Here is a 225,721-nt window from a genome sequence, read left to right on the forward strand (position 1 = left end):
TTCCCCTACCCGCCCCCCCAACCACCCCCCCCCCACCTACTCCCCCCCCCGCTCCTGGCATGTCCGGGGTGAAGACGGCCGACGAGCTCGCCACCTCGCGCCCTGCCGCGTCGGGACTCCCGACTGCAGAACTGTGAGGTCAGTCACTCCGAAGGTCAACAGAAGGTCACGAATCTGCGTGGCGGATTGTCCGACGATCGGCACGTTCGGTTCGGCGAAAGCCCACGTCATGGAGGCCTTCCCGCTGGCCGTCGGCGCGATGCGCGGGCCGCGGGGCGGCGACTACTCCTCGGTACATTCATCTGTCGCATGCCGCGGGCACTGATCTCACGGTGCTGCGTCCCCGATCACCGAGCAGGCGGTGAACCCGCCGAAGGAGTGCCCGCCCGATGTCTGGAATCGATGCCGTCGTCGAGACGATCTTCGGCCCCATCGCCGCTGTCCTCAGTGCCGTCGTGTTCTACGAGGCCCCCATCTTCGGCGGCGTGCCGATCATCGTCGTCTGGCTCATGGCGGGCGCGGTCTTCCTCACCGTCTGGCTCCGCTTCCAGCCGATCACGGGCCTCAAGCACTCGATCGGCGTGATCCGCGGCCGCTACACCGCCAAGACCGACCCCGGTCAGGTCTCCAGCTTCCAGGCCCTGGCCACGGAGCTCTCCGGCACCGTCGGCCTCGGCAACATCGCGGGCGTGGCCATCGCGATCACCGTCGGCGGACCCGGCGCCGCGCTGTGGATCGCGATCTTCGGCTTCTTCTCGATGAGCGTGAAGATGGCCGAGGCGACCCTGGGCGTCATGTACCGCACGATCAACCCCGACGGCACCACCGAGGGCGGGCCGATGCACTACCTGCGCGACGGCCTGGCGCAGATCGGCCGGAAGCGCCTCGGGCGCGTCCTCGCGGTGATGTACGCGATCTTCGCGCTGTTCGGCGTCTTCGGTGCGGGCAACCTCTTCCAGGCCAATCAGGTGGCCGCGATCGTCGCCTCCTCCACGGGCAGCGATTTCCTCGGTGCTAACCAGTGGCTGATCGGCGCGGTCATGGCGGTCGTCACCGCGATGGTGGTCCTCGGCGGCGTCAAGAAGATCGCGCAGTGGACCTCCGCGATCACCCCGGCCATGGCCGTCCTGTACGTGGCGTGCACCCTCGCCATCATCGTCCTGAACATCGGGGCCCTGCCCGGGGCGATCTCCACCATCGTCACCAGCGCCTTCACGGCCGACGGGGTCACCGGCGGCATCGTCGGCGTCGCCGTGGTCGGCATCCAGCGCGCCCTGTTCTCCAACGGCGGCGGCATTGGCACCGCGGGCATGGCCCACAGCGCCTCGAAGACGAAGGAGCCGGCGACCGAGGGCTTTACCGCCCTGTGGGAGCCGCTGATCGACTCGATCGGCGTGTGCATGCTTACCGCGCTCGCCGTGGTGATCACCGGGGCCTATCGCGAAGGCGGCGAGGACGGCGTGGCCCTCACCGCGAGCGCCTTCGCGACCGTCGCCGACTGGTTCCCGGTGCTGCTCACCGTCGCAGTCGTGCTCTTCGGCTTCTCGACCATCCTCGCGTACGCCTACTACGGCGAGCTCAGCGCGAAGTACCTCTTCGGCAGCTCGGCGCTGGTGCAGAACGGCTTCCGCATCGCCTGGGTGCTCGCCGTCGTGGTCGGTGCCGCGATCTCCCTGGACTCCGTCATCGCCTTCTCCGACGCGATGTTCTTCCTGATGTCCATCCCGAACCTGCTCGGCATCTACTTCCTCGCGCGGACCCTGCGCCTGGAGATCCTGCGCCACAAGTACCGCGTGAGCGTCGGCGCACTGACCGAGGTCGAGCCCGCGCTGCAGGTCGGCATGGGCGATCATGAACCCACCGCGGAGCAGGTCGCCGCCGAGGAGCGCCTGACCCTCACCGAGGAGCTGCGTCTGGCCGAGCTGCACCGCCAGCTCGCGGAGGACCCGGGCTTCCCCGTCCGCGCCGATCACCACGACGACGACCTCGCCTCGCCGATGGGGGAGACGGACTACGAGGGCTGGGGCGAGGAGCCCGACCCGGAGGGCGAGGCGCGGACCCCCGCGCCCGCGGGCACCTGAGTCCGACGGGGACGCAGCAGGGGCTTCGGCCGCACTGTCCACGTCCGGATGCTGATATCCCCATCTCGCATCTCGGAGAGTAGACTCGGCCCATGCCTCAGCTCCGTTCCCGCACCTCGACCCACGGCCGCAACATGGCCGGCGCCCGCGCCCTCTGGCGCGCCACCGGTATGACGAGCGGCGACTTCGGCAAGCCGATCATCGCGATCGCGAACTCGTACACGCAGTTCGTGCCGGGCCACGTCCACCTCAAGAACCTGGGCGACCTGGTCGCGAGCTCGATCGCGGAGGCCGGCGGTATCTCCAAGGAGTTCAACACCATCGCGGTCGACGACGGCATCGCGATGGGCCACGGCGGCATGCTCTACTCGCTACCGAGCCGCGACGTCATCGCCGACTCGATCGAGTACATGGTCAACGCGCACACCGCGGACGCCCTCGTGTGCATCTCGAACTGCGACAAGATCACCCCCGGGCACCTCATGGCCGCCATGCGCCTGAACATCCCGGTCATCTTCGTCTCCGGCGGTCCGTCGGAATCCGGCAAGCCGATCGAGGGCGTGACCGAGCACCGTCTGGACCTGGTCGATGCGATGTCCCTCTCCGCAGATGACTCGATCACCGACGCGCAGCTGGCCGAGGTCGAGGAGAACGCCTGCCCGACCTGCGGCTCCTGCTCCGGCATGTTCACCGCGAACTCGATGAACTGCCTCACCGAGGTGCTGGGCCTCTCCCTGCCCGGCAACGGCACCACGCTCGCCACCCACGCCTTCCGCAAGGAGCTCTTCCTCGAGGCGGGCCGGAAGATCGTCGAGCTCACCAAGCGCTACTACGAGGAGGACGACGAGTCGGTCCTGCCGCGCTCGATCGCCACCAAGGCCGCGTTCTCCAACGCGATGGCGATGGACGTCGCGATGGGCGGCTCGACCAACACGATCCTGCACATCCTCGCCGTCGCGATCGAGGGCGGGGTCGACTTCGGCCTCGACGACATCGATCGCATCTCGCGGTCCGTGCCGACCCTGTCCAAGGTCGCGCCGAACGGTACCGCGCACGTCGAGGACGTCCACCGCGCCGGCGGCATCCCGGCGATCCTCGGCGAGCTCGACCGCGCCGGGCTGCTGGACCACACCGTCCACACCGTGCACTCCCCGGACCTCACCACCTGGCTCGACGAGTGGGACGTGCGCGGCGGGAAAGCCTCGAAGAAGGCCGAGGCCCTGTTCCACGCCGCCCCCGGAGGGGTGCGCACCACCCAGGCGTTCTCCACCACCAACACGTGGGACGAGCTCGACCTCGACGCCGAGAACGGCGTGGTCCGCTCCGTCCCCCACGCGTACACGAAGGACGGCGGCCTCGCGGTGCTGAAGGGCAACCTCGCCCGCGACGGCGCCGTGTTCAAGACCGCGGGCGTCACCGAGGACCTCTTCCACTTCGAGGGCACCGCCGTGGTCTGCGACTCCCAGGAGGAGGCGGTCCAGAAGATCCTGGACAAGACCGTGAAGGCCGGCGACGTGGTGGTCATCCGCTACGAGGGCCCGCAGGGCGGTCCCGGCATGCAGGAGATGCTCTACCCGACGTCCTTCCTCAAGGGCCGCGGCCTCGGCAAGACCTGCGCGCTGATCACCGACGGCCGCTTCTCCGGCGGCACCAGCGGCGTCTCCATCGGCCACATCTCCCCGGAGGCGGCCGAGGGCGGTCTGATCGGTCTCATCGAGGACGGCGACAAGATCATCATCGACGTGGACAAGCGCCTGCTCGAGCTCGACGTGCCCGAGGACGAGATCGCCCGCCGCCGCGAGAAGAAGGGCCCGCTGCCGTGGCGTCCCGAGCACCGCGAGCGCCAGGTGTCCCAGGCCCTCAAGGTCTACGCGCACCTGGTCCGTTCCGCGACCTACGGCGCGACCCGGCGACCGCTGGACTGAGCGCGAGGCGCGCGGCGCCAGTTTGATGGTCGCGGCCGGACGCGATGACGGCGGGGGACCCGCGAGGCCCGGAGGGGGCTCGCGGGTTCCCCGCCGTCACGTCTGTGGGGGAGGGCCGCCGGCTCAGGCCCCCAGCGCGGCCTCGTAGCGCTCGAGCGCGATCTCGGCGACGAGCTCGTGGTCGCCGAGGGGTGCGGCGACCACATCGGCCCCGGCACTGGAGACCAGGTCGTGGAAGTGGCCGGGGGCGAGCACATAGCTCGCGACCACCACCCGCGACCCGTCGGCCAGCCCCGCGCGCGCCGCGGTGACGGCGTCGGCGACCGAGGGCGTCGCGGCATAGGCGAAGCCGACGGTGACCTCCCGGCCGAGTCGCGCGGCGAGCTGCCGCGCCGCCTCCTCGACCTGGGCGACACCCTCCGGATCGCGGGTGCCGGAGCCCGCCATGACCACGGCGTCGCCGTCCCGCAGCCCGGCGTCGTCGAGGCGCTGCGCCATCACCTCGGCCAGGCGCGGATCGGGGCCGAGCGGTCCGGTGGCCGTCGCGGCACGGCCCGCGACCGCGTCGCCGATGTCGTCCTTGACGTGATAGCCGACGGAGAGCAGCAGCGGCACGACCACCGCCTGCACCGCATCCGCCTCGCGGGTGCGCATCTCGGCGAGCTCCGCATGGGCGGCGACCACGGCCGCGACGTCGGGGGCCTGCACGTCCACGAAGGCCTCGCGCACGGGACCCGGGGCCTGCGCGGCGATCCGGGTCAGCAGGGCGCGCAGCACGTCCCGGCCGTCCCGCGAGCGGGTGCCGTGCGAGCAGCCGATCAGCACCGGCGCCGCACCGGGCGGGACCGGAGCCGGGACGCCGTCGGCCGGATGCGGTTCCCCGACCTCGGCGCCGTCCGCGAGCGCCTCCCGGCCCGCGCCGTGCGCCGGGGTGGCGACGGCGGTGGTTTCGTCCTCCGGATGCAGGAAGCCCGGGGCGGCGGTGCGCCCCACCACGATCACCGCCGGATGTCCGATGCCGGCCTCGGCGACCACCCGCTCGATGTCGGCGAGGGTGCCGCGCACCTCGCGCTGTCCGGGGAGGGTCGCCTCCTGCACCACGGCGACCGGGGTCTCGGGGTCGATGCCGTTCAGCCGGGCCTGGGCGACCAGTCGCGGCAGCCAGCCGACGCCCATCATCAGCACCGTGGTGGTGCCGGGGTCGGCGAGGGCCGCGAGGTCCGCGGGGCCCAGGTCGCCGTGGGCGTTGACGATGTGCACCGCGACGGCGGTGCCGCGCTGGGTGACCGGCACGTCTCCCGCCGCGGGTCCTGCGAGCGCCGAGGTCACTCCCGGCACCACCTGCACGGGGACGCCGGCGCCGCGGCAGGCGAGGACTTCCTCGCCGCCGCGTCCGAGCACGAAGGGGTCCCCGCCCTTGAGGCGCACCACGCGGTGCCCGGCCTGCGCGGTCCGCACCAGCAGCGCCCCGATCTCGTCCTGGGACAGGGCATGCGCCCCGGGGCGCTTGCCGACGTCGATCACCTCGACCCCGTCCGCGAGCTCGCCGAGCAGCGAGCGGGGACCGAGCCGGTCGGCGACGACCACGTCGGCCTGGCGCAGCAGCGTCAGGCCACGCACCGTGATCAGGTCCCACGCGCCGGGGCCGCCGCCCACGAGGGCGACAGTGCCGGGATCGAGGACGGCCTCGGTCAGACCGTTCGCGGCCGACTCGGTCTCGGGCAGCCCGGTCTCGGGCAGCCCGCTCACGCCTCGCCGTCCTGCGGCCCGGTCCCCGGTCGCGGGGCGGTGGAGACGTGGACCTGGCCATCTCGGACCTCGACGTCGAAAACCGCGATCGGGTGTGCGGCACCGCCACCGGCGTCGATCACGGCGCCCGTGTCGAGGTCCCAGGTCTGCTTGTACATGGGGGAGGAGAGGGTGGGGACCAGCCGCTCCTCCGACTCGCCCTCGACCGTGAGCCGGTGGGTGCCGACCAGGCCGCGGGAGAGGATGTTCGATCCCGAGTAGGGGTCGTGCTGCTGGACGGCGTGCACGCTGCCGTCGTCCAGCAGGAACACTGCGATCTGGGTGCCGTCCGGCAGCAGCGCGGCCGAGCCCCGCTCCGGGGTCAGGGCCTCGAGCGGGCAGATCGCCACGAGGGAGTCGGCGGGGGCGGTCATCACTGGTCCTCCTGCGAGAGATGGGCGGCGCCCGCGAGGGCGTGCTCCTTCGCCGCGAGCGGCGTCGGGAAGGTGTCGGCCGGATCGTCCTCGGGACGTGCCGGGCGGATCTGGTCGCGCTCGATCACGTAACGCAGACTCTTGTCGTGCAGGTCCGGGGCGTTGATGAACGACACGAACTTCGCGCGGCGCTCGGGATCCTGCACCGCCTCGGCCCACTCGTCGACGTAGGAGTCGGCATGGCGCTGCATGGCGGCCTCGAGCTCCTCGCCGATGCCGAGGGAGTCCTCGACCACCACGCGCCGCAGCTCCGCGATCCCGCCCGGGTACTCCTCGACCCAGCGCGCGGTGCGCTGGAGCTTGTCCGCCTGGCGGATGTACAGGATCAGGAAACGGTCGATGCAGCGCTGCAGGGTGTCGTCGTCGAGGTCCTCGACGAGCAGCTGGGCATGGGCGGGCTGGGCGCCGCCGTTCCCGCCGACGTACAGGTTCCAGCCGCGATGGGTCGCGATCACGCCGACGTCCTTGGCCTGGGCCTCCGCGCACTCGCGGGCGCAGCCGGAGACGCCGATCTTGAGCTTGTGCGGAGAGCGCAGGCCGCGGTAGCGGGCCTCGAGGCGGGCCGCCATCGCCGTCGAGTCGCCCACGCCGAAGCGGCACCAGTTCGTGCCCAGGCACGACTTCACCATCCGGAGGGACTTGCCGTAGGCGTGACCGGACTGGAACCCGGCCGCGACCAGCCGCTCCCAGATCTCCGGGAGCTGCTCGAGACGGGCCCCGAACATGCCGATGCGCTGGGCGCCGTTGACCTTCACGTACAGGCCGTAGTCCTTCGCGACCTGCGCGAAGACGAGCAGCTTCTCGGGGGTGACCTCGCCGGCGGGCATGGCGGGGATCACCGAGTAGGTGCCGTCCTTCTGGATGTTCGCCATGACGTGGTCGTTGGTGTCCTGCAGCGAGCCCAGCTGACGTCCCACCGGGTTGTGGCGGCGGCCGCTGAGCGCGCCGAGCGAGGACAGGATCGAGGCGACCGTCGGGCGGCACACCGCGCAGCCGCGCCCCGCCCCGGTGCCGTGCGCGGCGACGACCTCGGTGAAGGTCTCCTGGCCGCCCTCCTCGACGAGCTGGTACAGCTCGGCGCGGGAGTGGTCGAAGTGTTCGCACAGGGCGCGGGACACCTCGATGCCGCTCTTGGCCAGCTCCTGGTTCAGGATCTTCGTGAGCGTGGGGACGCACGAGCCGCACACGGTGCCGGCGGTGGTGCACTCCTTGATCGCGCCGACGGTGTGGCAGCCCTGCTCGTTCACCGCATGGCGCACGGTGCCGGCGGCGATGTTGTTGCACGAGCAGACCACCGCATCGTCCGGCAGCTCGGCGCCCGCGAGCGCGTCGCCGCCGCCCTCGGGGGCGATCACGGCCGACGGGTCCGCCCCGAGGGGACGCCCGGTCAGCGGCCGCAGCTGCGAGTACAGGGAGATGTCGCCGACGAACACCCCGCCGAGCAGGATCGTCGCGTCGTCGGAGAGCACCAGCTTGCGGTACTGGCGGTGGACCGGGTCGACGAAGGAGACCTCGAGCGCGTCCGGGGTCATGGCGTTGACGTCGCCGAAGGCCGCGGCGTCCACGCCCACGCCCTTGAGCTTCGTGCCGTCCTCGGCGCGGGAGTGCGTACGGGCGCCGCCGAGGAAGCGGTCCACGACCACGTCGGCCATGTCGTTGCCGGGGGCGATCAGGCCCGCGCACACCCCGTCGAAGGAGGCGCACTCGCCGATCGCCCAGATGTCCGGGTCGGAGGTCTGGCAGCTCTCGCCGACGACCACGCCGCCGCGCTCGCCGATCACGAGCCCGGCCTCCCGGCCGATCTTGTCCCGGGGACGGATGCCGGTGGAGAAGACCACGACGTCCGCGGGCAGCTCGCTGCCGTCGGTGAGCTCGGCAGTGCCCATCGCGCCGTCTTCGGCCGGGCGGAAGGCGGTCGCGCCCACGCCGGTGCGCACCTCGATGCCCTTGTCCTGGATGAGCAGGCGCAGCATCTCGCCGCCGCCGTCGTCGAGCTGGACGGCCATCAGCCGGTCGGCGAACTCGACGACGGTGGAGTGCGCGCCGAGTCCCTGCAGCGCGGCCGCGGCCTCGAGGCCGAGCACGCCGCCGCCGACGACGACTCCGCGCACCTGCCGGCCCAGGGCCTCGCCGCGCTCGGCGACCCAGGCGGCGAGGTTCTCGACGTCCTCGACGGTGCGATAGCTGAAGGAGCCCGGCAGGTCCTTGCCCTCGGCGCGCGGCGCCCAGGCCCAGGAGCCGGTGGCGAGCACGAGCCGGTCGTAGTCGTGGACGGTGCCGGAGGCGCAGGTCACGGTGTGCGCGGAGCGATCCACGGCCTCCGCCGCATCGCCCGTGACCAGGGTGATGCGCGGGTCCTCCCACACCCCGGTGTCGAGGGAGAGGAGGTCCTCGCGGCGGTGGTCGAACCAGTCCGAGAGGTGCACGCGGTCGTAGGGGCGCTGCGGCTCCTCACCGATCACGGTGAGGGTCCAGTCGCCGTCGGGATCCGCCGCGCGCAGGCGCGCCGCGAAGCGGTGCCCGGTCATGCCGCCGCCGACGACGACGAGCCGCTCCCCGGCCAGCGGGTGCTGCTCCGGGGAAGGGGCGAGGGGGGAGTGTCCAGGGGTGCTCATGCTCGGCTCACATGCCTCTCTCCGAGGGGGGTCGACAGGAGCAACGGTAGCCGCGGTGCGAAGACCTGCGCAGGGACCTCCGTCAACCGGGCGGCCTTCGCGCGTCCGCTAGGCCGGGAGCCGTCCCGGCGCGCACCGGAGCCGGGTGCGGTCCGCGGCGGTGCGGCCCGTGCCGGGGGAGCAGGTCCCCGGCACGGGCGCGAGGATCAGGCGCGCAGGTCCGCCTGGACCATGCCCGCGGCGAGCGTGGTCCCCGACTGCGGGTCGATCACGAGGAAGGAGCCTCCGTCCCGCGTGGCGGCGTAGGGCTCGAGCGGCAGCGCTTCCGCCAGCTGCAGCTGGACCTGCACGAGGTCGTTGAGCTCGGCCGTGTCCGCGGGGACGGTCTCGAGGGACTCGATGTCCAGCCGCTCGGAGATCCCCTGGACCCGGGCCTGGACGGTGCGGGTGCCGTGCTTGACGAGCACGCGGGCGCGCTCGCGCAGAGGGGTCTCCGAGAGGCAGCAGAGCACCGCCGCGGTGCTGTCCGTGGGCACGGGGACGGTGCCCCCGGCGAGGACGTCCCCGCGGGAGATGTCCAGCTCGTCGGCGAGGCTCAGGGTGACCGAGAGCCCGGCGGCCGCCCGCTCGACGGGGGAGCCTGCGACGTCGATCCCGGTCACGGTCGTGGAGCGGCCCGAGCCGGCCACCGTGATCGGATCGCCGAGGGCGACGGTTCCGGAGGTGATCAGGCCCGCGTAGCCCCGATAGTCCACGTGCGCGGGATCCACCGCGCCGTGCTGCGGACGGATCACCAACTGCACGGGCAGGCGCAGATCGCCTTCGCGCTGATCGGCGCCCGGAGGGAGGGTCTCGAGCAGCGCGAGCAGCGTCGGACCCTCGTACCAGGCGGTGCGCTCCGAGCGGGTCACGACGTTGTCGCCGTGCAGGGCGGAGACCGGGACGACGTGCAGGTCCCGCAGGGCGAGGGAGTCGGCGACGCGGCCCAGCTCCGCGGTGACGGCGGCGTGGACGGCCTGCGGATCGTCGACGAGGTCGATCTTGTTGAGCGCGACGAGCACGTGCGGGACGCGCAACAGGGCCGAGATCGCGAGGTGGCGGCGGGTCTGCTCGACCACGCCGTTGCGGGCGTCGACGAGCACCACGACGACGTCGGCCGTCGAGGCGCCGGTGACCGTGTTGCGCGTGTACTGGACGTGCCCGGGGGTGTCGGCCAGGACGTAGGAGCGCTCGGCGGTCGCGAAGTAGCGGTAGGCGACGTCGATCGTGATGCCCTGCTCCCGCTCGGCGCGGAGGCCGTCGGTGAGCAGCGCGAGATCGGCGAGCTCGCCCTTCCAGCCCCGCTGGCGGCTGGCCGCCTCGACGGAGGCGAGCTGGTCGGCGAAGACCGACTTCGTGTCGTGCAGCAGGCGGCCGATGAGAGTCGACTTGCCGTCGTCGACGCTGCCGGCGGTCGCGAGGCGCAGGAGGGTCGGGCCGGGATGGCCCGTGCCCGTGCCCTCGGGGGCGAGGAGCAGATCGGCGGTGGTCATCAGAAGTAGCCCTCCTTCTTGCGGTCCTCCATGGCGGCCTCGGAGATCCGGTCGTCCGCCCGGGTGGCGCCGCGCTCGGTGATGGTGCTGGCGGCGACCTCGGCGAGGACGGCCTGCACGTCGAAGGCCTCGGAGAGCACGGCCCCGGTGCAGGACATGTCGCCGACGGTGCGGTAGCGGACCGTGCGCCGGGTGGTCTCCTCGCCCTCGCGCAGGCCGCCCCAGTCACCGGGGCTGAGCAGCATGCCGTCGCGCTCGACGACGTCCCGCTCGTGCGCGTAATACAGCGAGGGCAGCTCGATCTGCTCGCGGGCGATGTAGCGCCACACGTCCAGCTCGGTCCAGTTCGACAGCGGGAAGACGCGCACGTGCTCGCCGGGACGGTGACGGGTGTTGTAGAGGTGCCAGAGCTCGGGCCGCTGGTTCTTGGGGTCCCACTGCCCGAAGGCGGAGCGCAGGCTCATGATGCGCTCCTTGGCGCGGGCCTTGTCCTCGTCGCGGCGGCCGCCGCCGAAGACCGCCGTGAACCGGTGCTCCTCGATCGCGTCGAGCAGCGGCATGGTCTGCAGCGGGTTGCGGGTGCCGTCGGCGCGCTCCTCGAGCCGGCCGTCGTCGAGATAGTCCTGCACCGAGGCGACGAGGAGCTCGACGCCCATCTTTGCGACCGTCCGGTCGCGGAACTCGATCACCTCGGGGAAGTTGTGGCCGGTGTCCACGTGCAGCACCGGGAAGGGGATCGGGGCGGGCCACAGGGCCTTGGCCGCGAGGTGCAGCATCACCACCGAGTCCTTGCCCCCGGAGAAGAGCATGACGGGACGCTCGAGCTCGGCGACGGTCTCGCGGATGATGTGGATGGCCTCGGCCTCGAGGGCGTCGAGCAGGCCGGCCGGGGCGTCCACGCGCGGCGCGGGGGCGAGGGCGGTCATCGGTCCTCCTGGGTGGGGCTGAGCGAGATCAGGACGGGGGCGGTGCGGATCGCCGGGGCGGTGTCGGCCGACGATCCCGCGGCGGTGCCCGCCTCGGTGCCGCCGTCGCCGGGGTGGAGCCCGCATTCGGTCTTCTGCGTGCCGGCCCAGCGACCGGCGCGGGGGTCCTCACCGGGGGCGACGGGTCGGGTGCAGGGGGCGCACCCGATGCTGGGGTAGCCCTGGTGCAGCAGCGGGTTCTCCGGCAGGGAGTGCTCGCGCGAGTACGCCATGAGCCGATCGTACGACCAGGTGACGAGCGGGTTGATCTTGACGAGCCCGAAGGCCTCGTCGAAGGTCACCACGGGGGAGCCCGCACGGGTCGGTCCCTCGTCGCGGCGCACCCCGGTGACCCAGGCGTCGTAGCCGCCGAGCGCCTTCTTCAGGGGGGCGACCTTCCGCATGCCGCAGCAGGACGCGGGATCGCGGTCGTGGAGCTTCGCGCCGTGCTCGGCGTCCTGCTCGGCGACGGTGCGCTCGGGCAGCACGTCCACCACCGTCACGTCGAGCTCGCGGGCGACACGGTCGCGGGTCGCGAGGGTCTCGGGGAAGTGGTAGCCGGTGTCGAGGAAGAGCACGTCCACGCCGGGGCGGTGGGCGGCGACGACGTGGGGGAGCACCGCATCGGCCATCGAGCAGGCCACCGTGAGCGAGTCCCCGAACGTCTCGGCGGCCCACCGAGCCGCGGCGTCGGCGAGCTCCTCGGGGCCGAGCTCCGCCTCGAGGGCCGCGAAGCGCTCGGCGCCCTCCGCCGCGAGGGCGCGCAGGCGGGCGATCCGCTCCTCGGGGGTCTCGGCGGAGCGCTCGTCCTGGTGGGCTGGTTCGGTCGTGGTCATCGCAGCTCCTCCTCCTCGGCACGGTGCGCCCAGGCCGCGAAGGTCTCCCCGTCGGTGCGACCGTCCGCGAAGCGGCGGACGACGCGCTCGACGTAGTCCGGCAGCTCCGTGGCGGCGACCTTGTGCTGGCGCAGCGTGCGCCCCAGCTGGGGCCCCTCGAGACCGGGTGCTGAGAGCGATCCTCCCAGATGCACCTGGAACCCGGGGACCTGCTCGCCGTCCTCTGTCGTGATGATCTGTCCCTTGAGCCCGATGTCGGCCGTCTGGATGCGGGCGCAGGAGTTGGGGCAGCCGTTCAGGTGCAGGCTGATCGGCTGTCCGAGGCGCGGCTCGACGTCTGCGAGGCGGCGCTCGAGCTCGTCGACCGCCGCCGTCGCGGTGTCCTTGGTGTCCACGATCGCGAGCTTGCAGAACTCGAGGCCGGTGCAGGCCATCGTCGAGCGGCGCAGGGCGCTGGGCCGGGTGCGCAGCCCGAGGGCCTCGAGGCCCTCCACTGCTTCCTGGACGCGGTCGGCGGGGACGCCCAGGACCACGAGCTTCTGGAAGGCGGTCAGGCGCACGGACTCGGCGCCGACCTCCTCCACCAGATCGGCGAGGCGGGTCAGGAGGTCACCGCGGATCCGGCCGACGGTGGGGGCGGCGCCGATGTACGAGCGGCCGTCCTTCTGGAGATGCACGCCGACGTGGTCGCCCGGCCCGGTGGCCGGGGCGGGGGCCGGACCGTCCGGGAGGGCGTAGCCGAGGTACTCGGACTCGAGCACCTCGCGGAACCGCTCTGTGCCCCAGTCGGCGAGCAGGAACTTCAGCCGCGCCTTGTTGCGCAGGCGGCGGAAGCCGTAGTCGCGGAAGATCCGCACCACGCCGTGCCACACGTCGGGTGCCTGCTCCTCGGTGACGAAGACGCCCAGGCGCTCGCCGAGCCGCGGGGCGGTGGAGAGCGCGCCGCCCACCCAGAGGTCGTAGCCGGGGCCGAGCTCGGGGTGGACCACGCCCACGAGCGAGATGTCGTTGATCTCGTGGGCGACGTCGAGGCTGGGGTGCCCGGTGATCGCGGTCTTGAACTTGCGCGGCAGGTTCGCGAGCTCGGGGTCGCCGATGTAGCGGCGCTTGATCTCGGCGATCACCGGGGTGGGGTCGATGATCTCGTCGGCGGCGATGCCGGCGACGGGGCTGCCGAGGAAGCCGCGCGGGGTGTCGCCGCACGCGGTGGTGGTCTCGAGGCCGACGGTGTCCAGGCGGCGCCAGATCTCGGGGACGTCCTCGATCTCGATCCAGTGGTACTGGACGTTCTGGCGATCGGTGAGGTCGGTCGCGCCGCGGGCGAAGTCGGTGGAGATCGAGCCGAGCACGCGCAGGGCGGCGGGGGAGAGGGCGGCACCGTCGGTGCGCACGCGGAGCATGAAGTAGCGGTCCTCGAGCTCATGCGGCTCGAGCTGCGCGGTACGGCCGCCGTCGATCCCGGGCTTGCGCTGGGTGTAGAGGCCCCACCACCGAAAGCGGCCATGGAGGTCGTCCCCGGGGATCGCGTCGAAGCCCTCGCGGGCGTAGGTCTCCTCGATGCGGGCGCGCACGTTGAGTCCGTTGTCCGCGGCCTTGAACTCCTCGTTGGGGTTCAGGGGCTCGGTGCCGTCGACCTTCCACTGCCCCTGCGGCTTGCCCGAGCGGGAGGGGCGCACCCGCGGCGGGGTGGCGTGCGCGGGAGCTCCGTCGGCGGGCGGACGGGTGCTGAGATCGGTGGACTCCATGCCCACAGAATGACGAGTTATGGAGCCGATTACAAACCCTTTGGTCACGCAGTGTCATGTACGGCACTCGGGCGCCCTGCGGCGACATCCGTCGTCTCGCATCCCGGACCGGGGTGGCCGCTCGGATGCGAGGGCCTATGCTGTCGCCATGCATCTCGACATCCTCGTAGTTCTCGAGCGCGGCTGACGCCCGTTCGTCCTTCGAGCACGTCACCGCGCCCCTCCCTGAGCCCCAGGCGGAGGGGCTTTTTCGTGCCCCCGGTCGGGTGCGATCCCTCGGGAGGGGAACGGCCGTAGTCCCCGCCACGACCACCGTCCGAGACGACGAAGGAGTTCCGATGACCGGACAGCAGATGACGGGCGCGCAGGCGCTGGTCGAGTCCCTCGAGCATGCCGGGGCCGAGGTCGTCTTCGGCCTCCCCGGCGGGGCGATCCTGCCCACCTACGACCCGCTGATGGACGCGAAGAAGCTCCGTCACGTGCTGGTCCGCCACGAGCAGGGCGCCGGCCATGCCGCGAGCGGCTACGCGCACGCCACCGGGAAGGTCGGTGTGTGCCTGGCGACCTCGGGCCCCGGGGCCACGAACCTGATCACCGCGATCGCCGACGCGCAGATGGACTCGATCCCGCTCGTCGCGATCACCGGCCAGGTCGGCTCGTCCTTCATCGGGACCGACGCCTTCCAGGAGGCCGACATCGTGGGCATGACCATGCCCGTGACCAAGCACAACTTCCTGGTCTCCGACGCCGACGAGATCCCCAAGGTCATCAAGCAGGCCTTCCACATCGCCTCGACCGGCCGGCCCGGCGCCGTGCTGGTGGACGTCACCAAGGACGCGCAGCAGGCGATGACCGAGTTCGTCTGGCCCGAGACGCTCGACCTGCCCGGCTACCGCCCCGAGTCGCGCCCGCACAGCAAGCAGATACGCGAGGCGGCGACCCTCCTGCTCGAGGCCAAGCGTCCCGTCTTCCTGCTCGGCGGCGGCGTGCTGCGCGGCCGCGCCTGGGAGGAGGTCGGCGAACTGGTGGACGTCTCTGGTGCCCCCTTCGTCACCACCCTCATGGCCCGCGGCGCCCTCCCGGACTCGCACCCCAGCCACCTCGGCATGCCCGGCATGCACGGGACCGTCGCGGCGGTCTCGGCCCTGCAGCGGGCGGACCTGATCGTGAACATCGGTGCCCGCTTCGATGACCGCGTGACCGGTCGCCTGGACTCCTTCGCCCCGAACGCGGCGATCGTCCACGCCGACATCGACCCCGCGGAGATCTCCAAGAACATCGAGACCGACGTGCCGATCGTGGGCCAGGCCGCCGATGTCGCCCGGGCCCTCACCGCCGAGCTGCGCAGCCGGCTGGACGCGGCGGAGAGCGACCCCCGCGACTACGACGCCTGGTGGAGCGCGCTGGACCTCCTGCGCGACAACTACCCGCTGGGTTGGACCGAGACCGAGGACGGCCTGACCGCCCCGCAGAAGGTCATCTCCCGCCTCGGCGCGCTCTCCGGACCCGAGGCGATCATGGTCGCCGGCGTCGGACAGCACCAGATGTGGTCCGCGCAGTTCGTCCAGTACGAGAACCCGCTCACCTGGATCAACTCGGGCGGCCTCGGGACCATGGGCTACTCGGTGCCCGCCGCCATGGGCGCCAAGGTCGGCCAGCCGGACCGCGTGGTCTGGTCGATCGACGGCGACGGCTGCTTCCAGATGACCAATCAGGAGCTCGCCACCTGCGTCATCAACGACATCCCGATCAAGGTCGCGGTCATCAACAACTCGAGCCTCGGCATGGTGCGCCAGTGGCAGAACCTGTTCTACGACCAGCGCTACTCCAACACCGAGCTCAACACCGGTCACGGCAGCCGCCGCATCCCCGACTTCGTGAAGCTCGCCGACGCGTACGGCGCCGCGGGCCTGCGCTGCGAGCGCGACGAGGACATCGACGACACCATCCGCCAGGCGCTCGAGATCAACGACCGCCCCGTGGTCGTGGACTTCACGGTGAGCGCCGACGCGATGGTGTGGCCGATGGTCCCCGCCGGCGTCTCCAACGACGAGATCCAGATCGCCCAGGGCATGAGCCCCGAGTGGGAGAGGGACATCTGATCATGAACGCCGCTTCCGCCCCGTCCACCTCGGAGTACGTGATGACCCCCCACAGCCAGACCCTGTCCGTCCTGGTGGAGAACAAGCCCGGCGTGCTCACGCGCGTCGCCGCCCTGTTCTCCCGCCGCGGCTACAACATCTCGTCCCTCGCCGTCGGCCCCACCGAGCACCCGGAGATCTCCCGCATCACCGTGGTGGTCGACGTCGACCAGCGTCGTCTCGAGCAGATCACCAAGCAGCTCAACAAGCTCGTCAACGTGCTCAAGATCGTCCAGCTCGAGCCCCGCCAGACCGTCCAACGCGAGCTGATCCTGATCAAGGTCACCGCGGACTCCTCGAGCCGCACCTCGGTGCTCGAGATCGTCCAGATGTTCCGGGCGAAGGTCGTCGACGCGGCGACCGACTCGGTCACCATCGAGGCGACGGGAACGCAGGACAAGCTCTCGGCGCTGCTGGGGATGCTCGAGGAGTTCGGCATCCGCGAGATCGTGAAGTCCGGTGAGGTGGCCATCGGCCGCGGTGCCCGGGCGATCACGGACCGCGCGCTGCTCGGCTGACCGCGAGCCGCTCGGGGGTCTCACATCCAAAGACACCCTCTCATCATGCAAGACTTCCGGCACTAGGATCGACCTGACGCCGGCGCCGCTGCACCGCATCGCGGGCGGCGCGGACCCCGACCCACAGAACAAGGAGCACATCGTGGCGGAGATCTTCTACGACGACAACGCTGACCTCTCGATCATCCAGGGCAAGAAGGTCGCGGTGATCGGCTTCGGCTCACAGGGCCACGCCCATGCGCTGAACCTGCGCGACAGCGGCGTCGAGGTCCGCGTGGGCCTCCGCGAGGGCTCGAAGTCCGCCGCGAAGGCGCAGGAGGAGGGACTGGGCACCGGCACCGTCGCCGAGGTCTCCGAGTGGGCTGACCTGATCATGATCCTCACGCCGGACCAGGACCAGCGGAAGGTCTTCGCCGAGTCGATCCAGCCGCACCTCACCGAGGGCAAGGCGCTCGCCTTCGCGCACGGCTTCAACATCCGCTTCGGCTACATCGAGGTCCCCGCCGGCGTCGACGTCCTGCTGATCGCCCCCAAGGCCCCCGGCCACACGGTGCGTCGCGAGTTCGTCGCCGGCCGCGGCATCCCGGACATCGTCGCCGTCGAGCAGGACGCCACCGGCTCCGCCTGGGACCTCGCGCTGTCCTACGCCAAGGGCATCGGCGGCACCCGCGCCGGCGTCATCAAGACCACCTTCACCGAGGAGACCGAGACCGATCTCTTCGGCGAGCAGGCCGTGCTCTGCGGCGGCATGAGCCACCTGGTCCAGGCCGGCTTCGAGACCCTCTCCGAGGCGGGCTACCAGCCGGAGATCGCCTACTTCGAGGTCCTCCACGAGCTCAAGCTGATCGTCGACCTGATGTGGGAGGGCGGCATCGCCAAGCAGCGCTGGTCGATCTCCGACACCGCCGAGTTCGGGGATTACGTCTCCGGTCCCCGCGTCGTCACCGACCAGACCAAGGCCGACATGAAGGCGATCCTCGCCGACATCCAGTCCGGCGCCTTCGCGAAGCGGTTCATCGAGGACCAGGACAACGGTGCGAAGGAGTTCCAGGAGCTGCGCGCCAAGGAGGCCGAGCACGAGATCGAGAAGGTCGGCCGGGACCTGCGCAAGATGTTCTCCTGGTCCACCTCGGGCCTGGATGACGACTACACCGAGGGCAGCGCCGCACGCTGACCCTTCGCGTCCCACGGCCGACGGCGGGTGCACCTCGAGGTGCATCCGCCGTCGGCCGTCGTGCATGATGTTCGGGACATGTGTACGCGAAAGACGGCGGACCTGCCGTCGAGGGGGAGCAGACCATGACGGCGCGGACGGCCTCGGGCCGGACCACACGACGGACGGCGCTGGGCGCCCTGGGGATGCTGGGGGTGGTGACCGCGGCAGGGGGCTGCGGACTCCTGCCCGGCGCGGAGGAGGAGCCGACGGCGGCGCCGGATCCGGGCAGCGCGCCCGCGGAGGCGAGCGACGGCGGCGGTGCGACGGCGGGGCCCGCCACGGAGCCGGGCACCACCTTCGACGACTGGGCCGTCGAGGCGGACCTCGAGCTCGTCGAGCTCGATCTCGCCGGGGCCGATCAGCAGTTCGGGACCCAAAAGGGACAGATCGAGCAGCACGACCGGTACGGCACCTGGTTCTCGCCCGGCTTCTCCGAGGACTCCCCGGTGTTCACCACTGAGCCGGTGGCGATCGACCCCGCGGCGGAGGCCGCCCTCGGTGGCCGCGAGACCCTGGTCGGATCCTCCATCGGCGTGCTGGTCCAGTCCATCCTCCACATCCTCGACACCCCGCTGCTGCTCGAGCAGGACAACTCGCGCTCGGGCGAGGTGGCCCCGGTGCTCGTCGCGTCGCTCGGGCTGGACGAGGCGTTCCTCCCGAGCTTCGACGAGCTCTTCGCGGACGTCCCGGTCGCAGGCGTGCTCGGTGACGGCGAGGGGCTCCCCGAGACGTACGGGATGGAGCCGCTCCCGTATCCCGCGGACGCTCATCGCCTGCACCTGCTCGAGGCGAGGACCGAGGTGGAGATGCTCGAGCTGTCGGCGCTGACCGGGCCCCTGTTCCTCGCCTCCACCCGCGGTGCACTGCCCGTCTCCACGGCCGACGGGGAGCGGATGCTGGTCCGCACCGCGACCTTCGGGCTCGCCCTCGCGGTCGACGGCCGCACCGCGCTCATGCAGTACTCGACCAATGCCGCACCGAGCGTCCACCTCGAGGATCCCTCGACCCTCCCGGTCGTCGGGGGCACCGAGGTCCCCTCGGGGTGGGTGGAGCACACGCTGCGGGACCTCACCGTGGCGCTCCCGGAGGAGGTCGGGGAGCCCGAGGTCTCGGAGATCGGTCTGCTCTTCACCGGTGGCGAGCGCCGCGCCTCGGTGGTCCGTCATCGTCTCGCGGCCCCGAGCCCGTATCCGCTCGCGGCGACGCGGCACGTCGCTCGGGCGGAGGTCCCCGGGGCGGAGCTCGCGGTGCTCGAGCACGGCGTGGGACCGGGTTCCGAGTTCACCGTCAGCATCACGGTCCACCGCGGGGACGAGCAGTTCTCCGTGCGGCTCCACGACCTGACCGAGGAGGAGAGCGCGGTCAGTGCGCACCAGTTGCTCGCGGGGCTGCGCCTGGACTGAACCGGCACCGACCCGGTGGGGAGGGTGCGGCACGGCGCCCCTTTAGCACAGACGGACAGATCTCGTATCGTGACCGCCGTTCCCGCATGGCGGACACGCGACTACTCTGGTCCCGAAGGCCCTGAAACCCGTCGCCCCCGAGGATGAGTGCGACGACCACCATCCGCACCGGAGGAGATTCCGTGACGCGTCCTGTCGTGCTCATCGCTGAGGAACTGTCGCCCGCCACCGTCGAGGTCCTCGGCCCCGACGTCGAGGTGCGCCGCGTGGACGGCACCGACCGCCCGGCGCTGCTCGCCGCCGTGGCCGAGGCCGATGCCCTGCTGGTCCGCTCCGCCACCCAGGTCGACGCGGAGGTCTTCGCCGCCGCAGGACGGCTCAAGGTCGTCGCCCGCGCCGGAGTGGGCCTGGACAACGTCGACGTCGCCTCCGCCACGACCGCCGGGGCGATGGTCATCAACGCTCCCACCTCGAACATCGTCTCGGCGGCGGAGCTCGCCGTGACCCTGATCCTCTCCTCGCTGCGCCACCTGGCCCGCGCCGATGCCTCGGTGAAGGCCGGCAAGTGGGAGCGGAAGCAGCTCACGGGCGTCGAGCTGCTCGGCAAGACGGTCGGCGTCGTCGGCTTCGGCCGCATCGGCCAGCTCGTCGCCGAGCGCCTGGCCGGTTTCGGCGTCGAGCTGCTCGCCTACGACCCCTACGTGAACCACACCCGGGCCGCCGAGCTCGGGGCGCGCGTGGTCGAGCTCGACGAGCTCATGCGCGCCTCCGACATCGTCACCGTGCACATGCCGAAGACCCCGGAGACCACCGGGCTGATCGGCGCCGAGCAGTTCGCGCTCGCCAAGCCCACCCTGCACATCGTCAACGCCGCCCGCGGCGGGCTGATCGACGAGGAGGCGCTGTACACGGCGCTGACCACCGGGCAGATCGCCGGTGCCGGCCTGGACGTCTACACCTCCGAGCCGCCCGCCACGAGCGAGACCGCAGCGCGCCTGCTCGAGCTCGACAACGTCACCCTCACCCCGCACCTCGGCGCCTCGACGGCCGAGGCGCAGGAGAAGGCCGGCGTGGCCGTCGCCAAGTCCGTGCGCCTCGCTCTCGCGGGCGAGCTCGTCCCCGACGCCGTGAACGTCGCCGGCGGTGCGATCGACGACCTGGTCCGCCCGGGCGTGGCGCTCGCCGACCGCCTCGGCCAGCTCTTCACCGCGCTCGCGGCCGAGTCGCCCGAGCTGCTCGAGATCGTCGTGCGCGGCGAGATCGCCACCCACGACGTCACCGCGCTCAAGCTCTCCGCCCTCCGCGGACTTTTCCGCGGCGTGGTCACCGACCAGGTCAGCTACGTCAACGCCCCCGTCATGGCCGAGGAGCGCGGCATCACCGTGCAGCTGCAGACCGAGGAGGCCTCCGAGCGGTTCCGCAACGTGATCTCGCTGCGCGGCACGCTCCGCAGCGGCGAGGTCGTTTCCGTCTCCGGCACCCTCAGCGGCGTCGAGCAGGCCCACAAGCTCGTCGAGGTGGGCGGCCACGCGCTCGAGGTCCCCCTCAGCGACCATCTGCTGCTGATCCGCTACGAGGACGGACCGGGCCTGATCGGCCAGTACGGCGCCCGACTGGGCGAGGCGGGCGTGAACATCGCCGGCATGCAGGTCTCCCGCGCGGGCAAGGGCCCCGGCGCCGAAGCCCTCGTGGTCCTCGACCTGGACTCCTCCGTGGACCGCGAGCTCGCCGAGCGCATCGGCGAGGACATCGGCGCCCACTCGATCCACGCCGTCGACCTCGTCTACTGACCCCGACCCTCGCGACCGAGCGTCCCCGAAGGAGCACCACCATGAGCACGACCTCCGCGTCCACCACCCTGCGCCTCGCCGTCATCGAGGGTGACGGCATCGGTCAGGAGGTCGTCCCGCAGGGCCTGCGAGCCCTCCGGGCGGCCCTGGAGCCGGCCGGCGTCACGGTCGAGACCACCGACTTCGACCTCGGGGCGGGCCGCTGGCACCGCACCGGCGAGACGCTCACCGACGAGGACATGGCCCGCCTCGCCGAGCACGACGCGATCCTGCTCGGCGCGGTCGGCGATCCCGGGGTCCCCTCGGGCGTCCTCGAGCGCGGCCTGCTGCTGAAGCTCCGCTTCGGCTTCGACCACTACGTGAACCTGCGTCCCACCCGGCTCTTCCCGGGCGTGGCGACGCCGCTCGCCGAGCCCGGCGAGATCGACTTCCTGGTGGTGCGCGAGGGCACCGAGGGCCCGTACGTCGGCAACGGCGGCTCGATGCGCACCGGCACCGAGCTGGAGGTCGCCACCGAGGTGTCCCTCAACACCGCCGTCGGCGTCGAGCGGGTGGTCCGCTACGCCTTCGAGCAGGCCGCGGCCCGCCGGGGGAAGCTCACCCTGGTGCACAAGCACAACGTGCTGGTGCACGCCGGGCACCTGTGGCGGCGGATCGTCGAGCAGGTCGGAGCCGAGTACCCCGCGGTCGCCGTCGACTACGCCCATGTCGACGCGATGATGATCTATCTCGTGCAGGACCCCTCGCGCTTCGACGTGATCGTCACCGACAACCTCTTCGGCGACATCGTCACCGATCTCGCGGGCGCCATCGGGGGCGGCATCGGTCTCGCGGCGAGCGGCAACGTGAACCCCACCGGGGCCTTCCCGTCGATGTTCGAGCCCGTGCACGGCTCGGCACCGGACATCGCCGGCCAGGACAAGGCCGATCCCACCGCCACGGTGCTCTCGGTCGCGCTGATGCTCGACCACCTGGGGCACGTCGAGCCGGCCGCCGCCGTGCGCGCCGCGGTCGAGAACGACCTCGCCGCCCGGGCCGAGGACCCCTCGCTCGCCGCCCGCGGGACCGTCGCGATCGGCGACGCGCTCGTCGCCGCGATCTCCGGGCGCTGAGCCCGCACCTGCCACACTGACCCCACCCGCCCGATCCTCGAGGAGGACCCACCCGTGAGCGCGCTCGCCTTCCCCCAGTCCGACACCACCCGTCGCATCGGCGACGACGAGCGCGCCCGCACCCTCGCCGCCCCCGGCTTCGGTCAGCACTTCACCGACTTCATGACCCATGCCCGGTGGACCGTCGAGGGCGGCTGGGCCGGGGGAGAGGTCATCCCGTTCGGACCGCTCCAGCTCTCCCCGGCCTCGGCCGTGCTGCACTACGGCCAGGAGATCTTCGAAGGCCTCAAGGCGTTCCGCCACGCCGACGGCTCGGTGTGGACCTTCCGTCCCGAGCGCAACGCCGAGCGGCTCGCGGCCTCCGCCCGTCGCCTCGCGCTGCCCGAGCTGCCGGTCGAGGACTTCCTCGCCTCGCTGCGCGCGCAGGTCGCGGCCGACGAGCCGTGGGTGCCGGAGCCGACCGGCGAGCAGTCGCTGTATCTGCGTCCGTTCATGATCGCCAACGAGGAGTTCCTCGGGGTCCGGGCCTCCCACGTGGTCGACTACTACGTCATCGCCTCCCCGGCGGGTGCCTACTTCCCGCGGGGCGTGCAGCCTCTCGTCGTGTGGATCACGGACGAGTTCGCCCGCGCCGGCGCGGGGGGCACCGGCGCCGCGAAGTGCGGCGGCAACTACGCGTCCTCCCTCCTGGGCAAGGCGCAGGCGGCCGAGCACGGCGCCGACGAGGTGCTCTTCCTCGACTCCGAGACGCACACCTCGATCGACGAGCTCTCGGGCATGAACGTCTTCGCGATCACGGCCGACGGCAGGATCCTCACGCCGTCCCTCAGCGGCTCGATCCTCGAGGGCGTCACCCGTTCCTCCATCCTCACCCTCGCGGCGGATCGCGGTCTCGAGCCCGTCGAGCAGCGCCTGGTGATGGACGAGGTGCTCGCGCAGCTCGCGAGCGGCGAGATCACCGAGATGTTCGCCTGCGGCACGGCCGCCGTGATCACGCCGATCGGGGAGTTCCGCCATCCGGGCGGCGCGCAGCCCGTCGGCGACGGCGGCTCCGGCGAGACCACCCTCGCCCTGCGCCAGGAGCTCACGGACATCCAGTACGGCCGGGTGCCCGACCGTCACGGCTGGCTCACCCGGCTGGTGTGAGATGACGAGCACCGCCCGCCCCACACCCAGCGCCGTGGACGGCTTCCACCTCTACGACACGACCCTGCGCGACGGCTCCCAGCAGGAGGGCCTGACGCTCTCCGTCGCGGACAAGCTCGCCGTCGCGCGCCTGCTCGACGAGCTGGGAGTGACCTACATCGAGGGCGGCTGGCCGGGCGCGGTCCCGCGCGACACCGAGTTCTTCGCCCGGGCGGCGACCGAGCTCGAGCTGCGCACCGCCCGTCTCGCCGCCTTCGGCGCGACCCGCAAGGCGGGCGTCACCGTGACGGAGGACCCGCAGGTCGCGGCGCTCGTCGACTCGGGAGCCCCGACGATCACGCTCGTGGCCAAGTCGGATCTGCGCCATGTCCTCGGCGCCCTGCGTACCACGGCCGAGGAGAACCTGGCGATGGTGCGGGACACCGTCGAGCACCTGCGGGGCCTGGACCGCGAGGTGTTCGTCGACGCCGAGCACTTCTTCGACGGCTACCTGCACGATGCCGACTACACCGCCTCCGTGGTGATCGCCGCCTACGAGGCCGGTGCGGCGTCGGTCGTCCTGTGCGACACCAACGGCGGGATGCTCCCGCACCAGGTGACCGAGATCGTCGAGGACCTCCGCGGCCGACTCGACGCCGCCGGGCTCGCCGACGCGCGCCTCGGTGCCCACACCCACAACGACTCCGGCTGCGCCGTCGCGAACGCCCTCACCGCCGTGCGCGCGGGCATCACCCACGTACAGGGATGTGTCAACGGCTACGGGGAGCGCACCGGCAACGCGGACCTCGTCACGCTCCTCGCCGACCTCCAGCTGAAGATGGGCCTCGAGCTCCTCCCCGCGGAGACCCTCGCCGAGACGACGCGCATCGCCCACGCGATCGGGGAGATCGTGAACATGCCGGTCACCTCCCGCGCGCCCTACGTGGGGGCGAGCGCCTTCGCGCACAAGGCCGGGCTGCACGCGAGCGCGATCCGAGTGGACCCGGATCTCTACCAGCACATGGATCCGCGCGAGATCGGCAACGACATGCGCATGATCATCTCGGACATGGCCGGCCGCGCCTCCATCGAGCTCAAGGGCCGCGAGCTCGGCTTCGACCTCGCGGGGGATCCGGAGCTGCTCTCGCGGCTCGCGGCGACCGTCAAGCAGCGCGAGGCGGAGGGCTACTCCTACGAGGCGGCCGACGCCTCCTTCGAGCTCCTCGTCCTGGACCAGCTCGGTCAGGTGCCGTCCTACGCGACCGTCGAGTCGTGGCGCGCCACCTCCCAGCAGCTGCGCGACGGCACCCTCGAGTCCGAGGCGACGGTGCGCCTGCTCGCCGGGACGGGCGAGGACGCGGAGCGGCGGGTCGCGATCGCCGAGGGCAACGGCCCGGTCAACGCCCTGGACCTCGCCCTGCGCTCCGCCCTCCGCGAGCGCTACCCCGAGATCGACGACTTCGAGCTGCAGGACTTCAAGGTGCGCATCCTCGACGCGCAGCACGGCACCGATGCGACCACCCGGGTGCTCGTGCGGACCTCCGGGCGCGGTCTCGAGTTCCAGACCGTGGGCGTCGGCCCGAACGTCATCGAGGCCTCGTGGGAGGCCGTCTTCGACGCCTACACCTACGGCCTGTACAAGTCGGGCGTCTGAGCCCTCGAGCCACTACCCTGTGGCCATGACCACTTTCGTGCTGACCGCCATCGGCGAGGACCGCCCCGGCCTCGTCTCCGCCCTCGCCTCCGTCGTCGACGAGCACGGAGGCAGCTGGGTCGACAGCCAGCTCGCCCTGCTCGCCGGCCACTTCGCCGGGATCGTGCAGGTCGAGGTCCCGGCCGAGCGGACCGAGGCGTTCCTGGACGCCCTCCCCGCCCTCGCGGGAGAGGTGGGTCTGCAGGTCGAGGCCGCGAGCGGGACCGGCGCGGCGGCGCAGGGCGGGGAGTCCTTCCGTCTGCATCTGCTCGGCCAGGACCGCACCGGCATGGTGCGCGAGGTGACCTCGGCGCTCACCGCGCAGGGCGCCACCATCGACGGTCTGCGCAGCTGGACCCGCGACGCCCCGGAGGGCGGCGGTGTGCTCTTCGAGGCCGAGGCCGAAGTGCGCCTGCCCGCGGGCGGTTCGGATGCGGCGGTGCGGGAGGCCCTCGAGCAGATCGCCGCCGAGCTCATGGTCGACCTGGAGCTCGACGTCCCGGAATGAGGCGTCGAGAGCGCGAGGAGGACGAATTCGGTGATCTCCGGATCGCATAATTCTCTGCTTTCCGACGAGTAACAGAAGAATTCCTCGAGAAGGGGCCCCATCGGGACGGAAGTCCCCTATGGTGGCCGCACGGGCCGAGAATGCTGGAGGCGCACAGTCCCCCTGTGGTGCGTCGTCGAGAACAGGTCGACCCGCGCGTCCGCACTCGCCCGAGGAGCGCCTCGATGTCCGGGTCCCCATCCTCCGCCGTCACCTCGACCACCTCCCCGTCGACCGTCCCGCCCGGGGCCTGGCGAGCCCTTCTGCTGGTCACCCTGGGCTTCGGAGTGAACTTCTGGGCATGGGCGCTGCTGAGCCCGCTCGGCCCCGTCTACGTCGAGCAGGGCCTCGCCCAGGATGCCTCGCTGATCGTCGCGCTACCGGTCCTGGTGGGCTCGCTGGGTCGGATCCTCATGGGCGCGCTCTCGGACCGCTTCGGCGGGCACCTGATGTTCCCGCTGGTCTCCCTGCTCACCGTGATCCCGGTGCTGTTCATCGGCCTGATCGGCCAGTACTCGTATTCCACGCTGCTACTCGGCGGATTCTTCCTCGGCATCGCCGGCACCACCTTCGCCATCGGCGTGCCCTACGTGAACTCCTGGTTCCCGCCCGCGAAGCGCGGCATGGCCACCGGCCTCTACGGCGTGGGCATGGGCGGCACCGCGATCAGCGCCTTCACCACCGTCCCGCTGGTCGATGCGATCGGGGACGTCGCCCCCTTCGTGCTCACCGCGATCGCGCTCGTGGCCTACGCCGTGGTCGGCTGGCTGTTCATGCACGACGCCCCCACCTGGACGCCGTCGAAGCGGAGCATCATCGCCCAATCCCTCGCGGTGATGAAGCTGACGGTGACCTGGCAGGCTTGCTATCTCTACGCCTTGTCCTTCGGCGGCTACGTCGCCTTCTCCGTCTTCCTGCCCACGATGCTGAAGAACTGGTACGGGCTGGAGACCGCCGACGCCTCCTTCCGGATGGCCGGATTCGTCATCGTCGCCGTGATCATGCGCCCGCTCGGCGGGACCCTCTCGGACCGCCTCGGCGCGGTGCGCACCCTGCTGATCTCCTACACCGCTGTCGCTCTCGCCGCGCTGCTTCTGGCCTTCCAGCCCGCGCTGATGCCGCTGGGCACGATCGCCTTCATCGTCATGGCCGCCGGCCTCGGACTCGGCTCCGGCGCCGTCTTCGCCCTGGTCGCGCAGACCTCCGAGCCCTCCGTGGTCGGCTCCGTGACCGGCTTCGTCGGCGCCGCGGGCGGCCTGGGCGGATTCGTCCCGCCGCTGGTGATGGCCGCGATCCACGCCGGCAGCGGCAGCTACTCCCTCGGCATCGTCCTGCTGCTGCTTGCCACGCTCGGAGCGATCGTCGTCACCCTCTTCGTCGCGCGCGGCGCCCGCTCCGCCGCTCCCTCCGACGCCCCCGCCACCTGACCCCGTCCCGTCCCGTCCCGTCCCAGGAGGAGCACCCATGAGCATCCAGGACCGCACCACTCCCGGCGGAGGGATGGACTCGCCGCTGTTCGACGCGCTGATCGGCGCCCGGCGCATGTTCAGCCGGTCCGAGCGGATCAGCGAGGACAACCGCGAGACCCATCGCGTGGGCGGCCGCGGCGGCGACTCCTTCTACCGCGAGCGATGGAGCCACGACAAGGTGGTCCGCTCCACCCACGGCGTCAACTGCACCGGCTCCTGCTCCTGGAAGGTGTACGTCAAGGACGGGGTGATCACCTGGGAGTCGCAGGAAACCGACTACCCTTCCGCGGGCCCCGACCGGCCCGAGTACGAGCCGCGCGGCTGCCCCCGAGGCGCCTCCTTCTCCTGGTACACCTACTCGCCCACCCGGGTGCGCTATCCCTACATCCGCTCCGAGCTGCTGCGCATGTTCCGGGAGGAGAAGGCGAAGGCCCCGGGGAACGACCCGGTCGAGGCGTGGAAGGCGATCGTCTCCGACCCCGAGAAGGCGAGGCGCTACAAGCGCGTCCGCGGCAGAGGCGGCCTCGTGCGGGCGAGCTGGGAGGAGGCGGAGGAGCTCGTCGCCGCCGCCTACGTCCACACCGTCAAGGAGTTCGGCCCGGACCGCGCCACCGGTTTCTCACCGATCCCGGCGATGAGCCAGGTGTCCTTCTCCTCCGGCGCCCGCTTTCACCAGCTCATCGGCGGCTCGATGCTGTCCTTCTACGACTGGTACGCGGACCTCCCACCTGCCTCGCCGCAGGTCTTCGGCGACCAGACCGACGTGCCCGAGTCAGGGGACTGGTGGGACGCCTCCTACCTCATCATGTGGGGCTCGAACGTGCCCCTGACCCGGACCCCCGACGCCCATTGGATGGCCGAGGCGCGCTACCGCGGCCAGAAGGTCATCTCCGTCGCCCCCGACTATGCCGAGAGCGTCAAGTTCGCCGACGAGTGGCTCGCCCCGCATCCCGGCACCGATGCGGCGCTCGCCATGGCGATGGGCCACACCATCCTGCGTGAGTTCTATGTCGAGCGGCAGGTGCCGTACTTCGAGGAATACTCCCGGCAGTACACCGACCTGCCCTTCCTCGTGCAGCTCGAGCGGCGCGAGGACGGTGCCCTCGTGCCCGGGAAGTTCCTCGTCGCGAGCGAGGCGGGGGAGCACCGCACCGCCGAGGCCTCGACCGAGCACGCCGACTTCAAGCCGATGATGTTCGACCGCGCGACCGGCCGGGTCGTCGTCCCGAACGGCACGCTCGGCCACCGATACAGCGCTGACGGGGAGGGCCGCTGGAACCTCGAGCTCGGCGAGCTCGACCCGGCGCTCACCTTGCTGGGCCATCACGAGGACGTGGCCGAGGTGCTGTTGCCCCGCTTCGACACGGCAGGTCAGGGCGGGCGCGGCGATGTCGTGCGCGGCGTGCCCGTGCGCGCGATCGACGGGCGCATCGTGACCACCGTCTTCGACCTGCTGCTGGCCGAGTACGGGGTGGGCCGTGAGGGCCTGCCCGGGCAGTGGGCACGCGGCATCGACGACGCCGAAGCGCTCTACACCCCCGCCTGGCAGGAGGAGATCACCGGCGTGCCCGGCGTCGCCGCCGCCCGCATCGCCCGCGAGTTCGCGCAGAACGCGATCGACTCCGGCGGCCGGTCGATGATCATCATGGGCGCCGGCACCAACCACTGGTTCCACTCCGACACCATCTACCGCTCCTTCCTGACCCTCACGAACCTCTGCGGAACCCAGGGCGTCAACGGCGGCGGCTGGGCCCACTACGTCGGCCAGGAGAAGGTCCGCCCGATCACCGGCTGGCTCCACCTCGCCAACGCGCTGGACTGGACCCGGCCGCCACGCCAGATGACCCAGACGACGTATTGGTACATGCACACGGACCAGTGGCGCTACGACCGCTTCGGCGCCGACACCCTCGCTGCGACGACGGGCGCGGGCCGCTTCGCGGGCACCACCACGGCTGATGCCGTCGCCCTGTCCCAGCGCCTGGGCTGGCAGCCCTTCTACCCCCAGTTCGACATCTCCTCGCTCGACGTCGCCGACCGTGCCGCCGAGGCGGGCCAGGAGACGATCCCGTACCTCGTCGACCAGCTTCGGAGCGGCGGCATCAGCTTCGCCGCCGAAGACCCGGACGCCCCGCAGAACCATCCGAAGATCTGGTCGATCTGGCGGGCGAACACCCTGGGCTCCTCCGCCAAGGGCGATCAGTACTTCTTCCGTCACCTGCTCGGGGTCGACTCCGCCGCCACCGAGGAGGAGACCCCGGAGCACCTCCGGCCCCGGGACGTGCGCTGGCGGGACGAGGCGCCGATCGGCAAGGTCGATCTGATGCTCACCCTCGACTTCCGCATGACGAGCCACACCCTCCACTCGGACGTCGTGCTGCCGGCGGCGACCTGGTACGAGAAGCACGACCTGTCCACGACGGACATGCATCCCTTCGTGCACTCCTTCAACCCGGCGATCTCCAACCCCTGGGAGTCGCGCACCGACTGGGAGACCTGGGCCGGGATCGCGCGGCGCTTCAGCGAGCTCGCCGAGACCCATCTCGGCACCCGCACCGACGTCGTGGCCTTCCCGCTCCAGCACGACACCCCCGGCGAGCTGGCGACCCCGCACGGGCGCGTGCGCGACTGGAAGAAGGGGGAGTGCGAGCCGATCCCGGGCCTGACGATGCCCACCCTCGTCGAGGTCGAGCGGGACTACACGCAGATCCACGCGAAGTTCACCTCGATCGGCCCGCTGCTGGAGACGCTCGGGATGACCACCAAGGGCATCACCTACGACGTCAAGGACTACGTCGCCGAGCTCGGCCGCCTCAACGGCGTCCACCGCCACGGCGCCGCCGCCGGGCGGCCGAGGCTCGAGACCGACCTGCAGGCTTGCGAGTTCATCCTGGGCTTGTCCGGCACCACCAACGGCCACATGGCTACCGAGGGCTTCAAGACCCTCGAGAAGCGCACCGGCATGGCCCTGCACGACCTCGCCGCCGAGAACGAGGGTAAGCGGATCCATTTCGCCGACACCAAGGCCGCCCCGGTCCCGGTGATCACGAGCCCCGAATGGTCCGGCTCGGAGTCCGGCGGGCGCCGGTACAGCCCCTTCACCATCAACGTCGAGCGCAAGAAGCCCTGGCACACCCTCACCGGCCGCCAGCACTTCTACCTCGACCACGACTGGATGCTAGAGATGGGCGAGGCGCTGCCGGTCTTCCGGCCTCCGCTCGACATGACCGCCTTGTTCGGCGAGCGCGCGCTGGGCACCACGGACGAGGCCGGGACATCGATCTCGGTGCGCTACCTGACCCCGCACAACAAGTGGGCGATCCATTCGATGTACATGGAGAACTTCTTCATGATGAACCTCTCCCGCGGCGGCCAGACGATCTGGATGAGCGTCGAGGACGCGGAGGCCGTCGGCATCACCGACAACGACTGGATCGAGGCCACCAACCGCAACGGTGTGGTCGCCGCCCGGGCGGTGGTCTCGCACCGCATGCCGAAGGGCACCGCCTTCATGCACCACGCCCAGGATCGCACCGTGAACGTGCCGCTGACCGAGCGGGACGGCATGCGCGGCGGCATCCACAACTCCCTGACCCGGATCATGCTCAAGCCCTCCCACCTCATCGGCGGATACGGCCAGCTGTCGTACGCCTTCAACTACTACGGCCCCACGGGGAACCAGCGCGACGAGGTCACGATGATCCGTCGGCGCACCGCCCCCGTCGAGTACTGAGCTCCGAGAGCACGAGGAGAGACGACATGAGAGTCATGGCCCAGATGTCGATGGTGATGAACCTCGACAAGTGCATCGGCTGCCACACCTGCTCGGTCACCTGCAAGCAGGCCTGGACCAACCGCTCCGGCACGGAGTACATCTGGTTCAACAACGTCGAGACCCGTCCCGGGCAGGGCTATCCGCGTGGGTACGAGGACCAGGAGACGTGGAAGGGCGGCTGGGAGCTCGGCGCGAACGGCCGGCTGAAGCCCAAGGCCGGCGGGCGCCTCTCCAAGCTGCTGCAGCTGTTCTCGAACCCGAAGCTGCCCGGCATCGAGGACTACTACGAGCCCTGGACCTACGAGTACGACAACCTCCTCAACGCCCCCGCGCAGCAGTCGGCCATCCCCACCGCGCCCCCGAAGTCCCTCATCACGGGGGAGCGCACCCAGATCCAGTGGTCCGGCAACTGGGACGACGACCTCGGCGGCACCTATCTCCACAAGGACAAGGACCCGATGCTCAAGGGCATCGAGGACAAGGTGCAGTTCGAGTTCGACCAGACGTTCATGTTCTACCTGCCCCGCATCTGCGAGCACTGCCTGAACCCCACCTGCGTGGCCTCCTGCCCCTCCGGCGCGATCTACAAGCGCGAGGAGGACGGCATCGTGCTCGTGGACCAGGACGGTTGCCGCGGCTGGCGCATGTGCATCACCGGCTGCCCGTACAAGAAGATCTACTTCAACCACCGCACCGGCAAGGCCGAGAAGTGCACTTTCTGCTATCCCCGCATCGAGCAGGGGGAGCCGACGGTGTGCGCGGAGACCTGCGTGGGCCGGCTGCGCTACATCGGCCTCGTCCTCTATGACGCCGACCGCGTCACCGAGGCCGCCTCGACCCGGGACGAGAAGGAGCTCTACCGCGCCCAGCGCGACATCATCCTCGACCCGCACGACCCCGAGGTGATCGCCGGCGCGAAGGCCGCCGGGATCCCGCACGACTGGCTGCTGGCCGCGCAGAATTCCCCGACCTACAAGCTCATCAAGGACTACGAGGTCGCGCTGCCGCTACACCCCGAGTACCGCACCATGCCGATGGTCTGGTACATCCCGCCGCTCTCGCCGGTGGTGGACGTGGTGCGCGACACCGGCTACGACGCGGAGGACGCCGAGAACCTCTTCGCCGCGATCGACGCGCTGCGCATCCCGGTGGAGTACCTCGCGAACCTCTTCACCGCCGGGGACGTCCCTACCGTGGAGCGGGTGCTGTACCGGATGGCGGCGATGCGCTCCTACATGCGCGACATCAATCTCGGACGCGAGCCCCGGGAGGGGATCGCGAACGCCGTCGGGATGGACGGCGAGACGATGCAGGAGATGTACCGCCTGCTCGCGATCGCGAAGTACGAGGACCGGTACGTCATCCCCGTCGGCCATCACGAGTCCGCGCACGACCTGGAGGGCGTGGGCACCGACTGCCCGCTGAACGCCCCCGGCGGACCGGGCATGAGCATGTCCCTGCCCGAGGAGTCGCTGGGCATGTCCGGCCCCGGCTACGCCACCAAGCGCCAGCAGAACGGTCCCGAGCGACCTGAGGGCGTCCGGATCAACCTGCTGAACTGGGACGGACGCGGCCGGCCCGACGGGCTCTTCCCGAGTCCCGCCGCAGGGGGTGCTTGATGGGTGCGCTCGCCCGCCTGCTCGGCCGGCGCACGGCCGACGACGGCTCCCCAGGCGGCGGCGGGACCGGCACCGCCACCGTGGCCCCGCCCCCGACCCGCGGTCGCTCGCCGCAGGACCTGCTGCATGCCGCGGGTCTGTCCACCGAGGAGCTGCGCATCACCTGGCTCGCGGTCTCTTGGCTGCTGAGTTATCCCGACCAGGACGTCCGCTCCCGGTTCGGCGACCTCCGCACACTGGTCCAGGATCTCCCGGACCGCGTCCGGGAGCCGCTCGAGCTCACTCTGCGCGCCCTGACGGTGAGGGATGCCGTCGCCGTCCAGGAGCAGTACGTGGACACCTTCGACACCCGGCGTCGAGGTTGCCTGCACCTGACCTACTTCAGCCACGGCGACACCCGCCGCCGCGGCATGGCGCTGCTGCGCATCAAGCAGGACTTCCGGGCCGTCGGGGTGGAGATCGATGAGCGGGAGCTGCCTGACCACCTGCCGCTCGTCCTCGAGTTCGGCGCCGGGCACGACGCGGAGCGGGGCGCGAAGATCCTGCGCTCGAACCGTCCCGGGGTGGAGCTGCTGCGGCTGCACCTCGAGGACATCGCCTCTCCATGGCACGGGGCGCTGGTGGCGCTGTGCGCGACGCTCCCGCCCCTGGATGCCGAGGACCGCGCCGCTGTGCTGCGCCTGGCGGAGGAGGGGCCGGAGGAGGAGACCGTAGGCCTGGACGGTTACGGGCTCGACGCCGACGCCGCGGCGCTGGGCGGACAGACCTTCGCCGCGAACGGCTGCGACTCCCGGGCCACCGCCCCCGGCCCGGTTCCCGTGGACCTCCTGAGAGGACGACCGTCATGACCGACACCTCGACCCTGGACCTGCTGCTGTGGGTGGTGCTGCCCTACATGGTGCTGGTGGTCTTCGTGCTCGGGCACGTGTGGCGCTTCCGCGCCGACCGCTTCGGCTGGACCACGCGCTCGAGCCAGATCTACGAGTCCAAACTGCTCTCGATCGGCTCGCCGATGTTCCACTTCGGCATCATCGGGATCTTCTTCGGCCACGTGGTGGGGCTCGGGATCCCGAAGTCCTGGACCCGCTTCCTCGGCATCTCCGACCACCTCTACCACCTCATGGCGGTCACCATCGGACTCGCCGCGGCGGTCGCCTGCGTGGGCGGGCTGCTGATCCTGCTGTACCGCCGGCGCACGAACACCCGCGTGTTCGGCGCGACCACAGTGGGGGACAAGATCATGTACCTGCTGCTGACCTCCACCATCCTCTGCGGGGTGCTCGCCACGCTGGTGCACACCACCTTCGGCGCCTACGACTACCGAGAGGGCGTCTCGATCTGGTTCCGGGACTTCTGGACCTTCCGGCCCGATCCGTCGCTGATGGGAGAGGCCCCGATCTTCTTCCAACTGCACATCCTCTCCGCGCTGTTGCTCTTCGCGGTGTGGCCCTTCACTCGCCTGGTGCACGTCTTCGCCGCCCCGGTGGGGTACCTGAACCGGCCGTACATCGTCTACCGCAGCAAGGACCCGCGACGGGAGTCCGAGCGCCGCGGGTGGGAGAAGGTGGACTTCTGATGGCGGCGAAAACCCCCGTGACCCGGCAGTGCGACTGGGAGACCGAGCTGCTGCCCTGGCTGCGGGAGACCTCCACACTGCTCGAGGTCGGCGGCGTGGACCTCGACGTGGACCGGGTGCACCGGATGACGGGCGTCGTCGCCGAGGGCGTGCAGCGTTCGATGGCACCGATCGCCGCGTTCCTCGTCGGGGCGGCGGTCGCCCGGGGTGCCGGCCTCGAGGAAGCCTGTGCAGCGGTCGAGGAGCTCACCCGCGCCCGGGCGGCGGCCGCGGTGTCCTGAGCCGACGAGCTGTCGAGGGCTTCGTGACCGAATCGTGATCTACGGTCTTGTCAGTGACCGGGGGACTGGTCCGGGGGCGCGGGCGCTCCCACGCTGAGGGCTCACCCGCCGTCCCGTGAGAGCTGATTCCCGTGACCTCGTCGCCGCTCGCCCCGCCCGCCCCGCCTGCCCCGCCTGCCGGTCTCGCCCCGCCCCCAGCACCGAGCGTCGCCCTGCCCACCGGGGCGGTGCGCGCCCTCGTGCTCGCCACGCTCGGTTTCGGCGTGAGCTCGTGGGCCTGGGCGCTGCTGAGCCCGCTCGGTCCGGTGCTCGTGGAGCGCGGCACGATCACCGACGCCTCTCTCGTGGTGGCCGTGCCCGTGCTCGTCGGCGCGCTCGGCCGGGTCCCGATCGGAGCGCTCACGGACCGGCTCGGCGGTCGGGTCATGTTCACGGCCGTGTCGCTCGCCGCCGTCGTGCCGGTGTTGCTGCTCGGCCTCGTCGGCCAGGACTCGCTCGCCGGACTCCTGCTCGGCGGGCTGCTGCTCGGCATCGCCGGCACGGCCTTCGCGATCGGCATCCCCTACGTGAATTCCTGGTTCCCGCCCTCGCGGCGCGGGATGGCGACAGGCGTCTACGGGGTGAGCATGGGAGGCACGGCGATCGCCGCCTTCACCACGGTGCCGCTCGTGCGGGCCGGCGGAGAGGCGGCGCCCTTCCTCGTGGCCGCCGCCGCGCTCGTCGTCTTCGCCGTGGTCGCGGCGACGTCGATGCGCACCGCGCCGACGTGGCGCCCGGCGCTCGGCAACCCCGCGCGGGCGACGGCAGCGGCTCTGCGCCTGGCCGTGACCTGGCAGGCGAGCGCGCTGTACGCGCTGTCCTTCGGCGGCTACGTCGCGTTCTCCGTCTTCCTGCCGACGCTGCTCGTGCGCTGGTACGACCTGGAGCCGGGGGAGGCGGCTCTGCGCACCGCGGGCTTCGTGGTGATGGCGGTGCTGCTGCGCCCGCTCGGCGGGGTGCTCTCGGACCGGTTCACCGCCGCCCGCACGCTCCTGGTGTCCTACGCGGCGCTGACCCTCGCCGCCGCCGTCCTCGCGCTGCACCCGCCGCTCGCCCCCACCGGCACGCTCGCGCTCCTGCTCGCCGCCGGCGCCCTCGGCCTCGGCGCCGGCGCGGTGTTCGCTCTCGTCGCCCGCGTCGCCCCCGCCGGGGAGATCGGCGCCGTGACCGGCGTGGTCGGCGCTGCCGGCGGGCTCGGCGGATTCGTCCCACCGTTGCTCATGGCGGCGACGATGCAGGGTCTGGGCAGCTATGCGCCGGCGCTCGTGGCGCTGCTGCTCGCGGCGGTCGGGGCGATGATCCTCACCGTGCGCGTGGGACGCCAGGGCGTCAGCGGGAGTTCATGTCCCCCACGTGGGTGATGGCGAGGACCGGTTCCCCGGCTTCGTCGGTCGCCTCGAGGTCGAGCTCCGCCTCGATCGCCCAGTCGTGGTTGCCGTCGGGGTCGTCGAGCACCTGCCGGATCTCCCAGCGCCGCGACTCCTCGGTGATCTGCAACAGCTTGGGGGAGCGGGCGGGGGCGTCGATGCCGACGTGGTCGTAGGTGTCGTAATAGGCGTCCATCGCCTCGGCCCACGCGGCCCGGTCCCAGCCGGAGGCGCCGTCGAGCTCCGCGAGGCGCTGCTCCCGCTCGAAGGCGAAGTGCTCCACGCGCTGCCACATGGCGGCCCGGACCATCGTGCGCAGCACCTTGGTCTGCGCGGAGAGGCCGCGCAGGGTGCTGGGGCGCACCTCCTCCTCGGCGGCGGGTCCGTCCTCGGGATGGCTCAGCGCCTCCCACTCGTCCAGCAGCGAGGAGTCGATGCCGCGCACCAGCACTCCGAGCCATTCGATGAGGTCCTCGAGCTCCTCGGTGCGCAGGTCCTGGGGGATGGTGCGGCGGAGCGCCTGGTAGGCGTCGGAGAGATAGCGCAGCACGATGCCCTCGGAGCGCTGCAGCCCGTACCGCTGCACGAACTCGGAGAAGGTCTGTCCGGTCTCGTGGATCTCGCGCACGATCGACTTGGGGGAGAGGTCGTCCTCGCGCACCCACGGCCGGGTGCGGGCATAGATCGCGAGAGCCGCCTCGAGATCCTCCGCGAGGGGCTTCGGCCAGGTCACCTCGTCCAGCTGTGCCATCCGCTCGGTGTACTCGACCCCGTCGGCCTTGAGCTCCGCGAGCAGCTCGCCCTTGGCAGCGTTCTGCTGGGCGAGCAGGATCTGGCGGGGATCCTCGAGGATCGCCTCGATGATCGAGACGGTGTCCAGGGTGAGGCTCTCGGACTCCTCGTCGAGCGAGTCGATCATCGCGATCGCGAACGGGGCGAGGGGCTGGTTCATGGTGAAGTCCAGCTGGAGGTCCTCGGTGAGGGCGAGGCGCCGTCCCAGGTGGTCCGGATCGGGGAGTCGCTCGACGATCTCGGCGTCGAGGAGGCCGCGCAGGATCGTCAGCGCCTCCCGCTGCAGGCGCAGCTTCTGGGCGCGGGTCTGGTGGCTCGCGCGGATCAGGTGCCGTCCGGCGGCGATCGCGTCCCCGGGGCGGGCGATCAGGGCGAGCGCCATGCCGGGGGTGATCTTCAGGTGCGGCCGCAGCGGCTCCGGCGCGTTCTCGACGAGCTTGGTGAGGTTCTGCTCGGACCAGGAGACGGCGCCCTCGGGCACCTTCGGCTTCGGCTCCTTCTTCCGCTTCTTGGCGGAGTTCGGGGCGGTGCCGGACTCCTCGCGGGCGCGCTGCTTGGCGAGCTGCCGCTCGAACTCGACGGTCCACGGCGGCGCCTGCACCACGACGTGGCCGATGGTGTCGTAGCCGGCGCGGCCCGCGCGTCCGGCGATCTGGTGGAACTCGCGGGCGTTCAGCAGCCGCATCCGGTTGCCGTCGAACTTCGCGAGCCCGGTGAGGAGCACGGTGCGGATCGGCACGTTGATGCCGACGCCGAGGGTGTCGGTGCCGCAGATCAGCTTCAGCAGCCCGGACTGGGCGAGCTTCTCGACGAGCCGGCGGTACTTGGGCAGCATGCCCGCGTGGTGCACGCCGATGCCCTCGCGCACGAGCTTGGAGAGCACCTGGCCGAAGCCCTTGGCGAAGCGGAAGTCGCCGATGATCTCGCGCACCTGCTCCTTCTCCGCCGGCGTGAGCACCTTCTGTCCCAGCAGCGCCTGGGCCTGCTCGAGCGCCTCCTTCTGGGTGAAGTGCACGATGTAGACGGGGGCGTCGCGATCCTGGAGGATCTCGGCGATCGTGTCCGGGAGCGGGGTGAGCGCCCAGCGGAAGTCCAGGGGCACCGGCCGCGGTGCGTCGGCGATGACGCTCACCTCGCGGGAGGTGCGCGCCCGGAGGTCGTCGACGAGCGCCGTGACGTCCCCGAGGGTCGCGCTCATCAGCACGAACTGGCAGGCGGGCAGTTCGATCAGCGGCACCTGCCAGGCCCAGCCGCGCTGGGGGTCGCCGTAGTAGTGGAACTCGTCCATCACGGCGAGGCCGACGTCGGAGGTGGGGCCGTCGCGCAGGGCGTGGTTCGCGAAGATCTCCGCGGTGCACACGATGATCGGGGCGTCGTGGTTGACGCTCGAGTCACCGGTCATCATGCCCACGTTCTCGGCGCCGAACTGCGCGACGAGATCGAAGAACTTCTCGCTCACGAGAGCCTTGATCGGGGCGGTGTAGTACGAGCGCTCACCCCGCGCCATCGCGGCGAAGATCGCGGAGTAGGCGATCGTGGTCTTGCCCGAGCCGGTGGGCGTCGCGGCGATGACGTGGTCGCCCGCCGCGATGGCAAGCAGCGCCTCCTCCTGATGGGGATAGAGGGTGCGGCCCACCGCCTCCTGGGCGGCGACGAAGCCGTCGACGATCGCGTCCTGTCCGTTCGCGGGGGAGCTCGGGGGGAGGAACGGGGTCAGGGTCGCCATGGGGCCAGTCTGCCAGTCAGCGCCGCCACTGGGCGGACAGCCAGCGGCGATGCGCGTCGATCGCCTGGCGGGTGGGCAGCTGGTGGAGGCGGTGGTCGCGGTAGGAGGGATCGGTCTCCTCGCCGCGGAAGAGGGCATTCTGGAACGAGGTCACGGTGGCGATGATCCGTTCGCCGTCGACGGTGACGATCTGCGTCGCGCGGCGCCAGTACCAGTGCTCGCTCGTCTCGATCCGGGCGACGCGCTCCCAGGGGATCCAGTGGTCGCGCCACGCGCCGCGCACCTCGATCCCGGCGGTCCGGACCACGAGCGCCATCCGCGACTGGCGCGCCGAGGACCAGCAGAGGCCGCCGAACAGGACGAGGAAGAGCACGGCGAGAGCGGCGAGGAGCACGCGGCCGAGCGGCGGGAGATCGGCGAGGACCGCCAGCCCGGCGAGGGCTCCGACGAGGGCGAGGGTCATGCACGCGACGATCACGACGCCGACCCGCTGTGTCACCCGCAGGGCACCGTGCATCTGGGACGTCGAGAGGATGTCGCCGCGATCGATCATGCCCCCATTCTGCAGGTCCACGGGCCGCGGGCTGCCGGCCCTTCGTCGTCCCCGCGATCGTCGACGTCCGTCCGGTGCGGCCGTCGTCCTGCAACCTGACGGGGTCAGTCCCCGTGTGCGGGCAGTCCCGCCAGCGCCGCGAGGATCCTCCCGCGCAGGGCGTCGGCCGCCACTGCGAGATCCCGCTGTCGCCGGACGTACTCGGCCTTGCCGGCCGGGGTCTCGATCGGCACCACCCCGTAGCCGAGGGGGCGGACGTCATAGGGGCTCGCCTCCATGTCGAGCACCCGGGTCGCGCGCGCGTGCTCGAAACAGTCCAGCACCAGCTCGGAAGGGACCAGCGGGGTCAGCTTCGCCGCCCACTTGTAGAGGTCCATCCCGACGTGCAGGCACGCGGGGTTGTCGAGCTCGACCTGCCGCGCGCGGGTCGGTCGGAGAGCGTTCCGGGGCGCCGACGTGGGGGTGAAGAAGCGGAAGGCGTCGAGGTGTGAGCAGATCAGGTTCTCCCGCTCGACCACGGCATCGGTCTCCGCCTGGCCGAGCCGCAGAGGGAGGTCCTCATGGCGCTGCTCGCCGGGGCGGAGGCCGTGCACCATCGCCCACTCGTGCAGGCCGAAGCATCCGAACTCGGGGCGCCGGTTCGTCAGCGAGGACGCGCGCAGGAGGCGGGTCATGAAGCCCAGAGCATCCGCCCGCTCGGTCAGGAAGCGGCCGACGTCGGCCCGGCGGCGCTGCGGCTCGCCGGGCAGGTCGACGTACCAGGAGCGCCGGCCCTGCTCGTCGACGTCCGCGATCGTGGGGGTGCCGTCGGCGCCGCGATCCGCGGCGGCCTCGTACGCGGTGCCCCACCCGGGATGCCAGCGCCGCAGCCGCGCGGGGGAAACGGGGTAGTAGGTGAACAGGAAGTCCTCGACGGGATGCTTCTCCCCGCGCGCCTTTCGAGCGCGATGCGCCGCCGTCAGGGCGTCCGTGCGCTCCTCGTGGGCCTGGCGGGCAGCGCGGGCCGCCGCGGCGTCGAGCACGACGGCCGGGCGGGGGAGGACGGGAGACATGACGGTTCCTCCTCTTTCCGGTCGCTGGGCGGGGACATCCTACGGACCCGGTCCCCGGGGACCGTTCCTCCCCAGGACCCTGCTGTCCACACCGCCGCCCCGCGCCCGGTGACGGGAGCGCCCGGCGACCTACGGTTCCCGGACGGACCGGGGCGCGCCGCCTCGACCGACCGATCACGAGGGGACTGCCATGGACTTCTACTGCGACGATTGCCTGCGCACGCATCATGGGGCCGACGGGACCGAGCACGCCCCGTGGCCCGTGCACGACTACCTGGGGCCGGATGTGCTCGCCGAGCTCGGGCCGCTGGAGATGATGTCCCTGTTCCTCGAGGGCGGCCTCTGCCTCGTCGCCGGACCCGAGGGCATCGAGTGCTACGTGCAGGTGCTGCTGACGCTTCCCGTCTTCGGGGAACCAGGACGTGCGCTGCACTACGCGCCGTGGGCGCGCGTCGCCCCCGAGGATCTGCTCGAGCACATGGCGGCCCTCCGGGAGGCGGAGCGGCGCCGCGCCCGCCGGAGCGCGCGGCGACGCCACCCGGTGCTCTCCGAGTTCGACGGCGTGCTCGCGACGGCCCTTCCCGACTACCCGGACAGCCTCGGGCAGCCGGTGCGTCTGATCGCTCGGGAGCAGGGGGAGCCGACGACGATCGTGCCCGACCCGTTCTCGGAGCATCCGCTCGCCCGCGACCTGCGCGACGGGATCAGCCGCCAGGAGGCGGAGCTGCGGGTGCGCTCCCTGGCGCTGACGGACCTCGCGGCCTGAGGGTGGGGCGCGGGCTCGCCCCTCCCGCCGCGGCCGTCACGAGGCGAGCAGCTCCCGCACGCGCGGGATGACCTCGGTGCCGTAGAGCTCGATCGAGCGCATGAGCTGCTCGTGCGGCATCGGTCCGCTCGCGTACTTGAGGTCGAAGCGATCGATGCCGAGGGTGCGGATCGTCCCTGCGATCTTCCGGGCGACGGTCTCGACGCCGCCGGCCACGAGCGCCCCGTGGTGCATCTCCTGGTCGAACTCCGCCATCCCCGCCGGCGGCCAGCCGCGCTCGCGGCCGATCTCGGTGCGATTGCGGATCCAGTGCGGGGCGAGCTGCTCCCGGGCGGTGGCATCGTCCTCGGCGACGTGGCCGGGGGAGTGGACCCCCACCGGCAGCCGATCGTGGCCGAACTGCGCGACCGCGTCGTGGAACAGGTCGACGAAGGGAGTGAAGCGTTCGGCCGGGCCGCCGATGATCGCGAGCATCAGCGGCAGGCCGTGACGGGCGGTGCGGATCACGGAGTTGGGGCTGCCCCCGACGGCCACCCAGGTGGGCAGCGTCCGCTCCATGCGCGGGTGCACCAGCTGGTCCTTCAGTCCGGGCCGGTGGGTGCCGGACCAGGTGACGGGCTCCTGGGGGAGGAGCGCCGCGAACAGCTCGAGCTTCTCCTCGAAGAGCATCTCGTAGTCCTGCATCGAGTACCCGAACAGGGGGAAGGACTCGGTGAACGAGCCGCGGCCGACGGTGATCTCGGCGCGTCCCTCGGAGAGGGCGTCCAGCGTCGAGAAGCGCTCGAACACGCGGATCGAGTCGTCGGAGGAGAGCACGGTCACGGCGGTGCCGAGCGTGATGCGCTCGGTGCGGGTCGCGAGACCGGCGAGGACGGTGTCCGGGGCGCTCACGGCGAAGTCCGGGCGGTGGTGCTCGCCGATCGAGAAGTGGTCGATGCCGACGCGGTCGGCGAGCTCGCCCTGGGCGACGATGTCGCGGATCACCTGGGCGGGGGCGACCGGGTTCCCGTCGAGATCGACGGTCACGTCGCCGAAGGTGTCCAGGCCGAAGGTGATGCGCGCGGGATCGAGCGGGGCGCGGTCGGCGGGAGCGGTGCTGTCGCTGCTGCTCGTGCGGTCGGTGGTGCTCATGATGCTCCGTCCCGGGTCAGGACCCGACGAGAGGTAGTTGATAGTTGAAGCATATGGCATCGGGCCCCGGAGGGACAGGCCCCGCGTCGGCCCGTCGGGAGCCGGGACCTAGACTGGCGAGCATGCGCATCGCCCGATTCACCACCGGTGAGGACCCCATGTACGGGATCGTCCAGGAGAAGGACGGCCGGGACATGGTCTACGGCATCACCGGCGACCCCCTGTACACCGAGATCCGCCCCACCGGCACCATCACGCCCCTCGAGGACGTGCGCCTGCTCGCCCCCGTCATCCCGCGCTCGAAGGTGGTGTGCGTGGGTCGCAACTACGCCGCCCATGCCGCTGAGCTCGGCAACGAGGTGCCCGACCAGGCTCTGTTCTTCCTCAAGCCCAACACCGCCGTCGTCGGCCCCGGAGACCCGGTGGTCGTGCCCTCCTACAGTCAGGAGGTGAGCCTCGAGGCGGAGCTCGCCGTGGTCATCAAGCGCATGGCCAAGGATCTCTCCCCGGAGCAGGTCGCCGATCATGTGCTCGGCTACACCTGCGCCAACGACCTCACCGCCCGCGACGCGCAGCGCGGCGAGAAGCAGTGGTTCCGCGCGAAGTCGTTCGACACCTCCTGCCCGATCGGTCCCTGGATCGAGACCGATCTCGATGTCGCCGGCCCCGGAGGCCTCTCCATCTCCTCGGCGGTCGACGGCGAGACCGCCCAGCAGGGCAGCACGGCGGACATGATCCGCTCCGTCGCCGAGATCGTCGCCGAGATCTCCTCCGTCGTCACCCTGCTGCCGGGCGATCTCGTGCTCACGGGCACCCCCGCCGGGGTGCGCACGGTCGAGCCGGGCGCCGTCATCGACGTGACCATCGAGGGCATCGGCACCCTCAGCAACCCCCTCGTGCGCCGCTGAACGGCGCCCACCGCACACCCCAGGAGCGTCCCGCGTGACCACCGCCCCCGTCGTCCCTTCCACCGCGCCCTCCGACGAGGTCCGCGTCCGGTTCTGCCCGAGCCCGACCGGCACTCCCCACGTCGGCCTCGTGCGCACCGCCCTGTTCAACTGGGCGCACGCCCGCCACCACGGCGGCAAGCTGATCTTCCGCATCGAGGACACCGACGCCGCCCGTGACAGCGAGGAGTCCTACCACCAGCTGCTCGAGGCCATGCGCTGGCTCGGCATCGACTGGGATGAGGGGGTCGAGGTGGGCGGACCCGACGGCCCCTACCGCCAGTCCCAGCGCGGCGAGATCTACCAGGACGTCATCGCGAAGCTCAAGGACGCCGGGCACATCTACGAGTCGTTCTCGACCGCCGAGGAGATCGCCGAGCGGCACCGCGCCGCCGGCCACGACCCGCAGCTCGGCTACGACGGCTACGACCGCGAGCTCACCGAGGAGCAGAAGGCCGCCTTTCGTGCCGAGGGCCGCGAGCCCACCTGGCGCCTGCGCATGCCCGACGAGGACCTCAGCTTCGTGGACCTGGTGCGCGGCGAGATCACCTTCAAGGCCGGCTCCACCCCCGACTATGTCGTGGTGCGCGCCAACGGGCAGCCGCTCTACACCCTCGTCAACCCCGTCGACGACGCCCTCATGCGCATCACCCATGTCCTGCGCGGGGAGGACCTGCTCTCCTCGACGCCGCGCCAGATCGCGCTCTACCGGGCCCTCATGGACGTCGGCGTCGCCGATCGCATCCCGCAGTTCGGTCACCTGCCGTACGTGATGGGGGAGGGCAACAAGAAGCTGTCCAAGCGGGATCCGGAGTCCAACCTGTTCCTCTACCGGGACCAGGGCTTCACCCCCGAGGGCATGGTCAACTACCTGGCCCTGCTCGGCTGGGGCTACAGCGCGGACCAGGACATCTTCTCCCGCGAGCAGTTCGTCGAGCGGTTCGACGCGTCCGACGTCAACCCCAACCCCGCGCGCGTGGACCGCAAGAAGGCGACGGCCATCAACGCCGACCACATCCGCCTCCTGCCCGAGGCCGAGTTCGTCGAGCGCCTCGTGCCCTACCTCCAGGCCGGCGGAGTCCTCGGCGACGTCGTCACGCCCGAGCAGCAGGCCCTGCTGGTCGCGGCCGCGCCGCTCGTGCAGACCCGGATGAACCTGCTCGGCGAGGCACCGGACCTGCTCCGCTTCCTCTTCGCCGCCGATGAGGACCTCGAGGTCCAGGACGAGGCCCTCGCGAAGATCGGCGACGACCCCGTCGCGGTGCTCGAGCGGGCCATCGCCGAGATCGAGGCCGTGCCGGCGGACTCCTTCACCGCCGAGCTGCTCGAGCCGGCCCTGCGCCAGGCCATCGTCGAGGACATGGGCATCAAGCCGCGCCTCGCCTTCGGACCGCTGCGCAGCGCGATCTCCGGCCGTCGCATCTCGCCGCCTCTGTTCGAGTCGATGGAGCTGCTCGGCAAGCCCTCGAGCCTGACGCGCCTGCGGGCGCTGCGCGACCGGCTGAGCGCGGTGTCTCCGGAGTGAACCGACGGTGACGCGAGGGGGTGCCGAGCCTCACAGCCCGAAAGGCCCCTCTCGCTTTGCCCCTCCGGCCGCGAGCCGCTAATGTTGTACCTCGGTACGGCACCGCGGGAGATCGCGAACCGGAGGGCTCCAGAGGGGCCCGAAGGTCCGGGAAACACCTCGGAATCGTGCTCTCACCATGGGGTATGGTGTAATTGGCAACACAACGGTTTCTGGTACCGTCATTCTAGGTTCGAGTCCTGGTACCCCAGCGCTGAACGTCTCCTTCGGGAGATGGACAGTCCGCGCCCCGTTCGTCTAGCGGCCTAGGACGTCGCCCTCTCACGGCGGTAACACCGGTTCAAATCCGGTACGGGGTACGAGCGAGATCCTCGGATCTCGCGGCGCCCCGTTCGTCTAGCGGCCCAGGACGTCGCCCTCTCACGGCGGTAACACCGGTTCAAATCCGGTACGGGGTACGGACAAGGAGTCGATGCCACTGGCATCGGCTCCTTTTTCTTTGCGCTCATTGCGCTTGCTGCGCTCGTTGCTCTCTCGGCCCTCGTCGGTCGTCGCGAAAGCTCAGTCCTCACGGTTCGCGCAGTTCCCCTCCGCGTCCTTCCCGATCCGCGTTCCCCGCGCAGGTCATCCGGAGTATCGTCGGGACATGACGAACACCTCACCGCCGAGAGTGACCGTAGGCCTCGCCGATGCCGAGGAGTCCGACCTCGCCGTCCGCTGGGCGGCCCGGCACGCACAGCACATCGGAGGCACCCTCCACCTCCTCCACGCCTTCATGTGGACCGAGCTCGACGTCGACACCGACCCGATCCCCGGGATGGTCGGCTCCGGCATCCGCCAGGCCGCCCAGACCCTCGTGAAGGAAGCCGTCGCGATCGCCCGCGCCGAGGTGCCCGATCTCGAGATCACCTCCGAGGTGGTCGACGGCAACGCCGTGCCCGTCCTCGTGGCCGGCAGCACGGGCTCCGAGGTCATGGTCGTGGGCGGTCGGGGCTTGGGACGGCTCATGACCCTCGTCGTCGGCTCGAAGAGCCTCGCCCTCGCCGCCCGCGCGCACTGCCCCGTCGTGGTCGTCCGCGGGCATCTGGGGGAGGAGGGGCCGATCGGCGTGGTCTACGACGGCACCACCGCCGTCGCCCTCGAACGCGCCGCGGATCTCGCCGCCGCCTATGACCGGGACCTCCACCTGATCCTGCGGGCGGACACCGCCGCCGATGCCGCCGAGTCGATCAGGGTCGAGGTCGCCGAGCGCCTCGCGCTGAGACATCCCGGCGTGTTCGTGCGCGGGGTCACCGTCGCCGCGACCGAGAGCGCGAAGGAGCTGATCCGGGCCAGCGAGGATGCGGCGCTCATCGTCGTCGCGGGAGAGCACGCCAAGGGACCCGACGGGCCGATCTCCGCGCCGCGTCGCCTCGTGACGGTGCTGCGCTATGCGCACGCACCGGTGTGGATCGAACGAGCCTGACCCGATACCGGGACGCTCGCTCGGTCCGCCGTCACATCGCGGCGGCGATCAGCCGCCCGCGCGGCGCAGCAGCTCGGTGAGGTGATTGGCGGAGCTCATCACCGAGGCGGCGTGCAGGCGCCCCGGCTGCCGCGTGAGACGCTCGATCGGCCCCGAGATGCTCAGCGCCGCGACGACCCGGCCGTTCGGGCCGCGCACCGGGGCGGAGACGGAGCCGACGCCCGGTTCGCGCTCCCCGATGGACTGCGCCCAGCCGCGCCGGCGCACGGCGGACAGCTGCGTGGCGGTGAAGCGCGCGCCGAGCAGCCCGCGGTGGAGCCGGTCCGGCTCCTCCCAGGCGAGCAGGATCTGCGCGGCGGAGCCCGCCTTCATGGTGAGGGTCGACCCCATGGGGACGGAGTCCCGCAGGCCGATGGGGCGCTCGGCCGCGGCCACGCAGATGCGGTGGTCGCCCTGGCGCCGGTAGAGCTGGGCGGACTCCCCGGTGTGGTCCCGGAGCGCCGCCAGCACGGGGCCGGCGGCCGCGAGCAGACGGTCCTCGCCGGCGGCCGCGGCGAGCTCGCCGAGGCGCGGACCGAGGATGAAGCGGCCCTGCATGTCGCGGGCGACCAGATGGTGAAACTCGAGGGCGACGGCGAGGCGGTGGGCGGTGGGGCGCGCGAGACCGGTCGACTGCACGAGCTGGGCCAGGGTCGCGGGGCCCGCCTCGAGGGCGCCGAGCACGACGGCGGCCTTGTCGAGCACGCCCACGCCGCTGCCGTTCTCCTCCGGGGTGTTGTCCATGCTCCGATATTGCCGTCTTATTCCCTGAGACGCAAGTGCAGGGGTCTCCCCGTCGGATGACGATGGTCGGGCGCTCGCACCCCGAGCGCGTTCCAGCAGGCGGACACGTCCCCGACCCCGGGGGCAGGGAAGGATCGACATGGCGGGGACTCTCGCGGAGAAGGTCTGGGCGGATCACGTGGTCCGTCGCGGAGACAACGGGGAGCCGGACCTGCTCTACATCGACCTCCAGCTCCTGCACGAGGTGACCAGCCCCCAGGCCTTCGACGGCCTGCGGCAGGAGGGGCGCAGCCCCCGTCGTCTCGACCAGCAGCTCGCGACCGAGGACCACAACACCCCCACGATCGACATCGACAAGCCGATCGCGGACCTCACCTCGCGCACGCAGATCGACACCCTGCGCCGCAACGCCGAGGAGTTCGGCGTGCGCATCCATTCCCTCGGGGACAAGGACCAGGGCATCGTCCACGTCGTGGGACCGCAGCTGGGCCTGACCATGCCCGGCATCACCGTCGTGTGCGGCGACTCCCACACCTCGACCCACGGCGCCTTCGGGGCACTCGCCTTCGGCATCGGCACCTCCGAGGTCGAGCACGTGCTCGCCACGCAGACCCTGCCGCTGAAGCCCTTCCGCACCATGGCCGTCACCGTGAACGGCTCGCTGCGCCCCGGCGTGACCGCGAAGGACATCATCCTCGCCGTCATCGCGAAGATCGGAACCGGCGGCGGCGCGGGCTACGTGCTCGAGTACCGCGGCGAAGCCATTCGCGCCCTCTCCATGGAGGGCCGCATGACCATCTGCAACATGTCCATCGAGGCCGGCGCCCGCGCGGGCATGATCGCCCCCGACGAGACCACCTTCGAGTACGTGAAAGGCCGCCCCCACGCCCCCCGCGGCGCGGACTGGGACGAGGCCGTCGCCTACTGGCGGACCCTGCGCAGCGACGACGACGCCGTCTTCGACACCGAGGTGATCATCGACGCCGACGAGCTCGAGCCCTTCGTCACCTGGGGCACGAACCCCGGCCAGGGCCTGCCGCTCTCCGCGACCGTCCCCGCCCCCGAGGACTTCACCGACGACACCTCGCGCACCGCCGCCGAGAACGCGCTGACCTACATGGATCTGGTCCCCGGCACCCCGCTGAAGGACATCAAGGTCGACACCGTGTTCATGGGCTCGTGCACCAACGGGCGCATCGAGGACCTCCGCGCCTTCGCCGAGACGATCAAGGGGCGGAGCAAGCACCCCGAGGTGCGGGTGCTGGTCGTCCCCGGCTCCGCCCGCGTGCGGATCCAGGCCGAGCAGGAGGGTCTGGACCAGGTGTTCCTCGACTTCGGCGCCGAGTGGCGTCAGGCCGGCTGCTCCATGTGCCTGGGCATGAACCCCGATCAGCTCAAGCCCGGCGAGCGAGCCGCCTCGACCTCCAACCGCAACTTCGAGGGCCGGCAGGGCAAGGGCGGTCGCACGCACCTGGTGTCCCCGGTGGTCGCCGCCGCGACCGCCGTGCGCGGCACCCTCTCGTCGCCGTCCGACCTGCTGACCAACGCCTGAGGAGCCCGCCATGGAAGCTTTCACCACCCATACCGGCATCGGCGTCCCGCTGCGCCGCAGCAATGTCGACACCGACCAGATCATCCCCGCCGTCTACCTCAAGCGGGTCACGAAGACCGGCTTCGACGACGGCCTCTTCAACGCCTGGCGCAGCAACGATCCCGACTTCGTGCTGAACCGCGAGCCCTACTCGCGGGGCTCCGTGCTCGTGGCGGGCCCCGACTTCGGCACAGGCTCCTCCCGCGAGCACGCCGTCTGGGCGCTGCGCGACTACGGCTTCAAGGCCGTCCTCTCGAGCCGCTTCGCGGACATCTTCCGCGGCAACGCGGGCAAGCAGGGCCTGGTCGCGGGAGTCCTCGCCCAGGACGACATCGAGCAGCTGTGGAAGATCCTCGAGGAGGCCCCGGGCACCGAGGTGACCGTGGACCTCGAGGCGCGCCAGGTGCGCGCCGGCGATGCGGTCTTCCGCTTCGAGATCGACGACTACACCCGCTGGCGCCTGATGGAGGGGCTGGACGACATCGGCCTCACCCTCCGCCACGAGGAGGACATCACCGCGTTCGAGGCGAAGCGCCCCTCGTGGATGCCGAAGACGCTCCCGGCCCGGACCGCCGACACGGAGTGATCCTCTCCCGGAGGTCGGGGGCGGGCCAGGGCGCTCCGGTATGGTGTGCCGGTCAGACCCGGGTGCCTGGGCACCCGACCTCCGAGGACAGGACACCATGAGCTCGACTTTCCATGTGCGCGGCGGACGGCCGCTCGACGGCGAGATCACCGTCCGCGGAGCGAAGAACCTCGTCTCCAAGGCGATGGTGGCGGCGCTGCTCGGCGAGGCCCCCAGCGTGCTGCACTCGGTCCCGGACATCCGTGACGTCCAGATCGTCTCCCAGCTGCTCTCGATCCACGGGGTGAAGGTCGAGCGCGACGTGGAGGGCGGCGTCCTGCGCATGGACCCGTCCAACGTGGAGCGTGCCCACGCCGCGGAGATCGACGCCCATGCGGGCAGCTCCCGCATACCGATCCTCTTCTGCGGCCCGCTCCTGCACCGTCTCGGCGAGGCGATCATCCCCGACCTCGGCGGCTGCCGCATCGGCGACCGGCCCATCAACTACCACCTCGACGTGCTGCGCAGCTTCGGCGCCGAGGTCGACAAGCGCGAGCTGGGCATCTACATCACCGCCCCGAACGGCCTGCACGGCACGACCATCAACCTCGAGTACCCGAGCGTCGGGGCGACCGAGCAGGTGCTGCTGACCGCGGTCCGCGCCGAGGGCATCACCGTCCTCACCAACGCCGCGGTCGAGCCCGAGATCGAGGACCTCATCTCGGTGCTGCAGAAGATGGGCGCGCTCATCACCCTGCAGACCGACCGCACCATCACCATCGAGGGCGTCGCCCACCTCGGCGGCTACGAGCACGTGGCCCTCCCGGATCGCATCGAGGCGGCCTCGTGGGCCTGCGCGGCCCTGGTCACCAAGGGGTCCGTGTTCGTGCGCGGGGCGCAGCAGAAGCCGATGTCGACCTTCCTGAACACCTTCCGGAAGATCGGCGGCGGCCTCGACATCACCGAGGCCGGCATCCACTTCTTCCACCCCGGCACTCCGCTGCGGGCGATCGCGGTCGAGACCGACGTCCACCCCGGCCTGATGACCGACTGGCAGCAGCCGCTCGTGGTCGCGTTGACCCAGGCCGACGGCATCTCGATCATCCACGAGACGGTCTACGAGAACCGGCTCGGCTTCACCTCGGCGCTCAACGACATGGGCGCCCACATCCAGGTGTACCGCGAGTGCCTCGGCGGGTCCTCCTGCCGTTTCGGCCGCCGCAACTTCAACCACTCCGCCGTGATCTCCGGCCCCAAGCCGTTGCGCGGGGAGGAGATCACCGTGCCCGACCTCCGCGGCGGGTTCTCGTACCTGATCGCCGCCCTCGGGGCCGAGGGCGTGTCCACCATCCACGGCATCGACCTGATCGACCGCGGCTACGAGTCCTTCCGCGACAAGCTGACGGCGCTCGGCGCCGAGTTCTGGGAGAAGTGACCTGATGACCCTCGACGGCTCCCGCGGCGCGGCCGGCTCGCTGGCCCTGCGCGACATCCCGATCCCCGACTACTGCGATGTGGTGATCGTCCCCACCCGCGGGGTCGAGGAGTCGGATCCGCGGGTGTGGGCCGAGGCGATCTTCTCCCACGAGAACACGCCGCTGTCGAAGCGGGGGATGCTCGCGTTGCGCGACGAGGCGATCCGCCTCTTCGACATGGTGCCGCCGCCGGAGAAGGACTTCGTGGCCGACGAGGTGGTGGGCTCGGAGGCGCTGATCAAGGACGACGACGCGAACCTGCAGGTCCGCATCGGGATCGCCCTGCTGCCCGGCGGGGACCTGCTCCAGGTCACCACCGCCGTGAAGTACCGCTCGGTGCGGGGCCGCATCGCCTTCGCCCCTCGTCGGCTGATGCATGCCGCGGCGGTCAACACCCTCGCCCGTCGGGCGCCGACGACGCTGCGCCGCCGGACCGTCACGTCGACCTCGACGGTCCGCCACCTCACCGGTCAGGCGACCCGCAAGGCCCTCGGCCGCTCCACCGCCACGGAGGACTGACATGCCGCGGCGCGATGTCAGCCGCCGGGCCGGATGGGTCATCGCCCTCGCCCAGATCCCGCTGCGCCCGCTCCTCGCGCTGCTGACCCGGCCCCGCTGGATCGGGGTGGAGAACCTCCCTCCCACCGGGGCGGTCATCGCGTGCGGGAACCATCTCAGCGCCCTCGACGCGCTCTCCTACGGCCATCTGCTGCAGGCCGGCGGCATCGCCCCGCGGTTCCTGGCCAAGGAGGCGATGTTCCAGGTGCCCGTGCTCGGCGCGCTGCTGCGCGGCGCCCAGCAGATCCCCGTCTCGCGCGGCACGGGCCGCGGCGCCGACGCCCTCGCGGCCGCCAGGCGGGCGCTCGGCCGCGGGGAGATGCTTATGGTCTTCCCCGAGGGCACCTACACCCGCGACCCCGAGCTCTGGCCCATGCAGGGCCGCACCGGGGCGGCGCGCCTGGCCCTCGCGACCGGGGCGCAGCTGCTGCCGATCGCCAGCTGGGGCGGTCGCCGCCTCTGGCCCGTCGGCTCCCCGATACCGCATCCCGGCCCGGGCCGCCGCCTCACCGTGCGGGTGGGGGAGGCGTACTCCGTCTCCCGCCTGGCGGGGGAGACCGAGCAGCAGGCGGCGCTGCGGATCACCGAGGACCTGATGCGGCGCATCACCGCCCTGCTCGGCGAGATCCGCGGCGAGGAGCCGCCGTCGGCCCTGCACGATCCGCGCGGCGATACGCACCGCCCCGAGATCGGCCGCACCGATCCGGGCTTCCGACCTCCGAGGCAGCGGTCATGAGGCGCCTCGCGGTCCTCGGCGCGGGCAGCTGGGGGACGACCTTCGCCCAGGTGCTCGCCGACGGCGGCTCCGAGGTGATGCTCTGGGCGCGCCGCGAGGAGGTCGCCGCAGAGGTCCGCACCGAGCAGCGCAACAGCACGTATCTCGGCGAGCTCCTGCTCCCCGAGACGGTCGGCGCCACCTCCCGGATCGACGAGGCGCTCGAGGGGGCCGACGGGATCGTCCTCGCCGTCCCCGCCCAGTCGCTGCGCGCGACCCTCGCGGCCTGGCCGGCGCTCCCGGAGGTGCCAGTGCTGTCGCTGATCAAGGGCATCGAGCGCGGCACCGACGCGCGGATCAGCGAGGTGATCGCCCAGGCCGGCCGCACCGACCCCGCACGGATCGGGGTGCTCTCCGGCCCGAACCTCTCCGGGGAGATCGCTCGCCGCCAGCCCTGCGGCAGCGTCGTCGCGGCTCCCGACCATACCCTCGCCGAGTCGCTCGCCATGTGGTGCCAGACGCCCTACCTGCGGGCCTACACCTCCACCGACGTGATCGGGGTCGAGATCGCCGGAGCCGTCAAGAACGTCATCGCGATCGCCGTCGGCGCCGCGACCGGGCTGGGGCACGGCCACAACACCACCGCCTCTCTGATCACCCGGGGCCTCGCCGAGATCACCCGGCTGGGCGTCGCCCTCGGCGGCCGCCCCGAGACCTTCGCGGGCCTCGCGGGGATGGGCGACCTGGTCGCGACCTGCTCCTCCCCGCTCTCCCGGAACCACCGCCTCGGCCTCGCCCTCGGACGCGGGCTCGACGTGACCTCCGCCGCGCAGGAGGTCGGCCAGACGGCCGAGGGGGTCGCCACGGCCCGCGCCGTCGGCGATCTCGCGGCACGGCTCGGGGTCGACATGCCGATCACCCGCGCGGTCGTGGATGTCGTCGATCACGGTGCCCGCATCGAGGACGTCACCACGGCCCTGCTGTCGCGGTCGATCCGCCCCGAGTGATTACCCTGGCCAGCATGAGAACCACCGTCGCCCTCCTGTTCGGCGGCCGCAGCGGCGAGCACGGCATCTCGTGCGTGACCGCCGGCGGCATCCTCTCCGCGATCGACCGGGAGCGCTTCGACGTGCTCGCGATCGGGATCACGCGGGCGGGGCGCTGGGTGCAGGTCTCCGCCGACCCCTCCGACTGGACGCTCGTCGACGGCAACGCCCCTGAGGTCCACGACACCGGGGTCGAGGTGCTGCTGCCCGCCGTCCGCCACCGGGCGGGGGAGCCGATCGTGCTGCGCGCGCTCGAGGACGGCGCGGTCCGCGATCTGGCGGAGGTCGACGTGGTCTGGCCGCTGCTGCACGGCGCCTACGGCGAGGACGGCACCGTCCAGGGCCAGCTCGAGATGCTCGACATCCCCTACGTCGGCTCGGGCGTGCTGGCCTCCGCGGCGAGCATGGACAAGGCAGCGACGAAGACCCTGCTGCGCACCGCGGGCCTCGAGTGCGCCCCCGGCATCGTCGTGCACGAGGATCGCTGGGCCCGGGAGGAGGGCCGCGTCCTCGCCCACCTGCGGGAGCACCACCCGCTGCCCTGGTTCGTCAAGCCCGCCCGCGCCGGCTCGAGCCTCGGCGTCTCCCGCGTCTCCCGCCCGGAGGACCTCGGCGCCGCGATGAAGACCGCCTTCGCGGAGGATCCGAAGGTGCTCATCGAGCAGGGCATCGTCGGCCGCGAGGTCGAGTGCGGGGTGTTGCAGGGACGCGACGGCGGCGAGGTGCGCACCACCATCCCCGGCGAGGTCACCGTGGGTGACGACCTCGAGTTCTACGACTACGAGTCGAAGTACTTCGGGAAGGGCACCGTCTCCATCGACGTGCCGGCCGCCCTGCCCGATGCGGTCCTGGAAGAGGTGCGCGAGGTCGCCTCCCGCGCCTTCACCGCCCTGGGGCTGGAGGGTCTCGGCCGGGTGGACGTGTTCGTCACGGAGGACTCCCGCGTGGTGATCAACGAGGTCAACACGATGCCCGGCTTCACGCCGTACTCGATGTTCCCCGTGCTCTGGAAGAACATGGGACTGTCCTACGCGGACCTCATCGCGGACCTGGTCGAGCAGGCCGCGGCACGGCGGCTCGGCCCCCGCTGAGCCGGAGGAGCGGCGCGGCCCGGGGCAGCGCGGGGCGTCGTGTCCCGGCCGCCGACGGCCTCAGGCAGCGTCGCCCGGACCGATGCAGTAGGTGGAGGCGACCGTGTTCGCGCTGACCACCCGGGAGAGGTCGAGCGCCGCCGCCGAGGGCTGGTCCGGGGCGGCCGAGCTCGGCACCGACACGTCGATCGCGGGCTCCCGGCCGTAGGTGGTGTAGAGGAAACCGCCGTCGATCTCCGAGACGATCCAGTCGATCCGGACCCCGTCCCCGTCCTCGAGGGTCGTGCACCGCTCCGTAGTGGGGCCGGGTGGGGTCACGCCGCAGCGCATCACTACGGTGTCCTCGCCGGAGCCCCAGGCGGCGGTGCCCTGGCTGGAGGTCTCCGTGCGCGCCAGGCCCAGCACCTCCTGCGGCGCCCCGATCACCACGTCGGCGCAGGTGGGGTCCGCGGCGAACTCTCCGGAGGGCACCGTCACGGTGCCGCAGGCGGTCAGGGTCGCGGCGAGCACGCCGGCGGCGGCCAGGGCGAGGGGACGACGGGGGACGAGCACCCGTCGAGCCTACGGCACACTGGCCCCATGACCTCGACGCCGCCCTCCGGGGAGGCGGGCCTGCTCGCCCGCATGCTCCCGCACCTGAGCCCCTCCCCGCTCGCCGAGGTCGGTCCGGGCGACGATGCGGCGGTGCTCCGCCTGCCCAGCTCGCGCCTGGTCGTCTCGACCGACACCCTCACCGAGGGCGTGGACTTCCTGCCCGGGGTGATCACCCCGACCCAGCTCGGCCGCCGCGCCGCGGTCCAGAACCTGGCCGACATCGCTGCGATGGGCGCCCGTCCCCACGCCCTCGTCGTCTCGGTCTCGGCCCCCGCGGGGACCGACGGGGGCGTCTTCGAGGAGATCGCCGCCGCCCTCGGAGCTCGCGCGGAGGCCGACGGCGCGCACGTCGTCGGCGGCGACCTGGGCCGCGGCGACCTGCTCTCGCTGACCGTCACGGCGCTCGGCACCCTCGCCGCGGGGGAGGCCCCCGTGCTGCGCTCCGGCGCCCGCCCCGGGGATCTGCTCGCCGTGGGCACCGAGCGATTGGGCCGCTCCGCCGCCGGACTCGCTGCCGTGCTCGCCGGCCGCGACGAGCCCGCCGAGCTGGTGGCCTTCCACCATGCCCCGGAGGTGGACCTCCGCCTCGGCTGGACCGTCGGGCGCGCGGCGAGCGCGATGCTCGACCTCTCCGACGGGCTCGTGCGCGACGGCGGGCGGATCGCCGCGGCCTCCGGCGTGGTCCTCGACCTCGACCCGGCGGCGCTCACCCCCGACATCGCGGCACTCCGGCCCTCGGCGCGGGACGAGGCCGAGGCAAGCGCCTGGGTGCTGCACGGCGGCGAGGAGCATGCGATGCTCGCGACCTTCCCGCCGGGCGCGGTCCCCGCGGGCTTCCGGGTGCTCGGCGCGGTACGCCCCCCGGCACCGGGGGAGGAGCCGACGGTCCTGCTCGGCGGGGAGAGGATCCCCGGGCGCGGCTTCGACCACTTCGACGACGGGTCGTAGGCTGGACGACGGTCCGTTCCCCCGAAGGAGACATCCATGCCGATCACCGTGAAGGCCCTGCAGAAGACCGGCCCGGAGCAGCCGTTCCGCGTCACCACCATCGAGCGCCGCGATCCGCGCCCGACCGACGTCGTCATCGACATCAAGGCCGCCGGCATCTGCCACAGCGACATCCACACCATCCGCAACGAATGGGGCGAGGCGCACTTCCCCCTCACCGTCGGCCACGAGATCGCGGGCGTCGTGTCCGCGGTCGGCGCCGAGGTCACCGACTGGACGGTCGGCGATCGCGTGGGCGTCGGCTGCATGGTCGACTCCTGCGGCGAGTGCGCGCAGTGCCTCGCGGGCGAGGAGCAGGCGTGCCTCGAGGGGAACGTCGGCACCTACAACGCGAAGGACGTCGACGGCACGATCACCCAGGGCGGCTACGCCGAGAAGGTCGTGGTCGACCAGCGCTTCGTGCTGCGCATCCCCGACGCCCTGGACTTCGACGTCGCCGCGCCGCTGCTCTGCGCCGGTATCACCAGCTACTCGCCGCTGGCCCGCTGGGGCGCCGCGGAGAAGCGAGCCGACGGCTCGCCGAAGAAGGTCGCGGTGCTCGGCATGGGCGGTCTCGGACACATGGGCGTTCGCATCGCCGCCGCCATGGGCGCCGAGGTGACCGTGCTCTCCCGCTCCCGCAAGAAGGAGCAGCTCGCCCTCGACCTCGGCGCCCAGCGCATGCTCTCGACCACCGAGGACGACTTCTTCTCCGCGCACCGCGGCGAGTTCGACCTGATCCTCAACACGATCAGCGCCGACATCGACGTGGACGCCTACCTGCGCCTGCTCGTGCCGCGGGGCGTGATGGCGGTCGTGGGCCTGCCGCCCGCGAAGCAGCAGCTCTCCTTCGGCACGCTGATCGGCGGCGGCCGGGTCCTCGCCGGCTCCAACATCGGCGGCATCGCCGAGACCCAGGAGATGCTCGACTTCTGCGCCGAGCACGGCTTCGGCGCCGAGATCGAGGTCGTCGGCGTCGACGAGGTCGACGCGACCTACGACCGCGTGGTCGCCGGCGAGGTGTTCTTCCGCGCCGTCATCGACACCTCCACCTTCGCGGGTGCCGCGGCGGAGTGACGGTCTGGGCGGCGGTCCGTCCCGTCCCCGCGACGGACCGTCGCCCCTTCCGAGGCACAACACCAATGGGCGGTATCGCTCAATACAACGATAAACATCTGAGAACGGCGGCGGGTGCGTTCGCGCTCGACGTCTCCGAAGGATCCCCCATGGCCACCTCCGCCGACCCCCTCCGCACCCTCGCCCACGACCACCCCGAATGGTGGGCCGGCGCGTCGGGCGAGATCACCGTCCGGCCCCTCGGCCGCGGCGAGTCCTTCGCCGCCCATCTGCTGCGCCGCGGGGAGCGGGAGCTCGTCCTCCGCATCCCGCACAAGCCCCTCGACGAGCTGCCGCAGTCCCTCGAGGCGGAGCACGAGATCCTCGGCCGGGTTCCCGCCGGGCTCGCGGCCGCACCCGTCGCCGTCCACCAGCCCACGACAGAGGACCTCCGGGCCTGGTCCGTCACCACCCGCGTCCCCGGCCGCGTGCTGCCCGCAGCGGACTGGGCAGACGCGGAGCTCCTGAGCGCCCTCGCGGCGAGCCTCGCCCACCTCCACCACGCCGGCGACCAGGCCGGGCTGCCCGACCCCGGCCGCCCGGACCCCGTCGGTGCCGCGGACCTCGCCCACGACTGGTGGCGCGAGAACGAACAGAGATCGGCACGCGTCCTCGCCGATCTCTGGCCGGCGGTGCGCCGCCACCAGCAGCTCGCGGCAGTGGCCTTCGACGACGTCGCCCCCGTCCTCCTCCACGGCGACCCCGTCGCCGCGAACCTGCTCGTGGACGATGACGGCACGGTGCGCTTCGTCGACTGGGAATGGGCGCAGCGGGGCGATCCCGCCCGGGACCTCGCCTTCATCGGCGGCCCGATCACCGCCGAGCCCTGGTACGCCGCCCTGGACGACGATCTGCTGCGGGATCAGACCGCCCACTACCTCGCCGAGCGCTCACGTCGCTCCGGCGCACCGTCCGAGCCCGTCGGCCCCGTCCTCGAGCGCCGCCGCGCGCACCTCGTCCACGAGGTCTTCTTCACCGCCGCGCACCTCCACCGGACCGGCGAGCAGGAGCGCTGCGCCGCCCTGCTCGCCCAGGTCTCCGACGTCGTGCGCTGAGCGGTCCTCACCCCGCCCCCGGACGCACAGGAGCCCCCACCCGATCGGGTGGGGGCTCCTGCGAAAAAGGTCCTGGCGGTCTCGCTCAGGCGCCGAGGGTGCTGACCTTGCCCGCCTTGAGGCAGGAGGTGCAGACGTTCACCTTCTTGCTGGTGCCGTTGATCACGGTCCGGACGGACTGGATGTTCGGGTTCCAGCGACGCGAGGTGCGGCGGTGCGAGTGGGACACGCTCTTGCCGAAGCTCGGGCCCTTGGCGCAGATGTCACACGTGGAAGCCACTGTCGTCTCCTGAAAGTCGAATGCTGATCGAGGTGCCCGACCATCTCTGGGGTGCAGAGTCGGCGACCTCGGAGGTCAGGGCAACCACGGCATCGTAGCCCATCCCCGCCTCCCGACTGAAGGGGAGAGGGGGTCCGACGGCCTGTGGACTCTGACACAGCCCAACGGCCAGGTGGCACGATGGGCACATCATCGCACGTCGGACGGAGGAAGCGGATGGCCAGAACGCCCCGGACCACCTCGGGATCGATGCCGCTCTCCGAGCTGCTGATCTCCAAGGAGTCCCGTGCGATGGCGTCCTTCGCGGTGCGCGACCTCGACGAGATGCTGCGTTTCCCGCCGCGCCGCTACGTCACCCCCGCGCCGCTCCGCTCCCTGCGCGAGGTGCAGGACGGCGAGGAGGTCTCGGCGATCGTCACCGTCGGCTCGATCCGGGACCGCAGCATGCGCTCGCGCCGCGGCCACCTGCTCGAGGTCGAGGTCTCCGACGGCAGCGACACCCTCGAGCTGGTCTTCTTCCTCAGCCATGCGGGCCAGGCCGAGTGGCACCGCGCCCGGATGGGGGAGGGCGGCACGATCCTCGTGCGCGGCACCGCGCACCGCGATCCGCGGCGGGACCGCTTCCAGATCGCCCACCCGGAGTACGAGCCCGTCGACGACACCCCGGCCGCGCGGGCCCAGGCGCTGCGGCCCCGGCCCGTCTACCCGCTGAAGAAGAACATCGCGCAGGCCACCATGCGCTCGGCGACCGCCACCGGGCTCGAGAACGCGCAGCTGCTGCGTCGCCCGGTGCCTCCGGAGGTCCTGGACGCCCGGGGGCTGCCCGCCCTCGAGGACGCGGTGCGCCTGCTCCACGATCCCGCCGATCTCGACGAGGCGCGGCGCGGCCGCGACGTCCTCGCCTTCGAGGAGGCCTTCGTGCTGCAGGCGATCTTCGCCGAGCGCCGCGCCCGCGACGAGCGCACCCCAGCCCCTGCGCTGCGGGCGGATGGCCCGTTGCAGGGCGAGTTCGATGCCCGGCTCCCCTTCGCCCTGACCGCCGGCCAGATCACGGTCGGCGAGGAGATCGCCGAGCGCATCGCCCGCGAGCACCCCACCTCCGTGCTGCTCCAGGGTGACGTCGGCTCCGGCAAGACCGTCGTCGCGCTGCGGGCCATGCTCCGCGCCGTCGACTCGGGTCACCAGGCGGTGCTGCTCGCTCCCACCGAGGTGCTCGCCGAGCAGCATCACCGCACGATCACGGCGCTCCTCGGCGATCTCGCCGGGGCCGGGCGTCTCGACGGCCACGCCGACGCGACCCGGGTACGCCTGCTCACCGGCTCCCAGCGCACCGCCGACCGCCGCGAGACGCTCCTCGACGTCACCAGCGGTGCCGCCGGCATCGTGATCGGTACCCACGCACTGCTCACCGAGACCGTCGAGTTCGCGGCCCTGGGCCTGGTGGTCATCGACGAGCAGCACCGCTTCGGCGTCGATCACCGTCGGCGCCTGCGCGCCAAGGGGCCCGAGGGGCGCAGTCCCCACGTCGTGGTGATGACGGCGACGCCGATCCCGCGCACGGCGGCGCTCGCGACCGTCGGCGATCTCGACGTCCTCTCCTTGCGGGAGAGCCCCGGGCACCGCCGCGGCGTGACCAGCTTCGCGGTGCACGAGTCCTTCCCCGCGTGGGAGCGGCGCATGTGGGAGCGGGCCGGGGAGGAGATCCGCGAGGGCCGCCAGGTGTTCGTGGTCTGCCCCCGGATCGACGAGGACGAGGAGGTCCCCGAGGGGGAGGAGCCTGCTCGCGGCGTGCTCGCGACCGCCGAGCGGCTCGCCCGTCGGCCCGAGCTCGGGGGCGCCCGGATCGGCGTCCTCCACGGCCGGATGAGCGCCGAGGAGAAGCAGGAGACCATGGCGCGCGTCCTCGACGGTCGCCTCGATGTGCTGGTGGCGACCACCGTCATCGAGGTCGGGGTCGACGTGCCGAACGCATCGGTGATGATCGTCCTGGACGCGGAGCTCTTCGGCGTCTCCCAGCTGCATCAGCTGCGCGGCCGCGTCGGCCGCGGCGAGCACCCCGGCCTCGCCTTCCTCGACACCCGCGCCGTGCCCGGCTCCGAGGCGTCCCGGCGCCTGGAGACCATCGCCGGGGCGACCGACGGCTTCGAGCTCGCCGAGAAGGACCTCGCTCACCGCGGCGCCGGCGACCTCGTGGGGGAGGAGCAGTCCGGGCTGCAGCGCACCCTGCGCCATCTCGACCTGCGGCGCGACGCCGAGCTCGTCGAGCAGGCCCGCGAGGACGCCTTCGCCCTGCTCGAGCAGGACCCCGAGCTGACCGACCACCCGGCGCTCGCGGCCGCCATCGCGGACCGCCTGCGCCATGCCGACCCCGACGTGGAAAGGAGCTGAGATGCCGCGGCTGATCAGTGGAGACCTCGGCGGACGCACCATCCCCGGACCGCCCGGGAAGGGGACCCGCCCCACCTCCGACCGGGTGCGGGAGGCGCTCTTCTCCCGCCTCGACGGCTGGGACGCGCTGCGCGGCGCGCGCGTCCTGGACCTCTACGCCGGCACCGGCGCCCTCGCGCTCGAGGCCCTCTCCCGTGGCGCGGCCCGCGCCCTGCTGGTCGAGCTGCATCCGCCGACCGCGAAGCAACTGCGGCGCACGATCGAGGAGCTCGGCCTGCGCGGCCGCGCGGAGGTCCGGGCCGGACGCGCCGAGACGGTCGCCGCACAGCTGGCCCCCGGCGCGGACTGGGACCTGGTCTTCCTGGACCCTCCCTACGACGTGCCCACCTCCGCCCTCGAGGAACTGCTCGAGGTCCTCCGTCCGGCCCTCGCCGACGAGGCGCTCGTGGTGATCGAGCGCTCGAGCCGCACCTCGCCGATCACCTGGCCCGCCGGCTGGACCGACGACGGCACGAAGACCTACGGCGAGACGGTGCTGCAGTTCGGCGGGCCCGATGTGCGCGTCGACGGCACGGCGCACGCGGAGGACTAGCCTGAGCGTGTGACCCGCACCCTGCACGAGCTGACCTGGCCGAGGCGCACCGACCGCCTCGCGCTGCGCCCCGCCGAGGCCGCCGACGCCGCACGCATCTGGCCCTGGTACGGACGGCCGGAGGTGCAGGAGTGGACCACCACCCTGCCCGAGGACCTCCCTGCCCTCGAGGCCTGGTGGGCCGACCCGGACCGGCTCGGATCGACCCTGGTCGCCCTGCGCGGCGAGGAGATCGTCGGCACCGGCATGATCAAGGTCGGAGACGCCTGGAGCCAGGCCGACATGGTCGAGCGGGCCCGCGGCACCGTGGCCGAGCTCGGCTGGACCCTCGACCCCGGACACCAGGGCGAGGGCCTCGGCACCGAGCTCGCCGCCGCCCTGCTGCAGATCGCCGTGGAGGACCTCGGACTGCGCCGCGTGACCGCCGAGTGCTTCGCCGACAACGTCCGCTCGCGCCGCGTCATGGAGAAGATCGGCATGCGCCAGGAGGCGCACAGCCGCCAGGACTCCCTGCACCGCAGCGGGCAGTGGCTCGACGGCGCCTCCTACGCCGTCCTCGCCGAGGAGTACTGGGAGCAGCGCAGCGGAGGGGGCAGGATGGCCCCATGACGACGCTCACGGCCACCTTCACCATCGCGATGACCCCCGGCGACCGACTCCACCCTGCCGAGGCCCGCCTCGACCTCGAGAAGACCTGGACCGGGGATCTCGACGGCACCAGCCGCGGCCTCATGCTCACCGCCGGTGATCCCGCGACCGGCAGCGCCGGCTACGTCGCCCTCGAGCGCTTCGAGGGCACGATGGGCGACCGCCGCGGCGCCGTGACCCTCCTCCAGCTCGGCACCATGGCCGAGGGTGAGCCCGAGCTGCGCTACGCGTTCGCACCCGGCTCCGGCACGGGAGAGCTCGCGGGCCTCACCGGCACCCTCGAGATCGGCGAGATCGACGACGCCGGCGTGCACACGGTGAGCATCACCCTCGGCTGACCGCACTACAGTGTCGGCATGCGCACCGTCGTCCTGCCCGGGTCCTTCGACCCCCTGACCCTGGGACACGTGGACCTGATCCGCCGCGCGGCCGCCCTGGACCTGCACGTGATCGTCGCCGTCTCCCACAACCCCGCGAAGCAGGGTCTGCTGGACCTCGATGCGCGCCGCCGGGTCATCTCCGAGACGCTCGCGGCCGAGCACCTGGACACTTCCGCGGAGGTCCGCACCCTCCCCGCGGGCCTGCTGGTGGACTTCTGCCGCGAGGTCGGGGCGGGCGCCGTCATCCGTGGCCTGCGCTCCCAGCTCGACCTCGCCTACGAGGAGCCGATGGCGCGGATGAACCACCACCTCGCCGGGGTCGACACCGTGCTGCTGCTGACCGACCCGACCCTCGCCCACATCTCCTCGAGCCTCGTGCGCGAGGTTTATGCCCTCGGCGGCGACGTCTCCGACATGCTCCCCGCCCCCGCCCTGGCCGCGCTCCGCGCCGCCTCCTGATCCGACTCCCGAGAGGACCCCTCCCATGAGCGTCGCGTCCGACCTCCGCTTCGATGCCGTCGACCTGATCGGCCGCACCGGATCCCACCGCCACGTCGAGCGCACCGTCGCCGCCGGCGCCCCCGAGAGCGATGCCGTCGCCATGTCCGTCCCCGAGGGCGGCGAGCTGGCCGTCGAGGCCGAGCTCGAGTCCGTGGTCGAGGGCATCTACGTCCACGGCACCGTGACCGCCCGCCTCCAGGGCGAGTGCTCCCGCTGCCTCGACCCCGTCGAGCAGGACGTCGTCGCCCGCGTCGACGAGCTGTTCCTGTACCCGGAGAAGGTCAAGGCCGCCGACCGCGAGGACTCGGTGCTGCTCGAGGGCGACGAGGTCGACCTCGGTCCGCTGGTGCGCGACGGCCTCGCGATGGAGGCCGAGGAGCGCCCCCTGTGCCGTGAGGACTGCCCCGGCCTCTGCCCCCAGTGCGGCTTCCGCATGGAGGACGACCCGGAGCACGGCCACGACGTGACAGATCCGCGCTTCGCGGCGCTCGAGGGTTTCTTCGACGCCGGCGAGGAGCGCTGATGGCGCGCAGGCGCCGCGCCACCGAAGCCGCCGACCCGGCGGGGCTGCTGGATCGTCTGCCGCTCGACGGTGCGCAGTCCGCGGATCTGCGCGCCTCGGGCCTGCTCGACCTCGCCCTGACGCACCGCTCGTGGTCCTACGAGAACGACGAGGTGCCCCACAACGAGCGCCTCGAGTTCCTCGGCGACGCCGTGCTGCAGCTCGCGATCACCGAGAAGCTCTACGCCGACCACCCGACCCTCCCGGAGGGCGACCTCGCCCGGCGCCGCGCCGGCACCGTCTCCACGCGCGCGCTCGCCGTGATCGCCTCCCGCCTGGACCTCGGCGCGTACGTGAAGCTGGGCCGCGGGGAGGACCTCACCGGCGGCCGGGCGAAGGCCTCGATCCTCGCCGACACCGCCGAGGCCGTGATCGGCGCGGTCCATCTCGCACTCGGTCAGTCCGTCTCGCGGCGCTTCGTGCTCGAGCTGATGGAGCCGCTGCTGAGCTCCGACGAGTTCCTCGAGACCAGCTACGACTTCAAGTCCCGCCTGCAGGAGATCGCGGCCGCCGCCGGGCAGTCCCCGTCCTACGTGCTCACCGAGGGCGGGCCCGAGCACCAGAAGGTGTTCACCGCGACGGTGACCGTCGCCGGGGTGGTCACCGCGAGCGGCGAGGGTGCCTCGAAGAAGGACGCCGAGCTCGCGGCCGCCCAGCAGGCGGTCCGCGCCGTCCTCGCCGAGCGCGGCGAGTCCCTCATCCCGCGGGGTTGAGCGTGCCCGAACTGCCCGAGGTCGAGGTGGTGAGGCGCGGTCTCGCGCCCCGCACCGTCGGTCGGACCATCACCGCACTCGAGGTCCTCGATGCCCGGTCCCTGCGCCGCCAGGACGGGGGTGAGGACCGGTTGCGCGCCCTGCTCGTCGGTCGCTCGATGACCGCGGCCGCGCGCCGCGGCAAGTTCCTGTGGTGGCGGCTCGCCGAGGCCGACGGCGCCGAGTCCGGCGAGGCTCTCCTCGCCCACCTCGGCATGAGCGGCCAGCTGCGACTGGTCACCCCCGGCGGCCCGGATCCGCAGCGCCATCGCCGGGTGAGCCTCACCCTCGACGACGGGGCGCGGGTGGACTTCATCGACCAGCGGCTCTTCGGCGGGCTCTGGAGCAGCGATCTGGTCGAGGCGGCCGACGGGCGCCTCGCGGCGCTCGGCAGCCCCGATGCCCTGCTGCCCGTCGACGCCGCGCACATCGCCCGCGACCTGCTCGATCCCGCTCTCGACCTCGCGGAGGTCGCGCGGACCCTGCGTGGCCGTCGCCGCGCGGTGAAGTCGCTGCTGCTGGACCAGGGGATCGTCTCCGGGATCGGGAACATCTACGCCGATGAGGCGCTGTGGGCCGCCCGGGTCCGCTACGACCCCCCCGGCTCCGCCCTCTCCCAGCGCACGGCGCTCGCGCTGCTGCGCGCCGCCCGGGCCGTGATGGAGCGGGCCCTCGACGTGGGCGGGACGAGCTTCGACGCCCTCTACGTCAACGCGCAGGGGGAGCCGGGGTACTTCGCCCGCAGCCTCGCCGCCTACGGACGCGAGGGGGAGCCGTGCCGACGGTGCGGTAGATTCATCGAGCGGGCCATCTCCCAGGGCCGAAGTAGCCATTATTGCCCCCGCTGTCAGCGCAGCACGGGCGTGACCAGGAAGGACGCCGAGTGAGCGCGACCGACGAGCAGGCCCCGATCCGCGTGATGCTGGTCGATGACCACGAGGTGGTCCGCCGCGGCATCGTCATGGCGATCGAGGCGTCCGCGTCTCTCAAGGTGGTGGGGGAGGCGTCCTCGGTGGCCGAGGCCCGTCGTCGACTGCCCGCGATCCGTCCCGATGTGCTCGTCGTCGACCTGCAGCTGCCCGACGGCACCGGCATCGACGTCATGCGCACCGCTCGCGAGCTCGACCCCGAGCAGCAGATGCTGGTTCTGACGAGCTTCGACGACGACGCCGCGCTGCACGAGTCGCAGGCCGTCGGCGCCCGCGGCCTGATCCTGAAGTCCGCGCGCTCGCAGGAGATCGTCGAGGCGATCCGGGCTGTCCGCGCGGGCCGCACCCTGTGGCCCGCCGATCAGGACGAGGGCACCCCGGAACTGTCCCCCTCGGACCAGCGGATCGTCGACCTGATCGGCGACGGCCACTCCAATCGCGAGATCGCCGAGCAGCTCGGCATCGCCGAGAAGACCGTGAAGAACCGCGTCACCGTCATCCTGCAGACCCTCGGGATGCAGCGCCGCACCCAGGTCGCGGCGATGGTCGCGGCCCGTCGGCGCGCCGGCTGGAAGTGACCCCGCGCCGCCGGTGAGCGGCACGCGCCTCAGCCCGTCGGGAGCGTGACCCGCCACGAGATCATCGTGCCGGGCTCGAGGCTGATCGCATCGACCCAGCCGGAGTGACGGCGGGCGCGGCTGGACATGTTCGCGAGGCCCGAGCGGCGCCGCACCGTCGGATCGATGCCGCGGCCGTTGTCGGAGACGTTGACCTGCACGACCCGGTCCACCCCCTCGGAGAAGACGCTGATCGAGACGGCGACGGCCGTGGCGTGCGCGTGGCGGGCGGCGTTGGCGAGGCACTCGCGCACCACCGCGACGACGTCCTCGGCGATCTCGGGCGGCAGCTCGGCATCCATCTCGGCGGGATTCGGGGGCAGCCGCAGCGCCGGCACGAAGCCGAGCCCTGAGGTCGCCAGTCCCACCTCGTGCCGCAGCTGCTCGGTGAGGGTCGCCTCCGCCCGCTCGCGGCGCAGCGACTGCACGATCTGACGGATCTGGGCGACCGCGTTCTCGACCCCCTGCACGGAGGAGCTGATCGAGGCGCGCAGGCGCGTGTTCGAGGGCGGCTCGCCCTTGTCGGAGAGCGCATCGGTGAGCCCCTCGAGCTCCATGCCGACGGCGAACAGCTCCTGGATCGCGAGATCGTGGAGGTCGCGGGCGATCCGCGAGCGCTCGTCGTCGAGCTCCGCGGACGAGCGCAGCGACGGCACGCGCAGGGCGAGCGCGATGAGGCCGGCGAGGGCGTCGAGCCGCTCCCGGTCCGCGGCGGTGAACGGGGCGGCGTCCTCTCCGCGGATCGCCGCGAGCGCTCCCTGTCCCTGTTCGGCGCCGTCGATCACCGCGCACAGCGCGGTCGTCCCCAGCAGCTCGCCGATCGCCTCGATCCGCTCCGCATCCGCCTCGAGCAGGGCCCGGCCCAGCGGACCTCCGGGGCCGATCTCCTCCCCGAGCAGCTTCTGCTGGTCGGCGCCCTCGACGATCTCGACCGACCAGCGGCCCTCCTCGAGGGGGAGCACCAGCAGGGCGCTCCTCGCCGCGAGGTCGGTGCGGGCCGAGCCCACCAGGAGCGTGAGCAGGTCCTCGGTGTCCCCGCCGGCGAGGACGGCGCCTGCGAGGTCCTGGATGCGCGGGCGGTCGGCGCGCGCCGGGGGCACGGTCGGGCTCATGGGCTCTCCTCGAGGTGCAGGACGGGGGCGGAGGCGGGGATCGCCTCGGTGCGGTGGGTGACCACCACGACCGTCGACGCCGCCGGGACCAGGCTCTCATCACCGGGGGTGAGGAGCGCGCGGAGCAGGGCGTCGCCCCGCTCGGGGTCGAGATGCTCGGTCGGCTCGTCGAGCAGCAGCACGGGGCCGCGGCGGAGCAGGGCGCGGGCGAGCAGCAGGCGGCGTCGCTCGCCGCCGGAGACGGTGGTGCCGTCCGGCCCGAGCATCGCATCGAGCCCCGCCCAGTCCTCGAGGCCGACGGCGGCGAGGGCCGCGAGCGCCTCCTCGTCCGTCACGTCGCGGTGCACCACCTTGAGGTTCTCGCGCAGCGTGGTCGCGAAGACGTGCTGGTCCTCGGCGAAGAAGGTGACGGCCTCGCGCAGCGAGCCGGCGTCGGTGGTGACCGTGCCGTCGAGCGGGGAGAGGAGCCCCGCGAGGGTCGCCAGCAGTGTCGACTTGCCGACGCCCGAGCCGCCCGTGATCGCCAGGCGCGCCCCGGGTGCCAGGTCCAGGTCGAGATCCTGCACCCGCGGCGAGTCGGCGCTCCAGCCCGCGGTCAGGCCGCGCGCCGTGAGCCGCGCGCGCTCGGGCCGCTCGGTGGGGACGGCCGGCTCGCTCTCGCCCTCGGGGCCGAGCAGCGCGGTGAGCCGCCGCTCCGCCGCCCGGGTACGGGCGAGCTGCGAGGCCGCGGCCGGCAGGGCCGTGGAGGCCTCGAAGGAGGACAGCGGGAGCAGCAGCAGGATGCCGATCTGCCCCGCGGAGAGCGCTCCCGCCTCCCAGGCCGCGCCCGCGGCGAGCAGCGAGCCGAGGACCGCGAGGACCATCGCGGCGGGCACCGCGGCGGCGGCGATCGCGGCGGGCAGGGCCGCCCGGTCCACGGCCCGGTCATGGCCCTCCTGGCGCGCGGCGAGCTCGACGAGGGCCTCCTCGAGTCGACCGTCGAGACGCAGCGAGGTCGCGTCGTCGAGAGCCTCGAGCGCCGCGGCGGTCACTCCGGAACGACTCTCGAGCACCGCCTCCTCGGAGAGGCGCGCGGCCCGGTGCGCGGCGAACGGGGCGAGGAGGCTCGCCGCGGCGAGGGAGAGGAGCATCGCTCCGGTCGCCGCGAGGGACAGCGGCGCGAAGGTCGCGAGGACCACCACCGCCATCACCGCGGCCACGAGGGCGGGCACGACCGCCTTGATGACGTGGTCGCCGAGTTCCTGGGCGTCGTCGCCGAGCCGGGCGAGGAGGTCGCCGCGGCGCAGTCGGGTCAGGACATCACCGGGCCGGGTCGCGAGGGCGGTGAAGAGGTTCGTGCGCAGCGAGACCACGCCGCGCAGCGCCACGTCGTGGGTGAGCATGCGGTCCAGCCAGCGGAAGACGCCGCGGGAGACGCCGAGCGCGCGCACGCCGACCACGGCGACGGTCAGGTCGAGCACGGGCGGCATGGTCCAGGCGCGGGTCACCAGGTAGGCGGAGACGGCGGCGAGCGCGAAGGCGGCGCCGAGGGTGGCACAGGCGGCGAGCACGGCCGCGGCCAGCCGGCCGACGGGGATCTCGAGGGAGCGGATCATGCCAGGGCCGCCTCGGTGTCGGCCCGCGCCACCGCGGTCTCGTCGTCCGCGCGGGCGACGAGGGCCGATCGGTGCGCGATCACCAGAACGGTCCGCCCCTGCGCGCGCAGAGTGTCGATGAGGTCGAGGACGACCGCCTCGGACGCCCCGTCGAGGTGGGCGGTGGGCTCGTCGAGGACGACGAGCGGGGCGGGGGAGAGGAGCGCCCGCGCGAGCGCGAGCCGCTGCCGCTCCCCGAGGGAGAGCCCGTGCCCTGCGCGACCCAGCACGGCGTCCCGGCCGCGGGCGGCGATCACCCGGTCCAGGCCCGTGGCCGCCGCGGCCGCGGCGAGCTCTGCCTCGGTGGCCTCGGGGCGCGCGGAGCGGAGCACCTCCCAGAGGGTGCCCGGCGGCAGCACGGGACGCTGCGGGAGATGGGCGACCTGGTCCCAGAGGCTGCGGCGCTCGAGCTCGCGCACGTCATGGACAGTGCCGTCGGCGGCGATCACCTCGGCCCGGCCGTCATCGGGGGCGAGCAGGCCCAGGAGCACCTGCACGGCGGTGGTCTTGCCGCTCCCGGAGGGCCCGGTGAGGGCGTGGACGAGGCCGGGGCGCAGCTCGAGATCCGCCTGCTCGGGGGCGAGGCCGTCCCGCGAGCGGACCGACACCCCGCGCAGCGCGAGGGTCGCGCCGCGCAGGTCCGGGGCGGGGAGGGTGCCGTCCTCCGGGATCGGCTCCTCGAGCACCTCGAAGGCGGCGTGCACCGCGGCGAGGCCGTCGGTCGAGGCGTGGTACTGGGCGCCGACGTTGCGCAGCGGCAGGTACAGCTCCGGGGCGAGGACCAGCACCGCGAGGGCGGGGGCGAGGTCCATCTCGCCGTAGACCAGGCGCATGCCGATGCTCACGGCGATGAGCGCGACGCACAGGGTGGCGAGCAGCTCGAGCACCATCGAGGAGAGGAAGGCGTAGCGCAGCGAGCCCATCGCGGAGGCCCGGTGGCGGTCGCCGAGGGTGCGCACGGTCAGCTCGGGGCCGCGCTCGCGGCCGAGGGCCCGCAGCGTCGGCAGCCCGTCGACGAGGTCCAGCAGCTGGGCCCACAGCGCGCGCATGTCGGCGATCAGCGCCTCGGAGCGGCCGACGGTCAGCTTCCCGACCAGGATCATGAACAGCGGCACGAGCGGCAGCGTCACCACCGCGATGACGGCGCTCAGCGGGTCCAGCAGGCCGATCGTGAGCAGGCACAGCGGGGTCACGGTGAGGGCGAGCAGCAGCTGCGGGACGTACCCCACGAGGTACGGGCGCAGCTTCTCCAGGCCCGTGGTGGCCAGCGCCGCGAGGTCGGCGCCGCGACCGGCGCCGGCACGCGGGCCGAGCTCGGCCGCATGCGCGACGACCCGGCGGCGCAGCTCGCCGATCGCGTCGGTCGCGGCCCGGTGCGCGGTCCGCTGCTCGACGAGCACGGCCGCCGCACGGACCGCGAGCGCTCCGAGGAGCCCGAGGAGCAGGGCGGGGGCGTCCGCGGGCAGGCGGTGGTCGACGAGCAGCACCGCGCCGAGGCGAGCGATCAGCAGGGCCGTCGCGATCACCGCCGCCGCCTGCACCAGCCCCAGGACGACGGTGAGCGCGACATGTCGCCGGGCGGCCCGCACCTCCCGCACGAGGCGGGGGTCCAGGGGCGCCCGGCGCGCCGGGGAGGAGCTGCTCACGGGGTCAGGACTGCTCGAACGCCCGACGGTAGGCGCCGCGGGCCCGCTCCATCAGCGGGGAGCCGGACGCGGGGCCGGAGTCCTCGCCGATCCGATGGCGGAACACCCGGTAGGTCCAGATCGTGTACGCCAGAACGATCGGGAGCAGTACCGCGAGCGCCACCAGCATCAGGGTGAGGGTGTGCGGGGTCGAGGAGGCGTTCACGACGGTGAGCGAGTTCGCCGGATCGTTCGTGGCCGGCAGGACGTACGGGAACAGGCCGCCGAAGAGGGTGACCGCGGCCGCGATGATCGCGGTGGCGGTCGCGCCGAAGGTGAGCCCCTCGCGCCGCATCCGGGTCAGCGGCACGACCGCGACCAGGGCCAGGGCGGCGAGCAGCAGCGGGATCCAGGTCAGGCCCGAGCGGGAGTGGGCGAGCTGGAACCAGAGCAGGAAGGCGGCGCCGGCGACGATCGTGGGCCAGACCAGCACCGCGGCGCGGCGGTGCATGTCCTCGCGCAGCGGCCCCTCGAGCTTGAGGGTCAGGTACACCGTGCCGTGCAGCCAGAAGAGGAGGACGAACACGACGCCGCCGAGCAGGGCGAAGGGGTTGAGCAGGCCCAGCAGGGAGGTGGTCACCCAGTGGTTCTGGTCGATCGCGACGCCGGCGACGATGTTGCCGAAGGCGACGCCCCACAGCAGTGCAGGGGCGAAGCCGCCGATCACGTGGACCACGTCCCAGGAGGTGCGCCAGCGCTCGGAGTCGACCTTGTCCCGCCACTTGAAGGCGCAGACCCGCACGATCAGCACCAGCAGGAGCAGCAGCAGGGCCAGGTAGAACCCGGAGAAGAGCGTCGCGTACCACTCGGGGAAGGCCGCGAAGAGGAGCGCGCCGCCGGTGATGACCCACACCTGGTTGCCGTCCCAGACGGGGCCGATGGTCTTCAGGATCGTGCCGCGCGCACCGGAGCCGCGCCGCCAGGAGGCGGCCACGTTCATCTGCACGCCGAAGTCGAAGCCCTCGAGGACGAAGTAGCCGGCGAAGAAGAACGCGATGATCGCGAACCAGGCGGTCTGCAGGAGAGTCGGATCGAGCATCGTCGGGTCCCTTCTCAGTAGTCGAAGGCGAGGGTGGGGGTGTCCAGCTCGTCCGTGTCCGGATCCCGCTGCGGCAGCGGCACGCCCTTCAGAGCGGCCTGCTGCATCATCCGGAACCAGATCACCGCGAGCACGCCGTACACCAGGGTGAAGGCGACGAGCGAGGTCACGACCATCCACGCGGGATGACCGGAGACGCCCTGCAGGGTCATGAGGCGCACCGTCGGATCGTCCGGATTGGGGTGGACCACCCAGGGCTGACGGCCGATCTCCGTGAACACCCAGCCCGCGGCGTTGGCGAGGAAGGGCATCGGGATCGCGAGCACCGCGAACCACTTCAGGGCCCTCGACCCGGTGGTGCGGGCGTTCTCGCCCTTCCCGCGGGTGACCCACAGCGCCCAGACGGCGAGGATCCCGCTGAAGGCGGCGAGCCCCATCATCAGGCGGAAGGACCAGTAGGTGACGAACAGGTTCGGTCGGTAGTCGACCTCCACCTCGTTGCCGTGCACGTCGATCGCGGTGGCGCCGAACTCCTCCTTGTAGAGCTCGTTGAGGTCCTCCACGCCCATCAACGTCGCGTCGAAGGTGTGCGTGGCGAGGAAGGAGGTCACGTACGGCACCTCGATGAGGTGGGTGACGTCCTCGCACTGCTCGGAGAAGGCGTCGGGGCCGCCGACGGTGAGGATCGAGAAGCTCGCCCCGGTCTCGGTCACGCACAGCGCCTCGGCCGACGCCATCTTCATCGGCTGCTGCTTGAACATGATCTGGGCCTGGAAGTCACCCGAGATCACCAGCACTACGGCGGAGAGGAACATCATCGCCACGCCGAAGCGGAGGGTGGGGCGGAAGAGGTCGCGGGCGGCGAGATGGTGATCGCGCCCCTCGGCGGTCTCGCGGCCCAGCTCGTCGGCCTTCCGATGATGCTTGACCATGTGCCAGGCGGCGATGCCGGTGACGAAGGCGCCCGCCACGAGCCACGCCCCGGAGATGACGTGCGGGAAGGCGGCGAGGGCGGTGATGTTGGTGAGGACCGCCCACAGCGAGCCCTGAGAGGGGTCGAGCTCGGCCCGCCCGGTCTCGGGGTTGAGCACGGCGCCGACGGGGTGCTGCATGAACGAGTTCGCGGCGATGATGAAGTACGCCGAGAGCATGGTGCCGATCGCGACCGCCCAGATCGTCAACAGGTGGATCTTCTCGGGCAGCTTGCCCCAGCCGAAGATCCACAGTCCCAGGAAGACGGACTCGAGGAAGAAGGCCGCCAGGCCCTCGAGGGCGAGCGGCGCGCCGAAGACGTCGCCGACGTAGCGCGCGTACTCGGACCAGTTCATGCCGAACTGGAACTCCTGGACGATGCCGGTCGCGACGCCGATGCCGAAGTTGACGATCAGCATCGAGCCGAAGAACTTCGTCACGCGGGTCCAGGCGTCCTTCCGGACGGGGTCCTTCGCCCGGACCGCGAAGGTCTGCAGCAGGGCGACCATGAGCGAGAGGCCTATGGTCAGCGGCACGAAGATGAAGTGGTACACGGTGGTGATGCCGAACTGCCACCGTGCGAGATCGAGGGCTTCCATAGGGATCCTCCCGGGAGTACGACACGCTGTCACGAAACCTACGGCGCAGGTCGCGGGACCTCGGGGACCATGGTCCTCTCCCGTGCTCCCGAGGGCCAGCGGGGCACGCCCGGACCGGAGACCCGACGCACCGGGGCGGGCGCCCCTCGCTGTGCCATACTGACCACGGCGCTCCTCCGCCCCGCACCGGGTGGAGGAACCTCCCGGCGTCGGACCCGTCGGTGCACCGGCCACGCGAACCTCGCGACCGCTGTGCTCCCGCGACCGGCATCGCTGCGCTCCCTCCCAGGGAGCTGCGCGACGGCGAGGGCCTCAGACTTCCGTCCCCAGGGACGATGATCATCCGGGACCAGGGTGCGCTGGACCCGCCAGAAGGAGACGGCCCCCATGGCTGACAGCACCACCACCCCCGATCCCGAGCAGACGGGACAGGACCCCCAGGCCCCGGCCCCCGCGCGTCGTCGCCGCCGCGCTGCGGGCGCCCCCGCTGGCGCTCCCGCCCCGGTCGTCGTCGAGGAGGCCGCGCCGAGCGCGCCCCGCACCGTCGTCGCCGCGCAGAGCGAGGAGCCCGCGGAGCCGACGATCATCGCCCCCAAGCGCACCCGTCGTCGGGCCGGCGCACCCGCCGGTGCCCCCGAGCCGGTCGCCGCACCGGAGCCGTCGGCCGCGTCGAGCCGTGTGGCCGAGGAGGTAGACCGGGCCGACGAGATCAACGCGGCTGACGAGGTCGACGAGTCGAGCGATACCAGCGAGGCGCAGGAGACGACGGAGACCGAGCCGCGCCCCGACTCCGTGGTCGAGGACCTCCGGGCCCTGGCCTCTTCGCGCTCCGAGGAGAACGCCGACGAGGACGAGGACCGCGCCCGCCGCCGCGAGCAGGTGCAGCTCGACTTCGCGTCCCTGCTCTTCCAGGCACCCACCCCGCGTCCCGCCGTCGAGCGCTCCGCCGAGGACTCGCGCCGCGGCGCCGAGGACGAGGACGACGACGTGCAGGAACGGTCTGACCGGGCTGATCGCGCTTCCCGCCGCGACCGCAACGACCGGGACGACCGGGACGAGAGCGACTCCTCCGACGGCGAGGACCGCGACGGCTCGACCGAGGACTCCTCCGACGAGCAGCAGAGCTCGTCCGGCGGGTCCCGCCGTCGCCGTCGCCGCGGCGGCCGCGGACGTCGCGGCCGGGGCCGGGGCGAGGACGGCCGCGGCGAGGACGAGGACTCCACCGAGGGCAGCGAGGACTCCGGCTCCGCCGCGGACACCGAGCGCTCCGCGGAGCGCGGCGACTCCGCCGACGCCACGGACACCTCCGAGACCGGGGACTCCGAGGACGAGAGCGGCGAGGACGGCGGCTCGGGTTCGGGTTCCACCAGCTCCCGCCGTCGGCGTCGCCGCCGCCGCTCGGGCAGCTCCTCCGACGACTCCACCTCGCCCGATGACCCGCCGAACACGGTGGTCAAGGTCCGCGAGGCCCGGGACGAGGTCAAGGCCGTCAAGGGCTCGACCCGCCTGGAGGCCAAGCGCCAGCGCCGCCGCGAGGGCCGCGACGCGGGCCGCCGCCGCAACGTGATCACCGAGGCGGAGTTCCTGGCCCGCCGCGAGTCGGTCAAGCGCTCGATGGTCGTGCGCGAGCGTCCGGGCCGCACCCAGATCGCGGTGCTCGAGGACGACGTGCTCGTCGAGCACTACGTCGCGCAGAAGGCCCAGACCTCGATGGTCGGCAACGTCTACCTCGGCAAGGTGCAGAACGTGCTGCCGTCGATGGAGGCCGCCTTCGTCGACATCGGCAAGGGCCGCAACGCCGTGCTCTACGCGGGCGAGGTGAACTGGGATGCCGTGGGCCTCGAGGGGCAGCCGCGCCGCATCGAGCTCGCCCTGAAGAGCGGCGACTCGGTGCTGGTCCAGGTCACCAAGGACCCGATCGGCCACAAGGGCGCGCGTCTGACCAGCCAGATCTCCCTGCCCGGGCGCTATGTCGTCTTCGTGCCCGGCGGCTCCATGACCGGCATCTCCCGCAAGCTGCCCGACACCGAGCGGGCGCGCCTGAAGAAGCTCATGCGCCAGCTGATTCCCGAGGACGCGGGCGTCATCGTGCGCACCGCCGCCGAGGGCGCGAGCGAGGAGGAGCTGACCCACGACGTCGAGCGCCTCCGCGCCCAGTGGGAGAAGATCACCAAGGCGCAGAAGTCGAAGTCCGCGCCGGTGGCCCTCTCCCAGGAGCCGGACATCGCCATCAAGGTCGTGCGCGATGTCTTCAACGAGGACTTCACCTCGCTCATCGTCGAGGGCGCCCAGGTCCACGACGACGTCCACGAATACGTCTCCGATGTCGCCCCGGATCTCCTCGAGCGGGTCACCCGCCACGTGGGGGAGAAGGACGTCTTCGCCAAGCACCGCATCGACGAGCAGCTGCTGAAGGCTATGGACCGCAAGGTCTACCTGCCCTCCGGCGGTTCGCTCGTGATCGACCGCACCGAGGCCATGACCGTGGTCGACGTCAACACCGGCAAGTTCACCGGCTCCGGCGGCTCCCTCGAGGAGACCGTCACCAAGAACAACCTCGAGGCGGCCGAGGAGATCGTGCGCCAGCTGCGGCTGCGCGACATCGGCGGCATCATCGTCATCGACTTCATCGACATGGTGCTCGAGTCCAACCGGGACCTCGTGCTGCGTCGCCTCGTCGAGTGCCTCGGCCGGGATCGCACCAAGCACCAGGTCGCCGAGGTCACCTCGCTCGGCCTGGTGCAGATGACCCGCAAGCGCGTGGGCCAGGGACTCGTCGAGACCTTCTCCACCACCTGCGAGCACTGCCACGGCCGGGGTCTCGTCGTCGACCTCGACGGCGAGCACCAGCACTCCGGCGGAGGCAACGGCTCGGGCGGCAGCGGCGGCGGATCCGGCGAGGAGGGCTCCTCGAAGTCCTCCAAGCGGCGCAGCCGGCGCTCCCGCGGCGGGGCGAAGGAGGAGTCGACCTCGCACGAGGAGCTCGACGGCGAGGTCCACCGCCTCGCCGGCGACGCCGACTCCCGCGCCCTCGCCCGCGCGACCATCGCCTCGATCGCGGCGGCCTCCGCGGGGCATGCCGCCCCCGAGGTCACCGTGGACGGCGAGGTCGTGGCGGTCGCGCAGGACGCGGCTCCCGCGTCGGGCGACACGCCCGAGGCGGAGTCTGACGGCGAGTCCCAGACCTCGCCGGAGACCGGATCCGCGGGGGAGTGACCCGTTCCACACCGGGTGTGACCGCGTTCTCGCAGGTCGCAGGCTCCCAGTGGTTGACCGGCCGTTCACGGGATCGTAAGCTGATCCCTGGCGCAAACGCGTCGCAGTCGTGTCCCCGGTGTGCACCGCGCGACCGCATCTCCCGCTCTCGGGCGGTCGACGGTCGCAGGTCCGCGGTTCGCTCCGAGCGGGGCGCATGACTCATGAGCAGAACTCACAAGATGGAGCAGTGACGTGGTGTACGCAATCGTCCGCGCAGGCGGTCGTCAGGAGAAGGTGTCGGTCGGCGACACCATCGTGATCAACCGCGTGGCCGGCGAGACGGGCGACAGCATCGAGCTCGCTCCCGTGCTGCTGGTCGACGGTGACAAGGTGACCTCCGCCCAGGCCGATCTGGCCAAGGTGACGGTCTCCGCCGAGAAGGTCGAGGACCTCCGCGGCCCGAAGATCCGCATCCTCAAGTACAAGAACAAGACGGGCTACAAGAAGCGCCAGGGCCACCGCCAGGAGCTCACGCGCCTCAAGATCACCGGCATCGCCTGATCACCCCCAGAGACGTCTGAAGACTCGAGAGAAGGTCATCCCTCATGGCACATAAGAAGGGCGCAAGCTCCTCCAAGAACGGTCGCGACTCGAACGCCCAGCGCCTCGGCGTGAAGCGCTTCGGCGGCCAGGTCGTCGGCGCCGGCGAGATCCTCATCCGCCAGCGCGGCACCTCGATCCACCCCGGTGACGGCGTGGGTCGCGGCAAGGACGACACCCTGTTCGCGCTCACCGCGGGCACCGTCCAGTTCGGTCGCAAGCGCGACCGTCGCGTGGTCAGCGTCGTCGAGACCGCCTGATTCACCCGTCCCGGCCCGCCGGGACACTCAGCGTTCCCTCGAGGGGCGGAGCCGACCGTGCTCCGCCCCTCGCGGCATCCCACCCCAGCAGCAGGGAGATCCCACCCATGGCCACCTTCGTCGATCGCGTCGTCCTCCAGGTCGTCGCCGGGTCCGGCGGCCACGGCGCCGCCTCCATCCGGCGTGAGAAGTTCAAGCCCCTCGCGGGCCCCGACGGCGCCAACGGCGGCCGCGGCGGGGACGTGATCCTCGAGGTCGACGCCTCGACCACGACCCTGCTGAGCTACCACCACAAGCCCCACCAGCGCGCGACGGGCGGCCACTTCGGCATGGGCGACCTGCGCCACGGGGCCCGCGGCGAGGACCTCATCCTCCCCGTGCCCGACGGCACCGTGGTGAGCGACGACCAGGGCCGCGTCCTCGCGGACATGGTCGGCATCGGCACCCGCTTCATCGCCGCCCGTGGCGGCAACGGCGGCCTCGGCAACGCGGCCCTCGCCTCGAAGCAGCGCAAGGCCCCGGGCTTCGCCCTGCTCGGCGAGCCGGGCCAGGAGCGCACCCTCACCCTCGAGCTGAAGTCCGTGGCGGACGTCGCCCTCGTCGGCTTCCCGAGCGCCGGCAAGTCCTCGCTCATCGCCGCGATGAGCGCGGCCCGGCCGAAGATCGCCGACTACCCCTTCACCACCCTGGTCCCGAACCTCGGTGTGGTCGAGGCGGGGGACCACCGCTACACGATCGCCGATGTGCCCGGGCTGATCCCCGGCGCGAGCGAGGGCAAGGGCCTGGGCCTGGACTTCCTCCGCCACATCGAGCGCTGCCACGTGATCGTGCACGTCCTGGACGCGGCGACGATGGAGACGGACCGCGACCCCGTCGGCGACCTCGAGACCATCGAGGCGGAGCTGCGCGCCTACGACGCCGAGCTGCCGCTGATGGACCGCCCCTCCGTGATCGTGCTGAACAAGACCGACCTCCCCGACGGCGAGGACATGAGCGAGATGGTCCGTGACCGCCTCGCCGAGCGCGGGGTGCCGGTGCTCGAGGTCTCGGCCGTCTCCCGCAAGGGCCTGCGTGAGCTGTCCTTCGTGCTCGGCGATCTGGTCGAGCAGGCACGGGCGGCGCTGCCCGCCGCTCCGGTGGCCCCGATCGTGCTGACCCCGGAGGCCGTGGACGCGGAGGAGTTCCGTGTGGTCACCGAGCAGTACGACGGCGCGACCGCCTACCGCGTGCGCGGAGACAAGCCCGAGCGCTGGGTGCGCCAGACCGACTTCACCAACGACGAGGCCGTCGGCTTCCTCGCCGATCGCCTCGCGAAGCTCGGCGTCGAGGAGAAGCTCTTCGCCGCCGGCGCGGTCGCCGGCTCGGCCGTGATCATCGGTCCTGGACAGGACGCCGTGGTCTTCGACTGGGAGCCCACAATGGTGGGCGGCGCCGAGCTGCTCGGCGCCCGCGGCTCGGACCGCCGGCTCGAGGACCACCACCGCCCCACGCGCGATCAGAAGCGCGAGGAGCAGAAGGAGCGCACCGCCTCCCGCCTGGCCCGTCTCTCGGCGATGGAGGAGGAGCGCCGCGCCGGCCACTGGGCCGATCCGACGATCGACGACGAGGAGAACTGACCATGGTCACCGTCCCCGCGGAGCCGCATCAGCCGGCGCGTCTGCTCGCGCGCACCGACATCCCCGGACCGCGCCGCGCGGTGGTCAAGATCGGCTCCTCGAGCCTCACCCGCGCCGACGGGCACCTGGACGAGACGGCGCTGCGCCTCATCGCCGACCAGGTCGCCGAGCTCCTGCGCCAGGACTGGGACGTGGTGCTGGTGTCCTCCGGCGCGATCGCCGCGGCGCTCGGCCCGCTGGGACTCGAGACGCGTCCCCGGGACGTGCCCACCCAGCAGGCCTGCGCGGCCGTCGGCCAGACCCTGCTCGCGACCGCCTGGGCGGCGGCCTTCGGTGCCCATGGCCGCCGTTCGGGACAGCTGCTGCTCACCGAGGCCGACGTGATCCGCCCCGACACCTATCGCAACGTGCGCTCGGCCCTCGAGGCGATGCTCACCATGGGCGTCATCCCGGTGATCAACGAGAACGACACCACGGCCACCCACGAGATCCGCTTCGGCGACAACGACCGCCTGGCCGCGCTCGTCGCCCAGCTGCTCGGCGCGGACCTGCTGGTGCTGCTCACCGACGTCGACGGGCTGTACACCAAGAACCCCGCCGACCCCGATGCCGAGCGGATCAGCGTGGTCGACGACTTCGCCGCCCTCGTGGATGTCAAGGTCGGCTCGGTCGGCTCGAAGGTCGGCACGGGCGGGATGGTCACCAAGCTCGACGCCGCCCACCACGCCGCGACGACCGGCACCGCCACCGTGCTCACCCGCGCCTCCCGCTTCGGCGAAGCGGTCAGCGGGAAGGACGTCGGCACCTTCTTCCCGGCGCAGACCGGCCGGCGCCGCTCGCGCCTGGTGTGGCTGCGGTACGCGACCCGCGGTGCGGGCACCCTGCGCCTGGACGAGGGCGCGGCCGCCGCGATCAGCTCGCGCCGACGCTCGCTCCTCGCGGTGGGCATCACCGCCGTGGACGGCGCCTTCTCCGCCGGGGTGCCGGTCGACATCGCCGCGCCCGACGGCACCGTGATCGCCCGCGGCCTCGTCGCCTACGGGAGCGAGGACCTGCGGGTCATGGCCGGGCTGACCACCGCGGAGCTGCGGGAGCGGCTCGGGGAGAACTACGGCCGCTCGGTGGTGCATCGCGATGCGATGGTCATCCTCGGCTCCCCGTTGCGCCCCACCGACGCGAGCGCCTGAGGTTCAGGCCTCGGGGAGGACCACGCCGGGTGAGCGGTCTCCGCTGGCGGCTCGGCTCGTGCGGACCCGCTCGATGATCAGGCCCACCAGCAGCGCGAAGCCGACGCCGAGCAGCACGCCCAGCAGCGGCTGGTCGCGGAAGGCGAGCCCGCCGATCATGCCGATCCCGACGTTGTAGATCGCCCAGGCCGAACCGGCCAGCAGCGCCCAGGCCACGAACCGCCAGCGCGGGTAACGGACCATGCCCGAGGCGAGCGAGGTCGCGGTGCGGCCGCCCGGGATGAAGCGGGCGCCGACGATCAGCATGCCGCCGCGGCCGAGCAGCCCCCGTTCGGCCCAGGCGAAGAGCTTCTCCCCGGCCTGGAACCGACGCAGGCGCTGGGCGAGGGGCCCGGCCCGCCGACCCAGGTGGTGCGCCGTGACATCGCCGATCAGGGCGCCCGCGACCGTCGCGGCCAGCAGCCACCAGGCCTCGGGGGAGGACTGCACCACGGCGTACGCCCCCGCCGTGATCACCACGGTCTCGCCCGGCATCACCGGGAGCACGGAGTCGATCGCCACCACCGTGAGCACGACGAGGTAGAGCCATGGCGACGCCATGACCACGTCGAGCAGGTGCATCACGGAGTCCATTGACCAGACGCTACGGACCCCACCTGGGGGAACCCTCGTAGACTCCCCGCATGGACGCTGAGACCCTCGTGACCGACGCCGCCCGTGCTGCGAAGCGCGCCCAGCCGCAGCTCGCGCGCCTGTACCGGGACCGCAAGGACACGGTCCTGCTCGCCATGGCGGACGCCCTGGTCGCCCGCGCGGACGAGATCACCGCCGCCAACGCGCTGGACCTCGCGGCCGCCGACGCCTCCGGGATGGCCGCGGGCCTGCGGGACCGCCTCGCCCTGGATCCGCAGCGGGTGGCGAGCATCGCCCAGCAGCTGCGCGACGCCGCCGCCCTGCCCGATCCGGTCGGGGAGGTGATCCGGGGCTCCGTGCTCGCCAACGGGCTCGAGCTGCGCGAGGTGCGGGTCCCGCTCGGCGTGGTCGGCATGGTCTATGAGGCCCGGCCCAATGTCACCGTCGACGCCGCGGGCCTCGCCCTGAAGTCCGGCAATGCCGTCGTGCTCCGCGGCGGCTCCGCCGCCCTCCACTCCAACACGGCGCTGATCGCCGTGCTGCGCTCGGTGCTCGCCGAGCACGGCCTGCCGGAGGACCTGGTCGTCGGGATCGACGAGCACGGCCGCGAGGGGGTGGACGTGCTGATGCGCGCCCGCGGCCTGGTGGACGTGCTGATCCCGCGCGGCGGGGCGGGCCTGATCCGTCGCGTCGTCGAGAACTCCCTCGTGCCCGTCATCGAGACCGGCACCGGCAACACCCACGTGCTGGTCGACGCGAGCGCCGACCTGGACCAGGCGGAGGCGATCGTGCTGAACGCGAAGACGCAGCGGATCGGCGTGTGCAACGCGCTCGAGACCCTGCTGGTCCACCGCGGGATCGCCGAGCAGGCTCTGCCCCGCCTCGGCACCGCCCTCGTCGGCGCCGGCGTGACCCTGCACGCGGATCCCGCCGCCCGCGAGATCCTCGCCACGGCGGGCGTCGAGAGCACCGAGGCCGAGCCCGCGGACTGGGACACCGAGTACCTCGCCCTCGATCTCGCCGTCGCGGTGGTGGAGGATCTCGACGCGGCCCTCGAGCACATCCGCGAGCACTCCACCGGGCACACCGAGTCGATCCTGACCAGGGATCTCCCCAGCCAGCAGCGCTTCCTCGCCGAGGTCGACTCCGCCGTGGTGATGGCGAACGCCTCGACCCGCTTCGCCGACGGCGGGGAGTTCGGGTTCGGCGCCGAGATCGGCATCTCCACCCAGAAGCTCCACGCCCGCGGGCCGATGGGGTTGACGGAGCTCACGACCGGGAAGTGGATCGTCGTGGGACAGGGGCACGTGCGCCCGTGAGGCCTGGCGGTTGTGGGATGATGGCCCGGTCCACCATGGAAAGGCCCCGTTCACAATGATCGACCAGCTCCTGATCCTCGCCGAAGCCGGCTCGCACTCCGCCGAGGGCGGTCTTCCCCCGGCCGTGATCGGCCTGGGCATGTTCGTCTCCCTGATGATCCTGCTCGGCGTGACCCTGCTGACCGGCGGTCTCAACCAGCGCAAGCGGTCCGGGGAGAACGACCACTCCGGCGATCACTGAGCGCGTGGAGCTGCAGCGCCGACGCATCGGCGTGATGGGTGGGACCTTCGATCCGATCCATCACGGGCACCTGGTCGCGGCCAGCGAGGTGCAGAGCGTCTTCGGCCTCGACGAGGTGGTCTTCGTCCCCACCGGTCGTCCCTGGCAGAAGGCGGATCGGGAGATCTCCGATCCCGAGCACCGCTACCTGATGACCGTCGTCGCGACGGCCGCGAACCCCGTGTTCACGGTCTCCCGCGTCGACATCGACCGGCCCGGCTCCACGTACACCATCGATACCCTGCACGACCTGCGCCGCCAGCATCCCGACGCGGACCTCTTCTTCATCACCGGCGCCGACGCGCTGCAGTCCATCCTCACCTGGAAGGACTCCGAGGAGATCTTCTCCCTCGCGCATTTCGTCGGCGTGACCCGACCCGGCCACGAGCTGGACACCGAGGGGCTCCCGGCCGACGGGGTGACCCTCATCGAGGTGCCGGCGATGGCGATCAGCTCGACCGCATGCCGCGAGCGGGTCGCCGCCGGTGCGCCCGTCTGGTACCTCGTGCCCGACGGGGTGGTGCAGTACATCAACAAGTACGCCCTCTACACAGGAGGTGACCGCGATGACCGAGTCGGAGACGACTGAGAGCGCACCGCGCCACGGCCGGCGCGCCCGCGCGCTGCCGCCCGAGGAGATCACCGGCCCCGTCGCTGTGACGGCCGCCCCGGGGATCCGGGGAGCGGTCGCCGCGCCGACGGCCGACGCCCCCGTGCCGACCCTGCGCAAGTTCGGCCGCCGCGCCCGCATCATCGAGCTGAGCGAGGCGCCCGAGTCCGTGCCGAGCGCGCCCGTCGAGGGGTCCGCGGCGGATGACTCCGCGTCGGGACAGACGGCGGGTGCTGAATCCACGACCGCGACCGTCGTCATCGACCGCGACAAGGACGGCGTGGAGCTCGGCGAGCTCTCCGTCTCCGAGGCGCCCGATCCGCGCCCCGCGCCCCGCTTCGAGGGGCAGGTGCTGCACCGCCCCGAGCGCTCGGGCGGTCGCCCGCTGCTGTGGCTGGTGTGGATCCTCATCGCCGCGGCCCTGGTGGCTCTCGTGGTCCTGCTGCTGACCGGCATCATCGGCCCCGCCCAGGCGCAGGCCCTCGCCGGGCTGCTGCCCGTGCACCCGATCGACCCGTCCCTCGTCCCGCCCCTCCTGGAGGAAGCATCCGCGTGAGCGCCCCCGAAGAGTCCCTCGATCTCGCCCGCGTGGCCGGCCAGGCCGCCGCCGACAAGCTCGCGGCGGAGGTGATCGGCCTCGACGTCTCCGAGCAGGTCGTGATCACCGACGTCTTCCTGGTGTGCAGCGGCGACTCCGAGCGGCAGGTCTCCGCGATCGTCGACGGCGTCGAGGAGGAGCTGCTGAAGCAGCGCCGCCGCAAGCCCCTGCGCCGCGAGGGGGAGCGCGACGCCCGCTGGGTGCTGCTCGACTACGGCGACATCGTCGTGCACGTCCAGCACGCGGAGGACCGCGCCTTCTACGCTCTCGAGCGGCTGTGGCGCGACGCCCCCGTGATCGATCTGCAGATCGACGCGGACCGCGGGGAATGAGCTCCGCCGCCCCGACGCGGCTGGTGCTGGTGCGGCACGGCCAGACGGACTACAACCGCGACGGCCGCCTGCAGGGGCAGGTCGACATCCCCCTGAACGAGACCGGTCGCACGCAGGCACGGGCGGTCGCACGCGCCGTCGCCCAGAACCCGCCCGATCTGATCCTCGCGTCCCCGCTCGGCCGCGCGCTCGAGACGGCGCGGACCATCGGCGAGGCGTGCGGACTCCCGGTGAGCACCGACCAGGCGCTCGTCGAGCGCGGCTTCGGACATTGGGAGGGCCTGCACAGCGATGCGATCCGCGCCCGCTGGCCGCAGCAGCTCGCCGACCACCGCGAGCATCGCCGGGTCGACGGGCTCGGTATCGAGAGCCGCGAGGGGGTCGCCGAGCGCTTCGCGGCGAGCTGCCTACGGCACGTGGGGGAGAACCCCGGGCGGACCGTCCTGATCGTCGCGCACGGCGCCGCGATCACCCTCGGCATCACCGAGCTGCTCGGCCTGCACACCTCCGAGTTCCGCGGCCTCGCCGGCCTCGAGAACTGTCACCGCTCGGTGCTCGAGCCGCTCTCCGCGGACCCCGAGGGGCGGCGGATGAGGTTGCTGTCACACAACCTCAGTCCCGATTTCACCTGAGTCCAGGGACGATGTAATATCGACGAGTCGCCTCGAGGGGCGGCACCGACGTGGTGCGAGAGCACCGCACGGGGCTATGGCGCAGTTGGTAGCGCGCTTCCATGGCATGGAAGAGGTCAGGGGTTCGAATCCCCTTAGCTCCACGTAAGATGAGAAAATCGAAACTTGCCCCGCCTGATGGCGGGGCAGTTTTGTTTATGCGGTGACGTCCGCCGGGGCGTCGATGTTGGTGTGGGCGAGGATGCTGGCGGTGGTCTGCTCGGGTGTGTAGGTGGCGTTCTCTTCGTCGTCGATGGTGATGCGGGTGAACAGGGCGCGGTTGAGGATGCGTCGTTCGGTTGGTTCGCACTTGTTGTAGAGGTCGTCGAGGTCGACGAGGAGGTCGGTGAGCTGGTCCAAGCCGGTTCGGGCGTCGGCGTAGGTGTCGGTGAGGTTGTCGAGCCGGGTGGTGATCTGGTCGAGGCTGGCGCGGATGCGGTCTTGTTCGCTTTTGAGGAGGTCGAGGGGGATCGCGTCGGCGTAGTGAGCTTGGACGAGTTTGAGGCGTTCGGCTTCGAGTTTGTCGCGTTGGACGGTCAGGAGCTTGCGTTCGTCCTCGCTGGATCCTTCGAGCTGGTCGAAGACGTCGTTGAGGACTTTCCGGACGTGCTCAGCTTGGGCTGGGCTGAGGGAGTTGCGCTGGTAGGTGCGTTCGATCTCGGCTTCGGCGCGTTCGGCGAGGATCGCGGAGCGGGTGCAGTTGGTGGTCTTGCGGCGTCGTCCGGAGCAGGTGAAGTACTCGTAGCGGTCCCCGGGGACTGCCGCACGATCAGGTGACAGTTGGGGTGTCAGGCCGCGAGGTCCACGGCGGGATTCATGATGGTCTCGTATTCGATGGGGGTCAACCGGGCTCTTCGCGGTTCGTGGTGAATGACCCTGCTGTGGCGGGTATTCACGCTACGGTTTTCGCGGCGCTGGTCAGCAGGATACGCATCCGGTGGTTCTCGGCGTTGCGGAAGCCACGGCCGATGCGTTTGATGTTCTTGATGCCGGTGTTCGCGGCCTCGACCCGGGCGGTGGTCGCGCCGGTGACGATGAGGACCTCGATCGCGTCCCACCAGGTCACGACGGTGTCGTAGAGCTTGGTCGCCTCGGGCATGTTCGCGATCTGGACGAAGTAGCCCATCCGCATCCGTTCGTTCCAGGCCTGGGCGAGGGTGTCGGTGGCCAGCAGGCGGCGGAGCTGCTCCTTGATGCCCCAGGCGGCGGAGAGCTCGTCGGTGGGGTCATCGGTGCGGAATACCCTCTCCAACCGCTCCCACGCCCTCGGGGTGAGGGTGTCAGCGCCGCGCAGCAGGAGCATCCGGTGCGCCCAGGCCGGGTCATCCTTCCGACCCCGGCGACCGTGATGGGTGCGGGCCAGGCGTTGCCGCACGGCGGTGACCATGTCGTTCCCGAGCTTGACGAGGTGGAACTTGTCGACCGAGACCGCAGCGCGGGGCAGGTAGGTCCGCAGTGCTTTGCGGAACGCGGCCGAGGGATCGATCGCGACGATCTCGATCCGCTCCCGCCAGTCCTCAGAGCGCTGGGCAAGCCAGTCACCGACGGCGGTGGAGTCCCGGCCGTCGACGACGCCGAGGACCTGTCCGGTGGTCAGGTCGACCAGGGTCGTCATCCATGGCTCGAACCGTCTCCAGGCACCTTCATCGGTGCGGAACCAGCGCACCGACCGGTAGCGGTGCTCATCGATGCCCAGGCGCGTCACTCGCACGTCCTCGGCGGCGGGGAGGACCACTGCGGCCGCCGCCAGCGCGGACTGGACCAGCCACCACGAGACGCCATGGGCCCGGGCGACCTCGGAGGCAGCCCGGCCCGAGGTGAGCACCGCGGAGACGACCTGATCCCGCAGCCGGGTCGTCGAACGCGCACGGTAAGGGACCTGATCGGTGGCTTCCCAGAACGTGCGCCGGGCGCAGGCCGGCTCGAGGCAGAACCAGCGCCGCTTGGCCCACACCACCTCCACCGCCCCGGCCACGGGGACGTCGCGCACCTTCTGGGACCGGCGGGAGTGGACCTTGGTCGCGAGCACCCCGCAGGACGGACAGCCCGGCGGCTCGATGGATTCGATCACCACTCGACGGCCTCCGTCGGGCAGGTCGATCGCGTCTGTGACGCGGTAATCGGGCAAGTTGAAGATCGTGCTCGCAGCATCACGCTGCGAACCAGTATTCTCGTGCACAGGCTCGTGGTCCTCTGAGGTGTGGATGTCTTGACAACACCCATCACAGCAGGACCACGGGCCGTTCTACGCCAGCGACGCGACGCTCTCCTTCACCACGAACCTTGAAGAGCCTGATAGCCGCGCGTCTTCGTCGAGTTCGGTCGAAGCTCTCTGGAGACCACCGAAGGGCATCTACCCAGGTGAGACGCGATCTTCCGGACTCCCCACCCGGCCTTCGATCCCGTCGAGATCTCCATCCGCTCCGTGAACGTGAGTCGCCGCCGCACCATCCCAGGCCTCCTCGCCTCGAGCCCCCACGGACCGGGAGTGTTGCTACGACGCTATGACACCACCAACCGACAGTCATCTCTTGCCGATTTACATTCAGCCGACGACCTGAATGAAGCCAGCAGCCGAATGCACTCGACGGTCTACGTCGAAGTCGTGGTCTGGTCCAGGTCTCGGCGTCCCTTGCGGAGCCCGATTTCGTAGGCTGTAAAGGAAATGAGCGTCAGTGCGATTAACGGCAGCACGAACCATGCCATGGCTACGGTGAATCCCTCCAGTGCATCGTGCGCTGTGGCAGCCAGAACGAGGTATCCGGTGTAGGCGGCGTACAAAACCACGAACAAGCCGCCCTCCCAACGCGCCACCGCGAAGCCCGTGAACGCGATCGGCAGCAGTACCACTGCGGCCGCCAGCATTACTGGGATATCGAAGGCCACTGCGGCGCCGGATACGGGAATGCCCTCAAGAGAGATGAGCGCGGGTAGTCCTAGCACTACCCCTATGTTGAAGATATTGCTGCCGACCACGTTGCCCACCGCTAGGTCCCGTTCACCGCGACGCACGGCAATGATGGACGTCGCCAGCTCGGGCAGCGATGTCCCGACAGCCACAACGGTCAGTCCGACCACGAGGCTGCTTACGCCCAACGTGGTGGCTATGTTCACTGCTCCTTCCACGAGCAGCGTGGCACCGGCGACCAGCAACGCGACCCCCAGCAGCACGAAGAAGAGCGACCTGCCGACCGAGGCGCCTAGCGCAGCCCCTTCCTCGTCGGCTGGATCGACGGTTGCCGAATCTCCTGTCCCTTCCCGGGTATTCACCGCGGTCTTGGCGTCCCGCCGACTAATCACCACGGTCATTTTTGTATGGACCACCACACCGAAAAATAGTATCAGCCCGTCCACCGCACTGATCCTCCCATCCAGGGACACAAGGAGCAGTAGAACTGACAAGACGACCATCAGGGGCAGGTCAAAGCGGACCAGCCTCCGCTTTACAGCGAGGGGAACGACCAGCGCGGACAGTCCCAGGATGAGCAGGACATTAACGATGTTGCTGCCAACCACATTGCCCACGGCAAGCCCCGGTTCATCACGCAGTACAGCACCGACGCTCACTGCGAACTCGGGTGCCGACGTCGCCGCTGACACTACGGTGAGACCGATCACCAATGACGAAATCCCGAAACGTCCGGCCAGTGCTGACGCCCCACGCACCAAAAATTCCCCACCCAAGACCAGCAGCACCAGTCCGATCACGACCCGTCCAATATCAAGCACATCCATGAGTAGGAGTGTACGGCCCACAGTTCAGGCCCTGCCACGAGCACCCGCTGACCTCGAGATTTCACTGGGGTGTGGTCTCGACGGGTGGGCGTAATAGAGAAAGGTGCTCCTGGCCTGGGATGATACGGGGTGTCGAGTCTCGTAATCCGGCTCATCGCATTTGAGGGTGTAGGTGGGGCCTGAAGCCTCCTGCTTCGAGGAGGCTGCGGGCGATGTAGTGGGTGAGGTTGCGGAACCCGAGGGCGGAGCCGCGGAGGTGTTCGAGCCGGCCGTTGATCGCCTCTGTCGGACCGTTGCTGGTGCCCGGTCGGTCGAGGAAGGCCAGCACGTCGGTTGCGCGTTTCGTCAGTGTTCGGCCGAGCTTGGCCAGCTCGGGCAAGGCGTCCGGGACGCGCTTGCTCAGCGCGGTGATGAGCTTACCCATCTTCGCTTTGGCTTTCGCCCGGTCGGGTTCTCGGTAGGCGGCGACCATCGCCTGGTAGATCTCCCAGGTCACCTCGACCGCAACGTGCTTCTCTCGCTCGAACAGGCTGCTGAGGCGCTGGCGTTGGCGGTCGGTCAGCAGCTTGGTGCCGGTGTGGAGGGTGCGGCGAGTCTTGTAGAGGGGGTCGTCCTTGCGGCCCCTGCGCTTGTGGAGCTGCTGCTGGACGCGTCGTCGGCAGTCGTCCAGTGCGTCTCCGGCGAGGCGGACGACGTGGAAGGGATCCATGACCGCGACCGCGCCTGGGAGGGCCTCGCCGGCGGCGGTCTTGTATCCGGTGAACCCGTCCATCGCCACTACCTCGATGCGGTCCTTCCATGCCTTGGGGCGGGCCTCGAGCCAGGCCTTGAACGCTGCTTTGGAGCGGCCGGGGATCATGTCCAGCAGCCTCGCCGGGCCGGTCTTGTCCCTGGCTGGGGTGAGGTCGATGATCACGGTGACGTACTTGTCGCCGCGCCGGGTGTGGCGCCATACGTGCTCGTCGGCCCCGATCACGCGGACGGCGTCGAAGCGGGCGGGGTCATCGATCAGCAGCCGCTGGCCCTCGGCGAGGACGGCGTCGTTGGCGGTGTGCCAGGCGACCCCCTAGCCTGGCGGTGACCCGTGCGATCGTGAGGTGATCGATGACCAGGGCTTCCAGTGCCCACCGCATCCCGCCGCGAGAGAGCTTCGCCCGCTCGGGTGCTGCGCGAGTGGTGTCCTCGCGCCAGCGGTTCCCGCAGTGATCACACCGGTACCGCCGGATCCGCACCAGCAGCGTCGTGGGCCGGTGGCCGAACGGCTGGTGAGCGAGGGGCCGGGCGATCGTGCCGCGCGAGGTCGACCTCGCTCCGCAGGCGCGGCACCACGGACTTCCTCGGCGAGTCGGCATTCGAGCACCGCCCGCTCGGTCGTGAGCCACTGACCGACAGCGACGAGGCCGAGCTCGTCCAGGCGCGTGAAGGTCGTCAGATCGGGGCTGTCGAAGGTAGCGTTGGGTACGTCGAGGTCGTCCTGATGGCGAGCGTGAGAACTTCCATCATCGGGAGACCTCGACGTCTATCCCGGCACCGGCGCGCCCACCCCACACTCCGCAGCTACCCCCTCATCTGCGAAGGGCCTCATTTCCCGGACCTCCCTGTTCGATGGCGTTGCACGCCGCAATCGCACACCCCGCGATCGCAGCAGCGATGCCAGCCGCTCCCGCCCAAGTCCGAGTTCCTTTGCAATCTCTCGTAACGTGGCGCCCGCCGCGTAGCGTGCCTCTGCTCGAGCCAGCATCTCCTCGCTCACGCGAGGGAGCTTTCGGGCGCGCGGCTCGAGAGGACGGACCCGGCGTTGACGGACGCGGATCGACCGATGCATCGAGCCCATGCGAACCAGTGAGGGGGCAGGTTTCGACAAGCCTCCCGCTAGGTCCATCATCTGGTCGAAGTTCCAACCCTGCCCCACTGATCGTGGGGCAGGGTTTCTTCGTTGTGCTCCAAGTAGATGTCGGGGTGGAGTTGGCCGGTGCGTTGCCAGAACTCGGCGTGAGTCGGTTTGTGGGGTCGAGGATGGTCTCGTAGATGCCGGTGAACTCCGAGGTCAGGTTGAACCGTCGGGACCGATGCGCGGTCTGATCCCGTCCCTACGCATGGAGGCATGGTGACCCGGCTCGAAGTTCTCGGGGAGCTGCAAACCGATCCCAACGGGCCGCTGGCAAAAAGGGCGCGTGGCGGGAAAGACCTATGGAGCCTCCTGGTCGCGTACGGACGGATGCTCTGGCCGCCGGAAGGGCGGGCCGGGTGGTTCTCGGGGCTCGACGCCCAGCTCCGGGACGCGTCCAGAACTGACGGACCACTGGCGATCATTGAGACGACTGCACCCGCCGAAGATGCCCTCCTGACGAGCCTGGTCCTCAGCGTCGCGCAGGTGCTTCGTGCCTGCGGCCGGGCCGAGATCACTGGATTACGGGTCTCGACTGAGATCACCGACACCGAACCGAGCTGGCAGCCGAGCAGCTGGATTGCAAACCTCGCCCATCGCACCGACAGTGCAGAAGGAATCAGGGTGTCGCTGCACTGCCCTTCAGCGACGGGCGCCGACGTCCTTCCCACTACAGGCCAGTTCGGGGACGGAATCCGTGAGCTTCTCTCCCTTGGAGGCAGGGACTATCCCCGCTCGACTGAGGCCACGTCGTCCCGTGTGGGCCTGCTCGTCGAGGAGATGAGGTGGACCGAGCTGCACGGCGCCTACCTCATCGACCTCTCGGTCCTCGCAATCCATGCCGCAGGGTTTCGCGGCGAGGTGACGATCTCCGCGCAACCGCCCGATTAAGGCCGAGGGTCAACGCCAGATCGGCGCCGACTCCTCGGCGTCACCGCTACGCGGCGCTGCCTATCGCGAAAGCCTGTTCTTGGCGGCGGTCGGTGCGACACTCGTCATCGGAGTGGCACTCCTGTTGGGGTGCGCATCCCGCTCCAAGGGACAGAAGACGTCGAGCGGGGTGCCCGAGGGACAGTCGACAGCCGATCAGCGCTGGCTGACGCACCCATAACGCCTCCCTCACTCGTCCCAGGACTCACGCGTCTTCGGCCACGGCCAACCGCAGCTCCGGCTGCTCCACGCAGCTGTACAGCGTTGATCGGCTGATTCAATTCTCTGAAGCTCCCTCGGCTTCGTGCCTCGTCGACTCGGCCGCGCGATGGCCCGCCTTTCTCGCCGAGTGTTGCGTCTGAACCACTTCCGCCCTCGGAATCCGGTCCAGATGCAGCACGCGATGCCGTCCGGGGGAGGGCGCGGGTGGTCTAGGGCGGCGCTCGCCGGACGCGCGGGGGTCGCGGGAGGGACACTGGTGCGCATCGGGGACGTGCAGGGCGGAGCGGGTCGAGAGGAGAGCGGCGTGGGATATGCGGACTGGCCCGGGGTGATCGACCCGGAGGCGCTGTCCTCCGGGTTCGTGGCGGAGGTGCATCGCCTGGCCGATGCGGCACGGGCGGGGGCGTGGCCGGAGGTGCTCGAGGCGCTCGACTCCTCCCACTGGCTCACCGTGAACCAGTGGCGGATCGGCAGCGACTCCTGGTAAGCCCCGCTGCACCAGGCCGCCTGGCGGGGGGCGCCGCGGAACGTGGTGGAGGCGCTCCTGCGCCGTGGGGCGTGGCGGTCGCTGCGCACCGCCGACGGCGACCGGCCCGTGGATCTCTCGACCCGGCGCAGGCACGACCACCTGGAGGATCTGCTCGCCGTGGCGGATCTCGAGCCCGGAGAGGTACACCGCCATGACGCCTGGGACCGGCACCTCGCCGCCCTAATTGCCGCGCGCACCGCGCATCTGGACCCGGTGCGGCTCCGGCCGGTGCCCACCGAGCTCCTGGCCCGCGAGAGCGACCTGCGGCTCTGGCTCGCCTTCCCGGGCATGTACGGCGGATTCGGCATCACGCGCAACGGGGATCGGCTGCGCGTGACGAGCACAAGTCGGATCGTCGGCGGCTGGGGACAGGAACACGAGATCACCGAGGCCAGCTGCGAGCTCGTGGCGGACGGCCTGGACTGAGCCGAGCCGTCCCGGGACGGTCTCGCCTCAGGGCTGGAGTCGGCGCACCGGCTGGCGCAGCACCGTGCGCAGACGCTCTGGGGCGGCCCGTCGCGGATCCCCGAGATAGATCTCGTGGTGAAGGCCGGTCCGCTCGAGGCCGCGAGACGGAATCTCCTCATCGTGCATCCGCTCGAGCACGGGCCCCTCGGCGTCATACGGGCCGACGTGCAGGGTCTGCACGCAGAGCCCTTCCTCGAACTCCTCCCAACGGACCGCGGAGCCCTCCCTCACCGCGTCCACGTCGGCGGCGGTGATCCACTCGGGCGTCATGAGTATCAGCCGCCACTGCCAGCGGTCCTTGTCGCGCCGGGAGGTGAAGGCCTCCATATCCTCGGCCCACCACAGACCTTCGAGCGGCGGGACCACGTCATCCCGGCCCAGTTCCCGCGTCGAGCGGAACGTCAGCCGGTAGGCGAGCGGGTAGAGCGCCCCGAGCGCTGCCTTGTACTCCGTGATCAGCGGCACCGGGACCAGCGAGCCGGAGTTCGCCGACCCCTGGGCGCTGCAGGCCTTCGCCGACTGGCGCGAGGCGGAGCAGGGCCGGGACGCCGAGGCGTGGATCGCTGTCTTCCAGCGCTTCACGGCGGGCCCGCATCGCACCCGTGAGCAAGTCGATCCGGCGGTGTGGGAGCTCATCGACACCATGGCCCGCGACACCCTGGCCCAGCACCTGCGCGTCGGGCCCGACGGGCTGCCGCTGCCGCCGGTGCCGCCCACGCCGGTCACCGGGACGTGGGATCGGCTCGGGTCCATCACCGTCCCGGTGCTCGCGCTCTCCGGGGCGCTCGACGGGGTGGATCATCGCGCCATGGGGGAGCGGCTCGCCCGCTCGGTCGGCGGGCCCTCCCGCCATGTCGAGATCCCCGGGGCGGCGCACTACCCGAACCTCGAGGCGCCGGAGCGGTTCACGGGCGAGGTGCTGCGGCTCCTCGAGCTCCTCTGAGCTTCCCCTCCTCGACGATCAGCCCGTGCAGCTCCGCGAGCTCCGGCACGCTGAATCCCGCCACCGCGAGCGCGGGGCGGATCGCCCGGGCGAAGGCTCGGTAGGACCCGGGCACCTCGGCGCCCCGGGCTGCTAGAGCCCGCCGGGCGTACTCGTCGCACAGGAAGGCGGGCCGACGGAAGCAGTAGAGCGAGATCGCGTCGGCCGTCTCCTCGCCGATGCCCTCGACGCCCAGCAGCTCGCGACGCAGCGCCTCGTCGGGGAGGTCCGCCGCCCGGACGGCGCGCGCCGCCCACCAGGTGGCCAGCGCCTGCACGCGACGCGGTTTCGTGCGCGGGAAGCCGGCGGCGCGGACCAGCTCCCGCACCCGCTCCTCCTCGGCCGCGGCGAGCGGGGCGGGCTTGCGGAGGCCCGCGTCGGCGAGTGCGGCGAGTGCCGCGGCGGCCTGCTCCCATCGGCTGCGCTGGACCAGCACCGCGCCGAGCGCGATCTCGAAGGGCTCCTCCCCGGGCCACCACCAGCCCAGCGGGCCGTGGCGGGCGAGCAGCTCCCGCTGCAGGTCCCGGAGGTCGATCACGCCTCGTAGGCTGTCACGTCCTCCGCGGCGGCCGCCAGCCGCACCGCGGTGCCCGGCACCAGATGACGGCGGGCGACCTCCTGGGGAGGGAGGTCGGCGGCGAGGTCCTCCGTCTGCACGCGCACGAGGTCCCCGCGCGGGGCGAGGCTCTGCACGGTGCGCCGCAGACCGCGGTCCTCGACGAGGCGCACCCCGGCCGGACGGAAGGCGGCGAGGACCGCCGCGCCCGGCGCGAGCCCGCAGCGGGCGGAGATCCCCTCCCCGCCCCCGAGCGCCACGCGACTCCCGTCCCAGGTGCCGCGGACCAGGTTCAGCCCGGCGAAGCGGGCCGCGAAGGCGGTGCGGGGACGGGTGAGGAGCTCGGCCGTCGGCCCCTGCTCCCGGACCGTGCCCCCGTCCAGCACGATGACGCGGTCGGCGAGGGTGAGCACGTCGAGCACGTCGTGGCTGACGATCAGCGCGGTCCGCTCGGCGAGGAAGTCGCGCAGCTGCTCGCGGAGCGTCGGCGCGACGTCGACGTCGAGCGCCGCCATCGGCTCGTCCAGCAGCAGCAGCCGGGGATCCGCGGCGAGGGCGCGGGCGATCGCGACCCGCTGCGCCTGCCCGCCCGAGAGCTGCGACGGCCGACGCCCCGCGAGCGCACCGATCCCCAATTCGTCCAGCCAGCGGCGGGACTCCTCCCGCGCCCGCGACCGCGTCATCCCCTGGGAGCGCAGGGCGAAGCGGATGTTGCCGGCGGCGGTGAGATGCGGGAACAGCACCGGATCCTGGCCGAGGGTCGTGACTCGGCGCCGATGCGGCGGCACCCAGTCGCGGGTTCCCGAGAGGGTCCGCCCGTCGAGCGCGACCTCACCGGAGGACGGGCGGAGGGTGCCGGCGACGAGCGCGAGAGCCGTCGACTTCCCGGCCCCGTTCGGACCGATCAGCGCGACGGTCTCCCCGGCGGCGACCTCGATCTCCAGGTCCACCCCGCGCTCGGCGACCGCGGCGCGCAGCACGAGGCTCATGGCGCGCTCCGCCGGTGCGCGAGGGCGATGACCACGATCGCGACGAGCATCAGCAGGAAGGACAGCGCGATGGCGGCGTCCGGGTCGCTCTCGCGCTGCAGGTAGATCTCGAGCGGCAGGGTGCGGGTGGTGCCCTGCAGCGAGCCGGCCACGGTGATCGTCGCCCCGAACTCGCCGAGCGCCCGGGCGAAGGAGAGCACCGTCCCGGAGCCTAGCGCGGGGAGCACGAGCGGCAGGGTGACGTGGGTGAGGACGCGCGTGGGCCGGGCGCCGAGGGAGGCGGCGGCCTGTTCGTAGCGGGTCCCGGCGGTGCGCAGCGCCCCCTCGAGGCTGAGCACCAGGAAGGGCAGCGCCACGAAGGTCTGGGCGAGCACGACCGCGGTGGTGGAGAACGCGATCTGCACCCCGAGCACCTCGAGGTGCCGGCCCAGCAGCCCCTGCCGCCCGATCGTGGACAGCAGCGCGATGCCGCCCACGACCGGCGGGAGCACGAGCGGGATCAGCACGAGCGCACGCAGCAGCGACAGTCCGCGCAACCTCGACCGGGCCAGCAGCAGCGCCATCGGCACGCCCAGCAGCACGCACAGGACCGCGGTGGTGAGCGAGGTCTGCAGGCTCAGCCGCAGCGCCGCGAGCGAGGACTCCGAGGTGATCAGCCCCCAGAATCCGCGCCACTCCACCCGGCTCGCGAGCGCGAGGAGCGGCACGAGCACGAACAGCCCGCCGAGCACGGCCGGGATCAGGACCCAGCGGGGGAGGGAGCTCATGCGCCGCCGAAGCCGTAGTCGGCGAGGACCACCTGCCCCAGCTCGCCGGTCACGAGGTCCACGAACTCCTGGCCCAGCTCGGCGTTCGCCGCATCCTTCACCGTGGTGATGGGGTAGACGTTCACCGCCTCCGAGGACTCCGGGAAGGCGATGCCCTCCACCGCGTCCCCGGCCTTGCGGACGTCGGTGACGTAGACCAGGCCCGCATCGGCCTCGCCGCTCGTGACCTTGTTCAGCACGTCGGTGACGGACTGCTCCTCGCTCACCGGGGAGAGCTCGAGGCCGGCCGCCTTCTCGACCGTCTCGGTCGCCGCGCCGCACGGCACCTCCGGCGCGCACACCACGAGGTTCAGCCTCTCCTCCGTGAGGGACGCGAGATCGGTGACGCCCGCGGGATTCCCGGCGGGCACCGCGATCATCAGGGTGTTCGTCGTGAAGTCGACGGGTTCCGCGCCCGCGAGCCCGGCCTCGGTGAGCGTGGCCATGGTCCGCTCGTCGGCGGAGGCGAAGACGTCCGCGGGCGCGCCCTGCCGGATCTGCTCGACGAGCGTCGAGGAACCGGCGAGGTTGAACTCGACGGTGACTCCCTCGTGCTCCTGCTCGAACTGCTGCCCGAGCACTTCGAAGGGCTCCTGCAGGGAGGCGGCCGCGAAGACCTGCAGGGTGACCGGGTCCGCGGCAGGGCCGCCGTCGGAGCCCGAGCCCCTCGCGCAGCCGGTGGCGAGCAGGATCAGGGCGGCGACGGCCGCGAGCAGTCGGGCCGGGCGTCTCATGCGTCCCCGCGCGCGACGGCGGGGGCCGGGCGGGCCGGCTCGGGGCCGGTCTCGATCACGACCTGGGTGGCCTTGACGACGGCGCTCGCGACCCTGCCGGGCTCGAGGCCCAGCTCCTGCGCGGCCTCGCTGCTCATGAGCGAGACCACCCGGTACGGCCCGCACTGCAGCTCCACCTGGGCCATGACGGTGTCCTGCACGACACGGGTGACGAGGCCGGTGAAGCGGTTGCGCGCCGAGGAGGCGGTCTGCCCGTGCAGCTCGGGGGTCACGGCCAGCTCGCGGGCGAGCCGTGCGACCTCCGTCCCCTCGAGCACCCGACGCCCGGAGGCGTCGGTGCCCGCGGTGATCGTGCCCTTCTCGATCCATCGGCGCACCGTGTCCTCGCTGACCCCGAGGAAGGTGGCCGCCTCACGTACCCGCAGCTGCGTCATGGTGACCAGTCTAGGCCCGCAGATGCGGGCTGTGGTGGGTCGGGGTGGTCCTCGGGGTGCAGCGTGCGTCGGGGCGCCGCGGCGGGGGCGGTGGCGGGCCGACGGATCAGCCGACCAGCAGCACGCCGCCGAGGCCGATTCCTGCGACCAGCAGCGTCGACAGCGCCGCGAGGGCGAACGGGCGGCCGCCCACCTGCACGAGCCGCCGGAGCCGCACCCCGGTCCCGAGGGCGAACATCGCCGCGGCGAGCAGCAGGGTCTGCAGCACGGAGCCGGCCTCGAGCGCGAGGGTCGGCAACGGGACGAGCGAGCGCAGCGCCACCATCGCCAGGAAGCCGAGCACGAACAGCGGCACGAGCGGCGGTCGGGTCCCGTCGGTCCGTCCCGCGCGGCGCTGCTGGACGCCGAGCACCGCGATCACCGGGGCCAGCAGCACCACGCGGGCGAGCTTGACCACGACCGCCACGGCGAGCGCGCCGCCGCCGAGTGCGCCGCCCGCGGCGACCACCTGGGCGACCTCGTGGATCGTGGCCCCCGCCCAGAGGCCCGCCGTCTCGGGGGCCAGGTGCAGCAGCGCCGCGAGGGCCGGCACTGCGGCGATCATCACCGTTCCGCACAGGACCACCAGCGCGATCGCGGTGATGGTCCGCTCCTCGTGCTCGTCCTCGGGATCGGTGACCCCGGCGGCCGCAGCCACGGCGGCGGCCCCGCAGATCGAGAAGCCGCACGCGATCAGCAGGGTCAGTCCGCGCTCCACGCCGAGCAGCCTCCCGAGCCCCACCGTGCCGAGGATCCCCAGGGTCACGACGGCGAGGACCACGAGCAGCATCGGGGCGCCGAGGGCGAGCAGGTCTCCGAGGGCGACCTCCAGTCCGAGCAGCACGATCCCGATCCGCAGCAGGCGCTTAGAGGCGATCGAGAGACCGGGCGCGAGCACCTCCGGGAGCGGGACGGCGTTCGCGAGGACGATGCCGACGACGATCGCGACGACGAGCGCGCTCACCCCGGGCAGCAGTGGGGCGAGCAGCATCGAGCCGCCCGCGACGCCCAGGGCGAGGAGCAGGCCGGGGCCGATCCTCCGCAGGTCCCCCGCGACGCGGGACGGGTGATGGTCCCGGAGGTCGGCGGGCGAGGCGGCGGGGGAGAGGGTCTCGTGCATATGACCCACTGTGTCGGCGCGAGAACGCGCCCGGTAGAGAGCAGTTCGCGAGCAGGGCATATGATTCTGATATGCCTGAGGTGCCCTCCCGACTCCCGAACCTCGCTTCCCTCCAGCTCTTCCTCGCCGTGGTCGACGAGGGCGGCCTCGGGGCGGGCGCCCGGCGCCTCGGCCTCCACCAGCCCAACGCCAGCCGGGTCATCGCCCAGCTCGAGGCCGAGGCCGGCGCCGCCCTCCTCGAGCGCGACCCCCGCGGCTCGCGCGCCACCTCCGCCGGCCTGCTCTACGCCGCCCATGCCCGGGAGCTGATCGCGGCGGCGGAGGAGTTCTCCGCGTGGCTGCGGCACAGCCGCGACGAGGACTCCCGCGAGTTGCACGTGGGCGTCAGCATGACCATCGCCGAGCACCTCATGCCCGCCTGGCTCGCCGAGCTGCGGCGCCGCAGCCCCCGCGTGCGGGTCGACCTCGAGGTGCTCAACTCCACCCGCGTCCTCGCCGGCATCCACGACGGCCACCTGCAGCTCGGCTTCGTCGAGACCCCGCACGTGCCCCGCACGGTGCACTCCCTCATGCTGCGCGAGGACGAGCTCGTGGTGGTCGTCGCCCCCGACCATCCCTGGGCCGCCCGGGAGGAGCCGCTGCCGCTCGCGGAGCTCGCCGCGACGCCGCTCGTGGTGCGCGAGGGCGGCTCCGGCACCCGCGACGCGTTCGAGGAGCTCGTCCCCGCCGCCGCCCGCACCGCCCCCGTCCAGGAGCTCGGGAGCAACGCCGCGGTGCGCATCGCCGTCGCCTCCGGGGCGGGCGGCGCCGTGCTCTCGATGCTCGCCGTCCGGGACGCCCTCGGCACCGGACAGCTCCACCGCGTCCCCGTCGGCGGCGCCCGCCTGCGCCGCCCTCTGACCGCCGTGTGGAAGGGACCGCGCCGCGTCAGCGGCCCGGCCGCCGACCTCCTCGACGTCGCCACCTCGCCCCCTTCCCCCAGGAGCTGACATGCCGATCCTCACCCGCACCTCCGAGCAGCCCGACCTGCCGCGCCGCGGCGCCGTCTGGTCCCTCACCGGCCACGAGCGCGAGCTCGACGCCAACCTCATCCGCCTGCCCGCCGGGGACGAGATCCCCGCCCACCTCGGCGCCGAGGTCGACACCCTGATCCACGTCGTCCGCGGCTCCGGCACGCTCGTCACCGACGACGGCGAGGAGGAGCTCGCCCCCGGCGACCTCGCGCTCCTGCCGCGCCGCACCCGACGCGGATTCCGGGCCGGGGCCGACGGGCTCGAGTACCTCACCGTGCACCGCCGTCGACAGGCACTGCGGATCGGCCGCCGCGAGGACCTGCCCGCACCTGGGGCAGACTGACCCCATGGCAGAGATCCACGACCCCCGCATCGCCGTCTATCTCGACTTCGACAACATCGTCATGTCCTGGTACGACCGGGTGCACGGACGCAACGCGTACAGCCGCGACCGGCAGCGGATCGCAGAGGACCCCACCGCCCCCGAGATCGCCGAGCGTCTCGCTGCCGCGACGGTGGACGTCGGCGCGATCATCGACTTCGCCGCCTCCTACGGCACCGTGATGCTCACCCGCGCCTACGCCGACTGGTCCTCCCCGGTCAACGCCGAGTACCGCGACCAGCTGGTCTCCCGCGCCGTCGACCTGGTCCAGCTCTTCCCCGCCGCCGCCTACGCGAAGAACGGCGCCGACATCCGCCTCGCCGTCGACACCGTCGAGGACATGTTCCGCACCCCCGACCTCACCCACGTGGTCATCGTCGCGGGCGACTCCGACTACGTCCCGCTCGCCCAGCGATGCCGGCGCCTCGGCCGCTACGTGGTCGCCATGGGCGTGGCCGGCTCGACCGCGAAGTCGCTCGCCGCCGCGTGCGACGAGTTCGAGTCGTACGACAACCTGCCCGGGGTCGAGCTGACCGGGACCGAGCGCTCCGGCCCCTCCCGTCGGCGTCGGCGCGCGAAGCCCGAGCCCGCCGCGAGCAGCCGGACCAGCGAGGACTCCGCGACCCCGGCGGAGGAGCCGGCCGAGGACGACCCCCACGCCGTCGCCGCCGCCCTCCTCGAGCGCGCGCTCGAGCTCGGCGACCGCGGCGACGGGGAGTGGCTGCACTCCTCCGCGGTGAAGACCCATATGCGCCGCATGGATCCGAGCTTCAGCGAGAAGGCCCTCGGCCACCGCAGCTTCTCCGACTTCCTCAAGGCCAACGCCGACATCGCCGAGCTCGAGGAGACGGGGCACGAGCGCCTCGTCCGCGCGAAGGACTGATCGCATGAACAACGCCGACGACGCCCCGACCCCCGATTCGGCCGACGCCCCGACCCCCGATTCGGCCGGCGCCCCCGCCCCGCTGCTCTCGACCGCGCTCACCGGCCGCCGCATCGTCGTGGCCGTGGACCGCAAGGCGGGCGAGCTCTCCACGGCCCTGCGCCGCCATGGCGCCGAGATCGAGCACGCCCCGCCCATGTCGACCATTCCGCACATCGATGATGCGGCGCTGCTCGCGCGCAGCCGTGAGTTGATCACCGCGACGCCGCAGATCCTCGTCGCCCTCACCGGGATCGGCTTCCGCGGGTGGATGGAGGCGGCCGACGCGGCCGGCATCGGCGAGGAGCTGCGCACCGCGCTCGCCGGCGCCCGCATCGTCGCCCGCGGCCCGAAGGCGCGCGGCGCCGTGCAGCGGGCGGGCCTGCCCGTCTCCTGGACCGCGGAGGGCGAGGTCGCCGCCGAGGTCGCCGAGCATCTGCTCGCCCGCGACCTCGCGGGCGCGCGGATCGCCGTCCAGCACCACGGCTCGGGGTCCGACGGGCTGGACGCCCTGTTCACGGAGGCGGGCGCCGAGGTGGTGAGCCTGACCGTCTATCGCTGGGGGCCGACGAAGGACGCCGCCGCGCTGCGCGCATCGGTCGAGCACGCCGGCTCCGGGACGGCCGACGCGGTCGTCTTCACCTCCGCCCCCGGTGCGCAGGCCTGGCTCGAGGACGCCGAGGCCGCGGGCACGCTCCCCGCGATCCGGGAGCGGGCCCGGGCGGGGGAGCTGCTGCTCGCCGCCGTCGGGCCCGTCACCGCCGCCCCGCTCGAGGAGCGCGAGCTGCCGAGCCTGCAGCCCGAGCGGATGCGCCTGGGGTCCCTGGTGCGCGCCGTCGTGGCGCACTACGGCGGCTCCACCAGCGAGTCCGCGTGACAGAACCTCCCGCGGGGAGGAGAATCGAGCACCCGCCCGGGCGACCGAGGAGTGTGCGCCATGAACGTGTTCCTGTGGATCCTGGCCATCGTGTTGGCCGCCGCCTTCCTGGGCAGCGGCCTGATGAAGATCCTCACGCCCCGCGAGCAGCAGATCCGCCGCACCCCCTATGTCGAGGACTTTCCGCAGAGCTGGATCCGCGGGATCGGGGTGCTCGAGGTGCTCGGCGCCGTCGGTCTGATCCTCCCAGCCGTGACCGGGGTGGCGCCGCTGCTGGTCTCCGCCGCGGCGGCCGGTCTCGCGATTACCATGGTCTTCGCCGCCATGGTGCACGTGCGCCGCGGGGACGGCATCGCCGCGGCGCTGCCCGCGATCGTGCTCGCGATCGCCTCCGTGGTGCTCGCCTGGTCGCGCTTCGGGCCGTACCCGCTCTGATCCCTGCCGGCGCCGGTGCGGGTCAGCGGCGTTGCAGCAAGGCCCGCAGCAGCAGCCCCGCGAGCAGCGCCCAGAAGGCCGCGCTGATCCCCGCGACCGCCACGCCCGAGGCGGCGATCAGCACGGTGACCCCCGCGGGGATCTGCTCGGCGGGCTCGGCGAGGGCCGCCCTCAGCGAGGAGACGAAGGTCGAGGCCAGCGCGAGCCCCGCGACTGCGGCGATGACGCCCTCGGGGGCGAGACCGATCAGCTGCGTGAAGGCCGCCGCGCCGAGGCCCAGCACCACGAGCACCATCCCGTAGGTCGCGCTCGCCACCCAGCGCCGCGAGCGGTCCTCCCCGGCCTCCGGCCCCGCGGCGAGCGCCGCCGTGATCACCGCGAGGTTCACGCCGTGCCCGCCGAGCGGCGCGCCGAGTAGGGTGCCCGTGCCGGTGACCAGCATCGAACGCCGCCACGGCACCTCATAGCCCAGCCCCCGCATCACCGCGACGCCCGGCACGTTCTGCGAGGCCATCGTGACCAGGTACAGCGGCAGGGCGATCCCCACGAGCGCCTCGAGGTCGAGCTGCGGCACGGTCAGCTCCACCCGAGGCACGAGCGCCGCGGCCGGCACCTCGGCGCCCGCGCGGAACACGGACACGAGGATCACCGCGGTCGCGGTCGCGAAGGCGAGCGGGGAGGCCCAGCGCGGGGCGAGGCGCAGCGCGAGCGCCCACACGACGACCACGGGGCCGACGGCGAGCGGATTCGCGGCGAGGCCCAGCACCGGTCCGAGGCACAGCTGCAGCAGCACCCCCGCGAGCGCCGACCGCCCCCGTCGTCGCCAGCAGCGCCGCACCCGGCGTCGACCAGGCGATCGTCAGCGGCAGTCGCGACCACGCCGACAGCAGGATCGAGCACAGCCCCATCAGCACGCTCACCGCGAGCAGCCCGCTCGAGGCCTGCGCGGGGCTCGCCCCCACCGCCTGCAGACCCGCGAGCACCACCACGAAGGAGCTGGTGAAGGCGACCAGACCGGCGACCACGCCTGCGGAGACGGGGCGGGCGAGGTCGGTCATGAGGCGGAGCGTATGTCCGCGCTGGCGCGATGATCGACAGCGCCCGCCGCTCGGACGCGTCCGATCGGTGGCAGGATCACCCCTATGAGCGACGCCGCCCCCGCAGGTCCCGCCCCCGTCCCCGACGTGATCGCCTGGCTTATGGACTCCGATCCGACCCTGCGCTGGCAGGTCGAGCGCGACCTGCTGGACCGCCCCGCGAGCGACTGGGAGGCGACCCGGGCCCGCATCGCCACCGAGGGCTTCGGCGCGGAGCTGCTCTCCCACCAGGGCGAGGACGGGCAATGGGCAGGCGGTGCCTTCTTCCCCGCCGGCTTCTTCGACGACCCCGAGACCCGCGACCTCCCCGGCCAGCCGTGGACCGCGACCACCTGGTCGATGACCACGCTGCGCGAGTGGGGGATGGACCCCGCGCCGCTGATCGCCCGCGACACCGTCGGCCTGCTCGCGCGCAACTCCCGCTGGGAGTACGACGACCTGCCCTACTGGGGCGGGGAGGTCGACTGCTGCATCAACGCCATGACGCTGGCCAACGGGCTCTGGCTCGGCGCCGACGTCGAGCACCTCGCGACCTGGTTCGTCGAGCACCGGATGGCCGACGGCGGCTGGAACTGCGAATGGGTCGAGGGCAGCACCCGCTCCTCGGTCCACTCGACCCTCAACGCGCTGCGCGCCCTGCTCCTGCACGAGCAGGCGACCGGCGGCACCGAGGAGACCCGGGCGGCCCGCGCCGCGGGGGAGGAGTACCTGCTCGAGCGCGAGCTGACCCATCGGCTCTCGACGGGCGAGCAGTGGGGCCCGTGGGTCGACCACTTCCTCTACCCGCCGAGGCACGTCTACAGCGCGCTGCGGGCGCTCGACCACTTCCGGCGCGCGGACCGACGCGATCCGCGAATGGCGACGGCGATCGCGATGGTCAAGCGGGCGCAGCAGGCCGACGGCACGTGGCTGCAGCAGCACGCCCTCCCGGGCCACATCTGGTTCGAGGTCGACAACCCCGTGGGACAGCCCTCGGCGTGGGTGACCCTCGAGGCGCTGCGCGTGCTCAGATGGTGGCGCGACGCCGGCTGACCGCATCCCTCGTGGTGGTGCGGATCCGGTACAGGCTCGTCGAGGCCGTCACGTAGAGGGTTCGGCCGTCGTCCCCGCCGAAGCACAGGTTCGCCGTCAGCTCGGGCACCGGGATCTCTGCGAGGCGCTCCCCGGCGGGGGAGAAGACCTGCACCCCGGAGCCCGAGGAGCTCCAGATCCGCCCCTCGACGTCGACGCGGATCCCGTCGGGCAGCCCCGGCTCGATCTCGACCAGCACCCGGCCGTTCTTCGCATGCCGCCCGTCGACCACGTCGTACACGTGGATCGCGTGGCCGCGCGGCCGGCCCGCGGAGAGCGCCTCGTCGGCCGGGGAGAGGGAGGAGTCGGCGACGTAGAGCAGCGACTCGTCGGGGGAGAGGGCCAGCCCGTTCGGTGCCTCGACGTCGATCACCACCGGGCGCACCTCGCCCGAGGCGGGATCGACGCGGAACACGTACCGGTCCCCGTACTCCTCCTCGCCGGCGTGGCCCTCGGCGGGCTTCCGGATCCCATAGGACGGGTCGGTGAACCAGATCGCCCCGTCGGCGGCGACGATGACATCGTTGGGGGAGTTCAGCCGCACCGCGCCGAAGCGGTCGACCAGGGTCTGCGGCGAGTGCACGGCACCCGGCTCGACCGCGGTGTCGCGCTGCACCGCGCGGCGGCCGTGGGAGCACTCGATGACGGTGCCGTCGAGGTCCAGGGTGCGGCCGTTGGTGAACTCGACGTCCTCGGCGAAGACGCTCAGCTCCCCGGTCGCCTCCGAGAACTCGAGGATCCGGTTCCCGGGGATGTCGCTGAAGCGCACCGCCCGCCGCGGCGGGATCCACAGCGGACCCTCCGCCCAGGTGGCACCGGTGGCGACGCGCTCGAGGACGGCGCCGGTCTCGAGCTGGGACGGGGCGGGAGTCGTCATGGAGCCGATCCTAGGTGAGCGCCTCGAGGACTCCCTCGCCGTACTCGGCGAGCTTCTTCGCCCCGACCCCGCTGATCGTGCCGAGCTGGTCGACGCTCGTCGGCGCGGTCTCGATGATCCCCACCAGGGTCGCATCGGAGAACACCATGTAGGGCGGGATCTGCCGCTCCCGCGCGACCTCCGTGCGCCACGCGCGCAGCGCCTCGAAGCGCTCCCGCGCGGCGGGCTCGAGCGCGTCGGCCGCCCGGGAGCCGCCCCCGGAGCGGGCGGACCGGGACCTCCCGGACCTCGTCGGGGCTCGGTCGACGGCGAGCTCGAGGGTCCGCTCGCCGCGCAGCACCGGGCCGGCCTCCGGGCCGGGGACGAGCACGCCGTACTCGCCGACGGACTCGACGATGCCCCCGGCCAGCAGCTGGCGCAGGGCCGAGCGCCACTGCCGCTCGGTCAGCTCGGTGCCGATGCCCCAGACGCTCAGCTGGTCGTGCCGCGACTGCCGCGAGCGATCAGATTCGCGGCCCAGCAGCACGTCGATGACCTGCCCCGAGCCGAAGCGCTGGTCCCGCTCCCGGTCCAGACGGATCAGCGCCGAGAGCAGCTTCTGCGCGGCGACCGTGCCGTCCCAGGTCTCCGGCGGACTGAGGCAGGTGTCGCAGTTCCCGCACCGCTCCTCGGCCTGCTCCTGCCCGAAGTAGCGCAGCAGGCGGGCGCGACGGCAGGTGACCGTCTCGCACAGCGCGAGCATCGCGTCGAGATGGGCGCGGGCGTTGCGCTTGAACTGCTCGCTGCCCTCGCCGTCGTCGATGAAACGGCGCTGGCTGACCACGTCGCCCAGCCCGTACGCCATCCACGCCGTCGACGGCTGCCCGTCGCGGCCCGCCCGCCCCGTCTCCTGGTAGTAGCCCTCGACGGATTTCGGCAGGTCCAGATGCGCGACGAAGCGGACGTCGGGTTTGTCGATGCCCATGCCGAAGGCGATGGTCGCGACCATCACCAGCCCCTCCTCGCGCAGGAACCGCTCCTGGTGCTCGTGCCGGACGGCCGCGTCGAGACCCGCGTGATACGGGAGGGCGGGCACTCCCTGGGCGACGAGCCACTGCGCGGTCTGCTCGACGGATCGCCGGGAGAGGCAGTAGACGATGCCCGACTCGCCGGGGTGCTCGGCGCGGACCAGGCGCAGCAGCTGCTCGCGGGCGCGGTCCTTCGGCTCGATCCGGTACTGGATGTTGGGGCGGTCGAAGCTCGCCACGAAGTGCCGGGCATCCTGCATCGCCAGGCGTTCGGTGATCTCCCGGTGCGTTGCCTCGGTCGCGGTCGCGGTCAGCGCGATCCGCGGCACCCCGGGAAACGCCTCGGCGAGGACCGACAGCCCCAGGTAGTCGGGGCGGAAGTCGTGCCCCCACTGGGACACGCAGTGCGCCTCGTCGATCGCGAAGAGGGCCAGCCGCGCCCGTCGCAGCAGGTCCTGGGTGCGGGGGAGGACCAGCCGCTCCGGCGCCATGTAGAGCAGGTCCAGCTCCCCGCCCAGCAGCTGCTGCTCGACCGCCTGCGCCTCGTGCGGCTCGAGCGTCGAGTTGAGGAAGGCGGCGCGCAGCCCCACCGCCTCGAGCGCCGCGACCTGGTCCGCCATCAGGGCGATCAGCGGGGAGATGACGACGCCGGTGCCCTCGCGCAGCAGCGCGGGGATCTGGTAGCACAGCGACTTGCCGCCACCGGTGGGCATCAGCACCACGGCGTCGCCGCCCGAGGCGACCTGCTCGATGATCGCCGCCTGCTCGCCGCGGAAGGCGTCATAGCCGAAGACGGTGGAGAGGATCGAGAGCGCGTCGGGGCCAGCAGTCATGCCAGCCAGCCTAAGCGGCGAGCGGCGGGGTCCCGGTCAGTCGCAGTCGTCGCAGACGCCGGTCGCGGGCAGGGCGAGGAAGCAGCTGGGGCAGACGGGGAGCGGACGGTCCGCCTCCGCGGTCGCGTCGCCGCGGCGCTGGAAGCAGGAGAGCTCCAGGCCGGTCTTCCAGTCGGCCTCGGCGAGCTCCGGGGGAGCGCAGTCCTTGGCGAAGGTGATGTACCCGGGGTACAGGTGCATCACGGAGCGGCCGGCCGCGTCGAGGGCGGTGACCGAGCCGTTGGAGGCGGTGCGGTAGAACTGCTCCGCTCCGGTGCGGTCGAGGTGCTCCCCGATCAGGCGGACGTCGCCGACGGACCAGCGGGAGTTCCAGGAGAGGGCTTCGTCACGGGTCATCCTCTGCCGCCCGGCGGCGAGTTCGTCCATGGGCTCAGGGTAGGCCAGGACCTCCGCCAGGAGAAGGGCGACCGACGAGGCCGGGCCATGGGACGCCGGGTCACGGGAAGGTCACGGGACCCCCGCAGACTTCTCATCGAGGTGACATGCGCGCATGCTGTGGTCCCCGACACCCCGCTCCCCGGGGCCGCCGGGGATCCCGGAACCGCCCTGACACAGGAGCCGCCATGAACGCAGAGGCCATGATGACCGCGGTCACCCCGACCCAGCTAGTCGATCGACTCACCGCCGCCGGTGCCGCCAAGGTCGGGTACTCGACCGGCACCACCCTGCTGCGGGCCGTGATGGGCGGGGCGATCCTCGCGCTCGCCGCCGCCTTCGCCGTCACGGTCTCCACCCAGACCGGTCAGCCGCTGCTCGGCGCGCTTCTCTTCCCGGTCGGATTCATCCTGCTGTACCTCATGGGCTTCGACCTGCTCACCGGGGTGTTCACCCTCGTGCCGCTGGCCTGGATCGCCCGCCGCCCCGGCGTCACCCTCTCCTCGATGCTGCGCAACTGGGGCCTGGTGTTCCTCGGCAACCTGATCGGTGCCGTGGCCGTCGCGGTCCTCATGGCCATCTACTTCACCTACGGCTTCTCGAGCGAGCCGAGCGCCGTCGGCCAGGCGATCGGTGAGATCGGCCACGGCCGCACCGTCGGCTATGCCGACCACGGCGCCGCCGGGATGCTCACCCTGTTCGTCCGCGGGGTGCTGTGCAACTGGATGGTCTCCACCGGCGTCGTCGCAGCCTTCCTGACCGACAACCTGCTGGGCAAGATCGTCGCCATGTGGATGCCCGTGATGCTCTTCTTCTACATGGGCTTCGAGCACTCGATCGTGAACATGTTCCTGTTCCCCTCGGGCCTGCTGCTCGGCGCGGACTTCACCCTCATGGACTACCTGATCTGGAACGAGATCCCGACCGTGGTCGGCAACCTCGTCGGAGGCCTGACCTTCGTGGGACTGCCGCTGTACTTCGCCCACCGCGCCCGCAAGGACGTCTCGGCCCCCACGCCGGAGGCCCCACGCGCCGGCGCGATCCCCACTCCGGCGCTCGCCGCGGGGACCACCCGATGAGCCGCCGCATCGTCGTCGTGGGCGCCGGCATGGTCGCCCACCGCTTCGCCGAGAGCCTGCTTTCCCGCACCGCGGAGCCGCTCTCCCTCACCCTCCTGGGCGACGAGGGCCGCGCACCCTACGACCGAGTGGGGCTGACCTCCTACTTCCACGGCGCCGACGCGGAGGCCCTCACCCTCGACCGCGCGCCGCTCGAGGACCCCCGCGTCACGGTGGTCCCGGGCGACCGGGCGGTCGCGATCGACCGGGACACCCGCAGCGTCCGCACCGCCTCCGGCGCGGAGCATCCCTACGACGAGCTCGTCCTCGCCACCGGCTCCTCCGCCTCCCGCCCGCCGATCGAGGGCGCCGAGGGCCCTGGCCGGTTCGTCTACCGCACCCTCGACGACGTCGAGGCGCTGCGGGCGGAGGTGGAGCAGCTCGCCGCCCGTCTCGACCGGCCCGTCCGGGGCGCCGTGATCGGCGGCGGCCTGCTCGGCCTCGAGGCCGCGGGCGCCCTGCAGCAGCTCGGCGCCGAGGCCACCGTCCTCCAGTCCGGGGACCGCCTGATGTCCGCCCAGCTGGACCTCCCTGCGGGCACCGCCCTGCAGCGGCTGATCGAGAAGCGCGGCCTCGCCGTCCTCACCTCCGCCCGCACCCGCCACATCCGCACCGGGGTCGGGGACGAGGTGCTCGGGCTCGAGCTCGAAGACGGCCGCGGCGTGGACTGCGATCTCGTCGTCCACACCGTCGGCGTCCGCCCCCGTGACGAGCTCGGCCGCGCGGCGGGACTCGCCGTCGGCCCCCGCGGCGGCGTCGCGATCGACGCGGGCTGCCGCACGAGCGACCCCGCGATCCTCGCGATCGGCGAGGTCGCCGCCTTCGGCGGGCAGTGCGTGGGCCTCGTCGCCCCCGGCTACGCCATGGCCGAGGTCGCCGTGGACCGGCTCCTCGGCGGGAGCGCCTGCTTCGAGGGCTTCGACCTCTCCGCCAAGCTCAAGCTGTCCGGAGTCGAGGTGGCGAGCTTCGGCGACGCCTTCGCGACCGCCCCCGGAGCCCTCGACGTCGTCTACGCCGATCCGGTGCGCGGCGTCCACACCAAGCTCGTCCTCTCCGACGACGCGCGCACCCTCCTCGGCGGCATGCTCGTCGGCGACGCCTCGGCCTACGGGGCGCTGCGTCCCCTCGTCGGCGGCCCCCTCGGCGCGGATCCCGCGGCGTACCTGCTGCCCGAGGGGGCCGGGGCCGCGCCGCGCGCCGAGCTGCCCGACGAGGCGGTGGTCTGCTCCTGCGCCGGGGTCACCGCCGGCACCGTCCGCCACGCCGTGCGCGAGGGCGGCTGCACCGACGCGGCGGCGGTCACCGCCTGCACCCGCGCCGGCGCCACCTGCGGCTCCTGCGTGGTGATGGTCAAGGGCCTGGTCTCCGCCGAGCTCACCAAAATGGGGCACACCGTCTCGAACGCCCTCTGCGAGCACTTCGACATGTCCCGCCGCCAGCTCTTCGACGCGGTGCGCGTCGCCGAGCTCACCACCTTCTCCGGGGTGCTCGAGCGCTTCGGCACCGGCCGCGGCTGCGACGTGTGCAAGCCCGTGGTCGCGAGCATCCTCGCCGTGCTCGTGCGCAATCACGTCCTCGACGGGGAGAACGCCTCCCTGCAGGACACCAACGACCACGTCATGGCGAACATGCAGAAGGACGGCACCTACTCGGTCGTGCCGCGCATGCCCGCCGGCGAGGTGACCCCCGCGGGGCTGGTGGCCGTGGGCCGCATCGCCGAGGACTTCGGGCTGTACACCAAGATCACCGGCGCCCAGAGGATCGACATGTTCGGCGCCCGCCTCGAGCAGCTGCCCGAGATCTGGAGCCGTCTGATCGACGCCGGCTTCGAGTCCGGTCAGGCCTACGGGAAGGCGCTGCGCGCCGTGAAGTCCTGTGTGGGCTCGACCTGGTGCCGTTACGGGGTCCTCGACTCGGTGGGCATGGCGGTCCAGCTGGAGCTGCGCTACCGCGGGCTGCGCTCCCCGCACAAGCTCAAGGTGGGGGTCTCCGGCTGCGCCCGCGAGTGCGCGGAGGCGCGGGGGAAGGACGTCGGCGTCATCGCGACGGCCCAGGGCTGGAACATGTACGTCGGCGGGAACGGCGGGGCGACCCCGCGCCACGCCGACCTGCTCGCCGAGGGCCTGGACGACGAGGCCCTCATCCGGGCCATCGACCGGTTCTTCATGTACTACATCCGCACCGCGGACAAGCTGCAGCGCACCGCCCCCTGGGTGATGGAGCTGGAGGGCGGCATCGACGGGCTGCGGGAGGTGATCCTCGAGGACTCCCTGGGGATCTGTGCGGACCTCGACGCGGCCATGGCGGCGCATGTCGAGGACTATCGCGACGAATGGGCCGCGACCCTCGCCGACCCCGCGAAGCTGCGGCGCTTCCGCTCCTTCGTCAACGCCCCGAGCACCCCCGACCCCTCGCTCGCCTACGTCCCCGAGCGCGGGCAGCGGCGGCCCGCGAGCCCCGAGGAGCGCCGCGAGGGCCATGTCCTGATCGCCGGAACCACCCTGGAGGTGCGCTGATGACCGCCCCGCAGACCGACACCGCGCCCGCGTCCTCGACCGACCGCACCGCGACGACCGCGGAGCCCCTCGCCTCCGCCGCGCGCTGGCTGCGGGTCTGCACGCTCGCGGACCTCGACGTCGAACGCGGCAGCGCGGTGCTCCTCGGCGAGGACCAGTTGGCCCTCTTCCGTCTCGCCGACGGCACGATCGTCGCGACCGACAACCGCGATCCCTACTCTGGGGCGCAGGTCATGTCCCGCGGGATCGTCGGCTCCCGGGGCGAGGTGCCGACCGTCGCCTCGCCCATGTTCAAGCAGGTGTTCGACCTCCGCACCGGCCACTGCCTGGACACCAAGGGCAAGGAGCCGGCCTCGCTGCACCTCTGGCCGCTCCTGGTGCGTGGCCATGAGGTGTACGTGCTGCACGGCGGGACGTGGTGAGCGGGGGAGCCCTTCCAGCTCACCCCCGCGGCGCGACCGGCAGCCACACCCGCATCGGCCCGATCTCCCGGTTCGCCCACGCGTAGTAGGGGATCGCGCGCCAGGCGTGCGGAGTCGGAGCGGCCGACGGGGCATCCCAGGGCAGATAAGAGACGCCGTCCTCAGGCGCGGCCGCGACCGCGCCCGGGAGATCGAGGGCGACCACCCCGTCCAGGTCCTCGAGCACCTGCTCGGCGACCGGTGCGGCGGGATCCACGAGCGCGTCGTCGACCCGCTCGGTGCCCTGCTGATCGGCCTGCTCGAGGGCGTAGACCAGGGGCCCGCGCTCGAGGGCCACCGCTCCACGGGAGGCGTCCGCACGATGCGGGGCGCGCACGAAGCGCGCGGTCATCGGCAGGTCCAGCACGATCTCCTCGCCCCGGACGAAGACCCGCTGCAGGGGGAGCGTCCCCGGCCGGGCCTCGCGCTCGCCCTCGGCCGTGGTGACCGTGGCGCCCTCCGCCCACGCGGGCACCCGCACCGAGAGGGTGCGCGGCTCCTCCGGCGCCGCGAGCACCAGGATCCGCACGCGCCCGCGATGCGGGTACTCGGTATCGACCGCGATCTCGAGTGCGCCGCCGGACCAGCTGCCGCTCGCGTACTGGTGCAGCTGCAGCCCGGCCTCGTCGGCGGTCGCCACGTACTGGTCGAGGGAGGAGAGCGTGCGCATCACGTTCGGCGGGCAGCAGGCGCAGTCGAACCAGCCGCGGCGGCCGTGGACGATGGACCGGCCCTCGTCGGCGATCGCCCCGTCGCGCAGCTGCAGCGAGTTGACGTAGAAGAACTCGGTGCCGGCCAGGGACACGCCCGGCAGCACGGCGTTGAACAGGAGGCGCTCGATCGCGTCGGCGTAGGCGGGATCGCCGGTGGCCAGCAGCAGGCGCCAGGCCCACTGCACGGCAGCGATCCCCGCGCAGGTCTCCGCGTAGCCGCGGTCGGTGGACAGCTCGAAGGGATCGCCGAAGGCCTCCCAGTCCCAGCGCGAGCCCATGCCGCCGGTCACGTACGCCTTGGTGTGCAGGGCGGTGGTGAACAGGGACCGCAGGTGCTCGAGGAGGTCCGTGTCCGAGTCCTCGATCGCGAGGTCCGTGGCGCCCGCGGCGAGATAGAGGGCGCGCACCGCATGCCCCTCGACCGTCTCCGTCTCCCGCACCGGCACCCGGTCCGAGAAGTAGCCCGGATTCGAGATCGCGTTCGCGTTGCGGCCGCGGGCATCGGTCAGGTGTCGGGCGAGATCGAGCGCGTCGCGGCGGCCGGTGAGCCGGAACAGCTCCACGAGCGCCATCTCGATCTCCGGGTGCCCGGGCACGCCCTGGTGCGCTCCCGGGGCGAAGACCTCGCCGAGATGGTCGAGGATCCGAAGCGAGACCTCGAGCAGGGAGTCCTCGCCCGCGGAGCGGGACACCGCGACCGCCGCCTGGAACAGATGCCCGTAGCAGTACAGCTCGTGGTTCCAGGCGAGGTTCGAATAGCGCTCCTCGCGGGAGTGGCGCAGCTGGTGCACGGCGTTGAGGTAGCCGTCCTCCTGCTGGGCGGCGGCGACCACCGCGATCACGTCCTGGAGCAGTCCGCGCAGCTCGGCGTCCTCGCCGCGGCCGAGCTCGTAACCGACCGCCTCGAGCCACTTGTAGGCATCGGAGTCCTGGAAGATCATGCCGCGCGCCTCGCCGGTCGCCGCGCCCGCCGCGATCCGGAAGTTGTCGAGCGTCCCGGACTCCTCGAGCTGGCGGTGACCCGCCCGCAGCGCGTCGTGGCGGTTGCGGTCCTGGCGCAGCGCCCAGAAGCCGCCGGTGATGCGACCGGCGCCCGGAGCGAGGGGACGCAGGGCGGTGGCCGCAACGGGGGCGACGGGCGGGGCGAGGGCGACGGCGGTGTCCTGCGGGGTCATGAGCTCTCCTTCGAGGCGGACGGTCGGCGGCAGACGGAGCAAACGTTTGCCGTGCGGCGGCCAGTATTCTCCGTGGGACGCGCGGCCGCAAGAGTCTCGCGTAGAGTCACCCCATGTCATCGACGCGCCCCACCTCCCAGGCCGTGCGGATCGCCGACGTCGCCCGCGCCGCCGGAGTTTCCGTGGGAACCGTCTCGAAGGCCCTCAACGGCACCGGCAGCCTGCGCGAGGAGACCCGGCGTCACGTGCAGGAGACCGCCCGCCGCCTCGGCTTCGTCGCCGATGCGCGCGCCCGCGGCCTTGTCTCCGGGCGCACTTACACCGTCGGGTTCGTGACCACCGACAGCTTCGGCCGCTTCCTGCTGCCGATCCTCCGCGGGGCCGAGGACGCCCTCGCTGTCGGCCAGATGGCCGTGATCCTCGCCGACACCCGAGACGATCCCGCCCGGGAGCAGCACCTGCTGCGCTCGCTGCGGGCCCGCCACGTCGACGGCCTGCTGGTCACCGGTCGCAGCACCGACCCCCGCGAGCCGCTCACCGTGGACATGCCCGTCGTCCATGCCTTCTCTCCGTCCACGGACCCCGCGGGCTACGCCGTGCTCAGCGACGAGGAGGAGGCGGCCGTGCTCGCCGTGCGCCATCTGCTCTCCCTCGGCCGGGAGCGGATCCTGCACCTCACCGGACCGGCCCGCCACCGCTCGGCCCAGCTGCGGGCGCGGGCGGTCGAGCGGGCCGCGGGGGAGCGCCTCACCGGAGCCGTGCAGCACGGCGAGTGGAGCGAGGAGTGGGGGAGGCGCGCGATCGACCTCGCCCTCGCCTCCGGCACCGCGTTCAACGCGGTCTGCGCAGGCTCCGACCAGATCGCCCGCGGCGCGGTGGACCGGCTTCGGGAGCTCGACCACGACGTGCCCGGCGAGGTCGCGGTCACTGGCATCGACGACTGGGACGTCATCGCCCTCGCCGCGCGGCCACAGCTGACCTCCGTCGACCTCTGCCTCGGCGAGATCGGCCGGCGCGCTGGGCAGATGCTGCTCGACCTCATCGAGGGTCGGGAGGTCGCCGAACCCCGCGTCGTCGTCGCCCCGCGCCTGCAGGTCCGCGGCTCGACGGTCTGAGCGCACCCTGGAGCACGAGCGCCAGCGGCCCGCTCAGCGCGCCGCGGGGGAGAGCTCGTGCTCGAGGTAGAGGGTCGCCGCACCGATCGCGGCGGCGTCGTCGCCGAAGGTCGAGGAGCGCAGCACCACCCGCTCCGGCACGCCCTCGTCCGGCAGCGCCCGCTCCCGCACCCGCGGCATGGCGAGCGGCTCGAGGATGCGCCAGTAGGGGCCGCCTATCAGCACCTGGCGCGGGTCGTGCACCCAGATCAGCGAGCGCAGTGCCTCGCCGAGCGCCGTGCCGTGCGCTTCGATCTGCGCCCGGGCGAGGGCGTCCGGGGGCGTGTCCGCGGAGCCGGTCGCGCGATGGGCGAGGGCCGCGAGGCGTGCGGAGGTCGAGGAGGGGCCGACGGGGCTCGGGGGCTCCGCGGATCCGGAGGAGTCCGACGGGGAGGCCTGGGCGGCGGGCTCCTCGCCGTCCGCGCGGGACAGCATCCCGGCGACGTCCGTGAAGGTGGACAGGCAGGCCAGGCGTCCGCACTGGCAGAGCTCCCCGGGCAGGCCCGTCGGCAGATGGCCGATCTCGCCGGCCTGGGTGGTCGAGCCCGCATGCACCCGCCCGCGCGCCGCGACGGCGGATCCGATGCCCGCGCCGACGTAGACGTACAGCGTGGTGTCCTCGCCCGTCGGCCGGTCGGGCGCCGCCGCGTCCTCGGCGCGCCGACCGCCCGCCCAGAGCTCCGCCGTCAGGGCGGCGGTGGTGTCCTTGTCGAGGACCACTGAGCGGCCGGTGGCCGCCGAGAGCTCGGCCACCAGGGAGACGTTCCGCCAGCCCGGCAGCCAGGGCGGGTTCAGGACCACGCCGGCCACGGCGTCGAGCGCGCCCGGGGAGGCGACGCCGATGCCGAGCAGGGCCTCGGCGGCGTCCCGCCCGTCGGCCGTGCTCCAGCCGTGACGGCGCAGATCCTCCAGCAGCGACTCGATGCCGGCGGCGATGCGGCGGATGTCGCCCGACGGGTCGTCCCCGGGCGGGGGCAGGGTGCGCTCGGCGACCACCTGCGCGTCCAGGTCCACGATCACCACGGAGATCCCGGCCGGGTCGAGGTGCACGCCCGCGGCGAGCAGGGAGCTGGGGACGATCCGCAGCACGGTGCGGGGCTTGCCGCGGCCCACGCCGCGGGTGCCGGCGGTCTCGATCAGGCCGCGCTCGAGCAGGCGCCGGGTGATGAGGGAGACGGCCTGGCGCGAGAGCCCCGTGCGCCGCATCACCTCGGACTGCGAGCTGCCTTCCCGGGCGCCGCGGATCGCCTCGAGCACGACGAGTTCGTTGCGCGCGCCGAGGTCCGACATCGATGCGCCCTGCGCCATGTGGGACCTCCTGCTCCGCCCGGTGGATGCCGCGATGTTCCCATACTCCCGGTGTGCGCGGAGGTGGCGTCCGTTGCATTTAGTCCAACAGTGTGAGTAGTCTACGTCACAACCCGAGGGCCGGTGCATCATGCCTGGTCCGACCCTAGATTCCGAGTTTCGGGAGTCCCCCATCATGATCCAGCCCCTGCGCATCGCCGTGCTCAGCGCGTGGCACGTCCACGCCGAGGAGTACGGCCGCGCCGCGCTCGACCACCCCGACACCGAGCTCGTCGCGGTGTGGGATGACGATGCCGAGCGCGGGCAGGCCCTCGCCGACACCCTCGGCGTCGAGTTCACCGCCGACCTCGAGGGCCTCCTGGCCCGCGAGGACCTCGACGGCGTCACCTGCACCACCGCGACCACCGACCACGACGACGTGCTCGGCCGCACCCTCGCCGCCGGCAAGCACGTCTTCACCGAGAAGCTGCTCTCGCCGAGCGTCGAGGGCTGCGATCGCCTGCTCGCCGCCGCGACCGAGAACGGCGTGCAGCTGACCGTCTCGCTCCCGCGCCTCTCGCACGGGTACACCGTCGCCCTGCGCGAGGTGCTCGAGGCCGGGACCCTCGGCCGCATCACCTACTCGCGGGTGCGCCTGGCCCACAACGGCTCCACCGCCGACTGGCTGCCCGCCCGCTTCTACGACCCGGCCGAGGCCATCGGCGGCGCCTTCTCCGATCTCGCCGCCCACCCGGTCTACCTCACCCAGCTGATCCTGGGGGAGGAGGTCACGAGCGTCCGCTCCGCCTACACCGACATGACCGGTCGCGGCGTCGAGGACAACGCCGCCGTCACCGTCACCACCCGCGACGGCGCCATCGGCGTCATCGAGACCGGCTTCGTCACCCCGTCCAGCCCCTTCACCATCGAGGTCCACGGCACCGACGGCTCGCTGCTGTACGGCTTCGACGAGGGGCGCATGCGCCTCGGCACCGCCGAGGGCTGGCGGGACCTCGAGGTCCCGGCGGACATCGATCCGCCCTTCGGCCAGTGGGTGACGGCCATCCGCACCGGCACCCCCACCGCCGAGAACCAGCGCCGCGCCCGCGCGCTCACCGCCCTCACGGTCGCCGCCAACGACGCGGCCGACCGCTGACCCCGACCCACCCCGAACCAGGAGGATCCCCATGACCGTCCAGCTCCCCGTCCGCATCGGCCTCATCGGTGGCGGTGGCATCGCAGGCGCCCACCTCAAGGGCTACGCCACCATCCCCGACCGGGTGAAGGTCACAGCGATCGCCGACGCCGTCGCCGAGACCGTCGAGAAGCGCGTCGCCGAGACCGGCGCGACCGGGTACACCGACTTCCGCGAGCTGGTGCAGGACCCGAACGTCGACGCCGTCGACATCTGCCTCCCGCACCACCTGCACAAGGACGCGATCGTCGCCGCCGCCGAGGCCGGCAAGCACATCCTCTGCGAGAAGCCGCTGTGCCTCACCGCCGAGGAGGCCGCCGCGGTCCGCGACGCCGTGCAGAAGGCCGGCGTCACCCTCATGTGCGCGCACAACCAGCTGTTCATGCCGGCCGTCGCGAAGGCCAAGGAGGTCATCGACTCCGGTGCCCTCGGCGACGTCTACGAGGTGCGCACCACGGACTCGTTCTACAACGACTTCGACCCGGAGTCGATGGGCTGGCGCGGTCATTCCAAGACCTCGGGCGGCGGCGAGTACATCGACACCGGCTACCACCCGACCTACCTGCTGATGCACCTCTCCGGGGGCCGCCCCTCGCAGGTGTTCGCGATGATGTCCACCCACCGCCTGGACTTCATGGAGGGCGAGGACTCCGCCCAGGTGCTGGTCCGCTTCGACAACGGCTCGGTCGGCCAGCTCGTCACCTCCTGGGCCTACGACGCCGCCCCCGGCACCGACCGCTTCTCCGTGGTGGGCAACAAGGGCTCGCTGAGCTCCGACGGCTCGACCCTGCGCGTCAAGCTGCGCGGCCAGGACGAGCAGGTCTACGCCCATGAGCCGGTCGACACCTTCGCGGCCGAGATCGACGACTTCGTGACCTGTCTCGAGACCGGTCGCCGCCCGCTGAACACCGAGGAGGAGGGCATCGCGGTGCTGGGCATCATCCTGGCCGCTTACGAGTCCGCCCGCACCGGCAAGGCGGCGGACGTCCTCAGCGTGTGAGGGAACCCGCGGGGCGGGCCTACGCTCGGGGCATGAGCCCTGCAGCGGACCGCGCCCCGCGCAGCGTCCCGACGCCCCCGCGACGCCCTGCGTCGACGGGGGCGTCGGCGTGCCTCCTGCTGCTCTCGGCCACGCTGCTCGCCGGCTGCGGGGGCGCGGACGGGGCCGCCGACGGCACCCCGGGCGGCGGGTCCGACGGCGGCGGGGCGAGCGCCGACCGGCCTGCGACGTCGGGGCTGCCGCGCAGCGGCGCCTTCGACTACCAGCTCGGCGGGGTCTCCGACGGGGAGTTCGCCGTCGTGGTGCGCGATCCGGCCGACGGGCCGCTGCCCGGTGCCTACTCGATCTGCTACGTGAACGGCTTCCAGACCCAGCCCGACGAGGCGGAGCTCTGGGCGGCGCACCCGGAGCTGCTGCTGCACGATGCCCACGGGGAGCCGGTCGTCGACCCCGAGTGGCCCGACGAGCTCGTGCTCGATCCCGGAACCCCCGCCCGGCGCGAGGGGATCCTCGCCCGGATCGGCCCCGAGATCGACGCCTGCGCCGCGGCCGGCTTCGACGCCGTCGAGCTCGACAACCTCGACGTGGGGGAGCGCTTCGACCAGCTCGACCCCGACGGGGTGCTCGCCCTCGCGGGCGACTACGTGGACCGCGCCCACGCCGCCGGCCTCGAGGTCGCGCAGAAGAACGCGGCGGAGCTCGCGCCCGTCGGCCGTGCGGAGCTGGGCTTCGACCTCGCGGTGGTCGAGGAGTGCGGCGCCTACGACGAATGCGCCGCCTACCGGGAGGCGTACGGGGAGGCGTTCGTCCAGATCGAGTACCCCGACTCCCTCGCGGCGGCGGGGGTCACCTTCTCCGTCGTCTGCGCCGACCCCGACCGGGCCCCGCTGACGGTGCTGCGCGACCGGGACCTGGTGCCCGCGGGGGAGCCGGGTCATCTCCGCGAGCAGTGCTGAGCGGGACCGCTCGCCCTACGATGCCCGCATGAGCTCTCCCGTCCCCGCGCGCGGCCCCGGCTTTCCCCGCGGCTCCGGCCTCCCGCGCGGTCTCGTGCTGCTGCTCTCCCTCGCCGCGATCTGGCTGGTGCTCGCGGGGATGCGGGAGCTCGCCGGGCTCGTCGTGCCCGTCTTCCTCGCCCTGAACCTGATGATCGCCGCGCAGCCGCTGAGCGATCTGATCCAGCGGGCGGGAGCGCCGCGGCTCGTGGGGTCCCTCGCCGCCATGCTCGCGGTGCTGCTCGCCCTCGGAGTGTTCTTCCTCGCGATCGGCTGGTCGATCCGCACCCTGGTGCTCGAGCTGCCCGGGTACTCCGCCTCCTTCAACGATCTGCTGCAGCGCAGCCTCGAGGCCCTCGCCGAGGTCGGGGTGAGCCAGGAGCAGATCAGCGCCTGGCTCGCGCAGTTCAGCTTCGCGAGCCTGTTCGGGCTGCTGAACCAGGCGCTCAGCTCGGTCAGCGCGGTGGGTGGCCTCGTCGCCGCCTCGGTCGCGACGATCATCTTCTTCGGCCTGGACGCGACGGGCCTGCCCGAGCGGATGGCGGTCATCGAGCGGCTGCAGCCGCGGATCGCGCACGCCCTGGCCGACTTCGCGCTCTCGGTGCGCACCTACTGGCTCGTGACCACCGTCTTCGGTGCGGTGGTCGCCGTGATCGACGGGCTCGCGCTGTGGGCGCTGGGGGTGCCGCTGCCGGCCGTCTGGGCGGTGCTGCTGTTCGTCTGCAACTACATCCCCAACATCGGCTTCGTGATCGCCATGGTGCCGCCCACGCTGATGGCGCTGCTCGACCAGGGGCCGTGGACCGCGGTCGCGGTGGTCGCCGTGTGCGTCGTCGTGGCGATGGTGCTCCAGGGGCTCGTGCAGCCGCGCGTCACGGGCCGCGCCGTGGGACTCGCCCCGAGCATCTCCTTCCTCTCGGTGCTCTTCTGGTCCTGGGTCCTCGGGGCGGCCGGAGCGCTGCTCTCGGTGCCGATGACGCTGCTGGTCAAGGAGATCCTGGTCGACGCCGACGACGAGGCGCGCTGGCTGAACGCCCTCGTCGCCGACTCCCCGCGCGCCGCGCTCGAGTCGCCGCAGGAGCGGGTGGGCGGCGACGCGCGTCCGGGTGGCGCATCGGCCGCCGAGGAGGCACCGGCTCCGGGCGGGGAGCCGCCGTCGGCGACCGCCGCACCGCCCGCGGCGGGGGAGTGACCGCTCAGGCGCTCCCGCCGAGCTGCTCCCAGACCTCCGCCCCGCCCGCGTCCCAGATGTCCCCGGGATCGGCGACGACCACGAGCAGCGAGCGGGCTCGGGAGAGTCCCACGTAGAGCAGCTGCGCGGCCCGCTCGTCGGTGCGGAAGCCGTTGACGGCGAGGATCACGACCCGCCGCTCGAGGCCCTTGATGTTCAGCACGTGGCCGTAGAAGACGTCATCGCCCGCGAAGAACTCGTCCCAGTAGACGTCGTAGCCGCCCGCTTCGATCCGCGCGACCTGCTCGGGATGGCGATGCAGCGTGGTGATCAGGGCGATGTCCCCGGGCGCCCAGCCCTCGTCGAGGAGTTCCTCGACGAGGTCGTCGGCCGCCGAGACCGCCTCCTCGGCGGTCGAGGGGATGAAGCGCACCGGAAGCCCCTCGTCGAGGCGGGGGCGCTGCTCGAGGGCGGTGAGCGGGGCGAAGGAGCGTGCGATCGCCCGGGTGTTGCGGAGGTTCTCGTCGAGCGGGAAGGGGTTCAGGGTGATCGGCGCGCGGCCCTCGCGGTCGAAGACCGTCTGGTGCTCGTCGGTGAAGACGAAGAGCACGCCCGCCTCGGGATCCCGCAGGCAGGGCAGCAGCGCGTCCCACCAGGTGTCGGAGAAGTCCTGCGCCTCGTCGACGACGATCGCGTCGAACAGCTCGTCCGCGGACTGCGCGGCCGCGACCTCGGCGAGGCGGGCCGGGAGATGTTCCTCGTAGTACACGGTCGGGGGTCCGTCGAAGGCCTCGAAGTCCTCGGCGCCCCAGCGCACCGGCAGGTCGTGGAAGAGTCCCACATAGGCCGGTCGCTCCTCGGCGGGCCAGGTCGCGGCTTGCAGCTCGAAGTGCCGGGCGAGGCCCCGCGAGTAGCAGAGCAGGGCGGTGCGGAAGCCCTCCCGGGCGAGGGTCCGGGCCTTGATCATCGCGAGGTGGGTCTTGCCCGAGCCCGCTCCGCCCACGATCTGGGCGCGGTGCTGGAAGCGGAGCAGCGAGATCGCGCGCTCCTGCTCGCGGGTGAGCTCGTTGGACTCGTCCTCGAGGGCGTCCGCCAGCAGCTGCTGGTTGCGGATCGCGTGCTGGGTGGTGCGCAGCCGCTTCACGAGCACGTCGCGCTGGAGCTCGTCGAGGGGGCCGTGGCCCTGGCGGGCCTCGGTGTTCAGCGCGGCGACGATCCGCTCGGCGATCCGCGGCAGATCGGTGCCGTCGATGATCAGCCGCCGCGGCGCCTCCGGCACCCTCCAGCCGACCGGCAGCTCCGTGTAGGGCAGGGCGGCGAGGTGCACGGCACGGCCGACGGGCCGCGAGGTGGCGCCGTCGAGATAGCGCAGGATCGCATGCTTCGCCCGTTGGGCCTGGTCCAGCGGGGAGCGGAGCAGGAGGTGGCTGCCGCTCCGGTCCGCCTGGCGCCACTCGCCGTCGACCACCGAGACCGTGCCGCCCTTGACCTCGATCACGGCGAGTCCCATGCCCGGCCACAGCACCACCAGATCGGCCTCGACCTCCTCGCCGCCCTCGGTGATGCGCTGTCCCGCGAGGATTGCGGCGCTCGGCGGGAGCTGATCGACAAGCTCCCTCCACACGGCGCGCTCGGCGGCGGAGGCGAACTCGGGGTTCTCGGGCAGCAGGATCGGCATGGCGCTCCCTGGGGTCGGCGGGGCGGGGTGGACGCCCAGCTCAGGCTAACCGCTGGGCAGGCCCCGCGGCGGGGCATCGCTCATCCGTCGGACCCGCACGGTAGACAGGGGACATGAGCACCGACGCCTCGCCGTCCTCCGCCCTCGAGACCCTGGCGCATGAGTACGCCCGCTGCTGGGCCCACGGCGGGGACGCGCGCTGGCTCGTCCACGCCTGGCGCACCCTCGCCGTGGTCGGCGCGGTGCCCGAGGAGCTCCCCGCCCGGGGCGTGGCCGCCGCGGACGCGCGGATCCGGCTCGCGGCGCTCGCGAGCTTCTCCGCCCTCTTCCACCAGGTCGTCGACGGGGATCCCGACGGTCCCGAGCCGCCGGAGCTCGTCGGCGGCCCGCACGGGCTCGTCGAGGCCGAGGTGACGGCGTGGATGGCGGAGCACGGTCTGCAGACCATGGCCCAGCTGCTCGAGCAGTCCACCGACCACGACGACTCCGCGCCGGACACCGTGCCGTGGGGCCTGGACCCGAGCGACGTCGAGAGCTGCCTCGACGCCGTCGCGGGGGAGATGCTGCGCGCCTACGCGGCGCTGCGGCCCCACGCCGAGCTGTTCGCGGAGCTCTGGGCGCAGCGCTGGCCGCTCGAGCCCACGGAGCAGGATGCGGGGGAGTGCTCCCGCTATCCGCTCACCGGGGCCCAGCTCGAGGCGGCCCTGAACCCGTTCAGCGTCGACGCGGCCACCGCCCACGACTGGCTCGAGCAGCACCTCGCGGCGCTGGGCTCCTGAGCGGGGCCCGTCCGCGGGGGTCAGCCCCTCAGATGTCCCGGAACACCTCGATGCGGGCGCCGAGGGCATTGAGGCGCTCGGCGAGATCCTCGTAGCCGCGGTTGATGACGTACACATTGCGCAGCACCGACGTGCCCTTCGCGGCGAGCATCGCCAGGAGGATCACCACGGCGGGACGCAGGGCGGGCGGGCACACCAGTTCGGTGCCGCTCCAGCGGGTCGGGCCCTCGATGAGTACGCGGTGCGGGTCCATGAGCTTCACGTTCCCGCCCAGCTTGGTGAGCTCGGTGAGGTAGATGGCGCGGTTCTCGTACACCCAGTCGTGGAGCAGGGTCTGCCCCTCGGCGGTCGCGGCGATGACCGCGAAGAAGGGCAGGTTGTCGATATTCAGCCCGGGGAAGGGCATGGGGTGGATCTTGTCGATCGGGGCCCGCAGCCGCGAGGGATGGGTGGTGATGTCGACCAGGCGGGTCTCGCCGTTGCGGGCGAGGTACTCCTCGCTGCGGTCGTAGCGGAAGCCCATCTCCTCGAGGATCGCCAGCTCGATCTCGAGGAACTCGATCGGCACCCGGCGCACCGTGATCGAGGACTTCGTGACGATCGCGGCGGTGATCAGGCTCATCGCCTCGATCGGGTCCTCGCTCGGGGCGTAGTCGACGTCCTGGGAGATCCGCGAGCGGCCGCGGACGCGCAGCGTGGTGGTGCCGATGCCGTCGATCTCCACCCCCAGACGGACCAGGAAGAAGCACAGGTCCTGGACCATGTAGTTGGGGCTCGCGTTGCGGATGACGGTCTCGCCCTCGGAACGGGCCGCGGCCAGCAGTGCGTTCTCCGTGACGGTGTCGCCGCGCTCGGTGAGCACGATCGGTCGGGTGGGTCCGGGGGCGTCGGCCGACGCGGTCGCCTGGTAGTGGCCGTCGGTCGCGACGACCTCGAGGCCGAAGGGGCGCAGCGCGGTCATGTGCGGCTCGACGGTGCGGGTGCCGAGGTCGCAGCCGCCCGCGTAGGGCAGCTGGAAGGACTCGGCGCGATGCATCAGCGGACCGAGGAACATGATGATGCTGCGGGTGCGACGGGCGGCGTCGGCGTCGATCGCGGAGAGGTCGAGGCGCTCGGGGACCCGCAGCTCGAGGTCGCCGTCGTCGTTGAGCCAGCGGGTGCGCACTCCGATCGAGGTGAGCACCTCGAGCAGGCGGTTGACCTCCTCGATGCGGGCGACCCGGCGCAGGGTGGTGGTGCCGATGTTCAGCAGCGAGGCGCACAGCAGGGCGACCCCCGCGTTCTTCGAGGTCTTCACGTCGATCGCGCCGGAGAGGCTGGTCCCGCCGTGCACGCGCAGGTGGCTGGGGCCCGAGGTGCCGAGGCTGACGAACTCGGAGCGCAGCGACCGGCCCAGCTTCGAGAGGGTCTCCAGGGTGAGGTTCTGCTGCCCCTTCTCGATGCGGTTGATCGCGCTCTGGCTGGTGCTGAGCTGCTCGGCGAGCTGTGCCTGCGTGAGACCGGTGCGCAGGCGGGCGTCGCGGATGATGCCGCCGATTCGCTCCAGGTAGGTGGTGTCCTCGGTGATCGTCATGAGCGCGACCGTATCTCATCTATGAGATAAAGGTGTCCAGGCGGGGTGCGGTGCTCGTCACTCCCCGTCGTCCCCCCGCCGTGGTCCTACGATCGACGCCATGCGTCTGCGGATCCTCCTCGGGACCGGGCTCGGTCTCGTGGCCGGTGCCCTGCTGCTCCTCGTCGTCGACCCGCCCCTCGCCGTGATCAGCGGGATCACGGTCGCCGAGCTGAGCTTCCTGCTGCGCTCCTGGTGGGTGCTGTGGCCCAAGGACGCCGAGGCCACCCGCGAGCACGCCGGCGACGAGGACCTCGATCCCGCCGTCGACGCGACGCTCGTCGCCGTGCTCTCCGCCCTCGCGGTGATCTCGATCGTGGTCCTCCACCTCGGGTCCGCCGGGCACGAGCCGCTGCGCAGCATCGGCGCGGCCGTGACCCTGCTGGGCGTCTTCGGCGCCTGGGCCAGCGTCCATCTGACCTACGCGGTCCGCTACGCCCATCGCTTCTACGCGGCGGGCGGCGGGCTGGACTTCAGCAGCGACCTGCCGCCGCGCTACTCCGACTTCCTCTATGTCAGCTACGCGGTGGGCATGACCTACGGCATCACGGACACCGACACGACCGACCCGGTAATGCGCGGGATGGTGCTGCGCCACGCCCTGCTGAGCTTCGCGTTCGGCATGATCGTGATCGGCGCGGCCGTCAACCTCGTCGCCGGCGCCCTGGGACTCGCCTGAGGCCTGCCGCGCGCCGCGGCCCCTGGCCACCCGCGGCCTGCCGCGCGGCGGGCGACGTCGGCCGCCGCGCGGCCCGCCGTGCTCAGGCCAGGACCGGCAGCGGCTCGACGTGCCCGCCCACCCGGTACGCCTGCGCCGGGTCGAAGGGCGCGAAGCGCAGATCCATCCCGGCCTCCTGGGGCGTGCGGTCCGCCTTGCGGTTGTTGCACTCCTTGCAGGCCGAGACCAGGTTCAGCCACGAGGAGGGGCCGCCGCGGGAGACGGGCAGGATGTGATCGACCGTCGCGAGCAGCGCCTCGCTCGCCGGGGTCTTCGACACGCTCCGCCCGCAGTAGGCGCAGGTCCAGTGGTCCCGCTCGTGCACCGCCCGGTACGAGAAGCCGATCGACCGCTGACCGATCCCCTCGACCCACGCGCCGGACAGCTCATGGGTCAGCTCGAGGGCGAGCGGCACGATGCGATCCTCGACGAGTGTGAGCTCGACCGGGTTCGCGACCTCGCGCCGGATCATGCCGAAGGCGTGCCGCACCGTCGTGGTGTGCAGCAGCTCGCCGATCCCGGTCCCGGGGTCGTACCCCAGGTTGAACACCTTCACCTGCGACATGCTCATCACCTCGTCCCTCGTCCACGGAAGCGCCCAGGCTCGACCCGGCTGCGGGAGGGGGGTGCTCGCAGCCGGTACGAGCAGTGTGACCCGGATCGCTGCCCGGTCACCATCGAATTGTCCGCGAGCGGCACGTCGCGAAGATGGCCTCGGCGTGTCGTGTCGCCGAACACGAGGTGCCGATCCCGCCGTGCCGATCTCGTGGAGCGCCGCGCGGGAGTCCCGGCGGACTCCCCGGGACAAGGTGGGATGCTGTGCCCGCGAGCGTCGAGACCGACGACCGCCCGGGCGACGACCCGACCCGATCCGCACAGGAGGACCCGTGCACCTCGAGCAGCTGGAGATCGTCGGCGTCGTCGCCGTGCTCGTGATCGTCGCCGCCTCGCTGGCCTCGCGCCGGCTGGGCCTGGCCACCCCGATCCTCCTGGTGCTCGTCGGGCTCGGCGTGAGCCTCGTGCCCGGCATGCCCCGGATCGACGTGCCGCCCGAGCTGATCCTCACCGCCGTGCTCCCGCCGCTGCTCTACTCGGCCGCCGTCAACATGCCCGTGGTCGACTTCCGCCGCGACCTGCGCACCATCACGGCGCTCTCCGTCGTCCTGGTGTTGCTCTCGAGCCTTGGCGTCGGCCTGCTGCTGTGGTGGATCTTCCCCGACCTGTCGCTCGCCGCGGCGATCGCGGTCGGCGCCGTGGTCAGCCCGCCCGACGCCGTCGCCGCGACCTCCATCGGCAAGCGGCTCGGCCTGCCGCCGCGCCTGCTGACGATCCTCGAGGGGGAGGGGCTCGTCAACGACGCGACCGCCCTCGTGCTCCTGCGCACCGCCGTCGCCGCTACCGCGGGCGCCTTCTCCTTCTGGCGGGCCGCCGCGGACTTCGCCTACGCCGTCGCCATCGCCCTCGTGATCGGCGCCGTGGTGGGCCTGCTCGCCGTCCGCATCCGCTCCCGCATCGATCAGCCCGCGCTCACCACCGCGATCTCCTTCGTCGTGCCCTTCGTCGCCCTCCTCCCCGCCGAGCTGCTCCACGCCTCCGGGGTGCTGTCCGTGGTGGTCGCCGGGCTCGTCACCGGGGCCGCCGGCGTGCGCCGGCTCAGCGTCCAGGACCGCTCCGCCGAGCGCACCAACTGGATCACCGTGCAGCTCCTGCTGGAGAACGGCGTGTTCCTGCTCATGGGGCTGCAGCTGGTCACCCTCGCCGACGACGTCGCCGACGTCGGCCTGTCCGTGCTCACCGCCGTCCGGGTGGGATTGATCGTCGTGCTCGCGCTCGCCGTGATCCGGCTCGCGGTGGTCGTGCCGGTGGTGCACTCCGCCCGTCGGCGCCAGGACGAGCACCGCCGCACCGAGGCGAAGTTCGGCAGGATCCTCGAGCAGGTCTCGGCCGACGAGCGCCTGCAGCGGCATCCCGCGCTGCCGAAGGCCGAGCGCTGGCTGCGCCGCCGCCGGGCCGACGCCCGCTTCTACGCGGAGAACGGGCTGGGCTGGCGCGGCGGGGCGGTGATCGCCTGGTCCGGGATGCGCGGCGTGGTCACGCTCGCCGCGGCCCAGTCGCTGCCCACCGACTTCCCCTATCGCACCCAGCTGGTGCTCGTCGCCTTCGTGGTCTCGCTCGTGACCCTCGTGGGCCAGGGCGGCACGCTGCCGCTGCTGATCCGCCTGCTCGGCATCCGCGGCAGCGACGCCGAGCGCGAGCGGCGCGAGCTCCAGCTGCTGCTTTCCGAGGTCGGCGAGGCCGCCGTCGCGCAGGTCCTCGACAACCCCTCGCTGCGACGCCGCGACGGGGGCGAGTTCGCGCCGGAGGTGCTGCAGGCCGCCCGGGCCTGGCAGGAGAGGATGCGCCTGGACCCACCGCGGGAGGACGAGGGCGATCCGGTGCGCGCGCAGATGCCGGAGCTCCTGGCCCTCGTCCAGGAGGCGCAGCGCGACGCCCTCGACGAGGCCCGCTCGACCGCCGCCTACGACTCCCACGTGATCGCCCGGGCGCAGAAGCTGCTGGACCAGCGGGCGCTGCGCGGGGACGCGCCCTGAGCTGGCCGTCCCGCCCGCGGACCGGCATGCTGGGGGCATGACGGCATCGCAGGGACCCCGCCAGGGGCCGCACGGCGGCGAGGAGCGTCGCGCCTCCCTGCTCGCCGACCTCCTCGCGTGGCGGCGGCGCGAGCTCCCGATCGGCGCCGAGGAGGAGGCGCGCCTGATCGGGACGCTCCTGCGCCTCAAGGACGAGCAGCTCGACAGCCCCGATCCGGAAGAGTGGACCGAGGACCTCACCACCGAGCTCCTCACCCGGGCGGTGCCGCGGCACGTCGTGCAGACCCGCGAGGACTCGATGGAGCTGGTCCCCGCCCTGGGGCAGCTCTTCGCGTTCCTCCAGGAGACCGGACGCTGGCGGGAGAACGGCCCCACCCCCGGGGCCGCCTCGCTGCTGCTGGAGAGCCTCGAGTTCGCGACCCTCGAGGCGGCCGACGACCCCACCCGCCGCTCCTTCTCCACCAACGTCCTCGGCTACGGGCTCGAGCGCGGGGTCGACCTCGAGGACCCCGAGGAGCTCGCCGCCTACATGCGCTGGTACACGACGCGCTCCGACGAGGACCGGGTGGCGCTCGCCGAGTTCGGCAACCTCGCCCGGATCTCCGACGCCTACGACCGGGAGACGGCGCTCGAGGTGCTGCGCGCCGAGCCGCCGAGCCGAGCGGAGCAGGCGAGCTGGCCCTGGTTCATCCCGGAGATCGGCGAGGGCCGCTCGGGCGACGACCCCCTGCTCGAGGAGGACCCCGACCCGGAGCTCTACCGCCGCAACGGCCTGCTGCGCGCGGCGGAGGCGATCCTCGAGGTGGTGGGGGAGGGCTGCCGGGTCACGGACTCGGGGGCGCTGGGCCGTGCGGAGACGGCTCGCGTGGGCGAGCTGCTCGGCCTCCCCGCCGGCGCCCGCAGCATGTGGCACCGTCCGGAGATCGCCGGGGCATGGGTCGCGCTGCTCGACGGCGGCTGGCTCGCCCTCGGCGCCCGGCGGGTCACCGCTCTTGCGGGGCCGGTCCCGTTCCTCCCCTTCTCCGAGGACCCGTCGGCCTTCGCCGAGTGGGGGCATGCGGTGCTCACCGCCCTGCTGCTGGGCCGACACGCCCGCGCGGGCGGGGACGGCGGCTTCCGGGGCCTTCCGGAGACCCTCGCCGCGCTGGTCAGCGCGTGCGTCGACGGCGGCGTGGATCTGCCGGTCGCTCAGGTGATCCACGAGGCGGACCGCAATAGCCTGGAGGACCTGGTGCTCGTGCGCCGGGACCTCGACGACCTGGTGCGCTGCGGCCTGCTCGAGGGGCACGGCTCCCACGTCGAGGGCTCCGCGGCCGTGCTCACGGCGGTGCTGACCCTCCTGGCCGAGCGGCGCGGACAGACCTGAGACGGCGTCGGAGCTGGATCGGCGCTCGCCCCGGGCCGGGCGGTGCCCCTCGGCGCGGTCGGTCCCGGGCCGGTGACGTGGAGCTGTCCATCGTCCTCCACCCCTGACATCTGTCATCCATCCGCCGCTGACACTCCGGTCACCTCGCGCCCCGGCCCTAGCGTGGCGAGCATGGACACGCCCTCGGACCTCCCCCCGGACAGCTCCTCGACCTCCTCCTCGTCAACCTCCGTCGCCCCCGCCCCGAGCCCGGTCCGCCGGGTGCAGGTGCTCGCCGTGAGCATCGCGGGCGGCCTCGCCGTGCTGCTCTACCTCCTCCACCTCGTGATCGGCGGGGACGCGGGGGCGGGCCTCCGCTCCGCGGCGGTCGCCTGCGCGGTCGTCGCGGCCCTCATCGGCGTGAGCTTCGCCGTGGTGGGAGGGAGGCGATGATCCCGGCGCTGATAGTCGTCGGCGCCCTCGCGGTCCTCGTGTTCCTCGGGTCCCTGGTGCTGGGACTCGCGCACGGCTGGGACCGCCCGACGGCGAGGCTGCTGCTGCGGATCGCCGCCGCGCTCGGCATTGTCTGCGCCGTGCTCGGAGTCCTCCTCGCGATCCTCGGCCCCTGACGATCCTCGGCCCCTGAACGGCTCGAGCCGCCCTGCCCCAGGGGGGCAGGACGGCTCGCGCGGTCGGTCGCGTCGGGGCTCCGGGGTCAGCGCACGCCGCGCATGCCCTTCCCGACGGGGCGGGCGATGGTGAGCATGATCAGGCCGATCCCGATCGTCACCGCTCCGAGCACGCCGAAGTAGGCGACCTCGGCATCGGCCGAGTAGAAGCCCGCGAGGGAACCGGACAGGGCGGTGCCGAGGGCGACCGCCAGGTTGTACAGCGCCATCATCATCACCGGGTAGGACCGCGGGGCGAGCTTCGTCGCGAGCGAGAGGCCCACAGGGGAGATCCACAGCTCGCCGAGGGTCGCGACCAGCATGATCATCGCGATCCACAGCACCGGCACCGAGACCACCGAGGACATCGGCAGGAACAGCACGAAGGCGGCGCCCATGAGGGCGATGCCCACGCCGAACTTGGTGGGGGTGGTGGGATTGCGGCGACCGAGCTTCGTCCACAGCGCGGCGAACAGCGGCGCCAGCACGATGATGAAGAACGGGTTGAAGGACTGCACCCACGAGATCGGCATCTCCCAGCCCAGGATCTCGCGGTTCAGCCGCGTGTCCGAGTACAGGGTGATGACCGTGAACTGCTGCTGGAACAGGGCGAAGAACGCCGCGGTGCCGATGAACAGCGGGATGAACGAGACCACGCGCGAGCGCTCGTCGCCATCGAGCTTCTTCGACGTGAGCAGCAGGGCGAAGATCGCCACGGCGCCCACCACCGCCAGCACGGAGACGATCGTGGCGAGGTTGCCGGGGTTCACGATCCCCGTCGTCGCCAGGAGCACGGCGAGCACGACCACGACCACGGCCACGCCGGCCCAGAGCGGGAACTGCGAGCGCGGCAGCGGATCGGGGACGCGGTGCACGGAGGCGGGCAGGTCCTTGCGGGTCAGCGCGTACTGGGTAAGGCCGATCGCCATGCCCACGGCCGCGGCGCCGAAGCCGAGGTGGAAGCCGAAGGAGAGCTGGAGGTAGCCGGTCAGCAGCGGGCCCAGCAGGCCGCCGATGTTGATGCCCATGTAGTAGATCGAGAAGCCCGCGTCGCGGCGCGGGTCATCGACCGAGTACAGCGAGCCGACGAGGGTGGCCGCGGTCGACTTCAGACCGCCCGAGCCGACGGCCACGAGCAGCAGGCCGACCACCAGTCCAGGGACCCCCGGGATCACGGCGAGGGAGATGTGGCCCAGCATGATCATCATGGCGGAGCCGAAGAGGGTCTTCTCCGGGCCGAGCAGCCGGTCGGAGACCAGCGCGCCGAGGATCGAGAAGATGTAGACCGAGCCGCCGTAGGCGCCGACGATGCCGAGCGCTGTGGTCTCGTCGATGCCCAGGCCGCCCTGGGTCGCCGAGAAGTACATGTAGATGGCGAGGATGCCCTGCATGCCGTAGAAGCTGAAGCGCTCCCACATCTCGACGCTGAACAAATTCGCGAGCGGGGCCGGCTGGCCGAGGAAGAGGCGGCCCGAGGGGTTGTGCTCCCTGTCGTCGGCGGGCTCGACGGCGAGGACGGCGGCTCCGGCGACAGGCGCCGTGGGCTCCGGACGGCCGGGGGATCGAGGGTCTGGTGAATTCACGGGAAGACATCCTGCGCCTTCCTCCGACGCATTGCCAGCTTCGACCCGTCCGTGTGACCGGTCGTTCATCGCTGCAGACGTCAGAAAACTCTGCCGCTCTCCGGCTCAGAACCGCAGAAAGAGGTCTGACTCAGGTTCCGGGCGAGAGATCCGGGGACTCCTGGATTCCGAACTCGTGGCGGAGGGCCCGACGCGCCGCGTGCCAACCGTTCATCCCGTGCACGCCGGGGCCCGGCGGGGTCGCCGCCGAGCACAGGTACCAACCGGAGTCGGCGAGGCGGTAGGGGTCCGCGGTCGGGGTGGGCCGGGCGATCATGCCCCACATCGTGACCCGCCCCATGGTGATGTCGCCGCCCACGAGGGAGGCGTTGTGGTGGGGCATGTCCGCGGCGCTGATCCCGCGGGAGGCGACGACGACGTCCCGGAACCCGGGGGCGAAGCGCTCGATCTGCGCGGTCACCGCCTCGGTCGGGTCGGTGCGGTCCCCGGCGGGCACGTGGGCGTAGGCCCAGAGCGGTCGCAGCCCGCCGACGATCCGGCTCGGATCCGCGACGGCGGGATCGCTCACCAGGGTCATCGGCCGACGGGGGAGCCGTCCCGCCGCGACCTCGGACTCCGCCGCGGCCATCTCCTCCCGGGACCCGCCGAGGTGCTGGGTGCCGGCGCGGCCCACCTCTGGATCGCGCCAGGGGACCGGCCCGGAGAGCACGAAGTCGACCTTCGCCGCGGCGTCCCCGTGGGGGAAGCGGCGCAGCGCCGTCTCGAGCCGGCGCGGCAGCCGGTTGGCGAGGATCTCGGCGGCGGCGCCGGCGGTGGTGTCGAGCAGCACCGCGCGCGCCGGCGGGACGTCACGCCAGGTCCGAACGTGGTGGCCGGTGATGATCTCCCCGCCGTGCGCTTCGAGGTCGTCCACGAGCGCGTCGACGATCCGGCCCGAGCCGCCGACGGGGATCGGCCAGCCGACCCCGTGCGCGATCGTCCCCAGCAGCGCCGCGGTGGCGCTGAGCGCGAGGGAGGGCATGCGGCCGATCGCGTGCGCGGCGACGCCGCCCAACAGGGCGCGGGCGCGCTCGGTGCGGAAGGGCAGGTCCCAGGCGGGGCTTCCCTGCAGTCCGAGGAGCGCCCCGAAGAGGGGTGCGGCGAGCACCCCGCGCGGGGTGAGCAGCTCCGGCGGCAGGGAGCGCTTGTCGCCGAGCGCGAGGGCGACCACCTCGTCCTGATGGGCGGCGAGGGTGCCCATCACGGCACGCCAGGCGGGTCCGTCGGCTCCGAGCCCGGCCGCGGTGCGCTCGACGTCGTGCCAGGCGATGGCCGCCGGGGCATCGTCGAGGGGCTGGGCGTAGGACGCCTCGGGGGAGACGAGCCGCACTCCTCGTTCGGTCACGTCGAAGTCGCGGAAGAAGGGGCTCGCGAGGGCGAGGGGCTGCACCGCGGAGCAGATGTCGTGCACGATCCCGGGGGCGAGGCCCAGGTCGAGGGTGCGCGCTCCGCCGCCGACGGTGTCCTGCGCCTCGAGCACCTGCACCCGCAGTCCGGCCCGGGCCAGGGTAACGGCGGCCGCGAGACCGTTGGGGCCCGATCCGACGACGACGGCATCGACCTCGTGGGTCGCAGAGGGGGTCATGCCCTCACCCTAGAGGTCGACGACTGGACAGGCATTTTCGAAAGCGGGATATCGCGTAATGTGGGGGACATGGAGACCACCACCGCCCCCGATGCCCCTGCCCGTCGGCCCCAGAAGCGCCAACAGGCCGTGCTCGAGGTGAGGAGCAAGACCCGCCTCTCCCCGCGCCTGCTCCGCATCACCCTCGGCGGTGAGCTGTTCTCCGCCCTGAACCGCAACGAGCAGCCCGACGCCTATGTGAAGCTCCTGCTCCCCGATCCCTCCACCGGCCTGCAGCCCCCCTTCGACCTCGAGCACCTGCGCGAGGAGAGCCCCGAGCTCCTGCCCTCCCGCCGCACTTACACGGTGCGCCGCTGGCTCGACGACGAGCAGGCCATCCAGCTGGACGTGGTGCTTCACAGCGCCGCGGACGGCCAGGCGGAGGGCGTCGCCTCCCGCTGGGCCGACACGGCGCAGCCCGGCGACCGCGTGGCCATGATGGGCGCCGGCGGCGGGTACAGCCCGGAGCAGACCACCGCCCGTCACCTCCTGATCGGGGATCACTCCGCCCTCCCGGCCATCGCGGCCTCGCTCGAGGCGATGGACCCCGCCGCCGAGGGCATCGCCCTCATCCACCTCGACCATGAGGAGGACCGGCTGCGCCTCGAGGCGCCGGCGGGCGTCGAGGTGCGCTGGGTGATCGGCGACCGCGAGCGGCTGCTCGAAGCCGTCACTGCCCTCGACCTCGCCGAGACCGCGGGCCTGCAGGTGTTCTGCCACGCCGAGCGCGGTCTCACCAAGCGCCTGCGGCGCGTCCTCGTCGCCGAGCGCGGCGTCCCCCGCGAGCAGATCTCGATCTCCGCGTACTGGGCGCTGGGCCGTGTCGAGGAGCAGTTCCAAGCCGAGAAGCGCGAGCCGATCGGCGCCATCGACGACTGAGCCGCTGCGGCGGGTGACCCGAAGGGCCACAGTCCGTCACACGGCTCGCGATGGTGCCGTCCCCTCCTCGATGCTGGCTGGACCGCATCGACAGGAGGGGGAGCATGAGCACCGCAGCGATCCACGCCGGCTGGCGCGCCGACGACGCCCACGGCGCCGTCGTCCCGCCCGTGTACGCCACCAGCGCGTATGCGCACGAGTCCCACGCCTCCCTGCGGGATCTCTTCGCCCGGCGCTGCGACGGCTTCGCCTACTCCCGCTCGGGGAACCCCACCACCGCCGTGCTCGAGCGCCGGATCACCGCGCTCGAGGGCGGGATCGGCGCGATCGCGGTGGCGAGCGGTCAGGCGGCGACCACCATCGCGCTGCTCGCCCTGTTGGAGCCGGGTAGTCACCTCGTCGCCTCCTCGCTCCTCTACGGTGGGACCACGGAGTTCCTCGACGACACCCTTGCCGACCTCGGCGTGACCACCACTGTCGTCGACCCCGCGGATCTCACAGCCCTCGCCGCCGCGATCACCGAGGACACCCGAGCCGTGCTCGTCGAGTCGATCGCGAACCCCGGCGCCCAGCTCGTGGACCTGCCGGCGATCGCCGAGATCGCCCACGCCCGGGACGTGCCCGTCGTCGTCGACTCGACCCTCGCGAGCCCCGCGCTCTACCGGCCCGGCGAGCACGGGGCAGACCTGGTGGTGCACTCGGCCACCAAGTACCTCTCGGGCCACGGCACCACCATCGCGGGCCTGATCGTGGACACCGGTCGCTTCGACCCCCGACGATGTCCCGCCCGCTGGACGCGCCTGACCACGCGCAACCGCCGCTTCGGGGTCACCTTCGCCGACGACTACGAGCGCGACTGCTCGGGACTGCTCGCCTACGCCCGGGCCAAGTACGTCACCGACCTCGGCGCGACCCTCCCCGCCGCGAGCGCCCAGCAGATCCTGGTGGGCATCGAGACCCTCGACCTGCGCATGCGCGCGCACAGCACGACGGCCGCGGACCTCGCCGCGCGCCTGCACGGAGAGGACGGCGTCGAGCGCGTCTCGCATCCCTCGATCCCCGGTCGTCCGGACGCCCCGCTCGCCCGGCGGGACTTCCCCCGCGGGACCTCGGGGGTGTTCTCCCTCGAGCTGGCCGGCGGGGAGGCCGCCGCGGCCGCCTTCTGCGACGCGCTGGAGCTGTGGACCCTCGCCGTCAACGTCGGCGACGCCCGCTCGCTGGTGTGCCATCCCGGCACCACCACGCACTCCCACCTCACCGAGGCCCAGCGCCTCGCCTGCGGCGTGACCCCCGGGACGGTGCGGCTGAGCATCGGCCTCGAGGACGTGGAGGACCTCTGGGAGGACCTCCGCCGTGGACTGGCCGCCGTGGCGGCCCTGCCAGCCGCCGACGAGGCGGCGCCGGTGCCGTAGCTCGCGTGATCCCGCTCGCTCCCGGGAACACCGCCGGCCCGGCGAGGGTTCTGGGGACCATGGAGGCCACAGAGGTCAGGGACGTGCGGGTGGTGGTGATCGGGGCCGGGCAGGCCGGTCTCTCCGCCGCTCACCACCTGCGGCGGCGCGGCATCGCCCCGGTCGCGGTGCTGGATGCGGAGGACGGCCCCGGCGGCGCCTGGCGCCATCGCTGGGACTGCCTCACGATGGCGACCGTCAACGGGATCCGCGAGCTGCCGGACATGCCCGTACCCGCCGCGGATCCCGACGTCCCCGCGAACCGGGCCGTCCCCGAGTACTTCGCCGCCTTCGAGCGGCAGCAGGGGATCGAGGTCGAGCGACCCGTGCGGGTCACCCGCGTCGAGGACGACCCGTCGGCCGCTCCCGGAACGCAGCGGCCCCTGCTGGTCCACTCCGTCGGCCCGGACGAGCGCGCCCGGCCCCTGCTCCGCACCCGCGCCGTGCTGAACGCGACCGGCACCTGGACCCGGCCCTTCGTCCCCACCGTCCCCGGGGCGCGCGACTTCCGGGGCCATCAGCTGCACACTGCGGAGTACGTCGCCGCCGAGGAGTTCGCCGGGCTGCGGGTCGCGGTGGTCGGCGGCGGGATCAGCGCGCTGGGCCACCTGCAGGAGATCTCCGAGGTAAGGGAGACATTCTGGTACACGCGGCGGGAGCCCGTGTTCCGCGACCGCGAATTCACCGAGGAGGCCGGTCGCGAGGCCGTCGCCGGGGTCTGGGACGCCGTCCGGGAGGGGCGGCCCGTCGGCAGCGTCGTCTCCCACACCGGGCTGATCTGGACTCCCGCGCTGCGCCGCGCCGCCGAGGTCGGGATCCTCGCGCGGCGGCCGATGTTCGCGCGGATCCTGCCGGACGGGGTGCTCGAGGTCGACGGCAGCCGCACCGCGCTGGACGTGATCCTCTGGGCGACCGGGTTCCGGCACGAGCTGCGGCACCTGCGGCCGCTGCGCCTGACCGGTCCGCTCGGCGGCATCGCCATGGACGGCACGGCCGTCGCCTCGGATCCTCGCATCCACCTCGTCGGCCACGGGCCCGGCGCGTCGACGATCGGCGCCAACCGCGCCGGTCGCGCCGCGGTGAACCGGCTGGTGAGGGACCTCGACCGGGAGCTCGTCCGGGCCTAGGGTGTGCGGCATGGACACCGCCGCCCCGCTGCCACCGCTGCCCGAGACCGGGATGCGCCGCGTGCTCTGCGTCGTCGCGCATCCCGACGACATGGAGTACGGCGCCTCCGCCGCCGTCGCCGCCTGGACCGAGGCCGGCTGGGAGGTGACCTACCTGCTGCTGACCCGCGGCGAGGCCGGGATGGCCGAGCCGCCGGAGAGCGTCGGCCCGCTGCGCGAGCGCGAGCAGCGCAGCGCCTGCGAGCGCGTCGGCGTCACCGACCTGCGGTACCTCGGCCACCCCGACGGGATGCTCGAGGGCACGCTCGCGCTCCGCCGCGACATCGCCCGGGTGATCCGCCAGGTGCGACCCGACCTCGTGCTCACCGCGAACTTCGAGGTCGAGGCCTACGGCGGGATGAACCAGGCCGACCACCGCGTCGCAGGGCTCGCCGCCGTCGATGCCTGCCGCGATGCCGCGAACCCGTGGGTGTTCCGCGAGCTCGCCGAGCAGGAGCAGCTCGCACCGTGGTCCGCGCGGGCGGTCGCCATCGTCGGGCATCCCCAGCCGACCCATGCGCGGGCCGTCGGTGCCGACCACGTCGAGGCCGCGGTCGCCTCGCTCCAGGCGCATGCGGCCTATCTCGCCCACGTCACCGGTCATCCGGCGCCCGAGGTGCTGATCCCCGCGATCCTCGCGCAGGGCGGCGCTGCCGCGGGCACCGAGCACGCCGTCGTGCTGCGGGTCGTCGACCTGGGAGGACTCGGCGGCAAGGAGTGAGCGGAGGGGCCGGGGTCGGCGTGGCGGGGCCTCGCGGGGTGAGCCCCCGCGGGGATCAGCCGGCCCGGCGGTCTTGCTCCGCGTAGTCGTCGAGCACGGCGAGGATCCCGCGGTGCTGCCAGACGCGGCTCCGGGAGCGACCCGTCGCCTCCTCCAGCACTCCGGAGGCGGTGAGCTGGTCGAGCGCCCGCTGCACGGACATGGCGGGAGCGTCGAGCTCGCGGCGCAGATGCGCCGCGTTCACGATCGGCTGCGCCACGAGCAGGGGCAGGACCCTCAAGGCCAGCGCGTGACGTCGCACCCCGGACAGCAGCTCCCGCGCCTCCTCCAGCTGCGCCGCGAGGTCGTCCACGAGGGCGGTCCCCGTGACCGCGGCATAGCGAGCCGCTCGCGAGAACTCCTCGACGATCGGTCGGGCGTCGCCCGCCCGGAAGGCGGTCAGCGCTGCGGTGTAGGCCTCGAGGTCGGTGAGCAGTCCGGCGGAGAGCGGGGCCGTGGCGCGCAGCATCCCCTTGCCGCGCAGCAGGGCATGGACCAGCGCGCGTCCCGTCCGGCGGTTGCCGTCGACGAACGGGTGGATGGTCTCGAACTGCGCGTGGGCGATCGCCGCGTGCAGCAGCACCGGCAGCTCGTCCGTGGACAGGAAGCGGATCAGATCCTCGAGCGCGGCGGGCACAGGGGAGCGGGGAGCGACGCCGCGTACGGACCCGAGCCGCGTCGTCGCGACCCCCGGGAGGCGAGCCCGTCGTCGGGCACCCGCCAGTGCCCCGGGGGGCCCGCGGCGGGGACGACGAGCGGATCCGGACCCGGAAGTGTGCTCATGACGCGATTCGAGTAACACGTTCTCTGGAAAGTGTTACTAGAGGAAGCGGTGCCGAGCAGTTCGTCGACTCCCGCCGGAGCGGATCAGTCCTGCGCCGCGGTCTCGAGCCGCTCGAGCTCCTGAGCCGCGATCTCCGGATCGAGCTTCACGAAGATCGGCGTCGGCTTCACGACCGTCTGCCCCACGACCACGGGACGATGCTCCCAGGCGGGGGCGCCGGTGTAGTCGCCGGTGATGATCGGGTAGCCGGGGCCGCCGTCGAGATCCTCGACCTCGTCGATGCGCGGCATCGGGGCGATCACCCGGTCGCCGCCCAGCGCCTTCTCCACGGCGTTGGCGGAGGAGGGGAGGAAGGGGGAAATCATCGTGTTGAGGTCGGTGACCGCCTGGGCCAGCACGTGCAGGACGGTGAGCAGACGGGGACGCTGCTCCTCGGCCTTGAGCTTGAACGGCTCGGTCTCCGAGACGTACCGGTTCGCCTCGCCGACCAGTCGCATCACCTCCGCGATCGCGGCCCGCTGACGGTGGGCTTCGATGAGCCCGCCGACGGTGGTGAAGCCCTCGCGGATCGCGCCGAGCAGCGTCTCATCGATCTCCTCGAGCTCGCCCGCGGCGGGGATCTCGCCGACGTTCTTGGCGATCATCGCCGCGGTGCGGTTGACCAGGTTGCCCCAGCCGGCCACGAGCTCGTTGTTGGTGCGCGCGACGAACTCGGTCCAGGTGAAGTCCGCGTCCTGATTCTCCGGGCCCGCGGCCGAGATGAAGTAGCGCAGCGCGTCGGCCTGGTAGCGGTCCAGGACGTCGCGCACGTAGATGACCACGTTCTTGGAGGAGGAGAACTTGCGCCCCTCCATGGTGAGGAACTCGGAGGAGACGACCTCGGTGGGGAGGTTCAGCACGCCGAAGCCGCCGGGCTCGCCCCCCTTGTCCCCCTGGCCGTTCTGCGCCAGCATCTCGGCCGGCCAGATCTGCGAGTGGAAGACGATGTTGTCCTTGCCCATGAAGTAGTAGCTGAGCGCCTCGGGATCGTTCCACCACTTCCGCCAGGCGTCGGCATCGCCGCTGCGCCGCGCCCACTCGACCGAGGCCGAGAGGTAGCCGATCACCGCGTCGAACCAGACGTAGAGGCGCTTGGTCGGCTGGTCCTCCCAGCCGGGCACCGGGATGCCCCAGTCGATGTCGCGGGTCATCGCCCGCGGCTTGATGTCCTCGAGGATGTTCTGGCTGAAGCGGATCACGTTCGGGCGCCACAGCCCGGTCGCCTCGCGCTCGTCGAGCCAGCGACCCAGCTCTGCCGCGAGCGCCGGCAGGTCCAGGTACCAGTGGGTGGTCTCGACGAACTCCGGGGTCTCGCCGTTGATGCGGGAGACCGGATCGATGAGATCTGTGGGGTCGAGCTGGTTGCCGCAGGCGTCGCACTGGTCGCCGCGCGCCCCCGGGGTCTTGCAGATCGGGCAGGTCCCCTCGATATAGCGGTCCGGGAGGGTGCGGCCGGTCGACGGGGAGATCGCCCCGTGGCCGGTCTTCTCGATCATGTAGCCGTTGTCCCGCACGGTCACGAACATCTCCTGCACCACCTGGTAGTGGTTGCGGGTCGTGGTGCGGGTGAAGAGGTCGTAGCTGAGTCCGAGCGCGACGAGGTCCTCGACGATGAGGCGGTTGTTGCGATCGGCGAGCTCGCGGGCGGTGAGGCCCTCCTCGTCCGCCTTCACGAGGATCGGCGTGCCGTGCTCGTCGGTGCCGGAGACCATGAGCACGTCGTGACCGGCCATGCGCATGTACCGCGAGAAGACGTCGGAGGGGACGCCGAAGCCGGCGACATGGCCGATGTGGCGGGGACCGTTGGCGTACGGCCAGGCGACCGCGGACAGGACTGTGCTCATGGGGATCGATTCTAGGGGAGGCGGAGCCCGGTGCGGCTCGCGTCCTCCGGGCGGTGCAGCACCGCGTGCCATCCGCACGCCGCCGCGCCCTCGACGTGACGCGGTGAGTCGTCCAGGAGGGCGATCCGCTCCGGCGGCACCTGCTCCCCGAGCACCTCTTCGATCCGCCGTCGCGCCCGGGCGAACGCCTCGGGGTCCGGCTTGGCCGCGCCGAGGTCCGCGGTGTTGAGCAGGAAGCGGTCGTCGTCGCCGACGACGTCGCCGAGCCCGAGATCGGCGACCTCCTCGGGGACGCGGTCGGTGCCGTTGGTAAGCACGAAGACGGCGATGCCCACGGTGCGCAGCGCGAGCAGCGCGGAGCGCACCCGCTCATCGACGGCCGCCGGGGTCGCAGCCCACCGGTCCACCGCGAAGCGGGCGAGGTCGGTCGGGCTCCCGGCCGCCACCAGGCGCTCCACCGCGAGCTCCCGCCAGCGCGCATGGGTGCCGCGCCCCCGCACCACCTCGTCGAGGTAGGGGTGCCCGAGGACCGCGGAGTAGCTCGATCCGCCGGCAGTGCCCGTCAACGCGTCGAGCTCGGCCCACAGCGTGGGGTCGAAGACGCGCAGCACGCCGTCCAGGTCCGAGACCACGACGCGGATCCGCGCGGTGTTCACGAGCTCGCGGAGGACGTCGAGGGAGTCGTGGGGCACGGCACCATCGTAGGGAGCGGCCCCCGGGCGCGGGCCTCCTCGGGAGCTCCCCGCCATCTCCTCGGAATCCTCCCGACTCCCCGCGGGAACCTGCGCACCGTCTGCCCAGACTGGTGACATGAGCCCGCAGCGCCCGCTCTTCACCCCGCTCGAGGAGCACCTCGACCGGTGGGCGCAGCGTCGCACCGCCGCACTCACCGGTGTCGCCGGGGCGGGACGACGAGCCCTCGTGGAGGCGCTCGTGTTCGGACTCAAGCAGTCCTGGGCGTGCGTGTTCGGCGCCGCGATGCTGCTGCTCCTGGTCGCCGCGCGCACGCTGTATCCCGAGGACGCTACGATCGCGCGAGCCGACGTCCTCGTCGTCGCAGCTCTCTCGCTGCAGGTCGCCATGCTGGCGCTGCGCCTCGAGAGTCTCCGCGAGATGGGGGTGATCGCCGTTTTCCATGTCGTGGGCACCGTGATGGAGCTGTTCAAGACCTCCGTCGGTTCGTGGCAGTACGAGGCCGAGGGGATCCTGCGGATCGGGGAGGTGCCGCTCTACACGGGGTTCATGTACGCCGCCGTCGGCTCCTACATGGTGCGCGTGATGCGCCTGTTCGACCTGCGCTTCACCCGCTACCCGCCGCTGTGGGCGACCGTTCTGCTCGGCGCCGCGATCTACGCGAACTTCTTCACCCACCACTACCTGCCCGACGCCCGCTGGATGCTGCTCGGGGGCGTGGTCGTCCTATACGGGCGCTGTCTGATGACCTTCCGGGTGCACCGGCGGGCGCCCTGGCGGCGCCTGCCCGTCCTCGGCGCCTTCCTCGGCGTGGCGTCGCTGCTGTGGATCGCGGAGAACGTGGGCACCGCGGCCGGTGCCTGGATCTACCCGCATCAGCAGGAGGGCTGGCACCTGGTGCCGCTCTCGAAGCTGGTCTCCTGGCTGCTGCTGATGATGGTGTCGGTGGTCCTGGTGACGCTCGTCCACCGACCGCGGGGACCCGAGGGGACTCAGTGATGCATGCCGGTGCGGCCGAGCGTCGTCTCGGCCGTCGCACCGGGACGCGTCCACTGCGCGGCGGGCCGACCCGTCGGCCCCCAGGTGTAGGCGCCGTCGGCGTCGAGGCGCCAGAACCACCCGGGGTCGTTCTCCACGACGCGTCCCGGCGGCATGTCCTGCCAGGCCTCGCGGCGACCGAAGGCGGTCAGGTCGAGCAGGCCGAGGGCCGGATCGGCGACCTCCGTGCCGCGCCCGGTGATGGCATAGGTGAGGAACACCCGCTCGCCATCGCGCAGGTAGCACTGCAGGTGGCCCATGTCCCCGCCGATCGGCTCCGGGGTGTCCCGCACCGAGAACCACGGCTCGGTGTAGCCCATGAAGGCGACGAAGGGCTCCACCTCCTCCCACGCGCCCGTGGTGAGGACCGCGAAGGAGACCCCGGCGGCGCGCAGATAGGCGGAGTCCTGCAGGTGCCAGGCCGTGAGGGTGCAGCCCTCGCACTGCCCCTGGTGCGGGGCGCCGTCCCACCACATGTGCTGGTAGACCAGGAGTTCCTCGCGGCCGTCGAATAGGGACCGGAAGGGAACCGGGCCGTTCGGTCCGACCACGGTCGCGTCGCCGTCGACCTCGAGCATCGGCATGCGGCGGCGCTTCGCCGCGAGCGCATCCCCTGCCCGGGTGTGCGCCTTCTCCTCGACCAGGAGCTCGGTGCGCGCCGTCTCCCAGGTCTCGCGGTCCACCACCTCGGGGAGGCCCGGCGCGGAAGGACCGGACGGGGCGGGAACAGCATCGGACGAGGACATGGCGCCTCCCAGGGCTCGCGCGTCGGACGACGGTGCCCGGCGCTCGTGCCGAGTCAAGCACCGCTCGGCGGCCGAGGGAAGGCTCTCGCCCGGTTCGCCGCGGAGGACGGACCGGGCATGCCCTCCTCGAGCCCCGTTCCGGAGCGGACCTCGCGGCGCGGTCGGACGGGCGGGAGTCGATACGCTGTCGGCATGAGCACCGATGGACTCGCCGCCGCGCAGCAGAAGATGCAGGACGCCGGGGTCGCGCAGACCGCGATCGACGTCTTCACCCACTACTACGGACAGCTCGAGGAGGGGGTCACCGGCTCGATCCCCGAGGGCACGATCGATCCCTATCTCGACCCGCCCCGCCTCGAGGACGTCTCGATCGACCCCGCGCATGCCAAGTCCGTCTTCGACCAGCTGGTGGTCATCAACCTCAACGGCGGTCTCGGCACGTCGATGGGCATGGACCGGGCGAAGTCGCTCCTGCCCGTCCGCGACGGGAAGAGCTTCCTCGAGCTGATCGTCGAGCAGGTCCTCGCCGCCCGCCGCGCGACTGGCTCGCGTCTGCCGCTGATCTTCATGAACTCCTTCCGCACTCGCGAGGACACCCTCGAGGTGCTCGCGAAGTACCCCGACCTGCCCGTCGGCGACCTGCCGCTGGACTTCCTGCAGAACAAGGAGCCCAAGCTCCGCGTCGACGACCTCCACCCCGTCACCTGGGACGCCGACCCGGACCTCGAGTGGTGCCCGCCCGGCCACGGCGACATCTACACCGCGCTGCAGACCTCCGGCCTGCTGCAGCAGCTGCTCGACGCCGGTTTCAAGTACGCCTCCGTCTCCAACTCCGACAACCTCGGCACGGTCCCGAGCCCGGTGCTTGCCTCGTGGTTCGCCTCGACCGGCGCGCCCTATGCCGCCGAGCTGTGCCGCCGCACCCCCGCCGACCGCAAGGGCGGCCACCTCGCGGTCCGGAAGGCCGACGGCCGGCTCATCCTGCGCGACACCGCGCAGACCCCGGCCGAGGAGATGGACTACTTCACCGACGAGCACCGCCATCCGTTCTTCCACACGAACAACCTGTGGTGGGACCTCGAGCAGCTGCAGGCGATCCTCGCGGAGCGCGACGGCGTCATGGGCCTGCCCCTGATCCGCAACGAGAAGACGGTCGACCCGGCCGACAAGGCCTCGACCCCCGTCTTTCAGATCGAATCCGCGATGGGCGCCGCGATCGAGGTGTTCGACGGGGCGACCGCGATCGTGGTGGGCCGCGACCGCTTCCTCCCGGTGAAGGCCACGAGCGACCTGCTGCTGGTCCGGTCCGACCTCTACGACCTCGACGAGCGCGGCGCTCTGGTGCAGCGGGTCGAGTCGGTGCCGACGGTGTCGCTCGATGCCGGCTCGTACAAGCTGATCGGCGACTTCGAGGCCCGCTTCCCCCAGGGTGTGCCCTCGCTGCGCGAGGCCCGCAGCGTGGAGGTGAAGGGTGACTGGACCTTCGGCGCCGACGTCTCGCTGATCGGGGACGCCGTGCTCGGCGAGGAGGGCGGCGCGGTGCCCGAGGGCGCCCGCGTCGGCACCGCCGGCTGAGCGCTGCCTGTGGACCGCTTCCTCCGGCCGAGTGCTGCGTTTGGACCGCCTCTCTTCGCCGAGTGTTGCGTTTAGACCGCTTCGAGGGTCCGGTGACGGTCCGAATGCAGCACTCGGCGCGGCGACGAGGGACGCCTCTGCGGTCTCGTCGGCGAAGTCGGAGCCTGACCCTGACGTCTGTCACCGGAATGGGGAGGACCCATGCGTTCCCGCGGTGACCTGGGCGATGTGCAGGGACACGGGGGACCACGCTGCGGTCGGCCGATGCTGTGGGCATGCCGCACGCCCCGAGCCCGCTCCCCGAAGGCCTGACTCATGCCGTCTTCACCACCCGGGAGGCGCTCGAGGCAGGGGCCAGCCGGTCGCGGCTCCGGCGCGATGATCTGGTCTCCGTCGCGCCCGGACTGTGGGCGCTGAGAGATCGCGTCGTCACGGAGAGGGATATCGTCGGCGCCCTGTGCCGGCGGGACCCCGAGGCCTTCGCCGCCGGGCTGACCGCCGCCCGGATCTGGGGCCTGCCCCTACCGGGGGTCCTCGCGGATGCGGTGACGGAGGCGCCACGCCAGTCCCGCGTCGTGGACGGACGAACCACTTATCGACCCGCGCGGAACAGCGTCGACGGTCGGACCCACATGGCGCGCGGTGACTCGCGCCCCCGGGAGTCGACGCTGGTGCGGTGGAGCCTGCTCGATGCTCCCGTCGTCCGGCTCGTCGATCGCCGAGATCGGGCACCCGGCGTCCGGCTCACCACCAGGCTCCGGACGTTCCTCGACCTCGGTCCGCAGATCAGTCTCGAGGCCCTCGTCGCGATCGGGGACCATCTCGTTCGGAGACCGCGACCTCGATTCGAGGGACGGGCCGAACCCTACGTGACCCTCGAGGAGCTGCACGCGGCCGTCGCGGAGTACCGGGGTCGGGGAGCGCGCCAGCTTCGTCAGGCCGTCGCGCTGGTCAGGATGAGCAGCGACTCCGCGCCGGAGACCGCGCTGCGGCTGGCCATGGTCGCCGCAGGCCTGCCGGAGCCGCTGGCGAACGCGCCGGCCACCGAGGAGGACCACAGCGGTCGGGTCCTCGACCTCGGCGAGCCTGATCTGCACTGGCCGGAGTGGAAGGTGGCGCTGGAGCACGACGGGCCGACACACCTCGATCGGGCGCAGCAGAGCCGTGACATCGCGCGAGGCGACCGACGGATGGCTGCCGGCTGGGTCGAGCTGCGCACCTCCGCGGAGGACCTCCTCCACGGGTGCCGACGGGCGGTCGACCGGGTGCGGCGGGAGCTGATGCGCCGCGGGTGGCGACCCGGACAGGACCGCTGACGCCCGGACCGGCCCCTAGGGGAGTCAGGAGTCACGAGCACCTTCGCGCCATGCACCGAGTGCTGCGTCTGGACCGCTATGACCCGGCGGAGGCGGCTCAAATGCAGCACTCGGTGCCCGGCGACGCGGGTGAGACTCGAGCTCGACGCGCGGAGCCCCCTCGGGCCCCGGCGCCGGACGGATGTGGCGAGGCACCTCAGCTCAGGTGCCGCCAGAGCGGCCGGCCGAGGGCGGCGAGGGCGAGAGTGCGGGCGAATCCCGCCTGATCCAGCAGATGCGTCCCGGACTCCGTCTCCCGCGAGCCAGTGACGAGATCGGTCTCGGGATCGCGGCGATCCTCCCAGAGACGCGCCGCGTAGGCCTCGACGATCGTGCGCCCCTGGACCTGCGCGCCCAGCACCGACTCAGCGAGCAGGAGATTGGAGGCGAGGATGGCGTTGAACTGGATCGGCTGGGTGTCCAGCCCCGCCCCGCGGGTGAACGGCTCGTAGAAGCCGATGATCGCCTCGACCAGGGAGAGCGCGCGCTCCCGGTACTCCTTCTCGCCGGTGATCTCGTAGGCGAGGACCTCGCAGCCGAGCGGCACGCCCTGGTTGTACGTCCACTGGGTGCGGTCGATCGCGCCGTCGGGCTTGATGTTGTCCCAGTACAGGCCGTTCGGCGCGAGCAGGGTGTCCCGGCCCCAGGCCATCCAGCGCAGCGCGTCCTCGAGCGCCTTCTCCTCGCCCGTGAGCTGGTACCAGCGCAGCGCGACCTTCGCCGAGGGGAAGGTGGACACGGTGTTGCGGTCGTGGTTCCAGTCGCCCTGGGTCCAGTCGATCCCGCCGGGAGAGGCGAGAGTGGGATCGGTGGACTCGCCCGAGCGGAACAGCTCGAGCAGCTGGCCGACCCGATCCAGATCACCGCGGGCACCGCCCGTGAACAGGTGCTGCTCGATCTCGAGCAGCGCGATCCAGTCGTTGTCGTCGTAGAAGAAGTCGCCGTTGGCGCCATCGGTGGAGTTGGTGGCGGCGGTGTAGCCGGGCAGGCCGGTGGTGCCTCCGGCCGGGTACCAGTAGTGCTCCTGGGCGCGGATCAGGGCGGCGTCGGCCGCTGCGGTGTCGAGATTCCCCGTGTCCGCGCCGGGTCCGGGGCCGTCGAGGGCGGCGATCAGCTCGGTCAGCGCGGCGCGGGCCTGGGACAGCGGCCACACGTAGGTGAACTCCGGATCGTGCTCCTGGCGGGGGTACTGCTCGATCAGCATGTCCGGGTCGGTCTCGGCCTGGAAATGCGAAAGCAGGGAGGAGGTGGCGGCGACGGCCCGGGAGGCCGCCTCCTGCGGGGTCACGGCGGCGGAGTCGCTCACGACGGGGGTGGTCCTTCCGGACGGGGCGGCGAGGGCGGCGGGGGACAGCGCGGCGACGGTCGCCGCCCCGGTCAGGGCGGTAGCGGCGGTCAGCGCGGTCCGACGGGTGGGTGTCGACACGGTGCACCTCGATGTGCGGTGGGGAGAACGGTCCCGCGTCACGCTAGTGCGATTCCCACGTCGGCACACCCGCTTCGCGCAGATCGGTCTCCTCCGTGGCCGACGGGGCGGGCCGGGGCGCCGAGTGCTGCATCTGGACCGTCATACGGGGAGCGTTGCGGTCCGGATGCAGCACTCGGCGCAGGAAGTCGGCGCGAGAGTCGGCGCGGGAGGTCGGAGGTGGCCGGTGGCCGACGGCAGCGTGGCCGCAGGTCCGGTCGCCCGCGGCCGACGGCCTGCCGCTCAGGCCGGGCCGCGCTCCCAGCCCGCGCCGCCGGTGAGGTCCAGGGGATGCGGCAGGGGGTTCCCGTAGCGATGATCCGTCGCGCTGACCGCCTGCTCCCGCAGGAAGGCGAGCAGCTCGACGCGTCCGCTCGCGACCGGGCCCCCGGTGAACAGGGCGATGTCGATCCGGGCCGCGGCCGCCGCGCGCAGCTCCTCGCCGATCCGCCCCAGCACCCGCACGCGCGGCACGGCGAGTTCCCCGTAACGACCGGCGAATGCCGCGGCGTCCTCGACGGTCACCTCCGCGAAGCCCTCGTCGGCCGCGGCCTGCACGATCTCGGAGGCGGCGACGGAAACCTCGACCTCGGCGCCCGCCGTCTGGGCGGCGTGGAGCACACGGCGCAGCTGCGCGGCGGTGGTGCCCTGCTCGGCGCGCACCAGCACCGGCAGCGGCAGGTATCGCAGGACGTTGATCTCTCCATGCAGGTCCTGCTCGTCCCGGGGGGCGAAGAGACCGGCACGGTGCTCGCGGTCCGAGCGGCGGGCCGCCTCGAGCCAGGCCGGATCGGAGGGGTCGGGCAGCGTCTCCGCCTCGGCGTGGTCCATCAGGTGCACGAGGTAGTTAGGGCCGCCGGCCTTCGCGGTCTGCCCGATCGCGGACCGCTTCCAGCCTCCGAAGGGCTGGCGCTGCACGATCGCGCCGGTGATGCCGCGGTTCACGTAGAGGTTCCCAGCCTCGACGTGCTCAGTCCACCACGCGATCTCGGCCGGGTCCAGGGAGTGCAGGCCCGCGGTGAGCCCGAAGTCGGTGCCGTTCTGCATCCGCACCGCGTCCTCGAGCGTCGGGGCCTCCATGATGCCGAGCACCGGCCCGAAGTACTCGGTGCGGTGGAAGGCGGATCCCTCCCGGACCCCGGTGCGCACGCCGGGGGAGAACAGACGTCCCTCGTCGTCGAGGGGCTTCGGCTCGGCGAGCCAGCTCTCGCCGGGACCGAGCTCGGTGAGCCCGGCGCGGAGCTTCTCCCCGGGGGTCTCGATGACGGGGCCCATCTGGGCGGTGGGCTCGATCGGGTGGTCGACGTCGAGACTCAGGACCGCGTCGGCGAGCTGGGCGTAGAAACGCCGCGAGCGGGCCACGGATCCGACCACGATCGCGAGCGAGGCGGCCGAGCACTTCTGCCCGGCATGGCCGAAGGCGCTCGCGGCCAGGTCCCGGGCGGCGAGATCCAGATCCGCCTGCGGGGTCACCACGATCGCGTTCTTCCCGCTGGTCTCGGCGAGGATCCGCAGCTCGGGCCGCCACGAGGCGAACAGCGCCGCGGTCTCCGAGGCCCCCGTGAGGATCAGCTGGTCGATGCGGGGATCGGAGATCAGCGCCCGACCGGTCTCGTCCTCGGGGACGTCCATGACCGTCAGCACCCCCTCGGGGAAGCCGGCCTCCTGGAGCAGCCGTCCCAGCAACGCGCCGCAGCGCAGCGCCTGCGGGGCAGGCTTCATGATCACGACGCTGCCGGTCACGAGCGCCGCGAGCACGCCGCCGGTCGGGATCGCGATCGGGAAGTTCCACGGCGGAGTGACCAGGGTGAGCGACCGGGGGCTCGAGACCAGCTCGGGGTGTGCGGCGAGCCGCTCCGCCTGCTCGGCGTAGTAGATGGCGAAGTCGATCGCCTCGGACACCTCCGGGTCGCCCTGCTCGAGGGTCTTGCCGGTCTCGTCGGCCATCACCTCGAGCAGCTCGGCGCGGTGCGCGGCCAGCACCCCGGCGGCGCGACGCAGCAGCATGGCGCGCTTCTCGACGGGGAGCGCCGCCCAGCGCGGTTGGACCGCGAGCGCGCGGGTGATCGCGGCGTCGACCTCCTCGGCGGACTCGACGCGGGCCGCCTTCGCCTCGGCCTCGCCGAGGGTCGAGCAGCGGATACGCCGCGTGATCCTCTCGGCCCAGGCCTGGTTCGCGGGGGTCGACAGATCGGTGTCGGGGGTGTTGCGGAAGGCGCCGGGGACGGACGGGATCGTCTCGGTGTTCAGGTCGACGCGCCCGCCGCTCGCCTCGTGGCTGCGGTCCTGGACGCGATGCGTGGGGACGGAGGTCTCGCCGAGGGCCCGCTCGAGGGCGCGCGCGAAGCGCCCCTCCTCCCGGGCGAAGAGCTCGTCGCTGTCCTCGAGCCGGAAGGCGGCGGACAGGAAGTTCTCGGAGGAGGCGTTCTCCTCGAGCCGGCGCACCAGGTAGGACACCGCCACGTCGAAGTGCCGGGGGTGCACGACGGGGACGTACAGGCGCATGGTGCCGACGGTCTCCCGCACCACCGCCTGCTGGGCGGGTGCCATGCCGGCGAGCATCTCGAACTCGACGCCGCTGTCCGGCCCGGCGGGGATGCCCCGTTCGCGCATCAGCAGGTGGGCGAAGGCGAGGTCGAAGAGATTGTGGCCGGCAACGCCGAGATGCACCGCGGCGAGCCCCTGCGGGTCCAGGGCCTCCAGGAGCATCCGCTTGTACTGGGCATCGGTCTCCTCCTTGCTGCCGAGCGGAGCCGCGGGCCAGCCGTGCACGGAGGCGTCGACCCGTTCCATGGCCAGGTTCGCGCCCTTGACCAGGCGCACCTTGATCGGGGCGCCGCCCGCGGCGACCCGCTTCTCGGCGAAGGCGCGCAGGCGGGCCATCGCCCGCGGGGCGTCGGGGAGATACGCCTGCAGCACGATCCCGGCATGCAGGTGCTCGAGCTCGGGCCGGTCCAGCAGCTTCTCGAAGACCCTCAAGGTCAGCTCGAGATCCCGGTACTCCTCCATGTCCATGTTGAGGAAGGTGGGCTGCTCGGCGCGCGCGGAGACCAGGTACAGGGGGAGCAGGGTCTCGACGATGTGGTCGACGGTGCGGTCCGCGGCCCACAGGGGCAGGTGGTCCACGACGGAGGAGACCTTGATCGACACGTAGTCGACGTCGGGGCGCCGCACCAGCTCGTGGACGCCCTCGAGGCGGCGCGCCGCCTCCTGCGCACCGAGCACGGCCTCGCCGAGGAGGTTGATGTTCAAGGTGGTGCCGTCGGCAGTGAGTCGGGTGATGGCTGCGGACAGCGGGCGGGGCCGGGCATCGACGATCAGGTGCGAGACCATGCGCCGCATCGCGGCCTGCGCGGTGGGCACGACGGCCGACGGGGCGAGGCGGGAGGCGGTGCCGCCGAGGGAGACCGCGCGGCGCAGGGCGCCGGGGAGGAAGGCCGGCGGGTCCTGGGCGAGGCGGCGCAGCTCGACGGCCGCCGCCCGCGGATCCTCGGGGCGGATCACCCGGTCCACGAAGGCGAGCGTGAAGTCGAGTCCCTTCGGATCCTGCAGCAGGTCGGAGAGCAGGCGGGCGGGGGCCGGGGTGGGCCGGGTGGCCGCGGCGGCCAACCAGGTGCGCACCTGCGCGGACACGTCCTCGACGGTGAGGGCGGTGGGGGCGGGAGCGGGGGATGCGGTCTCGGACTGCGTGGACAACTCGGTGACTCCTCGGACGCCGGGATCGCCGGCGGGTGATGCGGTGCGGGCGTCGTCGCCCACGGCGATCGTAGTTCCTCCGCGCGGTTCCGCGGCGCCGATCCCTGGCCGTTCCCGGACCGTGATCGCTAGTCTCGGGATGTCATCGCGTGCGGACCGCGGTCCGGCGCAGCAGTTTCGAGTGCAGGGGAGAGCACCATGAAGAAGTTCATCTTTCTGGCCGGCGTGGCGATCGGCTTCGTGATCGGATCCTCGATGGGACGGGGCCCGTACGAGTCCCTCGAGCGCACGGCCCGCCAGGTCGCCGACGACCCCGAGGTCAAGCGTCGCGCCGCGCAGGCGAAGGACGCCGCCGGGAAGGCCGCGCACGAGGCGGCGGACACCGTGAAGGCGAAGGCCCCCGAGGTCGCGGCCACCGTGCAGGAGGCCGTGGGATCCGCGGCGGCCGGGGCGAAGCAGCGCCTGGCGGGTGGGGACACCGAGGGTGCCGACGGTGCCCAGGGCGTCGACAAGTCCGAGGATCTCACCGCGGCGGCCGACGGGGTCGCCGCGAGCGAGTCCGCCGCGGGTGGCGACGCCGAGGTCTCCGAGGGCGGTCCGCTCAGCTCCTGAGCACAGGGGCCGACGGGCCCGCCGCCTGATGGGAGGGCCCTGATCGTCTGCGTCCCAGCCACAGCACCCGACGGCCGGGGTGCCGTGCTCAGCCGAGCACGCGCACCCCGGCCGTCGTCTGCTCGTCGAGGAAGCACGGTCCGCACAGCGACATGTAGGTGACGGCACCGGAGTCCTCGCCGTCGATCGCGACCTGCGCGCCCTCGAAGACGAACCGCTCCCCGACCCGGCGGCAGTTGAACTCGGCCTGCGAGCCGCAGCGGCACATGGTGGGCAGCTTCTCGACGTTGTCGGCGAGCTCGAAGAGGCGCTGGGCTCCGGGGAAGGTCGCCGTGCGGAAGTCGGTGCGCAGTCCGTAGCAGATCACCGAGATCCCGTCCCGCTTCGCGATCAGGAAGAGCTGGTCGATCTGGTCGGGCTCGAGGAACTGCGCCTCGTCGACGAGGACGCAGTGCAGCGGCAGCAGCTCCCGCTCCCGTGCGGAGCGGAGCACGTGCTCCCGGAGGTCCTCGCCGGCATGGGCGAGGACGTCGACGCGGCGCCGGGCACCGCCGCGGGCCACCACCCAGTCCTCGCCCTTGGTGTCCAGGCCGGGCTTGACGGTGAGGGTCGCGAGGCCACGCTCGTCGTAGTTGTAGGCGGTCTTGATCAGCGTGTCGGACTTGCCGGAGTTCATCGCTCCGTACTTGAAGTGCAGCTTGGCCATCGGGCCTGGTCCCTCCCAGGGATCGGGGTCGTGGTCAGAACTGGTCCATGACGGCAGGCCGCGGACCGGAGAGAAGGGTGTCGAGCAGTGCGCGGGCCGGGGCGTCGGCCCGGGCGCCGAGGCCCAGCCGTTCGGCGTCGGCGATCGAGCGCCCGCCGATCAGCAGCAGCGCGGCGGCATGCACGTCGAGATGCACAGAGCCGGACACTCCGCCGACGTCGGACCCGTCGGCCGCACCTTCCAGGTCCACCGCGACCCGCCCGTCGGCGATCCGCACGACGAACTCGCCCGCGGCCCGGGCGGTGCCGGCGGGGACCGTGTCATCGGTGACGACGAGGCGCAGCGTGCCCTCGAGCCCCGCGGGCGCCGGACGGGCCGAGAGTGCGGCGGCGGTGTCGATGACCCGCACCATCACCCAGGGCTGCAGCTGCGGATCCATGCGCGTGCGCCCTCCGGGGAGTGCGTCGAGCAGGGGATCCTCGGCCCGCACGCGGATCCGCACCTGCTCGGTCACCGTGGACCAGGTGCCGAGCGAGCGGAGCAGGGCGAGGCGGTCCTCGCGGGTGCGGCCGAGCACCTCATGGACCTCGAGGCCGATGCCCTCCTCGCCGCCCGTGCGGGTGAAGGAGAGGTAGCCGCGGTCGGTGCCGTCCTCGCCGACCAGCAGCACCGCCTCCCAGGTGCCGCCCGGATGCCCGGTCGGGAACAGCGGCCCCTCCCGGGTCAGCATGCCGTTCTCCCCGGCCGTCAGCTCGCGGTAGAGGGCGTGGACCCGCTCGAAGGACTGCGCGGTCACGGCCTCCAGGTGGGTCCCGGGCACGGGGCGAAGGCGCTGCAGGTCGAGCAGCGGCACCTGCACCTTCTGCACCTGGGAGACGATCTGATAGCCGAGGGCGCGATAGATCGCGACGTTCGCCGGGTAGAGCATCGAGAACGCCATGCCCTCGGTGGCGCAGCGGGCGATCACGGCGGTCATCAGCTCGCCGAAGAGCCCGCCGGCCCGGTGCGCCGGATGGACCGCGACGCCGCCGATCCCGCCGCAGTCGGCCGTGCCGCCGCCGAGCGTGATCCGGTCCCGACGGATCTGCGCCCCCGCGGCGATGACCCCGTCGGCCCCGCCCGGCAGATCGGCGGAGGAGATGCCCAGCGGAATCAGCCCGGGGGAGAACGGCCGGGCCTCCTTCTCGGTGACCGGACCGCCGCCGAAGGCGAGACGGGTGAGCCGCTGATAGGGGAGGAGGTCGTCGGCGGTGAGCTCGCGTGCACGCATGCCGAGGAGTCTAGGGGCGGTGCTGTTGCATACTGACCTCGGCCCGATCCCGACCGAGGAGTCGCCGTGAACCCACGCCGAGACCGTCCTACGACGGGGACGCCGCGCCCGGCCTCGCGCAAGCCGTACACGCGCCCGAACCGCGCGCAGCGGGCGGGCCGCGAGGAGCTGTTCAAGCGCCTCTCCGCCGGGGATCCGCGCTCCGAGCAGAACCCGCAGCGGCGCATTCCCGTCGGCCTCTCGACCTCCTCGGTCTTCCCGGCCGGCGTCGAGGAGTGCTTCCGTCTCGCCGCCGAGATCGGCTACGACGGGATCGAGGTGATGGTCTCCTACGCCAAGGACAGCCAGGACCCGGACCGGCTGCGCGAGTACGTCGCGCGGTACGAGCAGCCGATTCTCTCCCTACACGCCCCGACCCTCTTCCTGCTCCAGGGCCTGTGGGGCCGGGATCCGTGGGTGAAGATCGAGCGCACGGTCGAGCTGGCGAAGGAGTTGGAGGTGCCGACGGTCGTCGCGCACCCGCCGTTCCGCTGGCAGGGCTCCTATGCGAAGGAGTTCGTGACCGGGGTGGCGGAGCTCGAGGCGCGCCACGGCGTGGCGATCGCGGTCGAGAACATGTACCCGTGGCGGCTCGGTGTGCGGGAGCTGATGACCTATCTCCCGGACCACGACCCCACCGACGAGGACTACGAGCACGTCACCGTGGACCTCTCCCATGCCGCGACCGCGGGCGACGACGCGCTCGCGATGATCGACCGCCTCGGGGACCGGCTCACCCACCTGCACCTCGCCGACGGCTCCGGACGCACCACCAAGGACGAGCACCTCCCGCCCGGCGAGGGCAACCAGCCGTGCGCCGAGGTGCTGCGGCGCCTCGCGAACCGCGGCTGGCAGGGGTCCGTGCTGCTCGAGGTCTCCACGAGCGGCAGCGCCGAGACGCGCGAGCAGGTGCTGCGCCAGTGCCTGCTGTTCGCCCGGCACCACCTCGGCCACCACCTGGACGACGGCGACGAGGGCGTGGACCCGCAGGGCGGGGCACCGCAGGGCGAGGGAAACGACCGGGCCCCGGGGGACGACCCCGCCTGAGCGACGTGGGATCCGCCACCCCGTCGGACACCCTCCAGGGGCGGGTGTGACAATGGCCGATGCATGCGCCGGGCGGCCATGCGACGAGACACGGCACGGAACGAACGAGGTACAGCGCGCAGATGGCCAGTGGGAACGGGAACACGGGATTCGTCCATCAGAACGCGAGCCTGCTCTCGGTGGAGATGTCGCTGCCGCAGGTCACCGTCACCTCCGACGAGATCGACGAGATGCTCGCGCCCGCCCGCAAGCGGCTCCGTCTGCCCAAGGGCGTGCTGCAGCGTGTGGCCGGCGTCTACGAGCGCCGCTGGTGGCGCGATCGGGAGAACGGCTGGCGGCAGGGCGTGGTCCTCGCCGCCGAGCGCGCCATCGCCAAGGCCGGGATCGTCCGCGATCAGGTGGACCTGATCATCAACGCCTCGGTGTCCCGTCAGCACCTCGAGCCCGCGGTCGCCACGACCGTGCACCACTCGCTGGGCCTGCCGACGAGCGCGATGAACTTCGACATCACCAACGCCTGCCTGGGCTTCGTCAACGCCATGACCATGGCGGCCGGCATGATCGACTCCGGCCAGATCCGCTATGCACTGATCGTCGGTGCGGAGGACGTCGAGCGGGCCCAGCGCGGCACCATCGACCGCCTGAACTCGAAGACCGCGGTGCGCGAGGACTTCAACAACCAGTTCGCGGCGCTCACCCTCGGCTCCGGGGCCGCGGCCGCCGTGCTCGGCCCGGCCGACGCCCACCCCGAGGGGCACCGCCTAATCCGCACCGAGGCGCGGGCCGGCACCCAGCACCACGAGCTGTGCATCGGCGACATGCACGACATGCGCACCGACTCCGCGGGACTGCTGGAGAACGGGATCAGCCTGATCCTCGACACCTGGAAGGCCGCCAACGAGGCCGGTCACGACTTCCGCTCGATCGAGCACATCATCCCGCACCAGGTCTCGATGGTGTACACCCGCAACTTCTCCAAGATCACCGGGGTGGGTATGGACCGCATCCCGGTGACCTTCCCCGACTGGGGGAACATCGCCGCCGAGGCGGTGCCGATGACCCTCGCCCACCACCAGGGCAACATCGCGCGCGGGGAGCGCGTGCTGCTGCTCGGCGTGGGCTCCGGACTGAACACCGCGATGATGGAGGTCCAGTGGTGACCGAGCGACAGACCGGCCGCCGCCGCGCGCAGGCCCCCGAGATCCCCGCCCTCCCCGGCGTCGACGCCCGGCTCAGCCGGACCCTCGAGGTGCGCGACCACACTGGCACGCCCCGCCGCTGGCACCTGCTGGACTCCGCCCCGTGGCTCGCCGAGCGCGGCATCGCGCCGCGCGGCACGCTGCTCGCCGTCCACGGCAACCCCACCTACTCCTTCCTGTTCCGCTCCCTGATCCGCGAGGACATCCCCTGGCGGGTCATCGCCGTGGACCAACTGGACATGGGCTGGTCCGAGCGCACCGGCGTCACCCGCCGCTACCAGGACCGCATCACCGACCTGTCCCTGCTCACCGACGCGCTCTCCCTGCGCGGCCCCGTGGTGACCGTCGGGCACGACTGGGGCGGTCTGATCTCCTCGGGCTGGGCGCTCGACAACCGGCACGACCTGGCCGGGATGATCCTCACCAACACCGGGGTGCATCAGGAGATCGAGGAGGCGCTGCCGAAGGCGCTGCAGCTCGCCTCGGCCCCCGGCTTCCGCACCGCCTCCACCTCCCTCACCGACGCCTTCCTGCGCACGACCCTCGCGCTGTCGTCGCCGCCGCTGCCGAAGGAGGTCCAGGACGCTTATCTCGCCCCGTACCGTGGCCGCTCCCGCCGGCTGGGCATCGACCAGTTCGTCGCCGACATCCCCGCCGCCGCGGACCATCCCTCGCGCGCGACCCTCGAGCGGGTCGCCCAGGGCCTCACCGAGCTCCACGTCCCGACCCTGATGGCGTGGGGGCCGCGGGACATCACCTTCTCCGACCGCTTCCTGCGGGACCTGCTGACCCGGGTGCCCCATGCCGACGTGCACCGATTCGAGGGCGCCTCCCATCTGGTGTGGGAGGATGCCGACGTCGCGGGCCTGGTCGCGGACTGGCTGCGCGCCCGTTTCGGCGACGCCGAGGAGCCGCTGGATCCCGCGGCGAGCACCGCCTGGACGCCGGTGTCGGCCGCCGCCGAGCCCGCCCCGGGGCGGCACGTCGGCGAGCCCATCGCCCGCCTCGCTGCCGATCCGCGGCACGCCCACAGTCCCGCCGTCGTCGAGATGGACGGCGGGGACGGCGAGCCGCGCGAGATCTCCTGGTCGCTGCTGAACCGCAGGGTCGACGACATCGCCGCGGGCCTCCTCGGCCACGGCGTGCGCCCCGGGGACCGGGTGAGCGTACTGATCACCCCCGGCGCCGACCTCACCGCCGTGCTCTACGCCTGCCTGCGCATCGGCGCCGTCGCGGTCATCGCCGACGCAGGCCTGGGCGTCGCCGGACTGTCGCGCGCCGTCATCGGCTCGCACCCGGACTGGATCATCGCGATCCCGAAGGCCCTGGCCGCCGCGCGGGCGCTCGGCTGGCCGGGACGTCGGATCAGCGTCGAGCAGCTGCCGACGCTGGATCGCACCGCCTTCGGCGTCGAGACCTCGATTGCGCAGCTCGCCCGCTCCGGCTCGCTGATGCGCGATCTGGGCGCGCCTCTCGAGGCGAGCTGGCCCGATCCCGAGGACGACGCCGCGATCCTGTTCACCTCCGGCTCGACCGGGCCCGCGAAGGGCGCCGTCTACACCCACCGGCAGATGAGCGCGATGTTCACGGCGGTCGGCGACACCCTCCAGCTGGACCCCGAGCGGGGACTGGTCGCGGGCTTCGCGCCCTTCGCCCTGCTCGGCCCGGCGCTCGGCGCCCCCACCGTCGTGCCGGACATGGACATCACCCGGCCCGGGGAGCTCACCGCCTCCGCGCTGGCCGATGCGATCGCGGCGCTCGGCGAGCCCGCCGTGTTCACCGCCCCCGCCGCGCTGCGCAACATCCTGGACACCGCGAAGGACCTCGACGAGCACGGCCGGGCCGCCCTCGCCTCCGCCGCGAGCTTCTTCGCCGCCGGCGCCCCGATCCCCGCGCACCTCCTGCGCGGGCTGCGGGACCTGATGCCGCACGCCCGCGCGCTCACCCCCTACGGCATGACCGAGTGCCTCGCCGTCGCCGCGATCGACCTCGAGGGCATCGAGGCCGCCGGGGAGGGCTCCGGCGTGTGCGTCGGTACCCCCGTCCCGCGGGTGCAGGTCGCGATCGCCGCCATGGACGCCGAGGGCCGCACCACCGGCGAGATCACCACCGCGCCGGGCGTCACCGGCGAGGTGCTGATCCGCGCCCCCCACGTGCGCGACCGCTACCTCATGCTGTGGGGCACCACCCACGCGTCGATGCGCTTCGCGGGCTGGCACGCCTCCGGCGACGTCGGCCATCTCGACGAGGCCGGACGGCTCTGGATCGAGGGCCGCGCCGCGCACGTGCTCGCGACGGCCGCCGGCCTGCTCACCCCCGTGCAGGTAGAAGAGGCCGCCGAGTCGGTGCCGACGGTGCGCCGCGCCGGCGCCGCCGTCGTCGGCCCCCGCGGCACCCAGCAGATCGTCGTGATCCTCGAGACCGAGGACGGCTACCGGCCCGGCAAGGCGGGGAAGCCCCGCGCCGCCGAGACCTCCCTGCAGGAGGCCGTGCGCCGCGCGGTGCGCGACCGCACCGGGGCCGAGGTCGTCGCCGTGTTCACCACGCGAGCCCTACCCACCGACATCCGCCACAACTCGAAGATCGACCGCGCCGCGCTGTCCCGCTGGGCGGGGCAGACCCTCCGCGGAGAGCGGGCGGACTCCCTGTGAGCGGGATGAAGGTGCTGGTCACCGGCGCCTCTGGGATGCTGGGCGGTGCCGTCGCGAGCCTGCTGCGGGACCGCGGGGCGGAAGTCTCCGCGTTCCAGCGCCGCCCGGCCGGAATCCCCGGCGTCACCGACGTGCGCGGCGACCTGACCGATGCGGAGGACGTCCGACGCGCCGTCGACGGGGTCGACGCCGTCGTGCACCTCGCCGCGAAGGTCTCGATCTCCGGACCGGAGGAGGAGTACCGGGCGATCAACATCGGCGGCACCTCCCACGTGGTCGAGGCGCTGCGCGCTCGGGGCGGCGGCGCGCTCGTGAACGTCTCGTCCCCGTCGGTCGCGCACCTGGGCCGCGCCATCGAGGGGCTGGACGCGACCCCGGCCGATCCCGAGCGGGCCCGCGGCCCGTACTCCCGCACGAAGGCCTCTGCGGAGCTGCTCGCGATGGCCGCCGACGGGTCCGACGGACTGCTCGTGACCAGCGTCCGCCCGCACATCGTGTGGGGTCCGGGGGACACCCAGCTGGTGGGGCGGATCGTGGACCGCGCCGCGAGCGGGCGACTGCCTCTGCTCGACGAGGGCATGGCCCTGATCGACACCACCTATGTCGACAACGCCGCCTCCGCGATCGTCGCGGCGCTGGACCGCATCGAGGACGTGCACGGCGAGAGCTTCGTGGTCACGAACGGGGAGCCCCGCACCGTCCGCGACGTCTTCCACGGCTGGTGCGACGCCGCCGGCGTGCCCCGGCCCCGTCTGCGGGTGCCCGGAGCCGCCGCACGCCTCGCCGGTCGGGTCATCGAGCGGCTGTGGGAGGTGCGGCCCGGGACCGACGAGCCGCCGATGACCGAGTTCCTCGCCGAGCAGATGTCCACCGCGCACTGGTTCGACCAGCGGCGCACCCAGGAGCGTCTGCACTGGAGGCCCGAGGTGTCCCTCGACGAGGGCAACGAGCGCCTCGCCGCCTGGTTCCGGGAGCACCCCGTGCGCGGCTGATCCGCCCCGTCCCGCGGCCCCGGCGCCCGGCCTCTCGTTCCCGTCCTCTCCGTCCCGTCCTCTCTTTCCCGTTCCTCCGTCCCGGAAGCGCAGCCCATGAGCGACACCGCCCGCCCCGCAGCCTCGTCCGACGCGTCCCGAGGAGCGGCGACCGATCCCGAGCACGGCTCGGACGTTGAGCACGATTCGGACGCCGAGCTGCTCGCCGAGGTCGAGGCCGAGATCGCCGCCGCACGCGCCGCCCGACGACGCGCTCCTGCCCGCACCACGGGCCTGGTGCTGCTGATCGGCGGCCTCGTGGGCTGGCTCGCGGCCTTGACGCTGATGATCGACAAGGAGTACCTGCTCGAGAACCCGGGCGCCTCCCTCTCCTGCGACATCAACCCGTTCATCTCCTGCGGCAACGTGATGATGACCTGGCAGGCGAGCGCTCTGGGCCTGCCGAACCAGGCGATCGGCCTGGCGGGCTTCGCGATCATGGGGGCGATCGGCGCGCTGATGATCTCCGGCACGACGCTGCCGCGCTGGTTCCGCTGGGCACGGCTCGGCGGCATGACCTTCGCCTTCGGGTACATCCACTTCCTGGCGATCTCGGCGATCTTCGTGATCCGCGCCCTGTGCCCGTGGTGCATGGTGGTGTGGACGGTCACGGCGCCGATGTTCTTCGCGGCGCTCGCCCACACGATCGAGGCGGGGGACCTGCGCCTCCCGACGCCCCTCGCCCGCGTGCTGCGGCACTGGGTGGTGCTGACCCTCGCCTGGTACCTGCTGGTGATCCTGGTGATCGCCGCCGGCTTCTGGCGGCAGTGGCTCGCGACCTTCGGGCTGATCTGACGAACTGATCTGAGAGCCTGATCCGATGGGCTGATCTGACAGGCTGATCCGAGCCCGTCCCTCAGCGGGCGGCGCGTCGAGCCCGGCAGATCTCCATGACCATGCGCTGCACCGACCAGCGGGGATCACGGCCGGCGCCCTTCACCTCATGATCCGCGCGCGCCACCGCCTCGAGCGCCCGGGCGAGGGAACGGTCGTTCCAGGCGCGCGCCTCGCGTCCGAGGTTGCGCAGCATCCAGTCCGGCATGCCCAGGGTGCGGGCGCTCGCGTTCGGGGCGGTGACCTTCGCGAGCGAGCGCATCTTCGAGGCGATCGCGGCGACGATCGGCACGGGATCGGCCCCGGCGAGCTGAGCCTGCTGGAGGAGCTGCAGCGCCTCCTGCTCGCGCCCGGCGATCGCGGCATCGGCCACGGCGAAGGCGGTGGACTCGACACGACCGGCCGTGAGGGCGTGGACGTCCTCGAGGCTCACCACCGGTGCCTGCTGCCCCGGCTCGGGCATGGAGTCGTGGATGAGCTGACGGCTGATGGCAGCGAGCTCGGAGAGATCGGTGCCGAAGGCGTCCACGAGCGCGCCGAGAGCCTCCGGCTGGATCCGGCGCTCGGCGCGGGCGAACTCCGCGGCGACGAAGGCCTGCTTGTCCTGCAGGCGCTTCACGGGGCTCGCGTCGACCCGCGGCACCCCCGCCTTCTTCAGCGCGTCCAGCAGCTTCTTCCCGCGGTTGCCGCCGCGGTGGATGAGGACCAGGGTGACATCCGGTTCGGGCCGCGGCAGGTAGCCGAGCAGCTCGCCGACCAGGGCGTCCGGGGCGGACTGCAGCTCGGGCACCACCACGAAGCGCGGCTCCCCGAAGAGCGACGGGCTCGCGACCTGCGCGAGTGCTCCCGCCCCCGCGGACTCGCCCACCAGCTCGTGGACCGCGACCGAGGGATCGGCCTCCTGGGCGAGGCGCCGCAGCCGCTCGAGGGCGCGCGAGGCGATCAGCGGCTCGGTGCCCTGGAGGAGCACGATCGGGGCGAGGGGGACGCTGTGCCACTCGACATCGCTCACGGGAGCTCCTGACTGCTCGGGGACCCGCACGATCCTAGCGGGCGGGGCCGACGGAGCGTGGCGCCCCGGGGTCCTCGGCGGGGAGGACGACGGTGCCGTGTCGGTCGGTGCGCACAGCCCGGGTGCCCGTGCCGGCGAGCAGGTCCAGGAGGTCGTCCGTGGGATGGCCGAAGGTGTTGTCGGCGCCGACGGTGATCAGAGCGAGGTCCGCGTCCAGCTGCGCGTACAGACCCGGATCCTGACGCCGCGAGCCGTGATGGGCGACCTTGAGGAGGTCCGTCGGCCCGGGATCGAGCGCCGCCAGCTCGGCCTGCGCGACGGGCTCCAGGTCGCCGAGACTCACCAGGCGCGTGCCGTCGGGCCAGCGCACGGACAGGGCGAGTGAGCAGTCGTTCGCGGCATCGCCCTCCCCGGAGCCGTCCTCGCGGGCAGCGGCCGATTGCGCCGCCTCCGCGCTCGGCGGCCACAGCACCTCGAGCGCGAGCCCGTCCCGCTCCCAGGCGTCCCCCGTGCGGGCGGCCCGCGCGGCGGGACCGGGCAGTACCTGCCCGGCGGCCTCGGGCAGCGGACAGATCCACTGCTCGGCCGGGAGGCGGGCACCGGAGAGTGCGGCCCGGCCCCCGGTGTGGTCCGCATGCGGATGGGACAGGACGAGCAGGTCGATGCGCTGCACCCCCAGCCGATCCAGGCATTCGAGCAGCGGCTCGGGCTCCGGTCCGGTGTCGATCAGGACAGTGGCCGCCCGCGCCGGCGGCCCGATTGAGCGCAGCAGCACCGCATCCCCCTGACCGACGGCGCAGGCGGCGACGATCCACTCCGGGGAGCTCGTCCCGGGCAGCACCACCCGTCCGACGGTCGGTGCCAGCAGGGCGACCAGTACGGCCGCGCTCGCCCAGCGCACCAGTCGCCGTCGACGGCCGGCGATCGCGAGGGCGAGGCCGAGGATCGCCGCGATCGCGAGGAGCACCCCAGCGGTCCCCTCCGGCACGGAGATCCGTGAGCCGGGCAGGGCGTCCGCCGTGCGGGCCACGAGCAGCACCAGGTGAGCGCCGCCCGCGGCGACCGTGAACAGCACGGCGGCGACCACGGGCAGCACCGGGCCCAGCACGAGGGCGACGAGGCCGATCACGGTCGAGGGCCCGACGAGGGGCCCAACGATCATGTTCACGGGGATTGCCCAGACGGACACCTCGGGGGAGAGCAGGATCAGCAGCGGGGTGCAGGCGAGCTGGGCGACGAGGGGCACGGCGAGGACGAGCGCGGTGGTCTCCCCGATCCGCTCGCCGCTCATCGCGACCAGCGCGCGGCCGAGCGGGGGCGCGGCGAGAAGGATCGCGGCGGTCGCGAGGGCGGAGAGCAGGAAACCGATCGAGGCGGCGGTGACGGGGTCGAGCACCGACCACAGCGCGATCGTCAGCGCGAGGGCCGCGACGGGGGAGGCGCGCACCCCAGCGAAGCGGGCGGCGAGGAGCGGCGCGGCCATGGTCGCGGCGCGCTGCACGCTCGGCTCGTCGCCGACGATCCACACGTAGCCGGCCATCGCCAGGCCTGCCAGGGCGATCCGCGGCCGTCGGCGCACCCCGGCGAGCAGCAGCGGCCCGAGCACGGCGGCGAGCACCAGGGCGATGTTCGCGCCGGAGACCGCGACCAGGTGCGAGATCCCGGCGCGCTGCATGATCTCCTCGCTGCGCGCGCTCAGGCCCGCGGTGTCCCCGGTGGTCATGCCGCGGGCGAGCGCGGCCTCGTCCGGGGGCAGGTGGGAGGTCGCCTCCCTCGCCTCGGCGCGCAGCCGGTGCCGCAGTTCCTGGGCGTGGCCCACCGGCCCGCCCCGGCCGAGCACCGTCACCTCGTGCGCGCGCAGGACCAGCAGGCCTCCCGAGGCGGAGAGGGTGCCGCGCACGAGGAGGTGGTCGCTGTCCCGGGCCTGGCCGAGGTCTTCGGCGGCCGCTCCGTCGGCGCGCAGCAGCAGGGGGACGGAGGCGGGCAGGCGGCTCTCCTCACGGCCGATGCGGACGGTGCCGCGGACGGTGCGCGCCATCGTCTGCAGGCCGCCGCGACTCCACGCGGGTCCGCTCGTCGGCGCTGCCGGGTCTCCACCGGCGACGAGCGTGAGCTCGACGATCCGTCCCGACGCGGCGGCGTCCTCGAGCGCGGTGTCGGTGCCGCTGTGCCGGAGCAGGGCGGGGAACAGCAGCGCCCCGGCGAGGACCACCACGGCCACATGCGCGAACAGACCTTGTGCGGTGCTGGTGCCGCCGGTCAGCAGGATCGCGGTGAGGACGAGGGCGATGAGGACGGCGCCCGCGGCGATCGCGGCGGCGGCCCCCGCGGTGACGCCGAGGACGGCGAGAGCCCAGACGGCGGTGGCGCCGGGGAGCAGGAGCAGGTCGGAGCGGCGCATCGGGAGCTCACACGGTGGCGAGGGGACGGATCTTCTCGAGGGTTGCTGGGCCGATCCCCGAGACCTCGAGCAGGTCGTCGACGGAGGTGAAGGGGCCGTTCGCCTCGCGATGGTCGACGATCCGCTGCGCGATCGCGGGGCCCACCCCGGGCAGCTCGACGAGCTGCTGCACCGTCGCGGTGTTGAGGTCGATCGGAGACGCTGCGGAGGCGGGGGCGCCGTCTCCGGCGCCGGGCTCCCCGGAGGACCCCGCCGGGGCCGCGGCCACGGGCGGCGGCTCCTCCCCGGGCCGGGGTACGTGCACCTGCTCGCCGTCGGTCAGGGGCCGGGCGAGATTGATCGCCGAGAGGTCCGCCTCCTCGGTGGTCCCCCCGGCCGCGCGCAGCGCATCGTCGACGCGGGACCCCGCGGGCAGGCGCACGAGACCCGGCGCCGTGACCGCGCCGGAGACGTGCACGACCACCTCGTCGGTGCTCTCCGCTTCGGCCCCGGCCGAGTCCTCCGGGGCGGTGGAAGGCCCCTCCGAGGGAGTCGGGGCCGTTGCGCCACTTCCCGCGCTGTTCCCGGCGCCGCTCCCCGTTTCACTGGCGCCCGTGGGCAACTCTTCTCCCGTCGCGGCGGTCTCATCGAGGGGGACGGCGGTGCCCGCGCTCGAGAGATGGATGACGCCGCCCGCGATGAGCACGAGCACCGCGAGGCCGACGAGCGCCGCGGGCGTCGGCGCGGGGAGGCGGCGCAGGCGGGAAGGGCGCTGCGGGGCGTGGTCGAGGCGACGGACCAGCGGCTCGTCCGCGTCAAGCGGCTCCGGTTCGTCGCGCGGGACGGTTCCGGGCCCCGCCGATGCCCGCCGGTGTCGCGCGGCCCGCCGGGACCCGCGCCCTGCTTCTCGTGATGCTCCCATGGCGCGACCGTAGATCGGGGCGCCGCAGAGCGCGTCCGGAGCGGGACGGTTGGGGACGGACCGCCCCTGGGGAGGAACGGTCCGGGCCGCCGGTGGCGTCCGGGACGCCGGCGGGGGAGTGGACCGCCGCCGTCCCGCGGCCCCGGGGACGCGGGCTGGCCCGGTCCGGCCCATCGGATCATCGCGCGCAGCGGGCCTGGACGCAGAAGAGCCCCGCATGCCGGGGCATGCGGGGCTCTTCCGAGGCGTGGTGCCGGGCGATCAGGCCTGGACGGAGGCCACCAGCTTGGCGAGACCGGACTTGCGGTTCGCGGCCTGGTTCTGGTGGATGACGCCCTTGGAGACGGCCTTGTCGAGCTTGCGCGAGGCGAGCTTCAGCGCCTCGCCGGCGGCGTCGGCGTCGCCCGCGGTGACGGCAGCGCGCACCTTGCGCACGTAGGTCTTGAGCTCGGACTTGTACGCACGGTTGCGCAGGCGCGCCTTCTCGTTCGTCTTGTTCCGCTTGATCTGGGACTTGATGTTTGCCACGAAGACTCTTCTCTTGTGATGCTCTGGTGGATCTCCCGCGGCGGCCGAGGACCGGCATCGACGGGGACGGCGGTGGGGATTCGCCTGGAGACGTCGGTACCGGGACGCTGCCACGAGTACTCATCCGGGTCGCAGATCCCTCGACCCTGACACGGCGGGTCGACGGCTTGCGCACACCGAACGGTATGTCACACATACGGAGAAGGACTCTAGCAGAGCGGAACCTCGCCACGAACCCTATGTGCGGCGTGTCTCTCAGATGATCGGCCTGGTCATCGGCCTCACCAGCCGTGCACCTGGCGCACCGCCGCGGCGACGCGGTCGTAGCGGTCGCGGTCCAGCCGGGCCCCCTCGCGGCGCACCGTCCCGGGGGCGATCCGCAGCAGCCGGTCGGCGCGCACCTCGGAGGGGCGCCCCTGCGCGTCCCAGTCCCCGGAGCCGATGTCCACCCACGTCGCACCGTGCTCGTCGGTGGAGACCCCGCCGGTGGCGGCGCGGTCGCGGGAGGTGAGCATCAGGGCGATCAGCACGTCACCGCTGCCGTCCGGTCCGCCGACGGCGGCGTCCTCGCGGCCCAGGACCAGCACCGGGCGGTCCTTCCCGCGGATGATGTCCTCCTCGAACGGCACCCAGGCCCAGGCGATCTCGCCCGGATCGGCGTGATCGTCCTCCCGGGGTGTGTACTCGAGCGCGAGCGGGTCGGAGCCGGTGCGGTCGTGCAGCGCGCCGGCGCTCTCGGCGTCGCCCGAGGATCGCTGTCCCACGGACTCCGGTCCGGGACGGTTCGGGGTGTCGGTCCGGCGGGCCGGGGAGTCCGACGCGACCGGGCGGCGCGCCTCCTGCGGAGCGTCGCGCCGGCCCTCGCGGACGGACTCGAGGGCCTCCCGGCCGAGCCGCGTGACCCCGCGACGGACCTGCGGATCGCGGGCGAGGGTGCGGGCGAGGGAACCGAGCCGGGACAGCAGCGACATGGGTCGTCTCTTCCTGGGCGCTCTCGCCCGAGCCGAGGTGGGGACGGTGTTAGATGGTACGCATGACCTCCACCCCGCTGTTCCGGAGCGTCGACCCCAGCGCGGGCAACGACGAGATGTTCGCGCCCGACGGCGTCGTGCGCCCCACCTACGCCGCCCTCCACGAGGCGCTCTCGGGGCTCGGCCCCGAGGAGTTCCGCGCCCGCTCCGAGTCGCTCGCCCGCAGTTATCTCGACCAGGGCATCACCTTCGACTATGCGGGGGAGGAGCGCCCCTTCCCGATCGACGCGATCCCCCGGGTGATCGACGCCGAGGAGTGGGCGCGCGTCTCGCGGGGCATCGCGCAGCGCGTCCGCGCCCTCGAGCACTTCCTCGACGACCTCTACACCGACGAGCGCGCGGTCGCCGACGGGGTGATCCCCGAGCAGCTGGTCCGCTCCTCGACCTATGTCGTGGACGCGATGCGCGGCTACCAGCCGCCGAACGGCGTGCGCATCCACATCTCCGGCATCGACCTCGTGCGTGACGGCTCGGGAGAGTTCCGCGTGCTCGAGGACAACGTCCGCACCCCCAGCGGGGTCAGCTATGTCCTCTCCAACCGCCGCGCCATGGCGCAGACCTTCCCGGAGCTGTTCACGAGCCGCCCCGTGCGCCGGGTCGGCGAGTACCCGGGCCGGCTGCTCTCCGCCCTGCAGGCCGCCGCTCCGGACACCGCGGGGGAGGACCCGACCGTCGTCGTCCTCACCCCGGGCCGCTTCAACAGCGCGTACTTCGAGCACTCCCTGCTCGCGCGCACGATGGGCGTCGAACTGGTCGAGGCTGGCGACCTCGTGGAGCGCAACGACCGCATCTACATGCGCACCACCGCGGGGCTGCGCCGCGTCGACGTCATCTACAAGCGCACCGACGACGACTTCATCGACCCCGAGGTGTTCCGCCCCGACTCGATGCTCGGCGTGCCCGGTCTGGTTCGGGCGATCCTCGCGGGCTCGGTCGTCGTCGCCAATGCGATCGGCAACGGCATCGGCGACGACAAGCTGACCTACACCTACGTCCCCGACCTGGTGCGCTACTACCTCTCCGAGGAGCCGATCCTCCCCAACGTCGACACCTGGCGTCTCGAGGAGCCGGAGTCCCTCGCGGAGGTGCTGGACCGGCTCGACGAGCTGGTGGTCAAGCCCGTGGACGGCTCCGGCGGCAAAGGCATCGTGATCGGACCCGCCGCGAGCCCGGCGGAGCTCGACGCCCTGCGGGAGCGCCTGCGCGCCGATCCCCGCGGCTGGATCGCGCAGCCCGTCGTGCAGCTCTCCACCATCCCGACCCTCGTCGAGGACGGGCCCGAGCCGCGCCACGTGGACCTGCGCCCCTTCGCCCTGAACAGCGGCGACGACGTGTGGGTGCTTCCCGGTGGACTGACCCGGGTGGCGCTACCGCGCGGCGAGATGATCGTGAACTCCTCCCGCGGCGGCGGCTCCAAGGACACCTGGGTGCTCGCTCCCGAGCGCTCGGCCCCGGGGGCCGGACCCACCGCCGGTGAGGTCCCGTCGGCCGATTTCGCGGAGGAGGGGATCGAGGACCCCACCGACCTCGACGGCGACGAGTTCGACGACCCCCGCGAGGAGGCGGCCGAGCCGAGCGTCCGCGAACCCGCGCCGGTCACCGCCGCGATCCCGCTGATCGACGTGGAGGACGCCCTGGACCCGGAGACCGACACCGCGCCGAAGGGAGCCGATGATGCTCAGTAGGATCGCCGACTCGATGTTCTGGATCGGCCGCTACGTCGAGCGCGCCGACCAGACCGCCCGCATCCTCGACGTGGGGCTGCAGTCCCTCACCGAGGACCCGGACCTCGGGGTCTCCGAGTCCTGCCGCGCGCTGTACGAGATCTTCGGGATGCACCGGCCGGCCGAGGAGCAGCTCACCGTACAGGGGGTGCTCGAGGACCTGGTCACCGATCGCGCGAACCCCTCCTCGGTCGCCGGGGCGCTGCAGGCGGCGCGGGAGAACGCGCGCGGCGCCCGCGAGGTGCTGTCCACCGAGGTGTGGGAGTCGCTCAACGCCACCACCCTCGGCTTGCCCCGTCAGCTGTGGCCCTCGCGGATGCACGGCGCCTTCCAGTACGCCACGGACCGCTGCGCCGTGGTGACGGGCCTGATCGACTCCTCGATGACCCGTGACGAGGCGTGGCTGTTCCTGCGCATCGGCCAGCTGCTCGAGCGGGTGGACATGCTCGCCCGAGTCCTGCAGGGGCACGACCTCGAGAACACCACCGACGCCTCGACCGTGCTGCTGCTGCGCACCTGCAGCGCCCACGAGGCGTACATCCGCTCCTACCGCGGGCGGGTGCGGGCCTCGCGCGCGATCGAGTTCCTGCTGCTGGACTCGATCTTCCCGCGCTCGGCCGCGTACTGCCTGATGGAGGTCGACGAGGCGCTCGACACCCTCGCCAAGCTCCACGGCTCGACCTTCGACCGTATGGGCACCGAGGAGCCGGGACGGCGGATCGTGGGCCGCGCCGCGGCGAGCCTCCGCTTCCGCTCCCTCGAGGACCTGGTCGCGGACTTCGAGGAGGAGATGGAGCAGCTGCAGATGGTCACGGGCGCCGTCACCCGCGCCCTCGGCGCGACCTACTTCCATCCCGCGAGCTGAGCGAGGGGCACCCCGGACCCGACGAGCCCGTGTGACGTCGGCCCGTCGGCGCCGGGAGCGAGGCGGCGGCGGGAGCCGACCGTGAGACGATGGACCGATGCCCGGCGCACGCGCGCGCCCGGATCCCCGTACGAGAGGACGAATGCCGGTGACCCCGAGGATCGCTGCCGATGAGGCCCGGGACATCGTGCCCGCGTCGACGCCCCAGGAGCGGCTCCGCAACTTCTGCATCATCGCCCACATCGACCATGGCAAGTCGACCCTGGCCGACCGGATGCTGCAGATTACGGGGATCGTCGACGAGCGCGCGATGCGCGCCCAGTACCTCGACCGCATGGACATCGAGCGCGAGCGCGGCATCACCGTGAAGAGCCAGGCCGTGCGCATGCCGTGGCAGGTCGACGGCGTGAACTACGCCCTGAACATGATCGACACCCCCGGCCACGTCGACTTCACCTACGAGGTCTCCCGCTCGCTGGCCGCCTGCGAGGGCGCGATCCTGCTCGTCGACGCCGCCCAGGGCATCGAGGCGCAGACCCTCGCGAATCTGTATCTCGCGATGGAGAACGACCTCACCATCATCCCCGTCCTCAACAAGATCGACCTGCCCGGCGCGGACCCGGAGAAGTACGCCGCGGAGATCGGCCAGCTGGTGGGGGTCGAGCCGGAGGACGTGCTGCGGGTCTCCGGCAAGACCGGCCAGGGCGTGCCCGAGCTGCTCGACCACGTGGTGCGGACCCTCCCCGCCCCCGAGGGACAGGTCGAGGCGCCCTGCCGCGCGATGATCTTCGACTCCGTGTACGACACCTACCGCGGCGTGGTCACCTACGTCCGCGTGGTCGACGGCTACCTGCGCGCCCGCGACCGGATCGACATGATGTCCACCGGTGCCCACCACGAGCTGCTCGAGATCGGCGTGAGCTCCCCGGAGCCGCATCCCACCACGGGCATCGGCCCCGGCGAGGTGGGCTACCTGATCACCGGTGTGAAGGACGTGCGTCAGTCCAAGGTGGGCGACACCATCACCACCTCGGTGCGCGGGGCGACCGAGGCGCTGGCCGGCTACTCGGACCCCAAGCCCATGGTCTACTCCGGGCTCTTCCCGATCGACGGCTCGGACTACCCGGCGCTGCGCGACGCCCTTGACAAGCTCAAGCTCAACGACGCGGCCCTGAACTACGAGCCGGAGACCTCGACCGCTCTCGGCTTCGGGTTCCGCGTCGGCTTCCTGGGCCTGCTGCACCTCGAGATCATCCGCGAGCGCCTCGAGCGCGAGTTCGACCTCGACCTCATCTCCACCGCGCCCTCCGTCGTCTACCACGTGCGGATGGAGGACGGCACCGAGGTCGAGGTGCTGAACCCCTCCGACTTCCCCACGGGCAAGGTCGCGGAGATCAGCGAGCCGATCACCAAGGCGACCATCCTGGTGCCGAGCGAGTTCATCGGCGCCGTGATGGAGCTGTGCCAGTCCAAGCGCGGCCAGCTCGGCGGCATGGACTACCTCAGCGAGGACCGCGTCGAGCTGCGCTACACCCTGCCGCTCGCGGAGATCGTCTTCGACTTCTTCGACCAGCTGAAGTCGAAGACGCGCGGCTACGCCTCCCTCGACTACGACGTCTCCGGCTCCCAGACCGCCGACCTGGTCAAGGTCGACATGCTGCTGCAGGGTGAGCCGGTCGATGCCTTCAGCGCGATCGTCCATCGCGACAAGGCGTACAACTACGGCGTCGAGATGGCCGGGAAGCTCAAGAACCTCATCCCGCGCCAGCAGTTCGAGGTCCCGATCCAGGCCGCGATCGGCGCGCGCATCATCGCCCGCGAGAACATCCGCGCCATGCGCAAGGACGTGCTCTCGAAGTGCTACGGCGGCGACATCTCCCGCAAGCGCAAGCTCCTGGAGAAGCAGAAGGAGGGCAAGAAGCGCATGAAGAACATCGGCTCCGTCGAGGTGCCGCAGGAGGCCTTCATCGCCGCGCTCTCCTCCGACGCCGCCGAGGCCGGCAAGGACGGCAAGAAGAAGTGACCGCCCCAGCGGGACGGATCGCCGCGGTCTGCACGGTCGCGCAGCTCTTCCCGGTCCCCGAGCGGGGCCTGATGAGCGGCATCGACAAGAGGCCCGTGGACGGCCCGATCCGGCTGCTGACGCACGGCGTGCTCGGCGACGTGCAGGGCGATCGCGAGCACCACGGCGGGATCTTCAAGGCCGTCTACGCCTACTCGCGAGAGGTGCGCGAGCAGTACGCGGCCGAGCGCTCGCAGGCGCTGCCCGACGGCGCCTTCGGCGAGAACCTCGTCACCGCCGGTCAGGACACCGACGGCACCGTGATCGGGGAGCGGTGGCGCATCGGGTCGGCCGAGATCGAGGCGACCTGCCCGCGCAATCCCTGCGGCACCTTCGCCGCCTGGATGGGGGACCGCCGCTGGGGCCGACGCTTCACCGAGGGCGGCCACGCGGGCGCCTACTTCCGGGTGCTCGTCGAGGGGGAGACCCGTGCCGAGGACGCGATCGAGGTGATCTCCCGGCCCGAGCACGGTGTGAGCATCGCCGACTCCTTCCGGGGGCTGTCGCCGCAGCAGGCGCGCGCTCTGCTGGACTGGGCACAGGACACCTCCACGGTGCTCTACGACTCCCTGGTCGGCGCCGCGCAGAACGCCCTCATCCGGGCCGACGGGGACGCCCGCTTCCCGGACCGCCTGCGCTCCACCGGCCGCGGACTGGGGCTCGGGATGGGGCTGTGACAGCCGGGACGACGGCGATGACGGAGACGGCGGGCAAGGACCTCTCCGTCTACGTCCACGTCCCCTTCTGCGCCGTGCGCTGCGGCTACTGCGACTTCAACACCTACACGGCGACCGAGCTCGGCGGCGGCGGATCTCAGCGCGAGTACCCCGACAACGCCCGGGCCGAGATGGACCTGACCCTCGCGGCGGACCGTGCGGCCGGCTACGAGTACGACGAGATCTCCACCGTCTTCTTCGGCGGCGGCACCCCCACCCTGCTGCCCGCGGACGACCTCGTCGCCATGCTCGATCACCTGCGCTCCCGGATCCCGCTCGCCCCCGGGGCAGAGGTCACCAGCGAGGCGAACCCCGACTCGGTCACCCGCGCCTCGCTCTCGCGCCTGGCCGAGGGCGGTATCACCCGCGTCTCGATCGGGATGCAGTCCGCCGTCCCCTCCGTGCTCGCGACCCTGGACCGCACCCACGACCCCGAGCGGGTGCCGCAGGTGGTGCAGTGGGCGAAGGACGCCGGGCTGCAGGTGAGCCTCGATCTGATCTACGGCACGCCCGGCGAGACCCTCGCGGATGTCGAGACCTCCGTCCGGGCGGCGCTCGCCTGTGAGGTCGACCATCTCTCCGCCTACTCTCTGATCATCGAGGGGAACACCGCGATGGCGCGGCAGCTGCGCCGTGGCGAGCTGCAGGCCCCCGACCCCGACGACATGGCCGACAAGTACGAGGTCGTCGATGATCTGGCGAGCGCGGCCGGGCTGTCCTGGTACGAAGTCTCCAACTGGGCCCGCACCTCGGAGCACCGCTCCCGCCACAACCTCTCCTACTGGCAGGGCGGGGACTGGTGGGGGATCGGCCCCGGCGCGCACCGCCACCGCGACGGCCTGCGCTCCTGGAACGTCAAGCACCCCAGCCGCTACGCGCGGATGCTCGCCGACGGCGAGCTGCCGGTGGCCGACTCCGAGCAGGTCGCCGCTGAGGACCGCCTCGTCGAGCGGATCATGCTCGAGCTGCGCATCGCCGATGGCCTCGCGGTCGAGGTCGTGCCCGCGGAGCGCCGGGACATGCTCGCCGTGCACCGCGACCGGGGCCATCTCGATCCCGAGGCCCTGGCGCACGGCCGGGCGGTGCTGACGCGCCCCGGGCGTCTGCTCGCCGATGCCGTGATCCGCGACCTCGTGCCCTGAGCCCGTGGTCGGTCGTCGCCGCCGGGACACCGATGCGTCGGAACCGGTGGCTGCCGGATCCGTCGGCGCGCAGACTGGCTCCATGACGCCTGCGACCGGATCCCGCCCGACCACGATCGACGGGTACCTCGACGCGCTCGAGGAGCCCGCGCTCAGCCGGATGCGCGCGCTGCGGGCCCTGGTGCGCGAGGAGCTACCCGAGGCGACCGAGGCGATCAAGTGGGGAGCGCCCGCCTTCCTCCACCCGCGCGGCACCATCCTGCTCGTCGTCAGCGCACATCGCGCCCATGCGAACTTCACCGTGACCCCGAGCGCCAAGGAGGCGTTGGCCTCCGAGCTCCAGGGGCTCGAGACTGGGAAGGGCAGCGTGAAACTGCCGTACGCGGATCCGCTCCCGGAGCAGGTGCTGCGTCGCCTCGCCCGGCGCCGTCTCGCCGAGTTCGAGGAGGACGCCGTCCCCTGGATGTGACGCGCCGCGGCGGAGCGACGCGTCCGCCTGTGGCCGTGCGGCACGACCGACCACAGCGACGAGCCCCCGCGACCCTGTCGGGTCCCGGGGGCTCGTCGTGCTCGGCGGAGCGGACTGCTCAGCGTGCGGAGCGGGCGATCACTTCACGAGGCGGATGTTCAGCGGGTAGTTCCACCATTCGCCCTGGTTCGCCTTCACGGCGCCCAGGATCGCGAAGACGATGTGCAGGATGGCCGGCACGGCAACGAGCACATACAGCACCGAGCCGATGCCGAAGGTGACGATCGCGATGATCGTGATGACGATGCTCAGCGCGATCTCGGCGATGAACACGGCGATCGCGGCGTTCAGAGCCTCCGCGGCGTTGAAACGGATGAAGCGGTTGCGGTCCTTGTAGACCAGGAAGATGATCAGCGGCCCGAGCCATCCGAGGAATCCGGCGCCGATCACGTAGCCGACGATCGTGGAGAGCTGCGCGAACATCGACCACAGCTTGGCGTCCGAGTCGCTCGCGGGCTGACCGGGAAGCGGGCCGGGGTAGACGCCCTTGATATGGGCGGGGGCCTGGTCGAAGGACATGGGGGCTCCTGAGGAGGGCGGGACGGGCTGGGTGGGCTGCTGCGGGGCGTCGCCGTAGGGCGCGCTCCCGGACGGGGCGCCGCCCGCGGGGGCGGCGTACGGATCGGCCGACGGGGCGGGGGTCTGCGGCGCCGCGGCGTACGGATCGGCCGCCGCGGGCGCTGTGGAGGGCTCCGCCGACGGGGCGGGCTCGGCCGAGGCCCCGACGGGCTGGGTGGATGCGGCCGGGAACTCCGGTGCGGCGGAGGCCTCGGACTCGCGGGCGAAGGGATCGTGCGGGTGCTCGGACTGGTTCATCGTGGACTCTTCCCTCGGGCCGACCCGGATGGACCGGCGGTTGTGCGATGTGGCCAGCCTAACGACCGCTCTGCGCGTCGTCACCGGGGTGGGCCTCCCCGGTCACCGGGGGTTTTCCCCCGCGACCTTCGTCGCGCCCCGGGCGTTCAGTCCACGGTCACGAAGTCGATGAGCTCCTCGATGCGCCCGGACAGCGTCGGCTCGACATCGGCGTAGGAGCGCACGGTCTCGAGGATCCGCTTCCAGCCGAGGCCCACGTCGTGCTTGTCCCCGTGCGGCCAGCCGAGGGCGGTGAGGGTCCCGATCTTGATGTCGGTGCCCTTGGGGACGTGGGGCCACCGGTCGAGGCCCACGCGAGCGGGCTTCACGGCCTGCCAGACGTCCACGTACGGGTGGCCGAGCACGATCACGTTCCCCGCCGCACCGGGCAGGCGCATCACCTGCTGCGCGATGCGCGACTCCTTGGAGCCGGGCACCAGGTGGTCCACCAGGATCCCGAGGCGCCGGGTGGGGGAGGGAGCGAACTCCTGCACCCGCTCGACGAGGTTGTCGGCGCCCTCCAGCTGCTCGACGACGACGCCCTCGATGCGCAGGTCGTGGCCCCACACCTTCTGCACCAGCTCGGCGTCATGGGTGCCCTCGACCCAGATCCGGGAGGCGCGGGCGGTACGGGCCCGCGCGCCCTCGACGTACACCGAGCCGCTCGCGGAGCGCTTGCGCACGGGCGCCTGCTGGGCGACGGCCCGGGTGAGCACCACGGGCTTCCCGTCGATCATGAATCCGGGACCCAGCGGGAAGGTGCGGCGCACGCCGCGGCCGTCCTCGAGCTCGACCACGAGCTCCCCGGCGATCTTCTCGACCCGGGTCACCGCCCCGGTGAAGCCGGTCGAGGCCTCCTCGACCACGAGATCCTTGCGGGCGGGCACCTCGGTCGCGACGGGGCGGCGGCGATGGTGGGCGGGCGGGGTCGAGGACAGCACGTCTCGGCCGTACCGGTCGGGGAAGGAGGAGGCTGCAGGCACGCCCGGCACGATACCCCCGTGGCGAACGCCTCCCGGGGAGCACCGCGCGGGGCGCGTAGGATTGGCACTCGGCGGCCCCAAGTGCCAGCCCCGTCGGCCGTCCGACGGGTCCGCACCGCGGCCCGCCCGCAGCACAGCACATCGGAGCCAAAGCACATCGGACCCACAGCGGGTCCCCGCCCGTCGGAGGTGAGAGGAACGGACAGCCGCAAGCTGCAGATCCTCGGCGCCATCGTCGAGGACTACGTCGCCACCCGCGAACCCGTCGGGTCGAAGTCCCTGCTGGAGCGCCACGAGCTCGGCGTCTCCGCCGCGACGGTGCGCAACGACATGTCCGCCCTCGAGGAGGAGGGGCTGATCCACCAGCCCCACACCTCCGCGGGCCGCGTCCCCACGGACAAGGGCTACCGGACCTTCGTCGACCACGTCGCGACGGTCAAGCCGCTCTCGGTGCCCGAGCGCCGCGCGATCCACGCCCTGCTCGAGCAGTCCGGGGACGTCGAGGAGCTCCTCGCCCGCACGGTGCGCCTGCTCGCGCAGCTCACCCAGCAAGTCGCGATGGTGCAGTACCCGGCCCGCCGGCAGGCTCGGGTGCGCCACGTCGAGCTGGTCAAGGTCGCCGAGTCCCTGCTGCTGGTGGTGCTGATCCTCGAGTCGGGCCGCGTGGACCAGCGCACCATCCCGGTGACCCCGGGGCGCGACGCCGAGTACTACGCCGGTCTGCGCGATGCGCTGAACCGCACCGTCGCGGGGCGCGAGGTCACCGACCTCTCCGCCCCGCTCGGGGACCTGCTAGAGACCGTCAGCCGCCCGGACCGCGACTCCGCCCGTGAGGTCGCCGAGGCGCTCATCGCCCTCGCCGCGGCCCGAGTCGAGGACCGGATCATGCTCGCGGGCACCGCGAACCTGGCCCGCAGCGCGGAGGACTTCGCCCGCGACGTCGAGCCCCTGCTGGACGTCCTCGAGGAGCAGCTGGTGCTGCTGCGGCTGTTCACCGAGATGCACGCCTCGCCGGGCGCGGTCGAGGTCCGCATCGGATCCGAGCTGCGCGAGTCCGCGCTGACCCAGGCCGCGGTGGTCGGGGCCGGCTACGGCGCGGGCTCCCATCTGGCGATCCTCGGCCCCTCCCGGATGGACTACGTCACCGGCATCTCCACGGTGCAGGCGATCGCGCGGTACGTGTCGCGCTACCTCGAGTGATCGCCGTGCGGAGGTCCGTCTCCGCCCCTCTGTCTCTGCTCCCACCCACACCGCAAGGACCCAACTGGTGAACGACGACTACTACGAGCTCCTCGGCGTCTCCCGCGACGCCTCGACCGAGGAGATCAAGAAGGCCTACCGCAAGCTCGCGCGCAGCCTCCACCCCGACGTCAACCCCGATCCCGAGGCGGCGGAGACCTTCAAGAAGGTGTCCCAGGCCTACGAGACGCTGTCCCATGCGGACAAGCGCCGTCAGTACGACATGGGCGGCGGCCCGGGCATGGGCGGCGGCTTCCCCGGCGGTTTCGGCGGCGGCGCCGGCTTCGACATGGGCGACATCTTCGACATGTTCGCGGGCGCCGCCGGCATGCGCGGCCGCGGCCAGGGCCCCGTGCCCCGGCAGCGCCGCGGCGGCGACGTGCTGCGCCGCATCCGCATCGACCTGCGCGACGTCGTCTTCGGCACCGAGCAGAAGGTCACCTTCCGCACGGCGGCGCTGTGCGAGCGCTGCTCCGGCTCCTGCTGCGAGCCGGGCACCAGCCCCACCCGCTGCACCGCCTGCAACGGCTCCGGTCATGTGCAGCGCGTCGCCCAGTCGCTGCTGGGCCAGATGGTCACCATGGCGCCCTGCCCCACCTGCGGCGGGCACGGCGACGTCATCGAGTCTCCCTGCACCGGATGCTCCGGGCACGGCCGCACGGCTTCCGACCGCGAGGTCACCGTGCGCGTCCCCTCCGGCGTCGAGCACGGCACCCGCATCCAGCTGCGCGGTGAGGGCGAGGTCGGCGAGGCCGGCGGACCCTCCGGCGACCTGTTCGTGGAGCTCTCCGTCTCCGAGCACGAGACCTTCGACCGCGACGGCGACGACCTCGTCACCACGATCGCCGTGCCGATGACCTCGGCGGCGCTCGGCGCGACCGTCCCGCTCGAGACCTTCGACGGCATCCAGGAGATCGACGTGAAGCCCGGCTCGCAGCCCGGCGACCAGATCACCCTCAAGGGCCTCGGGGTCACCCCGCTGCGGCGTGAGCGCCGCGGCGACATCCGGGTGGTCCTCGACGTCGACGTCCCCACCTCGCTCAGCGACGAGGAGCGTTCGCTGCTCGAGCAGCTCGCGGCGCTGCGGGGCGACGAGACCACGCGCAAGAAGGGCCACGGCCCCTTCGCGAAGCTCCGTGACCGCCTGCGCGACCTCTGAGCGGAGCACCGCGCCGATGCCCACGACCCCGCCCGGCTTCCTGATCCTCGACGACGCCCTCGCGGGCGCGCGCGAGGGCGATGCCCTCCTGCTCGCGGGGGAGGAGGGGCGGCATGCCGCGAAGGTCGCCCGGATCGGCGCGGGGGAGCGGGTCCTGCTCACCGACGCCCCGGGCCGCCAGGTCCTCGCCGAGGTGACCACCGCCCGCAAGGAGCAGCTGGATCTGCGCCTGCTCGCCGACCCGAGCCCGGGGATCCAGCGCCTGCCGCGGCTCACCCTGGTCCAGGCCCTCGCCACCGGCGGCCGCGACGAGCAGGCCGTGGAGTCCGCGACCGAGCTCGGTGCGGACCGCCTCGTCCCCTGGATCGCCCAGCGCTCGGTCTCCGTGTGGCGCGGGGAGAAGCTCGCCAAGGGGCGGGCGAAGTGGGAGGGGACCGTTCGAGCCGCGGTCAAGCAGTGCCGCCGCCCGGGGATCCCGGAGGTGGCCGAGGCGGTGACCACCGCCCGGCTCGTCGAGGACCTGCGTGAGCGCTCGGCCGACAGCGCCCTGGTGCTGGTGCTGCACGAGCAGGAGTCCGTCTCGCTGATGACCCTCGCCGAAGAGCTGCGCGGCGCGAGCGAGGCCGGCGTCGAGGAGATCGTGGTGGTCGTCGGCCCCGAAGGCGGTATCGACGAGACCGAGCTGGACGCGCTGCGCGGAACCGGTGCCCGCAGCGTGCTGCTCGGCCCCGAGGTGCTGCGCTCCTCGACGGCGGGCCCCGCCGCTCTCGCCGTGCTCAGCGCGCTCGTCGGCCGCTGGGGCTGATCCGCCGGATCGCTCCGGGCCCCCGGAGACGACGGAGCGCGCCCGGCAGGACCGGGCGCGCTCCGAGGGGGATCTGGGGTCAGGCGGAGACGCTCTGCAGCTCCCCGACCTTCGACGCGACGGTCTCGAGGGCGGCGCGCAGGGCGGCGGTCCGCTCCTCGCGCACGAACAGCTCCCCCTCGACGGAGAGGTCCTCACGGAAGCCGAGGCCCACCGAGGCGACGACGTCGGCATCGACCCGGACCATGAGCGTCTCGAGCAGCGGGAGCACCTCGCCCGCATCGGCCCAGCCGTAGCCGACGAGGACCACGGGGAGGTCCTTCCACTCGGCGTAGAGGTAGTCGATGGCGTTCTTCAGCGCACCCGGGTAGGAGCCGTTGTACTGCGGGGTGAGGATCACCAGGGCGTCGAGCGCGGTGACGCGGTCGGCCCACGCCTGACCGTGCGCGGTGGTCTTCTCGGCACCGGACTTGGGGCTGGCCGGCTCGTCGAACGCGGGCAGCGCGATCTGCGCGAGATCGAGGTGCTCGATCTCGAAGTGATCGCCGGCGAGGGACTCGACCCACTGGGAGACGGGGCCGGCCACGCGACCGGGGCGGGCGGAGGAGGTGAGGATTCCGAGAGTCGTCATAGTTTCAACAACATCTCACAGTCGGCCGGTGATTCCGCGAACTGTGGCGACATGTGTCACGCCGTAGACTCGATGCCATGACCTCCGCGCCGTCCGAGCCCTCCGTCGCCCCCGCCGTCGATCCCGACTGCGTGTTCTGCCGGATCGTCGCGGGCGAGATCCCCTCGGACCGCGTCCACGAGGACGAGCGGGTGATCGCCTTCCGCGACCTGCATCCGCAGGCGCCGCTCCATGTCCTCGTCGTCCCGCGCGCGCACTCGCGGGACGTGCGCGAGCTCGCCGCGGACCCGGAGCTGCTCGCCCATGTCGTCGAGGTCGCCGGCTCCGTGGCCGCCGAGCACGCGCGCGGCGACTTCCGACTGGTGTTCAACACCGGGGAGAGCGCCGGTCAGACCGTCTTCCACGTCCATGCCCACGTCCTGGCGGGAGAACTCGCCGAAGGAGAACTGTGACCTCTGACGTCACCCCGGCCCCCGGCCGCGCCCCCGCGGTGCTCGAGCGCCGTCTCGCCATCCCGGACCACCTCAGCCCCTTCCAGGTGCTCGGGGAGAACGACCAGGCCCTCGCGGCCCTCGAGGACGCCGTCCCGGACACCGACGTGCACGTGCGCGGCCACCAGGTGACCCTGCGCGGCACCGAGGATGCGCTGCGCCGCAGCGAGCACATCGTGCGCAGCCTCATCGAGCTCGCGGGCACCGGCCAGGCCGTCACCGCCGAGGCGGTCCAGCGCGCCGCGAACCTCTACGGGGACGAGCGCGCGGAGGGCCGCCGTCTCGAGGAGGTGCTCTCGCGCACGATCCTCTCCAGCCGCGGTCGGACCATCCGCCCCAAGACGCTCGGGCAGCAGAAGTACATCGAGGCGATCGAGTCCTCGACCGTCACCTTCGGGATCGGCCCCGCCGGCACCGGCAAGACCTACCTCGCGGTCGCGATGGCGGTGCAGCAGCTGCTCAGCAAGCAGATCAACCGCATCATCCTGACGCGGCCCGCCGTCGAGGCGGGGGAGCGGCTGGGCTTCCTGCCCGGCACCCTCAACGAGAAGATCGACCCGTACCTGCGTCCGCTCTACGACGCGTTGCACGACATGCTTGACCCCGACTCGATCCCGCGCCTGATGGGGGCGGGGACCATCGAGGTCGCCCCGCTCGCCTACATGCGCGGGCGCACCCTCAACGACGCCTTCATCATCCTCGACGAGGCGCAGAACACGACGCCCGAGCAGATGAAGATGTTCCTCACCCGGCTCGGCTTCAACTCGACCATGGTGGTCACCGGCGACGTCACCCAGGTGGACCTCCCGGGCGGGCAGAAGAGTGGTCTGCGGGTGGTCGAGCAGGTGCTCGGAGGCATCGACGACATCTCCTTCTGCCGCCTGTCCTCCCGCGACGTGGTCCGCCACCGGCTGGTGAGCGACATCGTGGAGGCCTACGGGCGCTGGGAGGTCCGCCCCGGCGGGAACCGCGACCACCGCCGGCGCGAGGGGTCGGGGAGTTGAGATGACCATCGAGATCCGCAACGAGACCACCGCAGTCGTCGACGAGCGGGAGTTCGTGGAGCTGGCCCGCTTCGTCTTCGAGCGGCTGCACCTGCACCCGGCGACGGAGATGTCGATCCTCTTCGTCGACGAGGAGGCGATGGAGCGCCTGCACGTGCAGTGGCTGGACCTGCCCGGTCCGACCGACGTCATGAGCTTCCCGATGGACGAGCTGACCCCCGGCAGCGCCGAGCAGCCGTCCCCCGAGGGACTGCTGGGCGACGTGGTGCTCTGCCCGAGCGTCGCCGCGAAGCAGGCGGCGGAGGCCGGCCACAGCACCGAGGAGGAGCTGCTCCTGCTCACCGTGCACTCGATCCTGCACCTGCTCGGCTACGACCACATGGAGGCCGAGGAGCGGAAGGTCATGTTCGACCTGCAGCGCACCCTCCTGCTGACCTTCCTGGCCTCGAAGGAGAGCTCCTGAGCGGCATGCCCGGGCAGGGGGTGGTCCGATGACTGCTGCCGTGGCCCTGCTGATCCTCATCCCCCTCGCGGCGGCGGCCCTGGTGCTGGCGGCGGTGCTCACCGCGGTCGACGCCGCGCACCTGTCGGTCTCCCGCAGCGCCCTCGAGCGCGACAGCGCCGAGCTGCCCGAGGCGGTGCGCGCCCGGGTGCTGGACCAGCACACGGACTCGGCCCGCACCCTCGCCGCGGTGAGCCTCGGCCGCACCCTCGCCGAGGCGGTCGGCCTGATCGCGATCACCGCCGCGTCCTTCCTCGGACTGGGTGCGACGGGGGTCGAGGGCTGGGTCCTGCCCGCGCTCCTCGCCCTCGCCATCTCCGCGCTCCTGCTGCTGATCATCGCGGCGGCCTCCCCGCGCACCATCGGCCGCCGACGCGCCGAGTCGGTGCTCCTGTCCACCCACCTGCTGGTGCAGATCGTGCGCGGCGTGCTGTGGTTCCCTGCGGGGTTGCTGGTCAGCGTCGGCGCCGGGGTCGCGGCGCGCCCCCACGGGGGCGAGGGACCCGAGGACCCGGCGCGCACCGCCCGACGCGGCGTGGACCGGGCCCTCGAGGACGAGCACGTGGGCGACGGTGAACGGGACATGATCCAGGGCGTCTTCGAGCTGCGCGGCACGATGGTGCGCGAGCTGATGGTCCCCCGGCCCGACATGATCACCGTCGCCGCGACGGCCACGGCGACGGAGGCGATGCGGTTGTTCGTCCGCTCCGGCTTCTCCCGCATCCCTGTGATCGGCGAGGACGTCGACGACCTCCGCGGCATGCTTTACGTCAAGGACGTGATGCGGGCGGTGCACGCCCCGTGGGACCCGCGGCCCGACCGCCCGGTCACGGAGATCATGCGCCGCGCCCGCTTCGTGCCGGAGTTCGTGCCGGCCGACGAGGTGCTGCGGCAGATGCAGACCAGCCGGGTGCACATCGTCGTGCTGGTGGACGAGTACGGGGGCGTCTCCGGCATCGTCACCATCGAGGACGTCCTCGAGGAGATCGTGGGCGAGATCGCCGACGAGCACGACCCCGTCGCCCCCGAGGTCGAGGATCTCGGCGACGGCCGCTTCCGCGTCCCCACCCGTGCGTCCCTCGACGAGCTCGGTGAGCTGTTCGGACTCGACCTCGACGACGCCGACATCGACAGCGTCGGCGGACTGCTCGGCAAGGTCACGGGGCGCGTGCCGATCGTGGGCACCCGTGCCGTCGTCTTCGGCCTGGCCCTCGAGGGGGAGCGGACCGCCGGTCGGCGCAAGCGCCTCTCGACCGTCATCGCCCGCCGCGCCGAGGAGGACGAGGTCGCGCCGTCGGCCGCCTCCCCGGCCGAGCCGCCCGCCGCCGAGACCGACCCGCAGACCCCCTCGTCCGAGCTCGCCGTGAGCCCCGACGAGCGCCCCGACCCCCACCCGCACCCCGCCGCCGCGGGGGATGCCGCACACCAGGAGAGCCCCCATGAGCGATGACCTCAAGCCCACCGACCCGATCGACGCCGTCTCCCACGACGAGCAGGCACCCGCCGGGGAGACGACCGCTCCGCACCGTGCGGGCTTCGTGGCGCTCGTCGGCCGGCCCAACGTCGGCAAGTCCACGCTGACCAATGCGCTGGTGGGGGAGAAGGTCGCGATCACCAGCTCGAAGCCGCAGACGACGCGACGGGCGATCCGCGGGATCGTCACCTCCGAGGCCTCCCAGATCATCCTCGTCGACACCCCCGGCGTGCATCGCCCCCGCACCCTCCTCGGCGAGCGGCTGAACGACCTGGTCCGCGAGACCCTCGGCGAGGTCGACGTGGTCGGCTTCTGCCTCCCCGCGGACCAGAAGATCGGCCCCGGCGACCGCTTCATCGCCCAGGACCTGGTGGAGATGCGCCAGGGCCGCCGCGGGCCGCGGGTCATTGCGATCGTCACCAAGATCGACCTGGTGGGCCGGGACCAGCTCGCCGAGCACCTGATGACCGTCGACCAGCTGATGGGCTTCGACGAGATCGTGCCGATCTCCGCGGTGAAGGGCGAGCAGATCGACGTGCTGCTCGAGGTGATCGCCGCGCAGCTGCCGGAAGGGCCGCAGCTGTACCCCGACGACCAGCTCACCGAGGAGTCGCGCGATGACCGCATCTCCGAGCTGATCCGCGAGGCGGCGCTCGAGGGTGTGCGCGAGGAGCTGCCCCATTCCATCGCCGTGGTGGTCGAGGAGGTCGTTGAGGTCGATCCCGACGGCGACCAGTTCACCCCGGTCGAGCCGGGCACCGGTCGCCTCGTGGTGCGCGCGACCCTGTTCGTGGAGCGGGACAGCCAGAAGGGCATCATCATCGGCCGCGCCGGATCGCGGCTGAAGGAGGTCGGCTCCCGGGCCCGCGCCGAGATCAACGCGCTGCTGGGCCGCAAGGTGCACCTGGACCTGCGGGTCAAGGTCGCCAAGGAGTGGCAGCGCGACCCCAAGCAGCTGGGTCGCCTGGGCTTCTGAGCATGGACGGCGGAGCGGTGGGCGAGGGCGGCGGTCCCGCGGCGGGGAGGCCGCCGGGGCCGCATCGCGGGGTGGACCTGGCGCTCCGGATCCTCGGCGCCGTCGTGCTGATCGGCGGCGGGGTGATGTGGATCCGGATGATCGCGGCGGTGGTGGGCTCGCGCTTCGATCCGGGGAGCGATCCCCACGGCTACGGCCTGATCCTCGGCATGGTCTTCGGGATCCCGTTCGGTCTGGCCGCCGCGGTCGGCGCGGGCCTGCTGGCCCCGCGCGGCCGACGGTCCGTCGTGCTCGCCGCGGCGTTCGGGGTGTGGTTCCTGGTGACGGCCGTGCTGCTGGTGCTGATCCTGACCATGCCCCGGTGGGAGCCGCCGGGCGGCATCCCGACATCGAAGTCGCTGTCGGAGGCGCCGTGGCTGTCGTCGTCGGCGTCGGTAGAGGCCGTGGCGGACGGGGCCGCGACCGAGCCCCGCGCAGCGCAGTTCGCATCGTGACCCGCCCGGAGCCGACCCGCCGACGGTGCTACCGTGACCGCCATGCGTGGATCGTTGCTCCTGCTTAGCCGCCGCGACGGGACCTGAACGCCGGGACCCCGCCGCGGCTGATGTTGTGTCCGGCGACCGGTACCCCAGCGAGAAGGACCTCCCGTGAACTCCACCCCCCTCACCACCGCTCCGAGCATCGCCGCCACGGCCGATCCCGCCACCCCCGTCGTCGGCCCCACCGGCGGCTCCCCGCAGCAGCCTTCCGGCATGCCGACCCACAAGTACCTGCCCTTCCACGAGCAGATCCGCGTGGACCTCCCGGACCGGACCTGGCCCGACAACCGCATCACCCGCGCCCCGCGCTGGTGCGCCGTCGACCTGCGGGACGGCAACCAGGCCCTCATCGACCCGATGAACTCCGAGCGCAAGCTGCGCATGTTCGAGCTGCTCGTGCAGATGGGCTACAAGGAGATCGAGGTCGGCTTCCCCGCCGCCTCGAAGACCGACTTCGACTTCGTGCGCACCCTCATCGACGAGGACCGCATCCCCGAGGACGTCTCGATCCAGGTCCTCACCCAGGCCCGTGAGCACCTCATCGAGCGCACCTTCGAGGCGATCGCCGGGGCGAAGCAGGCCGTCGTCCACCTCTACAACTCGACCTCGATCGTGCAGCGGGACGTGGTCTTCCGCGCCGACGAGGACGGCATCCTCGACATCGCCGTGCAGGGCGCCCTGCTGTGCAAGAAGTACGAGGAGACCGTCCCCGACACCGAGATCACCTACGAGTACTCCCCGGAGTCCTACACCGGCACCGAGCTCGAGTACGCGCTGCGGGTCTGCAACGCCGTCATCGAGGTCATCAAGCCCACGCCCGAGCGGAAGATGATCATCAACCTCCCGGCGACCGTCGAGATGGCGACCCCTAACGTCTACGCCGACTCGATCGAGTGGATGCACCGGAACCTCGACCGCCGCGACTCGCTCGTGCTGTCCCTGCACCCCCACAACGATCGCGGCACCGGCGTCGCCGCCGCCGAGCTCGGCTACCAGGCCGGCGCCGACCGCATCGAGGGCTGCCTCTTCGGCAACGGCGAGCGCACCGGCAACGTGGACCTGGTGACCCTGGGCCTGAACCTGTTCAGCCAGGGCATCGACCCGCAGATCGACTTCTCGGACCTCGACGAGGTGCGCCGCACCGTCGAGCACTGCAACCAGATGCCCGTCCCCGAGCGCAGCCCGTACGGCGGCGACCTCGTGTTCACCGCCTTCTCCGGCTCCCACCAGGACGCCATCAAGAAGGGCCTCGAGCGCATGCAGTCCGATGCCGACGCCGCCGGCAAGGACGTCGAGGACCTGGTCTGGCGGGTCCCGTACCTGCCCGTGGACCCGAAGGACCTCGGCCGCTCCTACGAGGCCGTGATCCGGGTGAACTCGCAGTCCGGCAAGGGCGGCATGGCGTACCTGCTGCGCACCGAGCACGGCCTGGACCTGCCGCGCCGCTTGCAGATCGAGTTCTCCGGCATCGTCCAGCACAAGACCGACTCCGAGGGCGGCGAGGTCAGCCCCGAGCAGCTCTGGGACGCCTTCACCGACGAGTACCTCCCCTCGCCCGACGCCGGACGGCGCTGGGGCCGCTTCGGCTTCCGCGCGGTGCATCAGGAGTCCACCGGTGACGGCGCCGACCGCATCACCGTCACGCTCGTCGTCGACGGCGAGGAGCATCAGGTGACCGGGATCGGAAACGGCCCGCTGGACGGCTTCGTGAAGGCCCTCGCCGAGCGCAAGATCGACGTGCGCATCCTCGACTACGCCGAGCATGCCCTGACCGAGGGCGACGACTCGCTCGCCGCCTCGTACATCGAGTGCGAGATCGGCGACCGGATCTTCTGGGGTGTCGGCATCGACGGGTCCATCACCCGCGCCTCCCTCGAGGCGATCATCTCCGCCCTCAACCGTGAGCAGCGCGCCCGCGCCTGAGCATCGCCGGTCCGGGGCGGATCAGGAGCACTGCGTTCCGCCCCGGAGGCCCTCAGGTCTCGCCGTGCAGGTCCTCCTCGGTGAGCACCGGGATCTCGCTCGTGACCGTCGCATGCGTGGGCGTGGGCAGGTCCCAGCCCGGTGGCTCGTCGACCGGCTGGGCGGTGTCGGGCGGAGCCGCGCGACCCGTGATCGTCACGCCGGCGCTCGCGGCGACCACGAGGAGCGCCGCGGCGAGGCGCAGCGGCGTCGCCTGCTGACCGAGCAGGAGCAGACCGGCCGCGAGGGCGATCACCGGTTCGAGGCTGAGCAGGATCCCGAACACGTGACGGGGCAGGCGGCGCAGCGCCGCGAGCTCGAGCGTGTAGGGCAGGACCGAGGCGAGCACCGCGGTGCCGACCGCGAGCGCGAGCAGGCGCAGGTCGAGCAGGCCGGTGAGCGCCCCCGGTGCGCCGAGCGGCAGCACCGTGAGCGCGCCGATCGCGAGGCCGAGCGCGAGACCGTCCTGCCCGGGCACCGTCTGCCCCACCTTCGCGCTGGTCAGCACGTACAGCCCCCAGAAGACGGCGGCGACCAGCGCGAAGAGCACCCCGATCGGATCGAGCTCCGCGGCACCGAGCAGGGGCTCGAGGCCGAACAGGCCCACTCCGCCGACGGCGAGCAGCACCCACAGGTAGTCCATCCGCCGGGTCGACAGCGCGGCGGAGACGACGAGCGGACCGAGGAACTCGATCGCCACGGCCGTGCCCAGCGGGATCCGCTCGATCGCCGCGTAGAAGCTGCCGTTCATCGCCCCGATCACCACGCCGAAGGCGAGGATCGACCGCCATTGCGAGCGGTTCAGCCGCAGGGGGCGGGGCCGCACGATCACGAGCAGCACGATAGCGGCGAGCCCCAGGCGCAGCGTGGTGGTGCCGAAGGAGCCGATCGCGGGGAACAGCTGGGTCGCGAGCGCGGCACCGAACTGCAGCGAGAAGCAGGAGCCGAGGATGAACAGCACCGGCGCGAGCGGCAGCCCGCGCGGTGCGCCGAGGGTGCTCGGCGCCGGGGCGGGAGCGGTGGGGGAGGAGGTCACCAGGCAACTCTGCCCCTGTCGGTCCGCCCAGGTCCAGCGACTGTTCCCGACGTGTACCGTGAAGCAGATCCGAACGATCAATGGAGGTGCCCGTGCTCAACCTGCATCGCCTGTTCCTGCTGCGGGAGCTGAGCAGGTTGGAGACCATGTCCGCGATCGCGCGGGAGCACTCGCTGTCCCCGTCGGCCGTCTCCCAGCAGCTCTCCCAGCTGGAGCGGGAGGCGAAGGTCACCCTGTTCGAGCAGTCCGGCCGACGCGTCTCCCTCACCGACGCGGGGGTCCGTCTCGCCCGTCGGGCCGAGGAGCTGCTCGGGCTCGTGGAGACGGCCGAGGCGGAGCTCGTCTCCGCCCAGGGCGAGGCCGGGGGAGTGCTCCGCATCGCCTCCTTCCAGACCCCGCTGATCGTGCTCGCCCCCGTGGCCGTGAGCGTGCTCGAGCAGCGTCATCCCCGGATGCGCATCGAGATCGCCCAGCGCGAGGTCGAGGCGGCCTACGAGGGTCTGCTCGCCCACCGCTTCGACGTGATCCTGGGCGAGGACTATCCCGGCGGTCAGCAGGTGGTGCGCCGCGGCACGGACCGCGAGGAGCTGCTGCGCGACCCCCTGCTCCTGGTGCTGCCCGATCATGGCCCGGCCTCCGAGGTGCGCCGCCTCGCCGACCTCGCCGAGATGCCCTGGGCCCTCGACCCGGAGGGCACCCGCACCGGGGCGTGGGAGCGCACCTACCTCCGAGCGGCCGGCGTAGAGCCGTGGGTCCGCTTCGACACCCCCGACCCGCTGCTGCAGGTGCACCTGGTGCGCTCCGGGCACGCCGTCGCCTTCGTGCCCGGACTGATCGCCGCCGAGCACCTTGGCGGCACGCGGGTGCTGCGCCTGCCCGGTGACCCCCACCGCGGGCTGTACACCGCCGCCCGCGCGGGCGCCCGGGAGCATCCGTCCCTGCTCGCGTTCCGGGCGGCGCTGCTCGAGGCGGCGGAGGCGCTCGGCGACCTGCCGGACCTGGACGAGCTTCCCGCGTGATGCCCGGAGACGCCGGACTCAGCTGATCCGGCTCCGCAGCTCGGCGACGCCTTCTCCCGCGAGCTCGTCGAGGGCTCCGGGCCGCCCGGCCATCGCCATCACGAGGCTGAGCAGCGGGCCGCGGACCGACGGACCCTCCCCGGAGGTGAAGGATGCGTCGTCGGCCTCCAGGTGCAGGCCCCGCACCGCCGTTCGGCTGTTGACCGCGAAGTCCTTGCTCGCGAAGTACCGGGCGACCTCGAGCACCGCCATCGGATCGGGCTCGAGCGCGATGCCGAGAGGACGAGCGATGTCCTGGCCATGGACGATCACCTCGCCGAGCCAGGCGGGATGGTCCCGTGTCGGCGCGATGGTGAGATCGACCGCGTCGTGGAACCGACGCCGGGTCTCCTCCGGGGTGCTGCCGAGTTGCTCGGCGAGGCGACGGGCGTTGTGCGTGTCGGAGTCGAAGCCGGCGAGGACCATGCTCCGCAGCCATCCCCAGCGCCCTGTGTGCGCGGCCGCCGTGAGGTGCGCGGTGACCTGCTCGACCGTCCAGACGGTGCAGAGCGATCCGCTGCGCCACTGCGGTGCGGTGAGGGTGTCCAGGAGCGCGGCGAGGCGGGCGCGCTCGGCATGGATCAGCGTCCAGTGCTGAGTGGCGGAGAGGGTCATGTCCGGTGCTCAGCCCACGGGCGGGAAGGACGCCTTCGCGGCCTTCGCGATGCGGTTCAGCTGGCGGCGGTCGGAGATCGCGCCGAGCACGGCGCCGAGGCCCGGGATCGCCTTCCCGAAGAGTCGCGCCGAGCGCAGCCCGAACCGCTTCAGCAGGCGACTCCCCACGGCGGAGACGATCTCGGACTGCGGACTGGCCGGTAGGCGGGAGGCGACGGTGCGGGCGGCGGCGCCCGTGATCGGCCCGAGACCGATGGACCGCAGCACCTCCCCGGACTCCTCGCCGACGAGGGCGGCGAGCACCCGGATCCGGATCTCCGGGTCCTCGAGGTCATGGCCGCGGACCGCCGCGATCGCGCCGACCATGCGGGTGGACTGGATGTAGAACTCGAGGACGTTGGTGGGCAGCAGCAGGGGGAGGGTCACCACGCCGCCGAGGCCGGTGAGGAAGCCGCCGGCGGTCACGCCCCGCCGGTGGGAGCGGATGATCCGGCGCACCGCGAGCTCGGGCCGACGCCGGGCGCGGCCCCGCTGGGCACGACGCGCCACTTCAACCGCCGAGGAGTAGGTGAGCTTCCCGTCCAGGCCGATGTCGCGGACGGTGTCGACCATCCGGTCGATCGCCCCGCCGGAGCTCGGGCGGTCGGAGGCTCCGCCGCGCCGCGCCTCGTGCATCGCATCGCGGGCCATGGACGTCGCCGAGTCGTCGCGGCGCAGCATCGAGAAGATCCCCATCGCGGTTCCTTCCGTGGGTCGGGTGTCGTGGGCCGACGCTACCGCGTCACAGGGCGCGGCACGGCGCGGCCCGCCTACGGGCGTCGGTCGGCCCCACGGCGTAGATTCGGGCTCACCATGCAGAACAAGCTGTATCGAGACGATGCGATCGTCCTGCGCACGCATCCGCTGGGCGAGGCCGATCGCATCATCACCCTGCTCACGCGGCGGCACGGGAAGGTCCGCGCCGTCGCCAAGGGGGTGCGCCGCACCGGGAGCCGCTTCGGCGCGCGTCTGGAGCCGTTCACCCTCGTGGACCTGCAGCTGCATGCGGGGAAGAGCCTGCACACGGTCACGCAGGCGGTGACCCTCGAGGCCTTCGCCGGCCCGATCACCGCGGACTACGACCGCTACACCGCCGCGAGCGCCATGCTCGAGACCACCGACCGGCTCACCGACGAGGCCGTCGATCCCAGCCAGCGCGGCTTCCTGATGCTGGTCGGAGCGCTGCGCTCGATGGGCGAAGGACGGATCCCGCCGGCGCTCGTGCTCGACGCCTTCCTGCTCCGCACCCTCGCCCTGTCCGGCTGGGCCCCCGAGCTGCGGGCCTGCGCGACCTGCGGGGCCCCCGGCCCGCACCACGCGCTCGACGTCCGCGCCGGCGGCCTCGTCTGCACCCCGTGCCGTCGGCCCGGAGCGGTCGCGGTGCGCCAGGCCGCCGTCGAGCACCTGATCTTCCTGCTCGCCGGGGACTGGGAGAATGTCCTGGCCGCCGAGCCGACGATCCAGCAGGAGGCCGGCCGGCTCATCGCCGACACCATCACCTGGCACCTCGAGCGCTCCGTCCGCTCGCTCCACTACGTCGACCGCTGACGCCGAGCCCGACCCGGCCGCGGCGCACACCGTCCGCCCCGCCCGTCGACCGACCCGAAGGATCCCGATGCCCGCCGCACCCGCCTCCGGCCCCCTCGAGCCCTTCGAGCACCCCAGCGGTGCCCGCCCGCCCCGGCTGCCCGCCCCGACCATCCCCGCGCACGTCGCCGTGGTCATGGACGGCAACGGCCGCTGGGCGAACCGGCAGGGGCTGCCCCGCACGGCCGGACACGAGGCGGGGGAGGCGGCGCTGCTGGACGTCGTCGCGGGGGCGCTGCAGATCGGCGTGACCCACCTGAGCGCCTACGCCTTCTCCACCGAGAACTGGAAGCGCTCCCCGGACGAGGTGCGCTTCCTGATGGGCTTCTCCCGCTCCGTGCTGCGCCGACAGCGGGACACGCTGAACTCCTGGGGCGTGCGGATCGTGTGGATCGGCCGCGAGCAGCGCCTCTGGGGCAGCGTGATCAAGGAGCTCAAGGAGGCGGAGCAGCTCACCCGCGGCAACACCCGCATGACGCTCTACATGTGCGTGAACTACGGCGGCCGGGCCGAGATCGTCGACGCCGTGCGGGAGATCGCCGAGGAGGCCCGTGCCGGGCGGCTGAAGGGCTCCGGCATCACCGAGCGCACCCTCGCCCGACACCTCATCGACCCCGACATGCCCGATGTCGACCTGTTCCTGCGCACCAGCGGCGAGCAGCGCACCTCGAACTTCCTGCTGTGGCAGTCCGCCTATGCCGAGATGGTCTTCGTGCCCGAGCTGTGGCCGGACGTCGACCGCCGCGTGCTGTGGCGGGCGATCACCGACTACGCCCGGCGCGACCGTCGCTACGGCGGGGCCGTCGACGTGCCGGAGCCGTCGCCGGCATTCTGAACGCCGAGGCTCGGCGGGGCGGTCTCCGGGTGGTCAGGCGCGGTCGCCGGCGTCGGCCCCGATGGCCGTCTCCGTGGCCGTCTCCCTGGCCGACTCCGTCGGGGCCGTCGTCGGGGGGACGGGAGCGATCAGGCCCCCGGTCCGTCGTCGGTGCCGCAGCAGCAGGGCGACGAGCAGCACCAGCAGGGCCAGCACGGCCACTGCCGCCCAGGGCGAGCGCAGGAACAGCTCGACCCAGCCGGCGAAGACCACCAGGCCCACGGTGGCGTAGATGAACGCCCAGGCCAGACCGCCGATCGCGAGCGCCGGGAGATAGCGGCGCGGCGGCATCCCGGTCAGTCCGGCCGCGGCATTGGCGGCGGTCTGGAAGCCGACGGTGAGGAAGCTCAGCGCCACCACCGGGGCGCCCCAGCGGTTCACGATCTCGGTCGCCCGCACGACGCGCTCGGAGGAGAGGAAGGTGGCGACCCTGCCGCGATCGGCGGCGCGGCGCGCACCGCGGCCGAGCAGGTACGTGCCGCCGGCCCGGAACCAGATCACGACGTACAGGAACCCGATCGCGGGCAGCAGCGGCAGCGACTGCACCCAGTCCATCATGCGCGGGGGCCTCCGTCGGCGGCCGCGCCGTCCTCGGCCGTCTGCGCCCCGTCGGCCGTCGCGGTGGCGGCGTGCTCGGTGCACAGCCCGAAGACCTCGAGGGTGTGGTCGAGGTCCGTGAAGCCGTGCTCGCGGGCGATCGCGCTCATCGCGGCCTCGAGGGAGGGGTCGGTGATCTCGACGGTCTTCCCGCACTCGCGGCACACCAGGTGGTGATGGTGCCCGGAGTCCTCGCACTGGCGGTACAGCGACTCTCCGTCGGCGGCGACCAGCACGTCGAGCCGGCCCGCCGTCGAGAGCGCCTGCAGCGTCCGGTAGACGGTGGCGAGGCCGACGGTCTCGCCGTCGGTGCGCATCTGCTCGTGGATCTGCTGGGCGCTGCGGAAGTCGTCCTGCTGCGAGAGCGTCTCGAGGATCGCGGCGCGCTGGCGAGTGTTCCGTTGCATGGATCGATTGTGCGCCATCGGGCCCCGGACCTCCATTCTTGGTGAGCTGACCGACGCCCGCGATGCGTCAGGTCGTTGCGCGGGTCTCCTGGTCAGAGGGCACCTGGTCGAGGTCCGGAAGGCGCGGTCCGCGACCGGGGATGATCGCCCGCGTGCTGAGCGCGAGGATGTACACGCCGATCGTCAGCAGCACGATGACCCCGCCCGGCGGCAGGTCGACGTACACCGTGAGCAGCAATCCGCCGAGAGCGCAGACCACGGCGATGACCATCGCGGTGCGCATGGTGCGGGCGAAGCCGACCACCAGCTGCTGGGCCGAGGCGACGGGGACGATCATCAGCGCCGAGACCATCAGCGCGCCGACGATCCGCATCGAGAGGGTGACGGTCAGCGCCGCCATCAGGGCGATGAGCACGTTCACCAGCCGCACCGGCAGTCCGGAGGCGCGGGCGAACTCCTCGTCCCCGGTGACCGCGGAGAGCAGCCCCGAGAGACCCACGCCGATGCCGAGCACGACGACGGCGAGGACCACGGCGATCACGGCGTCGGGGCCGGTGACGGTGGAGAGCGATCCGAAGAGGTAGCCCATGAGGTTCTGGGAGGTGCCGCCGGCGAGCTGGATGATCACCACGCCCCCCGCGATGCCGCCGTAGAACAGGATCGCGAGCGCGACGTCCCGGCTGGTGTGCCCGATCTCGCGGACGTACTCGATCGCGACCGCGCCGAGCACGGAGGCGATCAGGGCGCCGGGGATGGCGAGGAGATCCGCGGGGGAGGCGGCGGTCCAGGCACCGACGAGCCAGCCGACCGCGACGCCCGTGAGCGCCACGTGGCCGAGGCCGTCGCCGAGCAGGGACAGCCGCTTCTGCACCAGGTAGGTGCCGACGACGGGGGCGGTCAGACCGATGAGCACCGCGATGATCAGCGGGTAGCGCAGCAGGTCCGAGGTGAGGATGTCGAGGGGGGAGATCATGCCGGGTGGATCTCCTGTCCGAGGCAGTCGGTGTGGGCGTCGGGGAGCGCGGGGTGGTCGTGGCTCGAGTCGACGGGCAGCTGGGCGGTCTCGGCCCCGTCGTGGATGACGCGGCCGTGGTCCAGGACGATCACTCGATCGAGGTCGTCGGCGAGCGGGCCGGTCTCGTGCAGGACGACCAGCAGGGTCGTGCCCTGGGCGGCGAGCTCGCGGAACAGCCCCGCGATGATCTCCTGGGTGGGGAGGTCCACTCCCGCGAAGGGTTCGTCGAGCACGAGCAGTCGCGGGGAGCGCACCAGGGCGCGGGCGATCATCACCCGGCGGCGCTGGCCGCCGGACATGCGGGTGATCGGCCGGTCCGCGAGGTGCGGCAGCCCGACGGCCTCCAGGGCGCGCATCACCCGCGGGTCGCGGCTGCGGGCGGACCAGCGACGCGCCCCGAGCAGGCCGGTTGCGACGGTCTCGCGGGCGGTCGAGGGGATCGAGCCCGCCTCGGCGGAGTCCTGCGGGACGTAACCGATCGCGTCGTGCGCGCGGCCGTCCCGCACGGGTCGGCCGAACAGGCGTGCCCGGCCGGACTCGAGGGGGAGCACGCCGACGATCGCGCGGAGCAGCGTCGACTTGCCGGAGCCGTTGGCGCCGAGCAGTGCCACCCGCTCCCCGGCGCGGATCGAGAGGGAGACGTCCTCGAGCACGCGCTGTCCCCCGCGCACGACGGTCGCGTCCTCGACCTCGAGGACGGGGGCGTCGGCCGGGGCGGCCGGCGGGGTGGTGTCGGTCGCTGAGATGTCCGCCGGGGAGCCGGCGCTCACTGCCAGCTCTCCACGAGCTTCCGGGCGTTCTCGCGCATGACCTGAGGATAGTCGGCGTCCTCGGAGAGCTGCGTCTCGAGGTTGTCGAGCTCTTCGCTGGTGATCCCCACGTTCTCCGCGAGGGTCTGCGCGACCTTCGGGGAGGCGGTCGCCTCGAAGAAGACGGTCGTGACGCCCTCCGCGTCGATCACCTTCTCCAGCTCGAGCAGGCGTTGCGGGGAGGGCTCGGTCTCGGGGTCGATGCCGGAGATGCCCACCTGGTGCAGGTCGTAGCGAGCGGCGAGATAGGAGTACGCGGCGTGGCTGGTGACGAAGGTGCGGGTGCCCTCGACGGCACCGAAGGACTCCGCCAGCTCCTCGTCGAGGGCCTCGAGCTCGGTGCGCAGAGCGGCGGCCCGCTCCGTGAAACCGTCAGCGCCCTCCGCGTCGATCTCGGAGAGCCGCTCGGCGAGGGCGTCGCCGATCAGCGCGATGCGCAGCGGGTCGTGCCACAGGTGCGGGTCGGTGCCGCCGTGGTCGTGCCCCTCGTGATCCTCCTCGGCTGACTCCCCGCCGGCATCGGAGGCGGTGTCGTCGGCGTGCTCCGCGTGCTCCTCGGCGCTCTCGCCCTCGTGCTCGGCCTCGGTGTCGCCGAGCTCGGTGACGAGCAGCTCGATGACCTGCGCGACGTCCAGCACGTTGTCGCCGGGCCCGCTCGCGATCGCGTCGTCGATCGCGGTCTGGTAGCCGGGGATCTGCAGCACGAGCGCCGCCTCCTGCACCTGCATCACCTGGCGCACGGACAGCTCGAGCCCGTGGGCGTCGGCCCCCGGCGTGGCGAAGTCCACGGAGGTGACGCGATCGCCACCGATCCGCTCGACCAGGAAGCGCAGCGGGTAGTTCGAGGTCACGACCATCGGGGTGCCGTCCTCGGACTCCCCGCCTCCGCCGCAGGCGGCGAGGGTCAGCGCGCCCCCGCCGAGGACGGCGAGGGAGAGCAGGGAGCGTCGGGAGAGCGCAGGCACGAAGGACATGACAATCATTCTCACCATCGGGCGGGGCCGCGGGCAAGTCGGCGGGGTAAGGGGTGCGCACCGTCACAGCACGGCCCTGGCTATGCTGGCCTGGTTCGAATCCACCCCGTCACCAGGAGTCTCCCCGTGGCCAAGGCCCCCGCCAGCACGCTGGACAACGTCATCGCCCTCGCCAAGAAGCGCGGCTTCGTGTTCCCGGCCGGTGAGATCTACGGAGGCACCCGCTCCGCCTGGGACTACGGTCCGCTCGGCGTCGAGCTCAAGGAGAACATCAAGAAGCAGTGGTGGCAGACCTTCGTGCGCTCCCGCGGCGACATGGTGGGCCTGGACTCCTCGATCATCCTGCCCAAGCGTGTGTGGGAGGCCTCGGGCCACGTCGCGACCTTCACCGACCCGCTGGTCGAGTGCCGGAGCTGCCACAACCGCTTCCGCGAGGACCACCTGCTCGAGGCCTTCGCCGAGAAGAAGGGCCGCGCGCCCGAGGGCGGCCTCGCCGAGGTCCCCTGCCCGAACTGCGGCACCCGCGGCGAGTACACCGACCCGCAGCAGTTCTCGGGCCTGGTCAAGACCTATCTCGGCCCGGTCGACAGCGAGGCCGGACTGCACTTCCTGCGCCCCGAGACCGCGCAGGGCATCTTCGTGAACTTCCTCAACGTGGTCACCGCCTCCCGCCAGAAGCCCCCCTTCGGCATCGGCCAGGTCGGTAAGGCGTTCCGCAACGAGATCACCCCTGGAAACTTCATCTTCCGCACGCGCGAGTTCGAGCAGATGGAGATCGAGTTCTTCACCCCGCCGGCCGAGGCCGACGCGCACTTCGCGGCCTGGGTCGAGGACTGCTGGAACTGGTTCGTGGACCTCGGGATCGACCCCGACAACATGCGCCGCTTCGACGTCCCCGAGGACGAGCGCGCCCACTACTCGGCGGGCACCATCGATCTCGAGTACCGCTTCGGCTTCCAGGGCAGCGAGTGGGGCGAGCTGATGGGCATCGCCAACCGCACCGACTTCGACCTGAGCAGCCACACCGAGGGCTCGGGCACGAAGATGCAGTACTTCGACCAGGCCGCCAACGAGCGCTACACGCCGTACGTCATCGAGCCCAGCTTCGGCCTGACCCGCTCGATGATGGCCTTCCTGGTCGACGCCTATCGCGAGGACGAGGCCCCCAACGCCAAGGGCGGGGTCGACACCCGCACGGTGCTCGCCCTCGACCCGCGCCTCGCGCCGGTCAAGGCCGCGGTGCTGCCGCTGTCCAAGAGCGAGGACCTGGTGCCCCGCGCGGAGGAGCTCGCCTCCCGTCTGCGAGCTCGCTGGAACGTCGAGACCGACGTGACCCAGGCGATCGGTCGCCGCTACCGCCGCCAGGACGAGATCGGCACCCCGTTCTGCATCACGGTCGACTTCGAGACCGCCGAGGACCAGGCCGTCACGATCCGTGAGCGCGACACCATGCAGCAGGAGCGCGTGGCGCTGGACCAGGTCGAGTCCTACCTTGCGGAGCGCCTCGTCGGCGCCTGAGGCCGGCCCTCTCGCGAGGCTCGGGTGGCGTCGACGTGGCCCAGTGCTGCCATGAGTGACGCCCCCGGCCTCGCGTTGTCCGCCGCCTACCACGAGCAGGTGGTCGCGCCCCTGCTCGAGCGGTCGATGCCCGGCGTTCCGTACGCCGGGGCGCGACTGGGGTCCGGCTCGGACGTTCTGGGGTTCGACGACGCGCAGTCCCGTGATCACGACTGGGGGCTGCGGCTCACCCTGCTCGTCGAGGACGGCGCGGCCTCCGAGGTCGACGCCCTGCTCGAGTGGGAACTGCCTGCGAGCTGGCGCGATCGTCCGGTGCGCTTCGCGACCACCTGGGACCCGGTCGTGCGCCAGCGCGCCGAGGTCGCCGCGGCAGCGGACTTCGCCGCCTCGCGCACGGGGATCCCTCCGCAGCAGCTCGCGGGCCCCGAGCCCGTCGGCCTGACGGACTGGCTGCAGCTGACCGGCCAGGCGGCCCTCGAGGTCACCGCGGGACCGGTCTTCCACGACGGCACCGGGGTCATCACGCGGATCCGCGAGCGGCTCGCCGGATACCCCGAGGACGTGCGGCGCTATGCGATCGGCGCCGACTGGACCCGCATCGGCCAGGAGCTGCCGGACGTGGGGCGGGCGGGCCTGCGCGGGGACGAGGACGGGTCCGCGGTGATCGCCGCACGTCATGTCCGCACCCTGCTCCATCTGGCGCATCTGCTGCATCGGCGCTGGGCGCCTTACGGCAAGTGGCTCGCCCGCTCCGCCGCCGCGCTGCCGGGTGGCGGCGCGCTGCGCAGCACGGCGCTCGAGGCGCTGCGCGCACCGGACTGGCGCACCCGCCAGCGCGCGCTCACCGCGGCGATCGAGCTGCTCGCCGCGGTGCAGGGCCGGGTCGGCCTGCCCACCCTCGACCCCGCCACCGAGCCATTCTTCGACCGCCCCCACATCGGCCTGCGCGGGCTCCCGGAGCTGCTCGCGGAGACCATCACCGATCCCGCCGTCCGCGCGCTCCGGCCGGGGATCGGCACCGCCGAGCAGATCAGCGACCACGTCAGCGTGCTCGTGGACGCGGAGCTGCGGCGTCGCCTCGTCGGCGGCTGAGCAGGGCGGACCGGGGGGCGGGTGCCCGCGCACGCGTGGCGCGCCGGGTTGCTCCGCTCTGAGCGGCTCCGCACAGAGCTGATCAGCTCCCGACGGAGAACGCCCCAGCCCGGCGGTGTGCGGCGGAGGCTGATGGCATGACCACAGCATCTCTCGCCCAACCATCGGCCGAGCCGCAGACCGCGTCGGCCGCATCGGACTCGTCCGCCTCATCCCTGACCACCGCCCACCTCCTGCACCAGCGGGTGCTCCTGCTGGACCGGGAACTCGACCAGGAGAACGGCGCCGCCCTGAGCGCCCGGCTCCTGCTCCTCGCCGCCGAGGACCCGAGCACCGACATCACCCTGCTCATCAACTCGCCGGGCGGCCTGGTCCCGGCCATGCTCGCGATCGGCGACCTGATGGATCTCGTGCCCTGCGACGTGCGCACCGTCGCGCTCGGCATGGCCTACAGCGCCGGGCAGTTCCTGCTCACCCAGGGCACCCCCGGGAAGCGGTACGTGCTGCCGCACGGCCAGGTGCTCATGCATCAGGGCTCGGCCGGCTTCGGCGGGAGCGCCGCGGACATCGAGCTGCAGGCCGAGGACCTGCGCCGGAACCGCGACCTGCTGATCCGTCTGACCGCGGAGCGCACCGGGCAGAGCGAGGAGACGATCGCCCGCGACTCCGAGCGCGACCGGATCTGGGATGCCGAGGGCGCGGTCGCCTACGGATTCGCCGATCACGTGGTCTCTGACGTCCGCGAGATCCTGCCGTTCGGTCTGCCCGGCAAGGGCAGCCGCCCGGCAGGGATCGGCGGTGCACGATGAGCGGCTACACGATCCCGTCGGTGATCGAGCGCACCCGTACCGGGGCCGAGCGCAGCGCCGACGTCTTCTCCCGACTGCTCAGCGACCGCATCGTCTACATCGGCACGCCGATCGACGACGGCGTCGCGAACACCGTGATCGCCCAGATCCTGCACCTCGAGAACGATGCCGCCGACGCTCCGATCCACCTCTACCTCAACTCCTCCGGCGGCGACGTCCAGGCCGTCCTCGCCCTCTACGACACGCTCAGCTACGTGCGCAGCCGCATCGCGGTGACATGCATCGGCCAGGTCGTGGCGGCGCCGGTGCTGCTCCTGGCCGCGGGGACACCGGGGATGCGCTGGGTGCTGCCGCATACGGGGGTGGTGCTCCATCCGCTGGAGGCGCAGGGCCGCGGGGCGGTGCCGGACTTGATCCTCGCGACCGAGGAGGTCAAGCGGCTGCGGGGGAGCCTCGAGTCGCTGATCGCCGAGCACTCGGGACAGTCCCGGGAGCGGGTCCGGCAGGACCTCGAGCGCGAGCGGGTCCTCGATGCCGCGGCGACGGTCGCCTACGGGCTGGCCGACGAGGTGCTGCTCAGGCGGCCGCGAGCAACCTGACCCCTGGACCCTCCGGCCGCATCCCGGCGGGATGCGTGCCGGGGTGCCCGGGGGCGAGGGTCGGGGCGCTCGGCGTCGAGCGGAGCTCGAGCACCGGGGCGCCGACGAGGGCGCCGTCGGCAGCGCGCAGCAGGAGCAGCGGCAGGTCGATCCCGAGAGCGCCGAGGATCGCGGCGAGCAGCTCCGAGGACGGATCCTTCCGTCCCCGCTCGACGTCGGAGAGGTGCTGCATGGACAGCCCGGCCGCCGCGGCGACCTCGGCGAGGGTGCGGCGCTGACGATGCCGTTCGGCGCGCAGCTCCGCCCCCATCAGCTCCCGCAGCAGCGGGTCGAGGTGCCGGTCCATGCCGGGAGACTACGTCGGCGGAAGGCCGGGGGAGCGTCGCTCCGCTCTCGGCGGAAGACCGCCCGGTAGGCCGCCGCCCGCGTGCCGCGAGCGCCGACCGGTCCCGGTCACAGGATCGCGGCCAGCAAATGCGGGGCGACCAGCGTGCCGAAGTCCCGCAGCACCCGGCGCTGGTCCTCCGCCGGAGCGCCGACGGGGAGCACCAGCGCGATCTCGTCGGCCGCGTGCACCACCGGATCCGCGAGTAGCGCCTGGGCGACGGCGAGGGGCTCGTCCACCACGACCCGGCTGAACACCGCCGCGTGTCCGCCGATCTCCGGGGCCCGGTGCTCCGCCAGGACGGCGGGCGACGCGGCGCGCTCCCGGGGCAGCAGGGAGACGAAGCGTTCGAGCTCCTCCTCCGTCTCCACGGGCACCATCTGCCGCGAGACCATCACGTGTCCCTCGCCGTGACCGGCCGCGCGGGACGCCTCCCGATAGGCCTCGAGCGCCTCGAGCTGCAGCACCTCGAAGGAGCGGCCCGAGCCGTCGTCGGGCGCCATCGTCGCGAGCTGCAGCCCGAGGCCCGCCCGTCCGGCCATCGCGGCCCGCGCGGGGCTCGCCGCGCCATAGGCGAGACGGCGACGCAGCCCGGGCACCTGCGGCTGGACGCGCAGCGGCGTGCCGGGATCGACCCCCTCGATATGGGCGTCGGCGCCTGCGACGATCTCCCCGTCCACGAAGGAGAGCAGGTCGTGGAGCACCCGGTCGACGTGGTCGGCGCGGTCGGCGGCGAGGGCGCCGAAGGCGCGCGAGTAGATCGCGTCGTGCGCCGAGTAGCCGGAGCCGAGTCCCGCCCGGAGCCGACCGCCGAGGAGCAGATCGGCGGTGGCGAGGTCCTCGGCGAGGCGGCCTGCGTTCTCGAAGCGCAGCGGGATCACGGCGGTGCCGAGCTCGATCCGGCGCGCATGCTGTCCAAGAGCCGCGAGCACGAGGAGCGGGGAGGGCGAGGCATCCTGCAGGTGGCGCACACGCAGGTAGGCGACGTCGAGGTCCAGCTCTTCGGCGAGCAGGATCAGGTCGCGCCCGTCGTCGAGCTGCGCGCTGTCGATCTGGGCGAGGACGCCCAGCCTCGGGGGTTCTCGGAGCTCGGTCGCGGTCATGGCGTGACTCCCTTCGCACGGTCGGCGCCGACCGGGAGGGCACGGCTCCGTGCTCCATTGTCCACCGGCACGGGGACGCCCGACGGGACCGAGGCCCCGGATCGTCCCTCCCCAGCGCCGGCTGATGCACATCACCACCCTCGCTCCTCCCGCAGCGGCCCGCGGGGTGGGAGAATCCCAGGACGATGACCACGCTGACCGACGCCCTGCCCGCCGCTCCCGCCGCGACCTCCACCGAGGCCGCCCCCGGCCCGGAGCGCGCTCGGCGACCCCTGCGGATCGGTCGTCTCACCGTCGACACCCCGGTGATGCTCGCGCCGATGGCGGGCGTGACCAACATGGCCTTCCGCGTGCTCTGCCGCGAGTTCGGTGCGCTCCACAGCGCGGACGACGGCGGTCTCTTCCCGACCGAGATGGTCACCACCCGGGCCCTGCTCGAGGACCATCGGGAATCCTGGCGCCTGCTGCGCATGGCGGACCGCGAGCGGCCCCGCTCGGTGCAGCTGTACGGCGTGGACCCGGCGGTCGTCGGCCGCTCGATCGAGATGATCCTCGAGCGCGACGGCGCCGACCACATCGACCTCAACTTCGGCTGCCCGGTCCCCAAGGTGACCAAGCGCGGTGGGGGCGGGGTGCTGCCCTGGAAGGACGAGCTGTTCACCCGCATCCTCCGCGCGGCGGTCGACGCCGCCGGGGACGTGCCGGTCACCGTGAAGACCCGCAAGGGCGTGGACGACGCCCACCTCACCTACCGGGATGCGGGCCTGATCGCGCAGGAGGTCGGCGCCGCCGCCATCACCCTCCACGGCCGCACCGTCAAGGAGCAGTACTCGGGGACCGCGGACTGGACCGCGATCGCGGATCTCAAGGAGACGGTGACCGACATCCCGGTGCTCGGCAACGGCGACGTCTGGTCCGCGGAGGACGCCCTGCGCATGGTCGACGAGACGGGGGCCGACGGGGTCGTCGTCGGCCGCGGCTGCCAGGGCCGCCCGTGGCTGTTCGGTGACCTCGCGGCCGGTTTCGCGGGCAGCGAGGAGCGGGTCCGTCCCGGCCTCGGGGAGGTCGCCCGGATCGTGCGCCGCCACGCCGAGCTGCTCGTCGAGTTCTACGAGGACGAGGGCCGCGGCGTGCGCGACCTGCGCAAGCACGTCGCCTGGTACTTCAAGGGCTACCCCGTGGGCGGGGAGATGCGCCGGCAGCTGACGGCGATGGACTCCCTCGCCGATCTCGACGCCAAGCTCGCCGAATTGGACCTCGACGCCCCCTATCCGGGTGCCCCCGTCGAGGGGCCGCGCGGCCGCGCCGGCCACGGGCGGAACGCGACGGTGCCCGAGGGCTGGATGGACTCCCGGGAGCTTTCCGACGAGCACCGCGCCCGCCTCCACGAGGCCGAGCTCGACATCTCGGGGGGCTGAGCCGATGAGCGTGGACCTGACCGCGTCGGCCGCCGTCGACGCCCCCACCCCGCCGCCCGGCTACACCCCCGCGGATCTCGAGCGCTGGGCACCCGAATCGCCGAAGTCGCAGGCCCGCACGCCGTTCCAGCGCGATCGGGCCCGGGTGCTGCACTCCTCGGCGCTGCGCCGGCTCGGGGCGAAGACCCAGGTGCTCGGCGCCGGGTCCAACGACTTCTCCCGCACCCGCCTCACGCATTCCCTCGAGGTCGCCCAGGTGGGCCGGGACATCGGCGCGGAGCTCGGCTGCGATCCCGACGTCGTGGACGCCGCCTGTCTCTCCCATGACCTCGGCCACCCGCCCTTCGGACACCACGGCGAGAAGGTGCTCGACGCCCTCGCCGCGGACTTCGGCGGCTTCGAGGGCAACGCGCAGACCCTCCGCCTGCTCACCCGGCTCGAGCCCAAGGTCATCGGGGAGGACCGTCCCTACGGCCTGAACCTCACCCGGGCCGGGGTCGATGCGGCGATCAAGTACCCGTGGACCCGCGGGCAGGGCCCGGACCCGGCCTCCCCGAAGTTCGGCGCCTACGCCGACGACCTCGACGTCTACGAGTGGGCGCGGGTCGGGGCGGTGCCGGGCCGGAAGTGCTTCGAGGCGCAGGTGATGGACCTGGCCGACGACGTCGCCTATTCCGTGCACGACGTCGAGGACGCCGTGACCGGCGGGACCCTCGACCTGCGCGCCCTGCACGACCCGATGGAGCGGGCCGCCGCGCTGTACGTGGTCCAGGACTGGTACATGCCGGGCGAGTCCCTCGACGCCCTCGACGAGGCGCTCGGCCGGCTCGAGGCCGAGCCCTACTGGATGCTCGACTTCACGGGCACCATGCGCTCGGCCGCCGCGCTCAAGGACATGGCCAGCCAGCTGATCGGCCGCTTCACCCGGTCGGTGATCGCGGCGACCCGTGCCGAGCACGGCACCGCCCCGCTGTCCCGGTACCGCGGGGACGTGATCGTGCCCGAGGAGACCCATCTCGAGATCGCGGTGCTCAAGGGCCTCGCGGCCGCCTACGTCATGTCCTCCGCCTCGCAGCAGCCGGTCTACGAGGCGCAGGAGGAGATCCTGCGGGACCTCTACGCGCAGCTGTGGAACACCGGGACGACGCATCTCAGCCCCCTGTTCGCCGAGCTGTGGGAGGCGGCGGAGGACGACGACGCCCGCCGCCGGGTGGTCGTCGACCAGATCGCCTCCTACACCGACGTCACGGCGCGCCGACTCCACGAGGCGCTCTTCGACCGGGAGGTCACCCACGTCACCGCCGCGGATACCCCGCTGCCCGGCCTCGGCGCGGAGCTCTGAGCGGGTGGCGCAGGGTCTGATCCGTCGCAGCGACGTCGAGCTGGTGCGCGAGCGCGCCCGCCTCGACGAAGTCGTGGGGGAGCACGTCACGCTGCGCACCGCGGGGATCGGCTCGATGAAGGGCCTGTGCCCCTTCCACGACGAGAAGACCCCCTCCTTCAACGTGCGCCCGCAGCTCGGGCACTGGCACTGCTTCGGCTGCGGCGAGGGCGGGGACGTCATCTCCTTCGTGCAGAAGATCAGCCACCTGAGCTTCGTCGAGGCGGTCGAGATGCTGGCAGGGCGCTACGGCGTCCAGCTGCACTACGAGGAGGGCGACGGCAAGGGCGGGGACCGGCCCGACTTCGGCACGCGCCGCCGCCTGATGGACGCCCACGCGATCGCCGAGGAGTTCTATCGCGAGCAGCTCGCCACACCCGCCGCCGAGGTCGGTCGCCGCTTCCTCGCCGAGCGCGGCTTCGACCGGGACGCCGCGGAGCGCTTCGGCGTCGGCTTCGCCCCCGAGGGCTGGGATGCGATCACCTCCCACCTGCGCGGCCGCGGATTCACCGAGGCGGAGCTGACCGCGAGCGGCATCGTCTCGCAGGGCCAGCGCGGGGTCTACGACCGGTTCCGCGGGCGCCTGATCTGGCCGATCCGCGACATCACCGGGCACACCATCGGCTTCGGGGCCCGGCGGCTGCTGGAGTCGGATCAGGGGCCGAAGTACCTCAACACCCCCGAGACCGCGATCTACCACAAGTCCACCGTGCTCTACGGCCTGGACCTGGCGCGCAAGGACATCTCTGCGCAGCGCCAGGTGGTCGTCGTCGAGGGGTACACCGACGTGATGGCCGCGCATCTCGCCGGGGTGCCGACGGCGGTCGCCTCCTGCGGCACCGCCTTCGGCGCCGAGCACGTCAAGGTGGTGCGCCGGGTCATGGGCGACACCAACGCGTCCTCCGGGCTGCGGCTCAACACCGACGGTCGCGGTCTCGCCGGCGAGGTCGTGTTCACCTTCGACGGCGATGCGGCGGGGCAGAAGGCGGCGCTGCGGGCCTTCGAGGAGGACCAGCGCTTCGTCGCGCAGACCTACGTGGCGGTCGAGCCGAACGGCATGGATCCCTGCGAGCTGCGGATGGAGCGCGGGGACCAGGCGGTCGTCGACCTCATCGCCGCCCGCAAGCCGCTGTTCGAGTTCGCGATCCGCTCGGCGATCGCCCAGGTCGACCTGGACACGGTCGAGGGACAGGTGGCGGCGCTGCGCATGGCGGCGCCTGTCGTGGCGCGGATCCGGGACCGGGCGATGAGACCCGAGTACGCGCGTCGGCTCGCGGGATGGCTCGGGATGGACGAGCGCACGGTGCTGCGCGCGGTCCACGACGCGGCGCGCGGCGAGGGGCGCGGTGCCGGGGCGTCGGCGACCGACGGGCGCGGGGGAGAGGCGCACGAGGGTGCGGGACGCGAGGGGCAGGCGGCGGCCGACGGGGCGGAGCGGGTGCTACCCAGCGCCCGGCTCGCCGACGTGGTCAGTCCCCGCGACCCGGTGGGCCAGGTGGAGACCCAGGCCCTCGCCGTGATGCTGCAGTACCCGACGCTGCTGGACGCGCAGCGGGTCGAGGCGCTGCCCGATGACGCCTTCCACGTCCCGGCGCTGCAGGGCGTGTGGGACGTGATGCTCGCGGCAGGCACCCTCCCCGAGGCGGTCGGCGGTTCGCTGCATCCGGCGCGCTACCTCGAGCAGGTCCTCGAGATCGCGGGGGAGACGATCCGTCCGCTGATCGTCGAGATCGCCAACCTGGACCTGCCGGCGCGCGACGAGGCGGGTCTGCAGCGGCTGTCGACCTCGCTGCTGGACCGGCTCAGCGAGCTGTCGATCACCCGCGAGTACACGGTGCTCAAGCAGCGCCTGCAGCGCACCGATCCCTCCGATGCCGAGCGCTACCAGGAGATCCTCTCGCGGCTCGCCCAGGTGCAGGGGCGCCGACGGGCGCTGCGCGCGGCGGAGGACTGACCGGCGACGGGTCGGCCCGGGGTGACGGGGACCCTCAGCCGAGGGGATCGGCCAGTCATGGGCGGTCGGCCCGCCGACGACGATCGGTCAACCGTCGAAGCCTTCTGGCTGGGGCGGCGACCACCGTTGGGCGCGGGCCATGCTTCCGCGGCGACAGCCGAAGTCACGGCGCGGAGGGCGGCGTCGCGCAGCGTGGCGCACGCCGGGTGCGCGGCCTGGCCGATGCGACCGGTGAGCCGCGACTGCCGCCACAGACTGCGGGTGCGCGGGCGTCGGAGCTGGTCGTACTGGGAGAGCGCGTCCTCGAGGTGCTGCGTCGACGCACCGCGCAGCAGGAGCGCCAGGGTCGCGGCGTCTTCTATGGCCTGGCCCGCGCCCTGCCCCAGGTCGGGGGTCATGGCGTGGGCGGCGTCCCCGAGCAGCACGCCACGGCCGTGGACGAACGAGGCGGGGAGGGCGACGAGATCGTGGATGTCGTGGCGGAGGACGGCCTCGGGCGGAGTTGCCGCGAGCAGCGCACCGATCGGGGCGTGCCAGTTACCGAACAGGCTGTGGACGGTCGCCAAGACGTCGTCGTCAGTGCCGCCCGGAGGCGTCTGATGTGTGGCGAACCAGTAGACGCGGTCGTCGGGGAGGGGCACGATCCCGAAGCGGGCGCCGCGTCCCCAGGTCTCGCCGGCCTCGTCGGCGAGGTGCCCGGCCGTGGTCGTGATGCCGCGCCAGGCGGTGTACCCGGCGTAACGGATGCCGCGATCCAGACCCCATCGCGCGCGGGCGTCGCTGCGGATCCCGTCGGCCGCGATGACCAGATCGACGGGATGCTCCTCGCCGTCCACGTGGACCACGGGAGCACCGTCGGCCGCGACGCTCGCGACCGCGGAGAGGCGGATCGTGCCCGGCCGCAGGTGCTGCACGAGGGCACGGTGCAGGTCGGCGCGGTGCAGGCTGCGGACGCCGGGCGTCTCGGAGGGCGGCAGGGACAGGAGCCAATGACCAGAGGGGTGGCGCTGGCCCGATCGGAGCCGCTCGACGGACGTGCCCCGGGGCGGTTCCGAGTCACGGCACGAAACATCGGAGCATGCCCGAGGCGTTCTGTCCAGAGCCGCGCGACCCTGCGATGTGCGCCTTTGCTACGAGTCCAGCAGCTGGTTCGCGCGCAGGAGGGCTCGCAGCTGTGCCGGGTTGTAGAGCTCCGCGATGGCGTGGCCGAGAACCATCAGGGCCTGGCTTTCACCGAGCGGCGAGCTCTCCTCCGGATGTTCGAGACGAGGGCGATCCGTCCGCGCCGCGGCGATCGTGGGCACCATCCGCTGAGCAACGGCTTCGACCGCGGCGTCGTCGGCATCCGCCGGGAGGTTCTCGAAGTCCTCGTCCACCTCGCTGCCCATGATGAGCGATTGACGGAACTCCTCCAGAATGGCCGGGCTCATGACGGTGGCGAAGAGCGTGAGCAGCGATCGCTGCCGTTCGGAGAGCCCCGTCGACAGCTCTTCGAAACCCCGGGGCGTGTCGGCGCGGGCGCGATGCTCGCGGATCGCGGCGAGGTCTCGACGCGCCCTCGCGAGTTCTCTCATCGAGGCCTTGAGCTCGCTGTCCACCTGCTCGAGCGCCGCAGCGGAGTCGGCGTCGTCCTGGAGGATCCTGCCGATCGCGGTGAGGCGGATCCCGCGGTCCGCGAGGCGCCGGATCTGGAGCAGCCGGACCAGGTGCACGGCGGAGTACTGCTTGTAGCCGTTGGGTCGCCGTTCGGGGTCCTCGAGCAATCCCAGACGGTGGTAGTGCCGGATCGTGCTGGTGGTGGTCTGCGCGAGCCGTGCCAGCTCGCTCGTGCTCCATGCCATCGCGGCCTCCTCGCCTCTCATCCAAGCAGAAGGACCGGGACGAGATACCTCAGGCTGAACGCTTCGTACAGCGCTCCGATGATCAACAGGGCGAAGGCCGCCAGCGCCAGCAATCCGAGCGTCCTCAGACCTTCGAGATACCCGCGACGGTGGAGGTCCTCGCCGACGAAGGACGGGGTGACCCAGGCGCGGCCCAGCAGATACGCCCCGAGCGTCAGGAGGATGTACGCCTGGAACTCGATGACCACGGTGAGGGAGTGGGGGATCATCGCGATCCAGGTGGCCTCGGTGGTCGGTGCCAGGGTGATGCCGATGACCACGGCGCGGTAGCCGAAGATCGCGATCCCCGCGAAGGGGATCACGAGCGAGGGAAGGATGATCGCGAGCAGGCTCACGGTGATCACGTTGACGGCGAGGATCGTGACGGCGAAGAGCCACGGGTTCGAGAACACCGCCAGGACGAGATCGGCGGTGCCGTCCCCCTGGAGCGTCGTCGCTCGCGCCGCGGCCAGCTCGGGGAAAGCGAGACCCAGGCCGAAGCCAGCGAGGACGAGCCCGTAGATCACCAGGTTCGCGATGAGGTAGGCGCGACGATGGTCGCGGAGGATCTGCAACGGTGTGCGGACGAGGTTCACGGGATGCTCCTGGGCGACAGGGCATGAACTCTTCATGCCGATCGCCCCGATTCGAAACCGTGCTCCTACAGCAGGGTCAAGCACTCTCGGTGACGGGGTCGCGGCGGTCACTGGACGATCCGGTCTTTGCCGTCGGGACCGCTGCGCGATCAGGTGCTAGGGCGCTGTGACAGCTCCCCGTGTAGCAGTCCCTTCACCCAGTACCGCAGTCACCGACCCAGAGGGCGAACAGAGAAAGTGGAGCGTCGTGAAACCCCGCCGTCAGAGCCCGGGGACATACTTGGCAGACCTGCTCCCGAGCCTTGGAGGCCCGTCATGGCTGCACCGACGCACCACGCCATTGGCTACATCGAGTTCGGGGTCACCGACCTCGCGGCCGCCGAGGCCTTCTACGCGGCCGCCTTCGGGTGGGAGTTCAACGACTACGGCCCGGGGTATTCCGGCATCCGCGCCGCAGACGGGGACGGCGAGGTCGGTGGTCTGACCCCTGGCGCCGAGCCGAGCAGCGCCGGTCCGCTCGTGCTGCTGTTCTCCGACGACCTCGATGCGACCGTCGACGCCGTGAAGAGCGCGGGAGGCACAGTGGTCGCGGGGCCCTACGAGTTCCCGGGTGGTCGGCGCTTCGAGTTCACCGACCCCAGTGGCAACCGGCTCGGGGTCTTCGCCGACGCCTGAGTCAGACCGCCACCGGAGGCCTTGGTAAGACCTACGAGAGGCCGCTTCTCGCCCGAACTCGCTCGTCCCCGCTCCGGAACATGCCGACGGGGATGAGACTGCAGGTCAGGTAGCCCAGGCGGGGCTTGAACCCGCGACCGACGGATTATGAGTCCGATATCGCTGTCGTCGTGACCAGCGCCAACAGTTGCGGTGCAGGTCAGAGTCCGTTTGCAATGTTGGCTAGACTGTGGTAGCCGGGGGTGCTTTAGGAGCTACTGCGTACCCACTGCGTACCGCAATCGGCCCTCACCGGCACCCGTAGGACTCCATCGGCCCCGACCCCTGCACGGCACCCGCGCACCCCGGCATCCGCACCACCCCGCACGACCGGCACCTGTAGCTCAGATGCCCACCAGACTCCCCAGCGGCTGCGCACCGGCACCACGCCCAGCCCACGAAATGCCGCGCCTCGCCACACATGCACAGGCCAGGGCGAGGCACAGTCCAGCCATGCGCAGTACGGATCAGATCAGGCATGGGCACAGCATCACGTTCAGGGCTGACACTCTCTGACGATTCCTCCACACAGGCACTCACGAATGTCCCTACGACGGCGTACCTTCCTCGCAACCGGCGAGAGGAGGTGAGCATGGCTAGAGGACGTGGAGCAGGGCGCAGCGGTGGCAAGTACCGCAGCGCGATCACGGGCAAGTACGTGAGTGCCCGGTACGGGAAGACACACCCGAAGACGACCGTCCGAGAGTCCAAGTGACCCTCTGACAGTCAGTGCCGGGCGGGAGGTCGCAACTCCCGTCCGGCACGCCTGCTCTGCGACTAGAGGTCAGTCCTCGTCCTGCCCCTCGCCGGAATCATCATCGCCCCGGGCATGAGAAGCACGGATCGGCTTACGGCGCGACTCACGACGCGCCAGCAACACGTCCAGATCACCACCACCAGCAGCACGCACCGCATCCGCCAATGGGTCCGGCTCCGAGAACCGCTCCACAAGCCGCTGTAGCTTCCCCTGCTCCTCCAACACGACCAGCCGCGCATAGAGCGCCTCACGCCGCGCCGACAGGGACGACAGTGCCGTCGCCGGAGTGGACTGCGACCCCATCGCCGCGACCACCGCCCGATAGTTGCTGCGCGTCTCCTCCAACTCAGACGGCAATTCGAACACCTCAGACACCGGCACCTCCTCCATCGCGCCGCCATCCTCGCGTGCACCGTTCCTGCGCTCACGCCGATAGTCCCTCCACGCGACCCGGCACTGATCGCACAACGGATCGCCTGCCCGCTGATGACGCCGCACAGCCGCAATCGTCCCGTGCGGCTTCAACTCCTTCTTCCCCATGATTCCCTCCACTAATGACACCCGTTCTCAACAACCGTAAAACCCGCCCCCACCAGCACAATCCAGCCCCACACCCCGCCACAGCCTGGTGACCGTTCAAATGGCCTAGCCGGGTGCCGCAAGGGCGGCGGAGCGAAGACGTGCCTGGTGGGGAGGGGCCGGGGCCAGGGGTCTCGGCGGACTCTGGCCCCGGTCCGGTTGGTCAGATCAGCGTGACGAGCTGTTCACCGTCGCGGAGATCGACGCTGCTGGTCGGGTCGTCGTCCTCGGGGTCGACGGTGACGGAGCGAACGCCGAAGTTACCGCGGATGTGCTGAACTTCAAGAGGTCGCGGCTCGCGGTAAGGACGGTGCTCGTCGAGGTCGGCGGCTCGGAGGTCGACGTCGAGGGCGAGCAGCGCGCTCCACTTTCCGCAGCGTCCGTTGCTGTTCCACGCTTCCCAGACGCGGCGACGATGAGCGGACTTCGGGTCGGTGAGCAGTCCGATCAGTGCGGGGTCGCCGTTGGTGTTGGTTCCTGCGAGGAGTGCTGCGTCGGCGAGGACGGTCGCGAGGGTGTCCAGCTTCCCGGTGATCAGCTCGGCTTCGAGCCATGCGCGGCGGGTGTCCTCATCGGCGGACACGAGGTGCTTCGCGTCGGTTTCAGGGTCGATGATCTGTGCGAGGCGCGTGAACTCTGCGGCGGCGCTGTCGTACTGGGCGGCGATCTTGGCATAGTTCTTGACGGCCTGAGGGGCGTATGCGGCTCGGAGTGCGGCATGTGCGGCGGGGGCGACACTGTTGCGGACCGTGGCGAGCTGGACGGGGGTGGCAACCTCAGCGATCAGGGCTGCGGCCCGGAGGGTGGCGAGCGTGGTCTCGTCTGCCCCGTCGGCGTATGCGTCGGTGAGCTCGGTCAGTGGCTGGTCGTTGGTCGCCTCGATCCAGGCGTCCCACCGCTGCTCGGCCTTCCGGTATGCGGCGGGGACGGTGCCGTCGTGCTCAGCGATTAGGGCGACCCGCTCGCGGTGGGTGCCGATAGCGGTGATGATGTTGTCAGTGCTGAAGCTCATTCTTGATATCCTTTTCTTGTCTTAAGTATTCAGTTTCCGGCGTATTCGCCGAAGTAGAATGCGCGGCAGTTCTTTACTGCGATTGTTGCGCGTTCTACGGTGGGGAAAGTGCCCGCGTTAACGTGGCGTCCATTGATATATACGCGTGCCAGAAATCCGTTCCCGCTGCGAGTTACACCACGGGGAAGGTCATGCTTCCGGCCCTTGTCTGCGCCGGATCGGTTGCGATTATTCTGGGCGCGCGTAGCGAGGCGTAGGTGCTCAACGTTCACGCATGACCGTTCCCAACACGTGTGATCAATGAACATTCCGTCTGGGATGGGGCCATTCACGCGCTCCCAGGCGTGCCGGTGAGCCTTGGTCTGTCGCCCGTTGACGCGGAGACTTCCGTAGCCGCTACTGTCCGTGTGGCCGATCCACACGACGCACGAGGACCAGACGAGAGGTTCTGTTCGCGTCTCAAAGGCTTCATTGGGGGTGGCGTTTCGCCGTCGCGTGATGGTCACTTGAACGGCTTCCCTTCGAGTGTGTCCGCGCCGAAGATGGCTGCTAGCCGTCTATCCGCATTGAGCGCGGTGGGGCTGACGGTGGGCCTGTTTCCGATGGCTGCCGAGAGTGCTTCCTCGACGCGGACGCGGGGCACTGCTCCCTGCTGCGGCTGCTCGGGCGTGTCCTGCTGCTCGTCGTCGTCGGTCTTGACGCCCATGCGTTCAAGCTCGGCGCGGATCATGTTCTCGATACTGCTGTTCATGCGTTCTCCTGTTCTGCGGCCCGTTCAAGCCGTTCCATTTGGTCGATTGCGTAGTCGGTGAAGGGAACGATCTGGTGCTTGTGGAGCACGACTCGATGGTTCCCCTGACGCAGTTCCACGCCGGTTGCTGTGGCGCGGATGCTTGCCGTTCCGGTCATTGGTCCTCCTCGTGCCGGTCGGCGTAGTCGTGGAGCTGGTCGGCGAGCTTCCGAATGTTGTGCGGTTCGATGTAGACGTGCCGGATGCCGCATTGGATGCGGATGCCGTGCTCCTTGGTGCCGTCCTCGTGTCGCCAATATCCGGTGCGGACGACGGGCGGGGTGGGTCTCTGCGTCACTCGCGTTCGGTCTTTCTGTCGCCCGTGGTGGTGGTCCAGACGCGGCCTAGTCGTCGTGGTCGGCGGCGTCCGTACAGCCATTGGTTGAAGGGGCGCTCGTCGGGCTGATCGTGGTGTTCGTTCACTGCTGCTCCTCGTGCTGCTGCGTGCCCTGGAGGGCTTTCAAGGCGGTGTTCTCGCCCCGGAGTGCCCGCACTTCGGCCTCGGCGCGGTGGGCGCGTGCGAGGACCCGCCTGTACGCGGTCACGGGGTCGCCTACGGGGTGAGGGTCGGTCATCGGTGGGACCTCCCGTGCTCGCGGCTGTCGAGGCGCTCCTCTATCTCGGTGAGCGTGTGTGCGAGGTTGTCGATAGTTTCGAGTGCGGCGTCTAGGCGTGCGCGGATCGCCGCGATGCTCTGGTCGGTCGTCACTTGTCCTCCCATGCGTCTCGCATGCGCTCTAGGGCGTCGATGAGGTTGTCTGCGTCGTCGGGGCCGATGGTGAGGTGTGCGCGGCCCTTGGAGAGGCGTAGGACGGGCTTGTGCGTCTCGGGGTTGTCGGGGTTGCGCCAGCGTCCCCATGCGACGTTTACGGGGCCTGGGGTGGGTGCGAGAGTCACGGCGTGTTCTCCTTCTCGTGGTGTGCGGCTCGGCGTAGCGCGAGGGCGTGCAGCTCCTCGCAGACGGCTCGGGCTGCGTCTCGGTTCGGCGTGTCGCGCATTCGGTCGATGTGCGTTGTTGCCATCGGCTCATCTCCTCTCGTCATTCGCAGAATGCGAGTAGCGTGGATAGTTCGCGAGCTAGATCACGGTCAATATGTGACGCTCGTTTCATCTGCATTACTTCTTTCCGTGTGAACCATTGCGCGTCGGCGACGTCTAGGGCGTTACCGGGGCCGGTGTGGCGGGGCGAGGATCGTGGAATGCTGAGAACGTAGGTTTTGTGTGTCCAGTCGCCGTCTTCTGTTTCTATGCATCCCCGAATGTCATAGTTCCGCACTGTGAGACCGGATTCTTCCTTGGTCTCTCGTAGCGCGGCGCTAAGGTATTTCTCGGTCGGGGTTTTTCGCGCGCCACCGGGGAGCTGCCAGATGCCGCTTCCTGTGCGGTCCACCTGGCCGCGGCCTCGGCGGTATGACACGTCGACTGTGGGGTTCACGAGCAGGTAGCGGTCTCCGTGCTGGATGAGTGCATGTGCGGCCCCGTAGCGTCCCCAGCGCCCCGTGGCATGCCTGACGTCTCCCGAAAGTGTTGGCGGGCGTCGGGGGCGTGCTCCTGGGGGCGTGTGCGGGTGGTCGATCCGGCGAACATCGAGTGTGGGGTATCGGGAAGAAAGCAAATCTGCCAGATCGTTCGGAATCTGCTTCCCGGCCCACTCGCGCGGAACGTAGACAGTGCCGGTGAGCCTGTAGTTTGTGACTCTTAGTGTGCCGCGCGGTTCGGGGTCGGATAGGTCGCGGTATGCGCCAGTGCCGTATCCTTCAATATTGCAGATGGCAACGCCTTGTATGCCTTCCTCCTGCTTCGTAATGGTGTCAGAGAATGACGTGTTCTCGGTGAGCCAGTGCACGTACTTCGCGAGCGTTTCCGTTGTGTCGCATATTCGGTAGCCGCATGTGCAGTCGTATGCGTGATTAATCGCGGGCACAGGTTTCCAGCCGTTGAGCATTCGAGCTGCGAGTGAGCGGGGGCGGGTGAGCACTTCGTGATACCCGCAGATCGCGGTCTCGGCTTCGAGTGTGTCGGGATCGACCTCGCCATCCTTGCCTAGTAGGCCGTCCTCGGTGATGTAGCAGAACCGCCATCCGGTGATCGGCTTAGTGAATTCGGCGATTTGGTTTGGTTTGAGTGAGTAGTAGATTTCGTGTGGCATGCAGTTATGCTCTCTGTCGTATCGAGATGTAGTTGCCCTGCGCTGCTGAGGATGTACGTGTTGCCGCGCCAGTTGGTGCGCCAGGTTCCTGTGATGGTGTGCCCCTTCGTTTTTGGGCAGCAAAAAAGCCCCGACCCTGGGATGGGTCGAGGCTTCGCGGTTGTGAAGTGCTGTTCGCCTTCACTGTCTATATCGCACAGTCGGGGATGGTTTATGCGGCGAGTCTGATCATGTTCACGCATTCTCCACATTTGCAGTGGTTGCCGGGGTGGAATAGTTGAGTGTCAAGGATTTTTTGGAGGTGTTCGAGGTAGACGTGCTCGGTAGCTTTCTCTCCGGTGGGATCGAGATAGTTGGTCGTCTTGGTTTCGCCAGGGTTCATCAGCTCCCACAGCCTCCGGCGTCGTGCAGGCGTCAGGAGGCGCTTGTACGGCTCTAGAGCGTCCGCGTAAGGATCGCGCTCTGCGGGGGCGATAACGGGGCTTCCTGGGCCTCCCAGGGCGTCCAGGACGTTCCTGTCGAAGGTCGACCCGATGCCGAACGGGACTTCTGGGCGCTTCTCCGTGTGGCGGTTGAGGTATTGCTGTAGTCGCTTACTGAGTAGTCGGGTGATGAACGGGGGGGTGTGTGCGCGCTCGTGTATCTCCTGGGCGTGTGTGGCAGCGTATTCGTAGGTCCAGGATCGGAGTTCCCCTGCTGGATCGCTGGGGGTGCCTTGCCAGTGGGCGGGGAGTCTGCTGATGTTGTTGAAGTAGACGTTGCGGACCGCTTTGTCGATCGCGGCCCATTCGTCCTCGGTGAAGTCCCAGACGCCGTGCTTGGTTGCTTTCATGGGGCGTGCTTTCTGAGATGGTGAGACAGTGGCGGCTCTGAGGGCCGTTAGAGGTGTCCGTGAATGCGTAGGCGCTCACGGGCTGTTCGTCGCTTCTAGGGGGCAAAGAATGCCGTACAGGACTATGTGAGGCGGTCCGGTGTCCTCGTAGCGATGGGGGGCTTGCTAGTAGTGGCCCTGGGAGGCCGTAGGGGCCGTTCTGCGGGGTTTCTACGGCCCTGGGGCGATAGTCCCGTGAGTCCTGGTCTGACTGCGGCTCACGGGACGTGGGGGAGGTGTCAGGAGTTGAGCAGGTAGGGGTTCATCCGCAGGAAGTCGGCACGAGCCTTCTTCTGCTCGGGCGTCAGCTCGGGCTTCCTCAGGATCCCGTCGACATCGCGGATGTATCCCTGGCGGTCGATGAGGTTCTGCTCCGCCTCTTCGATCTGCTGGTTGTACTCGTGCCATTCGTCCGACCCGGGCTTGTGCAGACGATCCCGGTTCAACCGGAGCCCTGTGATCTGCTGGAGGTTCGGGTCGGGCTTCGGCTTGTGCTTCTCCCAGCGTCGATCTTCGAGAACGGCGAGTGCTTGCCCGATGTACTTGCCGCCTTCGTTCTGCTGCTCGTGATCGAGGTAGGCGCGAGTCGAGTCCACGAGGATGCTGTGATCGACGCTCTCGATCGTCTCCGCGTACTTCGCACGGGCGTCGTCAACTTTCCGCCGCTTCGTGCTCGGAAACAGATTGATCCACTCCTTGAATCCCTCCCCTGACGAACTCTCGGACCGGGGAGGGCGAGGCGCAGGCGAGTCCCGACGCGGGTGGATCTGATCGTTGATCTGATCAGGATCTGATGGGGTGATCTGTGGTTCACCCATTTCGGATCTGTGGATCACCCTTGAAGGGATCTGTGGATCACCCATCTCCACCGAAGGGGTGATCTGTGGTTCACCCATCTGGGGCGGATTCTGAGAAGGCAAGGCGAGGCGGTACTCGGACGCCTCGGGCTTCCCCTGCCTCCTCCCGCCGCGTGACTTGAGGATGAGGAAGCCGCGCTCCTCAAGCTTCTTCCGCACCGTCTTGACGTACCGGGGCGAGAGTCCGGTGTCCTCGGCGAGCTGGTTCACGGACGGGAAGGCGGACGCCATCTTCTCGTCGCTGTAGGTCCAGATCGTCATCAGCAACAGGTACTCGGCGGGTGCGAGGCCGCTGCGTCGGAGCAGGGTCACGTAGCGCATCTTGGACGGAGAGGACTCGGTGGCCATCTACTCGTCTCCTCTCAGGAATCGAGGCCGTCGATGCGGCCCCGCTCGATGATGTATTCGTTGGACAGGCGTCCGCCGTAGGGGTCGAGCCGCTGCACGGGGTAGAGGATTCGTCGGCGCTGGAGGTCGGCGAGTGAGCGGCGCACGGTCCTCGGGTCCATGCCGGTGCTCTTCGCAACCTCTCTGTACCCGGCGATTGCCGAGCTGCCGTTGAACGCCAGCGATGCGAGGTGCAGCAGGACGGCGCGGTCCCGTCGCGACAGGGCGGGCTGGTGCTCGATGCTGTGCATCAGGTCGGCCTGCCGTTCGGGGGCGGGCAGGGTGTCGGTGTGCATGACGCTCCTGTTCTTCAGCGGGCGCGCAGGGCGTCCATGAGGGCCTTGTAGGGGTGGATGCCGTCGCGGTGGGCGTCGGCGAGGAGAGCGCGCACGGAGCCGTCCAGGACTTCCTGGGCGGTCCTGCGGCGAGGCGGGGCGGTGATCACTTCCCCTCCCAGGTGCGCATGAGGTCGGCGGCGGAGATGCCGAGCGTGTCGGATAGACGCCAAAGGTCGTCCACAGTCGCGTCGGGGTTCGAACGGAAGTCGGCGAGGGCCTTGGCATGGGCGGCGTACTTCGCGGGGGTGAGGCTGAGGTGAGTCATGGCGTGCTCCTTCTGAGCGTGTTTTGGGTGGGCGGTGAGGGGACCGCCGTCTGGTGACGGTCCCCGGGTGGTGCGGGTGGTCAGATTCCGCCGCGTGAAGTAGCGGCCTTCTGCTGCTGAATCCAGGCGAGGACGTCGGACTCGTCGTAGCGGACGCGGCGTCCGAGCTTGTAGGACCGGGGTCCCTGCCCTGCGTGTCGCCAGTAGGCGAGCGTTCCTCGCGCGAGGCCGGTCATGTTCACGACGTCCTGCTCGGTGAGCATCGCCGGGGCGGTGGTGTGGGTCATGGGGTGCTCCTAGTGGGGTGTGCTGCTGCGGTTGTGGGGCGTTTGGTGACCGGTGCTTGCCGGTGCGCGCCATGAGTTCGGGCGTGCTCTCTCAGCGACTTCACGCCGTCGCTGTGGCGGGCCTGTATATCCCCCTCGGGCCGGGGTCCTCTCGCAATCGCGGGAGAGTCGTCAGCGGGCTTGCACTCGTCGGTGCCGCTGCGGTCTTCGCTGTTCAGTTGTCAACTCGCCGCCCCGCTCCTTGGGTGGCGATGACAAAGATACCCAACATTGAGGGGCTGTGACAACAGCACCTAGGTCACGAAACGGTAACTGCCTGGGCGGCTGTGGCACGATGGGTTGCATGTACTTCGCTTCGCCGCTGACACCGCCCTATCCGCCGTATCCGATGCCATGGTTCGCGGATCGCGAGTCGGTGGAGCTGGCACCGAACCTGTATGCGGCGCAGACGTCCAGCGGTAGCGCGGAGACGGAGCAGCGCAGACCTGACGGGACTGTTGCGTTCACCGTGAAGACGGAGGTCGAGCTCGTGCACTTCCGCTACGAGGTGCGGTCGCTCGCTATTGAGACGGAGCATCCAGGCGGCATAAGCGCAACATTCATCCGCAACTATCTCGTGGGAGATTTTGCCTCTCTCGGTGGACGTCGAAGCCTAGCGCAGCTTAACGAAGCCGGAGAGTGGTTTTCCTATCGACCATTCTTCCGCTATGAAGGCCCGCCGCTTTCGCCCACGGACGATGTTCTCAAAGAGGTTGCGAGAATTTACGCTTGTAGCTATGCGCTCAGCGAGAAGCCGACGCATCGCGTTGAGAAGGGACTGAACCTAAAGCGGTCTACGGCGGAGAATTGGGTCCGGCGCGCAAAGGATAAGGGCTACATTTATGCAGAGGCGTAACCGTAGAGCCGGCGTTGAAGACCTGTGGCACAACAAGGGGACCGGGGAGCCGACGGCCCGGCATCCCGCGACAGATAAGCCATGCCCCGGTGGAGGCAAGTGCAAGCTAGTCAAGCCGGGGCGGCGCTGGCGTGCCCGCTGGGTGGACGATCAGGGCAGGGAGCGCACAGAATCCTTCACGCGCAAGATCGACGCTCAGAAGCACGTAGAAGCGATTAGCGCAAACCTGCACCGTGGCGAGTATGTCGATCCGCGCTCCGGTGCGCAGACATTCGGTGCGCTCGCGGAGCGATTCACTGCTGGCCGAACGGTGAAGCAAAAGACAGCGTCCGGGGAACGATCACTGCTTGATTCCCGCATTCTCCCGCGATGGGAGAACGTGCAGCTGGCGCATATAGTCGAATCCGAGATTCGCGCATGGCTCGCCGACATGCAAAAAGAAGTGTCCTCCTCCCGTGCACGGCAGGCGTTCATCCTATATCGGCAGATTCTTGATCTTGCGGTTGCTGATAGGGCGCTCGCAAAGAATCCCGCTAAAGGCATGAAAGCGCCACGCGCTAAAACGTCACGCGATGCCGTATTCCTGACCGTCGATCAGGTGCACGAGATAGCCGACGCGATGCCACGCGCTGCGGACGCGGCCCTGATGCGCTTCCTCGCGTTCACGGGCCTGAGGTGGGGCGAGGCGGTGGCGATCACTGGTGACGCACTGGACTTCGACCGGCATATCGTCCACGTGCGCCGCACCTACTCCGAGGATGCAGGGAAGATCATCACGGGCACCCCGAAGGACCACGCGTCCCGCTGGGTGCCGTTCCCTGCCGGTCTGGACTCCGAGCTGCGAGCACTCGTGAAGGGCCGTCCTGGGGCTGCTGACGTGTTCCAGACGCCTGCCGGGGGAGTGTTGCGCTCCGGCAACTGGACTAGCCGTGTTCTGCGCCCCGCCGTGGTATCGGTGAACACTCCCGCCGAGGGCGAGGACGAGCGGCCCGACCCGATCCCCACCGCGCTACGTATCCACGATCTACGGCACACAGCGGCATCGGTGGCGATCCGGGCCGGGGCGAACGTGAAGGCGCTACAGCGGATGCTCGGGCACGAGTCGGCGACGATGACGCTGGACGTGTACGCGGGGCTGTGGGACGACGACCTGCTGGACCTTGGTGCGTCCGTAAATGCTGCTGCGTACCCACTGCGTACCGACGATGCTGCGTGATGGTCAGATATCGCTCTGACCTGGTAGCCCAGGCGGGGCTTGAACCCGCGACCGACGGATTATGAGTCCGCTGCTCTGACCGGCTGAGCTACTGGGCCGTGGCCCGTCAAGGGCCGGTCAGAATCTACCACCCCTGGTCCATGTGACCTGCCGTGATGCGCGGCCGTCGCGAGGTGCACCACGCCCCGGGATCGCCAGCGGGGGAGGAGGGGATCAGTCCACGCGCCGCGTCGCGGCGGCACCGCCGGTGCGGGTATCGCCGCCGGCGAGCTCGACCTCCTCGCGCACCACGCGGATCGTCGGCCGCTCCTCGGCCCGGGACGCCTCCATCCACGCCTCGAACACGGCGCCGCCCGGCGCGGCGGCGCCGCGACGGAGCAGCGGCTCGGGGCCGACGGGCCAGTCGATCGCCCGTCCGCGCGGAGCCGGCGCTGCCGTCTCGTGTCCGTGGGCGACGACATCCCGGAAGGCCTCACCGGCAGGCTTGAGGCGGCCCTGGGCGTCGAACAGTCCCAGGGTGTGCTCGAGCGGCGGGAAGTCCGCGAGGTCTGCGGACACGTCGTGCGAGCACCACCAGGTCACGCCCCACAGCTGGGGGACGTCGAGGGCGTGGACGATGGTCTCGGTGACGAACCACGGGACGTCCGCCTCCTCGAGCACGTTCCGCGGAGCGCCCACCTCCTGCAGCCACAGCGGACGCTCCGGCACAGGGGAGAAGCCGCGGGCGAGCTCGAGGTAGTACTCCCCGCGATGCGCTGTCTCGTACGAGCGGCCGCCGTAGCGCTGGCCGGTCCCGTCGAAGATCCACGAGTGCACCACGGTCGCGTCGCCGAGCGTCCCCGACTGGTCGGGCGTGAAGGAGTGGTCGTCGAGGAACCAGGCGGCGTCGTAGTTCGCGACGGAGTGCAGCCCCTCCGGCAACGACTCCCGGGCGGCGCCGAGCATCGTGGCGGTCCACTGCGCGGCCTGCTCGACGCTCAGCGGATCAGGGTCAGGGTGGTTGGAGGCGGAGAACTGGTTCACCTCGTTGCCGACGCTCAGTCCGATCAGATTCGGCGCCCCGGCGAGCTCCGCGCCAAGCGCCCGTACGAGATCCGCGGTGGAGGAGACCACCTCTGAATCGGTGAACATGTTGCGGCGATGCCAGGAGGTGAGCCAGCTGGGCACGAAGTCGAAGCTCGAGAGGTGCCCCTGCAACGCATCGACCACGACGTCCAGCCCGACCTGCGCCGCGAGGTCGACGACGGTGCGCACGTCCTCGAGGGCGCGGCGCCGGATCAGGGTCCGGTTGGGCTGCAGCAGCGGCCACAGCGGGAAGATCCGCACGTGATCCGCGCCGAGGGAGGCGATCGCGGCGAGATCCTCGACGATCTCCTGGGGCTCCAGATCGAGCCAGGCGTGGAACCAGCCGCGGCGAGGTGTGTAGTTGACGCCGAAGCGCGGCGGGACGGCGGGGGAGGGGGAAGACATCGTCGTCCTTCCGGCTGATCGGGTGGAGGGCGCTCCGAGACGGGCGTGCCGATCCCGCAGGTGAGGCGTGACCGGTCCGGTGGGTCATTCCACGGGTCGGACAGCTGCACGGGAGGCATCCTGGCGACTACTATAGCGCTCAAGTAGAAGACTGGGCGAGCGCTCTCCTCCTGTCTCCACGACCTCGGGAGGAATGTCATGAGCACCCCCAGCACCTCCAGCAGTCCCGCCCGGCGAGGCAGCGGCCGCGGCCAGCGCGTCACCATCGCGGACATCGCCGCCCGCGCCGGCGTGACCTCCGCAGCGGTCTCCCTCGCGGTGAACGGCCGCCCCGGCGTCTCCGACGCGACCCGCGCCCGCATCCTGGAGATCGCCCGCGAGCTGCACTGGGAGCCGTCCCCGTCGGCCCGCGCGCTGGCCGGCGCACCGGTGCTCTCGGTCGGGATGGTGCTCGCACGCCCGGCCGAGGTGCTCGGCAACGAGGCCTTCTTCGGGGCCTTCTCCGCAGGGCTCCAGGAGGTGCTGAGCTCCCGCGACTACTCCCTGCAGATGAAGATCGTCGAGTCCGCCGAGGCCGAGATCGACACCTATCGTCGCTGGTTTGCCCAGCGTCGCGTCGACGGGATCGTCATGGTCGACCTGCAGCTCGAGGACCCGCGCATCCCCGCCCTCGAGGAGCTGGGGCGTCCGGCCCTTGTGATCGGCGGACCCGGCCATCACGGCACCCTCCCGTCGGTGTACGTCGACGACGCCCTCGCGACCCGCCTCCTCGTCGAGCACCTCGCCGATCTCGGCCACACCCGCATCGCCCGCGTCGCCGGCACCCGGGGCTACCACCACACCGCCCAGCGCGACGAGTCCTTCCTCGCCGTCTGTGCCGAGCGGGGCGCGACGGGGACCCTCCACGAGGCGGGCTTCGGGGCGCTCGGCGCCGCGCGCTGCGTCGCGGAGCTGGTCGCCGGCGAACAGCCGCCGACGGCGATCATCCTCGACAGCGACGAGATGGCCCTCGCCGGCGCGCACGTCCTCCAGGAGAGCGGTGTCGACATCCCCGGCCAGGTCGCGATCGCCAGCTACGAGGACTCGCCGCTCGCGCGGATGCATCGGCCGCCGCTGACCGCGATCGGTCGCTCGGCCGTCGAGTACGGCCGACGTGCCGCCCATCGCATCCTCGAGCTCATCGAGGAGGACCGCGGGGCACATCGCGGCGGGGGAGCGGCCGACGGGCGGGACGCCGCCGAGGACGCGCGCCCCGAGCTCCGGGCGATCGAGCCCGAGCTGATCATCCGCGCCTCGAGTGACCCCCGGGCCGCGACCGATCCGCTGCTGCTCGCCGTCGACGGGGACCCCGACCGGACCGTCGGCGGATCGTCCGCCACCCAGGGTTAGATGCGTCATAGTGCCCGGTGGGCGCGGGGAACCGGCGTGCGCGCACCCCGGGGATCCTGCTAAAGTCTCTCAGGTCGATCCCGCATAGCTCAACGGCAGAGCACTCGACTGTTAATCGAACGGTTGTTGGTTCGAATCCAACTGCGGGAGCCCACGCAGGAAGAGCCCCGGAGAGATCCGGGGCTCTTCCCATGTCAGCACCTGCCGCACCCGGCGGCGACCGCCGCACGTCGGCGGCCGCGCCCGACCCTGGAGGACCGCCATGCCCACCGTCCCCGTTGACACCTTCGACCTGCCCGAGGACTTCGGCCCCGGCAGCGTCTGGGCGGACCGCACCGGTGCGCGCACCCTCGTGGGCCGCAACCAGCGCGGCGTCGAGATCCGCATCGGCCACGGCGAGGGCGAGATCAACCCCGGCGAGCTGCTCAAGCTGGCCCTGATCGGCTGCGCCGGGATGTCCAGCGACGTGAACCTCGCCCGCCGCCTCGGGGAGGACTTCCCGATGCGCCTGTGGGCCCACGGCACCTCCGATCCTGCCGACAACCGGTACCACCGCGTCGAGGAGCAGGTGCAGCTCCCGCTCGAGGGCCTCTCGCCCGAGCAGATCGCGACCGTGGTGAAGGTGTTCTCGCGGGCCGTGGCCGCCGGCTGCACGGTCGAGCGGAGCGTCGTCCCCGGCCTCGAGGTCGCCCACCGAGTGTTGGGCGCCGAGACCGACCAGGTCGACGCCGAGGCCGGCCCCGCCGACGCCGAGACCGGCTCCGAGGTCGGTCCGACCGGCGCCGACGCGCGCGCCGAGGGCGAGGGGGGCCAGGGATGAGCGTCCGTCCCATCCGCCTCGTCGGCGATCCCGTGCTGCGCACCCCCTGCGACCCGATCCGCTCGGTCACCGATGCCACCCGCCGTCTGGTCCGGGACCTCGAGGACACCGTGGACGACGAGGCGCGCGCGGGCGTCGCCGCGAACCAGATCGGCGTCAGCCTGCGCGCCTTCTCCTGGCACCTGCCCACCCACACCCAGCGGGTCGGCCACATCCTCAACCCCGTCATCGTCGAGCTCTCCGACGAGCTGCAGCACGACGACGAGGGCTGCCTCTCCGTGCCGGGGCTGTTCTTCCCCCGCACCCGCTCCGCTTTCGCGCGCTGCGTCGGCACCGACGTCGACGGCGCCGAGATCGAGCTGGCCGGTGAGGGCATCATCGCCCGCCTGATCCAGCACGAGGTCGCGCATCTCGACGGGGAGCTCTACATCGACGGCCTCGAGCGCTCCGTGAAGAAGAAGGCGTTGCGCCAGATCAGGGAGACCCTCTAAGCTCGGACCCGTTCGACCTGGAGCCTCGTTCTCCTGCCGCACCCTCGGGCGCGGCGAACCCCGGCAGTTCCGATACGTGGGGAAGACGCATCGGAGACCGGAAGGAACGAGATGACTCAGGGCGTTCTGTATGTGCACTCCGCGCCGCGAGCCCTCGCACCGCATATTGACTGGGCAGCGAGCGGAGTCCTCGGCGTGCCCTCCCGCTTCCGTTGGGAGGAGCAGCCCGTCGGCCGCGGCCTGCTGCGCGCCGAGATGACCTGGCGCGGCCGCGAGACGACCGGCGCCCAGCTCGTCAGCGCCCTACGCGGAATGCACGAGGTGCGCTTCGAGGTCACCCAGGAGGCCACCGCCACGAGCGACGGCGCCCGCTGGTCCTGCACCCCGGAGCTCGGCATCCACCACGCCGCGACCGACCGCGCCGGCAACATCGTCCTCACCGAGGACCACGTGCGCGGCTGCCTCGAGCGGGCGGGCGATGACCCGCTGGCCCTCAAGCGCGAGCTGGGCGTCGCCCTCGGCGAGCCCTGGGACGAGGACCTCGAGATCTACCGCCATGCTGGCGAGGGCGTGCCCATGCGCTGGCTGCACCGCGTCAGCTGAGCCGACGCCGGCGCACGTCGGCTTTCTTCTAGACGACCCCTGGCTCCCCGCCGTGCGCGTCGTTCCCCGCAGTGCGCGTCGTCGGGTGCTGCGTTTGGACCGCCTAGAGCCCCTGGTGACGGTCCAGATGCAACACTCGGGCGCGGCGCGGCGCGGCGCGGCGGGAGCGGGGATCGGGGTACGGCGGACTTGGCGAGGCCATAGCTCGAGGTGTGGCGAGTGCGGAGAAGATTGGCGTTCGCCCCACCCCACAACGCAGAGCGCCCGCCCCCGTCGAGGGGAGCGGGCGCTCTGCGGCTGTCGGGCTCAGGCGCTCGTGACCACCACAGCCAAGTCGTGGACGTCGAAGCCGAAGGTGGTGTTTAGCACGGCGACGTCGCCCTGGGACAGCTCGACCGGCGTGTTCTGCGCGATCGCCATCGGCGTCTCGGGATCGAGGTTCTCGATGTTGATCGTCGGCGGGGCGATGCGGTGGTGCGCCGCGAGGGTCGCGAAGAGCGTCTCGAGGGCCCCGGCGCCGCCCAGCAGGTGACCGGTCATCGACTTGGTCGAGGAGACCACGATCTGGTCGGTGACCCCGTCGAGCGCGGCGGAGACCGCGTTCAGCTCCGCGATGTCGCCGAGCGGGGTGGAGGTGCCGTGGGCGTTGACGTGCACGATGTCCGCGGCGGTGAGGCCCGCGTCGGCGACCGCCTCGCGCATGGCACGGGCCTGGCCCTCGAGCGACGGGGCGGAGATGTGGTACGCGTCGGAAGCCATCCCGCGACCCGCGACGTAGCCGTAGATCCGGGCGCCGCGCGCCGCGGCGTGCTCCTCGCTCTCGAGCACGAGCATCGCCGCGCCCTCGCCGAGCACGAAGCCGTCGCGGTCCACGTCGTAGGGACGGGACGCGGTCGCGGGGTCGTCCGTGCGCGTGGACAGCGCGCGGATGTTCGCGAAGCCGGCGAGCGGCAGCGGATGCACGCACGCCTCGGTGCCGCCGACGACGACCACGTCCGCACGGCCGGCGCGGATCATGTCGAAGCCGAGGGCGACGGCCTCCGCGCCGGAGGCGCAGGCGGAGACGGGGGTGTGCGCCCCGGCCTTCGCGCCGAGGTCCATCTCGATGTGCGCGGCCGAGGAGTTGGCCATGAGCATCGGCACGGTGAAGGGATTGACCCGTCGGGCGCCCTTCTCCCGCACCACGTCCCACTGGTCCAGGATCGTCCATACGCCGCCGATGCCGGTGCCGACCACCACGCCGAGGCGCTCACCGGGCACCTCGGGGGTGCCCGCGTCGGCCCAGGCCTCGCGGGCGGCGATCATCGCGTACTGGCCCGAGGGGTCGAGCTTCTTCGCCTCGGGGCGGGCCAGGTGGTCGAACGGGTCGATCCGCACCTCGCAGGCGAAGTTCACGGCGAGGCCGTACTTCTCCTGCCAGTCGTTGTCCAGGGTGCGGGCGGTGGAGGTCCCGGCGAGGGCCGCCTCCCAGGTCGAGGCCACGTCCCCGCCGAGCGGGTTGACGGTGCCGAGGCCGGTGATGGCGACACGGGTGCTTGCTGCGGACATTCAGACCTCCGGTGCGAAGTGCGGGAACGACGACGCCCGGGACGGAACCCGTCCCGGGCGTCGGGCGGGAGTCAGGACTGGGCGCCCGCGATGTACTTGACGGCGTCGCCGACGGTGGCGAGGTTCTTGACCTCTTCGTCGGGGATGCGCACGTCGAACTTCTCCTCGGCGTTGACCACGATGGTCATCATCGAGATCGAGTCGATGTCGAGGTCGTCGGTGAAGGACTTCTCGAGCTTGACGTCCTCCGTGGCGACACCCGTCTCCTCGTTGACGATCTCGGCGAGGCCCTCGAGGATCTCGTTCTCGGTGTGTGCCATGGGTTCTCCTTAGGTTTCCGGATGGTGTGGCGGGGACAGACTACCCGCGCGGGAGGCGGTCGCCCGGCAGGGGCCGCTAAGTGACCGGCGGGTCGTGATCGGGGCGACAGCGGCTGTCGCCCCGGGACCGCCGGTGCGGTGTCAGGGGAGGATCAGCACCTGTCCGGCGTAGGCGAGGCCCGCGCCGAAGCCGAACTGCACGAGCACGTCGCCGCTCTTCGCGGCGCCCTCCTCGAGCAGGCGATGGGTCGCCAGCGGGATCGAGGCGGCTGAGGTGTTGCCGGTCTCGGCGATGTCGCGGCCGATCACGACCGACTCGGGCAGCTTCAGCTGCTTGGCGAGCTCGTCGATGATGCGCATGTTCGCCTGGTGCGGCACGAACACGTCGATGTCGTCGACGGTCAGGCCGGACAGTTCGAGCATCTCGCGGATCTTCTCCGCGGTGTGCCACACGGCCCAGCGGAACACGGTGCGGCCGTCCTGCTCGAGGGTGGGCCACTCGGCGGTGCCGTCGCGGTAGTCGATCATCGACCCGGTCATCCGGATCGTGTTCCAGTTGTCGCCGTCGGATCCCCACACGGTCGGGCCGATCAGCGGCTCCTCGCTCGCCCCGACCACGGCCGCTCCCGCACCGTCGCCGAGCAGGAAGGAGATCGAACGGTCGGTGGGGGAGACGAAGTCGGAGAGCTTCTCCGCCCCGATGACCAGCACGTTCCGGGCGCTGCCTGAGCGGATCAGGGCGTCGGCCTGGCCGATGCCGTAGGCGAAACCGGCGCAGGCGGCGGAGATGTCGTAGGCGATCACGTCGGGGCGCCCCAGCTCGCCGGCCAGCAGCGTCGCGAGCGACGGCGTGGGATAGGGGAAGGAGATCGTCGAGACGATGATCGCGTCGAGGGTGTCGAGGGCGATGCCGGAGCGCTCGATCGCCTCGCGGGCCGCCGTGAGGGAGAGGTCCTTGACGCCCACCTCGCGGGAGGCGCGGGTGCGGGTGACGATGCCTGTGCGCTGGCGAATCCACTCGTCGGAGGAGTCGATCGGGCCGACCAGGTCGTCGTTGGGGACGACCAGGTCGCCGCGGGCGGCGCCGTAGGCGAGCACCCGGGAGCCGGCGACGACGGGATGGGTCTTCAGTGTCGGGGCCATGCTCAGTCCTCCTGTGCGGCGGCGGTGCCGGCGTGCTCGCGCACCAGGGCGCGGGCGGTCTCGAGATCATCGGGCGTGTTGAGGGTCGCGAGAGCCATGCCCTTGAGGTCGCGCTTCGCGAGGCCGACGAGGGTGCCGGCCGGAGCGACCTCGAGCATCGCGGTGACCCCGCTATCCCGCAGCGCCCCCATGCAGGCCTCCCAGTCGACGGGGGAGGCGACCTGGGTGACGATCAGGTCGAGATAGCGGGAGCCGTCGGTGACCACCTCGCCGCCGGCGTTGGAGATCAGCGGCGCGCTCGGGTCGGAAGGGGAGAGGGTCGGGGCGAAGGCCGCGAGCTCCTCGCGGGCACCGGCCATGTACGGGGTGTGGAAGGCCCCGGCGACCTGCAGCGGGATCACCCGGGCGCGGGCCGGGGCGTCCTCGCCGAGGGCGGCGATCGCGTCCACGGCGCCGGCGGCGACGACCTGCCCGGCGGAGTTGATGTTGGCGGGGTGCAGGCCGTGGCGGGAGATCGCCTCGAGCACCTCCTCGCGCACGCCGCCGACGACGGCGGCCATGCCCGTCGGCTCGGCGGCCGCCGCGCCGGCCATGGCCCGGGAGCGGACGGCGACCAGGCGCATCGCGTCGGCGTCGGAGAGCACCCCGGCGAGGGCCGCGGCGGTCACCTCGCCGACGCTATGCCCGGCGATCAGATCGGCGGCCGGCAGGGCACCCGCGTCGTCCGCCGCCTCGCGCAGCCGGGCCGCGGTGAGGATGCCCGCGGCGACCAGCAGCGGCTGCGCCACCGCGGTGTCGCGGATCGTGTCCGCATCGGAGACGGTGCCGTGCTGGGCCAGGTCGAGCCCGGCGGGCTCGGACAGGGCCGCGAGCTCGGCGTCGACGCCGGGCAGCTCGAGCCAGGGGGACAGGAAGCCGGGCTTCTGCGCTCCTTGGCCGGGGCAGACGATCGCGAGCACGGGAACCTCCAGGGGAGAGATCGAGGGCGGTCCGGTCGGTGCCGAGCGGATCCGCTCAGGGGATGGAAGACGGCACCGGGCCGCCCGTCCCGGAGGACGGACGGCCCGGTGCGTGGATCAGGACTCGCCGCCGAACGACCCGGACTGGCCGGCGTTCACGTTCGTCAGGTCGTACTTGTCGATCGCCTGGCGGACCACCGACGGGTCGACCTTGCCCTCGCGGGCGAGCAGCTGCAGAGCCTTGACGACCATGGAGTGCGCGTCGATCTTCAGGTGGCGTCGGGCGGCCGGACGGGTGTCGGAGAAGCCCCAGCCGTCGGCGCCGAGGACGCCGTAGGCGCCGGGGATCCACTCGCGGATCAGGTCCGGCACCAGGAAGTCGTAGTCCGAGGTGGCCACGAACGGGCCGTTCACGCCCTGCAGACGCTGGCTGATCCACGGGGTGCGCGGATCCTCCGGGTTCAGCAGGTTGTGCTTCTCGGCCTCGAGGGCCTCCTTGCGCATCTCGGTCCACGAGGTGACCGACCAGACGGTCGCGCGGACGCCCCAGTCCTCAAGCAGCAGCTCGCGGGCGTGCTTCGCCCACGGGACGCCGACGCCGGACGCCAGCAGCTGAGCCTCCGGGCCCTCGCCCTCGGGCGCGCCCTCGAGCTGGTACATGCCCTTGAGCAGGCCCTCGACGTCCAGGCCCTCGGGCTCGGCCGGCTGCACGATCGGCTCGTTGTAGACCGTGATGTAGTAGAAGACCTCCTGCAGGCGGTCGTCCACGCCGTACATGCGCT

At 71.9% G+C, this 225,721-nt stretch carries 214 protein-coding genes, 6 tRNA genes and 3 pseudogenes (1 of these 223 cut by a window edge); 128 read left to right on the forward strand and 95 right to left on the reverse strand.

All coding sequences use genetic code 11. The annotated features are described in order from the left end of the window. Nucleotides 1-389: 389 nt before the first annotated feature. Nucleotides 390-2,081 carry an alanine/glycine:cation symporter family protein gene (locus V1258_RS01640; protein WP_329748055.1) on the forward strand — a complete coding sequence of 564 codons (1,692 nt, stop codon included), beginning with the start codon at nt 390-392 and terminating at the stop codon, nt 2,079-2,081. A 92-nt stretch (nt 2,082-2,173) separates the two neighbouring features. Then, on the forward strand, nt 2,174-4,006 hold the full coding sequence (gene ilvD / locus V1258_RS01645; RefSeq protein WP_329748056.1) for a dihydroxy-acid dehydratase: 1,833 nt from the start codon (nt 2,174-2,176) through the stop codon (nt 4,004-4,006). A gap of 123 nt (nt 4,007-4,129) precedes the next feature. Here ilvD and cobA read toward each other — a convergent pair whose 3' ends face one another. The 7 genes from cobA to V1258_RS01680 all read right to left on the reverse strand — a co-directional run bounded on the left by cobA (nt 4,130) and on the right by V1258_RS01680 (nt 13,921). After that, a complete protein-coding gene (gene cobA / locus V1258_RS01650) occupies nt 4,130-5,755 on the reverse strand; it encodes a uroporphyrinogen-III C-methyltransferase (protein WP_329748057.1) in 1,626 nt (541 codons plus the stop codon). Then, a complete protein-coding gene (locus tag V1258_RS01655) occupies nt 5,752-6,168 on the reverse strand; it encodes a nitrite reductase (NAD(P)H) small subunit (protein ID WP_329748058.1) in 417 nt (138 codons plus the stop codon). The genes cobA and V1258_RS01655 overlap by 4 nt, the downstream gene beginning before the upstream one ends. Next, on the reverse strand, nt 6,168-8,843 hold the full coding sequence (gene nirB, locus V1258_RS01660; protein WP_329748059.1) for a nitrite reductase large subunit NirB: 2,676 nt from the start codon (nt 8,841-8,843) through the stop codon (nt 6,168-6,170). The genes V1258_RS01655 and nirB (V1258_RS01660) overlap by 1 nt, the downstream gene beginning before the upstream one ends. A 206-nt stretch (nt 8,844-9,049) precedes the next feature. Next, entirely contained in the window at nt 9,050-10,375 is a 1,326-nt protein-coding gene (locus V1258_RS01665) for a sulfate adenylyltransferase subunit 1 (RefSeq protein ID WP_329748060.1), read from the reverse strand. Further along, on the reverse strand, nt 10,375-11,301 hold the full coding sequence (gene cysD / locus V1258_RS01670; RefSeq protein WP_329748061.1) for a sulfate adenylyltransferase subunit CysD: 927 nt from the start codon (nt 11,299-11,301) through the stop codon (nt 10,375-10,377). Before cysD ends, V1258_RS01665 begins: the two co-directional genes overlap by 1 nt. Next, a complete protein-coding gene (locus V1258_RS01675) occupies nt 11,298-12,176 on the reverse strand; it encodes a phosphoadenylyl-sulfate reductase (protein ID WP_329748062.1) in 879 nt (292 codons plus the stop codon). The genes cysD and V1258_RS01675 overlap by 4 nt, the downstream gene beginning before the upstream one ends. Continuing rightward, the gene (locus V1258_RS01680) at nt 12,173-13,921 is read right to left on the reverse strand and encodes a nitrite/sulfite reductase (protein WP_329748063.1); all 1,749 of its coding nucleotides are present in this window, start codon (nt 13,919-13,921) and stop codon (nt 12,173-12,175) included. Before V1258_RS01680 ends, V1258_RS01675 begins: the two co-directional genes overlap by 4 nt. 338 nt (nt 13,922-14,259) lie before the next feature. Between V1258_RS01680 and V1258_RS01685 the strand changes: the two genes are divergently transcribed. The 16 genes from V1258_RS01685 to V1258_RS01760 all read left to right on the forward strand — a co-directional run bounded on the left by V1258_RS01685 (nt 14,260) and on the right by V1258_RS01760 (nt 35,586). Further along, nucleotides 14,260-16,023: an acetolactate synthase large subunit gene (locus V1258_RS01685; RefSeq protein ID WP_329748064.1), complete on the forward strand. Its 1,764-nt coding sequence runs from the start codon at nt 14,260-14,262 to the stop codon at nt 16,021-16,023. 41 nt (nt 16,024-16,064) lie between these two features. Continuing rightward, entirely contained in the window at nt 16,065-16,580 is a 516-nt protein-coding gene (gene ilvN / locus V1258_RS01690) for an acetolactate synthase small subunit (protein ID WP_329748272.1), read from the forward strand. 142 nt (nt 16,581-16,722) lie between these two features. Then, a complete protein-coding gene (gene ilvC / locus V1258_RS01695; RefSeq protein ID WP_329748065.1) occupies nt 16,723-17,754 on the forward strand; it encodes a ketol-acid reductoisomerase in 1,032 nt (343 codons plus the stop codon). Nucleotides 17,755-17,879: 125 nt separating this feature from the next. Then, complete coding sequence (locus tag V1258_RS01700; RefSeq protein WP_329748066.1) at nt 17,880-19,199, forward strand: hypothetical protein; 1,320 nt, start codon at nt 17,880-17,882, stop codon at nt 19,197-19,199. Nucleotides 19,200-19,381: 182 nt separating this feature from the next. Then, the gene (serA, locus tag V1258_RS01705) at nt 19,382-20,989 is read left to right on the forward strand and encodes a phosphoglycerate dehydrogenase (RefSeq protein ID WP_329748067.1); all 1,608 of its coding nucleotides are present in this window, start codon (nt 19,382-19,384) and stop codon (nt 20,987-20,989) included. A 41-nt stretch (nt 20,990-21,030) separates the two neighbouring features. Next, on the forward strand, nt 21,031-22,101 hold the full coding sequence (locus V1258_RS01710) for a 3-isopropylmalate dehydrogenase (RefSeq protein ID WP_329748068.1): 1,071 nt from the start codon (nt 21,031-21,033) through the stop codon (nt 22,099-22,101). 54 nt (nt 22,102-22,155) lie between these two features. Further along, the gene (locus V1258_RS01715) at nt 22,156-23,247 is read left to right on the forward strand and encodes a branched-chain amino acid aminotransferase (protein ID WP_329748069.1); all 1,092 of its coding nucleotides are present in this window, start codon (nt 22,156-22,158) and stop codon (nt 23,245-23,247) included. Nucleotide 23,248: 1 nt separating this feature from the next. Then, the gene (gene cimA, locus V1258_RS01720) at nt 23,249-24,880 is read left to right on the forward strand and encodes a citramalate synthase (RefSeq protein ID WP_329748070.1); all 1,632 of its coding nucleotides are present in this window, start codon (nt 23,249-23,251) and stop codon (nt 24,878-24,880) included. Between the two features lie 25 nt (nt 24,881-24,905). After that, nucleotides 24,906-25,427 (forward strand): glycine cleavage system protein R, encoded by a 522-nt coding sequence (locus V1258_RS01725; RefSeq protein WP_329748071.1) that lies wholly within the window; start codon nt 24,906-24,908, stop codon nt 25,425-25,427. A gap of 224 nt (nt 25,428-25,651) precedes the next feature. After that, nucleotides 25,652-26,893: a nitrate/nitrite transporter gene (locus V1258_RS01730; RefSeq protein ID WP_329748072.1), complete on the forward strand. Its 1,242-nt coding sequence runs from the start codon at nt 25,652-25,654 to the stop codon at nt 26,891-26,893. A 37-nt stretch (nt 26,894-26,930) separates the two neighbouring features. Continuing rightward, nucleotides 26,931-30,668, forward strand: coding sequence for a nitrate reductase subunit alpha (locus V1258_RS01735; protein ID WP_329748073.1), 3,738 nt, complete (start codon nt 26,931-26,933; stop codon nt 30,666-30,668). 26 nt (nt 30,669-30,694) lie between these two features. Next, complete coding sequence (narH, locus tag V1258_RS01740; RefSeq protein WP_329748074.1) at nt 30,695-32,329, forward strand: nitrate reductase subunit beta; 1,635 nt, start codon at nt 30,695-30,697, stop codon at nt 32,327-32,329. Continuing rightward, nucleotides 32,329-33,177, forward strand: a complete 849-nt coding sequence (gene narJ / locus V1258_RS01745; protein WP_329748075.1) for a nitrate reductase molybdenum cofactor assembly chaperone — start codon at nt 32,329-32,331, stop codon at nt 33,175-33,177. The genes narH and narJ overlap by 1 nt, the downstream gene beginning before the upstream one ends. Then, the gene (gene narI / locus V1258_RS01750) at nt 33,174-33,905 is read left to right on the forward strand and encodes a respiratory nitrate reductase subunit gamma (protein WP_329745350.1); all 732 of its coding nucleotides are present in this window, start codon (nt 33,174-33,176) and stop codon (nt 33,903-33,905) included. The genes narJ and narI overlap by 4 nt, the downstream gene beginning before the upstream one ends. Beyond that, the gene (locus V1258_RS01755) at nt 33,905-34,186 is read left to right on the forward strand and encodes a DUF6457 domain-containing protein (protein ID WP_329748076.1); all 282 of its coding nucleotides are present in this window, start codon (nt 33,905-33,907) and stop codon (nt 34,184-34,186) included. The genes narI and V1258_RS01755 overlap by 1 nt, the downstream gene beginning before the upstream one ends. Before the next feature lie 131 nt (nt 34,187-34,317). Further along, nucleotides 34,318-35,586 carry an MFS transporter gene (locus V1258_RS01760; RefSeq protein WP_329748077.1) on the forward strand — a complete coding sequence of 423 codons (1,269 nt, stop codon included), beginning with the start codon at nt 34,318-34,320 and terminating at the stop codon, nt 35,584-35,586. On the opposite strand, the gene V1258_RS01765 is transcribed toward V1258_RS01760, so the two are convergent. From V1258_RS01765 to V1258_RS01775, 3 genes are all read right to left on the reverse strand, one after another. Then, nucleotides 35,555-38,110, reverse strand: a complete 2,556-nt coding sequence (locus tag V1258_RS01765) for a DEAD/DEAH box helicase (protein WP_329748078.1) — start codon at nt 38,108-38,110, stop codon at nt 35,555-35,557. The genes V1258_RS01760 and V1258_RS01765 overlap by 32 nt on opposite strands. Before the next feature lie 16 nt (nt 38,111-38,126). Further along, nucleotides 38,127-38,663, reverse strand: a complete 537-nt coding sequence (locus V1258_RS01770) for a hypothetical protein (protein WP_329748079.1) — start codon at nt 38,661-38,663, stop codon at nt 38,127-38,129. Between the two features lie 104 nt (nt 38,664-38,767). Further along, a complete protein-coding gene (locus V1258_RS01775) occupies nt 38,768-39,715 on the reverse strand; it encodes a 3-methyladenine DNA glycosylase (protein ID WP_329748080.1) in 948 nt (315 codons plus the stop codon). Nucleotides 39,716-39,905: 190 nt separating this feature from the next. Here V1258_RS01775 and V1258_RS01780 point away from each other — a divergent pair, with 190 nt between their 5' ends. Further along, nucleotides 39,906-40,481: a DUF2199 domain-containing protein gene (locus V1258_RS01780; RefSeq protein ID WP_329748081.1), complete on the forward strand. Its 576-nt coding sequence runs from the start codon at nt 39,906-39,908 to the stop codon at nt 40,479-40,481. 36 nt (nt 40,482-40,517) lie between these two features. Here V1258_RS01780 and V1258_RS01785 read toward each other — a convergent pair whose 3' ends face one another. Next, nucleotides 40,518-41,612, reverse strand: coding sequence for an LLM class flavin-dependent oxidoreductase (locus V1258_RS01785; RefSeq protein ID WP_329748082.1), 1,095 nt, complete (start codon nt 41,610-41,612; stop codon nt 40,518-40,520). Between the two features lie 122 nt (nt 41,613-41,734). On the opposite strand from V1258_RS01785, the gene V1258_RS01790 reads away from it, so the two are divergent. From V1258_RS01790 to V1258_RS01815, 6 genes are all read left to right on the forward strand, one after another. Beyond that, nucleotides 41,735-42,520, forward strand: coding sequence for a fumarylacetoacetate hydrolase family protein (locus tag V1258_RS01790; protein WP_329748083.1), 786 nt, complete (start codon nt 41,735-41,737; stop codon nt 42,518-42,520). Nucleotides 42,521-42,554: 34 nt separating this feature from the next. Further along, complete coding sequence (gltX, locus tag V1258_RS01795) at nt 42,555-44,084, forward strand: glutamate--tRNA ligase (RefSeq protein WP_329748084.1); 1,530 nt, start codon at nt 42,555-42,557, stop codon at nt 44,082-44,084. A gap of 179 nt (nt 44,085-44,263) precedes the next feature. Further along, nucleotides 44,264-44,335: transfer RNA gene (locus V1258_RS01800), tRNA-Gln, on the forward strand. A 35-nt stretch (nt 44,336-44,370) separates the two neighbouring features. Beyond that, nucleotides 44,371-44,443, forward strand: a tRNA-Glu gene (locus V1258_RS01805). A 26-nt stretch (nt 44,444-44,469) separates the two neighbouring features. Next, nucleotides 44,470-44,542: transfer RNA gene (locus tag V1258_RS01810), tRNA-Glu, on the forward strand. Nucleotides 44,543-44,730: 188 nt separating this feature from the next. Continuing rightward, nucleotides 44,731-45,549, forward strand: coding sequence for a universal stress protein (locus V1258_RS01815; protein ID WP_329748085.1), 819 nt, complete (start codon nt 44,731-44,733; stop codon nt 45,547-45,549). Between the two features lie 48 nt (nt 45,550-45,597). On the opposite strand, the gene V1258_RS01820 is transcribed toward V1258_RS01815, so the two are convergent. Beyond that, nucleotides 45,598-46,332 (reverse strand): IclR family transcriptional regulator, encoded by a 735-nt coding sequence (locus V1258_RS01820; protein WP_329745362.1) that lies wholly within the window; start codon nt 46,330-46,332, stop codon nt 45,598-45,600. Nucleotides 46,333-46,471: 139 nt separating this feature from the next. Between V1258_RS01820 and leuC the strand changes: the two genes are divergently transcribed. From leuC to V1258_RS01855, 7 genes are all read left to right on the forward strand, one after another. Continuing rightward, nucleotides 46,472-47,884, forward strand: coding sequence for a 3-isopropylmalate dehydratase large subunit (gene leuC / locus V1258_RS01825; protein WP_329748086.1), 1,413 nt, complete (start codon nt 46,472-46,474; stop codon nt 47,882-47,884). A 10-nt stretch (nt 47,885-47,894) separates the two neighbouring features. Further along, a complete protein-coding gene (gene leuD / locus V1258_RS01830; protein ID WP_329748087.1) occupies nt 47,895-48,509 on the forward strand; it encodes a 3-isopropylmalate dehydratase small subunit in 615 nt (204 codons plus the stop codon). A 97-nt stretch (nt 48,510-48,606) separates the two neighbouring features. Continuing rightward, a complete protein-coding gene (gene murA / locus V1258_RS01835; protein ID WP_329745365.1) occupies nt 48,607-49,923 on the forward strand; it encodes a UDP-N-acetylglucosamine 1-carboxyvinyltransferase in 1,317 nt (438 codons plus the stop codon). Nucleotides 49,924-49,927: 4 nt separating this feature from the next. Continuing rightward, the gene (locus V1258_RS01840) at nt 49,928-50,482 is read left to right on the forward strand and encodes a hypothetical protein (protein ID WP_329745366.1); all 555 of its coding nucleotides are present in this window, start codon (nt 49,928-49,930) and stop codon (nt 50,480-50,482) included. 1 nt (nt 50,483) lies between these two features. Next, nucleotides 50,484-51,257, forward strand: coding sequence for a lysophospholipid acyltransferase family protein (locus V1258_RS01845; RefSeq protein ID WP_329748088.1), 774 nt, complete (start codon nt 50,484-50,486; stop codon nt 51,255-51,257). Then, the gene (locus tag V1258_RS01850; protein ID WP_329748089.1) at nt 51,254-52,243 is read left to right on the forward strand and encodes an NAD(P)H-dependent glycerol-3-phosphate dehydrogenase; all 990 of its coding nucleotides are present in this window, start codon (nt 51,254-51,256) and stop codon (nt 52,241-52,243) included. Before V1258_RS01845 ends, V1258_RS01850 begins: the two co-directional genes overlap by 4 nt. 14 nt (nt 52,244-52,257) lie before the next feature. Further along, nucleotides 52,258-53,373, forward strand: coding sequence for a D-alanine--D-alanine ligase family protein (locus tag V1258_RS01855; RefSeq protein WP_329748090.1), 1,116 nt, complete (start codon nt 52,258-52,260; stop codon nt 53,371-53,373). Nucleotides 53,374-53,433: 60 nt separating this feature from the next. Here the strand turns inward: V1258_RS01855 and V1258_RS01860 are convergent, their stop codons facing one another. Then, nucleotides 53,434-53,925, reverse strand: coding sequence for a DUF3515 family protein (locus V1258_RS01860; RefSeq protein ID WP_329748091.1), 492 nt, complete (start codon nt 53,923-53,925; stop codon nt 53,434-53,436). Nucleotides 53,926-53,952: 27 nt separating this feature from the next. Between V1258_RS01860 and thiL the strand changes: the two genes are divergently transcribed. The 3 genes from thiL (at nt 53,953) to V1258_RS01875 (ending at nt 57,125) form a co-directional block, all read left to right on the forward strand. Then, nucleotides 53,953-54,915 (forward strand): thiamine-phosphate kinase, encoded by a 963-nt coding sequence (thiL, locus tag V1258_RS01865; protein ID WP_329748092.1) that lies wholly within the window; start codon nt 53,953-53,955, stop codon nt 54,913-54,915. Nucleotides 54,916-54,951: 36 nt separating this feature from the next. Then, entirely contained in the window at nt 54,952-56,031 is a 1,080-nt protein-coding gene (locus V1258_RS01870; protein ID WP_329748093.1) for an NAD(P)-dependent alcohol dehydrogenase, read from the forward strand. 149 nt (nt 56,032-56,180) lie between these two features. Further along, nucleotides 56,181-57,125 carry an aminoglycoside phosphotransferase family protein gene (locus V1258_RS01875; protein WP_329748094.1) on the forward strand — a complete coding sequence of 315 codons (945 nt, stop codon included), beginning with the start codon at nt 56,181-56,183 and terminating at the stop codon, nt 57,123-57,125. Between the two features lie 85 nt (nt 57,126-57,210). Here the strand turns inward: V1258_RS01875 and rpmB are convergent, their stop codons facing one another. Next, nucleotides 57,211-57,405: a 50S ribosomal protein L28 gene (gene rpmB, locus V1258_RS01880; RefSeq protein WP_329745373.1), complete on the reverse strand. Its 195-nt coding sequence runs from the start codon at nt 57,403-57,405 to the stop codon at nt 57,211-57,213. 216 nt (nt 57,406-57,621) lie between these two features. Here rpmB and V1258_RS01885 point away from each other — a divergent pair, with 216 nt between their 5' ends. From V1258_RS01885 to V1258_RS01925, 9 genes are read left to right on the forward strand one after another with little or no spacing between them, the layout of a single operon-like run. Next, a complete protein-coding gene (locus V1258_RS01885; protein ID WP_329748095.1) occupies nt 57,622-59,793 on the forward strand; it encodes an ATP-dependent DNA helicase RecG in 2,172 nt (723 codons plus the stop codon). Nucleotide 59,794: 1 nt separating this feature from the next. After that, nucleotides 59,795-60,385 carry a 16S rRNA (guanine(966)-N(2))-methyltransferase RsmD gene (gene rsmD / locus V1258_RS01890; protein WP_329748096.1) on the forward strand — a complete coding sequence of 197 codons (591 nt, stop codon included), beginning with the start codon at nt 59,795-59,797 and terminating at the stop codon, nt 60,383-60,385. 9 nt (nt 60,386-60,394) lie between these two features. After that, nucleotides 60,395-60,994 (forward strand): GNAT family N-acetyltransferase, encoded by a 600-nt coding sequence (locus V1258_RS01895; protein WP_329748097.1) that lies wholly within the window; start codon nt 60,395-60,397, stop codon nt 60,992-60,994. Continuing rightward, complete coding sequence (locus V1258_RS01900) at nt 60,991-61,371, forward strand: DUF3224 domain-containing protein (RefSeq protein WP_329748098.1); 381 nt, start codon at nt 60,991-60,993, stop codon at nt 61,369-61,371. The genes V1258_RS01895 and V1258_RS01900 overlap by 4 nt, the downstream gene beginning before the upstream one ends. 18 nt (nt 61,372-61,389) lie before the next feature. Continuing rightward, nucleotides 61,390-61,872 carry a pantetheine-phosphate adenylyltransferase gene (gene coaD, locus V1258_RS01905; RefSeq protein WP_329748099.1) on the forward strand — a complete coding sequence of 161 codons (483 nt, stop codon included), beginning with the start codon at nt 61,390-61,392 and terminating at the stop codon, nt 61,870-61,872. Nucleotides 61,873-61,897: 25 nt separating this feature from the next. Then, entirely contained in the window at nt 61,898-62,437 is a 540-nt protein-coding gene (locus V1258_RS01910) for a YceD family protein (RefSeq protein WP_329748100.1), read from the forward strand. Then, nucleotides 62,437-63,189, forward strand: coding sequence for a ribonuclease III (gene rnc, locus V1258_RS01915; protein ID WP_329748101.1), 753 nt, complete (start codon nt 62,437-62,439; stop codon nt 63,187-63,189). The genes V1258_RS01910 and rnc overlap by 1 nt, the downstream gene beginning before the upstream one ends. Before the next feature lie 2 nt (nt 63,190-63,191). Then, nucleotides 63,192-64,115 carry a bifunctional DNA-formamidopyrimidine glycosylase/DNA-(apurinic or apyrimidinic site) lyase gene (mutM, locus tag V1258_RS01920; RefSeq protein WP_329748102.1) on the forward strand — a complete coding sequence of 308 codons (924 nt, stop codon included), beginning with the start codon at nt 63,192-63,194 and terminating at the stop codon, nt 64,113-64,115. A 32-nt stretch (nt 64,116-64,147) separates the two neighbouring features. Beyond that, nucleotides 64,148-64,735, forward strand: a complete 588-nt coding sequence (locus tag V1258_RS01925; protein WP_442878562.1) for a response regulator transcription factor — start codon at nt 64,148-64,150, stop codon at nt 64,733-64,735. A gap of 29 nt (nt 64,736-64,764) precedes the next feature. Here the strand turns inward: V1258_RS01925 and V1258_RS01930 are convergent, their stop codons facing one another. From V1258_RS01930 to V1258_RS01950, 5 genes are read right to left on the reverse strand one after another with little or no spacing between them, the layout of a single operon-like run. Beyond that, nucleotides 64,765-65,886 (reverse strand): sensor histidine kinase, encoded by a 1,122-nt coding sequence (locus V1258_RS01930; protein ID WP_329748104.1) that lies wholly within the window; start codon nt 65,884-65,886, stop codon nt 64,765-64,767. Further along, the gene (gene cydC, locus V1258_RS01935) at nt 65,883-67,481 is read right to left on the reverse strand and encodes a thiol reductant ABC exporter subunit CydC (protein ID WP_329748105.1); all 1,599 of its coding nucleotides are present in this window, start codon (nt 67,479-67,481) and stop codon (nt 65,883-65,885) included. The genes V1258_RS01930 and cydC overlap by 4 nt, the downstream gene beginning before the upstream one ends. Next, nucleotides 67,478-69,166: a thiol reductant ABC exporter subunit CydD gene (gene cydD, locus V1258_RS01940; protein WP_329748106.1), complete on the reverse strand. Its 1,689-nt coding sequence runs from the start codon at nt 69,164-69,166 to the stop codon at nt 67,478-67,480. The genes cydC and cydD overlap by 4 nt, the downstream gene beginning before the upstream one ends. A 4-nt stretch (nt 69,167-69,170) precedes the next feature. After that, nucleotides 69,171-70,244, reverse strand: coding sequence for a cytochrome d ubiquinol oxidase subunit II (cydB, locus tag V1258_RS01945; protein WP_329748107.1), 1,074 nt, complete (start codon nt 70,242-70,244; stop codon nt 69,171-69,173). A gap of 14 nt (nt 70,245-70,258) precedes the next feature. Next, nucleotides 70,259-71,815, reverse strand: a complete 1,557-nt coding sequence (locus tag V1258_RS01950) for a cytochrome ubiquinol oxidase subunit I (protein WP_329748108.1) — start codon at nt 71,813-71,815, stop codon at nt 70,259-70,261. Between the two features lie 387 nt (nt 71,816-72,202). Between V1258_RS01950 and V1258_RS01955 the strand changes: the two genes are divergently transcribed. The 5 genes from V1258_RS01955 (at nt 72,203) to proB (ending at nt 78,676) form a co-directional block, all read left to right on the forward strand. Next, entirely contained in the window at nt 72,203-75,031 is a 2,829-nt protein-coding gene (locus V1258_RS01955; protein ID WP_329748109.1) for an Rne/Rng family ribonuclease, read from the forward strand. 234 nt (nt 75,032-75,265) lie between these two features. Continuing rightward, nucleotides 75,266-75,574, forward strand: a complete 309-nt coding sequence (gene rplU / locus V1258_RS01960; protein WP_329745389.1) for a 50S ribosomal protein L21 — start codon at nt 75,266-75,268, stop codon at nt 75,572-75,574. Between the two features lie 44 nt (nt 75,575-75,618). Beyond that, nucleotides 75,619-75,873 carry a 50S ribosomal protein L27 gene (rpmA, locus tag V1258_RS01965; protein ID WP_329745390.1) on the forward strand — a complete coding sequence of 85 codons (255 nt, stop codon included), beginning with the start codon at nt 75,619-75,621 and terminating at the stop codon, nt 75,871-75,873. A 107-nt stretch (nt 75,874-75,980) separates the two neighbouring features. Beyond that, complete coding sequence (obgE, locus tag V1258_RS01970) at nt 75,981-77,489, forward strand: GTPase ObgE (RefSeq protein ID WP_329748110.1); 1,509 nt, start codon at nt 75,981-75,983, stop codon at nt 77,487-77,489. Between the two features lie 2 nt (nt 77,490-77,491). Then, a complete protein-coding gene (proB, locus tag V1258_RS01975; protein WP_329748111.1) occupies nt 77,492-78,676 on the forward strand; it encodes a glutamate 5-kinase in 1,185 nt (394 codons plus the stop codon). Between the two features lie 3 nt (nt 78,677-78,679). Here proB and V1258_RS01980 read toward each other — a convergent pair whose 3' ends face one another. After that, nucleotides 78,680-79,309 (reverse strand): DedA family protein, encoded by a 630-nt coding sequence (locus V1258_RS01980; protein ID WP_329748112.1) that lies wholly within the window; start codon nt 79,307-79,309, stop codon nt 78,680-78,682. A 50-nt stretch (nt 79,310-79,359) separates the two neighbouring features. Here V1258_RS01980 and V1258_RS01985 point away from each other — a divergent pair, with 50 nt between their 5' ends. The 8 genes from V1258_RS01985 (at nt 79,360) to V1258_RS02020 (ending at nt 83,896) form a co-directional block, all read left to right on the forward strand. Next, on the forward strand, nt 79,360-80,628 hold the full coding sequence (locus V1258_RS01985) for a glutamate-5-semialdehyde dehydrogenase (RefSeq protein WP_329748113.1): 1,269 nt from the start codon (nt 79,360-79,362) through the stop codon (nt 80,626-80,628). Nucleotides 80,629-80,683: 55 nt separating this feature from the next. Next, a complete protein-coding gene (locus V1258_RS01990) occupies nt 80,684-80,869 on the forward strand; it encodes a hypothetical protein (RefSeq protein ID WP_329745395.1) in 186 nt (61 codons plus the stop codon). 4 nt (nt 80,870-80,873) lie between these two features. Continuing rightward, a complete protein-coding gene (gene nadD / locus V1258_RS01995) occupies nt 80,874-81,497 on the forward strand; it encodes a nicotinate-nucleotide adenylyltransferase (protein WP_329745396.1) in 624 nt (207 codons plus the stop codon). Beyond that, nucleotides 81,475-82,074 (forward strand): hypothetical protein, encoded by a 600-nt coding sequence (locus V1258_RS02000; protein WP_329745397.1) that lies wholly within the window; start codon nt 81,475-81,477, stop codon nt 82,072-82,074. Before nadD ends, V1258_RS02000 begins: the two co-directional genes overlap by 23 nt. After that, nucleotides 82,071-82,448, forward strand: coding sequence for a ribosome silencing factor (gene rsfS / locus V1258_RS02005; protein ID WP_329745398.1), 378 nt, complete (start codon nt 82,071-82,073; stop codon nt 82,446-82,448). Before V1258_RS02000 ends, rsfS begins: the two co-directional genes overlap by 4 nt. Beyond that, the gene (locus V1258_RS02010) at nt 82,445-83,080 is read left to right on the forward strand and encodes a histidine phosphatase family protein (protein WP_329748114.1); all 636 of its coding nucleotides are present in this window, start codon (nt 82,445-82,447) and stop codon (nt 83,078-83,080) included. Before rsfS ends, V1258_RS02010 begins: the two co-directional genes overlap by 4 nt. A gap of 70 nt (nt 83,081-83,150) precedes the next feature. Next, a tRNA-Ala gene (locus tag V1258_RS02015) sits at nt 83,151-83,223 on the forward strand. Between the two features lie 22 nt (nt 83,224-83,245). Next, nucleotides 83,246-83,896, forward strand: a complete 651-nt coding sequence (locus V1258_RS02020) for a hypothetical protein (protein ID WP_329748115.1) — start codon at nt 83,246-83,248, stop codon at nt 83,894-83,896. Nucleotides 83,897-84,011: 115 nt separating this feature from the next. Here the strand turns inward: V1258_RS02020 and V1258_RS02025 are convergent, their stop codons facing one another. The 4 genes and pseudogenes from V1258_RS02025 to V1258_RS02040 form a co-directional block, all read right to left on the reverse strand. Further along, nucleotides 84,012-85,298 carry an ISL3 family transposase gene (locus V1258_RS02025; RefSeq protein ID WP_442878553.1) on the reverse strand — a complete coding sequence of 429 codons (1,287 nt, stop codon included), beginning with the start codon at nt 85,296-85,298 and terminating at the stop codon, nt 84,012-84,014. 107 nt (nt 85,299-85,405) lie between these two features. Further along, nucleotides 85,406-85,570, reverse strand: a pseudogene (locus tag V1258_RS02030) (helix-turn-helix domain-containing protein); the annotation flags it as partial. A gap of 141 nt (nt 85,571-85,711) precedes the next feature. Continuing rightward, nucleotides 85,712-86,854, reverse strand: a complete 1,143-nt coding sequence (locus V1258_RS02035) for a calcium/sodium antiporter (protein WP_329748118.1) — start codon at nt 86,852-86,854, stop codon at nt 85,712-85,714. 151 nt (nt 86,855-87,005) lie between these two features. Beyond that, nucleotides 87,006-88,286 (reverse strand): annotated as a pseudogene (locus V1258_RS02040) (ISL3 family transposase). 675 nt (nt 88,287-88,961) lie between these two features. Here V1258_RS02040 and V1258_RS02045 point away from each other — a divergent pair. The 3 genes from V1258_RS02045 (at nt 88,962) to V1258_RS02055 (ending at nt 90,849) form a co-directional block, all read left to right on the forward strand. Next, on the forward strand, nt 88,962-89,633 hold the full coding sequence (locus V1258_RS02045; protein WP_329748119.1) for a hypothetical protein: 672 nt from the start codon (nt 88,962-88,964) through the stop codon (nt 89,631-89,633). A 565-nt stretch (nt 89,634-90,198) separates the two neighbouring features. Then, complete coding sequence (locus V1258_RS02050) at nt 90,199-90,381, forward strand: hypothetical protein (protein WP_329748120.1); 183 nt, start codon at nt 90,199-90,201, stop codon at nt 90,379-90,381. Between the two features lie 45 nt (nt 90,382-90,426). Beyond that, on the forward strand, nt 90,427-90,849 hold the full coding sequence (locus V1258_RS02055) for a hypothetical protein (protein WP_329748121.1): 423 nt from the start codon (nt 90,427-90,429) through the stop codon (nt 90,847-90,849). 27 nt (nt 90,850-90,876) lie between these two features. On the opposite strand, the gene V1258_RS02060 is transcribed toward V1258_RS02055, so the two are convergent. Beyond that, entirely contained in the window at nt 90,877-91,356 is a 480-nt protein-coding gene (locus tag V1258_RS02060) for a GyrI-like domain-containing protein (RefSeq protein ID WP_329748122.1), read from the reverse strand. Here V1258_RS02060 and V1258_RS02065 point away from each other — a divergent pair. Further along, complete coding sequence (locus V1258_RS02065; RefSeq protein WP_329748123.1) at nt 91,343-91,834, forward strand: alpha/beta fold hydrolase; 492 nt, start codon at nt 91,343-91,345, stop codon at nt 91,832-91,834. The genes V1258_RS02060 and V1258_RS02065 overlap by 14 nt on opposite strands. Here the strand turns inward: V1258_RS02065 and V1258_RS02070 are convergent. From V1258_RS02070 to V1258_RS02095, 6 genes are all read right to left on the reverse strand, one after another. Further along, complete coding sequence (locus tag V1258_RS02070) at nt 91,797-92,411, reverse strand: endonuclease III (protein WP_329748124.1); 615 nt, start codon at nt 92,409-92,411, stop codon at nt 91,797-91,799. The two genes, V1258_RS02065 and V1258_RS02070, sit on opposite strands and share 38 nt — an antisense overlap. Then, the gene (locus V1258_RS02075; protein ID WP_329748125.1) at nt 92,408-93,418 is read right to left on the reverse strand and encodes an ABC transporter ATP-binding protein; all 1,011 of its coding nucleotides are present in this window, start codon (nt 93,416-93,418) and stop codon (nt 92,408-92,410) included. The genes V1258_RS02070 and V1258_RS02075 overlap by 4 nt, the downstream gene beginning before the upstream one ends. Continuing rightward, a complete protein-coding gene (locus V1258_RS02080; RefSeq protein WP_329748126.1) occupies nt 93,415-94,185 on the reverse strand; it encodes an ABC transporter permease in 771 nt (256 codons plus the stop codon). Before V1258_RS02080 ends, V1258_RS02075 begins: the two co-directional genes overlap by 4 nt. Further along, nucleotides 94,182-94,958, reverse strand: a complete 777-nt coding sequence (modA, locus tag V1258_RS02085) for a molybdate ABC transporter substrate-binding protein (protein WP_329748127.1) — start codon at nt 94,956-94,958, stop codon at nt 94,182-94,184. Before modA ends, V1258_RS02080 begins: the two co-directional genes overlap by 4 nt. Next, nucleotides 94,955-95,392 carry a TOBE domain-containing protein gene (locus V1258_RS02090; RefSeq protein WP_329748128.1) on the reverse strand — a complete coding sequence of 146 codons (438 nt, stop codon included), beginning with the start codon at nt 95,390-95,392 and terminating at the stop codon, nt 94,955-94,957. Before V1258_RS02090 ends, modA begins: the two co-directional genes overlap by 4 nt. Nucleotides 95,393-95,498: 106 nt before the next feature. Continuing rightward, on the reverse strand, nt 95,499-96,551 hold the full coding sequence (locus tag V1258_RS02095) for a YeiH family protein (protein WP_329748129.1): 1,053 nt from the start codon (nt 96,549-96,551) through the stop codon (nt 95,499-95,501). Between the two features lie 71 nt (nt 96,552-96,622). On the opposite strand from V1258_RS02095, the gene V1258_RS02100 reads away from it, so the two are divergent. Genes V1258_RS02100 through V1258_RS02120 form a run of 5 tightly spaced genes read left to right on the forward strand, consistent with a single transcriptional unit; the run spans nt 96,623 to nt 100,180 of the window. Further along, a complete protein-coding gene (locus V1258_RS02100) occupies nt 96,623-97,540 on the forward strand; it encodes a LysR family transcriptional regulator (RefSeq protein ID WP_329748130.1) in 918 nt (305 codons plus the stop codon). A gap of 1 nt (nt 97,541) precedes the next feature. Next, nucleotides 97,542-97,907: a cupin domain-containing protein gene (locus tag V1258_RS02105; RefSeq protein ID WP_329748131.1), complete on the forward strand. Its 366-nt coding sequence runs from the start codon at nt 97,542-97,544 to the stop codon at nt 97,905-97,907. A gap of 4 nt (nt 97,908-97,911) precedes the next feature. Then, nucleotides 97,912-98,829 carry an NYN domain-containing protein gene (locus V1258_RS02110; protein WP_329748132.1) on the forward strand — a complete coding sequence of 306 codons (918 nt, stop codon included), beginning with the start codon at nt 97,912-97,914 and terminating at the stop codon, nt 98,827-98,829. A 4-nt stretch (nt 98,830-98,833) separates the two neighbouring features. Beyond that, nucleotides 98,834-99,745, forward strand: coding sequence for a uroporphyrinogen-III synthase (locus tag V1258_RS02115; protein WP_329748133.1), 912 nt, complete (start codon nt 98,834-98,836; stop codon nt 99,743-99,745). Nucleotides 99,746-99,805: 60 nt separating this feature from the next. Beyond that, on the forward strand, nt 99,806-100,180 hold the full coding sequence (locus V1258_RS02120; RefSeq protein ID WP_329748134.1) for a DoxX family protein: 375 nt from the start codon (nt 99,806-99,808) through the stop codon (nt 100,178-100,180). A 22-nt stretch (nt 100,181-100,202) separates the two neighbouring features. Here the strand turns inward: V1258_RS02120 and V1258_RS02125 are convergent, their stop codons facing one another. Next, nucleotides 100,203-100,973 (reverse strand): benzoate/H(+) symporter BenE family transporter, encoded by a 771-nt coding sequence (locus tag V1258_RS02125; protein WP_329748135.1) that lies wholly within the window; start codon nt 100,971-100,973, stop codon nt 100,203-100,205. Nucleotides 100,974-101,055: 82 nt separating this feature from the next. Further along, nucleotides 101,056-101,238: pseudogene (locus V1258_RS02130) on the reverse strand (benzoate/H(+) symporter BenE family transporter); the annotation flags it as partial. 84 nt (nt 101,239-101,322) lie between these two features. Here V1258_RS02130 and V1258_RS02135 point away from each other — a divergent pair. Then, the gene (locus V1258_RS02135) at nt 101,323-102,309 is read left to right on the forward strand and encodes a squalene cyclase (RefSeq protein ID WP_329748136.1); all 987 of its coding nucleotides are present in this window, start codon (nt 101,323-101,325) and stop codon (nt 102,307-102,309) included. Here the strand turns inward: V1258_RS02135 and V1258_RS02140 are convergent. The 3 genes from V1258_RS02140 to V1258_RS02150 are packed head-to-tail and all read right to left on the reverse strand — an operon-like array spanning nt 102,284 to nt 105,491. After that, the gene (locus tag V1258_RS02140) at nt 102,284-103,225 is read right to left on the reverse strand and encodes an SMP-30/gluconolactonase/LRE family protein (RefSeq protein WP_329748137.1); all 942 of its coding nucleotides are present in this window, start codon (nt 103,223-103,225) and stop codon (nt 102,284-102,286) included. The genes V1258_RS02135 and V1258_RS02140 overlap by 26 nt on opposite strands. Before the next feature lie 10 nt (nt 103,226-103,235). Beyond that, nucleotides 103,236-105,065, reverse strand: coding sequence for a DNA helicase RecQ (gene recQ / locus V1258_RS02145; RefSeq protein ID WP_329748138.1), 1,830 nt, complete (start codon nt 105,063-105,065; stop codon nt 103,236-103,238). 36 nt (nt 105,066-105,101) lie between these two features. After that, nucleotides 105,102-105,491, reverse strand: coding sequence for a hypothetical protein (locus V1258_RS02150; RefSeq protein ID WP_329748139.1), 390 nt, complete (start codon nt 105,489-105,491; stop codon nt 105,102-105,104). A 215-nt stretch (nt 105,492-105,706) separates the two neighbouring features. Between V1258_RS02150 and V1258_RS02155 the strand changes: the two genes are divergently transcribed. The 3 genes from V1258_RS02155 to nirD are packed head-to-tail and all read left to right on the forward strand — an operon-like array spanning nt 105,707 to nt 109,556. Beyond that, nucleotides 105,707-106,579: a formate/nitrite transporter family protein gene (locus V1258_RS02155; RefSeq protein ID WP_329748273.1), complete on the forward strand. Its 873-nt coding sequence runs from the start codon at nt 105,707-105,709 to the stop codon at nt 106,577-106,579. After that, a complete protein-coding gene (gene nirB, locus V1258_RS02160; RefSeq protein ID WP_329748140.1) occupies nt 106,576-109,134 on the forward strand; it encodes a nitrite reductase large subunit NirB in 2,559 nt (852 codons plus the stop codon). Before V1258_RS02155 ends, nirB (V1258_RS02160) begins: the two co-directional genes overlap by 4 nt. Next, on the forward strand, nt 109,134-109,556 hold the full coding sequence (nirD, locus tag V1258_RS02165) for a nitrite reductase small subunit NirD (protein WP_329748141.1): 423 nt from the start codon (nt 109,134-109,136) through the stop codon (nt 109,554-109,556). Before nirB (V1258_RS02160) ends, nirD begins: the two co-directional genes overlap by 1 nt. Before the next feature lie 19 nt (nt 109,557-109,575). On the opposite strand, the gene V1258_RS02170 is transcribed toward nirD, so the two are convergent. Beyond that, nucleotides 109,576-111,483: a glycoside hydrolase family 127 protein gene (locus V1258_RS02170; protein WP_329748142.1), complete on the reverse strand. Its 1,908-nt coding sequence runs from the start codon at nt 111,481-111,483 to the stop codon at nt 109,576-109,578. A gap of 113 nt (nt 111,484-111,596) precedes the next feature. Between V1258_RS02170 and V1258_RS02175 the strand changes: the two genes are divergently transcribed. Next, nucleotides 111,597-112,598: a LacI family DNA-binding transcriptional regulator gene (locus V1258_RS02175; protein WP_329748143.1), complete on the forward strand. Its 1,002-nt coding sequence runs from the start codon at nt 111,597-111,599 to the stop codon at nt 112,596-112,598. Nucleotides 112,599-112,631: 33 nt separating this feature from the next. Here the strand turns inward: V1258_RS02175 and V1258_RS02180 are convergent, their stop codons facing one another. After that, complete coding sequence (locus V1258_RS02180; protein ID WP_329748144.1) at nt 112,632-113,945, reverse strand: ROK family transcriptional regulator; 1,314 nt, start codon at nt 113,943-113,945, stop codon at nt 112,632-112,634. Between the two features lie 175 nt (nt 113,946-114,120). Here V1258_RS02180 and V1258_RS02185 point away from each other — a divergent pair, with 175 nt between their 5' ends. Genes V1258_RS02185 through V1258_RS02200 form a run of 4 tightly spaced genes read left to right on the forward strand, consistent with a single transcriptional unit; the run spans nt 114,121 to nt 118,306 of the window. Beyond that, nucleotides 114,121-115,080 (forward strand): Gfo/Idh/MocA family protein, encoded by a 960-nt coding sequence (locus V1258_RS02185; protein WP_329748145.1) that lies wholly within the window; start codon nt 114,121-114,123, stop codon nt 115,078-115,080. Nucleotides 115,081-115,111: 31 nt separating this feature from the next. Then, nucleotides 115,112-116,119, forward strand: coding sequence for a Gfo/Idh/MocA family protein (locus V1258_RS02190; protein WP_329748146.1), 1,008 nt, complete (start codon nt 115,112-115,114; stop codon nt 116,117-116,119). 32 nt (nt 116,120-116,151) lie between these two features. Further along, nucleotides 116,152-117,075 carry an endo alpha-1,4 polygalactosaminidase gene (locus V1258_RS02195; RefSeq protein ID WP_329748147.1) on the forward strand — a complete coding sequence of 308 codons (924 nt, stop codon included), beginning with the start codon at nt 116,152-116,154 and terminating at the stop codon, nt 117,073-117,075. Between the two features lie 28 nt (nt 117,076-117,103). Continuing rightward, nucleotides 117,104-118,306 (forward strand): AI-2E family transporter, encoded by a 1,203-nt coding sequence (locus V1258_RS02200; RefSeq protein WP_329748148.1) that lies wholly within the window; start codon nt 117,104-117,106, stop codon nt 118,304-118,306. Between the two features lie 4 nt (nt 118,307-118,310). Here V1258_RS02200 and V1258_RS02205 read toward each other — a convergent pair whose 3' ends face one another. After that, nucleotides 118,311-119,963 (reverse strand): nuclease-related domain-containing DEAD/DEAH box helicase, encoded by a 1,653-nt coding sequence (locus tag V1258_RS02205; protein ID WP_329748149.1) that lies wholly within the window; start codon nt 119,961-119,963, stop codon nt 118,311-118,313. A gap of 113 nt (nt 119,964-120,076) precedes the next feature. On the opposite strand from V1258_RS02205, the gene V1258_RS02210 reads away from it, so the two are divergent. Then, complete coding sequence (locus V1258_RS02210) at nt 120,077-120,742, forward strand: hypothetical protein (protein ID WP_329748150.1); 666 nt, start codon at nt 120,077-120,079, stop codon at nt 120,740-120,742. A 28-nt stretch (nt 120,743-120,770) separates the two neighbouring features. Here the strand turns inward: V1258_RS02210 and V1258_RS02215 are convergent, their stop codons facing one another. Continuing rightward, entirely contained in the window at nt 120,771-122,315 is a 1,545-nt protein-coding gene (locus V1258_RS02215) for a UDP-N-acetylglucosamine 1-carboxyvinyltransferase (RefSeq protein WP_329748151.1), read from the reverse strand. A gap of 100 nt (nt 122,316-122,415) precedes the next feature. Between V1258_RS02215 and V1258_RS02220 the strand changes: the two genes are divergently transcribed. Continuing rightward, nucleotides 122,416-123,033, forward strand: a complete 618-nt coding sequence (locus V1258_RS02220) for a DUF1345 domain-containing protein (RefSeq protein ID WP_329748152.1) — start codon at nt 122,416-122,418, stop codon at nt 123,031-123,033. Between the two features lie 82 nt (nt 123,034-123,115). Here V1258_RS02220 and V1258_RS02225 read toward each other — a convergent pair whose 3' ends face one another. Next, nucleotides 123,116-123,643, reverse strand: coding sequence for an HNH endonuclease (locus tag V1258_RS02225; protein WP_329748153.1), 528 nt, complete (start codon nt 123,641-123,643; stop codon nt 123,116-123,118). A gap of 316 nt (nt 123,644-123,959) precedes the next feature. On the opposite strand from V1258_RS02225, the gene V1258_RS02230 reads away from it, so the two are divergent. The 4 genes from V1258_RS02230 to V1258_RS02245 all read left to right on the forward strand — a co-directional run bounded on the left by V1258_RS02230 (nt 123,960) and on the right by V1258_RS02245 (nt 127,637). Next, entirely contained in the window at nt 123,960-125,663 is a 1,704-nt protein-coding gene (locus tag V1258_RS02230; RefSeq protein WP_329748154.1) for a cation:proton antiporter, read from the forward strand. Nucleotides 125,664-125,700: 37 nt separating this feature from the next. Next, the gene (locus tag V1258_RS02235; protein ID WP_329748155.1) at nt 125,701-127,029 is read left to right on the forward strand and encodes a hypothetical protein; all 1,329 of its coding nucleotides are present in this window, start codon (nt 125,701-125,703) and stop codon (nt 127,027-127,029) included. Between the two features lie 171 nt (nt 127,030-127,200). Further along, the gene (locus tag V1258_RS02240; protein ID WP_329748156.1) at nt 127,201-127,461 is read left to right on the forward strand and encodes a hypothetical protein; all 261 of its coding nucleotides are present in this window, start codon (nt 127,201-127,203) and stop codon (nt 127,459-127,461) included. Beyond that, entirely contained in the window at nt 127,458-127,637 is a 180-nt protein-coding gene (locus V1258_RS02245) for a hypothetical protein (protein WP_329748157.1), read from the forward strand. Before V1258_RS02240 ends, V1258_RS02245 begins: the two co-directional genes overlap by 4 nt. A gap of 86 nt (nt 127,638-127,723) precedes the next feature. Here V1258_RS02245 and V1258_RS02250 read toward each other — a convergent pair whose 3' ends face one another. Beyond that, complete coding sequence (locus tag V1258_RS02250) at nt 127,724-129,259, reverse strand: peptide MFS transporter (protein ID WP_329748158.1); 1,536 nt, start codon at nt 129,257-129,259, stop codon at nt 127,724-127,726. A gap of 130 nt (nt 129,260-129,389) precedes the next feature. Beyond that, nucleotides 129,390-130,883 (reverse strand): phytoene desaturase family protein, encoded by a 1,494-nt coding sequence (locus V1258_RS02255; RefSeq protein ID WP_329748159.1) that lies wholly within the window; start codon nt 130,881-130,883, stop codon nt 129,390-129,392. Between the two features lie 69 nt (nt 130,884-130,952). Here V1258_RS02255 and V1258_RS02260 point away from each other — a divergent pair, with 69 nt between their 5' ends. From V1258_RS02260 to V1258_RS02275, 4 genes are all read left to right on the forward strand, one after another. After that, the gene (locus V1258_RS02260) at nt 130,953-131,801 is read left to right on the forward strand and encodes a siderophore-interacting protein (RefSeq protein ID WP_329748160.1); all 849 of its coding nucleotides are present in this window, start codon (nt 130,953-130,955) and stop codon (nt 131,799-131,801) included. Nucleotides 131,802-131,905: 104 nt separating this feature from the next. Then, on the forward strand, nt 131,906-133,213 hold the full coding sequence (locus tag V1258_RS02265) for an O-acetylhomoserine aminocarboxypropyltransferase/cysteine synthase family protein (protein WP_329748161.1): 1,308 nt from the start codon (nt 131,906-131,908) through the stop codon (nt 133,211-133,213). A 59-nt stretch (nt 133,214-133,272) separates the two neighbouring features. Continuing rightward, nucleotides 133,273-134,379 (forward strand): FAD-dependent oxidoreductase, encoded by a 1,107-nt coding sequence (locus V1258_RS02270; RefSeq protein ID WP_329748162.1) that lies wholly within the window; start codon nt 133,273-133,275, stop codon nt 134,377-134,379. Nucleotides 134,380-134,389: 10 nt separating this feature from the next. Next, complete coding sequence (locus V1258_RS02275) at nt 134,390-135,139, forward strand: PIG-L deacetylase family protein (RefSeq protein ID WP_329748163.1); 750 nt, start codon at nt 134,390-134,392, stop codon at nt 135,137-135,139. Between the two features lie 55 nt (nt 135,140-135,194). Here V1258_RS02275 and V1258_RS02280 read toward each other — a convergent pair whose 3' ends face one another. The 3 genes from V1258_RS02280 to V1258_RS02290 all read right to left on the reverse strand — a co-directional run bounded on the left by V1258_RS02280 (nt 135,195) and on the right by V1258_RS02290 (nt 138,537). After that, nucleotides 135,195-135,980 carry a Fic family protein gene (locus V1258_RS02280; protein ID WP_329748164.1) on the reverse strand — a complete coding sequence of 262 codons (786 nt, stop codon included), beginning with the start codon at nt 135,978-135,980 and terminating at the stop codon, nt 135,195-135,197. 65 nt (nt 135,981-136,045) lie between these two features. Continuing rightward, on the reverse strand, nt 136,046-137,845 hold the full coding sequence (gene metG / locus V1258_RS02285) for a methionine--tRNA ligase (protein ID WP_329748165.1): 1,800 nt from the start codon (nt 137,843-137,845) through the stop codon (nt 136,046-136,048). A gap of 11 nt (nt 137,846-137,856) precedes the next feature. Further along, nucleotides 137,857-138,537 (reverse strand): HAD family hydrolase, encoded by a 681-nt coding sequence (locus V1258_RS02290; protein WP_329748166.1) that lies wholly within the window; start codon nt 138,535-138,537, stop codon nt 137,857-137,859. Between the two features lie 118 nt (nt 138,538-138,655). Here V1258_RS02290 and V1258_RS02295 point away from each other — a divergent pair, with 118 nt between their 5' ends. Continuing rightward, on the forward strand, nt 138,656-139,537 hold the full coding sequence (locus tag V1258_RS02295; protein ID WP_329748167.1) for a DUF817 domain-containing protein: 882 nt from the start codon (nt 138,656-138,658) through the stop codon (nt 139,535-139,537). Here the strand turns inward: V1258_RS02295 and V1258_RS02300 are convergent. Further along, nucleotides 139,531-140,322, reverse strand: coding sequence for a DUF899 family protein (locus tag V1258_RS02300; RefSeq protein WP_329748168.1), 792 nt, complete (start codon nt 140,320-140,322; stop codon nt 139,531-139,533). The genes V1258_RS02295 and V1258_RS02300 overlap by 7 nt on opposite strands. Nucleotides 140,323-140,514: 192 nt before the next feature. On the opposite strand from V1258_RS02300, the gene V1258_RS02305 reads away from it, so the two are divergent. Then, nucleotides 140,515-141,897 (forward strand): UTP--glucose-1-phosphate uridylyltransferase, encoded by a 1,383-nt coding sequence (locus V1258_RS02305; RefSeq protein WP_329748169.1) that lies wholly within the window; start codon nt 140,515-140,517, stop codon nt 141,895-141,897. Between the two features lie 275 nt (nt 141,898-142,172). Beyond that, the gene (locus tag V1258_RS02310; RefSeq protein ID WP_329748170.1) at nt 142,173-143,213 is read left to right on the forward strand and encodes a hypothetical protein; all 1,041 of its coding nucleotides are present in this window, start codon (nt 142,173-142,175) and stop codon (nt 143,211-143,213) included. Nucleotides 143,214-143,409: 196 nt separating this feature from the next. On the opposite strand, the gene V1258_RS02315 is transcribed toward V1258_RS02310, so the two are convergent. Both V1258_RS02315 and V1258_RS02320 read right to left on the reverse strand, forming a co-directional pair. Continuing rightward, a complete protein-coding gene (locus V1258_RS02315) occupies nt 143,410-144,678 on the reverse strand; it encodes a glycoside hydrolase family 76 protein (protein ID WP_329748171.1) in 1,269 nt (422 codons plus the stop codon). A gap of 282 nt (nt 144,679-144,960) precedes the next feature. After that, nucleotides 144,961-148,413 carry a bifunctional proline dehydrogenase/L-glutamate gamma-semialdehyde dehydrogenase gene (locus tag V1258_RS02320; RefSeq protein ID WP_329748172.1) on the reverse strand — a complete coding sequence of 1,151 codons (3,453 nt, stop codon included), beginning with the start codon at nt 148,411-148,413 and terminating at the stop codon, nt 144,961-144,963. Between the two features lie 198 nt (nt 148,414-148,611). On the opposite strand from V1258_RS02320, the gene V1258_RS02325 reads away from it, so the two are divergent. Then, the gene (locus V1258_RS02325; RefSeq protein ID WP_329746527.1) at nt 148,612-149,025 is read left to right on the forward strand and encodes a hypothetical protein; all 414 of its coding nucleotides are present in this window, start codon (nt 148,612-148,614) and stop codon (nt 149,023-149,025) included. Between the two features lie 88 nt (nt 149,026-149,113). On the opposite strand, the gene V1258_RS02330 is transcribed toward V1258_RS02325, so the two are convergent. Together V1258_RS02330 and V1258_RS02335 are read right to left on the reverse strand one after the other, a co-directional pair. Further along, complete coding sequence (locus V1258_RS02330) at nt 149,114-149,731, reverse strand: thymidine kinase (RefSeq protein WP_329748173.1); 618 nt, start codon at nt 149,729-149,731, stop codon at nt 149,114-149,116. A gap of 34 nt (nt 149,732-149,765) precedes the next feature. Continuing rightward, nucleotides 149,766-151,001, reverse strand: a complete 1,236-nt coding sequence (locus tag V1258_RS02335; protein ID WP_329748174.1) for a GNAT family N-acetyltransferase — start codon at nt 150,999-151,001, stop codon at nt 149,766-149,768. A 66-nt stretch (nt 151,002-151,067) separates the two neighbouring features. Between V1258_RS02335 and V1258_RS02340 the strand changes: the two genes are divergently transcribed. From V1258_RS02340 to V1258_RS02360, 5 genes are all read left to right on the forward strand, one after another. Next, nucleotides 151,068-152,087: a sugar phosphate isomerase/epimerase family protein gene (locus V1258_RS02340; protein ID WP_329748175.1), complete on the forward strand. Its 1,020-nt coding sequence runs from the start codon at nt 151,068-151,070 to the stop codon at nt 152,085-152,087. A 122-nt stretch (nt 152,088-152,209) separates the two neighbouring features. Then, nucleotides 152,210-153,247: a 3-oxoacyl-ACP synthase III gene (locus tag V1258_RS02345; protein ID WP_329746531.1), complete on the forward strand. Its 1,038-nt coding sequence runs from the start codon at nt 152,210-152,212 to the stop codon at nt 153,245-153,247. Then, complete coding sequence (locus tag V1258_RS02350) at nt 153,244-155,937, forward strand: alpha/beta fold hydrolase (protein WP_442878554.1); 2,694 nt, start codon at nt 153,244-153,246, stop codon at nt 155,935-155,937. The genes V1258_RS02345 and V1258_RS02350 overlap by 4 nt, the downstream gene beginning before the upstream one ends. A gap of 5 nt (nt 155,938-155,942) precedes the next feature. Beyond that, nucleotides 155,943-156,929 (forward strand): NAD-dependent epimerase/dehydratase family protein, encoded by a 987-nt coding sequence (locus V1258_RS02355; protein ID WP_329748274.1) that lies wholly within the window; start codon nt 155,943-155,945, stop codon nt 156,927-156,929. Nucleotides 156,930-157,025: 96 nt separating this feature from the next. Further along, nucleotides 157,026-157,763, forward strand: a complete 738-nt coding sequence (locus V1258_RS02360) for a vitamin K epoxide reductase family protein (RefSeq protein WP_329746533.1) — start codon at nt 157,026-157,028, stop codon at nt 157,761-157,763. Nucleotides 157,764-157,824: 61 nt separating this feature from the next. On the opposite strand, the gene holA is transcribed toward V1258_RS02360, so the two are convergent. From holA to V1258_RS02385, 5 genes are all read right to left on the reverse strand, one after another. Beyond that, nucleotides 157,825-158,814: a DNA polymerase III subunit delta gene (gene holA / locus V1258_RS02365; RefSeq protein ID WP_329748177.1), complete on the reverse strand. Its 990-nt coding sequence runs from the start codon at nt 158,812-158,814 to the stop codon at nt 157,825-157,827. A gap of 34 nt (nt 158,815-158,848) precedes the next feature. Continuing rightward, nucleotides 158,849-161,215 (reverse strand): ComEC/Rec2 family competence protein, encoded by a 2,367-nt coding sequence (locus V1258_RS02370; RefSeq protein ID WP_329748178.1) that lies wholly within the window; start codon nt 161,213-161,215, stop codon nt 158,849-158,851. A 7-nt stretch (nt 161,216-161,222) separates the two neighbouring features. Then, nucleotides 161,223-162,116, reverse strand: a complete 894-nt coding sequence (locus V1258_RS02375; RefSeq protein WP_329748179.1) for a helix-hairpin-helix domain-containing protein — start codon at nt 162,114-162,116, stop codon at nt 161,223-161,225. Between the two features lie 261 nt (nt 162,117-162,377). Next, a complete protein-coding gene (gene rpsT / locus V1258_RS02380) occupies nt 162,378-162,644 on the reverse strand; it encodes a 30S ribosomal protein S20 (RefSeq protein ID WP_329746537.1) in 267 nt (88 codons plus the stop codon). A gap of 281 nt (nt 162,645-162,925) precedes the next feature. Next, on the reverse strand, nt 162,926-163,615 hold the full coding sequence (locus V1258_RS02385) for a type II toxin-antitoxin system PemK/MazF family toxin (RefSeq protein ID WP_329748180.1): 690 nt from the start codon (nt 163,613-163,615) through the stop codon (nt 162,926-162,928). 62 nt (nt 163,616-163,677) lie between these two features. On the opposite strand from V1258_RS02385, the gene V1258_RS02390 reads away from it, so the two are divergent. The 6 genes from V1258_RS02390 to V1258_RS02415 all read left to right on the forward strand — a co-directional run bounded on the left by V1258_RS02390 (nt 163,678) and on the right by V1258_RS02415 (nt 170,653). Further along, entirely contained in the window at nt 163,678-165,360 is a 1,683-nt protein-coding gene (locus tag V1258_RS02390) for a circularly permuted type 2 ATP-grasp protein (RefSeq protein ID WP_442878555.1), read from the forward strand. Next, nucleotides 165,347-166,264: an alpha-E domain-containing protein gene (locus tag V1258_RS02395; protein WP_329748181.1), complete on the forward strand. Its 918-nt coding sequence runs from the start codon at nt 165,347-165,349 to the stop codon at nt 166,262-166,264. Before V1258_RS02390 ends, V1258_RS02395 begins: the two co-directional genes overlap by 14 nt. Nucleotides 166,265-166,406: 142 nt before the next feature. Then, nucleotides 166,407-168,287: a translation elongation factor 4 gene (lepA, locus tag V1258_RS02400; protein ID WP_329746540.1), complete on the forward strand. Its 1,881-nt coding sequence runs from the start codon at nt 166,407-166,409 to the stop codon at nt 168,285-168,287. Further along, a complete protein-coding gene (locus tag V1258_RS02405; protein WP_329746541.1) occupies nt 168,284-169,003 on the forward strand; it encodes an MOSC domain-containing protein in 720 nt (239 codons plus the stop codon). Before lepA ends, V1258_RS02405 begins: the two co-directional genes overlap by 4 nt. 17 nt (nt 169,004-169,020) lie before the next feature. After that, complete coding sequence (gene hemW / locus V1258_RS02410; protein WP_329748182.1) at nt 169,021-170,184, forward strand: radical SAM family heme chaperone HemW; 1,164 nt, start codon at nt 169,021-169,023, stop codon at nt 170,182-170,184. An 82-nt stretch (nt 170,185-170,266) separates the two neighbouring features. After that, nucleotides 170,267-170,653, forward strand: a complete 387-nt coding sequence (locus V1258_RS02415; RefSeq protein ID WP_329748183.1) for an iron chaperone — start codon at nt 170,267-170,269, stop codon at nt 170,651-170,653. 138 nt (nt 170,654-170,791) lie between these two features. On the opposite strand, the gene V1258_RS02420 is transcribed toward V1258_RS02415, so the two are convergent. Both V1258_RS02420 and V1258_RS02425 read right to left on the reverse strand, forming a co-directional pair. Further along, nucleotides 170,792-171,529 carry a DUF4870 domain-containing protein gene (locus V1258_RS02420; protein ID WP_329748184.1) on the reverse strand — a complete coding sequence of 246 codons (738 nt, stop codon included), beginning with the start codon at nt 171,527-171,529 and terminating at the stop codon, nt 170,792-170,794. A gap of 146 nt (nt 171,530-171,675) precedes the next feature. Continuing rightward, complete coding sequence (locus tag V1258_RS02425) at nt 171,676-172,560, reverse strand: DUF3097 domain-containing protein (protein ID WP_442878556.1); 885 nt, start codon at nt 172,558-172,560, stop codon at nt 171,676-171,678. Between the two features lie 180 nt (nt 172,561-172,740). On the opposite strand from V1258_RS02425, the gene hrcA reads away from it, so the two are divergent. The 3 genes from hrcA (at nt 172,741) to V1258_RS02440 (ending at nt 175,754) form a co-directional block, all read left to right on the forward strand. Then, nucleotides 172,741-173,751 carry a heat-inducible transcriptional repressor HrcA gene (gene hrcA, locus V1258_RS02430; RefSeq protein ID WP_329746545.1) on the forward strand — a complete coding sequence of 337 codons (1,011 nt, stop codon included), beginning with the start codon at nt 172,741-172,743 and terminating at the stop codon, nt 173,749-173,751. Nucleotides 173,752-173,818: 67 nt separating this feature from the next. Then, the gene (gene dnaJ / locus V1258_RS02435) at nt 173,819-174,949 is read left to right on the forward strand and encodes a molecular chaperone DnaJ (protein ID WP_329748186.1); all 1,131 of its coding nucleotides are present in this window, start codon (nt 173,819-173,821) and stop codon (nt 174,947-174,949) included. A 16-nt stretch (nt 174,950-174,965) separates the two neighbouring features. Then, nucleotides 174,966-175,754 (forward strand): 16S rRNA (uracil(1498)-N(3))-methyltransferase, encoded by a 789-nt coding sequence (locus tag V1258_RS02440; RefSeq protein ID WP_329748187.1) that lies wholly within the window; start codon nt 174,966-174,968, stop codon nt 175,752-175,754. A gap of 79 nt (nt 175,755-175,833) precedes the next feature. On the opposite strand, the gene V1258_RS02445 is transcribed toward V1258_RS02440, so the two are convergent. Beyond that, nucleotides 175,834-176,385, reverse strand: a complete 552-nt coding sequence (locus V1258_RS02445) for an NADPH-dependent FMN reductase (RefSeq protein ID WP_329748188.1) — start codon at nt 176,383-176,385, stop codon at nt 175,834-175,836. Nucleotides 176,386-176,462: 77 nt separating this feature from the next. On the opposite strand from V1258_RS02445, the gene V1258_RS02450 reads away from it, so the two are divergent. The 7 genes from V1258_RS02450 to leuA all read left to right on the forward strand — a co-directional run bounded on the left by V1258_RS02450 (nt 176,463) and on the right by leuA (nt 183,294). After that, entirely contained in the window at nt 176,463-176,837 is a 375-nt protein-coding gene (locus tag V1258_RS02450) for a histidine triad nucleotide-binding protein (protein ID WP_329748189.1), read from the forward strand. Beyond that, a complete protein-coding gene (locus V1258_RS02455; RefSeq protein ID WP_329748190.1) occupies nt 176,834-177,880 on the forward strand; it encodes a PhoH family protein in 1,047 nt (348 codons plus the stop codon). The genes V1258_RS02450 and V1258_RS02455 overlap by 4 nt, the downstream gene beginning before the upstream one ends. Before the next feature lies 1 nt (nt 177,881). Continuing rightward, complete coding sequence (ybeY, locus tag V1258_RS02460; RefSeq protein WP_329748191.1) at nt 177,882-178,343, forward strand: rRNA maturation RNase YbeY; 462 nt, start codon at nt 177,882-177,884, stop codon at nt 178,341-178,343. Between the two features lie 28 nt (nt 178,344-178,371). Next, nucleotides 178,372-179,832 (forward strand): hemolysin family protein, encoded by a 1,461-nt coding sequence (locus V1258_RS02465; protein ID WP_329748192.1) that lies wholly within the window; start codon nt 178,372-178,374, stop codon nt 179,830-179,832. Next, on the forward strand, nt 179,822-180,832 hold the full coding sequence (gene era / locus V1258_RS02470) for a GTPase Era (RefSeq protein ID WP_329748193.1): 1,011 nt from the start codon (nt 179,822-179,824) through the stop codon (nt 180,830-180,832). Before V1258_RS02465 ends, era begins: the two co-directional genes overlap by 11 nt. A gap of 2 nt (nt 180,833-180,834) precedes the next feature. Then, nucleotides 180,835-181,326, forward strand: a complete 492-nt coding sequence (locus V1258_RS02475; protein WP_329748194.1) for a hypothetical protein — start codon at nt 180,835-180,837, stop codon at nt 181,324-181,326. Nucleotides 181,327-181,479: 153 nt separating this feature from the next. Further along, a complete protein-coding gene (leuA, locus tag V1258_RS02480; protein ID WP_442878558.1) occupies nt 181,480-183,294 on the forward strand; it encodes a 2-isopropylmalate synthase in 1,815 nt (604 codons plus the stop codon). Between the two features lie 52 nt (nt 183,295-183,346). Here the strand turns inward: leuA and V1258_RS02485 are convergent, their stop codons facing one another. Continuing rightward, on the reverse strand, nt 183,347-184,369 hold the full coding sequence (locus V1258_RS02485; RefSeq protein ID WP_329748195.1) for an EamA family transporter: 1,023 nt from the start codon (nt 184,367-184,369) through the stop codon (nt 183,347-183,349). Nucleotides 184,370-184,461: 92 nt separating this feature from the next. On the opposite strand from V1258_RS02485, the gene V1258_RS02490 reads away from it, so the two are divergent. Then, nucleotides 184,462-185,388 carry a LysR family transcriptional regulator gene (locus V1258_RS02490; protein WP_329748196.1) on the forward strand — a complete coding sequence of 309 codons (927 nt, stop codon included), beginning with the start codon at nt 184,462-184,464 and terminating at the stop codon, nt 185,386-185,388. Between the two features lie 18 nt (nt 185,389-185,406). Here V1258_RS02490 and V1258_RS02495 read toward each other — a convergent pair whose 3' ends face one another. Together V1258_RS02495 and V1258_RS02500 are read right to left on the reverse strand one after the other, a co-directional pair. Beyond that, a complete protein-coding gene (locus tag V1258_RS02495) occupies nt 185,407-186,042 on the reverse strand; it encodes a maleylpyruvate isomerase family mycothiol-dependent enzyme (protein WP_329748197.1) in 636 nt (211 codons plus the stop codon). Between the two features lie 9 nt (nt 186,043-186,051). Beyond that, entirely contained in the window at nt 186,052-186,777 is a 726-nt protein-coding gene (locus V1258_RS02500; protein WP_329748198.1) for an EcsC family protein, read from the reverse strand. A 117-nt stretch (nt 186,778-186,894) separates the two neighbouring features. On the opposite strand from V1258_RS02500, the gene recO reads away from it, so the two are divergent. Further along, the gene (gene recO, locus V1258_RS02505) at nt 186,895-187,629 is read left to right on the forward strand and encodes a DNA repair protein RecO (protein ID WP_329748199.1); all 735 of its coding nucleotides are present in this window, start codon (nt 186,895-186,897) and stop codon (nt 187,627-187,629) included. A gap of 67 nt (nt 187,630-187,696) precedes the next feature. After that, nucleotides 187,697-188,503, forward strand: coding sequence for an isoprenyl transferase (locus V1258_RS02510; protein ID WP_329748200.1), 807 nt, complete (start codon nt 187,697-187,699; stop codon nt 188,501-188,503). Between the two features lie 33 nt (nt 188,504-188,536). Here the strand turns inward: V1258_RS02510 and V1258_RS02515 are convergent, their stop codons facing one another. The 5 genes from V1258_RS02515 to V1258_RS02535 all read right to left on the reverse strand — a co-directional run bounded on the left by V1258_RS02515 (nt 188,537) and on the right by V1258_RS02535 (nt 192,344). After that, on the reverse strand, nt 188,537-189,100 hold the full coding sequence (locus tag V1258_RS02515; RefSeq protein WP_329748201.1) for a DedA family protein: 564 nt from the start codon (nt 189,098-189,100) through the stop codon (nt 188,537-188,539). Continuing rightward, complete coding sequence (locus V1258_RS02520; protein WP_329748202.1) at nt 189,097-189,546, reverse strand: Fur family transcriptional regulator; 450 nt, start codon at nt 189,544-189,546, stop codon at nt 189,097-189,099. Before V1258_RS02520 ends, V1258_RS02515 begins: the two co-directional genes overlap by 4 nt. 67 nt (nt 189,547-189,613) lie before the next feature. Further along, nucleotides 189,614-190,519: a metal ABC transporter permease gene (locus V1258_RS02525; RefSeq protein ID WP_329748203.1), complete on the reverse strand. Its 906-nt coding sequence runs from the start codon at nt 190,517-190,519 to the stop codon at nt 189,614-189,616. Further along, a complete protein-coding gene (locus tag V1258_RS02530) occupies nt 190,516-191,331 on the reverse strand; it encodes a metal ABC transporter ATP-binding protein (RefSeq protein WP_329748204.1) in 816 nt (271 codons plus the stop codon). The genes V1258_RS02525 and V1258_RS02530 overlap by 4 nt, the downstream gene beginning before the upstream one ends. After that, nucleotides 191,328-192,344: a metal ABC transporter substrate-binding protein gene (locus V1258_RS02535; protein ID WP_329748205.1), complete on the reverse strand. Its 1,017-nt coding sequence runs from the start codon at nt 192,342-192,344 to the stop codon at nt 191,328-191,330. Before V1258_RS02535 ends, V1258_RS02530 begins: the two co-directional genes overlap by 4 nt. A gap of 126 nt (nt 192,345-192,470) precedes the next feature. On the opposite strand from V1258_RS02535, the gene V1258_RS02540 reads away from it, so the two are divergent. The 4 genes from V1258_RS02540 to V1258_RS02555 all read left to right on the forward strand — a co-directional run bounded on the left by V1258_RS02540 (nt 192,471) and on the right by V1258_RS02555 (nt 196,362). Continuing rightward, entirely contained in the window at nt 192,471-193,862 is a 1,392-nt protein-coding gene (locus V1258_RS02540; protein WP_329748206.1) for a glycine--tRNA ligase, read from the forward strand. Nucleotides 193,863-193,913: 51 nt separating this feature from the next. Beyond that, a complete protein-coding gene (locus V1258_RS02545) occupies nt 193,914-194,954 on the forward strand; it encodes a DUF4037 domain-containing protein (protein WP_329748207.1) in 1,041 nt (346 codons plus the stop codon). A 137-nt stretch (nt 194,955-195,091) separates the two neighbouring features. Then, nucleotides 195,092-195,763, forward strand: a complete 672-nt coding sequence (locus V1258_RS02550) for a ClpP family protease (RefSeq protein WP_329748208.1) — start codon at nt 195,092-195,094, stop codon at nt 195,761-195,763. Further along, the gene (locus V1258_RS02555) at nt 195,760-196,362 is read left to right on the forward strand and encodes a ClpP family protease (RefSeq protein WP_329748209.1); all 603 of its coding nucleotides are present in this window, start codon (nt 195,760-195,762) and stop codon (nt 196,360-196,362) included. The genes V1258_RS02550 and V1258_RS02555 overlap by 4 nt, the downstream gene beginning before the upstream one ends. On the opposite strand, the gene V1258_RS02560 is transcribed toward V1258_RS02555, so the two are convergent. Both V1258_RS02560 and V1258_RS02565 read right to left on the reverse strand, forming a co-directional pair. Continuing rightward, nucleotides 196,340-196,708 (reverse strand): helix-turn-helix domain-containing protein, encoded by a 369-nt coding sequence (locus tag V1258_RS02560; protein WP_329748210.1) that lies wholly within the window; start codon nt 196,706-196,708, stop codon nt 196,340-196,342. The two genes, V1258_RS02555 and V1258_RS02560, sit on opposite strands and share 23 nt — an antisense overlap. Before the next feature lie 107 nt (nt 196,709-196,815). Then, entirely contained in the window at nt 196,816-197,850 is a 1,035-nt protein-coding gene (locus tag V1258_RS02565; RefSeq protein ID WP_329748211.1) for an LLM class flavin-dependent oxidoreductase, read from the reverse strand. A 185-nt stretch (nt 197,851-198,035) separates the two neighbouring features. Between V1258_RS02565 and dusB the strand changes: the two genes are divergently transcribed. Genes dusB through dnaG form a run of 3 tightly spaced genes read left to right on the forward strand, consistent with a single transcriptional unit; the run spans nt 198,036 to nt 202,603 of the window. Further along, nucleotides 198,036-199,268 carry a tRNA dihydrouridine synthase DusB gene (gene dusB, locus V1258_RS02570; RefSeq protein WP_329748212.1) on the forward strand — a complete coding sequence of 411 codons (1,233 nt, stop codon included), beginning with the start codon at nt 198,036-198,038 and terminating at the stop codon, nt 199,266-199,268. Nucleotides 199,269-199,272: 4 nt separating this feature from the next. Next, nucleotides 199,273-200,610 carry a deoxyguanosinetriphosphate triphosphohydrolase gene (locus tag V1258_RS02575; RefSeq protein ID WP_329748213.1) on the forward strand — a complete coding sequence of 446 codons (1,338 nt, stop codon included), beginning with the start codon at nt 199,273-199,275 and terminating at the stop codon, nt 200,608-200,610. Nucleotides 200,611-200,614: 4 nt separating this feature from the next. Beyond that, a complete protein-coding gene (dnaG, locus tag V1258_RS02580; RefSeq protein ID WP_329748214.1) occupies nt 200,615-202,603 on the forward strand; it encodes a DNA primase in 1,989 nt (662 codons plus the stop codon). On the opposite strand, the gene V1258_RS02585 is transcribed toward dnaG, so the two are convergent. The 3 genes from V1258_RS02585 to V1258_RS02595 form a co-directional block, all read right to left on the reverse strand. Next, nucleotides 202,531-203,517 carry an FAD-dependent monooxygenase gene (locus V1258_RS02585; protein ID WP_329748215.1) on the reverse strand — a complete coding sequence of 329 codons (987 nt, stop codon included), beginning with the start codon at nt 203,515-203,517 and terminating at the stop codon, nt 202,531-202,533. The two genes, dnaG and V1258_RS02585, sit on opposite strands and share 73 nt — an antisense overlap. A 216-nt stretch (nt 203,518-203,733) precedes the next feature. Further along, the gene (locus tag V1258_RS02590) at nt 203,734-204,444 is read right to left on the reverse strand and encodes a MerR family transcriptional regulator (protein WP_329748216.1); all 711 of its coding nucleotides are present in this window, start codon (nt 204,442-204,444) and stop codon (nt 203,734-203,736) included. Between the two features lie 17 nt (nt 204,445-204,461). After that, nucleotides 204,462-205,079 carry a hypothetical protein gene (locus tag V1258_RS02595; protein WP_329748217.1) on the reverse strand — a complete coding sequence of 206 codons (618 nt, stop codon included), beginning with the start codon at nt 205,077-205,079 and terminating at the stop codon, nt 204,462-204,464. A gap of 315 nt (nt 205,080-205,394) precedes the next feature. Here V1258_RS02595 and V1258_RS02600 point away from each other — a divergent pair, with 315 nt between their 5' ends. Further along, nucleotides 205,395-205,754 carry a VOC family protein gene (locus V1258_RS02600; protein WP_329748218.1) on the forward strand — a complete coding sequence of 120 codons (360 nt, stop codon included), beginning with the start codon at nt 205,395-205,397 and terminating at the stop codon, nt 205,752-205,754. Nucleotides 205,755-206,577: 823 nt separating this feature from the next. Here V1258_RS02600 and V1258_RS02605 read toward each other — a convergent pair. From V1258_RS02605 to V1258_RS02675, 16 genes are all read right to left on the reverse strand, one after another. Beyond that, nucleotides 206,578-207,090, reverse strand: coding sequence for a hypothetical protein (locus tag V1258_RS02605; protein WP_329748219.1), 513 nt, complete (start codon nt 207,088-207,090; stop codon nt 206,578-206,580). Between the two features lie 202 nt (nt 207,091-207,292). Then, nucleotides 207,293-208,141 carry a hypothetical protein gene (locus V1258_RS02610; protein ID WP_329748220.1) on the reverse strand — a complete coding sequence of 283 codons (849 nt, stop codon included), beginning with the start codon at nt 208,139-208,141 and terminating at the stop codon, nt 207,293-207,295. Between the two features lie 29 nt (nt 208,142-208,170). Beyond that, complete coding sequence (locus V1258_RS15225) at nt 208,171-208,647, reverse strand: HNH endonuclease signature motif containing protein (RefSeq protein WP_442878560.1); 477 nt, start codon at nt 208,645-208,647, stop codon at nt 208,171-208,173. After that, the gene (locus V1258_RS02615) at nt 208,644-208,892 is read right to left on the reverse strand and encodes a hypothetical protein (RefSeq protein WP_329748221.1); all 249 of its coding nucleotides are present in this window, start codon (nt 208,890-208,892) and stop codon (nt 208,644-208,646) included. The genes V1258_RS15225 and V1258_RS02615 overlap by 4 nt, the downstream gene beginning before the upstream one ends. Further along, entirely contained in the window at nt 208,889-209,050 is a 162-nt protein-coding gene (locus V1258_RS02620) for a hypothetical protein (protein ID WP_329748222.1), read from the reverse strand. The genes V1258_RS02615 and V1258_RS02620 overlap by 4 nt, the downstream gene beginning before the upstream one ends. Further along, nucleotides 209,047-209,229: a hypothetical protein gene (locus V1258_RS02625; RefSeq protein WP_329748223.1), complete on the reverse strand. Its 183-nt coding sequence runs from the start codon at nt 209,227-209,229 to the stop codon at nt 209,047-209,049. Before V1258_RS02625 ends, V1258_RS02620 begins: the two co-directional genes overlap by 4 nt. Before the next feature lie 121 nt (nt 209,230-209,350). Next, entirely contained in the window at nt 209,351-209,476 is a 126-nt protein-coding gene (locus tag V1258_RS02630; RefSeq protein WP_329748224.1) for a hypothetical protein, read from the reverse strand. Between the two features lie 26 nt (nt 209,477-209,502). Continuing rightward, nucleotides 209,503-209,640 carry a hypothetical protein gene (locus V1258_RS02635; RefSeq protein WP_329748225.1) on the reverse strand — a complete coding sequence of 46 codons (138 nt, stop codon included), beginning with the start codon at nt 209,638-209,640 and terminating at the stop codon, nt 209,503-209,505. A gap of 184 nt (nt 209,641-209,824) precedes the next feature. Then, on the reverse strand, nt 209,825-209,953 hold the full coding sequence (locus tag V1258_RS02640) for a hypothetical protein (RefSeq protein ID WP_329748226.1): 129 nt from the start codon (nt 209,951-209,953) through the stop codon (nt 209,825-209,827). A 17-nt stretch (nt 209,954-209,970) separates the two neighbouring features. Then, entirely contained in the window at nt 209,971-211,080 is a 1,110-nt protein-coding gene (locus V1258_RS02645) for an NUDIX hydrolase (RefSeq protein WP_329748227.1), read from the reverse strand. 211 nt (nt 211,081-211,291) lie between these two features. Next, nucleotides 211,292-211,912, reverse strand: coding sequence for a hypothetical protein (locus V1258_RS02650; RefSeq protein ID WP_329748228.1), 621 nt, complete (start codon nt 211,910-211,912; stop codon nt 211,292-211,294). Nucleotides 211,913-212,190: 278 nt separating this feature from the next. Further along, entirely contained in the window at nt 212,191-213,156 is a 966-nt protein-coding gene (locus V1258_RS02655) for a helix-turn-helix domain-containing protein (protein WP_329748229.1), read from the reverse strand. A gap of 14 nt (nt 213,157-213,170) precedes the next feature. After that, a complete protein-coding gene (locus tag V1258_RS02660) occupies nt 213,171-213,491 on the reverse strand; it encodes a helix-turn-helix domain-containing protein (RefSeq protein WP_329748230.1) in 321 nt (106 codons plus the stop codon). A 14-nt stretch (nt 213,492-213,505) separates the two neighbouring features. Beyond that, the gene (locus V1258_RS02665; RefSeq protein WP_329748231.1) at nt 213,506-213,640 is read right to left on the reverse strand and encodes a hypothetical protein; all 135 of its coding nucleotides are present in this window, start codon (nt 213,638-213,640) and stop codon (nt 213,506-213,508) included. After that, the gene (locus V1258_RS02670; protein ID WP_329748232.1) at nt 213,637-213,798 is read right to left on the reverse strand and encodes a hypothetical protein; all 162 of its coding nucleotides are present in this window, start codon (nt 213,796-213,798) and stop codon (nt 213,637-213,639) included. The genes V1258_RS02665 and V1258_RS02670 overlap by 4 nt, the downstream gene beginning before the upstream one ends. 80 nt (nt 213,799-213,878) lie before the next feature. Next, nucleotides 213,879-214,085, reverse strand: coding sequence for a helix-turn-helix transcriptional regulator (locus V1258_RS02675; RefSeq protein ID WP_329748233.1), 207 nt, complete (start codon nt 214,083-214,085; stop codon nt 213,879-213,881). Nucleotides 214,086-214,428: 343 nt separating this feature from the next. Between V1258_RS02675 and V1258_RS02680 the strand changes: the two genes are divergently transcribed. Next, a complete protein-coding gene (locus tag V1258_RS02680; RefSeq protein ID WP_329748234.1) occupies nt 214,429-214,980 on the forward strand; it encodes a hypothetical protein in 552 nt (183 codons plus the stop codon). A 142-nt stretch (nt 214,981-215,122) separates the two neighbouring features. Then, nucleotides 215,123-216,196 (forward strand): tyrosine-type recombinase/integrase, encoded by a 1,074-nt coding sequence (locus V1258_RS02685; RefSeq protein WP_329748235.1) that lies wholly within the window; start codon nt 215,123-215,125, stop codon nt 216,194-216,196. 21 nt (nt 216,197-216,217) lie between these two features. Here the strand turns inward: V1258_RS02685 and V1258_RS02690 are convergent. Then, nucleotides 216,218-216,294: transfer RNA gene (locus V1258_RS02690), tRNA-Ile, on the reverse strand. 115 nt (nt 216,295-216,409) lie between these two features. Beyond that, nucleotides 216,410-217,666 (reverse strand): glycoside hydrolase 5 family protein, encoded by a 1,257-nt coding sequence (locus V1258_RS02695; protein ID WP_329748236.1) that lies wholly within the window; start codon nt 217,664-217,666, stop codon nt 216,410-216,412. A gap of 198 nt (nt 217,667-217,864) precedes the next feature. On the opposite strand from V1258_RS02695, the gene V1258_RS02700 reads away from it, so the two are divergent. The 5 genes from V1258_RS02700 to V1258_RS02720 all read left to right on the forward strand — a co-directional run bounded on the left by V1258_RS02700 (nt 217,865) and on the right by V1258_RS02720 (nt 220,969). Further along, the gene (locus tag V1258_RS02700; RefSeq protein WP_329748237.1) at nt 217,865-219,055 is read left to right on the forward strand and encodes a LacI family DNA-binding transcriptional regulator; all 1,191 of its coding nucleotides are present in this window, start codon (nt 217,865-217,867) and stop codon (nt 219,053-219,055) included. Nucleotides 219,056-219,133: 78 nt separating this feature from the next. Then, nucleotides 219,134-219,205: transfer RNA gene (locus V1258_RS02705), tRNA-Asn, on the forward strand. Nucleotides 219,206-219,317: 112 nt separating this feature from the next. Further along, the gene (locus V1258_RS02710) at nt 219,318-219,875 is read left to right on the forward strand and encodes an OsmC family protein (protein ID WP_329748238.1); all 558 of its coding nucleotides are present in this window, start codon (nt 219,318-219,320) and stop codon (nt 219,873-219,875) included. Further along, entirely contained in the window at nt 219,872-220,366 is a 495-nt protein-coding gene (locus V1258_RS02715) for a peptide deformylase (protein ID WP_329748239.1), read from the forward strand. The genes V1258_RS02710 and V1258_RS02715 overlap by 4 nt, the downstream gene beginning before the upstream one ends. A gap of 111 nt (nt 220,367-220,477) precedes the next feature. Beyond that, the gene (locus V1258_RS02720) at nt 220,478-220,969 is read left to right on the forward strand and encodes a DUF3145 domain-containing protein (protein WP_329748240.1); all 492 of its coding nucleotides are present in this window, start codon (nt 220,478-220,480) and stop codon (nt 220,967-220,969) included. A gap of 306 nt (nt 220,970-221,275) precedes the next feature. Here V1258_RS02720 and V1258_RS02725 read toward each other — a convergent pair whose 3' ends face one another. The 5 genes from V1258_RS02725 to aceE all read right to left on the reverse strand — a co-directional run. Further along, nucleotides 221,276-222,517 carry a beta-ketoacyl-[acyl-carrier-protein] synthase family protein gene (locus tag V1258_RS02725; RefSeq protein ID WP_329748241.1) on the reverse strand — a complete coding sequence of 414 codons (1,242 nt, stop codon included), beginning with the start codon at nt 222,515-222,517 and terminating at the stop codon, nt 221,276-221,278. 71 nt (nt 222,518-222,588) lie between these two features. After that, nucleotides 222,589-222,837, reverse strand: coding sequence for an acyl carrier protein (locus V1258_RS02730; protein WP_329746589.1), 249 nt, complete (start codon nt 222,835-222,837; stop codon nt 222,589-222,591). Nucleotides 222,838-222,978: 141 nt separating this feature from the next. Continuing rightward, nucleotides 222,979-223,980 carry a beta-ketoacyl-ACP synthase III gene (locus V1258_RS02735; protein ID WP_329748242.1) on the reverse strand — a complete coding sequence of 334 codons (1,002 nt, stop codon included), beginning with the start codon at nt 223,978-223,980 and terminating at the stop codon, nt 222,979-222,981. A 2-nt stretch (nt 223,981-223,982) separates the two neighbouring features. Continuing rightward, nucleotides 223,983-224,939: an ACP S-malonyltransferase gene (locus V1258_RS02740; RefSeq protein ID WP_329748243.1), complete on the reverse strand. Its 957-nt coding sequence runs from the start codon at nt 224,937-224,939 to the stop codon at nt 223,983-223,985. A 117-nt stretch (nt 224,940-225,056) separates the two neighbouring features. Continuing rightward, nucleotides 225,057-225,721: the final stretch of a pyruvate dehydrogenase (acetyl-transferring), homodimeric type gene (gene aceE, locus V1258_RS02745; protein WP_329748244.1), read on the reverse strand. Its footprint extends 2,080 nt past the window's final position; only the last 665 of its 2,745 coding nucleotides appear in the window; its start codon lies off the right edge, out of view; it ends in the stop codon at nt 225,057-225,059.

It is taken from the genome of Brachybacterium sp. J153 (genome assembly GCF_036311905.1).
Classification (GTDB): Bacteria; Actinomycetota; Actinomycetes; order Actinomycetales; family Dermabacteraceae; genus Brachybacterium.

Coding starts and splice junctions, on each gene's coding strand:
- V1258_RS01910 (WP_329748100.1), top strand. CDS start 61,898: ATGAGCGTCGCGTCCGACCTCCGCTTCGATGCCGTCGACCTGATCGGC.
- ilvD (WP_329748056.1), top strand. CDS start 2,174: ATGCCTCAGCTCCGTTCCCGCACCTCGACCCACGGCCGCAACATGGCC.
- V1258_RS02535 (WP_329748205.1), bottom strand. CDS start 192,344: ATGTCCTTCGTGCCTGCGCTCTCCCGACGCTCCCTGCTCTCCCTCGCC.
- V1258_RS02245 (WP_329748157.1), top strand. CDS start 127,458: ATGATCCCGGCGCTGATAGTCGTCGGCGCCCTCGCGGTCCTCGTGTTC.
- V1258_RS02075 (WP_329748125.1), bottom strand. CDS start 93,418: ATGAGCCTCGTGCTGCGCGCCGCGGTCGCCGAGCGCGGGGTGGACCTG.
- V1258_RS02495 (WP_329748197.1), bottom strand. CDS start 186,042: ATGACCCTCTCCGCCACTCAGCACTGGACGCTGATCCATGCCGAGCGC.
- V1258_RS02565 (WP_329748211.1), bottom strand. CDS start 197,850: ATGACCGCGACCGAGCTCCGAGAACCCCCGAGGCTGGGCGTCCTCGCC.
- V1258_RS02325 (WP_329746527.1), top strand. CDS start 148,612: ATGAAGAAGTTCATCTTTCTGGCCGGCGTGGCGATCGGCTTCGTGATC.
- V1258_RS02275 (WP_329748163.1), top strand. CDS start 134,390: ATGGACACCGCCGCCCCGCTGCCACCGCTGCCCGAGACCGGGATGCGC.
- V1258_RS02120 (WP_329748134.1), top strand. CDS start 99,806: ATGAACGTGTTCCTGTGGATCCTGGCCATCGTGTTGGCCGCCGCCTTC.
- V1258_RS02590 (WP_329748216.1), bottom strand. CDS start 204,444: ATGGCATGGAGCACGAGCGAGCTGGCACGGCTCGCGCAGACCACCACC.
- V1258_RS01855 (WP_329748090.1), top strand. CDS start 52,258: ATGAGAACCACCGTCGCCCTCCTGTTCGGCGGCCGCAGCGGCGAGCAC.
- V1258_RS01680 (WP_329748063.1), bottom strand. CDS start 13,921: ATGGAGTCCACCGATCTCAGCACCCGTCCGCCCGCCGACGGAGCTCCC.
- V1258_RS02525 (WP_329748203.1), bottom strand. CDS start 190,519: ATGATCTCCCCCCTCGACATCCTCACCTCGGACCTGCTGCGCTACCCG.
- recO (WP_329748199.1), top strand. CDS start 186,895: ATGCAGAACAAGCTGTATCGAGACGATGCGATCGTCCTGCGCACGCAT.
- V1258_RS01820 (WP_329745362.1), bottom strand. CDS start 46,332: ATGGACAACACCCCGGAGGAGAACGGCAGCGGCGTGGGCGTGCTCGAC.
- V1258_RS02200 (WP_329748148.1), top strand. CDS start 117,104: ATGAGCTCTCCCGTCCCCGCGCGCGGCCCCGGCTTTCCCCGCGGCTCC.
- cysD (WP_329748061.1), bottom strand. CDS start 11,301: ATGACCGCCCTCGCCCCCGCGCCGCGCGTGGACGCCCCGGCCGGCCTG.
- ilvN (WP_329748272.1), top strand. CDS start 16,065: ATGACCCCCCACAGCCAGACCCTGTCCGTCCTGGTGGAGAACAAGCCC.
- V1258_RS02370 (WP_329748178.1), bottom strand. CDS start 161,215: ATGCGCCGCTCCGACCTGCTCCTGCTCCCCGGCGCCACCGCCGTCTGG.
- V1258_RS02730 (WP_329746589.1), bottom strand. CDS start 222,837: ATGGCACACACCGAGAACGAGATCCTCGAGGGCCTCGCCGAGATCGTC.
- V1258_RS02605 (WP_329748219.1), bottom strand. CDS start 207,090: ATGGGGAAGAAGGAGTTGAAGCCGCACGGGACGATTGCGGCTGTGCGG.
- thiL (WP_329748092.1), top strand. CDS start 53,953: ATGACCTCGACGCCGCCCTCCGGGGAGGCGGGCCTGCTCGCCCGCATG.
- V1258_RS02440 (WP_329748187.1), top strand. CDS start 174,966: ATGCCCACGACCCCGCCCGGCTTCCTGATCCTCGACGACGCCCTCGCG.
- V1258_RS02675 (WP_329748233.1), bottom strand. CDS start 214,085: ATGACCCACACCACCGCCCCGGCGATGCTCACCGAGCAGGACGTCGTG.
- V1258_RS02620 (WP_329748222.1), bottom strand. CDS start 209,050: ATGACCGGAACGGCAAGCATCCGCGCCACAGCAACCGGCGTGGAACTG.
- rpmA (WP_329745390.1), top strand. CDS start 75,619: ATGGCACATAAGAAGGGCGCAAGCTCCTCCAAGAACGGTCGCGACTCG.
- narH (WP_329748074.1), top strand. CDS start 30,695: ATGAGAGTCATGGCCCAGATGTCGATGGTGATGAACCTCGACAAGTGC.
- V1258_RS02735 (WP_329748242.1), bottom strand. CDS start 223,980: ATGGCCCCGACACTGAAGACCCATCCCGTCGTCGCCGGCTCCCGGGTG.
- V1258_RS02035 (WP_329748118.1), bottom strand. CDS start 86,854: ATGGATGTGCTTGATATTGGACGGGTCGTGATCGGACTGGTGCTGCTG.
- obgE (WP_329748110.1), top strand. CDS start 75,981: ATGGCCACCTTCGTCGATCGCGTCGTCCTCCAGGTCGTCGCCGGGTCC.
- V1258_RS01985 (WP_329748113.1), top strand. CDS start 79,360: ATGGACGCTGAGACCCTCGTGACCGACGCCGCCCGTGCTGCGAAGCGC.
- V1258_RS02220 (WP_329748152.1), top strand. CDS start 122,416: ATGCGTCTGCGGATCCTCCTCGGGACCGGGCTCGGTCTCGTGGCCGGT.
- V1258_RS01755 (WP_329748076.1), top strand. CDS start 33,905: ATGGCGGCGAAAACCCCCGTGACCCGGCAGTGCGACTGGGAGACCGAG.
- V1258_RS01925 (WP_442878562.1), top strand. CDS start 64,148: ATGCTGGTCGATGACCACGAGGTGGTCCGCCGCGGCATCGTCATGGCG.
- V1258_RS02115 (WP_329748133.1), top strand. CDS start 98,834: ATGAACAACGCCGACGACGCCCCGACCCCCGATTCGGCCGACGCCCCG.
- lepA (WP_329746540.1), top strand. CDS start 166,407: ATGCCGGTGACCCCGAGGATCGCTGCCGATGAGGCCCGGGACATCGTG.
- V1258_RS02235 (WP_329748155.1), top strand. CDS start 125,701: ATGACGGCATCGCAGGGACCCCGCCAGGGGCCGCACGGCGGCGAGGAG.
- V1258_RS02600 (WP_329748218.1), top strand. CDS start 205,395: ATGGCTGCACCGACGCACCACGCCATTGGCTACATCGAGTTCGGGGTC.
- V1258_RS02610 (WP_329748220.1), bottom strand. CDS start 208,141: ATGAGCTTCAGCACTGACAACATCATCACCGCTATCGGCACCCACCGC.
- narI (WP_329745350.1), top strand. CDS start 33,174: ATGACCGACACCTCGACCCTGGACCTGCTGCTGTGGGTGGTGCTGCCC.
- V1258_RS01950 (WP_329748108.1), bottom strand. CDS start 71,815: ATGGAAGCCCTCGATCTCGCACGGTGGCAGTTCGGCATCACCACCGTG.
- V1258_RS02255 (WP_329748159.1), bottom strand. CDS start 130,883: ATGACCCCCTCTGCGACCCACGAGGTCGATGCCGTCGTCGTCGGATCG.
- V1258_RS02155 (WP_329748273.1), top strand. CDS start 105,707: ATGACCGCGGTCACCCCGACCCAGCTAGTCGATCGACTCACCGCCGCC.
- V1258_RS01665 (WP_329748060.1), bottom strand. CDS start 10,375: ATGACCACCGCCGATCTGCTCCTCGCCCCCGAGGGCACGGGCACGGGC.
- V1258_RS02695 (WP_329748236.1), bottom strand. CDS start 217,666: ATGTCTTCCCCCTCCCCCGCCGTCCCGCCGCGCTTCGGCGTCAACTAC.
- V1258_RS01980 (WP_329748112.1), bottom strand. CDS start 79,309: ATGGACTCCGTGATGCACCTGCTCGACGTGGTCATGGCGTCGCCATGG.
- V1258_RS01700 (WP_329748066.1), top strand. CDS start 17,880: ATGACGGCGCGGACGGCCTCGGGCCGGACCACACGACGGACGGCGCTG.
- V1258_RS01770 (WP_329748079.1), bottom strand. CDS start 38,663: ATGATCGATCGCGGCGACATCCTCTCGACGTCCCAGATGCACGGTGCC.
- V1258_RS02670 (WP_329748232.1), bottom strand. CDS start 213,798: ATGACTCACCTCAGCCTCACCCCCGCGAAGTACGCCGCCCATGCCAAG.
- V1258_RS02545 (WP_329748207.1), top strand. CDS start 193,914: ATGAGTGACGCCCCCGGCCTCGCGTTGTCCGCCGCCTACCACGAGCAG.
- V1258_RS01875 (WP_329748094.1), top strand. CDS start 56,181: ATGGCCACCTCCGCCGACCCCCTCCGCACCCTCGCCCACGACCACCCC.
- rsmD (WP_329748096.1), top strand. CDS start 59,795: ATGCCGCGGCTGATCAGTGGAGACCTCGGCGGACGCACCATCCCCGGA.
- V1258_RS01840 (WP_329745366.1), top strand. CDS start 49,928: ATGACCCTCGACGGCTCCCGCGGCGCGGCCGGCTCGCTGGCCCTGCGC.
- V1258_RS02305 (WP_329748169.1), top strand. CDS start 140,515: ATGAGCACCGATGGACTCGCCGCCGCGCAGCAGAAGATGCAGGACGCC.
- V1258_RS02385 (WP_329748180.1), bottom strand. CDS start 163,615: ATGTCGCTGCTGTCCCGGCTCGGTTCCCTCGCCCGCACCCTCGCCCGC.
- V1258_RS02715 (WP_329748239.1), top strand. CDS start 219,872: ATGAGCGTCCGTCCCATCCGCCTCGTCGGCGATCCCGTGCTGCGCACC.
- V1258_RS01710 (WP_329748068.1), top strand. CDS start 21,031: ATGAGCACGACCTCCGCGTCCACCACCCTGCGCCTCGCCGTCATCGAG.
- V1258_RS01900 (WP_329748098.1), top strand. CDS start 60,991: ATGACGACGCTCACGGCCACCTTCACCATCGCGATGACCCCCGGCGAC.
- V1258_RS02175 (WP_329748143.1), top strand. CDS start 111,597: ATGTCATCGACGCGCCCCACCTCCCAGGCCGTGCGGATCGCCGACGTC.
- V1258_RS01930 (WP_329748104.1), bottom strand. CDS start 65,886: ATGAGCCCGACCGTGCCCCCGGCGCGCGCCGACCGCCCGCGCATCCAG.
- V1258_RS02445 (WP_329748188.1), bottom strand. CDS start 176,385: ATGACGACTCTCGGAATCCTCACCTCCTCCGCCCGCCCCGGTCGCGTG.
- V1258_RS01725 (WP_329748071.1), top strand. CDS start 24,906: ATGACCACTTTCGTGCTGACCGCCATCGGCGAGGACCGCCCCGGCCTC.
- V1258_RS02140 (WP_329748137.1), bottom strand. CDS start 103,225: ATGACGACTCCCGCCCCGTCCCAGCTCGAGACCGGCGCCGTCCTCGAG.
- V1258_RS02190 (WP_329748146.1), top strand. CDS start 115,112: ATGACCGTCCAGCTCCCCGTCCGCATCGGCCTCATCGGTGGCGGTGGC.
- V1258_RS02205 (WP_329748149.1), bottom strand. CDS start 119,963: ATGCCGATCCTGCTGCCCGAGAACCCCGAGTTCGCCTCCGCCGCCGAG.
- modA (WP_329748127.1), bottom strand. CDS start 94,958: ATGAGACGCCCGGCCCGACTGCTCGCGGCCGTCGCCGCCCTGATCCTG.
- cydB (WP_329748107.1), bottom strand. CDS start 70,244: ATGCTCGATCCGACTCTCCTGCAGACCGCCTGGTTCGCGATCATCGCG.
- V1258_RS02645 (WP_329748227.1), bottom strand. CDS start 211,080: ATGCCACACGAAATCTACTACTCACTCAAACCAAACCAAATCGCCGAA.
- V1258_RS02465 (WP_329748192.1), top strand. CDS start 178,372: ATGACTGCTGCCGTGGCCCTGCTGATCCTCATCCCCCTCGCGGCGGCG.
- V1258_RS02335 (WP_329748174.1), bottom strand. CDS start 151,001: ATGCGTGCACGCGAGCTCACCGCCGACGACCTCCTCCCCTATCAGCGG.
- V1258_RS01815 (WP_329748085.1), top strand. CDS start 44,731: ATGACGAACACCTCACCGCCGAGAGTGACCGTAGGCCTCGCCGATGCC.
- nirB (WP_329748140.1), top strand. CDS start 106,576: ATGAGCCGCCGCATCGTCGTCGTGGGCGCCGGCATGGTCGCCCACCGC.
- V1258_RS02105 (WP_329748131.1), top strand. CDS start 97,542: ATGCCGATCCTCACCCGCACCTCCGAGCAGCCCGACCTGCCGCGCCGC.
- V1258_RS01785 (WP_329748082.1), bottom strand. CDS start 41,612: ATGAGCACCACCGACCGCACGAGCAGCAGCGACAGCACCGCTCCCGCC.
- metG (WP_329748165.1), bottom strand. CDS start 137,845: ATGAGCACAGTCCTGTCCGCGGTCGCCTGGCCGTACGCCAACGGTCCC.
- V1258_RS02215 (WP_329748151.1), bottom strand. CDS start 122,315: ATGACGATCACCGAGGACACCACCTACCTGGAGCGAATCGGCGGCATC.
- nirB (WP_329748059.1), bottom strand. CDS start 8,843: ATGAGCACCCCTGGACACTCCCCCCTCGCCCCTTCCCCGGAGCAGCAC.
- V1258_RS02395 (WP_329748181.1), top strand. CDS start 165,347: ATGATGCTCAGTAGGATCGCCGACTCGATGTTCTGGATCGGCCGCTAC.
- V1258_RS01640 (WP_329748055.1), top strand. CDS start 390: ATGTCTGGAATCGATGCCGTCGTCGAGACGATCTTCGGCCCCATCGCC.
- V1258_RS02150 (WP_329748139.1), bottom strand. CDS start 105,491: ATGGACGAACTCGCCGCCGGGCGGCAGAGGATGACCCGTGACGAAGCC.
- murA (WP_329745365.1), top strand. CDS start 48,607: ATGAGCTCGACTTTCCATGTGCGCGGCGGACGGCCGCTCGACGGCGAG.
- ybeY (WP_329748191.1), top strand. CDS start 177,882: ATGACCATCGAGATCCGCAACGAGACCACCGCAGTCGTCGACGAGCGG.
- V1258_RS02210 (WP_329748150.1), top strand. CDS start 120,077: ATGAGCACCGACGCCTCGCCGTCCTCCGCCCTCGAGACCCTGGCGCAT.
- V1258_RS01675 (WP_329748062.1), bottom strand. CDS start 12,176: ATGACCACGACCGAACCAGCCCACCAGGACGAGCGCTCCGCCGAGACC.
- V1258_RS02660 (WP_329748230.1), bottom strand. CDS start 213,491: ATGCACACCGACACCCTGCCCGCCCCCGAACGGCAGGCCGACCTGATG.
- V1258_RS01730 (WP_329748072.1), top strand. CDS start 25,652: ATGTCCGGGTCCCCATCCTCCGCCGTCACCTCGACCACCTCCCCGTCG.
- V1258_RS02100 (WP_329748130.1), top strand. CDS start 96,623: ATGCCTGAGGTGCCCTCCCGACTCCCGAACCTCGCTTCCCTCCAGCTC.
- V1258_RS02555 (WP_329748209.1), top strand. CDS start 195,760: ATGAGCGGCTACACGATCCCGTCGGTGATCGAGCGCACCCGTACCGGG.
- V1258_RS02270 (WP_329748162.1), top strand. CDS start 133,273: ATGGAGGCCACAGAGGTCAGGGACGTGCGGGTGGTGGTGATCGGGGCC.
- V1258_RS01955 (WP_329748109.1), top strand. CDS start 72,203: ATGGCTGACAGCACCACCACCCCCGATCCCGAGCAGACGGGACAGGAC.
- V1258_RS02360 (WP_329746533.1), top strand. CDS start 157,026: ATGAGCGACACCGCCCGCCCCGCAGCCTCGTCCGACGCGTCCCGAGGA.
- V1258_RS02345 (WP_329746531.1), top strand. CDS start 152,210: ATGGCCAGTGGGAACGGGAACACGGGATTCGTCCATCAGAACGCGAGC.
- V1258_RS02520 (WP_329748202.1), bottom strand. CDS start 189,546: ATGCAACGGAACACTCGCCAGCGCGCCGCGATCCTCGAGACGCTCTCG.
- V1258_RS02420 (WP_329748184.1), bottom strand. CDS start 171,529: ATGAACCAGTCCGAGCACCCGCACGATCCCTTCGCCCGCGAGTCCGAG.
- dusB (WP_329748212.1), top strand. CDS start 198,036: ATGACCACGCTGACCGACGCCCTGCCCGCCGCTCCCGCCGCGACCTCC.
- V1258_RS02310 (WP_329748170.1), top strand. CDS start 142,173: ATGCCGCACGCCCCGAGCCCGCTCCCCGAAGGCCTGACTCATGCCGTC.
- V1258_RS02550 (WP_329748208.1), top strand. CDS start 195,092: ATGACCACAGCATCTCTCGCCCAACCATCGGCCGAGCCGCAGACCGCG.
- V1258_RS02710 (WP_329748238.1), top strand. CDS start 219,318: ATGCCCACCGTCCCCGTTGACACCTTCGACCTGCCCGAGGACTTCGGC.
- V1258_RS02330 (WP_329748173.1), bottom strand. CDS start 149,731: ATGGCCAAGCTGCACTTCAAGTACGGAGCGATGAACTCCGGCAAGTCC.
- V1258_RS02265 (WP_329748161.1), top strand. CDS start 131,906: ATGAGCACCGCAGCGATCCACGCCGGCTGGCGCGCCGACGACGCCCAC.
- V1258_RS02240 (WP_329748156.1), top strand. CDS start 127,201: ATGGACACGCCCTCGGACCTCCCCCCGGACAGCTCCTCGACCTCCTCC.
- cimA (WP_329748070.1), top strand. CDS start 23,249: ATGACGAGCACCGCCCGCCCCACACCCAGCGCCGTGGACGGCTTCCAC.
- V1258_RS02170 (WP_329748142.1), bottom strand. CDS start 111,483: ATGACCCCGCAGGACACCGCCGTCGCCCTCGCCCCGCCCGTCGCCCCC.
- V1258_RS01990 (WP_329745395.1), top strand. CDS start 80,684: ATGATCGACCAGCTCCTGATCCTCGCCGAAGCCGGCTCGCACTCCGCC.
- V1258_RS02700 (WP_329748237.1), top strand. CDS start 217,865: ATGAGCACCCCCAGCACCTCCAGCAGTCCCGCCCGGCGAGGCAGCGGC.
- V1258_RS02225 (WP_329748153.1), bottom strand. CDS start 123,643: ATGAGCATGTCGCAGGTGAAGGTGTTCAACCTGGGGTACGACCCCGGG.
- nirD (WP_329748141.1), top strand. CDS start 109,134: ATGACCGCCCCGCAGACCGACACCGCGCCCGCGTCCTCGACCGACCGC.
- V1258_RS02375 (WP_329748179.1), bottom strand. CDS start 162,116: ATGGGAGCATCACGAGAAGCAGGGCGCGGGTCCCGGCGGGCCGCGCGA.
- V1258_RS02000 (WP_329745397.1), top strand. CDS start 81,475: ATGACCGAGTCGGAGACGACTGAGAGCGCACCGCGCCACGGCCGGCGC.
- V1258_RS02095 (WP_329748129.1), bottom strand. CDS start 96,551: ATGCACGAGACCCTCTCCCCCGCCGCCTCGCCCGCCGACCTCCGGGAC.
- proB (WP_329748111.1), top strand. CDS start 77,492: ATGGTCACCGTCCCCGCGGAGCCGCATCAGCCGGCGCGTCTGCTCGCG.
- V1258_RS02655 (WP_329748229.1), bottom strand. CDS start 213,156: ATGGCCACCGAGTCCTCTCCGTCCAAGATGCGCTACGTGACCCTGCTC.
- V1258_RS02010 (WP_329748114.1), top strand. CDS start 82,445: ATGAGCTCCGCCGCCCCGACGCGGCTGGTGCTGGTGCGGCACGGCCAG.
- V1258_RS02080 (WP_329748126.1), bottom strand. CDS start 94,185: ATGAGCTCCCTCCCCCGCTGGGTCCTGATCCCGGCCGTGCTCGGCGGG.
- V1258_RS01780 (WP_329748081.1), top strand. CDS start 39,906: ATGGACTTCTACTGCGACGATTGCCTGCGCACGCATCATGGGGCCGAC.
- coaD (WP_329748099.1), top strand. CDS start 61,390: ATGCGCACCGTCGTCCTGCCCGGGTCCTTCGACCCCCTGACCCTGGGA.
- leuD (WP_329748087.1), top strand. CDS start 47,895: ATGGAAGCTTTCACCACCCATACCGGCATCGGCGTCCCGCTGCGCCGC.
- V1258_RS02390 (WP_442878555.1), top strand. CDS start 163,678: ATGACCTCCACCCCGCTGTTCCGGAGCGTCGACCCCAGCGCGGGCAAC.
- V1258_RS02650 (WP_329748228.1), bottom strand. CDS start 211,912: ATGAAAGCAACCAAGCACGGCGTCTGGGACTTCACCGAGGACGAATGG.
- V1258_RS02110 (WP_329748132.1), top strand. CDS start 97,912: ATGGCAGAGATCCACGACCCCCGCATCGCCGTCTATCTCGACTTCGAC.
- V1258_RS02415 (WP_329748183.1), top strand. CDS start 170,267: ATGACGCCTGCGACCGGATCCCGCCCGACCACGATCGACGGGTACCTC.
- V1258_RS02680 (WP_329748234.1), top strand. CDS start 214,429: ATGTACTTCGCTTCGCCGCTGACACCGCCCTATCCGCCGTATCCGATG.
- hemW (WP_329748182.1), top strand. CDS start 169,021: ATGACGGAGACGGCGGGCAAGGACCTCTCCGTCTACGTCCACGTCCCC.
- V1258_RS02185 (WP_329748145.1), top strand. CDS start 114,121: ATGATCCAGCCCCTGCGCATCGCCGTGCTCAGCGCGTGGCACGTCCAC.
- leuC (WP_329748086.1), top strand. CDS start 46,472: ATGGCGGGGACTCTCGCGGAGAAGGTCTGGGCGGATCACGTGGTCCGT.
- V1258_RS01845 (WP_329748088.1), top strand. CDS start 50,484: ATGCCGCGGCGCGATGTCAGCCGCCGGGCCGGATGGGTCATCGCCCTC.
- V1258_RS02135 (WP_329748136.1), top strand. CDS start 101,323: ATGAGCGACGCCGCCCCCGCAGGTCCCGCCCCCGTCCCCGACGTGATC.
- V1258_RS01790 (WP_329748083.1), top strand. CDS start 41,735: ATGCGCATCGCCCGATTCACCACCGGTGAGGACCCCATGTACGGGATC.
- V1258_RS01885 (WP_329748095.1), top strand. CDS start 57,622: ATGGCCAGAACGCCCCGGACCACCTCGGGATCGATGCCGCTCTCCGAG.
- rnc (WP_329748101.1), top strand. CDS start 62,437: ATGGCGCGCAGGCGCCGCGCCACCGAAGCCGCCGACCCGGCGGGGCTG.
- narJ (WP_329748075.1), top strand. CDS start 32,329: ATGGGTGCGCTCGCCCGCCTGCTCGGCCGGCGCACGGCCGACGACGGC.
- V1258_RS01685 (WP_329748064.1), top strand. CDS start 14,260: ATGACCGGACAGCAGATGACGGGCGCGCAGGCGCTGGTCGAGTCCCTC.
- V1258_RS02725 (WP_329748241.1), bottom strand. CDS start 222,517: ATGTCCGCAGCAAGCACCCGTGTCGCCATCACCGGCCTCGGCACCGTC.
- recQ (WP_329748138.1), bottom strand. CDS start 105,065: ATGACTGCTGGCCCCGACGCGCTCTCGATCCTCTCCACCGTCTTCGGC.
- V1258_RS02560 (WP_329748210.1), bottom strand. CDS start 196,708: ATGGACCGGCACCTCGACCCGCTGCTGCGGGAGCTGATGGGGGCGGAG.
- V1258_RS02260 (WP_329748160.1), top strand. CDS start 130,953: ATGGAGACCACCACCGCCCCCGATGCCCCTGCCCGTCGGCCCCAGAAG.
- V1258_RS02515 (WP_329748201.1), bottom strand. CDS start 189,100: ATGATGGACTGGGTGCAGTCGCTGCCGCTGCTGCCCGCGATCGGGTTC.
- V1258_RS02195 (WP_329748147.1), top strand. CDS start 116,152: ATGAGCCCTGCAGCGGACCGCGCCCCGCGCAGCGTCCCGACGCCCCCG.
- V1258_RS02450 (WP_329748189.1), top strand. CDS start 176,463: ATGACCTCCGCGCCGTCCGAGCCCTCCGTCGCCCCCGCCGTCGATCCC.
- V1258_RS02640 (WP_329748226.1), bottom strand. CDS start 209,953: ATGGCAACAACGCACATCGACCGAATGCGCGACACGCCGAACCGAGAC.
- V1258_RS02300 (WP_329748168.1), bottom strand. CDS start 140,322: ATGTCCTCGTCCGATGCTGTTCCCGCCCCGTCCGGTCCTTCCGCGCCG.
- V1258_RS02295 (WP_329748167.1), top strand. CDS start 138,656: ATGAGCCCGCAGCGCCCGCTCTTCACCCCGCTCGAGGAGCACCTCGAC.
- V1258_RS01765 (WP_329748078.1), bottom strand. CDS start 38,110: ATGGCGACCCTGACCCCGTTCCTCCCCCCGAGCTCCCCCGCGAACGGA.
- V1258_RS01870 (WP_329748093.1), top strand. CDS start 54,952: ATGCCGATCACCGTGAAGGCCCTGCAGAAGACCGGCCCGGAGCAGCCG.
- V1258_RS02615 (WP_329748221.1), bottom strand. CDS start 208,892: ATGAACAGCAGTATCGAGAACATGATCCGCGCCGAGCTTGAACGCATG.
- era (WP_329748193.1), top strand. CDS start 179,822: ATGAGCGATGACCTCAAGCCCACCGACCCGATCGACGCCGTCTCCCAC.
- V1258_RS01850 (WP_329748089.1), top strand. CDS start 51,254: ATGAGGCGCCTCGCGGTCCTCGGCGCGGGCAGCTGGGGGACGACCTTC.
- V1258_RS01775 (WP_329748080.1), bottom strand. CDS start 39,715: ATGTCTCCCGTCCTCCCCCGCCCGGCCGTCGTGCTCGACGCCGCGGCG.
- V1258_RS02510 (WP_329748200.1), top strand. CDS start 187,697: ATGCCCGCCGCACCCGCCTCCGGCCCCCTCGAGCCCTTCGAGCACCCC.
- V1258_RS01735 (WP_329748073.1), top strand. CDS start 26,931: ATGAGCATCCAGGACCGCACCACTCCCGGCGGAGGGATGGACTCGCCG.
- V1258_RS02500 (WP_329748198.1), bottom strand. CDS start 186,777: ATGGGGATCTTCTCGATGCTGCGCCGCGACGACTCGGCGACGTCCATG.
- V1258_RS01655 (WP_329748058.1), bottom strand. CDS start 6,168: ATGACCGCCCCCGCCGACTCCCTCGTGGCGATCTGCCCGCTCGAGGCC.
- cydC (WP_329748105.1), bottom strand. CDS start 67,481: ATGATCCGCTCCCTCGAGATCCCCGTCGGCCGGCTGGCCGCGGCCGTG.
- V1258_RS02475 (WP_329748194.1), top strand. CDS start 180,835: ATGGACGGCGGAGCGGTGGGCGAGGGCGGCGGTCCCGCGGCGGGGAGG.
- V1258_RS02575 (WP_329748213.1), top strand. CDS start 199,273: ATGAGCGTGGACCTGACCGCGTCGGCCGCCGTCGACGCCCCCACCCCG.
- V1258_RS02355 (WP_329748274.1), top strand. CDS start 155,943: ATGAAGGTGCTGGTCACCGGCGCCTCTGGGATGCTGGGCGGTGCCGTC.
- V1258_RS02180 (WP_329748144.1), bottom strand. CDS start 113,945: ATGGCGCAGGGCGCATCGATGTCGGACCTCGGCGCGCGCAACGAACTC.
- V1258_RS02090 (WP_329748128.1), bottom strand. CDS start 95,392: ATGACGCAGCTGCGGGTACGTGAGGCGGCCACCTTCCTCGGGGTCAGC.
- V1258_RS02720 (WP_329748240.1), top strand. CDS start 220,478: ATGACTCAGGGCGTTCTGTATGTGCACTCCGCGCCGCGAGCCCTCGCA.